This is a genomic window from Streptomyces sp. NPDC043876, from assembly GCF_056435825.1.
Genome location: NZ_JBWKDV010000005.1, coordinates 360,738 through 542,282, shown reverse-complemented (window position 1 = coordinate 542,282; position 181,545 = coordinate 360,738). Strand labels below are relative to the sequence as shown.

The following is a 181,545-nucleotide window of genomic DNA, read 5'->3' as shown; positions in this document are numbered from 1 at the left end:
CCCATGCAGGCAGGAGTGTTATCCGGTATTAGACCCCGTTTCCAGGGCTTGTCCCAGAGTGAAGGGCAGATTGCCCACGTGTTACTCACCCGTTCGCCACTAATCCACCCCGAAGGGCTTCATCGTTCGACTTGCATGTGTTAAGCACGCCGCCAGCGTTCGTCCTGAGCCAGGATCAAACTCTCCGTGAATGTTTACCCGTAATCGGGTGCCCACTCGCGTTGAGCGGGACAGTCATGCCGGAATATGGCCGACCATCCACTGCGTCCTCGCTGTTGTGGTTGCCTGCAAGCACCCGAAGGCCTCACAGGTCTTTTTCAAAGGAACCTCATCCACCGAAATGGACGGGGTATCAACTTCTGGCGTTGATTTTTGGCACGCTGTTGAGTTCTCAAGGAACGGACGCTTCCTTCGTACTCACCCTCGCGGGTTTTCCTCCGGGCTTCGTTCTTCGTTTCCGACTCTATCAGACTCTCTCGTGTCCGATTCCCGGTCGAAACGGGATCCTGCTTTTCGCTTTCCAGGTTTTCGCTTTCGCGTTTTCCTTTTCGGCGAGTCCGACTCTATCAGCGCTTTTCCCGCTTCCCGACCACTCTCTCCGTCCGCCTACAGGCAAACGCAAAGAACACGGGTTGAAGATCAGCGATCCAGAGGAGGTGTCCCGTCCATCAGCGGTTCGTGAGGTGTTCACACGACGCGTCCTGGCGGGAGTCACGACAGTACAGCTCCGCCGATGCCCGCGCAAATCGATTCAGGCGTATGGTCTAGTCCACTAGGCCGTCGCGGCGAGCACGCAGGGCTTCCGTCAGGAGGTGTACTTCGTGACGAACCGGGATGTGTCATGACTTACCCTTCTCAAAGTATGCCGTCCGGACACGTTCTGACGGCGACACGAAGCAGCCCCACCCCCTGGGAGGCCCCCATGACCAGCGTGACGTCCCCACTTGCCGGGCGCGCCATCGGACTCGCGGCAGTGCCCGATCCGGTGTTCTCCGGCGCCATGGTGGGACCGGGCACCGCCATTGATCCCGTGCGCGAGCCCTCGGAGGCGGTGTCCCCCGTCGACGGTGTGGTCGTCTCTCTGCACCCGCACGCCTACGTCGTCGTCGACGCCGATGGGCACGGCGTGCTCACGCACCTCGGGATCGACACCGTCCAGCTCAACGGCGAGGGCTTCGAGCTGCTCGTGAACAAGGGCGACACGGTGACCCGCGGCCAGACCGTCATCCGCTGGAACCCCGCCGCGGTCGAGCAGGCCGGCAAGTCGCCCGTCTGCCCCGTGGTGGCCCTGGAAGCGACGCCCGACTCCCTCACCGATGTCGTCGAGGCCGGAGACGTGAAAACCGGAGACGTGCTCTTCGGCTGGCAGTGACGCATCCGCCCGCACGGGCGAATCGGACATCCAACGCGGCGGGTGGGCCCGCCGCTCAATCGGAGACGGGTGAAATGGAGACAACGCTGCGAGGCGTCGGCGTGAGCCACGGTGTGGCGATCGGCGAGGTTCGGCACATGGGGACGGCGGTTCTCGAACCGCCGGCCAAGCAGATCGCCGCGGAGGAGGCGGAGCGCGAACAGGGGCGCGCCCGTCAGGCCGTGGACGCCGTGGCGGCCGACCTGATCGCGCGCGGCCAGCTGGCCGGTGGCGAGGCCCAGCACGTGCTCGAAGCCCAGGCCATGATCGCTCAGGACCCTGAGCTGATGGCCGACGTCGACCGCCGGATCGCTGTCGGGAGCACCGCCGAGCGCGGTGTGTACGACGCGTTCGCCTCCTACCGCGAGCTGCTCGCCGGCGCCGGGGAGTACATGGCCGGCCGGGTGGCCGACCTGGACGACGTGCGGAACCGCATCGTGGCCCGCCTGCTGGGCGTGCCCATGCCGGGCGTGCCGGACAGCGACGAGCCGTACGTGCTGATCGCGCGGGACCTGGCTCCCGCGGACACCGCGCTGCTCGACCCGACGCTCGTCCTCGGTTTCGTCACCGAGGAAGGCGGCCCGACCAGCCACAGCGCGATCCTCGCGCGGGCGCTGGGCGTGCCGGCCATCGTCGCGCTGCCGGGTGCCGGTGAGATCCCCGAGGGCACCGTGATCGCCGTCGACGGCAGCACCGGTGACCTGTTCGTGGACCCGACTCCGCAGAAGCGCGCGGAGCTGGAGGCCGCGGCCGCCGAGCGCCGGGCCGCGCTGTCCGCGTCGTCCGGTCCGGGCGCCACGTCGGACGGTCACAAGGTGCCGCTGCTGGCCAACGTCGGCGGTCCGGCGGACGTGCCGGCGGCCGTCGAGGCGGGGGCGGAGGGTGTGGGCCTGTTCCGCACCGAGTTCCTGTTCCTGGACGACAGCAAGAAGGCGCCGACCGAGGAGAAGCAGGTCGCGGCCTACCGCGCCGTGCTGGAGGCCTTCCCCGAGGGCCGGGTCGTCGTGCGCGTCCTGGACGCGGGCGCCGACAAGCCGCTCGACTTCCTGACCCCGGCCGACGAGCCGAACCCGGCTCTGGGCGTGCGCGGCCTGCGGGCGCTGCTGGACCACCCGGAGGTGCTGCGTACGCAGCTCACCGCGCTGGCCAAGGCGGCCGAGGGCCTGCCGGTCTACCTGGAGGTCATGGCCCCGATGGTGGCCGACCGCGCCGACGCCAAGGCGTTCGCGGACGCCTGCCGCGAGGCCGGGCTGCGGGCGAAGTTCGGCGCGATGGTGGAGATCCCCTCCGCCGCGCTGCGGGCGCGCTCGATCCTCCAGGAGGTCGAGTTCCTGTCGCTGGGCACGAACGACCTGGCGCAGTACGCCTTCGCGGCCGACCGCCAGGTCGGTGCGGTCTCCCGCCTCCAGGACCCGTGGCAGCCCGCGCTGCTCGACCTGATCGCCATGTCGGCCGAGGCCGCCAGGGCGGAGGGCAAGAGCTGCGGCGTCTGCGGTGAGGCCGCTTCGGACCCGCTGCTGGCCTGTGTCCTGACGGGTCTGGGTGTCACCTCGCTCTCGATGGGCGCCGCGTCGATCCCCTACGTGCGGGCGACGCTCGCGAAGTACACGCTCGCCCAGTGCGAGCGCGCCGCCGCCGCCGCGCGTGCGGCGGACAGCGCCGAGGAGGCCCGCGTGGCCGCCCAGGCGGTGCTTTCCGGCGAGTAGCCGGTGCCCCGCGAGGGGTGATGTGGTCGGGACGAGGGGCCTTCGCCGGTGGCGGGGGCCCCTCGGCCGCTCCGGTGCCTCCTCCGGTTCAGTGGGGCGGTCCCGCCTCGTCCACCTCGTACCCGGGGCAGTACTCGACGCCCGGTTCCGGCGGGACGGGCTCTCCGGTGTCGGCGTCGGTGCAGTACGCGTTGAACACGGCGGCTGCGGAGAGGGTGACCAGGCGGCCGCGGTCCAGGCGCCAGCCGTGGACCCGGTCGCGGAGGTCCCCGGTGGTGGTGCGCAGGACCAGGCCGCCGGGGCCGCCGAGGGCGAGGCCGGTGGCGAGGACAGTCACGAAGTCGAAGCGCTCGCGTCCTTCCGCCCCGGGCGGGGCGGCGGGGTCGCCGGTGGTGTCGGCGTGCAGTACGGCGACGAGCTGTTCGTCCTGGGTGGGGACGCTGCACACCAGGTGGTGGTGGCCGGGTCCGGCCCGCTCCAGCAGCCGCCGCAGGATCAGGGCCGCCCGGTCGAAGGAGGCCTGGCCGATGTCCTCCCCGCAGTCGGCGCAGCTGCCGATCCCGGAGAGCAGGACGGTGGCGTACTCCCAGGTGGCCTGGCGGACGGCCTCGTCCACGAGGCGCGGGAGGAGGGCGCTCAGTGGTTCCTCCCCGTAGGGCAGGGAGGCGGCGGTGCCGGCGAGGTCCGCGGTGAAGCGGGTGCGGGCGGCGGAGGTGTCGGGGTCGGTGCCCCGCTCGGCGCAGTGGTCGGCGTACTCCTCGGGGTCGAAGAGCACGACGGTGGTGTGGATGCCGCGCAGGGCGAGGGACCTCAGAAGCGCGTCGGCCTGGTTGAGGTAGTCCTCGTGGTCGGTGAAGGTGAAGCTCCGGTAGCCGCGCATGGCCGCGAAGTCCCCGGGGTCGGCGATGACGCCGAGCGTGCCGGGGATTTCGCGGCGCAGGCCGCGGCGGGCCCGGGAGGCGCCCCCGCCGCCCCCGCCGCCGCGTCCGCCGCCGCCCCTCCTGCCGTTTGCGCCTCCGCCCGCGGCGCCGCGCGGGCGGCCTCGGGTGCTGGTCGTGTCCGTGTTCCTGCTGTCTGCCATGGCTCCCCCTGAGTCGCACCGGTCGATGCTCACTCAGCGTAACCACGGCCACTGACAGTCACCCCTGGCGTCGGGTGCGGGCCAGCTCCTCGTAGAAGTCGAGGAGGTCGAGGTTGTCGACCGAGCCGGGGTTCACGGCCTTGGCCAGCGGCGCGCCCTGGAGCAGGCGCTTGACCGGCACCTCGATGCGCTTGCCCGTGAGGGTGTGCGGGACGCCGGGGACCTCGATGATCTCGTCGGGGACGTGGCGGGGGGAGAGTTCCTCGCGGATCGTCGTCTTGATCCGGGCCCGCAGGTCGTCGTCGAGACGGGCGCCGGGGGCGAGGTGGACGAAGAGCGGCATCCAGTAGCCGCCGTCCGGTTCCTCCAGCCCGATGACCAGGGATTCCTTGATCTCCGGCAGGCGCTCCACGGCCTCGTAGATGTCGGCGGAGCCCATCCGCACGCCCTGGCGGTTGAGCGTGGAGTCGGAGCGGCCGTGGATGACGACCGAGCCGTGGTCGGTGATCGTGATCCAGTCACCGTGCCGCCAGACGCCCGGGAACATGTCGAAGTAGCTGTCGCGGTAGCGGCTGCCGTCGGGGTCGTTCCAGAACCGGATCGGCATGGACGGCATGGGGTTGGTGACGATCAGCTCGCCCACCTCCCCGGTCACGGGCTTGCCCGCCGGGTCCCAGGCCTGGAGGTCGGTGCCCAGGCAGGCGGCCTGGAGTTCGCCGATGTGGACGGGCAGGGTGGGGACGGCGCCGGCGAAGCAGCTGCACACGTCGGTGCCGCCGCTGACCGAGGCGATCCACAGGTCCTCGGCGACTTCGTCGTGCAGCCAGCGGAAGCCGTCGGGCGGCAGCGGGGAGCCCGTGGTGGCGACGCACTTCACCGCGGAGAGGTCGAAGTCGCGCGCGGGGTGGACCTCGGCCTTGCGGCAGGCCATCACGTAGGCGGCCGAGGTGCCGTAGAGGGTGGCCTTCGTGCGTTCGGCGATCCGCCACTGGGCGCCGGTGTCCGGGTAGCCGGGGCTGCCGTCGTAGAGGACCACGGTGGTGCCGGTGAGCAGGCCGGAGACGAGGAAGTTCCACATCATCCAGCCGGTGGAGGTGTACCAGAAGAACCGGTCCTGCGGGCCCAGGTCGCAGTGCAGGCCGAGCTGCTTGAGGTGTTCGAGCAGGATGCCGCCCTGCGACTGGACGATCGCCTTGGGCAGGCCCGTGGTGCCGGAGGAGTACAGGACCCACAGCGGGTGATCGAAGGGGACCGGCTCGAAGACCGGTTCGCTCTCGCCCGCGGTCAGGGCGGACCAGTCCAGGGTGCCCTCGGGCGCGGGGGTGCCGATCAGCGGGATGTGGACGACGGCCCGCAGCGAGGGGAGGTCGGCCCGCAGTTCGGCGACGGTGTCGCGGCGGTCGTGCTCCTTGCCGCCGTAGCGGTAGCCGTCGACGGTGAACAGGACGACGGGTTCGACCTGCTGGAAGCGGTCGAGGACGCTGCGGGCGCCGAAGTCGGGGGCGCAGGAGGTCCAGACGCCGCCGACGGCGGCCGTGGCGAGCAGGGCCACGACGGCTTCGGGGATGTTCGGGAGGTAGCCGCTGACGCGGTCGCCGGGGCGCACGCCGAGGGCGCGCAGCTGCGCGGCGAGCGCGCCGACCTGGCGGCGCAGCTCGGCCCAGGTGACGGGGACCGGCTCGTGGGTCTCGTCGACGTGGAGCAGGGCGGCTTCGCCGGCGCGCGCCGGGTCCTCGCCGGCGCGCAGGGCGTGCTCGGCGTAGTTCAGCGTGGCGCCGGTGAACCAGCGTGCGCCGGGCATGGTGCGGTCGGCGAGGACAGCGGTGTAGGGAGTGGTGAAGCGGACGTCGAACCACTCGGCGACGGCCTGCCAGAAGGTGTCCAGCGCGTCCACGGACCAGCTGTGCAGGGCCGGGTACCCGCCGGTGGCGGGGGCGCCGTGGTGTTCGGCGGCCCAGGCCTGGAAGGCCGTGATCCGGGCCGCCGCGATCCGGTCGGGGCCCGGGGCCCACAGGGGTTCCGGCGGAGTGGCTGAGGTCATGGGTCGGCTCCCGGTCGGTCTGCGGCTCGCGCTTCGTGTGCGTGCGCCCGTGCTCGTGCGTGGGTGGCGCGGGTGGGTGCGCCCGTGTGCGTACGGTGCCATCGCGCGGGGGTGGGTGCGCGGCGGCTCACAGGGACGATGCCATGTGATCGACATCCGCACCAGAGTGGTCGGCGGTGGCCGGGTGTGATCCGTTCCCGGGTGAACGGCTGGTGAACGGGGCCCGCCGGGGCCGGGGCCGGTGGCAAAGTGCGCGCCATGAACGGTCGTGATCTGGTGCGTGCGGTCATGGACATCGGTACGGCGGGCGGGCGGCGCGCTTGGCGCTCGGCGTTGCGCCACCGGCGGGCGGACGCGCTGGGGCTCCCGCGCCGGGGTGCGGAGCGGGCGCGCGTGCCGGGGCTGCTGACGGGTGCGGAGCCCGGCCCGGGCGGCGGGGTGCTGCGGTTCGCGCGCTCCGAGCTGGTGGTGCGGGTGACGGTGGGCGGCGCGGTGTTCTGGGGGTGGGACGGGGCCCGGCCGACGCCGTCGTACGCGGTGGTGGGCTCGGGGCCGGAGCCGGATCCGCGAGCGGTGCTGGAGCCGGACACCGGGGGCGGCTGGCGGGTGGTGTCGGAGCGGGTGACGGTGGCCGTGTCCCGGCACGGGCAGGTGGAGGTGCGCACGCCCGGCGGGGCGGTGCTGCGGCGGGAGCGGCCGCCGCGGTGGTGGGAGCCGGTGGCGCCGTCGGGGGGCGGGGAGGCGGACGGGGCCGGGGCGATGGACGGGGACCGGGCGGGCGCGCGGTGGCTGCTGCGGTCCGAGGTGCCGGCCGACGCGCGCTTCTTCGGGCTGGGCGGGCGGGCGTGCGGGCCCCGGCTGCGGGACGGGGTCTACCGGCTGTGGAACACCGATCCGCGGGGCGTTTTCGGGCCGGGCGACGATCCGCTGTACATCACGATGCCGGTGCAGTTCGTCGTCGCCGATGCGGGGACGCACCTGGCCTTCTACGACGACACCTGGGACGGCCGGGTGTCGCTGCGCGAGGGCCAGGAGGGCGCCGGATCGGGCGCGGACCGGCCGGGGGTGAGCGAACTGCGCATGGACGGCGGCCCGTTGCGGTGCTGGGTGCTGGTCGGGACGCCGGCCCGGGTGCTGCAGGGCTGGTCGGGGCTGACGGGCGCGGCCGCGGTGCCGCCGGAGTGGGCGCTGGGCCACCAGCACGCGCGGTGGGGGTTCGGGAGCGCGGCGGAGGTGCGGCGGGTGGTGGAGGGGTACGTGTCGCGGGGGATCGCGCTGGCGGCCGTACACCTGGACATCGACCACTACGACGGGCACCGGGTGTTCACGGTGGATTCGGAGCGGTTCCCCGATCTGCCGGGTCTGGCAAGGGAGTTGGCGGAGCTGCCCGGGGGCGGGACGCGGCTGGTGTCGATCGTGGACCCGGCGGTGAAGGCGGCGCCGGGCGAGGCCCTGCACGCGGCCGGGGGTGCGGTCGGGGGCGCGGGCGCGTTCGTACGGGACGCGCGCGGGCGGGAGGTGCGGGGCGAGGTGTGGCCGGGTGGCTGCGCGTATCCAGACTTCACCGATCCGGCGGTGCGCCGGTGGTGGGGCGACCTGTACGAGGAGCGGCTCGCCAACGGCTTCGCGGGTGTCTGGCACGACATGAACGAGCCGGTGTCCTTCACCCCGTTCGGGGACATGACGCTGCCGAGGTCCGCGCGGCACGCGATGGACGGGGCGGGCGGGGACCACCGGGCGGCGCACAACGTGTACGCGCTCGGGATGGCGCGGGCCGGGTACGAGGGGCTGGTACGGCTGCGTCCGACGGAACGGCCGTTCCTCTTCTCCCGGTCGGGCTGGGCGGGGATGCAGCGGTACGGCGGCACGTGGTCCGGTGACGTGGAGACGAGCTGGCCGGGGTTGCGGGCCTCGCTGGCGCTGGTCCTGGGGCTCGGACTGTGCGGGGTGCCGTATTCCGGGCCGGACGTGGGGGGATTCGGCGGTTCGCCCTCGCCGGAGCTGTACCTGCGGTGGCTGCAACTGGGCGCCTACCTGCCGCTGTTCCGCACGCACGCGGCGATCTGGGCGGGGCGGCGGGAGCCGTGGGAGTTCGGGGCCGAGGTGGAGGAGCACGCGAAGGCGGTGCTGGCCGAACGGGAGCGGCTGCGGCCGTACTTCGTGACCCTGGCGCATCTGGCGGGGCGGACCGGGGCGCCGTACGTGCGGCCGCTGTGGTGGGGGGCGCCGGAGGAGCGGGGGCTGCGGGACTGCGAGGACGCGTTCCTGCTGGGGGACGCGCTGCTGGTGGCGCCGGTGCTGGAGTGCGGGGCGGACCGGCGGGCGGTGCGGGTGCCGCGGGGGCGCTGGTACGACACGGTGACGGGGGTGGCGTACGAGGGGCCGGGGCGGGTCCTGCTGGAGGCGCCGCTCGGGCGGATCCCGGTGCTGGCGCGGGCGGGGGCGGTGATTCCGGTACGGTCCGCCTCCGCCGAGGGGGTGGAGCTGGAGGTGTGGGCGCCGGAGCGGGGGCGGACGGGGGGCGGGGTGGTGGTGCGGGACGCGGGGGCGGGCTTCGGGGCGGGGGTGGTCGAGCGGTACACCTCGCGGTGGGCCGGGGATGGCGTCGTGCTGGAGCGGGACGGCGGTGGCTGTGTCACGGGGGTGACGGTGCGGGGCCTCTAGGGAGGGGGGCGGCCGGGGTGAGGGGCGGGTGCGGCTTCCGGATCGGGGCTCCGCCCCGGACCCCGCGCCTCAAACGCCGGCGGGGCTGGATTTGTCGGGGCTGGGCTGGATCAGCTCGCGCCGATATGGCCTTGGTCCGGTGCGGGGCTGACATTGTCGGGGCCGGGGCCGGTGTAGCGGCCCGCGAACCAGGCGGTGGTGGCTTGGGTGTGGAGGGGGAAGGCCAGGGGGGTGGGGGTGTGGAGGATGTGCCAGCCCGTGGTTTCGTCGGTGGGGGTGGGCGGGGGGAGGGTGGCGGCGGGGCGGGTGGGGAGGAGGCCGAAGATCAGCAGGTGGCCCGCCGGGGAGCTGAGGGCGTCGGCGAGGGTGACGTCGGCCGCCGGGGCGTGGATGCCGGTCTCCTCGCGCAGTTCGCGGACCACCGCTTCGCGCCAGTCCTCGCCGTGGTCGATGAAGCCGCCGGGGAGGGCGACGCCGCCCAGCGCCGGTTCGATCGTGCGCGTGATGACCACGAGGCCGGTGCCCCGGTCGTCCTCGACGGGGAGCAGGGCCACCGCCACCGGCGTGGGGTTGCGGTAGGCCGTGCTGCCGCAGGCGGCGCACCGGCGGGGCCAGTCGGTGGTGGCGAACGGAGTTCCGCAGGCGGAACAGTGCGAGTTCATCAGCGGCGCCGGCATCCCGCGATGGTAGACGAAGGGGCATGAGAACGCTGGCTGTTGTCCTCGCGGTCGCCTCCCTCGCGGCCGCGGTGCCCGGAATGCCGCCGCCCGGCACGGCTCCGGAAGGATTCGTCCTCCTCGGGGCGGTGGCTCCGACGGTCCGCCAGGAGATGCGGTACGCGGGAGCGGACAACTTCACCGGGAGCCCGGTCGACGGTTACGAGGAGCCCGTGTGCCTGCTCGCCCGGCCCGCGGCCGAGGCGCTGGCCCGGGCGCAGCGCGCGGTGGCGGTCCGCGGCTTCGCGCTGACGGTGTACGACTGCTACCGGCCGCAGCGGGCGGTGGACCGCTTCGTGCGGTGGGCCGCGGACGCGGGCGACCAGCGGACCAAGGCGGCGTACTACCCGCGGGTGGCGAAGGACCGGCTGGTGCCCGAGGGCTACATCGCGGCGCGTTCGGGGCACAGCCGCGGCAGTACGGTCGACGTGGGGCTGGTGCGGCTGCCGCGGGGGCGTCCGGTGGACTTCGGGACGCCCTTCGACTTCTTCGATCCGCTGTCGCACACGGACAGCGCGGCGGTCACCGGCGCCGCGCGGGAGAACCGGCGGTTCCTGCGACGGGTGCTCGGGGAGGGGGGGTTCGTGAACCTGCCCGAGGAGTGGTGGCACTTCACCTACCGCCCTGAGGCCTTCCCGGACACCCACTTCGACTTCCCCGTCGCTGTCGGGTCGGTGCGGCCCTGAGTACCGTCGCCCCATGACCTTCGGTTCGTACGAGGAATTCTGGCCCTACTACGTCGCCATGCACTCCCGGGCCGCGACCCGGTGGGTGCACCTGGTCGGCACGCTCACCGGTCTCGCCCTGGCCGCCTATGGGCTGGGGCGGGGCCGCCCGCGGTACCTGGCCGCGCTGCCCCTGATCGGGTACGGGGCGGCCTGGCCCGCGCACTTCCTGATCGAGAAGAACAATCCGGCGACCTTCGGGCATCCGGCGTGGTCGCTGCGCGGGGACGTGCAGATGATCCGGATGATGCTGGCCGGGCGCGACGCGGAGCTGGCGGAGACGGCCGCGAAGTGGCTGGCCGACAACAGGTGACCGCCGACCCGTGACCGCGGCGGGCCTCTCGTGACACACTCCTGACGTTCCGTCAGATTCAGGGGTCGCTGTCAGGAGGGGTCTTGGAACGGACACGCACGCCCGTCGTGAGCGGGTGGTTCACCGATACCGGTACGGACACCGGGACCGGAGCGGGCGCGGAGGCGGACTTCCGGCTGCTCGGGACCCGGTGCTCCGCCTGCGCCGCCGTGTACTTCCCGCGGGAGGACGCCTTCTGCCGCAATCCCGGCTGCGCGGGCGGTGGCGAGCTGGCCGAGGTGCCGCTCTCGCGGTACGGCCGGATCTGGTCCTACACCGACGGGCGCTACCGGCCGCCCGCCCCCTACGTGTCGGACCCCGACCGGCCCTGGACTCCGTACACGCTGGTCGCGGTGGAGCTGGAGGCCGAGCGGATGGTGGTCCTCGGGCAGACCGTGCCCGGGGTGGGCGTGGCCGACCTGGCCGTCGGGATGGTGGTCGAGGTGGTGCCGGGGGTGCTGAACGAGGACGCGCGGACCGGGACGACGTGGACGACCTGGCACTTCCGGCCCGTGGCGGACGACGGGGTGCGGGCATGAGCGGCGGTGACGTGGCGGTCCTCGGGGCCGGGATGCATCCGTGGGGCAAGTGGGGGCGCAGCTTCGTCGAGTACGGGCGGACCGCGGCGCGGGCCGCGCTCGCCGACGCGGGGCTCGACTGGACCGACGTCGGCTCGATCGTCGGCGCCGACACCGTGCGGTCGGGGTACCCGGGGTACGTGGCCGGGGCGACCTTCGCACGGGCGCTCGGCTGGCAGGGCGCGCGGGTCACCAGCGTGTACGCGGCCTGCGCGTCCGGCGCCCAGGCGATCGGCGCGGCCCGGGCGCAGATCCTGGCCGGGCTGGCCGACGTGGTGCTCGTGGTGGGGGCGGACGCGGCGCCCAAGGGGTTCTTCGCCCCGGCGGGCGGGGACCGGCCGGACGATCCGGACTGGCTGCGGTTCCGGGTGCTGGGGGCGACGAACCCGGCGTACTTCGCGCTGTACGCACGGCGGCGCATGGCCCTGTACGGGGACACGGGCGAGGATTTCGCGCTGGTCAAGGTGAAGAACGCGGCGGCCGGGGTGCTCAATCCGAACGCCCGCTACCGCAAGGCCGTCAGCGTGGAGGAGGTCGCCGCCTCGGCGGTGGTCGCCGATCCACTGCGGCTGCTGGACATCTGCGCGACCTCGGACGGGGGCGCGGCCCTGGTGCTGACCAGCATGGACTTCGCGCGGGCGCGCGGGGTGGGCGATCCGGTGCGGATCCGGGCGGTGTCGACGGTGACGCCGACGTATCCGCGGACGGTGCTCGACCTGCCGGACATCGCCACCGACTCCGCGGTGGGCACCTCGATGGACGCTTCCGCGGGGCCGGGCACGGGGTCGTTCCGGTCCTCGATCGCGCGGGCGGCGTACGAGGAGGCGGGCCTCGGGCCGGACGACCTCTCGCTCGCCGAGGTCTACGACCTGTCCACCGCGCTGGAACTGGAGTGGTACGAGGACATCGGCCTGTGCGGCGAGGGCGAGGGCGCGAAGCTCGTCCGGGAGGGGGCGACCGCGCTGGGCGGCCGGGTGCCGGTCAATCCGAGCGGCGGACTGGCGTCCTTCGGGGAGGCGGTGCCGGCCCAGGCGATCGCCCAGGTCTGCGAGCTGACCTGGCAGCTGCGCGGCGCCGCGGGGGGCCGGCAAGTACCCGGGGCGCGGGCGGGGATCACCGCCAACCAGGGGCTGTTCGGGCACGGTTCGGCGGTCGTGGCCGTCCGGTGAGCGGGGCGCGCGGAGCCCGCCCGGCCGTGAACAGGGGCTGTTGCGCGAACGCTTGACGGCCCCCGGCGGCGGGTTCACACTGCCTGCACGGTCGCGCGCCCCGAGCGGGCCCGCCCCCGCGCAACCCCCCGTGTGAGCCGCGGTCCGTACCCCAGTCGGCGGGGGTACGGGCCGCCTCCACGCGGGGCCCGGGCGGCCGCGGCGGGCCACTGGCCGCCGCCGGTATCCCCGCCCGGACCCGGTTCAGGCCCGGGTCGGGCTGCGGCGGGCGCGGGCCAGCGACATGGCGTGCTCCACCACCCCCACCAGGACGTCCTTGACCGATTCCCGGTCGCGCGCGTCGCAGATCAGCACGGGCACCTCGGGGTCGAGGTCCAGTGCCTCCCGTACGGTCACCACCGGATGGCGGTCGGCCCCGTCGAAGCAGTTGACCGCCACCACGAACGGCAGTTCGCGCCGCTCGAAGTAGTCGACGGCGGCGAAGCAGTCCGCGAGGCGGCGGGTGTCGGCGAGGACCACCGCGCCCAGGGCGCCCGTGGCCAGTTCGTCCCACAGGAACCAGAAGCGGTCCTGGCCGGGCGTGCCGAACAGGTAGAGGACCAGGTCGTCCCGGAGGGTGATCCGGCCGAAGTCCATCGCGACGGTCGTGGTGCTCTTGCCCTCCACTCCCCCGAGATCGTCCACGGTGCGGCCCGGCTCGGAGAGCCGTTCCTCGGTGCGCAGCGGGCGGATCTCGCTCACCGCGCTGACCAGGGTGGTCTTGCCCACCCCGAAGCCGCCCGCGACCAGGATCTTCAGGGTCAGCGGTTCGACCGGCGACACCGCGTGCATGGCGCCGGTGCGGCTAGAGCGCCCGAAGGCCATCTATCACCTCACGCAGAATGGACTCGTCCGGCAGTTCCGCGGGCGGGACCGGGCGGGTCACGTGGACCAGGTGGTCGTCGACGAGGTCGCCGATCAGGACGCGGACGACGCCGACCGCGAGGTCGACGTCGGCCGCGAGTTCGGCCACCGACTGGGGCCGTTCCTTGCAGAGCCCGAGGATGTGGGCGTGTTCGGGGGACAGGGTCATGTCCCAGACCGGATCGTCGGCCGCCGCTTCGGCGACGACGAGGGCGATCAGGTCGAGACGGTGCTGGCCCGCGTGGCTGGTGCGGCCGCGGGTCATCGCGTACGGACGGACCACGGGGCCGGCGTCGGCGTCGAACCAGGCCGCCTGGTGGGCGGGGTGGCCGGGGTGGGCGGAAGCGTCGCCGGACGCGGGGGCGTGGTGGTCGGGTTCGTGGCCTGGGTCCCTCATGCCGTCCGGCTCACCCTCCGGCTGGCAGCCCGGTGCGCGGTGCGGTCGCCAGGTGGACGCCCACGCGCTTGACCATCAGGGTCATCTCGTAGGCGACCTGCCCCACGTCGGAGTCGGCGTCGGAGAGCACCGCGAGGCAGCTGCCGTCCCCCGCCGCCATCACGAACAGGAAGGCCTCGTCCAGTTCCACCATGGTCTGGCGGACCTGGCCGGACTCGAAGTGCCGTCCGACGCCCTTGGCGAGGCTGTGGAAGCCGGAGGCTACGGCGGCCAGGTGCTCGCTGTCCTCGCGGGTCAGGTCCTTGGATGTGCCGGTGGGCAGGCCGTCGCCGGAGAGGACGACCGCCTTGCGGATGCTGGCCACGCGGTCGACCAGTTCGTCCAGCAGCCAGTTCAGCTGCCCGGGGCCCCGGCCCCGGGAGTCGTTGCCTGCGGTCTGCGGTGCGGTCATCGACCGTCCCCCTCGTTCTCGTGCTCGGGACCGGTCCCGGCTGCGCTGTCGGCACCGGTCCCGGACTGGTCGTGCTGGTCGCGGGCTGCGGTCCAGCCGCGCTGGAGTGCGGACATCCGGCTGCGTACGGTCTCGGCGTCGCGGTCGGCGACCGGGCCGGCGGTGGCGTCGGCGGGCGCGGCGGCCGGGGCGTTCTTCAGCTGGGGCGCGAGGCTGGCCTGGCGGACCCGGCGGGGCAGCCCGCCGGGGCCGCTCGGAGCGGGCCCGCCGTGCTCCGCCCCGGGAGCGCTCTCGTGCACGGCGGCGGGCGCGGGCTCCGCCGCGGGCACGGGCCCGGCGGGGTCCTGCGCGGCGGCGCGGGGGGTGTCCACCCGGCGGCCGTGCTCGGCGATCAGGGTCGGGGCGCGGTGGCGGCGCGGGAGCGGTACGGCGCCGGAGGCGGGGCGGCCGGCGGTCTCCGGGCGGGCGCTCTCCAGCCGGACCGGGCCGGTCGGGGTCTGCTGCTCCCGGCCGGACCCACGGGCCGGGGCGCGGTCGCGGGCGGGGTCGGCGGGGCGGTCGCGGTCGGCGGCCCGCAGGCCCAGGAGGGTGCTGCGCGGGGTGCCGTTCGGCGGGGTCTCGTCGTCCAGGGTGGCCATGGGGGGGACGGCGGCGCCGGGGGCGGCCGTCTCGGGCACCGCGCCGTCGGCGCCCGGGTGGGCGCCGTTGGCGTGCGGGCCGCCGTCGCCCGTACCGGGAGCGACCGGGCGCCCGGCGGCGCCGATCAGCCCGTCCAGGGGGGCGGGCGGGTCGAGGCCGAGGAGGCCGAGGGGGGCCTCCAGCTCGACCGGGCCGTCCAGCAGGGCGGCGGACACCGGGCGCCGGGACGGCGTACCGTTTCCGCTCCCGTTCCCGCGCCCGGGGCCGCGGGCGGTGCCGGCGCTGTGCACGGCGCCGTTCGCGGGGCCGATCCCGGCCACGGCGCCGGCGCCGATCCCCTGGGCGCGGACCGGGCCGCGGCCCACCGCGGTCCGGTCCGCGCCCGCCAGGCGCACACCGGTGCCGTTGGTCTCGGGGGCCTCCGTGAGCACCTCCAGGGGGAGGAAGACGACCGCGGTGGTGCCGCCGTACGGGCTGGGCTGGAGCGATACCTTGACGCTGTGGCGGCGGGCGAGGCGGCTGACGACGAACAGGCCGAGGCGGTCGGTGTCGGACAGCTCGAACTCGGTCGTCTCGGCGAGCCGGAGGTTGGCGTCGAGCAGCGCGTCCGGGTGCATGCCGAGGCCGCGGTCGTGGATCTCCAGGGTGAAACCGTTGGCCACGCGCTCGCCGTGCACCTGGACCGCGGTGTGCGGGGGCGAGAACACCGTGGCGTTCTCCAGGAGTTCGGCGATGAGGTGGGTGACGTCGGCGACGGCGGGGCCGGTGATGCCGAGCCGCGGCAGCCGGCGCACCTCGATCCGCTCGTAGTCCTCGACCTCGGCGACGGCCGCCCGTACGACGTCCATCAGCTGGACCGGCTTGCGCCACTGGCGCGAGGGCGCGGCGCCGGAGAGGATCACCAGGCCCTCGGCGTGGCGGCGCATGCGGGTGGTCATGTGGTCGAGGCGGAAGAGGTCGGCCAGTTCCTCGGAGTCCTCGGTGCGTCGCTCCATGGTGTCGAGCAGCGTGAGCTGGCGGTGCAGCAGGACCTGGTTGCGACGGGCGAGGTTGACGAACACCTCGGAGACCCCGCGGCGCAGTTCGGCCTGTTTGACGGCCGCCTCGACGGCGGCGCGCTGGAGCGAGTTGAGGGCCATGCCGACCTGGCCGACCTCGTCCTTCTCGTACTCCAGGCGGGGCGCCTCGGTGTCCACGTCGACGTGTTCGCCCGCGGCGAGGCGGCGCATGACGCCGGGCAGCCGGACGCCGGAGACCTCGTGGGCCTCCTTGCGCAGCCGCGAGAGGTCGCGGATCAGGTCGCGGCCGATGCGCACGGACAGGACGAGGGAGACGAGCAGGGCCAGGAACCCGAGGACGCCGGCGACGGCCGCCTGGACCAGGACGTCCATGGCCAGGGGCTCGACGCGCTTCTGGTAGCGGTCGCCGGCGGCGGTTCCCATGGTGGCGAGGTCGTCGAGGACCCGTCCCACGGCCTCGTCCCACTTCTCCCCCGCCATGCGCGGGTTCTTGATCGGACCGGCCACCACGATCCGCTCTTCGGCGTCGCGCAGGGGTTTGCTGGCGGGACCGCTCCAGTACTGCTCGAACAGCTCGCGGTCGCCGGCCGGGAGGATCGCGAGGTTGATGTCGTAGAGCAGCCTCCGGTTGGCCATGAGGTCGCTCATCGTGCGGGTGTCCTTGGCACTGATGTTGTGCGCGGCCAGCGCGGAGGCGACGACGGCGTCCTCGCGGGAGAGCGCCTCGCGGGCCCGGGTGATGCCGACCAGGGCCCGGCCTTCCTTGTCCATCTCGACGTTCTCCAGGGCGTGGAGGTTGACGAGGAAGTCGTAGCAGGGGTCGACCAGGCGGCTGTAGAGCTCCAGCGCCTGGGACGGGTCGAGGGTGGTCTGGTCGACGGAGCGGCGCAGGGCGCCGATGCCGTGGAAGGCGTCGAGGATGGAGCGCAGCCGCTGGGCGGCGTTCGGGGTGAGTTCCTCGACGACGTCCGGGTCGGTGGCGTTGCGGGTGAGGTCGTCGACGATCGCGTCGGTGGCGGCGCGGCGCTGGGTGAGTTCGGCGGTGGCGACGGCCGAGCGCGGGTCACCGAGGACCACGAGGCTCTGGCGGCGCTCCTTCTGGACGACGCGGACGACGTCCTCGATGGGGTAGCCGACCTTGTCGATCACGTAGGCCACGTCGAGGAGTTCGACGGCCTGCCGGCCGGTGATGACCGTGGCGAAACCCCAGAGGGCGGTGAGGGAGACGAGCGGCACGAGGAGCAACGCCACGATCTTCCGGCGGATGGATTTCCCGCGAAAGCGCATGGCCTCCCCAGCCTCCCCCAGCTCAACCCCGCTGCCGGGGGTCGGTGTTCCGTCAATTAAACGGCGTGAGCCTACTACTGCCGGGGGCGGCCCTCGAAGGCGTGTCCGGACATTTTCGGCCGGACCACCGGTCGAAGATCACGCGTTGCCCGGTACTTCCCGGCATGTGCGGCCCCATATGCGGCACATGCGACCTGGTGGGGCGTCAGTTCCCGTCACCACAGGGATGGCTGGAATTATGTGTGCGGGGGCGGATGCGGGGTGGCCGGGGACGGACCACGGGGACCGGGCCGCGGGTGAAATGGCGCAGATCCGGGAATCTCCGCCCCTCTTCGAGCGTCTATCAGTTCGAGGCGGCATGGCGAGCCGTCTGGTGGGGAGTAGCGAAGCATGGGCAGCGGTGTGTACGACGACGGAAACGGGCGAGGGAACGGGCGGCGGATCGGGACGGCCCCCCGGGGCCGTCCCCTGTGGGTGGAGGAACCGGCACGGCGGCGCAGGATGCCCGATCCGGTGCGCACGGCCGCCGTGCGGGCGGTGCTGATCGTCGCCGTGACGCTGACGCAGGCCACGGTGGCCTTCCTGCTGGCCGTGGCCGGGTCGTGGCTGGTCCTCCCGATGGCGCTCGGCGCGATAGCCGGGACGGTGGTGGCCACCTGGGGGGTGCTGGACGTCCTGATCACCCGGCAGACGTGGAACCAGCGGTACGGCGTGGTGTCGGTGCCGAGCAGCACGGCGCGCGAGCTGCGCCGGGACCGGCGGCGGGCCCGGCGCGCCGCCCGGTCCGGGCACATACCGGTCGCCACGGGCGGGATGCGCTGACGGGCCGGGCCGTGGGCGGACGCCCACGGCCCCCGCCCTCAGTTGCGGCGGTACATCCGGGTCGCCGTGATCTCGCCGTGGATCGGCTCGCCTTCGGGCCGCTGCTGCGGCAGGCCCGGGCGCAGGTGCTCCTCGACGCTGATGTACTTCAGCCCGGCCCGCAGGTCTGCGTCGTTGCGCAGCCGGATGACCAGCGGGAACTCCGCGAGGGCCGTGGTGTCGAACAGGCCCGTCGTGTACAGCAGCTGGACCCCGAGGGCGTCCGACACGGCGCGCTGGAGTTCCAGCAGGTACGTGGCGTTCGCTCGCCCGATGGGGTTGTCGAGGAACAGCGTGCCCGCGTGGCGCTGCCTGTCCCGGCCGCGGTCGTTGCTGCGCAGGGCGGCCATCGTGCAGTAGAGGGCGATGGCGGCGGTGAGCAGCTGGCCGCCGGAGAACACGTCGCCCATCTGGCCGACCGGTACGCGTTCGGCGCGCAGCACGGCGTCGGGCTTGAGGATCTCCACCGCGATGCCCTTGGGCTCCAGCGCGGCCTGGACCCCGCGCAGCAGCAGGGACATGCCGTCGCGGCGGCCCTCGCCGAAGGAGGCCGCGCTGTTCTTCTTGACGGCCGCGCGGGTGGCCTCGTCGATGACCTCGCCGAGCCGCTCCGCGAGGGTGGCCTGGTCGGGTTCCTCGAAGCGGATGCGCAGGAACTCCTGCCCCGACCACTCCCCCAGTCCCTCGGGGAGCTGGGAGAGGCGCTGGGCCGAGCGGAGCGTGGCCAGGGCGGATTCGACCAGTCCGCGCAGCCGGTCCACGATGCTGTCGCGGTTGCGCTCCAGCTGCTCCAGTTCGTCGGTCAGGACGCGCAGCCGCGGGGCGAAGGCGGTGGCCCAGGAGGCCGCGTGCTCGGGCAGCGAGGCGGCCGGGAGTTCGCGGATCTGCTGGCGGGCGGGGGTGCGTACGGCCTCGTAGCGGGTGGAGTTGGCGTGCCGGACCAGGATGTCGCTCGCCTCGCGGACCGCGGCTTCGGCGGCCGAGAGGTCGCCCGCGAAGCCCCGCAGGGAGCGGCGGGCCTCGGTGGCGCTCTGGCGGGCCTCCTCCAGGCTCCCCGGGAACGCGCCGGAGCCCTGCTCGTCGGCCTCCTCGTGCGGGCTCTGGTCGCGCATCAGGTCCCGCAGCAGGGCGGCGGTCTCCTCGAAGCCGCCCGCGCCGTCCTCGGCCGCGCGCTGGGAGCGCAGCAGGTCGGCGTGGGCGGCCCGGGCGCGCTCGACGTCGGAGCTGTGGGCGGCGAGCCGGGCGGTGGCGGTGCGCAGCAGGGCCTGGGCGCCTTCGGCGTCGACCGGGACGAGTTCCTCGGGGAGTTCGGCGTGCGCGGTCCCCTCGGCGGGCGCGTGCCGTTCGGCTTCGCCGCGCAGCCGGCCGAGCTGCTCGCTGGCCGTGGAGGCGCGGGTCTCCAGCATCTGGACGAGGGATTCCGCGCGGGCGGCGGCCGCCTGGCGGGAGGGGCCGTCGGAGCCGTCGGTGCCTTCGAGGAGCTGGGCGGCGCGGGTGCGGACCTTGTTGCTGAGCCGGTCGACGTCGGCGAGGGCGGCGCTCTCGTCGCTTTCGGCGCGGGCCTGTTCGGCGCGCAGGTCGGCGCCGACGCCGACCTTCTCGTACAGCTGGGAGGCGGCCCGGTAGGCCTCGCGCAGGTCGGGCAGCGGCCTGCGGGCCGCGTCCTCGTCGACGGGCGGGTGTTCGGGCGCGCCGGCGATCTCGGCGCGTTCGGCGCGCAGCGCGCGGGCGGTGCGGCGGGCGTCGTCGGCGGCGCGCTGCGCGGCGCGGCGGTCCTCGTCGGCGGACCGGGCGCGGTCGAGGCAGGCCTCGGCGCGGGCCTCGGACTCGGCGGCCTCGTCGGCGAGTTCGCGCAGCCGGAGCTGCCAGCCGGCCCGCTCGCGCAGCCGGTGGGCGAGCCCGGCGAGGGCGTCGGCGGCGCGGCGGGCGCGCTGGGCGGCGTCCTGGCGCTCCTCGCGGATCCGGGCGGCGTCGGTGGCGCTCTCGTCGGCTTCGGCGCGGGCGGTGCGGGCCTCGGCCAGTTCGGCTTCGGCTTCCTCGGCGAACGTACGGGCGGCCGCGGCCTGCGCGGCCAGTTCGGCGAGGCGTCCGGGAGGGCAGCCGGTGCGCCAGGAGGCGAGCCGGGCGGCGAGGGCGCGGTCCGCGCCGAGGCGGGCCGCGAGGTCGCGGATCTCGGTGTCGCGGGCGGTGGCGCGGGCGCGCAGCGCCTGGCGTTCCTCGTCGGCGGCGTGTTCGTCGTGCATGGCCGGGTTCGGCGGTACGAGGAACACGCCGGTGTCGGCGTCGGGTCCGGCGGGCGGTACGGGCGCCAGCAGCGCGGCGGCGGTGCCGACGGCGACGGCGGAGCGGGGCAGCAGCGCGGCGGCGGTGAGCACCTCGCGGGCCCGGCTGTGGGTGTCGGGGTCGGTGATGACCACGCCGTCGACGAGTTCGGGGCGGGCGGCGAGGACGGCGGCGTGGTCGGCCGGGTCGACGGCCTGGGCGAGGTAGCGCCAGCCGGGGAGGGCCGGGATGCCGTGTTCGCCGAGGTACTCGACGGTGGCCAGGACGTCGGGGCCGGGCGGCAGCAGGCCGCCGTCACCGAGGGCGCCGAGGATGCGGGCGTCGTCGGCGGCGGCGGTGCGCAGGTCGAAGAGCTGGCGTTCTGCGGTGGCGACGTTCGTGTCGAGGAGGTCGCGCAGCTCGTCCGCGCCCCGGTCGAGGTCTTCGGGGGTGAGGCCGGGGGCCGGGTCGGTGGTGTCCGCACCGGGAGCGGCCGGGAGGCCCAGCAGGTCGGCGAGGCGGGGGGCGGCGGCCAGCGAGGCGGCGGCGCGGTGCTCGGCTGCGTGGGCGGCCTCGGCCGCGTCGGCGGCGTCGGCCGCGCGGGCGGCGGTGAGTTCGGCGCGGGACTGGGCGGCGGCTGCCTCGCGGGCGGCGTCGGCGGTGGCGCGGGCGGCTTCGCGGGCCTCGTCCCAGGCGGCCACGGCGCTCTTCTCGGCGTCGCTCGCGGCCAGCGCGGCGCGGGCCGGGTCGGCGTCGGGCGCGGAGTCGTCGAGCCAGCCCGCGCGGACGGCTTCGGCGGTCTCCTGCTCGACCTCGGCGAGCCGGGCGCGCAGGTGTTCGGCCTCGCTGCGGGCGCGCTGGGCGGCGGTGGCGGCGGCGGTCGCGTCGCGGTGGGCGCTCTCGCCGAGCTCCTGGAGCGCGGCGGAGCGCTCCTCGCCCTCGTTGGCGACCTCCTCGCCCGCTTCGGCGGCGGTGTGCAGGGCCCGTACGAGCGCGGCGGCGGCGGTGGCGCGGGCGGCCAGCGCCGGCGCCGCGTCCCGCTCGGCTTCGAGGATGGCGGCGGCGACGCGCGCGGAGCGGTCGGCGGCGGCGCGGTGGCGCAGGACGGACTCGGCGGCCTGCCAGGCGGCGTGCAGGGTGCGGGCCTCGAGGAGTTCGCGGCGCTGGGCGGTGGCCGCCTTGTCGGCGACGGCGAGGGCCAGCGAGGCGTGCCGGTAGGCGAGTTCGGCGGCGATGGCGGCGCTGCGGTCGCGGGCGGATTCGGCGGCGGTGACCTGGTGGGCGGCGTCGGTGACCCGCTGGGCGAGGTCTGCGGCGCGGCCGCGCTCCTCGGTGGCGCGGGCGGACAGCCGCCGGGCGAGGGTGCGCGTACGGCGTTCCGCGCCGGCGTGGACGTCGCGGGCGCGGGCGCGGGCCGCGGTGGCGTCCACGATCCGGCCGAGGAGGTCGACCGAGCCGGCGGTGAAGTCCCGTTCGGCCATCAGCTCGGCGCGCCGGCCGAGTTTGTTGCCGAAGCCGTGGACCAGGTCGGCGAGGCCGTCGGTGTCGCGGGTGTCGGTGACGGCGCGCAGCAGCAGGTCGGTGAAGTCGGAGTCCTTCTTGACCGCGAAGAGCCCGGCCGCCTCGCCCTCGTCCGCGTTCATCTCGCGCTGGTAGCGGAAGAGTTCGGGGTCGAGGCCGAGGTCGGTGAGGTGTTCGTTCCAGCGGTCGTGGATCTCCTCCCAGGAGACCTCCAGGTGCGGGTAGGCCTTGCCCGCCTCGGTGAGCGCGTCGCGGAAGCCCTTCATGGTGCGGCGGCGGCCCTGCGCGCCGGAGACGCCCTCGACGACGGGGCGCACGGCGGTCGACTCGGCGACCGGGAGGTTGTCCAGGCTCAGTCCGGGGCCGGGGCGGAAGGAGTACCAGGCCTCGGCGAACTTGCGCGGGTCGTTGGAGACCTGCCGGCCGCGCCATTCGCTGACCTTGCCGACGACGACGCACTCGCCGGTGCGGGTGTGCTGCCACTCCAGGGCGACGTGTCCGCAGTCGTCGGCGAGGAGGAACTTGCGCAGGACGCCGGAGCTGGCCCCGCCGAGGGTGTTGCGGTGTCCGGGCAGCATCACCGAGAAGATCAGCTTGAGCAGGACGGACTTGCCGCCGCCGTTCTCCAGGAACAGCACTCCGGCGGGCGCGGGGCGCCGCGGCGGGCCCGCCGGCTCGTCCTGGAAGAACTCCGCCTGGGTGGGCGCCGGGTGGGGCACCGGCTCGCCGACTCCGCGCAGGTCCAGCACGGTGTCGGCGTAGCGCGCACCGGCGGGTCCGATGGAGTAGAGGCGGATCCGGGACAGCTCGTACATGGCGGACTCTCGTGGGGGCTGGGTGCGGAGGGCGGGTGGTGGCGGGGTCGGCGCGTCGGGCGCCCCGGCGGGGGGGCGGGCGGGCCCGGCGGGGCTCAGGTGTGGAAGGGCAGGCCCGCGTCGGCGGCCAGTTCCAGGTCGTCACCCTCGGGGGGCGGCAGCAGGGTGGCGGAGCCGTCGCTGACGGCGACCACGCCCAGGTCGAGCAGTTCGGCCATCGCGGCGCTGCCGGCCATGTCGCGGACCTGGAGCTGGTAGCGGGGGGTGGTCCGGTAGGTGCCTCCGGCGTCGTCGCCGGTGCGCTGGAGGAAGCCGGACTCGGTGAGGAAGGCGGCGGCCTTGCCGACGATGCCGGTGGTGGAACCGGCGAGGCGGCGGGCGTCCTTGGTGGCGCCGGTGGCGCTGCGCCGGGCGTAGACCCGCCAGGCGGCCTCCAGGCCGGGGGCGTCGGTGGCGGGGTCGGTGTTCTCGCCCTGCTCCTCGGCGCGCTCCTCCAGGCGGCGGCAGGTCTGGCGGACGAAGGCGTCCACGCCGTTGACCGTGACCCGGCCGATGTAGCCGTCGTCGGCGAGGTCCTCGGGCCGGGGGAAGGCGAGGGCGGCGACGGCGAGGTGGGCGAGGCCGTGCAGGAACCGGTCGGCGGAGTCGGCGGTGGTGCGGCGGGCGTAGTCGCCCATGCGGACGGCGAAGACGGAGTCCTCGCCCGCGGCGACGGCCATCCCGGCGCGGGTGGAGACCTCCAGGACGACCAGGCCGAGGCCGGTGGCGACGGCGTCGGCGAGCCGCCCGAAGGCGGGGTCCTCGCGGTAGCGGCGCAGGAGTTCGGCGTATTCGGCGTCGCGGGCGGGCAGCAGCTTGGGCTGGAGCCCGAAGGCGACGAGCCGTGCCGCGTCGGCGGCGTCGGCCGGGGTGACGGGTGCGCCGGCCAGGGCGTGGGCCGGGGCCCCCGCCGCGTCGGGCTCGCTCCACGCGGGGTGCTCGGCGTGGTGGTCGCTCACGGGTACGTCTCCTCGGGGGCGGTGCGGATGCGCTCGGCGCGGGCTGTCGGGGTGGCGGTGCCGGGGCACCCGGCGCCGTGTGCGGTACGGGCGCCCGCGCCCGGCGGGGGCGGTGGCGGGGCGGCCGCGCCGGCCGGGGGCGGGGGGACCCGGTGCGGAGGCCGGGTCATGCGGCTTCCGCGCGGGCCGCGGTCATGGCGGCCGCGTCGAGGAGGGCCGTACCGACGATGAGGTCGGCGCCGCCGAACTCCGGGTCGTCCAGTTCCGTGCCGTCGTCCACCGCGAAGAGGAGCCGCTCCTCGCCCTGCCGGTACGCCGTGCCGACCGCCGGGCTCGCCGCGTGCACGGCGAGCAGCGCGACCAGGTACGGCAGGTCCGGATCGCGGCGCCGGGCCTCGGCCAGCAGGCCGGACAGTCGGCGCGGGGCATCGTGCGGGAGGTCCAGCAGCCGCATGGCGACGGCGAGCTGCTCCTCGCTGAACCGGCTGTCGTCGGGGGTGGCGATCAGGTCCGGCTCGGGCATCTCCACGCCGAGGTGCTCGCGCTCGACCGGCGGGGTCAGCAGGATCTCGACGAGGTCGGCGACCCGTACCGAGACGGGGGTGCGCAGTCCGGTCCCGGCGGCGAAGAACGCGTCGGTGACCCGGCACGCCTCGGACACCGGCAGCGGCAGAACGGGGGCGACGAGCTGCCCGTACAAGTCGATGCCGGTGCGGGGCGCGGGCGCGGCGAAGGCCTGGCGGTCCTGTTCCGCGCGGAAGAGCGGTCCGGCGTCGAGCAGCCGGGACTGGAGCTGGGTGTGGCGGCGGATGCAGTCCTTGACGATGTCGACCAGTTCGGCGGCGCGCCGCTTGTTCTCCGGCTCCTCGGCCTCGTCGCGGGCCTTGCGGATGTTGGTGAGGATCGCGTTCTCGTGCCGGTAGCGGTCGGCGACGTGCTCCAGCGCCTCCGCGATCATGTCCGGGACGGCCTGGAGCCAGTCCACGGCGCGCACGTTGCGCCGGGTCGCGTCGAGGGTCCGGCGCAGCGTCTCGGCGTACTGCACGGTGCGGTAGCGGGCCTGCTCCGCCGCGAGTTGGGCGTCGGCGAGCCGTCCCCGGCTGATCAGCACCTCCAGCTTCACCTCGGCGGCGATCTGGGCGCTGGTGACGTCGGTGTCGAGGGCGCCGACGAGGACGTTGACGGCCTCGTCGGTGGTGCGCAGGTACACCGCTCCGCCGTAGCCGGGGACTTCCTCGATGAGCTTGAAGTCGTAGTCGCGGCGGACGTAGACGCCGTCGGGGCCGAAGGTGCCGTAGATCGCGCGGAAGCCGCGGTCGACGCTGCCGACGTTGATCAGGTTCTCCAGGACCCAGCGGGCCACCCGCTCGTGCTCGGCGGCGGGGCGGGCGGGTGCCTGGGCGGCGACGCGGGGCAGCAGTCTGGCCACTATCTGCTCGTGGTCCGCGCCCGTGTCGAAGTCCATGTTCAGCGTGACCAGGTCGATCGCGGAGAGCGCGATCTCGGCCATGGCGTAGCCGCCGTACTCGCCGGCGAGGTTGGCCTTGCGCACGTCGAGGTCGTGCAGCGGCGCGGTGCAGGCGAGCGCGCGCAGGCGTCTGGCCAGGCCCTCGTCGGCGGCCGGGCCCGACGCCGGGGACGGATGGGTCTTCGCCGGGGCTGGGAAAGTCACGACGGAAAGACTAGGCGCTGACACGGACAACATCCCAAACGGCATGGTTCGGCCGGATCGTCCGCCGGACCCGTGGGCGCCGCTGTTCTACGCTCGCCGCATGGCATCCATGATCACATCCGCGCACACCTCCTCCGGGCCCGCGCCGGACGCGTCCGGACCCGTCATCGACCTCAACGCCGATCTGGGCGAGGGGTTCGGCCGCTGGACCCTCACCGACGACGAGGCGTTGCTGACGGTGGTGACGAGCGCCAACGTCGCCTGCGGTTTCCACGCCGGGGACCCGTCCATCATGCGGCGGGTCTGCGAGCTGGCCGCCGAGCGCGGGGTGCGGATCGGGGCACAGGTGTCCTACCGCGATCTGGCGGGCTTCGGGCGGCGGGCCATGGAGGTGCCACCGCGGGAGCTGGCGGCCGAGGTGGCCTACCAGATCGGGGCGCTGGAGGTGTTCGCGCGGGCCGCGGGGTCGCGGGTGTCGTACGTGAAACCGCACGGCGCCCTCTACAACCGGACCGTGCACGACGCGGCGCAGGCGGCCGCGGTGGTCGAGGGCGTCCGGCTCGCGGCGGGGCCCGGGGCGGACCTGCCGGTGCTCGGCCTGCCCGGGTCGCTGCTGCTGGCGGCCGCCGCGGAGGCGGGGCTGTCCGCCGTGCCGGAGGCCTTCGCGGACCGGGCGTACGCGCCCGGCGGGACGCTGGTGCCGCGCGAACGCCCGAACGCGGTGCTGGGGACCCCCGGAGCGGTGGTGGCCCAGGCCCTCGCGCTGGCCGCCGGGGGCGCGGTGACGGCCGTCGACGGCTCCCGGGTGCCGGTGGCGGCCCGGTCGCTGTGCCTGCACGGCGACACCCCCGGCGCGGCGGACCTGGCGCTGCGGGTGCGGGAGGCCCTGAGCGGGGCCGGGATCCGGGTGGAGGCCTTCGCGTGAGCGGTGGCGGGGGTGCGGGGGGCGGGGGCGGGTCCGGGTCCGCAAGCGGGTCCGGGTCCCACGGGCGGCCCGGGGTCTCCGGGGAGGGGGTTCGGGTGCTGCGTGCGGGGGACGCGGCGTTGCTGTGCGAGGTGGATTCGGCGGCGGAGGTAGCCGCGCTGCACGCGGAGCTGCTGCGCCGCCGCGCCGCGGGCGAGCTGGGCGGCGTACGGGAGATCGTGCCCGCCGCGCGGACCGTGCTGCTCGACGGGGTGCGGGAGCCCGGCGCGCTCGCCGCCCGGATCCGCGGCCTGCGGGTGCCGCCGCTCGCGCGCGCCGAGGGGCCCCTGGTGCGGGTGCCGGTGCGCTACGACGGGCCGGACCTGGCCGAGGTGGCCGCGCTGTGGGGCGTCCCGGCCGCGCGGGTGGCCGAGATCGTGGGCGGGACGGAGTTCCGGGTGGCCTTCTGCGGTTTCGCGCCCGGTTTCGGCTACCTGACCGGGCTTCCGGAACGCTTCCATCCGCCCCGCCGCGCCAGCCCCCGTACGGCCGTCCCGGCGGGCTCGCTCGCGCTGGCGGGCGAGTACGCGGGCGTGTACCCGCGCTCCTCCCCCGGCGGCTGGCAGCTGATCGGGTCCACCGACGCGGTGCTGTGGGACCCGGCGCGCGAGCCGGCCGCGCTGTTCGCGCCGGGCGTGCGGGTCCGGTTCGTGGCGGTGGGCGCGTGACCCGGCCGGACGGCGGCCTCACGGAGGGCGACGGCGCGGAGGGCGACGGTGCGCCCCCCGTGCCCGGCCTCGAAGTGGTGCGGGCCGGGGCGCTGACCACCCTCCAGGACCTGGGGCGCCCCGGGTACGCGCACCTCGGTGTTCCGCACTCCGGCGCACTCGACACCCCCGCGCACGCCCTCGCCAACCGCCTCCTGGGCAACCCGGCCGGCGCCGCGACCCTGGAGACCACGCTCGACGGGGTCGCGCTGCGCGCGCTCGCCCCGGTGACGGTGGCGGTCACGGGAGCGCCCTGTGCGGTACGGGCGGCAGGGCGCCCGGCGGCCTGGGGCGCGCCGGTGCGGCTCGCGGCCGGGGAGGTGCTGGAGGTCGGGGCCGCGGTGTGCGGGGTGCGGAGCTACGTCGCCGTGCGGGGCGGCTTCGCGGTTCCCGCGGTCCTGGGCAGCCGCTCCACCGACCTGCTGTCGGGGCTCGGGCCGGCGGTCCTGGGCCGGGGCACGGTGCTGCCGGTGGGGGCGCCCGGGGGGCCGGTCCGCGGGGCGGACGGTTCGCGGCTGCCCGCGCCGCCGGTGGAGCTGGTGCTGCCGGTGCTCCTGGGGCCACGGCACGACTGGTTCACCGGTGCGTCGGTGGCCGCGCTGGGGCGGACGCGCTACCGGGTCTCCTCGGCGGGCAACCGGATCGGGCTGCGCACCGAGGGCGGGCCGCCGCTGGTGCGGGCGCGGGGCGGTGAGCTGCCGAGCGAGGGCATGGTGCGGGGGGCGGTGCAGGTGCCGCCGGACGGGCTGCCGGTGGTGTTCCTGGCCGACCATCCGGTCACGGGGGGCTATCCGGTGCTGGGGGTGGTGCCGGGGGCGGCGCTGTACGGGGCGGCGCAGGCTCGGCCGGGGGTGTCGGTGCGGTTTGTTCCACGGGGGTGAGGGGGGCGGCGCGGTGGCCCCGGCGCCCGGCGCCGCCCCGGCCGTGCCGCCGCCTGCATCGCCTGGCCGTGGGTGCACTCGTACCCCGGCGCGCGGGGCCCGGTCATCTCCTGCGCCGGCGGCTCCGCGCCGCCGTGCCCTCAAACGCCGGGCGGGCTGGATGTGCGGCGTGCGGCGCCGCCCTCGACTCCGTACCAGCGCCTGACGGCCGCTGGGCCTCCGGCGGGCCCTCAAACGCCGGGCGGGCTGAATTCCCGCCGGTGGGGCACGCAGCACGCACAGCGACCCGGCATGGCCGGGACCCTCGCGCCCCGCCGCTCGCGCCTTCGGCGAGGCTTCGCACGCCCGGCAGGCTGCATTCCCTCCGGTGGGGTCACGCAGCACACACAGCGACCCGGCACGGCTGGGACCCTCGCGCTCCGCCGCACGCGCCTCCGGCAGGCCCTCAAACGCCCGGCGGGCTGGAAATCCCGCACTTGCCGGGCCGGGCCGGGGGCGGGCCGGGGGCGGGGGCGGGGGCGGGGGCGGTTACACCGCGGACTCCGGGGTGATGCGGTTGCGGACGGCGGACTGGACGTCTTCCTCTTCCGCCGGGTCCGCCGCCAGGCGGCGCAGGCGGGGGGCGACGCGGGCGTCGGCCGTTTCGGCGTGGTGGGCGGCCACCTCGCGGGTGGTCTCCTCGCAGTCCCAGAGGCACTCGACCGCGAAGCCCGCCGCGAAGGAGGGGTCGGTGCTGGCCAGGGCGCGGGCGGCGCGCCCGCGCAGGTGGGAAGAGGCCGTCTCGCGGTAGATGTGCCGCAGTACGGGCGCGGCGCAGCCGATCGCGAGCCGTCCCGCGCCGTCGACCAGGGGGTAGAGCCGGACGGTGTCGGGCCCGGCCGCGCGGACCGTCGTACGCAGCGCCCCGAGCACCAGCCCCGCGTCCTCGGCTCCGCCACGGGCCGCGAGGAGGGCCGCCGCGGCCGCGCCCAGGGCGTCGGGGCGGTGGACCCAGCCGCGGGCCCGGTCGACGGCGGCGGGGCCGCACATGCGCTCGTAGGCGGCCACGGCGGGTTCGTCCCCCGCGGCTTCGATCAGGTCGAGGACGGCCGGGTTGTCCGGCTCGGCCAGGACCAGGTGGTGCAGCGCGGTGGCCCGGGCGGCCTCGCCGGACGCGCCCGCGGCGGCGGCCAGGATCGCCGGCCGGTCCTCGGGGGTCGCCACGGCGGCCAGGCAGCGGGCCGCGGGCACGTGCAGCGGCGTACCGCGGCGCAGCCCGTCCTCGGCCCAGTCGAAGACGGCCTGGACGCCCCAGCCGGGGCGGGGCCCGGACGGGGTGAGCTGGCGCTGCCAGCGGTCGAAGGAGCCCTGCTGGCGGGCGGCGCGCAGCCGCTCGCCGAACTCGGCCCCCTCCTCCCACAGGCGCCACGGGCGCGGTTCGTACGCGTCGCGGACGGCGGCGGCCAGCCGCGCCCCGCCCTCGGCGGTGTCGGGGAAGCGGGCCAGGACCGGCCGGGCCAGGGCGCGCAGCCCCGCGTCGTCGTCGCGCAGCGCGAGTTCGTCCAGGGCCCAGGCCCAGTTCGATCCGCTCGCGGCGTAGCGGCGCAGCAGCATCAGCGCGTCGTCGCGGCCGTACGAGGCCAGGTGGCCGAGGACGGACAGGGCGAGGCCGGTGCGGCTGTCGCCGTCGTCGAGGAGGTCTTCGGCGCCGAAGAGGTGCGCCTCGATCTCGCCGAGGGGACCGCTGAGGTCCAGGTACAGGCGGGCGTAGTACAGGGAGCGGTTCTCGACCTGCCAGTCCTGGCGCGGATCGCGCAGTACGCACTGGTTGAGGGCCGCGAGGGCCTCCGCCCGGGGTGCGGCGAGCGCGTGCAGCGTGCCGTCACCGCGGCCGCGCTGGAGGAGACCGAGCAGGGTCCCGCTCGGCGCTATGACTGGTTCGAACATGGCAAGGGCCTCAAATCAAGCTGGGGACGCGACCGGGAATCGGGATTCACAGGGCCGCGTAACAGCATGTGAGGACGTTCGCCGTCTTGTTCCGCTCGATGTAGACCATTGCCTTCTCACTCTCTCGGTGCGCCCGGTCCGGCGGCCGGACCGGGCGGGGACCTGTCTTGTCCTGCCCGTTCCTGCCCGTCCGCCGGTGCGCGAATCGAATCCGTCGCCATGATGACCCAGCCGGTTTGTGCACCGCGACCACATTTAAGGCCGCCGTGACCAACCCGGGATCCACGCCCCCGCAGAAACGGACTACTTGGCTCCGAAGAGTTCGAGCAAGTCGGCCTTCCCGAACATGCGCGCGGTGTCGACGGCCGACGGCGTGCCCGCGTTCGGGTCGGCTCCCCCGGCGAGCAGGGCGCGGATGACCGGCTCCTCGCCCTTGAAGACGGCGCCGGCGAGCGGGGTCTGGCCGCGGTCGTTGGCGCGGTCGCCCTCGGCGCCGCGGGCCAGCAGGGCCGTGACGGCCTCCGCGTGGCCGTGGTAGGCGGCGAGCATGACCAGGGTGTCGCCCCGGTCGTTCGTGAGGTTCGCCGGGACGCCCGCGTCGAGGTACGCGGTGAGCGTCTCGGTGTCGCCCTGGCGGGCGAGGTCGAAGATCTTGGTGGCCAGCTCGATGACGTCCTCGTCGGGAACCTCGGGGACGTCCGGGTGGCCGTTCTCGGCGTGCTCGCTCATCGGGTCGTACCGCCTCTCGTTCGCTGCCTGGCGTGAAGTTTCCCCAGGCCGGGCGGGCAGGGGAACGCACGGCACTACGTCCGTACGGGTGAATCGACAGAGTACTGCCCGCGCCCGGACATGACGGGGCAGGACCGAGGCAAAGATCACCCCCGGGGCGGGAGCGGTACCGGAGCGGGGCCGGAGGGGGAAGTGCCGCGCCGCCGGGGCGGGACCGGGACGGCGGCGACTGGGCCGGATCGGTGAAAAATTACAGGAATCACCCATCTGCACCTTTTATCGCATTGATACTTGCTGTGAGCCTGGCACAACTGATGGTGACTGTCCCCTGCCCCACCACCCCTGCCCCCACCAGGAGAGTCTGGAGAGCAACTCATGGTCCTGTCCATCTCAGGTGTCGTCCTGCTCGGCATCATCTGCTTCCTCTTCTTCAAGAAGGACGGGATGAAGCTGTCGCACGCGTTCGTCTGCTCGCTGTTCGGCTTCTTCCTCGCCGGATCGGCCATCGCTCCGAGCATCACGGCCAGTACGGCCAGCCTCGCGAGCCTCCTCGGCGGCATCAAGCTCTGACCGCCCCCACCCCGCCCGTACGGCAGCAGCACGACAGATCCAGGAGACGCCCGTGGCCCGGCGCCCACTTCCCCGCATCCTCATCAGCGGCAACGCCTCGCTGAGCCGGGGCCGCGACCTCGCTCGCACGGCCGCCGACAACGCCACGGACGTCCTCCATCCGCTGCTGACCATCGGCCGGGGCATCGGTGTCCTGGCCGCGGCGGGACGGCGCCGGTGGGCCTCCACCCCCAAGGACAAGCGTGGTCCCGCGCTGTTCCTGGGGGCGGCCTGCCTGCTCGTGGTCGCGCTCGTGCCGTACGGGCCGCTGCTCGCCCTGATCACCCTCATGGCGGCGGCGGCCTGGCACGGGCGGGACCGCACCCCCGTGCGGACCGGACCCGGCGAGGCGGAGACCGAGCGCCTCGCCGCCCTCTACGAGGCCCTCGTCCCGTACTTCTCCATCCCGGAGGACCCCGCTCCGCTCTTCGCCCACGGCGGCGAGTGGGACAAGGCCTTCAGCGACTACTCCTTCGACGACGCGGGCCGCCTCACCCGGCTGCGGATCCGCTACCCGGCCTACTTCACCGACGGTGAGGCCGCCTCGCGCGCCCGGATCGAGTCCCTGCTGCACGCCAAGTCCGGGCGCGGGCGGGAGTACCTGTTCGACTGGGACGAGGAGGGCAACCAGCTCGACCTGAGCGTGCTGGCGGCGCTGGCCACCGGCATCGCCGCCCAGCCCTTCGTGACCATGCCCGGCGAGACGGTCCTCGGCTTCACGGACGCGGCCTCCGTGCAGCGCACCCTGCCGGTGGCCGACGGCGAGGAGACGCGGGACGCGCCGCCGGTGATCTGGCGGACCGGTCCCCGCTCCACCGAACCCCACCTGCTCGCCGTCGGCCAGCCCGGCAGCGGCACCTCCACCCTGCTGCGCTCCATCGCCCTGCAGGCCCTGCGGCACGACGGCGACGTCCTGGTCGTGGAGGGCGGCGGCAGCGGCGAGTACGCCTGCCTCTGCGGGCGCGCGGGCGTGCTCGCCGTGGAGAGCGGGCCCGCCGGGGCGCTCGCGATCCTGGAGTGGGCCGCCCGGGAGACCGAGCGGCGGCTGATCGCCGGGCACCGGGCCCGCGAGGCGGGACAGCCCGCGCCCGAGGACGTCCGGCGTCCGCTGTGGATCCTGCTCGACCGGCCCAGCGTGCTCGGCCACCTCGCGGCGGCCGAGGGGCGCGCCGATCCTCTGGCGCTGCTCCAGGTCCCGCTGCGGCACGGGCGGGCCGTGCACGTCACGGTGGTGGTGGCCGAACAGTTCGACCACCTGGAGCTGCTCGGCGACGCCGTGTGGCAGCACACCCGGGCCCGGGTGGCGCTCGGGCCCGCCGGGATCCAGCAGATCGCCGAGGTGCTGGGGGTCCCCCCGCACACCACCCCTCCCGCGCAGGTCCCGCCCGGGCGCGGTTACGCCCGCCTCGGCTCGGGGCCGGTCCACCGGCTCCAGGTGCCGGCGACCCCGGACCCCTACGACGACGCGGCGCACCCGGCGCACTGCCGGGCCGTGCGCGAGCTGCTGCCCGAGCGGGCGCACGCCACCCTGTCGAAGCCGCCGCGCCCGGACCGGGCACCGGCCCAGGGCTCCTCGATCGACGCCTCGGAGATCCCGGAGGTCGCGGCGGACGCGCCGTGAGGAAGCCCCGGCGCCCTGCCGGGCCGGCCGCCGCGCGGACCCGGCCACCGTGAAGGGGCGGGTGAAGGGGCGGGCGGCCGTAGGAAGGGCCCGCCCGCCGCGGCCGCCGCGGTGCTACGCGACGAACGTGCGCGGGGGTTCCGCCCCGCCGCCCCCCGCGCCCGTGCCGACCAGGCGGGCGGCGGCCGCGAGCCGGGACGCTGCTTCGTCGGCCAGCGGGCCGCCGACGGTGAACGGCAGCCGTACGTACCCCTCGAAGGCCCCGTCGACCCCGAACCGCGGGCCGGAGGGCACCCGGACGCCGACCCGCTCCCCCACCTCGGCCAGCCGGGACCCGGACAGCCCGCCCGCGCGGGCCCACAGCGTCAGCCCGCCGCCCGGCACCACGAACTCCCAGTCCGGCAGCTCCCGGCGCACGGCCGCGACCAGCGCGTCCCGGTTCTCCCGGGCCTGGGTGCGGCGGATCTCCACCGCCTCCTCCCAGCCCCCCGTGCGCATCAGCCAGTTCACCGCGAGCTGCTCCAGCACGGGGGTGCCGAGGTCGGCGTACGCACGGGCGGCGACCAGGCTGCGGATCACGTCCGGGGCGGCCCGGACCCAGCCGATCCGCATGCCCGCCCAGAACGCCTTGCTCGCGGAGCCCACCGTGACGACGGTGCTGCCGGCGGGGTCGAAGGAGCAGACCGGGCGCGGCATCTCCAGGTCCGCGTCCAGCCGCAGCTCGGCCATGGTCTCGTCCACGACCAGGACCGTCCCGGCCGAACGGGCCGCCTCGACCATCTGGCGGCGCTGCTCCTCGGAGGCCAGCGCGCCGGTGGGGTTGTGGAAGTCGGCGACGACGTACGCCAGGCGGGGCGCGGCGTCGCGGAGCACCTGGCGCCAGGTCGCCATGTCCCAGCCGCCGGGCCCGCCCGCCATCGCGACGGGCACCAGGCGGACCCCGGCGGCGCGCATGAGCTGGAGGATGTTGGCGTAGGAGGGCGATTCCACCGCGATCCGCTCGCCGCGGCCCGCGAAGAGGCTGCAGATGGCATCGATCGCGCCCATCGCCCCGGTGGTGACCATGATCTGCTCGGGCATGGTCGGGATGCCGCGTTCGGTGTAGCGGTCGGCGAGCATCCGGCGCAGCGCGGGCAGCCCCGCCGGGTAGTCCCCGTGGGTGTGCGCGTAAGGCGGCAGCTCCTCCAGGGCCCCCTGGACGGCCTTGGTCAGCCAGGGTTCGGGCGCCGGGAGGGCCGCGCAGCCGAGGTCGATCATCGAACCGAGCGCCTCGGGCGGCAGCGGTTCCAGGCCGCGGGCGGGCAGCGGGTTCCCGGCCGGTACGGAGGTCCAGCTGCCGGCGCCGCGCCGGGACTCAAGGAACCCCTCGCCGCGCAGGGCCTCGTAGGCGGCGGCGACCGTGGTGCGGCTCAGCGAGAGGGAGACGGCCAGCTCGCGCTCGGCGGGCAGCCGGGCCGCGACCGGCACGCGGCCCTCCAGGACGAGCAGCCGGATCCCGTCGGCCAGGGAGCGGTAGGCGGGGGGCTTGCGCGCGCCCGCCGCCGCGGGCTGCGGCTGCTGGGAGGTGATCAGCCGGGCGAGCTGTGCGGCGCCCACCGCGGAGGTCCACTGGGCCATGCTGTCCGGTCCACTTCCGAAGGATTGGCCCCGGAGCGGCGCTGCCGCGGCCGGGATTGGCTTGGTCCTGCGGGCTCAGGGTGCCATGGCGAGGGCCACGGCGGCCAGCACGGCGGCCGCGGGACCCGCCGGGCCCACCACCCCGGCCCGCCCGAGGCGGACGCGCCCCGGCCGGGGCATACTGCGGCCGTGACCCACGTACGCCTTCGGCACCCCTATCTGGACCACCCGGCTCCGCTTCCCTTCGCGCACCGCGGCGGGGCCGCGGACGGGCTGGAGAACACCGCGGCCGCCTTCCGCCGCGCGGCCGCGGCGGGGTACCGGTACTTCGAGACCGATGTCCACGCGACCGCCGACGGGCGGCTCGTCGCCTTCCACGACGCGACCCTGGACCGGGTGACCGACGCCCGCGGCCGGATCGGCGCGCTGCCGTGGAGCGCGGTGCGCGCGGCCCGGGTGGCCGGGAGCGAGCCGCTGCCGCTGTTCGAGGAGCTGCTGGAGGAGTTCCCGCGGGCCCGCTGGAACATCGACGTCAAGGCCGAGGCCGCGCTCCTGCCCCTGGTCGACCTGATCTCCCGCACGGGGGCGTGGCACCGGGTGTGCGTCGGTTCGTTCTCGGAGGGACGCGTGGCCCGGGCGCAGCGGCTGGCGGGGCCCCGGCTGGCCACCTCGTACGGGGTGCGGGGCGTGGTGGGGCTGCGGCTGCGCTCGTACGCGATCCCGGCGGCGCTGCGCGTGGGCGCGGTGGCGGCGCAGGTTCCGGAGGTCCAGTCGGGCATCCGCGTGGTCGACCGGCGCTTCGTGGAGACCGCGCACGCGCGGGGGCTCCAGGTGCACGTGTGGACCGTGAACGAACCGGAACGCATGGAGTCTCTTCTGGACCTGGGTGTCGATGGCATCATGACCGACCGGATCGACATCTTGCGCACGGTGCTGGAGCGCCGCGGGGCCTGGGCCTGACGGGCCCGCACGCCGCCGCGGGGCACGCGGCCGGCCGTGCGGTACGGGGACCAGCGAGGGGGCACTGATGAGTGCGCGGACCACAGCGGAAACGGAACCCGGCGCGGGGGACGGCGACGGCGGCAGCGGTAGAGGCGACGGGGCCGGCGCCGGGAAGGCCGCGGCGGCAACGGCGACGGCCGCCGCGCGCAAGCGGGAGCAGCACGGCTGGTACTTCTACGACTTCGCCTGCTCGGTGTACTCGACGAGCGTGCTCACCGTGTTCCTCGGGCCGTACCTGACGGCGGTGGCGAAGGCCGCCGCGGACGCCGAAGGCTACGTGCACCCGCTGGGGATCCCCGTGCGGGCCGGTTCGTTCTTCGCGTACGCCGTGTCGGCCTCGGTGATCGTGGCGGTCCTGATCATGCCGCTGGCCGGCGCGGTCGCGGACCGCGGCGGCCGCAAGAAGCCGCTGCTCGCGGCGGCGGCGTACACGGGTGCGGCGGCGACCGCCGGGATGTTCTTCCTGGGCGGTGACCGCTATCTGCTGGGCGGGCTGCTGCTGATCGTCGCGAACGCCTCGCTGGCGGTCTCGATGGTGCTCTACAACGCCTACCTGCCGCAGATCGCCGCCCCGGACGAGCGGGACACGGTCTCCTCGCGGGGCTGGGCCTTCGGCTACACCTCGGGCGCCTTCGTCCTCGTCCTGAACCTGGTCCTGTTCCAGGGTCACGATTCCTTCGGCCTCTCCGAGAGCATGGCGGTGCGCGTCTGCCTGGCGTCGGCCGGTCTGTGGTGGGGCGCCTTCGCGATCATCCCGCTGCGCCGGCTGCGGGACCGGACGGTGGTGCGCGAGCCCGGCGCGGGTGCGCCGGTCAGCGGCTGGCGGCAGCTGATCGCGACGCTCAAGGACATGCGGCGCTATCCGCTGACGCTCTCGTTCCTGCTCGCGTACCTCGTCTACAACGACGGCGTGCAGACGGTGATCTCGCAGGCCTCCATCTACGGCTCGGAGGAGCTGGAGCTGGAGCAGTCCACGCTGATCGTGGCGGTGCTGCTGGTCCAGGTGCTCGCGGTGGTCGGCGCACTGGGGATGGGCCGTCTGGCGCGTTCGTACGGCGCCAAGCGGACGATCCTCGGTTCGCTGGCCGCGTGGGGGCTCACCCTGGCCGCCGGGTACTTCCTGCCGGCCCGGACGCCGGTGTGGTTCTTCGCACTCGCGTCCATGATCGGCCTGGTGCTGGGCGGCAGCCAGGCGCTCTCGCGCTCGCTGTTCTCCCACCTCGTACCGGCGGGCAAGGAGGCCGAGTACTTCTCCGCGTACGAGATGAGCGACCGCGGCCTGAGCTGGGTGGGACCCCTGGTCTTCGGCCTGACGTACCAGCTCACGGGCAGTTACCGCGATGCGATCATCTCGCTGGTGGTCTTCTTCGCACTGGGATTCGTGCTGCTCGCCCGGGTGCCGGTGCGGCGCGCGGTGGAGGCGGCGGGGAATCCTGTTCCCGAGAGGATCTGAGTGGGCCGTGCGGCCGAGCTGGCGAACGAGTTCCGAACAAATTTAGACGTTGAAGCGAAGGGCCGGTAGTGTACGCCTTTGGCCTGCCAGGCGGACCGTTACTGCGTACTCGATAAAAAGAGACGCTGGGTGACATCTGCTGCCAGATGTGACAAAACGGGCACTGGTGGGTACAACAAGGGGCGGTACGACGGGCGACGCACGACCCGGAGCGGGAATCAATACCGCCGACCGGACGTTGACCTGATGACGACGACAGCGACACCTGTCCTGTGGGCGACAAGCCCGGGAGGCACGATTCATGAGTGAGCGAGCTCTCCGCGGTACGCGCCTCGTGGTTACCAGCTACGAGACGGACCGCGGCATCGATCTGGCCCCGCGCCAGGCGGTGGAGTACGCATGCCAGAACGGACATCGCTTTGAGATGCCGTTCTCGGTTGAGGCCGAAATTCCGCCGGAGTGGGAGTGCAAGGCGTGCGGCGCCATGGCACTTCTGGTGGACGGCGACGGGCCCGAGGAGAAGAAGGGCAAGCCTGCGCGAACGCACTGGGACATGCTCATGGAGCGACGCACCCGCGAGGAGCTGGAGGAAGTGCTGGCCGAGAGGCTGGCGGTCCTGCGTTCCGGCGCCATGAACATTGCCGTGCATCCGCGGGACAGCCGCAAGTCCGCCTGACACCCGGACACGCACAAGACGAGGGCCCCCGCCACATTTCCGTGTGGCGGGGGCCCTCGTCTTTCGCCGTCCGGCCCGGCCGCGGCGCGCGCGGGGGCCGGACGGTGTACGTCGCTCAGGGGGCCAGCGGCGGACGGTACCCGGCGTCCGGGCCGGCGCCGGGGCGTCGCACCGCGTCCTCGCGGATGACCTCGCCCTGGACCACCATGCCGTCGCCCTGGTGGATCCGGGCCTGCTGGAAGGCGTCGCCGAAGGACCCTGCCGGAGCCGCGGCCATCCGGCGCTCCAGGGACCCGGTCGCGCGGCGGCCGATCCAGGCGCGGACGGGCGCCAGCAGCAGGAGCAGCCCGGCCACGTCGGAGAGCAGGCCCGGCAGGATCAGCAGCAGTCCGCCGAGCATGACCAGGCCGTTGCCCGAACCGGGCTGCCGGGGGGCCGGCCGCACCCCGGCCTGGGCCTGCTGGAAGGTCTGCGCGAGGGTCTCGAAGGCGCGCCGTCCGGCCCGCTTCACGACCACCGAGCCGAGCACCAGGCCGCCCGCGAGCGCCAGGGCCACGGCGAGGCCGCCGCCCGCGCCCGCGAGCAGGCCGAGCAGCCAGATCTCCAGGATGAGCCAGGCGGCCACCGCCAGGGGAACGAAGGTACGGGCGGGCGAGCGCCGCCGGGGAGCAGTCGAGGTGGGAGCGCCGGTCGTCATAACCACCAGTGTGCCTGGGGTCCCGTAAAAGCGGCCTCAACCGGAGGTACCGGACATCCCCTAGGGGAGGTCAGGGCCGGGCCGCCGGGTCAGGACGCGTGGATCAGGACCGACGGAACGCCTTCGCCCCCAGCTTCGCGGCGCGGGCCGCGACGCCCCACTGGGTCACCCGCCACAGCGCCTCCACCACGATGTCCCGGCTCATCTTGCTGTCGCCGAACTCGCGCTCCACGAAGGTGATGGGCACCTCCACCACCCGGAAGCCCGCGCCGACCGCCCGCCGGGCCAGGTCCACCTGGAAGCAGTACCCGGCCGAGGCGACCCGCTCCAGGCCCAGCCCCTCCAGCGTCTCCCGACGGAACGCCCGGTAGCCGCCGGTGACGTCGCGGATCGGCACGTCCAGCAGCAGCCGGGAGTACGTCGAGCCGCCGCGGGAGAGCAGCAGGCGGTGCCGCGGCCAGTTGACCACCCGGCCGCCGGGCACCCAGCGCGAGCCGAGGACCAGGTCGGCGCCGGTGAGGGCGGTGAGCAGCCGGGGCAGTTCCTCGGGCTGGTGGGAGCCGTCGGCGTCCATCTCGACGAGGACGCCGTAGCCGCGCTCCAGGCCCCAGGCGAAGCCCGCCAGGTAGGCGGCGCCGAGGCCTTCCTTGCCCTTGCGGTGCAGGACGTGCACCTGGTCGTCGGCGGCGGCGAGCCGATCGGCGAGCTTTCCGGTGCCGTCGGGGCTGTTGTCGTCCGCCACCAGGACGTGCGCCGCGGGAACCGCCGCGCGGACGCGGGCGACGATCGGGCCGATGTTCTCCGCCTCGTCGTAGGTCGGAATGATCACCAGCACCGTGCCGAGCGGGCCGTGGCGCCGCTCACCGCCGTCACTCACAGAGTCCCCATTTCGCTACGTCCCCGTCCCGGGCGCCGCACCGATTTTAGAGCAGCGGCGGGGGTGCGGCGGAGAATCGGGGCCCGGGATCCTTCGGGCCGGCCGGGCTCCCGCTGGATGCGGGCCGCCGTGACCGTTGTCTACTGGACCCCGGGGCCCCGATCAGGCCACCCGCCCCCAAGCTCCTTCGGAGCAGGGGGGACCCCCGTCCGGCGAAACCTTCCCTCGCCCCCGAGGCGCGGGCGCGCTGAGCAGACGGATCCGTCCGGCACGGTCGTCCTGTGGTGGACCGGGCCGAACCTATCCGGGTCCGGGCGCCACTGCCGAACCGAGGCCGGACGGATCACCCCTGTGGCCGTACGAATACCTCCCGGCCGCCGACGACGGTGGCCAGGCACACCGGCAGCTCGGCGCCGGGGTCCAGCCGGGGCAGCCCGGGCGTGCCGGAGCGGGGATCGGTGGACCAGCGCGCGACCCGGTCGTCGGGGGCCTGCACCACCAGCTCGTCCGTCCGCCACAGGGCGTAGTCGGCCGGAGCGCCCGGTACGAGCACCCCCGCGTCGTCGCGGCCCAGCGCCCGCCAGCCCCCCCGGGTGTGGGCGGTGAAGGCGGCCCGTACGGAGATCCGGTGCTCCGGGGTCCGGTGGAAGGCGGCCGCCCGGACGGTGCCCCACGGGTCGAGCGGGGTGACCGGGGCGTCGGAGCCGAAGGCGAGCGGGACGCCCGCCTTGAGCATCGCGGCGAAGGGGTTCAGGGTGCGGGCGCGCTCGGCGCCCAGCCGGTCGGCGTACATCCCCTCCTCGCCGCCCCAGGCGGCGTCGAAGGCGGGCTGCACGGAGGCGGTGAGTCCGAGTTCGGCGAAGGCGGCGATGGTGGCCGGGGTCATCATCTCGGCGTGCTCGACCCGGTGGCGGGCGGCGCGCACGCGGGCGAGGCCGACCTTCCCGGCCGCCGCGCGGACGCCGTCGACGACGGCCGTGAGCGCGGCGTCCCCGATGGCGTGGAAGCCGGCCTGGAGCCCGGCCTCGGTGCAGGCGGCCACGTGGGCGGCCACCTCGGCGGCGTCGAGGTAGCCGGTGCCGGTGTGGGCGGCGTCGGCGTACGGGGTGTGCAGGCAGGCGGTGTGCGAGCCGAGGGCGCCGTCGACGAAGAGGTCGCCGGCGGCGCCGACCGCGCCGAGGTCGCGGGCCAGTTCGAGGTCCCGGTCGGCCCAGTAGCCGAAGACCCGGGGGCCGGGCCGTTCGCGCGCGAGGTTCAGCAGGTCGTGGAAGTCCTCGGCCGAGGAGATGTCGGGGCCGCCGCATTCGTGGACGGATCCGATGCCGAGGGAGGCGGCGCGGTCGAGCGCGGCCCGCTGGGCCTCGGCGCGCTGGGCGGGCGTGACGGCGGCGAGCGCGGCGGCGCGCACGGCGTGGTGGTCCTCGCGGGTCAGCGGCTCGTCCCCGGTGTGCCGCACGGCGGGCACCAGCTCCAGCAGGGCGGTGGTCACCACGGCCGAGTGCACGTCGACCCGGCTGAGGTAGAGCGGGCGGCCGCCGGTCGCCTCGTCCAGCTCGGCCCGGCGCGGGGCGCGCCGCTCGGGCCAGCGGGCCGCGTCCCAGCCGTGCCCGAGGAGCACCCGGTCGGCCGGCCGCCGCAGGGCGTACGCCCGTACGAGCGCCAGCGCGTCCGGCAGCGAGCGCGCGCCGGTGAGGTCGAGGCCGGTGAGCGCGAGGCCGGTGGCGGTGGTGTGCACGTGGGCGTCGGTGAAGGCGGGGGTGACGAGCGCGCCGTCCAGGTCGACGACCTCGTCGACGCCCTGCGCGAAGGCGTCGGCGGCGCCTTCGGAGCCCACCCAGGCGACGTGCCCGCGTTCGACGACCATCGCGGTGGCGAAGGGGTCGGCGGGACTGTGCACCTCGCCCCTGCGGAGCAGGACGGTGGGCAGTTCGGCGGGCGGCGTGGAGGCGGAAGCGGCGGCGGCGCGGTCGGTCATGGGACCAGTCTCGCGGGTCCGCGGGGCGCCGCCGGACGCAGGGTGCGGGCGGGCCCGCCGGGAGGGGTCCCGGCGGGGCGGTTCACACGCGGGGCGGCCTGGCTTCGTAGGGGGTGGACAGGACGACCGTGGTGCGGGTCGAGACGTGCGCCAGGGCGCGGACGCGGCCCAGCAGGTCCTCCAGCTCCAGCGGGCTGGCCACCCGGACCTTGAGGATGTAGTTCTCGTCGCCGGCCACGCTGTGGCAGGCCTCGATCTCGGGGACCCCGGCGAGCCGGTCCGCGATGTCGTCGGGTGCGCTCGGGTCGAACGGCTTCGCCGAGATGAAGGCGGTCAGGGGCAGCCCGACGGCCTCGGGGTCGACCACGGCCGCGTAGCCGCGGATGACCCCGCGCTGCTCCAGACGGCGTACTCGCTGGTGGACCGCGGACGTGGACAGTCCCGTGGCCTTGCCCAGGTCGGTGTAGCTCATCCGCCCGTCCCGCACGAGCAGATCCACGATCTGACGGTCCAGCTCCTCCATTGCGCTCATAGCCGCCCAACCTATTGCCCCGGGGTGCTCCAGGCCCAGTGGTGTCCACGGACAAGTGGCACCTGCGGCAGGCATGTGACCAAGGCCACAGGGGTATGCAGGCGTACGCGGGGCGGTTGTGGTTACTCGTGCCGCGCGACGGGAAGTGCTTGCTGTGGCCGTGGCCGAACGTCTCGCCCGGCCCACCCAAGGGGGAGTACATCCATGCAGAACACCAAGCGCGCGGGCCGCACCGCACCGGCGTCGCACGAACGCGCCGACGGCGGGTACGGCGACTTCGACCCCGACGGCTACGGCGACGACCCCGACTTCGAGGGGGGCGCGGAGGCCTTCGACGTCCACCACGCCGTCTGCCCCGACTGCGGGCAGTCGATCGCGCTGGTCGCGGACGAGGAGTTCCTGCCCGAGCACGGGCTCTGCCTGAGCCCGTGGAACCCGTTCGGCCTCACCGTGTGCGCCGGTACGGGACGGCCCGCCGCCGAGGCGCAGGCGGCCGCCGTGGCCCTCGCGGCGGACCGGGAGCTCGACCCGATCGTGCTCCTGACGCTCCCCCAGGGGCTGGACTGGCGGACGCAGCCCTTCTCGCACGTCGGCGGTCCGGGCTCGCGTCCGGTCCAGCACGTCCAGGCGGCCTGAGCGGCCCGTCCGCCGGGTTCCGGTCAGACCCGGTCCCAGTAGGTCCCCCGCACCATGGCGGCGATGCTGGCATGGTGCAGGATCAGCCCGTCCGGGTCGGCCGGAACCTCGACCTCGCCGAAGTGCGCCTGGCGGTACGCGATCCGCAGCATCACGATCCCGTGCCGCAGGGCCGCGTAGAGGGTGTGGAAGTCCATGGCGCGCGGGGTGTGCCCGGTCAGTTCCGCGTAGCGGCGCTCCAGGTCGTCCCGGCGCAGGAAGTCCGGCAGGCCGCTCTGGCCGAAGCCGACGGTGAGGTCCTGGAAGAACCGGTGGAGGTAGACCGTCCATCCGAGGTCCACCTCGCGCGGGGCGTACGCCGCCATCTCCCAGTCCAGCACCGCGGCCGGCCGGAAACCGTCGTAGATGACGTTGCCGATGCGGGCGTCGCCCCAGTTGAGGACGGCGGGGCCTTCGTCGGCGGGCCAGAGCTCCTCCAGCCGCTCGAAGGCGCGTTCCAGCAGCGGTGAGCGGGCGAGCCCCGAGACCACCCACTCGTAGTAGGCGCGCTGGGCGTCGACGTGCCGCCGCAGCGGGCTCCCGGATCCCTCCGGGAGCAGGAACTCGGCCTCCTTGGCGGGGAACTGGTCGTGCAGGCGGGCGATCAGGGAGATGCTCTCCTCCTGGAGCGCGGCGCGCTCGGCGTCGCTCGCCGCGTGCAGCCAGTTGCCCTCGTAGGTGTAGGGCATCACGTCGGGCGGCACCCGGCCCTCGGCCCGGGCCATCACGAAGAAGGGCGCGCCCAGCGGCCCGGGGTCCGGTTCCAGCCACTGCACGCGCGGGACGGGCAGGTCGGTGTGCTCGGTGACCAGGCTCATCACCCGGTGCTGGCGGGGCATGTCGTAGGCCGGGAAGACGGTGTAGGCCGCCGGGTCGGCGGCCAGGCGCAGCGCGCAGGCCCGCAGCGGGGTGTCGGGGTGGTCGATGTCGAAGAGCAGGGTCTCGCTGGACATGCCGTTGGAGCCGGGGACGCGGACGTCGACGACCCGCGCCCCGGGGAGCCGGTCGCCGAGCCAGGCCGCGAGGCGGCGGCCCAGTTCCTCGGGTTCCCGGGTGGAGGTGCGGGGACGTGGTGCCGTGGCCATGGCCACCTCTCTCTGTGGGTTCCGGGGCGTCTGGGGGCGCGGCGTTCCTACGGGGCGACGGATCCGTGGTCCGTGAACCCGCTCGGGTCGTGGCGGCCGAAACTGCCGTGCTCGAAGATGCCGAAGCCGGTCCGCCCCTCCAGGGTGAAGCGGGCGGAGTGGTCGGTGACCCCGTAGGCGGCCATGGGGTGGGCGGCGGGGTCGGAGAGGTCGTAGACCCGGCGGTCGGTCCAGCCGCGGCCCTGCCAGGTGCCGTGCTGCCAGTCGGCGGCGGGCGGGTAGCCGGCGCCGACGGCGAGCGGGGAGGAGTTCAGGACCTCGACGCCCAGTTCGAGGGGTTTGCGGGCCGGATCGGTGAGGTGGACGACGGCGCTCTCGGGGTGCCTGCTCCCGGGCCGGTAGCGGATGTCGGCCTGGGGCCAGCCCAGTTGTACGTCGCCCCGCCCCGCGGCGTCGGGGAAGACCTGGACCGCTTCGTTCAGGGTGCGGTGGCCGTCGGCGTCCTCCTGGACGATGACCATGAGGAAGCGGTCCTCGAAGCGGACGGGGACCCAGAGCCAGTGGAAACCCTCGGGGCGGTGCTCCTCGGCCGCGCGGCCGCCGTCCTCGCCGGGGATCGGGCGCACGCCCCAGCTGCGGTCCCGGGTGCCGGTCCATTCGCCTTCGGCGAGGCGCAGTTCCTCGCCCTTGGCCCGGATGGTGCCGCTCACCCCGCCCGCCTGCACGAAGCGGCGGCCCTCCAGCATGAGGCGGTCGCCGCGTCGCTGGACGTGGTGCGGCTCCCAGACCGCGGGGAAGGCCGCGGTCCAGGTGATGTCGTACGAGAGGCCGTCCGGGTCGTCGGGATCGGCGTCGCAGTGCAGGCCGAGCGTGCGCAGCGGGACGTCCACGGTGATCCGCAGCGGGCCGACGGACAGGTTCATCCGGTCGTCGGTGAGGGCGTCGGAGGCACGGACGGCGAGGAGTTCGTCGCCGAGGCGCAGGGTGGCGTAGGCGTCGATGACCCCGGCGTTGGGGTAGACGCCGAGGCCGAGGATGAGCACGGCGCGGCCCGCGTGGTCGAAGACGTGGAAGATGCACCGGTCGTAGGCGTTGCGGTCGCCGGTGGCGACGTACTTCATCGACAACGGGGCCTGGTGGATGGGGTATTCGTCAAGGGCGATGGGTCGGTCCGCGGGCATGGCAAACCTCCTGGGCACGGGTCGGCTCGGCGGATATGACGGTACGTCAGAAACCGCGCCGAGGGCCAGGGTCGTGTCATTCGCTGACAGAAGGCCGCGCGCCCGGTCACCGGACCGCCCGGACCGGGGGACGGCCCGGGCCCGGACCAGGGGACGGCTCGGGCCCGGGACCAGGGGACGGCTCGAACGGATACCCGCACGGCGGGGCCGGTTACCCCACCCGCGCGTGCCGCGTTGGCCGTGCATGACCACGCTTGAGGCTTCCACGGGACGGCGGCGGCGACCGGCGCCCGCCGGTCCCGAAGAATCGGTTCATCGCCCGGCGGACCCACCCATCTACCGCGCGCTGCTGGCCCGTTGGGCGGACGACGGCCGCACCCTGCCGGGCCGCCGCGACCCGGAGTGGTCCCGGCTCGCCACCTCCCCGGTCTGGCCGGGCGGACCGCTGTACGGCGGCTGAGCGGGCACACCTACTGCGCGCCGAGGGCCATCCACTTCCCGGGGTCCGCCAGCGGCTCGAAGCCGACCTTGGCGTAGACCCCGTGGGCGTCGGCGGTGGCCAGCATGATGCGGCGCACCCCGTACGGGGCGAGGTGGTCGCGGACGGCTTCGGCCAGGGCGGTGCCCAGGCCCCTGCCGCGGGCCGCCGGGTCGACGTAGACGTCGCAGAGCCACGCGAAGGTGGCCCGGTCGGTCACCACCCGCGCGTACGCCAGCTGACGGCCGCCGACGCGGTCGTAGGCGCCGAAGTTGAGGGAGTTCGCGATCGCCAGGTCCTGCTTCTCGCGCGAGCGGCCGAGCGCCCAGTACGCGTCCTGCGAGAGCCAGCGGTGGATCAGCCCGGGGTCCAGGCGCGCCGGGTCCGTGGAGATCTCCCAGTCCCGCGGCGGGCGGTCCCCGGGGACGGGGTCCGCGTCCCAGTCGGTGCGGTAGTACGCGAGCCGCGCGTCCTCGCCGGTCAGCCGCATGCCCGCGGCGATCATCACGCGGCGCGAGGCGGTGTTGTCGAGGTCCGCGTCGCCCACCACGGCCGCGGCGCCCCGGGAGCGGGCCAGGGCCAGCACCGCGCGCAGCGCCTCGGCGGCGTACCCGCGACCCCGGGCCGAGGGCACGAGGCCGTAGCCCACGGTCACCTCGGCGACCGCGTCGGGCGCTCCGTGGAACCCCACCCCGCCCACCGCGGACCCGTCGTCCCGCAGCCGTATCTCGTAGGGCCCGAAGGGCCGGGGGTCGCCGGTGTCCGCGCAGGTCCGCAGGAACCGGCGCAGCACGCCCCGGTCGCCCTCCCCCGGGTATCCCGGCGCCCACACCGCCGCGGCGTCCCGCTCCCCGGCGAGCGTCCGCTCCGCCTCGGCGGGCGTGATCGGGTGGAGCACGAGTCGCTCCGTCACCAGGTCACCGGTCGCGGGGTCATGTGTCACAAGGTCGTCCATGGCCGATGGCTATCAGAGCGCCACCACCGGCCGCACCCGCATTTTCCGTCCAGCGGGCGCGGTCCGGCCGGGACCTTCCTGGAACGGGTCCCGGCTCAGCGCGTCTCGGGTCCCGCGAGGTGGCGGGCGATGACCATCCGCTGGATCTGGTTGGTGCCCTCGACGATCTGCAGCACCTTGGCCTCGCGCATCAGGCGCTCGACGGGGAAGTCGGCGGTGTAGCCGTAGCCGCCGAGGACCTGGACCGCGTCGGTGGTCACCGCCATGGCCGCGTCGGTGCAGAAGAGCTTCGCCATGGCCGCCTGCCGGGAGAACGGCTTGCCCGCGTCCCGCAGCCGCGCCGCCGCCAGGTACAGGGCGCGGCCCGCCTCGATCTTGGTGGCCATGTCGGCCAGCATGAAGCGCAGCCCCTGGAAGTCGGCGATGGGGTGCCCGAACTGCTTGCGGTCCAGGGCGTACGCGAGGGCCTCGTCCAGCGCCGCCTGGGCCACCCCGATCGCGCAGGCGGCGATGCCGAGGCGGCCCGCGTCCAGGGCGGCCAGCGCGATGGTGAAGCCCTGGCCCTCCTCGCCGATGCGGCGGGTGTCGGGCACCCGTACGCCGTCGAAGTGCAGCTGGGCGGTGGGCGAGCCCTTCATGCCCATCTTCTTCTCGGGCACGGCCGCGGTCAGGCCCGGCGCGTCGCCGGGTACGAGGAAGGCGGTGATCCCCTTGGGGCCCGGGGCGCCGGTGCGCGCGAGGACCGTGTAGAAGTCGGCGACCCCGCCGTGGGTGATCCACGCCTTGGTGCCGGTCAGTATCCAGTCGTCGCCCTCGCGGACGGCCTTCGTCGTCAGGGAGGCGGCGTCGGAGCCGGCGGCAGGCTCGGAGAGGCAGTAGGCGCCGAGCAGCCCGCCGCCGAGCATCGCGGGCAGGTGTTCGCCCTGCTGCTCCTTGGTGCCGTACCCGGCCAGGCCGTGGCAGGCCAGCGAGTGCACGCTGACGCCGAGGCCGACGGTCAGCCGGGCCGCGGCCAGCTCTTCCAGTACCTGGAGGTAGACCTCGTACGGCTGCTCGCCGCCGCCGAACTCACCCGCGTACGGGAGGCCGAGCAGCCCGGCTTCGGAGAGGAGGGTGAACACCTCGCGGGGGAAGCGGCCGGAGTCCTCCTCCTCGGCGGCCCGGGGACGGATCTCCCGCTGCGCGATCTCGCGCACGAGCGCGAGCAGGTCGCGGGACTCCTCGGTGGGCAGCTGACGGTCCACCGGCTGCGGGGCGCGGTCGATCATGGCGGCGCTCTCCTCCCTGGTCGGGCACGGCGGCGGCGCGCGAAAAGGGTGGTGCGCGCCGCCGGGTCTCGGTGCTCTTACAGCCGATGGTGCCCTCCCGGATCACAGAAGGGCCTGACCAGTGGCTGCGGCGGGTCGAGTATGCCCGATCAGGGGCGTCCCGTCACGGGCACGAGGGATCCTTGCGCAGGTCGGACCCGGTCCCGGCGGTTTCCGCCTCCGGCGGCGGAGCCGGGCACTGCGGGACGAACTCCTCGATCACGGTCAGGGTCGCGCGCAGCTGCCGCACCAGCAGGGCGCCGAGCTCCGCGCGCCCGGGGCGGTCCGGTTCGCCTTCGGTGCCGATCCAGTCGAGGGTGGTGCCCTCGACCCCGGAGAGCCAGCCGACGAGGGCGAGCCGGGCCAGCGGGGGCAGGTCCCGGTGGCCGTACGCGCCCTCGGCGATGGTGGCGACCAGCTCCGCGCGGACCGCGTCGCGCAGGGCGAGGACCTCGGCGTCGGAGCCGACGCCGCCGGTGACGATGGTGCGGTAGGCGGCGCGGTGCTGCTCGGCGTAGTGGAGGTAGCCGTCGATGGTGCGGCGGACCCGCTCGGCGGCGGGCAGCTCGGTGTCGCCGCCGGCCCGCGCGACGAGTCCGTTCACGGAGTCCTCGACGATGGCGAGGTAGTAGCCGCGCTTGCTCGTGAAGTAGTAGTAGATCAGCCCCTTGGCGACCCCGGCCTGCTTGGCGATGTCGTCCATCGACAGCGCGTCGTACGAGGTGTCGGCGAACAACTTCCGCCCGGTCGCTATGAGTTCGGCCCGCCGGACCTGCGATCGCTCGGTCTTGCCGCGCTGTTGACTATTATTCAAATTCGGCCCTAGCCTCGAACTGCCACAGGATGCCCGCAGTATCGCAGACCTGCCCGGCCCCGCTCCTTCGCACTTCCCCTGCGCACCGGACGACGTACGGGAGGCCCCACCGCCATGAGCAAAGCCGCCAAGAACACCACCTCCACGAGCAGCGCCTCGACGAGCGCCGCAGAGCGACACCCGGCCGAGGGCCGCGTCCACTGGAAGAGGACGGCCGCCGCCGCGCTGCCCGCGTTCGTCGCGGTCGGCGTGCTGGCGACGGTGATGGCCCAGGGCGCGCTCGCCGCCTCCTTCGCCGTCTCCGGCACCGCCTTCCAGGTCTCCTCCTCCAACCTCAGCAGCAAGGGCCTGGCCTCCTACGTCCAGACGGACCGCTCCGTCGACGGCGCGGGACACCCGGTCGCCCTGCTCGGCATCGGGGAGGCGACGCTCGCCGACATCTGCCAGTCCGCCGTGGTCGACACCCCGGTCGGCAAGGTCGTCTTCAAACTGACCGCGGGCGGACCCGCCGGGAACGTCACCGCCACCCACCTGGTGATCGACGGCGAGGACCTGACCGGCGACGCCCGGTTCGGCACCGCCGAGATCGGCCGCGACGCCTCGACCCTGGACCGGGTGGACGGGGTCAGGGGCGGAGCCGGGAAGTTCGGCCTCCAGGCCGGGGACATCGAGGTCAAGGGGGTCCGCTCGCACGCCTGGTCGGCGACCGGCGGCGACTTCCGGCTCAAGGGGCTCAAGCTGGACGTGGCCCTGGACGGCAAGCAGTGCTTCTAGGGCTCCGTTCCGGAGCCTCCCCCGGGCGGCCCTCCTGGTCCGCGCGCCGGGCCCGGCTGCGGGTCTGGCGCCGGACCCGGCCGTTCTGGGGCGGACTGCTGCTGGTGCTGGGCGGGACCGAGCTGCTGCTGGTCCCGCTCTCCCCGCTGACGATCCTGGTCAGCCTGGGCCTCGGCGGGATCGCGGCCATCGGGATCGGGGGCGCGCTGATCGCCGCGGGCCTGTTCCTCTGGTTCCTGCCGCAGGCCCGTCTGTACGTCAGCGTGCACGCGCTGCTGCTGTCGGTGCTGTCCTTCGTCGCGACCAACCTGGGCGGGTTCCTGCTCGGCATGCTGCTCGGCATCACGGGCAGCGCACTGGCCTTCGGCTGGACCCCGCTGGACGGTCCCGAGCACCAGGAGGAGAGCCCCTACCGGCGGCCGGGCCCGGACGGCGGCGGCGCGCGCACCCTGGCCGCCGCGCTGCCGGTCGTCCTGCTGGCCGCGCTGGCGACCGGGACGCCCGCGGCCCGGGCCGCGGCGAGCGGCGCGGTGCCGACGGCGCCGCGCACTCCCCCGACGGTCACCACCTCGCTCTTCGCCCCCCAGGGGTTCACCCTCGCCGGGGTCACCCGGGTGCCCACGGCCGGCGGGCCCCTGAAGGTGCTGGTGCTGCGGATGCGGGCCGCCAAGCTCTTCGACTACCGGCTGCGGACCCGGGACGGCGGGGAGGAGTACGGGCTCGCCGCCAGGACGCTGGACCTGAGCGGCGACGTGACCTTGTACCTCACCAGGTTCAGCGGCTGCATCGAGGGGCTGCTGTGCGTCACCTTCACGCCCGAGGGGCTGCCGGCGCCGCCGGTCATCCCGCCCTTCGTCTTCATGACCGACGTCAGCGCCGAACAGGCCCTGGTCACCGCGGACCTGATCGTCACCGACGGGCTCCGGCTGGAGGCCGGGTGACCGGGGCGTGGTGTAAAAGTGCCGCGGCGGGCCCGGGAGGGTGCCGGAGCAGCGGTCAGAGCCAGCCGATCTGGGTGACGAGCATCGCGATGGCGACGACCAGGGTCCAGCCGAGCACGTGCTCCAGCCAGGCCGAGTCGCCCTTCGGGCCCCCGGTGCGGACGAGGTCGCGGACCCGGACGGTCAGTGCGGCGGTATGTGCGGTCATGCGTCCAATGTGACAGCGTTTACCGCCTTCGCGGTAGAGACGAGCGTCACGGGTGGCGGACGTCACGCACGGCCGGGCCCCGGCCGCCCGTGCGGCCGGGACCCGGGTCTGCGGGCGGCGGACCGGGTCAGCCGGTGCGCAGGGCGCGTCCGGCGCGCTCCCGTCCGGCGGCGCGTTCCCGTCCGGCCATGCCGGCCATGGCGAGCGCCAGCAGCAGGGCGACGGCGCCCGCGATGCAGTTGCTGACCACGGTGCGGGTGGTGTCGACCTCGCCGACGACCACCCAGGGGGCGACGATCGTCCAGGCCGCGATGCCGACGGCCGTCCAGGCCATCGCGTGCGTGCGCTCGTAGGCGGAACCGAGGCCGCCCATGCACAGGCAGTAGGCCAGGCCCGCGATCAGGTTCGTGATCGCCAAGGACGACAGGACGTTGAAGCCCACGATCCAGGGCGAGGCCGCGATGTACAGACCGGTGATGAGGGCGAGGGCTTCGACGGCCTGCGCGCGGGGGGTGGCGGTGACCCGCTCGAAGCGGGTGCGCATCTCGGCGAGGTCGGGGTGCATTTCGATGTTCGGGTGGGTGGTCATGGCGGGCCGCCTCCTACGGGAGCCTTTATGTACCCTTTAGCCCGGTTTCTTCCCGCTGGTGCGGAGCGGAAACCGCCCCGGCGGCCTTTCCTCAGAGCACGCCGACCGCGCGCAGGGCGCGCGCCTGCGCGACGCTCGGGCGGCACGGCGCGTAGAGGTAGCAGACACCGCCGCTCGCGGAGACGACCTTGCCGGAGGCGTGGTAGCGCTTGGTGCGCAGCCATACGTTCTCCCATTCGCGGCGCCGGTAGACGCGGCGCACGGACGGGTCGTCCGGCGAGTTGGGGTCGTTGGCGACGACGTCCCCGGCGGGCGTGAAGCCGGTCACCGTCATGAGGTGGCCCGCCGTGCCGTAGCCCGCGCCGGTCAGTTCCCCTTCGCGGAAGGACTGGGAGGTGATCACGGGGATGCCCGCCGCGATCAGGGTCTCGACGTCGGTGAGCGAGCCCAGCCGGGTCACCACGGCCGCCAGGTCGCGGTAGGTGGCGGCGTAGGCGGCGTTGAAGGGCCAGTTGCCGCAGCCCTTGTAGGCCGCGTCGTAGGTGCCGCGGGCCGCGTGGCAGACCTGCGGGTCGGCGTACTCCTTCCTGACCCAGGCCAGGTCGGCGGCGCCGGGCCCGCGCCCCCAGTACTCGACGACCATCTGCGAGGAGGTGGGGCTGCACCACGCCTCGCCGCCGTTGTCGTACTCGGGGTACTGACCGACGTGGATCTCCTGCGAGTAGCGCGGGACGGCGAGCTCGCGGGCCGTCCCGGGCACGGAGGCGGGCACGGTGAACCGGTCGGGGACGTCCGAGGCCATCGCGCCGGCCAGCCAGACCTCCGGGCCGAGCGGGGCGCCGGGGCGGCGGTGGAGGGTCAGCCGCAGCCGCCACTCCCGGATCCGCAGGCCGCCGGCGCTCGCGGAGCCGTCGAGGGCCAGGGTGTCGGTCCAGACGGTGGAGGTGCCGTCGCTCTGCCCGTCCACCGAGGTGCGCCGGATGTCGCCGTCGCCGGAGGCCCAGCGGCCCATCACGTACCAGGGGCCGGTGACCCCGTTGGTGTAGGTGGCGCGCAGCTCGGCCTGGAGCCAGGTCCCGGCGGGCGTACGGGCGTTCCAGGACGCGATGACCTCGGTGGCGGGCACGGCCGGGCGGTGCCCGGGCGAGGTCCAGGTCGCGTACTCCCAGGTGCTCTTCTTCCCGGTGTGCGGGTCGGCGTACTCCGTGCGCCCGGCCGGGGTGGCCATCCGCAGCCCGGGGCGCGCGCCGGGCACCGCGGTGGTCCCTTCGTGGGTCCCCGCCTGCCAGTGGCCGTACGCGTACCAGAACCGGTTGTCCACCGCCCGGCCCGGGGCCGGGGCTCCCCCGGCCCCCTTGGGGGCGGGCGCGGCCGCGGACGGGGTGGCGGGGACGGTGGCGGCCGTGGCGGCGGCGAGGGCCGCCGCGAGGACGGCCCGGCGCGGGGTGGGCGTGGTCATGGGCGGGAACCCCCAGTGGTGCGGTCGGGCGACGTACCGGGCGGGCGGAGCAGGGCGGGCAGGACGGGGTGGTGCACCGCGGCCCGGGCGCGCGGAGCGTGCGGGCCGCGGTGCGTCCCCGCCACCCTCCCAGCTCGCGGGCGGCCGGGGCCATGCGGCGGGCCGTGTCGTGCGCCGCCGTAGGCTGGCCGGGTGGAACCATCCGTCCCGTCCGGCCCGCCCGCCTCGCACGCGTCCCCCGCCGGGGCCGCGCCGCTCGACGCGCTCGCCCGGGAACTCGTCAGCGCGGCGCCGTCGCTGGGCCCCGTACGGGTGATCGGCATCGACGGCCACGCGGGCTCCGGCAAGAGCACCTTCGCCGCGCGGCTGGCCGGGGCCCTGGGCGGCGCCCCCGTCCTGCACCTCGACGACGTCGCCACCCACGAGGAGCTGTTCGACTGGACGGAGCGGCTGCGCACCCAGGTGCTCGACCCCCTGGCGGCCGGGCGGGCGGCGCGCTGGGCGCCGTACGACTGGGTGGCGCGCCGCTTCGGGCCCATCCGGGTGCTGGAACCGGCTCCCGTGCTGCTCGTCGAGGGCGTCGGCGCGGGCCGCCGGGCGCTGCGCCCGTGCCTGGCGCGCCTGGTGTGGATGGAAATGCCCCGGGAGCAGTCCTGGGGGCGCGGGCGGAACCGGGACGGGCGCGAACTGTCGCTCTTCTGGGACGGATGGGAGCGCGCGGAGCGCGCGCACTTCGCGGACGACCCTTCGCGCCCCTTCGCGGACACGCTGGTGCGGCAGAGCGGTACGGGATACGAGTGGTCTTCCGGGGCGGATGCGACCGCCCCGCGAGCCCGCTCCGTCACCCCGAGTGACGAATTTCCCCGGTCCTGACCCGAGCCCCGTCCGGCGGCCGCCACCCCTGCCCGGGCGCCGTCCGGGGGCCGCTTGACCGCGGCCCGCGGCGGCCTTACGTTCTGAATGTGCGGTTTTTCAGGGCCGCCCCTGACGCGGAGCCCCCGGTTGTTCCCCCGTGACCGGGGGCTCCGCTCTGCCCCCGGAACCTCCCCGGCGGCCCTCCAGAACACCTGCCCTCGCACGCCTCTTCACTCTCCGTGAACGCGTGTGCCCCGGGTGTACCTCCGACGGGTGTCCGCCGCACCCTACGTATGGCGGGGGACCGCAGGTACGATGCCACCCTGATTTCATCGGCGCAGGCGACAACTCGCGTGTACAACACGGGTGTTGCCGCGCACCACGGGGGCAGGCTTGTGGGGGACGTGATGGACTTCGGCATGCCGGGCAGCGCCTACGAGCCGGCCGAACTCGCCTGGCTGCGCGGAGTGGACGCCTGCACCATGGGCGCCTATCCGCAGGCCGAGGAGGAGTTCCGGGCGGCCGTACTGCTCGACCCCTCGATGGCCGACGCCTGGCTCGGGCTGCACGCACTGCGGGTGGACACCACCAACGCGCTGCTGCGCATGCACGCCCACCGGGACCGCTTCGGGGAACAGCGCGCGCGGCACCGGCGCACGCTCAACTCCTGGTACTGGCTGGGCTGGTGGGTCCAGCCGGTACTGGAGAGCAAACGCGATCTGCTGCTGGCGCACGCCTCGCACTGGCTGGACGGCCGGCACGTGCCCGAGCTGGACCGGGCGCTGGCGGCGCTGCCGCCGGTCGACACCGACCCGCAGGTGCGCTTCCTGCACGCCTGCCGCGCCTATCTGGTCAAGGACTGGGAGCAGTTGGTGCGGCACACCGAGCCGCTCGTGGACGATCCGCTGCTCGGCATCGAGGCGGGGCTGTTCGGCGGGATGGCGCGGGTCCGCCTCGAAATGTACGGGCAGGCGGAGCCGATGCTGTCGGCGGCGCTGATGCGCTGCCGCAGCGAGCAGCCGCAGCGCAAGGAGCTGCGGTACTGGCTGGCGCGGGCGCACGAGGGCACCGGGCGCAGCGCGGCCGCGCTGCCGCTCTACCGGGCGGTGCACCGGGTCGACCCGGCGTTCATGGACACCGCGGCCCGGCTGACCGCGATCTCCGAGAACGACGGCCTGGACGGGCTGGGCGGCGGCGAGGAGTACGGGATCGCCGCGGCCGACGGGGACTTCGCCGCCGTGGCGCTGGGCGGCGGGCTCGGGACGGACATCGCGGCGGACGGGCAGGCCGAGGCCGACCCGCTGCTCTGCGGCGAGCCGCCGGAGACCCGCTTAGCCCCCGGCGCGGGTGCGGGCGCGGGGAACGCGCCGGTGGGCCCGGGACCCGACGCCGCCGGGCGCCCCGACGGCGTACGGCACCGGACCGGCCTACCGCCGCAGGCCGGGCCGCCGGGCCTGCCCGCCGGACCGGCCGATCCGGCGCTGCTCGCCGAGGCGCTTGCCGAGCTGGAGCGGATGGTGGGCCTGGAGCCGGTCAAGCGGCAGGTCAAGGCACTCTCGGCGCAGTTGCACATGGCGCGGTTACGGGCCGGCCAGGGGCTTCCGGTCCAGCCGCCGAAACGGCACTTCGTCTTCTCGGGTCCCTCCGGGACGGGCAAGACGACCGTGGCCCGGATCCTGGGCCGGGTGTTCTACGCCCTCGGGCTGCTCGGCGGCGACCACCTGGTGGAAGCCCAGCGGGCGGACCTGGTGGGCGAGTTCCTCGGCCAGACGGCCGTGAAGGCCAACGAGCTGATCGACTCGGCGATCGGCGGGGTCCTCTTCGTGGACGAGGCGTACAGCCTGTCCAACTCGGGCTACAGCAAGGGCGACGCGTACGGGGACGAGGCGCTCCAGGTGCTCCTCAAGCGGGCCGAGGACAACCGGGACCACCTGGTGGTGATCCTGGCCGGCTATCCGGCCGGCATGGACCGGCTGCTCGCGACGAACCCGGGACTGTCCTCGCGGTTCACCACCCGGGTGGACTTCCCGAGCTACCGGCCGCCGGAACTGACCGCGATCGGCGGGGTCCTGGCGGACGCGAACGGGGACCACTGGGACGAGGAGGCCCTGGAGGAGCTGCGCAGCATCAGCGGGCACGTGGTGGAGCAGGGCTGGATCGACGAGCTGGGCAACGGCCGGTTCCTGCGCACCCTCTACGAGAAGAGCTGTGCCTACCGCGACCTGCGCCTCGCCGGGTACGCGCTGACGCCCTCCCGCGAGGACCTCTCCACGCTGCGGCTGGCGGACCTGATGCAGGCGTACGGCGAGGTGCTCTCGGGCCGCGGCCCGCAGGACCGGGGCCGCCCGGACCCGCCGCCCTCCCTGTAGGAGGAGCGGCGGGCCGGGGGCCTTCACCCGTCAGGGGGTCAGCGCCCGTTCGGGGCGCCGGGCCGGCGGGGTGGTCGTGCGGTGCGCGGGGTCGCGCACCTCGCCGACCAGTTTCTCCAGTACGTCCTCCAGCGCGACCAGACCGAGCACGCGCCCGGCGGGGTCCGCGACCTGCGCCAGATGGGTGGCGTCGCGCCGCATGACGCTCAGCGCGTCGTCCAGCGGGAGCGTGGAGGACAGCGTGGTCATCCGCCGCCAGACCCGCTGGGGCACGGCCCCTTCCCGGGGTTCCAGGTCCAGGACGTCCTTCACGTGGACGTAGCCCATGAAGGTGCCGCTGTCGGAGCGGACCGGGAAGCGCGAGTAGCCGGTGCGCACGGTCAGCTGTTCGATCTGGCGCGGGGTCACCGAGGGGGTGACCGTCACCAGCCGGTCGCGGGCGAGGAGCACATCGGTGACCGGGCGGCTGCCCAGTTCCAGGGCGTCCTCCAGACGCTCCTGCTCGCCCGGGGCGAGGAGTCCGGCCTGCCGGGAGTCCTCGACGAGCCGGCCGAGCTGGGCGCGGGTGTAGACGGCCTCGACCTCGTCCTTGGGCTCCACCTTGAACAGGCGCAGCACCAGGGTCGCGCAGGCGCCGAGCGCCGTGGTGACCGGCCCGCAAACGCGGGCGAAGGCCACCAGGCCGGGGCTGAACCACAGGGCGGTCTTCTCGGGGGCGGCCATGGCGAGGTTCTTGGGGACCATCTCGCCGATGACCAGGTGCAGGAAGACCACCGCGGCCAGCGCGAAGGCGTACCCGAGGGGGTGGACCAGGCCGTGCGGGACCCGCGCGGCCTCGAAGAGCGGCTCCAGGAGCCGGGCCACGGTGGGTTCGGCGACCGCTCCCAGGGTGAGGGAGCAGACGGTGATGCCGAACTGGGCCGCGGCCATCATCCGGGGCAGGTTCTCCAGGCCGTGCAGCACCTGGCGGGCCCGCTTGGAGGAGGCCGCGAGGGGCTCGATCTGGCTGCGGCGGACGGAGACGAGCGCGAACTCGGCGCCGACGAAGAAGCCGTTGGCCAGGACGAGGAGCAGGGCGAAGAGCAGTTGGAGCGCGTTCATCGCATGACCGCCATTTCACGCCGCCCGTCGGCGCCGCCGCCGTCGCTGCCGTCGCTGCCGTCGCTGCCGGAGCCTGCGGCATCGGTACGGGCGCTGCCGGGCGACCCGGGCTCGGCGTCCGACCCGGGGGCGCTGTCGGCCGTACGGACCAGGCGGACCCGTTCGGCGCGGTAGCGGCCGACCTGGCGGACGGAGAGCTTCCAGCCGGGCAGTTCGGCCAGGTCCCCGGGGGCGGGGATCCGGCCGAGCAGGTCGGCGACCAGGCCGGCGACGGTCTCGTAGGGCCCCTCGGGCACGTCGAGGCCTATCCGGCGCAGGGCGTGCACCCGGCAGCTGCCGTCGGCCTCCCACGAGGGGCGGCCGTCCTCGGCGGGCACGGCGGCCAGCTCGGGGCCGTCGTCCTCGGCGAGGTCGTGCTCGTCGCGGACCTCGCCGACGAGTTCCTCCACGATGTCCTCCAGGGTCACGACTCCGGCGGTGCCGCCGTACTCGTCGACCACGACGGCCATCGGCTGCTCGCTGCGCAGCCGTTCCAGCAGCGGCTGCACCGGCAGGGAGCCGGGCACCAGCAGCGGGGCGACGCAGATCCGGCCCACGGTGGTGCGGGCGCGCTCGGACTCGGGCACGGCGAGGGCGTCCTTGAGGTGGACCACGCCGGTGACCTCGTCGATCCGCTCGCGGTAGACCGGAAAGCGGGACAGGCCGGTGGCCCGGGTCAGGTTGAGCACGTCGGCCGCCGTGGCGGTGTGCTGGAGGGCGCTGACCTTCACCCGGGGGGTCATGACGTGCTGGGCGGTCAGTTCGCCGAGGGAGAGGGTCCGGACGAAGAGGTCGGCGGTGTCCTGTTCCAGGGCGCCGGCCTGGGCCGAATGGCGGACCAGGGAGACCAGTTCGCCCGGGGTGCGGGCGGAGGCCATCTCGTCGGCCGGTTCCACTCCCAGCGCCCGCACGAGCCGGTTGGCGACGGCGTTGAGGCCGGCGATGACCGGCCGGAAGGCGCGGGAGAAGACGTCCTGGGGGCCGGCCACGATCCGGGCCACCTGGAGCGGCCGGGAGACCGCCCAGTTCTTCGGGACCAGCTCTCCGACGACCATCTGGACCGCGGAGGCGATCAGCATGCCGGCGAGGACGGCGATCCCGGTGACCGCCCCGCGGGGCAGTCCGGTCGCGCTGAGCGGCCCGGTGAGCAGCCCGGCGAGGGCGGGCTCGGCGAGCATGCCGACCACGAGGGAGGTCAGGGTGATGCCGAGCTGGGTTCCGGAAAGCTGGAACGACAGCTCCCGCAGGGCCTTGACGACCGTACGGGCGCGTTTGTCGCCGTCGGCGGCGGCGCGTTCGGCCTCGGGTCTCTCCACCGTGACGAGGCCGAATTCGGCAGCCACGAAGAAACCGTTGGCGAGGATCAGGGCGAAGGCCGCCACGAGCAGGAGTAGCGGGGTGGTCATGCCGCCGCCTCCGGGGGGAGGGCGGCGCGGGTACTACCGGACGATCCGTCCATTGCTGGAGGGAGTCACTCCTCAAGTCGCAGGTACCCACGGGCCGCGTTGTCCCGGGGCCGGTGGGAGGGCGCGTGCGTGCGCCCCGCCACCAGGGTAGTCAAAGAGATCCAGGCCGCAATGGGACTCAGCGTCCGAGTGGTCCGCTGCCGTGGTTCTCGGCCAGCGCGCGCAGCGCGCGGGCGTCGCTGATCGCCTGCTCCTTGGCCACTCCGGGCTGGATCCCGAGGGCGGGCAGGCTGGTGCCGTCGTTGAGGTCGAGGAACACCCAGGGGTCGCCCGGACGGAGGTTGACGCGCAGGATCTGCGCCCATTCCAGCCGCCGGGTGGTGGTGAGGTTCACGACGGTGACGCCGGTCTCGTCCGCGACCACCTTGGGGCGGCTGAGCAGGACGAGGACGGAGGCGAAGAGGGCCGCGGTGATGACGAAGCTGAGCCGCTCGCCGCCGCCGAGGTTCTCCAGGAGCAGCCCGATCGCCGAGATCGTGGCGAACATGACGAGCCCGACGCCCAGCAGGATCACCCGGGTGCGGGTCGGCCGGAAGGTGACCGGCAGGGCGGGCGGTGCGGGCTGGGCGGCGGACTCGCTCATGGGGTGCTCGGTTCTACGAAAGGACGTGGGGCGCAGGGAGGGGCCGGCGGACGACCGGGCGGATCAGAGCCGGCACGCGTGGATCGAGGTGGTGAGGATCGCGCGCGCGCCCAGCTCGTACAGGTCGTCCATGATCCGCTGGGCCTCCTTGGCCGGGACCATGGCCCGGACGGCGACCCAGCCCTCGTTGTGCAGCGGGGAGACCGTCGGCGACTCCAGGCCCGGGGTGAGGGCCACCGCGCGCTCCAGGTGCTCGGCGCGGCAGTCGTAGTCCATCATCACGTAGCTGCGGGCCACCAGGACGCCCTGGAGCCGGCGCAGGAACTGCTGGGCGCGCGGGTCGTCGGGGTCGCTGGCGCTGCCGCGGACGACCACGGCCTCGGAGGTCAGGATCGGCTCGCCGATGACCTCCAGGCCCGCGTTGCGCAGGCTGGTGCCGGTCTCGACGACGTCCGCGATGATCTGGGCGACGCCGAGCTGGATGGCGGTCTCGACCGCGCCGTCGAGGTGCACGACGGAGGCGTCGATGCCGTGGTCGGCGAGGTGCTTGGCGACGATTCCCTCGTACGAGGTCGCGATCGTCATCCCGGTGAAGTCCTCGGGGCCCTTCGCCGTGCCGGGGATGGTGGCGTAGCGGAAGGTGGACCGGCCGAAGTTCAGCGGCAGGATCTCCTCGGCGCTGGCGCCGGAGTCGAGCAGCAGGTCGCGGCCGGTGATGCCGATGTCGAGCCTGCCGGAGGACACGTAGATCGCGATGTCCTTGGGGCGGAGGTAGAAGAACTCCACCTCGTTCTCGGGGTCGACGACCACGAGCTCCTTGGACTCCTTGCGCATCCGGTAGCCGGCCTCATGGAGCATCGCCGACGCCGGTCCGGAGAGGGAACCCTTGTTGGGGACGGCGATGCGCAGCATGGGTCTTCCTTGGGTGCGTAGGTGCGAAAGGTTGGGTGCGTGCGGCGCCCCGGGCCCGCCCGGCGGCTCGTCGGCTCAGAGGTGGGCGTAGACGTCGTCGAGGGAGATCCCGCGCGCCACCATCATCACCTGGACGTGGTAGAGCAGCTGGGAGATCTCCTCGGCGGCGGCTTCCTTGCCCTCGTACTCGGCGGCCATCCAGACTTCGGCGGCCTCCTCGACGACCTTCTTGCCGATGGCATGGACTCCCTTGCCGACCAGCTCGGCCGTGCGGGAGGTGCTCGGGTCGCCGTTGGCGGCCTTGAGCTGGAGCTCGGTGAAGAGCTCTTCGAAGGTCTTGGGGGGTTTGTTCGCCATGATGGTCCTCAGAATAAAGGGTCCGCCCCTGCCGGTTAGCGCCAGGGTTCGCTGACGGTGCGCAGGGTCATGGCGGTGGAGACGGCGGCGGTGACCGCTTCGTGCCCCTTGTCCTCGTTCGACCCTTCGAGTCCGGCGCGGTCCAGCGCCTGCTCGTCCGTGTCGCAGGTCAGTACGCCGAAGCCGACGGGGACTCCGGTGTCGAGCGATACCTGCACCAGGCCCTGGGTGACGCCCTGGCACACGTACTCGAAGTGGGGGGTGCCGCCGCGGATGACCACTCCGAGGGCGACGATGGCATCGTAGCCGCGCCCGGCGAGGACCTTCGCCACCACCGGCAGTTCGAAGCTGCCCGGGACGCGCAGCAGGGTGGGCTCGTCGATGCCCAGCTCGTGCAGGGCGCGCAGGGCGCCGTCGACGAGGCCGTCCATGACCTTCTCGTGCCACTGGGCCGCGATCACGGCCACCCGGAGGTCTCCGCAGTTCTTGACACTCAGTTCGGGTGCGCCCTTGCCGCTCACGGCTCTCCTCGGTTTCTCGGTTCTTCGGTCGGTCGGTGGGTGGGTCAGGTGGTACGGGTGTCGCCGGCGCCGGGTGGCGCCGGCTACTGGTTGCCGCAGGCCGAGACGGACACGGCGCCTTCGAGCCAGGGCAGGTCGTGCCCCATCCGGTCCCGCTTGGTGCGCAGGTACCGCAGGTTGTGCTCGCCCGTCTCGGTCGGCATGGCCTCCCGGCTGACGACCTCGATGCCGTGGCGGACCAGGGCCTCGGTCTTGTGGGGGTTGTTCGTCATCAGGCGGGTGCTGCGGACCCCGAGGTCGGCGAGGATCTGGGCGCCCGCGCCGTAGTCGCGGGCGTCCGCGGGCAGGCCCAGCTCCAGGTTGGCGTCCAGGGTGTCGCGGCCGCGCTCCTGGAGTTCGTAGGCGCGCAGCTTGGCCAGCAGGCCGATGCCGCGGCCCTCGTGACCGCGCAGGTAGACGACGATCCCGCGGCCCTCGGCCTTGATGCGCTCCATGGAGGCGTGCAGCTGGGGGCCGCAGTCGCAGCGCTGGGAGGCGAAGATGTCGCCGGTCAGGCATTCGGAGTGCATCCGGGCCAGGACGTCGCGGCCGTCCCCGATGTCGCCGTGGACCAGGGCGATGTGCTCGACCCCGTCGACCGTGGAGCGGTAGCCGTACGCCGTGAAGTGCCCGAAGGAGGTCGGCAGGCTGACCTCGGCCTCGCGGCGCACGGTCGGCTCGGCGGAGCGGCGGTAGGCGATCAGGTCCTCGATGGAGATGATCGTCAGGCCGTGCTTGCGGGCGAAGGGAATCAGCTCCGGCAGCCGGAGCATGACCCCGTCCTCACCGGCGATCTCGACGATGGCGCCCGCCGGGCGCAGGCCCGCGAGGCGGGCGAGGTCGACGGCGGCCTCGGTGTGGCCGTTGCGGACCAGGACGCCGCCGGGCTTGGCGCGCAGCGGGAAGACGTGCCCGGGGCGGACGAAGTCCCCCGCGGTGCTCGCGCCGTCGGCCAGCAGCCGCAGGGTGGTGGCGCGGTCGGCGGCGGAGATGCCGGTGGTGACGCCGTGGGCGCCGCTCGCGTCGACAGAGACGGTGAAGGCGGTCTGCATCGACTCGGTGTTGTGCGTGACCATCTGCGGCAGTTCCAGGCGGTCCAGTTCCGGACCCTCCATGGGGGCGCAGATCAGGCCGCGGCACTCGCTCATCATGAACGCGATGATCTCGGGGGTGGCCATTTCGGCCGCGATGACGAGGTCGCCCTCGTTCTCCCGGTTCTCGTCGTCCACGACGACGACGGGCCGGCCCGCCGCGATGTCGCGGACGGCCTGCTCGACGGGGTCGAGCAGGAAGGGCCCGGGGTCGGTGCCGCTCTCGTCGGGCACGGGCTTGAGGATCATGCCGTTGCTCCTTCCATGGCCGGGGCGTCGGTGGTGCGGGAGCGCTGGTACCAGTCGTGGGCGCCCCACAGGACGAGGGCGAAGTACACGACGTAGACCAGGCCCGAGAAGACCAGACCGCTCTGGAACGCGAGCGGAACGCCGACGAGGTCGACGAGCAGCCAGGCGAACCAGAACTCGACCAGACCGCGCGCCTGGGCGACCATCGCGACGATCGTGCCGACGAAGATGTAGGCGTCCGCCCACGGGCTCCAGGACAGCGAGGGCACCAGGGTGAAGAGGCCGCCGACGGCGAGGGTGCCCAGCGCCGCTCCGGCCAGGAGCAGGCCGCGCTCGGTCCAGGTGGCGGTGCGCACGGCGATGGAGCCGTCCTGGGCCTGCCGCTTGCCGCGCTGCCAGGCGTACCAGCCCCAGCCGGCCACCGCGATGACCAGGAGCTGCTTGCCGACGCCGCCCGCGAGGTGGGCGCTGGCGTAGGCGCCGACCAGGATCAGGCCGGAGAGGAGCTGGGCGGGCCAGGTCCATATGGAGCGGCGCCAGCCGAGGGCGAGGGCGGCCAGGCCCATCAGGTTGCCGATCATGTCGGACCAGATGACCTTCTGTCCGAAGACCGCGAAGGCCTCGGTGTTGAGCCAGGAGAGCGCGCTCACCGGTCCGTCTCCTTCGTGGTCTGCCCGGCGGGGGTCAGCGGGTCGACTCCGGCGGCCAGGAGGCGCTCGACGTACTTCGCGAGGACGTCGACCTCCAGGTTGACCGGGTCGCCGGGCTGCTTGATGCCGAGCGTGGTCAGGTTCAGCGTGGTGGGGATGAGGCTGATGGTGAAGTGGTCGGCGGCGGCGTCGACCACGGTGAGGCTGACGCCGTCGACCGTGATGGAGCCCTTCTCGACGACGTAGCGGGCCAGTCGGGGCGGCAGCGAAACCTTGACGAGCTCCCAGTGCTCGGAGGGGGTCCGGGACACGATCCGGCCGGTGCCGTCGACGTGGCCCTGGACCAGGTGTCCGCCGAGGCGGCCGCCGAGGGCCATCGGGCGTTCGAGGTTGACCCGGGAGCCCTGGGCGAGGGCGCCCAGGCTGGAGCGGTTCAGGGTCTCCTGCATGACGTCGGCGGTGAACTCGCCGTCCCCGGTCTCCACGACCGTCAGACAGACGCCGTTGACGGCGATCGAGTCGCCGTGCTTGGCACCTTCGGTGACGACGGGGCCGCGCAGCCGGAAGCGGGAGGCTTCCGCCAGCTGCTCGACGGCGGTGACCTCGCCCAGTTCTTCGACGATTCCGGTGAACACTCAGTGCTCCTTGGGGGCGGTGGGGGCGGAGGGGACGGCGGCCGCCGCGGGGACGGCGGTGACGCGCAGGTCGGGACCGAGGCGGAGCACCTCGGTGATCTCCAGGCGCAGGGCCCGGGTGAGGGTGGTGATCCCGGCGTCGGCGAGGGCGTTGGGGCCCGCGCCGAGGAGGACGGGGGCCAGGTAGCCGACGATCTTGTCGACGGCTCCCGCGGCCACGAAGGCGCCGGCCAGGGTGGGGCCGCCCTCGACGAGGACGGAGCGCACCCCGCGGGCGGACAGTTCGGCGAGGAGCGCGTCCACGGAGAGCCCGGAGCCCTCGCGGGGCAGCCGGACCACGTCGACGCCCGCCAGGTGGCCGGTGTCGGCGTCCTCGGCGACGGCCACCAGGGTGGGGGCCGCGTCGTCGAGGACGCGCGCGGCGGGCCGGATGCCGGCGCGGGTGTCGAGGACCACGCGCAGGGGCTGGCGGGCGCCCTCGACGCCGCGGACCGCGAGGTGCGGGTCGTCGGCGCGCAGGGTGCCCGAACCGACGACGACCGCGTCGGCCTCGGCGCGCAGCCGGTGGACGTCGGCGCGGGACGCGGAGCCGCTGATCCAGCGGCTGGTGCCGTCGGCGGCGGCGACCCGGCCGTCCAGGGTGGCGGCGTACTTCCACAGGACGAAGGGGCGGCCCAGGCGGATGGAGGTCAGCCAGGCTTCGTTGCCCGCCTCCGCCTCGGCCCGCAGCAGTCCGCCCGTGACCTCGACCCCGGCGCCGCGCAGGGTGGCGGCGCCGCCGCTGGCCTGCGGGTTCGGGTCGGGGACGGCGTAGCGGACGCGGGTGATCCCGGCGTCGATGAGGGCCCGGGCGCAGGGGCCCGTACGGCCGGTGTGGTTGCAGGGTTCGAGGGTGACGTAGGCAGTGGCGCCGCGGGCGGCGTCGCCGGCGGCGCGCAGGGCGCGGACCTCGGCGTGCGGGCCGCCGGCCCGCTCGTGCCAGCCCTCGCCGACGATCCGGCCCGCGGCGTCGGCGATGACGCAGCCGACGGCCGGGTTGGGGCTGGTGAAACCGAGACCGCGCGCGGCCAGCTCGATGGCCCGCCGCATGGCGTGCGTGTCGTTCGCGTCGGCGTGGTGCGCCACCGGGTCCTCCTGCCTCATCGGGCACGGACTCCGGGGCCTGTCGGGATACGACAGATGAAGCGGGTAGCACACGCGGGGACGCCGGAGCCGGGTTCCGGTCCGTCCGAGACGTATCCCCTGGGGGTTACGCCGACGAACCGCCGACGGCGGCGTACCGGTGACTGGCCCGCCGCGCACTGCCTCCCATCCGGACTTTAACCGTCGGTCCAGGAATTTCACCTGGTCAACCGGCCGCTGGATGCGGACGGGTCGCGGACTGTAACCGCCGGTTCGGAATTGCACCGACCCCGGAGTGCGCTGCTACTGGTACTAGGGCCAGTGTGCCACGGGTGATCCGAAGCCATGCGCGCACGCGCTTGTGGCCTGGCTCACACGTTCGGCCGCGTCGGGGGCGCGCGATTCCGAGGGTTCGGCTTTGGTCCAGACCTATTGACGGGGTGGTCTAGTCCTCTTAACGTTCCCTTCATCTTCCCCGGGAGACAGCCCGCCGATGTGCGCACGTCACGGGCCGACCAGCGCCACTTTCCCGCACGTCGTGTCCGTTCACCTCCCCTCCCCAGGAGGCACAATGCTGTCCCCCACGCGCACCAGGACCACACTGCTCGCGTCCGGTGCCGCCCTCGCAGGACTCCTCGTCGGCGGCCTCTCCGCGGGCGTCTCCCACGCCGCCGACAACGAGAGCTGTCGGCCCGACGGGCTGTACAGGACCGCGGGCGTCGACGTCCCCTACTGCTCGGTCTACGACGGGGCGGGCCGCGAGAAGATGGGCCCCGACCACCAGCGACGGGTCATCGGCTACTTCACGGGCTGGCGCACCGGCAAGGACGGCGCCCCCGCCTACCTGGCCAACAACATCCCGTGGGACAAGGTCACCCACCTCAACTACGCCTTCGGCCACGTCGGTTCCGACAACAAGCTCTCGGTCGGCGCCGACGGGGCGAACAACGCGGCCACCGGGATGACCTGGCCGGGCGTCGCGGGCGCGGAGATGGACCCCTCGCTCCCCTACAAGGGCCACTTCAACCAGCTCACCAAGTTCAAGAAGCAGTACCCGAACGTCAAGACGCTGATCTCGGTCGGCGGCTGGGCCGAGACCGGCGGCTACTTCGGCGACGACGGCAACCGGGTGAACTCCGGCGGCTTCTACTCCATGGCCACCAACGCGGACGGCTCGGTCAACCAGGCGGGCATCGACACCTTCGCGAACTCCTCCGTCGACTTCATCCGCAAGTACGGGTTCAACGGCGTCGACATCGACTACGAGTACCCGACCACCATGAAGGACGCGGGCAATCCGCTGGACTGGCAGCTCTCCAACGCCCGCCGCGCGGGCCTGGTCAAGGGCTACGCCGCGCTGATGAAGTCGCTGCGCGAGAAGCTCGACCGCGCGGGCGCCGCCGACGGCAGGCACTACCTGCTCTCCGTCGCCGCCCCCTCCTCCGGCTACCTGCTGCGCGGCATGGAGACGTTCCAGATGCAGAAGTACCTGGACTACGTCAACATCATGTCCTACGACCTGCACGGCGCCTGGAACGAGTACGTCGGCCCCAACGCCTCGCTCTTCGACGACGGCAAGGACGCCGAACTGGCCTCCGCGGGCGTGTACTCGACCTCCCAGTACGGCGGCATCGGGTACCTGAACTCCGACTGGGCCTACCACTACTTCCGCGGCTCGATGCCGGCCGGCCGGATCAACATGGGCCTGCCGTACTACACCCGCGGGTTCAAGAACGTACAGGGCGGCACGGACGGCCTGTGGGGCAAGGCCCCGGCCACCAACTGCCCGGCGGGCGCGGGCCTGACCAAGTGCGGTGACGGCGCGGTCGGCATCGACAACCTCTGGCACGACCTGGACGCCAACGGCGCCGAGGCCCCGGCCGGTTCCAACCCGATGTGGCACGCCAAGAACCTGGAGAAGGGGGTCGTCGGCGACTACGTCACCAAGTACGGCTTCCCTGCGACCACCACCCTGACCGGCACCTACGTCCGCAAGTACGACGCGACGCTGGTCGCGCCCTGGCTGTGGAACGACCAGAAGAAGGTGTTCCTCTCCACGGAGGACGAGCAGTCGGTGAAGGCCAAGGCCGACTACGTGGTCAGCAAGGGCATCGGCGGCACGATGGTCTGGGAGCTGGCGGGCGACTACGGCTACAACGCCGCCAAAGGCCAGTACGAGGTGGGCAGCACGCTCACCACGGCGATGTACGACGCCTTCAAGGCGGCCGCCCCGTACGGCGCCAAGCGCGCCACGACCGCCGTGCCGGCCGAGGCGATCAAGGTGGACGCCGAGTTCGGCCAGTTCCCGCTGGGCGACTCCAACTACCCGATCAGCCCGAAGCTGAAGATCACCAACAACACCACCGCCACCCTGCCCGGCGGCACGGAGTTCCAGTTCGACTACTCCTCCTCGGCACCGGGCAACGCCAAGGACCAGTCCGGCTGGGGCACCACGATCATCCGCAGCGACCACACGGGCAGCAACGTCGGCGGCCTCAAGGGCGACTACAACCGGGTCTCGCTGAAGCTGCCGGCCTGGCAGACGCTGGCCCCGGGGGCCTCGGTGGAGCTGGACTTCGTCTACTACCTGCCGACCTCCACCCCGTCGAACTGGACGGTGACCTTCGGCGGCCGGACGTACGGCATCGCCGGTGACCTGGCGCGCGGCACGACGGTGGTCGAGCCCGGCGGCGCGACGACCCCGCCGACGACCCCGCCCACGACTCCCCCGACGACTCCGCCCACGACCCCGCCCACCACGCCGCCGACCACCCCGCCGGGCGGCACCTGCACCAGCCCGGCGTACGTGGCGGGCGACACCTACACCGGCGGCACCGTCGTCTCGCACAAGGGCCACAACTGGAAGGCGCAGTGGTGGACGAAGAACGAGGAGCCCGGCACCACCGGCGACTGGGGCGTCTGGAAGGACCAGGGCGCCTGCTGACCCGCCGTAGGTGAAGGACCCGAGGACCCGGTGGCCCGGCGGCCACCGGGTCCTCGTACGTCTGCCCGCGCACGCCTCGTACGCTGGCGCCGTGAGCACGCGCAGCGCCGCCCCCGTGGCGGAATTCGAGGAGCACCGGCCGCGGATGTTCGCCGTCGCCTACCGCATGCTGGGCTCCGCCGACGAGGCCGAGGACATCGTCCAGGAGGCCTACCTGCGGTGGAGCGCCGCCGACCGGAGCGACGTCGAGCACCCGGGGGCCTGGCTCGCCACGGTGGTCACGCGGCTGTGCCTCAACCAGCTCGCCTCGGCGCGCGTGCGGCGCGAGGAGTACGTCGGCCCCTGGCTCCCCGAACCGGTGCTGACCGGGGACGGGACCCTCGGCCCGCTCGGTTCCGCGGAGCAGCGGGACGGCGTCTCGATGGCCCTGCTGGTGCTGCTGGAGCGGCTCACCCCGCCGGAGCGGGCGGTGTACGTCCTGCGCGAGGCCTTCGGCCACGGCCACCGGGAGATCGCCGGACTGCTCGGCGTCACGGAGGCCAACTGCCGCCAGCTGTACCGGCGGGCGGCGCAGCGGGTGCGGGCCCCGCGAGCGCGCTTCCAGCCCGACCCGCAGCAGTGGCGCGGCCTCGTGGAGACCTTCATGGCGGCGGCGCGGGACGGGGACCTGGCCCGGCTGGAGGGACTGCTGGCCGAGGAGGCCGTGTACGTCGCCGACGGCGGCGGCGTGGTCAACGCGGCGCGGCGGCCGGTCCTGGGCCGGGCCAAGGTGGCCCGCTTCCTGGTGGGGGCGCTGGAGAAGTACGTGGCGGACGTCCCGGTGTCCGTCGCGGAGGTCAACGGGGCGCCCGCGCTGCTGTTCGGTGAGATCGCGGTCCTCGTGATCGAGTTCGAGGACGGCCTGGTCAGCGGCCTGCGGGCGGTGCTCAACCCGGAGAAGCTCACCTTCTTGCGGCGGCAGTTGTCACATTCCGCGGGGCTGTCCGGTCCCAGCTGACGAGGGGCGCGCAGCGCGCCCTTCCAGTAGCGGCGAAAGGCGGACGGCATGAGCACCATCCTCGTCACCGGAGGCACCGGGAACCTCGGCTCATTGGTCGGCGCGCGACTGCGGGCCGCGGGCCACGAGGTGCGCGTCCTGAGCCGGCGCTCCCCCGAGTTCCCCGTCGACCTGCGGGACGGCGCCGGACTGGACGCGGCGGCAGCGGGCGCGGAGGTGATCGTGCACTGCGCGAGCAGCCCGCGCGGGGGCGACGACGTGGCCGCCGGGCACCTGATCGGGGCGGCCCGGCGGGCCGGGACCGGCCACCTCGTCTACATCTCGATCGTCGGGGTGGACGTGGTCCCCTTCGGCTACTACACCGTGAAGCGGAAGGTCGAGCGGATGCTGGAGGAGTCGGGGCTCGGGGTGACGATCCTGCGCACGACCCAGTTCCACGACCTGGTGGCCCAGGCGGTCGGCGCGGCGGCGAAGCTGCCGGTGGTGCCGCTGCCGAAGGGGATCCGGGTGCAGCCGATCGCGGTGGAGGAGGTCGCGGACCGGCTCGCGGAGCTGGCCGCGGCGCCTCCCGCGGGCCGGGTCGCGGACATGGGCGGCCCCGAGGTGCACACCCTGCCGGACCTGGCCCGGGCGTACCTGGCCGCGCACGGCAGCCGCCGCCGGATCGTCACCTTCCCGCTGGCGGGCCGGGCGTACGCCGCCTTCCGGCGCGGCGGCAACCTGGCACCGGGGCAGGCCGTGGGCCGCGGCACCTTCGCCGAGTTCCTGGCGAGGACCGCGGAGAAGTAGCGTCGGCTACGGCGTCCCGAACAGGGCGTCCTGGGCGGACTCGCGGGCGGCCAGGCGGGCACCCTTCAGCACCGCCGGATCGCCGAGGGTGGTGGCGCGGACCTCGGTCGCCACCGGGGACAGGAGGGCCAGCCGGGCCGCGACCCGGGCGGCCAGGGCGGGTCCGCCCGCCCGGCCCAGCTCGCCCCCGAGGACCACGCAGCCGGGGTCCAGCACCGCCGTCACCGCGGCCACCCCCAGGGCGAGCCGCTCGGCGAAGGCGTCGAGGAACGCCTCCCCGGCGGCCCCCGCGGCCGCCTCCTCGACCGGACCGGTGAACCCGTGGTCGGCCGCCAGCGCGGCCACCGCCGCGCGCCCGACCAGCCCGTGGAAGCCACCGCCGCAGTCCACGGCGGAGGGCAGCCCCACCGTGCCGGGCACCGGCAGGAAGCCGATCTCGCCCGCGCCCCCGGAGGCGCCGCGGCGCAGCCGGCCGTCCAGCACCACGGCCGCGCCGACCCCCGCGCCCAGCCACAGCAGGACGAAGGAGTCCACGTCACGGGCCGCGCCCAGGCGCTGCTCGGCCAGCGCGGCGAGGTTGGTCTCGTTCTCGACGAGGACCACGGCGGCCAGCCGGCGCTGGAGCGCGGCCACCAGATCCCGGTGCCAGGAGGGCAGTCCGCGCAGGTCGCGGAGTTCGCCGCTGGCCGGGGCGACCAGTCCGGGCGCGCCGACCACGACGGTGTGCAGCGCCGCTCCGCCCGCCTCCCGGGCGAGTTCCTCCAGCCGGGTCACCGCCTCCTCGACCGCGTCGGCGGGCAGCGGCGCCTCGGCGAGCGGGCGGCCGAGCAGGTCGGTGATCACCGCGGTCACCCCGTCCGTACGGACGTCCAGCGCGGCGAGGTGGGCGAGGTGGGCGACGATCCCGTAGAGCCGGGCGTTGGGCCCCCGCCGCTGTTCGCCGGATTCGCCGACGACCTCGATCAGTCCGGCACCGGTGAGGCGTTCGACGAGGTCGGCTACCGAGGGGCGGGAGAGCCCGGTGAGCTTCTTGAGCTGGGTGGCGGTGAGCGGCCCTTCCTCCTGGAGGAGCCGGAGCGCCAGCCGGTCGTTCATCGCCCTGGCCGTGCTCGGCGAGGCGGGCGAGGGAGCGGCGGATGCGGGTGCGGAAGTCACGTGGTCATCCTAGGAGGGATGGGGGACTTATTTATCAGGCAGGGTCCCTGATAGTTTGATGCCATGACCGGGGAAACGGACCTCACGCCGCGCCGACTGCGCCGCGCACGCATCGCCATCGCCGCCGTCTTCTGCGCCCACGGCGCGGTCACGGGCAGCTTCGCGACCCGGATCCCCTGGATCCAGGACCACGCCCAGCTGAGCGCCGGCGCCCTCGGCGTGGCGCTCGCCTTCCCCGCGGTCGGCGCGGCCCTCGCGATGCCGCTGGCCGGACGGATCAACCACCGCTTCGGCGCACGCAACGCGCTGCGCGGCCTGATCGTGATGTGGACCCTCTCCCTCATCCTGCCGAGCCTCGCCCCGAACCTCCTCACCCTCTGCCTCCTGCTCCTGGTCTACGGGGCGAGCGCGGGCATGTCGGACGTGGCGATGAACGCCCTCGGCGTCGAGACCGAGAACCGGCTCGGCCGCTCGATCATGTCCTCGCTGCACGGCATGTGGAGCGTGGGCGCCCTGATCGGCTCCGCCGCCGGTACGGTCGCCGCGCACGCCGGAGCCGACGCCCGGGTGCACCACCTGATCGCCGCGCTCGCCCTGACCGTCGTCGCGCTGGCCGCCGTACGCGGGGTGCTCGACCTGCGCGGCGGCCGGGACGAGGAGCCCCCCGCACACTTCGCGCTGCCGCCGAGGTCGGCGCTCGTCATCGGCGCGGTCGGCTTCTGCGCGGTCTTCGCCGAGGGCGCGAGCATGGACTGGTCGGCGGTCTACTTCCGGGACGTGCTGGACACCGACGCCGGGCTCGCCGCGGCCTCCACCACGATGTTCGCCCTGACCATGGCGGCGGCCCGGCTCGCGGGCGACAAGGTGGTGGACCGCTTCGGCCCCGTGCGCACCGTCCGGGCGAGCGGGCTGCTGGCCACGGCGGGCGGCCTCCTGGTGGTCTTCGTCCGGCAGCCCGCGGGCGCGCTCGCGGGCTTCGGCCTGATCGGCCTCGGCATAGCGGTGGTGGTCCCGCTCGCCTTCGCGGCCGCCGCGCGCAGCGGTCCCGCGCCGGCCCAGGCCATCGCGGGGGTGGCGACGATCACCTACACCTCGGGGCTGGTCGCACCCTCCGCGATCGGCGCGGTCGCCGACGCGACCTCGCTGGTCGTCTCGTTCGGCCTGGTCACGCTGCTGGCCCTGGCGCTGGTGGCGGGGGCGACCGTCCTGCGCGCCAAGCCGGGCGGCGGCCCCGGCCCGGAGCGGCCCGGTCTCGCGACGGACCGTACGACCGGCAATAAGGACGAAACGGCTGCTATCCGGCCGTAACATGACCGTGGCCGCCCTGCGCAGGACGGCCACGGTCCGCGGTCCGGCGCCTCCGGCCCGGTCCACGTCCCGGTCCCCGGCCCCGCCCGCTCGCCGCGGTCGGCGCGGTCGGCATACTCGGCACGCTCGGCCCCCCAGCCGGCACCCACCGGTCGGCGCCTTCGGCCGCCGCCTCGCGAACGGAGTTTCACCATGGGCCTCGGCGTGCGCTGGACCCTGCACGGCGACGGGCGGACCCCGGCCCCCGGCGCGGTCGTCCGTCCGGACGAGCGGCTGTCGTGGCCGCGCACCGCGGGGCTCGGCGCCCAGCACGTCGTCGCCATGTTCGGCGCGAGCTTCGTCGCGCCGGTCCTCATGGGCCTGGATCCGAACCTCGCGATCATGATGTCCGGCGTCGCGACGGTGATCTTCCTGCTCGCCACCCGCGGCCGGATCCCGTCCTACCTCGGCTGCTCCCTCTCCTTCGTCGGCGTCGCCGCCGCGATCCGGGCGGGCGGCGGGACCAGCGCGACCGTCACCGGCGCGGTCTTCGTCGTCGGCGCGGCCCTCGCCCTCTGCGGTCTCGCCGTGCGGTACTTCGGCGCGCGGATCATCCACGCCGCGATGCCCCCGGTGGTCACGGGCGCCGTCGTGATGCTCATCGGCTTCAACCTGGCCCCGGTCACGGCCTCGACGTACTGGCCCCAGGACCAGTGGACGGCGCTGCTGGTGATGGCGTTCACCGGGCTCGCGGTGGTCTGCCTGCGCGGGTTCTGGTCGCGGATCGCGATCTTCCTCGGGCTGCTCTTCGGGTACGGCGTCTCCGCCCTCTTCGACCTCCTCTTCGGCAGGATCCACTCGCCTGCGGGCGGCGCCGAGGCCGTGGACCACTGGCGCCTGGACCTCTCCGGGGTGGCCCGGGCCGACTGGATCGGGCTGCCGTCCTTCCACGCCCCGCAGTTCGAGTGGTCGGCGATCCTGATCGCCCTGCCCGTGGTCATCGCGCTGATCGCCGAGAACGCCGGGCACATCAAGGCCGTCGGCGAGATGACCGGCGAGCCGCTCGACGACCGGCTCGGCACCGCGATCGCCGCCGACGGCGCCGCCTCGATGCTCTCCACCGCGCTCGGCGGTCCGCCGAACACCACCTACTCCGAGAACATCGGCGTCATGGCCGCCACCCGCGTCTACTCCACCGCCGCGTACTGGGCGGCCGCCGCCTTCGCACTGCTGTTCGGCCTGTGCCCCAAGTTCGGCGCGGTCGTCGCGGCGATCCCGGGCGGGGTGCTCGGCGGGATCACCGTGATCCTGTACGGCATGATCGGCCTGCTGGGCGCCCAGATCTGGATCAACGGCGGGGTGGACCTGCGCAATCCGCTGAACCTCGTGCCGGCCGCCGCGGGCATCATCATCGGCGTCGGCGGGGTCAGCCTGAAGATCACCGACACCTTCGAGCTGGGCGGCATCGCGCTCGGCACCATCGTGGTCATCACCGGCTACCACGTACTGCGCGCCTTCGCCCCGGCGCACATGAAGGAGCAGGAGCCGCTGCTCGACGCGGGCACCTCGGCCTACGACGACACCCGCGGCCCGGCGGGAACCGCGGACGCCCCGGACACGCCCGGCTCCCCGGCCGCGCCGGGCACCTCCGGCCGGCCGTCCTGACCCTACCGGCGCGGGCAGGTTCGCCCGAACCGGCGAAGTACCGGGCCAACCCTCCCGGGAACCGCCGCCACCTGCGAACCTGCCTCCCATGGAAGCGGTGCTCGCGCGGATGCGCGCCCTGGACGAGCGACTGCCCGAGCACGACGGCGTCGCCGTCTTCAACCGGGTGTACCTGACGGTGACCGAGACCCTGCACCGCCGCATCGAGCACGGGGGCTTCCCCGGGCCCCGCCGGGCGGCGGTGCTGAGCGTCCGGTTCGCCGAGCGGTACCTCATGGCCGTCGAGGCGGCCGCCGAGGGGGACCGTACGCCCGCGTGCTGGCGGCCCCTCTTCCAGTACCGGCGCCACCCCGGCGTACGGCCGCTCCAGCACGCCCTCGCCGGGATCAACGCGCACATCGGGCACGACCTGGCCCTCGCCGTGGTCACCACCTGCCGCACCCTGGGCTGCGAACCGGCCGCGCTGGAAGCCGACTTCGACCGCGTCGGCGACACCCTGGTCTCCCTGGAGGAACGCATCCGGGAGGACCTGATGCCCGGCCCGGACCTGCTCCAGATCGCCGACCCGCTGACCCACCTGGTCGGTTCCTGGAGCCTGCAGCGCGCCCGGGACGGCGCCTGGGCCTCGGCCCGCCTCCTGTGGACCCTGCGCCGCTCCCCCGACCTGGCCGAGGAGTTCGAGGAGTCCCTGGACGCGGGCGTCGGCCTGGTGGGCCGCTGCCTCCTGACCCCGGTCCGCCAGAAGTCCGCCGCCGGCTGGCCGGCCGGCTTCTAGGGCGGCCGCGGGTTCTCCGCCCACAGCGCGACCAAGGCGGCACTGGAGCAGCTGTCCGAGGGCCTGGCCGATGAGGTGACGCCGTACGGGCCGAGTTCACCGCATGGGAGAAGGTCTCCCGGGGGCACGGGCTTCGCTACGGAATGACGGCCGGGCACGGCGGCCGCACGGGGTACTAGCCTCCCGGCATGACCAGCTTCGCCACGCACCGGCTGCGGGTGCACGACCGCGACCTGCCCCCGTACCGCCGGCTGAGCGCGCTGCGCACCTGCCTCACCGAGTTCGCCCCGTACGGGCTGCGGGCCACCTACCACCACCTGTGCCGCAGCGCCCGCGTACCGGCGGACCTGGAACGGGATCCCGAGGCGGTGGTGCGGGCCGTGGAGGAGCTGCACGCGGCGCGCGAGCTCTGGTCGGCGGAGTTCGCGCGCTGGCGGGAGCGGCGGCTGGCACAGAAGCGGGCCGGGGTGCGGGTCCCCGAACCGGCGGAGCCGCCGCGGCGGCTGTGGTGCCCCGACGTCACGTTCCATCCGCACGCGCCGCTGCCCGAGGTGCTGGCCCGGGTGCTGCGCGCGCCCGCCGGTGCGGGGTGCCCGGTCTGCGGGGAGGGCCCGGGGACCGTGCCGTGGCACGACGGGTGGAGCGTGCACCGGCTGTGCGCCGGGTGCGGGGTGAGCCTGGAGCAGCGGGAGGCCGCGCCGCGGCCGGCCCTGGTCCGGGCGCGCGAGGAGCAGTGGAAGGCGGTGTGGCGGCGGGCCTTGTGAGCCGGGCGCCGGGCGCAGCGGCGCCCGGGAGAGGGCGGGCGCCATGGAAACGGGCCGCCGCCGCGCTCGTGGCGCGGGGGCGGCCCGTTGTCGGGGGCGCGGCCGGGACGGTCGGTCCGGCGGCGCGACCGGGAGGGTCAATCCTCGGGCAGCTCGACCGGGGCGAGGTCGTCGTAGAGGTCGCCGGGGCCCGGGTTGGTGGCGTCGGTCTCGCCGCCGAGGTGGTGCATGACGCCCCACACCGCGTTCAGCGCGGTCTGCACGGCGCCCTCGGCCCAGCCCGCCGTCCAGGAGATGTCGTCGCCCGCGAGGAAGATGCCGCGCTTGTCCTCGGGGAGGCGGTCCTGCATGAAGTGGGTGAACAGGCGCCGCTGGTAGCGGTAGTGCCCGGGCAGGTTCGCCTTGAACGCGCCCATGAAGTAGGGCTCGTTCTCCCACGAGACGGTGACGGGGTTGCCGATGATGTGGCGCCGGATGTCGACCTTGGGGTAGATCTCGCCGAGGGACTTCAGCATGACCTCCATCCGCTCGTTCGCGGACAGCGGCAGCCACTTGAGGCTGTCGTCGCACCACGTGTACGAGAGGCAGATGGTGGCCGGCTTGTCCGGGCCGTTGTCCAGCAGGTAGGTGCCGCGGGTCATCCGGTCGGTCAGCGTCATCGACATGGCGTCGCGGCCGGTCTCCTCGTCCTTGTCCAGCCAGAACGGCCGGTCGACGGGGATGAACAGCTTGGAGGACTCCATGTAGTGGGTCCGCTCCATCGCCGTCCAGTGGTCGATCGGGAAGAGCGTGTCATCGCACTCGATCTTGGACAGCAGCATCCACGACTGGGCCGTGAAGATCGCGGCGCGGTACGTCCGGATGTCCCCGGAGGCGTCGGTGACGGTGATCCGGTTGCCCGCCGTACGGTGCAGCCGGGTCACGGCCGGGCGCGGGGTGCCGTCGTGCAGGGTGGACAGCGAGGTGCCCTGGGCCCAGTGGACGATCTTCTCGGGAGCGCGGTCCCACATCCGCAGCGGCAGCTGCTGCGAGCCGCCGACGATGCCGCGGTGGTGGTCGTCCGCCTCGGTGTAGACGACGCGCAGGATCTCCAGGATGGAGTTCGGGAAGTCGGTGTCCCAGCCGCCCGTGCCGAAGCCGACCTGGCCGAAGATCTCGCGCTTGCGGAAGGACTGGAAGGCCTCTGACTTGCAGAGGTAGCCGTAGAAGGTCTCGTCGTCGAGCTTCTCGACGAGCTTCGCCCAGATCTCGCGGATGCGCGGGACGTCCCGCTCGCGCATCGCGGTGTTCATGTCGGAGAAGTCGGCGCCCTCCTCCAGGCAGTCGTTCCACGCGGCGGCGACGTCGCGGTAGATCTGCGGGAGGTCGGCGATGGTCTCGGCGTAGTGCGACTCGCCCTTGAGGTCCACGACCGTGGAGGGGGTGGCCGGGGAGAGCGGGTTCGGGAACGGCTCGGTGACCAGGCCCACCAGGTCGATGTAGTGCTGGAGCGCGGTGGAGGACGGCGGGAAGCGCATGGCGCCCATCTCCGCGGTCAGCCCCTCCGTGCCGGTGCCCTCGAAGCCGACGGTGCGCAGCCGGCCGCCGATCTGGTCGGCCTCGTAGACGACGGGCTTGAGGCCCATCTTCATCAGCTCGTAGGCGGCGATGATGCCGGAGAGCCCGCCGCCGATGACGGCGACCTCGGTGCCGTGCTCGGTCGCCGGTATCTGGCCCAGCCCCGCCGGGTGGGCGAGGAAGTCGTCGTAGGCGTAGGGGAAGTCCGGGCCGAACATGGTGATCGGCGGCTGTCCGTCGCTGTGCGGGACGGCGGTGGTGGGCACCGTGGACGTCATGGGGTACGTCTCCTTGCGGCAGAGCGGGGGGGGAGGGGTCAGATCAGGGAGGCGTAGAGCCCGGGGCGGCGGTCGCGCAGGTACGGGTTGCCGGCGCGCGAGGCCTGGAGCAGGTCGGGGTCGACCTCGCCGAACACCAGCTCCTCGCCGCGCCCGGCGCGGGTGCGGGTGGCGCCGTCGGGGGAGGCCAGGGAGCTGAGACCGACGAACTCGAACTCGCCCTCGGGGCCCGTGCGGTTGACGTACGCGATGTACATCTGGTTCTCGAAGGCCCGGACCGGCACCAGCTGCTCGGCGACGAACTGGAACGGGTGCATCTGCGCGGTCGGCACGAGCAGGAGGTCGGTGCCGGCCAGCGCGTGGGCGCGGACGTTCTCGGGGAACTCGACGTCGTAGCAGATCATGAGGCCGATGCGCAGGCCGTTCAGTTCCGCCTGGACGACGGGGGTGTCGCCGGGGGTGAAGGCGTCCTGCTCGAAGCAGCCGAAGAGGTGCGTCTTGCGGTAGTTCGCGAGCCGGGCGCCGTCGGGGCCGACGAGCTGGGCGGAGTTGTACACGGCCGCGCCGTCCCGCTCGGGGTAGGCGTAGAGCACGGCCACGCCGTGGCGGCGGGCGATCTCGCCGACGGCGCCGGCGGACGGGCCGTCGGCGGCTTCGGCGAGAGCGGCGATGTCCTGGACGTCGAGGGCGTACCCGGTCAGGAACATCTCCGAGGTCACGAGGAGCCCGGCCCCGCTCTGCGCGGCGCGCGCGGCGGCCTCGTCGAGCGCCTTCAGGTTCCCGGCGACATCGCCGAGCCGTCCGGAACTCTGGAGGAGAGCGGTACGCAGCGGGGGCATGGACGACCTCTGGGGCAGGAGGGGCGGGGTCCTATAGACGGTACGGGTGGGTGCCGACCATCGACAAGGCCCGTCCGTTGCGTCCGGACGACCGATCCGTTGCGCATTTTCGGGCCGCCGCGGCGATTCGTTGCGTCATCCCTCGCGTTTGCGCAGCTTCGGCTGACGCGCAGGGGCGCCCGTCTCCGGCAGCCCGGCCGGGAGGGCGTCCGGCGGTCCTACGCGGGCGCGCCCGAGGTGAAGCGCCGCAGCAACGGGGAGAGGACCAGGACGGACTTCGTCCGTTCCACGAACGGCTCCCCCGCGATGCGCTCCAGCACCCGCTCGAAGTGCCGCATGTCCGAGGCGAAGATCTGGACCAGGGCGTCCGCGTCGCCCGTCACGGTCGACGCGGACACCACCTCGGGATACCGCTCCAGGCCGCGCCGGATGTCGTCCGGCGAGGTGTTGTGGCGGCAGTAGATCTCGATGAAGCCCTCGGTCTCCCAGCCCATCGCGGCCGGGTCGACGCGGACCGTGAAGCCGGTGATGGCTCCCTCGGCCCGCAGCCGGTCCACCCGGCGCTTGACCGCGGGGGCGGAGAGGCCGACCTCGGATCCGATGTCCGCGTAGGAGCGGCGGGCGTCTTCGGCGAGGGCGTGCACGATGCGTTCGTCGAGATCGTTCAGTCGCACTGCGGGTGGATCACTTCTCTGCCGTGGCCAGTCGGGAGCGGCGGATGCCGTACAGGAAGTAGAACACGAGGCCCACGGCCATCCAGCCACCGAAAACGATCCAGGTGGCGGTGTCGAGGCTGAACATCATGTAGCCGCAGGCGAGGACGCCGAGGATCGGGGTGACCGGGAAGAGCGCCACCTTGAAGGTGCGCGGCATGTCCGGACGCGTCCTGCGCAGGATGATCACAGCGACGTTGACCAGGCCGAAGGCGAAGAGGGTGCCGATGCTGGTGGCGTCGGCCAGCTTGCCGAGCGGGATGAAGGCCGCGAGGGCTCCGCAGAAGAGGGAGACGATCACCACGTTGGCGCGGGGGGCGCCGGTCTTCGGGTTGACCTTGGCGAAGACCTTGGGGACCAGGCCGTCGCGGGACATGGCGAAGAGGATGCGGGTCTGGCCGTAGAGCACGGCGAAGACGACGGAGGCGATGGCGACGACGGCGCCGGCGGCCAGGACGACGCCCCAGAAGGCGTGGCCCGAGACATCGGTCATGATCTTGGCGAGCGCGGCCTCGGTGCCCTCGAAGTCCTGCCAGGGCATGGCGCCGACGGCGACGAAGGCGACGAGCACGTAGAGCACGGTGACGATCAGCAGCGAGAGCATGATCGCGCGGGGCAGGTCGCGCTTGGGGTTCTGGGCCTCTTCACCGGCGGTGGAGGCGGCGTCGAAGCCGATGTAGGAGAAGAAGAGCGTGGAGGCGGCGGCGCTGATGCCGGTGACGCCGAGCGGGGCGAGCGGCGCGTAGTTGCCGGCCTTGATGCCCATGAAGCCGATGCCGATGAAGAGCAGCAGGGTGACGATCTTCACGCCGACCATGATCGAGTTGACCCGGGCGCTCTCCTTGGCGCCGCGCATCAGGAAGACCATGGCGAGCAGGACGACGACCAGCGCCGGCAGGTTGATGAAGCCGCCTTCCCCGAGGGGCGCGGAGACTCCGTCGGGGATGGTGATCCCCACCGTGCCGTCGAGCAGTTCGTTGAGGTACTGGCCCCAGCCGACGGCGACCGCCGCGACGGACACGCCGTACTCCAGGACCAGGCACCAGCCGCAGATCCAGGCGACGAGCTCGCCCATGGTGGCGTAGGAGTACGAATACGAGGACCCGGAGACGGGGACCGATCCGGCCAGCTCCGCGTAGGAGAGCGCCGAGAACAGCGCGGTCAGGCCCGCGAGGACGAAGGAGATCGTCACGGCCGGGCCGGCCTTGGGGGTCGCGGTGCCGAGGACGACGAAGATGCCGGTGCCGAGGGTGGCGCCGATGCTGAGCATGGTCAGCTGCCACATGGTGAGCGAACGGCGCAGCGTGCCGCCCTCGCCCTGGCCGCCTTCGGCGACGAGCCGCTCGACGGGCTTGCGGCGGAGCAGGGGGTGGACGGGCCGCGAGGGCTCGGGGGTGAGCGGCGGCGCCTGGCCGTGGTCGAGCACGAGGGGACTCCTTTGACACTGCGGGACCGGAGAGACAACGGCGTCGACCGCGACGGTCCTGAGCAGGGACAGGCGGAGCCTGGGCATGGGGACCGCCGAGCAGGCAGTCGCGCCACTCCACGTACAGCGAGTGAGCCTACGAGCTGGGATAAGCCGCCCGTAATGCATCATCCTTGCACATTGCCATACGATCGTTGCGCGGATCCGGCCGCAGTGGTCCTTTGTTGCACGCCGATGATCGATCAGTGCGCGGGGGTCTGTCGACCCCCTTTCTTGACATGCCGTCAGATTCGTCGCAGCGTGCCGCCATGGACCTGGTCGCGCTCTACGAGAGGGACGTGCCGAGGCAGTGGCCCGGAGCCCACCGGCACGGTCGGCGCGTTGCCGAGCAGCGCGCCCACCGGGAGGCCGCCGAGCAGATCGGGCCGGGCTCCGACGTGCTCCTCGGTCACCTCGCCGGGCCTGGAGGTCCCCCCGGGCGGGGCCCGAGGGAGGATCCGGTTCGGCTTCGGGGTGACCCGCACCCCCTTCGGCTTCGCGCCGCCGCAGCGCATCGCCGAGAGGGCCGCCACCGTGGACGTCCTGCCCGGCCGCCGGGTCGGGTGGGGCACCGGGCGCTCCACCCCCGTGGTCGTCCCGGAGCCGGCCCGCTACCGCGTCGCCGCCCGCCTGGGGCGCCGCACGAGCCCGGGGCCACCGGGGCCGCCGTCACCCGCGCCGCTGGACCGCTCCCCCGTCCCCGGCTGCGCCACCCCGAACCGCCAGGACGGCCGCCGCTTCGTCCTGCTCGGCGCGGACAACGGCATCGGCCGCCAGCGCGCCCACGCCCTCGCCACGGCCGGAGCCCGGGTGCTCGGCGTCGCCCCGGACGCGGCACGGGCAGCCGCCGTGGCCCCCGGGACGGGCGGGACGGCGTGCACCGCCGACGCGAGCGACCGGGGGGCCGTACGGACCCACTTCGCGCGGGCTCCGGAGCTGCCGGGAGGGCCCGTCGGGGGTGTCGTCGACGGGGTCGGGACGGCCCGGTACGCGAGCCGGGCCGAGCTGACCGACGCCGAGGGCGCGACCGAGGCGGGGCTGATCCCGCTGGTCCGCCCGGCCGGCGTCGAACCGGGACCGCGCGGGGTCCGGGTCGACGCGGTCGCGCCCGCAGTGGTGTGGACGCCGCGCGTCGCCGCCCCGCTCGGGGAGGACGCCCCGCTCTGCCGGGTCGCCGGGTCCCGGGACATCGCCTCCGCCCTCCTTCCCGGCCTCGCCGTCAGCGGCGTACCTCACGGGGCAGACGTCGAGCGTGGACGGCGGGGTAGGCGTGAAGTTCCCGTACCCGACGATCGGAGACGCCCGGTGACACCCGACGAGCACTGGCTGGACCCCGGCCCCTTCCTGCGCGGAGTGGCCTGGCTGGAGCACGGGCGGCCGGTGCGCGCCGACCCCGCGGACACCGCGCGGCTGCCCTGGGACACCGGCGAACGGGCCGCGCTGCCGATCGGGGTGCGCCTGGAGTTCACGGCCGGGCCCGGGGCGCACGCCGTGGAGGTCCGCTACCGGGCCGCCGTCCCCGGGCCGGCCGACGCGCTGCGCGACCTCGCGCACCACTTCGCCCTGTGGGACCGGTCCGGGCGCCTCGCCGAGGTCGTCACCGAACCGGCCGCCGAGGCCGTCGTACGCATCGGGCTGCCGGCCGGCGGCAGCCCCTTCACCCTGCACCCGCCCGAGGCCCAGGCCCCGGAGGTGCTCGGCCTGCGCGGGGTCGGCGGCCCGCTCGCCCCGGCGCCCGCCGCGCCGCGCTGGGTGGTGCACGGGGACTCGATCACCGAAGGCTGGTGGTCCACCCGGCCCGCGCACGGCTGGCCCGCGGTGACGGGCCGGGCGCTCGGCTGGGACGCCGTCAACCTCGGCTATGCGGGAGGCGCCTGCGGCGAACTCGCCACCGCCGAGCAGCTGTCCGCGCTCCCCGCCGACGCCCTCACCCTGGCCTTCGGCACCAACTGCTGGTCGCGCGCACCCTTTTCCGCGCCCCTGCTGTACGAAACCACCCGCGCTTTCCTCGACATCGTGCGCCAGGGGCACCCGCGGACCCCCCTCCTGCTCCTCTCCCCCGTCCTGCGGCCCGACGCGGAACGCACCCCGAACCGGCTCGGCGCCACCCTGGGCGCCCTGCGCGACGCCATGGAACGCGCGGTGCGCGAGCGGATCGCGGCGGGGGACGGACGGCTCGTCCTGCTGCCGGGGCGCGACCTGCTGGCTCCGGCGCACCTCGCCGACGGGCTGCACCCCAACGACGAGGGGCACCGGGTGCTGGGACTCGCGGTGGCGGAGGCCCTGCGCCGGGGCGGACTCGCCGACGCCGTCATGGGAGCCACCGCAGGCGCGGACACGTCCGCCGAGCCCGGAGCCCGCGCCGAACCCGGAGCCATCGCCACCCGCGGCGATGCGGCCGACCCGGCCGACCCGGCCGACCCCGCCGACCCGGCCGGGCTGCCGGTCTGAGGCGCACCCGTTCCGCGCCGGGAGCACCCTCTCTACACTGCCCCCCATGCTCCGTGTACTGGCCGTCGACGACGAGAAGCCGCTCCTGGAGGAGCTGCTCTACCTGCTGCGCTCCGACCCCCGCGTCAGCACGGCGACGGGGGCCTCGGACGCCACCGAGGCGCTGCGCCGCATCACCCTGGCCGTCGAATCGGGCCCGGACGGGGCCGGCGGCCTCGACGTGGTGTTCCTCGACATCCACATGGCGGGGCTGACCGGGCTGGACATCGCCCGCCTCCTCGCCGGGTTCAGCTCGCCGCCGCTGGTCGTCTTCGTCACCGCCCACGAGGGCTTCGCCGTCCAGGCGTTCGACCTCAAGGCCGTGGACTACGTCCTCAAGCCGGTGCGGCCGGAGCGGCTGGCCGAGGCGGTGCGCCGGGCCTGCGCGCTGCGCGGCCGCGACCGTGCCCCGGCCGCCGCTCCCCCCGCCCCGGCATACGCCCCGGCGGGCGTCACGGACCGCGCCGCCGAGCAGATCGCGGTCGAACTGGGCGGGGTCACCCGCTTCGTGGCCGTCGCGGACATCGCGTACGTCGAGGCGCAGGGGGACTACGCCCGCCTGCACACCGGCGAGGGCAGCCATCTGGTGCGGATCCCGCTGTCCACGCTGGAGGAGCGCTGGGCGGCGCGGGGGTTCGTCCGGATACACCGGCGTCACCTGGTGGCGCTGGACCGGATCGACGAACTGCGCCTGGACGCGGGCACCACCAGCGTCCGGGTCGGCGCCGCGGAACTCCAGGTGAGCCGCCGTCACGCCCGTGAGCTGCGCGACCTCCTGACGCGCAGGGCCACGGGCTGACCCCGCACGGTCGGCGGCCGGCCGCGGGGGTGGCGACCGCCCGGCGCCGCGCGGGCGCCGTTCGTCGCGCGGCACGGCGCGTACGGCGATCCGCCGGGGCCGTCGGCCGCAGGAGGCGCCGGTGCGCGCCCCCGCCGGGCTGCCCGCCCCTATCGTGGATCTTCCGGGCGGGAGGAGCGAGATGTCCGAGATCGAGGCGCTGCTCGACGCGCTGAGCGGCCTGCCCCGCACCCGGCCCGCCGACCCGGCCGAGGCCGAGGCCTTGCTGGCCCGGCTCCGCAGCGCGGCCGCGCGCTGGGCCGACGTGCTGTACGAGGCGGACGAGGGCTGCCGCCCGCACCTGCCGCCGCGCGCCGAGGCCGCGCTGACCCTGGCCTTCCGGCGGGCCGAGGAGTCGTACGTGGAGCTGGAGATCGCCCGCCGCGACTGCGCCGAGCACCAGGGCCGCGCACGCCCGCACGCGAGCGACCGCATCCGCTGACCGGGCGGCCCCCGTGCCGACGGCGCCCCAACCGGACGCCGTACACGCGCGTTTCACCGGGCCGCGCCCCCGCGCCGGACTCCGTCCACCGCCGGATCACGCCTGTCGCCGGGCGCGGCGCCATGCCTAGAATCCACTCTCCGCCCCCTTCCCTCTTCCGCCCGAGGCCGCCCGGTGAACCAGACGTATGCGCTGAGCGCGGTGGCCGTCGTCGTCCTGGCCACGGTGCTGCTCGGCGGGCTGGGCCTGCGGATATCGCGCACCACCTCCGACTTCTACGTCGCCTCGCGCACCGTCGGCCCCCGGCTCAACGCGGCGGCCATCAGCGGCGAGTACCTCTCCGCCGCCTCCTTCCTCGGGATCGCCGGACTGGTGCTGCTCCAGGGGCCGGAGATGCTGTGGTATCCGGTCGGCTACACGGCCGGGTACCTGGTGCTGCTGGTCCTGGTGGCCGCGCCGCTGCGCCGCTCGGGGGCGTACACCCTGCCCGACTTCGCCGAGGCGCGACTGGAGTCGAGGGCGGTGCGCCGGATCGCGGTGGTCTTCGTCCTCGGCGTCGGCTGGCTGTACCTGCTGCCGCAGCTCCAGGGCGCGGGGCTGACCCTGCAGATCCTCACCGGCGCCCCGCACTGGGTCGGCGGGCTGGTCGTCGCCCTGGTGGTCACGGTCGCCGTGGGCGCGGGCGGGATGCGCAGCATCACCTTCGTGCAGGCGTTCCAGTACTGGCTCAAGCTCACCGCGCTGCTCGTCCCGGCCTTCTTCCTGGTCGCCGCCTGGGCCGGGGACGGCGCCCCGCGCGCCACCTTCGACGCCCCGGCGGTGCTGCGGGAGCACACCTCGGTGACCCTCGCGCAGGACGTGCGGATGTCCCTGGACGCGCCGCTCGCCCCGCGCGTCACCGGCCGGGTCGACGGGCGGACGTACGCCGGTGACACGGTGCCGCTGGAGGCCGGGGAGCACACCGTGGGCGCCCGGACCCGGCTGGAGCTGGCGGCGGGCAGCCGGCTGCCGGAGGCCCGCGCGGGCGCCGGCCCGGACGCCCCGTCCTGGTCCCGGCCGCTCGCCGGGGACCGCAACGAGTACCGGCTCTACGCGACGTACGGGCTCATCCTCGCCACCTTCCTCGGCACCATGGGCCTCCCGCACGTCGCGGTGCGCTTCTACACCAGCCCCGACGGGCGGGCCGCACGCCGCACCACCCTGGTCGTCCTCGGGCTGGTCGGCGCGTTCTACCTGCTGCCGCCGGTCTACGGCGCGCTCGGCCGGATCTACGCTCCCGAGCTCGCCCTCACCGGGGACACCGACGCGGCGGTGCTGGTGCTGCCCGCCCGGCTGGTGGGCGGGGTGGCGGGGGAACTGCTCGGCGCGCTGCTCGCCGCGGGCGCCTTCGCCGCGTTCCTGTCCACCGCCTCCGGGCTGACGATGGCCGTGGCCGGGGTCCTGCACCAGGACGTCCTGCCCTCCCGGGGGCTCTCCAGGGCCGTCGCCCGGGGGCCCGGTGCCCGGGCTCCCCGCGGGGTGGGCGCCTTCCGGCTCTCGGTCCTGGTGGCGATGGCGGTGCCGCTGGCGGGCGGGGTGCTGGCCTCGCACGTCCCGGTGGCGGACGCGGTGGGGCTCGCCTTCGCCGTGTCGGCCTCCTCCTTCTGTCCGCTGCTCGTGCTCGGCATCTGGTGGCCCCGGCTGACCCCGCCCGGCGCGGTGGCCGGGCTGGTGACGGGGGGCGGCGCCGCTCTGGGCGCGGTGCTGGCGACCCGGGCCGGGCTGGCTCCGGCGGGCTGGGCGACCACCCTGCTGGCCTGGCCCGCGGCCTGGTCGGTGCCGCTCGGCTTCCTGACGATGGTGCTGGTGTCGCTGGCCACCCCGGGGCGGGTGCCGAAGGGCACGGCGGCCACCCTGGCCCGGCTGCACCTGCCCGAGCAGCTGGTGCACCGCCGCTCCGTGGGCCACGGGGACGCCCGGTGACGGGGGCCGCGCTGCTCGCGCTCCCCGCCGCGGCCGCCGTGCTCCTGACACTGGGCTACGCGCTCGGGCGGCTGCACGCCCACCGGGCGGGACGCAGCGCGCCCGGCCTCGGCACCCCGGTGGAACGGGCCACCTTCCACACCCTGCACACCGCCTCGCTGGCCGCGCCCCCGCTGCGCGCCGGGCTCACCGAGGACACCGCCCGCAAGGCCGCCCGGCGGCTGCGTTCCCTGCTCGGGACCGAGGCGCTGTGCCTGACCGACCGGGAGAAGGTACTGGCCTGGGACGGGCCGGGGGCCGGGCACCACGAGCGGCGGGCGATGGAACGGGCGGCCGAGCTGCTGGACTCGGGGCGCAGCCGCAGCGGACGCACCGGCTGCCGCGAGCCGGGCTGCGCGCTGAGGTGGGAGGTCGTCGCCCCGCTCACCGGGGAGGACGGGGTACTGGGGGCGCTGGTGGCCTACGGGGCGCAGGAGTCGGCGGTGCTGGCGCGGGCCGCGACGGAGGTGGCGCGCTGGGTCTCCGTACAGCTGGAGCTCTCGGAACTGGACCGGTCGCGGACCCGGCTGATGGAGGCGGAGATCAAGGCGCTGCGGGCGCAGATCTCGCCGCACTTCATCTTCAACTCGCTGGCCGCGATCGCCTCCTTCGTCCGGACCGATCCGGAGCGAGCACGGGAACTGCTGCTGGAGTTCGCGGACTTCACCCGCTACTCCTTCCGGCGGGGCGGCGACTTCACCACCCTGGCGGACGAGTTGCGCTCCATAGAGCAGTACCTGGCGCTGGCCGGGGCCCGGTTCGGGGACCGGCTGAAGGTGACCCTGCGGATCGCCCCCGAAGTCCTGCCCGTGGCCCTGCCGTTCCTGTGCCTGCAACCGCTGGTGGAGAACGCGGTCAAGCACGGCCTGGAGGACACGGCCCGGGAATGCCGGATCACCCTCACGGCCCGGGACGCGGGCCCCGAGGCGGTCCTGACGATCGAGGACAACGGGGTGGGGATGGAACCGGCGCTGCTGCGCCGGATCCTGGCCGGCGAACAGCCGGGCTGCGGGACGGGCATCGGCCTGCCGAACGTGGACCAGCGGATGCGGCAGGTCTTCGGCGACGACTACGGCATGGTCTTCGAGACCGCGGTCGGCGAAGGCATGAAGATCACCGTCCGCATCCCCAAATACCGCCCAGGCGTCCACACCACACCCCCCACCCCCCGCCTCCCCTGAACCCCTTCCAACCCAATCCAGCCCCGCCAACTCCAGCCCCGCCGGCGTTTGAGGCGCCCCCGGAGGGCCCCCACGCCAGCGCACGCCCGCCCCATCCACCTCAGCCATTCCAGCCCCGCCGGCGTTTGAGGCGCCCCCGGAGGGCCCACGGCGGACAGCCGACCAGAAACACCCTGTGAAACCACCGCGCCCCCGGCCATCCGAAAGCGGACGGCCAGGGGCGCGGAAGGGAAACGGGGGGGGAACACGCCGCCCCCGCAGGGACTAGCTCCAGCTGGCGTGCAGCGGCTTGCCCTCGGCATAACCGGCAGCGGACTGCACCCCCACGACGGCCTTCTCCTCGAACTCGGCCAGCGACCCCGCACCGGCATAGGTGCAGGACGACCGAACGCCCGCGATGATCGAGTCGATGAGGTCCTCGACGCCCGGCCGGGCCGGGTCGAGGAACATCCGGGAGGTGGAGATGCCCTCCTCGAACAGCGCCTTGCGGGCGCGGTCGTAGGCCGACTCCTCGGAGGTCCGGTTCCGCACGGCGCGCGCGGAGGCCATCCCGAAGGACTCCTTGTACAGACGGCCGTCGGCCGCCTGCTGGAGGTCGCCCGGGGACTCGTACGTACCGGCGAACCAGGAGCCGATCATCACGTTGGACGCACCGGCGGCCAGCGCCATGGCGACGTCGCGCGGGTGACGGACACCGCCGTCGGCCCAGACGTGCTTGCCGTGCTTCTTGGCCTCGGCCGCGCACTCCATCACCGCGGAGAACTGCGGGCGGCCCACGCCGGTCATCATGCGGGTGGTGCACATGGCGCCGGGGCCCACACCGACCTTGATGATGTCCGCGCCGGCCTCGATGAGGTCCTTGACGCCCTCGGCGGCCACGATGTTGCCCGCGACGATCGGGACCTGCGGGTCGAGCGCGCGCACGGTCTTGATCGCGTGGATCATCGACTCCTGGTGGCCGTGGGCCGTGTCGATGACGATGGTGTCCACGCCCGCGTCCAGCAGCTGCTTGGCCTTGACGGCGAAGTCGCCGTTGATGCCGACGGCGGCCGCGATGCGCAGCTTCCCCTCGGCGTCGGTGGCGGGGGTGTAGAGCGTCGCACGGAGCGCGCCCTTGCGGGTCAGGATGCCGGCGAGGCGGCCGTCCTTGTCCACGGCGGGAGCCAGCTTGCGGTGGCCCGCGTCGAGCTGGTTGAAGGCCTCGCGGGGGTCGATGTCGGCGTCGATGAGCAGCAGCTCCTTCGACATGACCTCGGAGAGCTGGGTGAAGCGGTCCACGCCGGACAGGTCGTGCTCGGTGACCACGCCGATCGGGCGGTGGTCGGCGTCGACGACGACACCGGCGCCGTGCGCCCGCTTGGGCAGCAGGGACAGCGCGTCGGCGACGGTCTGCGTGGGGGCCAGCGTGATCGGGGTGTCGAGCACGTGGTGGCGCGTCTTCACCCACGAGATGACGTCGGTGACGATCTCGATCGGGATGTCCTGCGGGATGACGACGAGGCCGCCGCGGCGGGCGACGGTCTCGGCCATCCGGCGGCCGGCGATCGCGGTCATGTTGGCCACGACGAGGGGAATGGTGGTGCCGGTCCCGTCGGGCGAGGAGAGGTCGACGGCCTGGCGGGAGCCCACCGAAGAACGGCTGGGCACCATGAACACATCGTCGTACGTGAGGTCGTACGGCGGCTTCAGGTCATTGAGGAAACGCACGTGCTGAACATCCCAGTCGATCGGAGGGGCCGCCTGCCCTGGCGGGGCAGCCGAGGAAACGCACGTACTTCATTCTCCCACGTCCTGGCACGGGAGCGGGCCGGGCCGATCGTCCAGGACGGGGTGGGCCGAGTGGTTCGTTCCTACGGGACTTTAGTCCTGGCCCGGGGGGACGGAAAGGTGCGCCGAGCCGGGCCGGTTACGGCTGAGAGCGAAATCGGAACCCTTGCGCTCGGGACCTCTCCCGATGCAACGTTGATTACATGATTACAGCCGAACAGCGTGAGCAACTCCGCGGCTGGTTCGCGGAGCGCCTTCCCATCGACGTCTACGAAGAGCTGGTGGAGGTGGTGGTCGACCGCGAGGAGATCACCGTCGTCGGCCGCATCCCCGCCACCGAATCGGTACGGGGCTTCCGCGAGCGCACCCGCGAGCAGCGCATCGAGGTGGCGCGGGAGGCCGAGGAGCTGTACCAGCGCAAGGTGGCCTGGGGGGTGGAGGCGGAGGGCGAGCGGACCCTCTTCACCCACCTCGCCGTGCCCGTGATGACCCGGCTGCGCCAGTCGGAGCGCGGCGTGCTCGACACGCTGGTCGCGGGGGGTGTGGCCCGCAGCCGTGCGGACGCGCTCGCCTGGTGCGTCCGGCTCGTCGACAAGAACGCGGACGCCTGGCTCGCCGACCTGCGGGGCTCCCTGGAAAAGGTCCAGCAGGTCCGCGCCCAGGGCCCCGACCAGCCGACGGCCGAGAAGCCCGGCGCGGCAGACTCCGGCGCATCGGGCGACTCCGCCGGCTCCTGACCGGCCCGGCCCGGGTGAAAAGGGAGCGCGCGGGACTCTCCCGCTCAGCTCCGGTGCGGCGGCGGCCCCGGCTTCGGCCGGGGCCTGTCGCCCGGATCCGCCAGCAGGACGTTCAGCGCGCCCCCGGTGGAGTGCCGCCAGAAGTCCACGGCCTGCTCCAGGACGTCCTGGAAGGTTTCCCAGTCCCCCGGCCGGGCCGCCGCGTAACCGCGCCACGACGTGACGGCCAGCAGCCGTTCCGGCGCCCCGGGCAGCCAGGACAGGTCGATCAGGCAGTCCGCCAGGGCGTCCCAGTTCCCGCCGAAGTGCTCCGGCAGCCGCAGCGCCTCCCCGCAGCGCCTCATCAGCTCCGCCTTGCTGCGTACACCGTCCAGGTCGAGCCGTACGACCGTCCAGCCGGCCTCCTCGGCGGCGGCCACGGCGGGGGCGAGGGCGCGGGGGTCCAGGGTCATCGGAGAACCGCCTTGAAGGTCTCGTAGTGGTCGTCCGTGTAGAAGAACTCGCTGCCCTGACCGGTGATGATCCGCCGCGCGCCGCGGTCCCGGGAGCCCGGGGTCTTCACGGTGAACTCGTGGTAGTAACCGCGCTGCTGCCGCGGCAGCACCTTCTCGAAGTTCCCGAAGACGGTGCCGTCCTGCCGGTACGGGTAGGGGCCGCCCTTGTCGATGAGGACCAGCGTGTCCCGGGCCTCCCGGGGCAGGTCCGCGGCCCGGAGGGTCTTCATCCCCTTCGCCCAGCCGGGGGCCGCGCTCGCGCGGGGGGAGGGCGAACCGTTCGGGGCGGTGGCCGCCGGGGTACCGGGCGCGGCACTCGGGGGCGCCGGGTCCTTCGTGCCCCCGCAGCCCGCCGCACCCACCAGGGCCACGCAAAGGAACAGGGCCCCCAGCAGACGCAGCAACGGGCGGGGCACGCTCCGGAAGATCATGCGCCCGATGGTGTCAAATATCCGATTCGCCCGCCAGCGCGGACGGCAGGTGGCCGAAGCCCGACCCGGCCCCGGCACGCGCCCGCGCACCGGCCACCGGGGTCCCGGTCTACGGAACCAGGTCGTCCGGGTCGGCCCGCTCCAGCGCCGGCCGCAGCCCCGGCTGGGACTCGGTCAGCAGGAAGTCCGCGACCGCCGTGTCCGTCACCAGGCTGGTGACCAGGCCGGAGCGCAGCACCGCACCGATCGCCGACGCCTTGCGCAGGCCGCCCGCGATCGCCACGACCTCGGGGATCCGCCGCAGCCGGTCCGCCTCGACGGTGATGCAGCGCTCGCCGAGGTCCCGGCCGACCCGGCGGCCCTCGGAGTCGAAGAGGTGCGCGGACATCTCGGCGGCGACGCCGAGCGAGGCGTAGTGGGCGCGCTCCTCGTCCGTCAGCATGTCGTGAACGGTCGAGATGCCCGGTTCCCACGACCCGATGGACACCGCCGCGACGGTCACCTTGTCGAAGTACTCGAAGGCGCGCGCGATCCCGGTCTGGCCGCGCAGCGCGGCCGCGGTGGCCGGATCGGGCAGCAGCATCGGCGCGTAGATGGGGTGCGCGTCCCCGCCGGAGACCTGGGCCGCGCGGCGCACGGCCTCCACGGACCCGCGCTCGGCCGTGCCGGCGTCGTACACCCCGGTCAGCTGGACCACGGTGCAGGGGGGCAGCCGGTGCAGGGAGGCGGCCATGTGGATGGTGGAGCGGCCCCACGCGAGGCCCAGCACGTCGCCCTCGTTGACCAGCTCGCCGAGCAGGTCGGCGGCGACCGCGCCGAGGTTCTCCGGGTCGGGGGCGTCCTCGGTCGCGTCCGCCGGGGACTCCACGACCACCGCGTGCCGCAGGCCGTACCGGGCGCGCAGCGCGTCGGAACGCTCGGCGTCCAGCTCGGCCGGCACGCGGATCTCGATGCGCACGAGGTCGCGCTCCAGAGCGGTTTCCAGGACCCGGGCCACCTTGAAGCGGCTCACGCCGAACTCCTCGGCGATCTGGATCTTGGACTTGCCCTCCAAGTAGAAACGACGGGCCATCGCCGCCGCCTGCACCAGCTCCGCGGGTCCCATCCGCAGGGCAGACCGTCCCGCCGACATTGCAGACACCGCGTTCTCCTCACTGCTGTTCACATTCTCGACTCGCCGTTCATCCTGTCAGATCCGAGGGCCGTTGATCAGCCTGGAGGACCAGCGTTCACCGAGCTGTTCACCAAGCCTTGGCTCAGTGGTCGCACGCCCAGGGCGCGGCGGAGATCGCCAGGTCGGCCTGCTCCCGCAGGGTGCGGACCGCGGCGGCCGGGTCGACCGCTCCGTAGACCGCGCTGCCCGCCACGAACACGTCGGCGCCCGCCTCCGCGCAGCGTTCGATGGTCGACGCGGACACCCCGCCGTCCACCTGCAGCCACAGCTCCAGGCCGTGCTTGGCGATCAGCTCCCGGGTGCGGCGGATCTTGGGCAGCATGATGTCCAGGAACGGCTGTCCGCCGAAGCCCGGCTCGACCGTCATGATCAGCAGCATGTCGAGTTCGGGCAGCAGGTCCTCGTACGGCTCGATCGGCGTCGCGGGCTTGAGCGCCATGGACGCGCGTGCGCCCTTGGCGCGGATCTCCCGGGCCAGACGTACGGGCGCGGCCGCCGCCTCGGCGTGGAAAGTGACCGATCCGGCACCCGCCTCCACGTACTGCGGGGCCCAGCGGTCCGGGTCCTCGATCATGAGGTGGAGGTCCAGCGGGATGTCCGTCGCACGGCTGAGGGACTCCACGACCGGGACGCCGAGGGTGAGGTTCGGGACGAAGTGGTTGTCCATGACGTCGACGTGCAGCCAGTCGGCGCCCTCGACGGCGCGCGCCTCTTCGGCGAGACGCGAAAAGTCCGCGGACAGGATGCTGGGATTGATCTGAACGGCCATGCCCCAAGCGTGCCATGCCCGGGGCGGGTTCTTGACCGTGCCCTGGGGGGCTGGGGGCCCGGCTGCGCCGGGTCGCGGCTTCGCCGCTCACGGGTAGGTTTCGCGCTTCGGGGTCGGTGATGCTCCGGGGGCTGCCCGTCAGTTCCACTGACTTCCCGTGCCGGGGCGTCCTGTCAAGAGCGCTCCTTCGTCGCGTCGCTGCGCGATGGCCTGCGGCCACTCTTGACATGCCACCCCGTCCCGGAAAGCCAAGAACTGTCGGGCCGCCCCCGGGGGGAGGCATGGGGGAGGCTGCCCCTTGCCTGGGGCCCGGCGCCCGGCCACAGGCCGAATGGGCCCGATGCGGCGCCCTCCGGGCGAAAGGCGCGCACTCAATCGCTACGCGCTTCGCCGAGACAGGCATCTGCGGCCTGTTCGGGGCTGGTGAGGGGCGCGGCGGGGCTCACAGCTCGGCCAGACGGGAGTCCAGTCGGGTCAGACTGCCGTCGAACGCTCCCAGACCTCAACCACTCACACGTCGGACGTGAGGAAGGGGAGGATCGACGGGACGAGGGTGGGGGAATTCAGGATGTCGTAGTGGGAGGCGCCGGCCAGGACGGCCAGGCGGGACGCAGGACGGTAGGAGTTGTCCCAGCCCGCGTCCTTCAGGCCGCCGCCGAGGAGGCCGAAGAACTCGGCGACGTGTGCGGGACGGATCGAGTCGGCGTCGCCGTACACGAGGAGGACCGGCATGGTGAGGGCGGCCACCTCATCGCGCCAGTCGAAGTCCGTCTTCAGGGCTTCGGCCGTCTTGCCGACCAGGACGGGCCAGTCTTCGGGACGCGGAGCGACTTCGGCGTAGTGGTTGTAGGGCGGGGAGCCCTTCATCATCTCGGCGGCGGCCGCACTCATCTGATCCATTCCCACGAGTACGTCGGGGAACCAGCCGTCCCTCTTGAACGGGACCGAGACCAGCACCAGCCGCCGGACGGCGTCCGGGTGCTGGATCGCGGTCCGCAGGGCGACCTTGGCTCCGAGCGAGTACCCCAGGACGTCCGCGCGCTCCAGACCGAGATGCTTGATCAGTGCGGCGACGTCGTCCGCCAGCAGTTCCGGCCGCAGCGCCCGGTCCGCGTCGGGTGTACGACCGTGCCCCTGAAGGTCGACGAGAACGACCTTGCGGCCGTCCGTCAGGGCGGGCAGCAGCGGGGCGAACGTGTCCCCCGACCCGAACCCGCCGTGCAACAGGACCAACGCTTCCCCCGCGCCCGATCCGTGCTCCTCGAAGTACAGCGACTGTCCGTTGACCTCTGCGTAGCTCATTCCTGCACCCTTCACCATTCCCACGGTCACGTCTCCCTCTATAGACCGGAGGAAGTCGTGAAACTCATCGCCCCACGACGGTCTGATCGTCATTCATTCCCCCATGGGCCGTATCCGCCCCCTCGCCGCCTGCGGTGACCAGCCACGGCCGGCCCGCAGGCCGCTGAGCCGACCGCGACCGCGTAGCGATCTGAAGGCGTGTGTCTTCCGCCCAAAGGGCGGCGTACCGGACCCACTCGGCCTGCGGCCGGGCGCCGGGCGGCAACCGCATCGGCACCCTCCCCCATGCCTCCCCCCGGGGGCGGCCCGACAGTTCTTGGCTTTCCGGGACGGGGTGGCATGTCAAGGGTGGCCGCAGGCCATCGCGCAGCGACGCGACCGCAGGGAGCGCTCTTGACGGGACGCCCCGGCACGGGAAGACAGTGGAACTGACGGGCAGCCCCCGGAGCATCACCGACCCCGGAAGCACGAAACCCGCCCGCACGCGCCGCGCAGCCGCGGCCTCACCCCACCCGCTCCCCCCACTCGATCCCGTACTCGTACTGCCAGGCCGACTTCTGCGACGGATCCGCCATCTTCATCACCAGCGGCAGCATCAGGTCGCGCAGGACGCGGCCCACCGGGCCCGCGCTCTTGTTGCTGTTCGTGCGGGCGCCGAGTTGGATGATGCGCTCGACGCGGGGGCGGCGGAGCCGCTCGTACGCCGTGAAGGCCTCGTCGTACGGCAGGTCCCGCAGGCAGCGGGCCAGTTCGACGGCGCTCTCGAAGGCGATCGACGCGCCCTGTCCCGAGCTGGAGGAGGCGGCGTGCGCCGCGTCGCCGATCAGGGTCATTCGGCCGCGGGTCCAGGTCGGGACGCTCGGCATGTTCTCCATCGGGCCGGTGATCAGCAGCTGGTCCGCGGCGGTGGCACCGATCATCTCCAGAGCTGGAATGCGGTCGTCGGCGAAGGCGGCCCGCAGCGTGCGCGTCCACTCCTCCGCGCCGATCGCCCGGGCCTCGGCAACCGTCATCGGGAGGCGGTGCGGCAGGTTCGCGAACCACACCGCCGAGGAGTCGTCGAAGACCTGGTAGCCGAAGAAGGCGCGCTTGCCGAAGCACAGGTACATGACGCCCTGGGTGGAGGGCAGGGCGCAGTCGTCGAGCCGCGCGCCGAAGCACACCAGCCCGGCGTGGTTCGGCCGGGGCGCGGCCGGGTCGATCAGGGAGCGGACCGTGGAGCGGATGCCGTCGGCGCCGATCAGGACGTCGGCTTCGGCCCGCGTGCCGTCCGCGAAGTGCGCGGTGACGCCGGAGGCGGCGTCCGTCACCCCGGTGAGCCGCTTGCCGTGGTGGACGGGGACCGAGCGGCGCGCGGCCTCGTCGTAGAGCGCGCGGTAGAGGTCGGCGCGCCACACGAACTGCTGGCAGGGGAAGCGGGACGGCGGGGCGAACCGGGCGAGGTGCTTGCCCGTCCAGCTCCGCAGGCCCATGGCCGTGACCGGTGTGCCGATGGCGCGCACGAGGTCGCCCGCGCCGATCGCGTCGAGGGCGTTCTGGCCGTTCGGGGCGATGGTCATGCCGCCGCCGGCGCCGTCGGCCGTGGAGTCGTAGGCCTCGTACACGGCGGCCTCGATGCCCGCCTGGCGCAGGGCCATCGCGGCGACGGGCCCCGCGAGGCCGCCGCCGATGACGAGCGCGGTACGGACCGGGGCGGCGCGGGCGGATGGGTCGCCTTCGTTGAGGGACATGGCAGTGGTTCCTCTCCTCGGGCCGACGGCGGATCCGACTGATCCGGCGGACCCGGCAGCTCCGGCGAGCCCGCGTCGACACCTCGATAGTTTCACCGCAACTAGTCTCACGTCAACTAGTTCGCCCGAGGCTAGAATCGCTCCCATGACGTCATCCGCTCCCCGCAGCTCCCCCCTCGCCCTGACCGTCCTGGCCCTGCTGCACTACAAGCCGCTGCACCCGTACGGCATCCAGCGGCTGGTCAAGGACTGGGGCAAGGAGCAGGTCGTCAACGTCAAGCAGCGCGCGAGCCTCTACCGCACGATCGAGCGGCTCAACGGCGACGGACTGATCGCGGTGCGCGAGACCGGGCGCGATCAGCAGTACCCCGAGCGGACCGTCTACGAGGTCACGGACGCGGGGCGCGAGACCGCCCGTGCCTGGCTGGAGGAGATGCTCGCCGTGCCCAAGCAGGAGTTCCCGGAGTTTCCGGCCGCCCTGTCGAACCTGCTCCTGCTCGCCCCGGACGAGATGGCGGACGTCCTCGACCGGCGCGCGGCCGCGCTCGCGGAGACGCTCGGCGGGCTGGAGTCGGCCCTGGTCTCGGAAGCGGACGGCGGGCTGCCGCGCATCACCCGTCTGGAGACCGAATACCTGCGCGCCGTCACGGCCGCCGAGCTGGAGTGGGTCCGCGCGGTGGTCGAAGACCTGCGCACCGGCGACCTGTCCTGGTCGGCGGAACAGCTCGACGCCCTCGCGGCGGGGCCGGGGCAGTGAGAAGCCCGCCCCCGGAATCCCGGGAGCGGGCTGCACATCTCCTCACGTGGTCACCCCCTGGGCCGACCACGCGTCACCTCACGCCGTGCGCCTCAGCAGCGCCAGGTACATCGCGTCCGTACCGTGCAGGTGCGGCCACAGCTGGACGTCCGGGCCGTCTCCGAGGGCCGGGACGCCCTCCATGTAGGGCCTGGCGTCGATCAGTTCGGCGGCGATCGGCTCGTGCCCGGCGCCGCGGCCCTTGAGGACGTCCTCGACCACGACCCGCGTCTCCGCCAGGTGCGGCGAGCACGTCGCGTACCCGACCACGCCGCCCACCCGCACCGCGGACAGCGCCTCGCGCAGCAGCCCGCGCTGGAGCGGGGCGAACCCCTCCAGGTCTTCGGGGCGGCGCCGCCAGCGCGCCTCCGGGCGGCGGCGCAGGGCGCCGAGGCCGGTGCACGGCACGTCCATCAGGACCCGGTCGAAGGACCCCGGCAGCCACGGCGGCCGGGTGCCGTCCGCGGTGATCACCTGGTAGGGGCCGGGGTTGCCCGCCAGCGCCTTCTCCACCAGGCGCGCACGGTGCGGCTGCTTCTCCGAGGCCAGCAGGAAGGCACCGCGCTCCGCGGCGAGCGCGGCGAGCAGCGCCGCCTTGCCGCCCGGACCGGCGCAGCCGTCCAGCCAGCGGCCGTCGCGGCCCTCGACCGGTACGTTCGCCAGCGCCATGGCCACCAGCTGGCTGCCCTCGTCCTGGACGCCCGCACGGCCCTCCCGGACCGCTTCCAGCGCACCCGGCTCGCCGCCCTCGGCCATCCGGACGGCGTACGGCGACCAGCGGCCCGGCAGCGCCGAGTCCTCACCGACCGCCTCCAGCAGCTCCTGCGGCGTGGACCGGCCGGGCCGGGCGACGAGGGTGACCTCGGGGCGCTCGTTGTCGGCTTCGAGGAGGTCCTCGATGCCCGCCCGGCCGCCGCCGAGCGAGTCCCACAGCGCGGAGACGACCCAGCGCGGGTGCGAGTGGACGACGGCGAGGTGGTCCTCGGCGTCCACGTCGTAGGGCGGGGCGACCTGTTCGAGCCAGGCGTCCAGGTCCTTCGCGGCGATCTTGCGCAGCACGGCGTTCACGAACTTGGCGCGGCCGTCACCCAGCACCACCCGGGCCAGCTCCACGCTCGCCGAGACGGCGGCGTGGGAGGGGATCCGGGTGCCGAGCAGCTGGTGGGCGCCGAGCGCGAGGACGTCCAGCACCGGCGGGTCGACCTCGCGCAGCGGCCGGTCGATGCACGCGCCGATGATGGCGTCGTACGTGCCCTGGCGGCGCAGGGTCCCGTAGACCAGCTCGGTCGCGAGCGCCGCGTCCCGCGCGTCGAAGCTCTCGTCCTTGCGGGCCTTGCGCAGCAGCGGGGGCAGCACCAGGTTCGCGTACGCGGCCCGCTCGTCGACCGCCCGCAGCGCCTCGAAGGCGAGGATCCGGACGGGGTCCTTCTTGGGCCGGCGGTACGGGTTGGCCTGCTTGCCGCCCGCGGCGGCGGGACGGCGGGGCTGTTCGCTCACGTGAAAGGTGCTCCGGAAGTACGAGACGAGAAGGAGGTGAGGTCGAGAGGGCGGTGCGGTCGAGAGGGGCGCCGCCGAAAGGGCGGTGCGGTCGAGCGGTGTCCGGTTCAGCCTACGTCGGCCCCGCCCAGCCGCTCGCCGGGAGCGATCCGCACCCCGCGCGCCCAGTCCGCGGCCTTCATGGGCTTCTTGCCCTGCGGCTGCACCCAGAGCAGCTCCACGGCGTGCGAGCCGGTCCCGACGTACACGTTGTTCTTGGCGGGGGCCAGCTCGCCGGGCGTCAGGTCCGTGCGGTCGGTCACCAGGGCCATCGAGACGATCTTGAGCCGCTCGCCGCGGAAGACGGTCCACGCGCCCGGCGCGGGCGTGCAGCCGCGCACGACCCGGTCGGCGCGCAGCGCCGGGGCCGTCCAGTCCACCCGGGCGTCCTCGACCGAGATCTTGGGCGCCAGCGAGATGCCCTCGGGCCGCTGCTCGACGGCGCGCAGGGTGCCGTCCTCGATGCCGTCCATGGTGGCGGACAGCAGGCCCGCCCCCGCGAAGGCCAGGCGGGTCAGCAGGTCGCCGCTGGTGTCGGTGGGGCGGATCTCCTCGGTGAGGATGCCGTAGACCGGGCCGGAGTCCAGCCCCTCCTCGATGAGGAAGGTGGACGCGCCGGTGACCTCGTCCCCGGCCATGATCGAGTGCTGCACCGGTGCGGCTCCGCGCCAGGCGGGCAGCAGCGAGAAGTGCAGGTTGACCCAGCCGAGGCGCGGAATCTCCAGGGCGCTCTTGGGGAGCAGCGCGCCGTAGGCGACGACCGGACAGCAGTCCGGGCCGATCTCCCGCAGCCGGGCCTGGAACTCCTCGTCGCGCGGCCGGACCGGCTTGAGGACCTCGATCCCGGCTTCCTCGGCGCGCTCGGCCACGGGGCTCGCGACCAGCCGCCGGCCGCGGCCCGCGGGCGCGTCGGGGCGGGTGACGACGGCGGCGACCTCATGGCGCCCGGAGGCGAGCAGGGCGTCCAGGGCGGGTACGGCGACCTCGGGGGTGCCTGCGAAGACGAGCTTCACCGGTGTCTACCTCGCTATCTCGGCTGTCAGCAGCGCACCAGTCTATGGGGCGAGGAGCAGGCGCCCCACCGGTGGCCGCCCCCGCGGCCGCCCGCCGCCGGGGCGCCTCCCCCACCACCCACACGGGGGGGGCGTACGCGCAGGCGGTGCGCCTCTCGCATATGCCGACACGCCCCCACAGCGTGACCAACGCGCCACGTGACGCGTTGGTCAAGAGAGATTGACCCGAAGCGGGCCGCGTGTGAACGGTGTGTGCGGCCCGATCCGCTCCTCAGCACCGGTACGAGAGGCTTCTTCATGGCCGACCACGCCACCCACGACGCCCAAGCGAGGGCCAGCCTGCACCTCCTGGTGCGGGACATCGAGCGGGTCCGCCGGCAGGTGGACGCACTGCGTACGCTCACCGCCCAGCTGGGCAACGTGTACCGCCCGCGCCGCTCCGGCCCTTCCACGGGGTTCGTCGTCTACGGGCGCGCGCCCGCCCCCACCGTCCGCCTGGCGCAGGAACTGCGGGACAGCGTCGAGACGCTGGTCACCGCCGCGGTGGACTTCGACCGCTCCCTGGGCTTCTCGTGGGACGCGGTCGGCTCCGCCCTCGGGGTCACCAAGCAGGCCGTGCACCGGCGGTACGGGGCCCGGCGCGCGCAGGCCGCCGAGGCGGCGGAGCCGCTGGCCGAGGGATCGACCACGCGGACCCTCGGGGCTCCCCCGATGTCGCCGATGCCGACGATCCCGGCCGCGCGGTCGGTGCCGCCGCAGCCGCAGCGCGAGGAGTCCACCGCCGGAGTCGCGTCCCTGCGCCCGCCGGCCTTCCCCGGCCCGCGCAACGGCTGACGCACAACGGCAGCAACACGGCGGAAGCCGCACGACGGCAGCCGCGTACCGGGCTCCGCTCGACGCCCGGCGGCCGCTGCCCGGCGCCACGCTCGCCCCGTTACGGTCGCCCCCGTCGGCGACGCCCCCTCCCGGGCCTCCGGGCGGCCCGCACCCGGGGCCGCCCCCGGCCCGGTCCGCGTCCACCGGCCGGGCCCCCGTTCACACCGGCCTCAGCCGATGTCCGGCGGGTCGATCCGCACCCGGATCGTGTCCGCCACCGCGACCCCGCGGGCCATCCGGGCGGCCTGGGCTGTCTTGAGGGCCGCCGCCAGCGCGGCCCCGCTGCCCGGGGGCACCCGGACCAGGGCCCGTTCCCCCGGGGACGGCTCGCCCCGGCGGCCGGGCAACGGCACCGGGCCCAGGATCTCCGCGTCGGCGGGCAGCCCCGCCCCGGCCAGGAACGCGTCCAGCGCCTCCCGCCGCCCCGCCACCGCGGCCATCCGGGAGACCGGGGGGAAGCCCAGCTGCGCCCGCTCGGCCAGTTCCCGTACGGCGTGCCCGACGGGGTCCCAGCGCACCAGGGCCTGCACCGGCCGCAGCGTCGGTTCGGCGACCACGACCACCTGGCCGTCCCCCCGCACCAGCGAGGCGGCGGCGATCCAGCGCCGCAGCGCCTCCTCCCCCGCCCGCAGGTCGGGCCGCGACAGCATCGCCCAGCCGTCGAGCAGCAGCCCCGCCGCGTACCCGGCGCCCTCGGCCACGGGCTCCGCGCCCGGCGTGCACACGACCAGCGCGGGCCGGTCGGGCACCGAGTCCAGCACGTGGTCCCGCCCGGAGGTCCGCACCGGGACCGCCGGGAACGCCCGCCCCAGCTCCTCCGCGGTCCGCCGCGCGCCGACCACCTGCGCCCGCAGCCGCACCGACCCGCACTCCTCGCACTGCCAGGCGGGCTCCCCGCGCCCGCACCAGCCGCACCGCAGCTCCCGCTCGTCGGGCGCCTCCAGCGGCCCCGCGCAGTGGCGGCAGCGGGCCGGGGTCCGGCACCGCTCGCACGCGAGCCGCGGCACGTACCCGCGCCGGGGCACCTGGACGAGCACCGGACCGCTCTTGAGGCCCTCGCGCACGGTCTCCCAGGCCAGGCTCGGCAGCCGTGCGGCCCGCGCGGCCTCGTCCCGGGCCAGCAGTTCGTCGCCCACGGTCCGGATCCGGGGCGCGCACTCCCGTACCCGCTCCCGGTCGGCCGCCAGCGGCCGGGCCCAGCCGGACTCCACCAGCTGGGCGGCCTCCACGGTGCAGCTGGTGCTGCCGACGAGGAAGGCGCAGCCGTCGGTGACCGCGCGCAGCTCCAGCACCTCCCGCACGTGCGGGAAGGGGGCGTGGTCGTCGCTGTGACTGGAGTCGCCGTCGTCCCAGACGGCCACCAGGCCGAGGTCCCGCACCGGCGCGAACATCGCGGCCCGGGTGCCGATCACTGCCTTGACCGAGCCGCGGTGGACTGCGAGCCACTGTCGGTAGCGCTTCTCGGGGCCGGATTCGGCGGTCAGCAGGGCGTGCCGTCCTTCGCCCAGCAGCGCGGTCAGGGCCGCGTCGACCCGGGAGGCGGTGCGCCCGTCGGGCAGGACGACCAGGGCGCCGCGGCCGGAGGCGAGGGTCGCGGCCACGGCCCGGGCCAGTTCGTCGGCCCAGCCGGGCCCGGGCAGCGCGGTCCACACCGCGCGCGGGTCTCCGCCGCCCGCCAGGGCCCGCAGGAAGGCCGGTCCGGCCGGGTAGCGCTCCCAGCCGCCGGGCTCGGGCGCGGGGGGCGCGGGCAGGGGGTCCGGCGAGGGCTTCGACTCGGCGCAGGCGTTGCGGGGCGGGAGGGCGAGCTGGAGGACGTCGGCCAGGCTGCCCGCGTACCGGTCGGCGACGGCCCGCGCGAGGGCGAGCATGCGCGGGCCGAGGACGGCTTCGGGCGAGACGACCTGGGCGAGGGCCGCCAGCGGGCCGTTGTAGTCGGTGTCGGCGCGCCGCTCGACGACGAACCCGTCGATGAGGCCGCCGCCCTCGCGGCGGCCCCCGTGCACCTGGTGCGAACCCGCGCCGAAGCGGACCCGGACCCGGACCCCGGGCTGCGCGGCCTCCGACAGTTCCTCGGGGACGGCGTAGTCCCAGAGCTGGTCGAGGTGGAGCACACCCTTGTTGACGAGGATCCGCGCGACGGGCAGCTCCCGGGCCAGCGAGGCGCCGCGCCAGGTGCGGGGCTTGGCCTTGGGCGCCTTGGCCTTCGCCTCGGCGACCATCTCCCGCATCAGCGCGAGCTGTTCCGGCGCGCCGCCGGTCTCGGGTTCGTTCTGGCTGCTCACACCGGAATTCTCACCCATGGCACCGACAGCCGGGGAACGGCGCCGGCGGCGGGTCCGCCGTGGCGGCGGAACGCCGAACGGCCCCGGACCGTGGGGTCCGGGGCCGTTCGGGGCGGTCGTGCCTACAGACCGGCGGCGGCGCGCAGGGCGTCGACGCGGTCGGTGCGCTCCCAGGTGAAGTCCGGCAGCTCACGGCCGAAGTGGCCGTAGGCGGCGGTCTGGGCGTAGATCGGGCGCAGCAGGTCGAGGTCGCGGATGATCGCGGCCGGACGCAGGTCGAAGACCTGGGCGATCGCGTCCTCGATCTTCTGCACCTCGACCTTGGCGGTGCCGAAGGTCTCGACGAAGAGGCCGACGGGCTCGGCCTTGCCGATCGCGTACGCGACCTGGACCTCGCAGCGCGAGGCCAGACCGGCGGCGACGACGTTCTTGGCGACCCAGCGCATCGCGTAGGCGGCGCTGCGGTCGACCTTGGACGGGTCCTTGCCGGAGAAGGCGCCGCCACCGTGGCGGGCCATGCCGCCGTAGGTGTCGATGATGATCTTGCGGCCGGTGAGGCCGGCGTCGCCCATCGGGCCGCCGATCTCGAAGCGCCCGGTCGGGTTGACCAGCAGCCGGTAGCCCTCGGTGTCCAGCTTGATGCCGTCTTCGACGAGCTGCTTGAGGACGTGCTCGACGACGAACTCGCGGATGTCGGGAGCGAGCAGCGAGTCGAGGTCGATGTCCGAGGCGTGCTGCGAGGACACGACGACGGTGTCGAGGCGGACGGCCTTGTCGCCGTCGTACTCGATGGTGACCTGGGTCTTGCCGTCGGGGCGCAGGTACGGGATCGTCCCGTTCTTGCGGACCTCGGACAGGCGGCGCGAGAGCTTGTGCGCGATGTGGATCGGCAGCGGCATCAGCTCGGGCGTCTCGTCGCAGGCGTAACCGAACATCAGGCCCTGGTCGCCGGCGCCCTGCTTGTCCAGCTCGTCCTCGTCGCCCTCGACCCGGCTCTCGTACGCCGTGTCGACACCCTGCGCGATGTCCGGGGACTGCGCGCCGATGGACACCGAGACGCCGCAGGAGGCGCCGTCGAAGCCCTTCTTCGAGGAGTCGTAGCCGATCTCGAGGATCTTGTCGCGGACGAGCTGGGCGATCGGCGCGTAGGCCTTCGTCGTCACCTCACCCGCGATGTGCACGAGACCGGTGGTGATCAGGGTCTCCACCGCGACGCGCGAGGTGGGGTCCTCCCTGAGCAGGGCGTCGAGGATGGTGTCGCTGATCTGGTCAGCGATCTTGTCGGGGTGGCCCTCGGTGACGGACTCCGAGGTGAAGAGGCGGCGGGACACATCGCTCCCTGGGGTTGCAGCGGCTGCTGGCTGATCAATTGGCGGAACACTACCGGGAGCTGCGCCTGGCCGTGTTCCGGGTGCAGTTTATCGGTCGCCACCGTTGGCCGGACCACCCGTCTCGCCTTGTGGGAGCCGTGTGACCTGCGGCACTACATCTTGGCCCATCGGGCACCAGGAGAAAAGGTCCGTTCCTCAGGCGCGTCGGAGGGCGGCCTGCGGGGCGAGCCGGGGCACCACCTGGTCCCAGATGACATCGGCGAGGGCTTCCTTGGGGCCGTGGGGTACGGGGGTCTCCTCTCCGTTGGAGGCGAGGATCACCGCCTCGTTCTCCTCGGATCCGAAGGTCTTGGCCTCGCCCACCTCGTTCACGACGAGGAGGTCGCAGCCCTTGCGGAGCAGCTTCGCGCGCCCGTTGGCGAGGACGTCGTCGGTCTCCGCGGCGAAGCCGACCACGATCTGGCCGGGCACGGCACGTTCGGCCGAAACCTCCGCGAGTACGTCAGGATTGCGGACCAGGGCCACCGGCGCGGGCTCCTGCCCGTCCTGCTTCTTGATCTTTCCCTCGGCGTAGGCGGCGGGCCGGAAGTCGGCCACCGCGGCGGCCATCACCACGGCGTCGGCGTCGGCGGCCGCCTTGAGGACGGCCTCGCGCAGCTGGAGGGCCGTCCCCACACGTACGACGTCCACCCCGGCGGGGTCGGCGAGCGCGGCGTTCGCCGCGACGAGGGTGACCCGGGCGCCGCGCGCCACGGCCGTACGGGCCAGCGCGTAGCCCTGCTTGCCGGAGGAGCGGTTGCCGAGGAAGCGGACCGGGTCCAGCGGTTCGCGCGTACCGCCCGCGCTGATCACCACGTGCCGTCCGGCGAGGTCGGGCCCGTCACCGGCGTCCCCGAGGCCGCGGCGCAGCACGTGGCGGCACACCTCGAAGATCTCCTCCGGGTCGGGCAGTCGGCCCTTGCCGGTGTCCTTGCCGGTGAGCCGGCCGACGGCGGGCTCGATGACGACGGCGCCCCGGCGGCGCAGGGTGGCCACGTTCTCCTGGGTGGCGGGGTGCTCCCACATCTCGGTGTGCATGGCGGGCGCGAAGACCACCGGGCACCGGGCGGTGAGCAGGGTGTTCGTGAGCAGGTCGTCGGCGAGCCCGTGGGCCGCCTTGGCCAGCATGTCGGCCGTGGCGGGGGCGACCACGACGAGGTCGGCGCCCTGGCCGATGCGGACGTGCGGTACTTCGTGGACGCTCTCCCAGACCCGGGTGGACGCCGGGTTCCCGGAGAGGGCGGCCCAGGTGGCCTCGCCGACGAAGTTCAGCGAGGCCTCGGTGGGCACCACGCGGACGTCGTGCCCGGACTCGGTCAGCCTGCGCAGCAGCTCGCAAGCCTTGTAGGCGGCGATCCCGCCACTGACCCCGAGTACGACCTTCGGCTTGTCCACTACTGCTCCCTTGTCCGAACACGACACATGACACACCACAGGCCCGGCAGTCGGTCTACCGGGCCTGGAGTGACAAAATCGGGTGACGCGTACTGCTTAAGTGGCCGGGGCCTCGATGGCCTCGGAGGTCAGCAGACCCGCGTTGATCTCGCGCAGCGCGATCGAAAGGGGCTTCTCGTGGACGTGGGTGTCCACGAGGGGGCCGACGTACTCCAGCAGGCCCTCACCGAGCTGCGAGTAGTACGCGTTGATCTGACGGGCACGCTTGGCCGCGTAGATCACGAGGCTGTACTTCGAGTCGGTGGCCTCGAGCAGCTCGTCGATCGGCGGGTTGATGATGCCCTCGGGCGCAGACATGGAAGAGGACACGCTCTACCTTCCGAAGATGGGTAATGATCGAACAACGATCAAACAACTGCCACCAAGGCTAGCAGCTCGCGGGCCACGTCCTCGACGGAGGTATTGACAAGGGTGACGTCGAACTCCGCTTCGGCCGCGAGTTCGATCTTCGCGGCGGCCAGTCGGCGCTCGATGACCTCGGCCGACTCGGTCCCCCGGCCGGTGAGCCGGCGGACCAGCTCCTCCCAGCTGGGCGGGGCCAGGAAGACGAGCCGGGCCTCGGCCATCGACTCGCGGACGAGCCGGGCGCCCTGCAGGTCGATCTCCAGCAGGACCGGCTCGCCCTTGTCCAGGCGTTCCAGCACCGCGCCGCGCGGTGTGCCGTAGCGGTTGCCCGCGAACTCGGCCCACTCCAGCAGCTCGCCATTGGCGATCAGCTTGTCGAACTCGTCGTCGGTGACGAAGAAGTAGTGGACTCCGTGACGCTCACCGGGCCGCGGCTTGCGGGTGGTGGCCGACACCGAGAGCCATACCTCGGGGTGAACCTTGCGCATATGCGCGACGACCGTGCTCTTGCCGACCCCTGAGGGGCCGGAGAGCACGGTCAGCCGCGGACGTACCTCTGCTGCCATAGAGCGATTATCCAGTCTCCCAGGACTGCCTGAGAACACCGGGAGAACTTCGGGTGACGCGTCAGGCGCCGCTGCCGCCGAACTCGCGCTCCAGGGAAGCGATCTGGTTGGAACCGAGACCTCGGACACGCCGGGACTCGGAAATGCCGAGGCGCTCCATGAGCTGCTTGGCGCGGACCTTGCCCACGCCTGGCAGGGACTCCAGGAGAGCGGACACCTTCATCTTGCCGATGACATCGTTCTCCTGTCCCTGCTTGATGACCTCGTGCAGGGAGGCACCGGAGTGCTTGAGTCGATTCTTCACCTCGGCCCGCTCCCGGCGAGCCGCGGCGGCCTTTTCGAGCGCGGCTGCGCGCTGTTCAGGGGTAAGGGGCGGAAGAGCCACGCCTACGTCACCTCGGATGTCGAACTGTCGGATACGGACCGGTGGGGAACACAAGGCACCTCACCAGGCGAGCCCCACGAACGACGGTCCCGCAGGTCCGCCGTTCGCTCACTCTGGTCGGAGACTAGCGGCCAAGGCCGCTCCAGTCAGCGAGAACGGACGAAAAGTCCTGGTCAGCCTCCACCGAACCGTACATCACAGACAAAACACCCCGCTTTTGTCCGGCGAAGGCCGTACGAATTAGCCACGTCCGCTGGCGACCGCCCTCCGCGCCAGGCCCGGTCGGCGTTCGAAGCGCGGCCATTCCCGCCCCGCCGGCGTTCGAAGCGCGGCCATTCCCACCCCGCCGGCGTTCGAGGCGCGGCCATTCCCACCCCGCCGGCGTTCGAGGCCCGGCCACCACTTCAGCCCCGCCGACGTTCCGACCGCGGCCATTCCAGCCTCGCCGGCGTTTGAGGCGCCGCCGGAGGCACCTCGGCGGACACCGCCCGTCCCGCTGAGGCCGGAGCCCGCCCCCGGCCGCCGCGTGCCCTCCGGGGGCGCCTCAAACGCCGGCGAGGCTGGATATGCCCCACGAGGTCGGGGCGAGCGTCCAGAGGCGTCCCCGGCACGGGCCACCCACTCCAGCCCCGCCGGCATTCCGACCGCGGTCACCACCCCAGCCCCGCCGGCGTTTGAGGCGCCGCCGGAGGCACCTCGGCGGACACCGCCCGTCCCGCTGAGGCCGGAGCCCGCCCGCGGCCGGCGCGTGCCCTCCGGGGGCGCCTCAAACGCCGACGGGGCTGAGAGTGGAGCCGGGATCAGGCCGTGGCGACGGCCTGGCGGACCTCGTCCGCGAACTGGCGGGCCGACGCGCGGAGCGCACCGGCGTCGGGCCCGTGCCGCAGCACCCCGCGGGACACGTTCGGCACGACGTTGCGCACGGCCGCCCCGAAGACCCCCGGCAGATCGGCGGCGGTGGCACCCTGCGCCCCGATGCCCGGCGCCAGCAGCGGCCCGTTGATGTCCAGGTCGAAGGAGGACAGGTCCCCCAGGGTCGCCCCCACCACCGCACCGAAGGACCCCATCGGCTCCGCGCCCGCGTTCTCCGCGGCCAGGTGCGCCAGCATCGTCGCCCCGATGGTCCGGCCGTCCTCCCGCACCGCCCGCTGCACCTCGGCGCCCTCCGGGTTTGAGGTCAGGGCCAGCACGAAGAGCCCCGCCCCCGACGCCCGCGCCAGCTCCACGGCGGGCGCGAGCGAGCCGTAGCCGAGGTACGGGGAGACGGTCAGCGCGTCGGAGAAGAGCGGCGAGGCCGGGTCCAGGAAGGTCTGCGCGTACGCGGCCATCGTGGAGCCGATGTCCCCGCGCTTGGCGTCCATGACCACGAGCGTGCCCGCGGCCCGGGCGTCCGCGACGGTCCGCTCGAGCACCGCGATGCCCTTCGAGCCGAAGCGCTCGAAGAAGGCGGCCTGCGGCTTGAAGACGGCCACCTGGTCCGCCAGGGCCTCCACGACGGTCCGGGAGAACCTCTCCAGCCCCGCGATGCCGTCGTCGAGGCCCCAGGACGCCAGCAGGGCCGCGTGCGGGTCGATCCCGACGCACAGCGGGCCGCGGTCGTCCATGGCCGCGCGCAGGCGCGTGCCGAAGGGGGTCAGGGGGGCAGAGGTCACAGCGCGGCCTTCCGGGTCTCGGCGCCCACCGCTTCGGCGAGGGTCGCGTACGGGCTGTTGGCCAGGCGCGCGGCCAGGCCCTTGTGGATGGCGCGGGCGTAGAACGGGCCCTCGTAGATGAAGGCGCTGTAGCCCTGCACCAGGGTCGCGCCCGCCAGGATGCGCTGCCAGGCGTCCTCGGCGTTCTCGACGCCCCCGACGCCCACCAGGACGATCCGGTCGCCCACGCGGGCGTACAGGCGGCGCAGGACCTCCAGGGAGCGCGCCTTGACGGGCGCGCCGGAGAGGCCGCCGGTCTCCTTGACCAGTTCGGGCGCCGAGGTGAGGCCGAGGCCTTCGCGGGCGATCGTGGTGTTGGTGGCGATGATGCCGTCCAGGCCCAGCTCCAGGGCGAGGTCGGCGACCGCGTCCACGTCCTCGTCGGCGAGGTCGGGGGCGATCTTGACGAGCAGCGGCACCCGGCGGCCGGTCACCGCGCGGTCCGCGGCCTCCCGTACGGCGGTCAGCAGCGGCCGCAGCGACTCCGTGGCCTGGAGGTTGCGCAGGCCGGGGGTGTTCGGCGAGGACACGTTCACGACGAGGTAGTCCGCGTGCGGGGCGAGCCGTTCGGTGGAGGCGACGTAGTCCGCGACGGCTTCGTCCTCGGGCACGACCTTCGTCTTGCCGATGTTGACGCCGACGACCGTCCTGAAGACGGGGCGGCGGGTCGCGAGGCGCTCGGCGACGGCCGCGGAGCCCTCGTTGTTGAAGCCCATGCGGTTGATCAGCGCGCGGTCCGGGACCAGCCGGAACAGGCGCTTCCTGGGGTTGCCGGGCTGCGGCTCGGCGGTGACGGTGCCGATCTCGACGTGGTCGAAGCCGAGCATCGACATGCCGTCGATGGCGACCGCGTTCTTGTCGAAGCCCGCGGCGAGGCCGAAGGGTCCGTGCATCCGCAGGCCGAGGGCCTCGGTCCGCAGCTCCTTGAAGCGCGGGGCCAGGGCGGCCGCCAGGAAGGTGCGCAGCACCGGGACGCGGGCGGCGAGCCGGATCCAGCGGAAGGCCGCGTAATGGGCCTTCTCGGGGTCCATCCGCTTGAAGACCAGGTCGAAGAAGAGTTTGTACATGGGCTGAGGATCCTTCTGCGCTCATGAAGAGGGGGACACCCGGCGCGCCGCGGCGCGTCCGGTGTCCCCCTCTCCCGTACGGCTACGGGCGTTGTCTGCTAGTCGCGGGCCGCGATCAGGTGCTGTGCGTGCTCCTGGAGCGAACGGACGCCCACGTCGCCGCGGTTGAGCGCGTCGATGCCCTGGACGGCGGCGGCGAGCGCCTGGACCGTGGTCAGGCAGGGGACGCTGCGCGCCACGGCCGCCGTGCGGATCTCGTAGCCGTCGAGGCGGCCGCCGGTGCCGTACGGGGTGTTGACGATGAGGTCGACGTCGCCGTCGTGGATGAGCTGGACGATGGTCTTCTCGCCGTCCGGGCCCTCGCCCTCGCTGAGCTTGCGCACCACGGTGGCGTTGATGCCGTTGCGGCGCAGTACCTCGGCGGTGCCGGAGGTCGCGAGCAGCTCGAAGCCGTGGGCGACGAGTTCGCGCGCCGGGAAGATCATGGAGCGCTTGTCGCGGTTGGCGACGGAGATGAACGCGCGGCCCTTGGTGGGCAGCGGGCCGTAGGCGCCGGCCTGCGACTTGGCGTAGGCCGTGCCGAAGACCGAGTCGATGCCCATGACCTCGCCGGTGGAGCGCATCTCCGGGCCGAGGACGGTGTCCACGCCGCGGCCGTGGATGTCGCGGAAGCGGCTCCACGGCATCACGGCCTCCTTGACGGAGATCGGCGCGTCGAGCGGCAGGGTGCCGCCGTCGCCGTTCTTCGGCAGCAGGCCCTCGGCGCGCAGTTCGGCGATGGTGGTGCCGAGCGAGATGCGCGCGGCGGCCTTGGCGAGCGGGACCGCGGTCGCCTTCGAGGTGAAGGGGACGGTGCGCGAGGCGCGCGGGTTGGCCTCCAGGACGTAGAGGATGTCACCCGCCATCGCGAACTGGATGTTGATCAGGCCGCGGACGCCGACGCCCTTGGCGATGGCCTCGGTGGAGGCGCGCAGGCGCTTGATGTCGTGGCCGCCGAGGGTGATCGGGGGCAGCGCGCAGGCGGAGTCGCCGGAGTGGATGCCGGCTTCCTCGATGTGCTCCATGACGCCGCCGAGGTAGAGCTCGGTGCCGTCGTAGAGGGCGTCGACGTCGATCTCGATGGCGTCGTCGAGGAAGCGGTCGACCAGGACCGGCCGGGTGGGGCTGATCTCGGTGGACTCGGCGATGTACGAGGACAGGCGGTCCTCGTCGTAGACGATCTCCATGCCGCGGCCGCCGAGCACGTACGAGGGCCGTACGAGGACGGGGTAGCCGATCTCGTCGGCGATGGCCTTGGCGCCCTTGAAGGTGGTGGCGGTGCCGTGCTTCGGGGCGGGCAGGCCGGCGTCGGCGAGGACCTGGCCGAAGGCGCCGCGGTCCTCGGCGGCGTGGATGGCCTCCGGCGGGGTGCCGACGACGGGGACGCCGTTGTCCTTGAGCGCCTGGGCGAGACCGAGGGGGGTCTGGCCGCCGAGCTGGACGATGACGCCGGCGATGGGGCCCGCGAGGGACTCGGCGTGCACGATCTCCAGCACGTCTTCGAGCGTCAGCGGCTCGAAGTACAGGCGGTCGGAGGTGTCGTAGTCGGTCGAGACGGTCTCGGGGTTGCAGTTGACCATCACGGTCTCGTAGCCCGCGTCGCTGAGCGCGAAGGAGGCGTGGACGCAGGAGTAGTCGAACTCGATGCCCTGGCCGATGCGGTTCGGGCCGGAGCCCAGGATGATCACCGCGGGCTTCTCGCGGGGGGCGACCTCGGACTCCTCGTCGTAGGACGAGTAGAAGTACGGGGTCTTCGCGGCGAACTCGGCGGCGCAGGTGTCGACGGTCTTGTAGACCGGGCGCACGCCGAGCGCGTGGCGGACCTCGCGGACGACGTCCTCGCGCAGGCCGCGGATCTCGGCGATCTGGACGTCGGAGAAGCCGTGGCGCTTGGCTTCGGCGAGCAGCTGGGGGTGGAGCTTCTCGGCGGCGGCCAGGTCGTCGGCGATCTCCTTGATGAGGAACATCTGGTCGACGAACCAGGGGTCGATCTTCGTGGAGTCGAAGACCTCTTCCTGGGTGGCGCCGGCCCGGATGGCCTGCATGACGGTGTTGATGCGGCCGTCGGTCGGGCGGGCCGCGGTGCGCAGCAGCTCGTCCTTGTCGCCGGGCTCGCCGACGAAGGTGAACTGCGAGCCCTTCTTCTCCAGGGAGCGCAGGGCCTTCTGCAGCGCCTCGGTGAAGTTGCGTCCGATGGCCATGGCCTCGCCCACCGACTTCATGGTGGTGGTGAGGGTGGAGTCCGCGTTCGGGAACTTCTCGAAGGCGAAGCGCGGGGCCTTGACGACGACGTAGTCGAGGGACGGCTCGAAGGAGGCCGGCGTCTTCTCGGTGATGTCGTTGGGGACCTCGTCGAGCGTGTAGCCGATGGCCAGTTTGGCGGCGATCTTGGCGATCGGGAAGCCGGTGGCCTTCGACGCGAGCGCGGACGAGCGGGACACGCGCGGGTTCATCTCGATGACGATGACCCGGCCGTCGGCGGGGTCGATCGCGAACTGGATGTTGCAGCCGCCGGTGTCGACGCCGACCTCGCGGATGATCGCGATGCCGATGTCGCGCAGCCGCTGGTACTCGCGGTCGGTCAGCGTCATCGCCGGGGCGACGGTGATCGAGTCGCCGGTGTGGACGCCCATGGGGTCGAAGTTCTCGATGGAGCAGACGACGACGACGTTGTCCTTGGTGTCGCGCATCAGCTCCAGCTCGTACTCCTTCCAGCCGAGGATGGACTCCTCCAGGAGCACCTCGGTGGTCGGGGAGAGCGTGAGGCCTTGGCCGGCGATGCGGCGCAGCTCGTCCTCGTTGTGGGCGAAGCCGGAGCCGGCGCCGCCCATGGTGAAGGAGGGGCGGACGACGACGGGGTAGCCGCCGAGGGTCTCGACGCCCTGGATGACGTCGTCCATCGAGTGGCAGATGACCGAGCGGGCGGATTCGCCGTAGCCGATCTTCTCCTTGACGGCTTCGACGACGCCCTTGAAGAGGTCGCGGTCCTCGCCCTTGTTGATGGCTTCGACGTTGGCGCCGATGAGCTCGACGCCGTACTTCTCCAGGACGCCCTGCTCGTGCATGGAGATCGCGGTGTTGAGCGCGGTCTGGCCGCCGAGGGTCGGCAGGAGCGCGTCGGGGCGCTCCTTCGCGATGATCTTCTCGACGAACTCGGGGGTGATCGGCTCGACGTAGGTGGCGTCGGCGATCTCCGGGTCGGTCATGATCGTCGCCGGGTTGGAGTTCACCAGGATGACGCGCAGGCCCTCGGCCTTGAGGATGCGGCAGGCCTGGGTGCCGGAGTAGTCGAACTCGGCGGCCTGGCCGATGACGATCGGGCCGGAGCCGATGACCAGGACGGACTGGATATCGGTGCGCTTAGGCACGCTCGGCCTCCATCAGATTCACGAAACGGTCGAAGAGGTACGCGGCGTCGTGCGGGCCGGCGGCCGCCTCGGGGTGGTACTGGACGCTGAAGGCCGGCTGGTCGAGCAGCCGGAGGCCCTCGACGACCTGGTCGTTCAGGCAGACGTGGGAGACCTCGGCGCGGCCGTAGGCCGTGTCGGAGACCTTGTCGAGGGGCGCGTCGACGGCGAAGCCGTGGTTGTGCGCGGTGACCTCGACCTTGCCGGTCGTGCGGTCCTGCACCGGCTGGTTGATGCCGCGGTGGCCGTACTTCAGCTTGTAGGTGCCGAAGCCGAGGGCGCGGCCCAGGATCTGGTTGCCGAAGCAGATGCCGAAGAGCGGCGTCTTGCGGGCGAGGACGCCCTGCATCACGGAGACGGGGCCGTCGGCGGTGGCCGGGTCGCCGGGGCCGTTGGAGAAGAAGACGCCGTCGGGGTTGACGGCGTAGACGTCCTCGACGGTGGCGGTGGCGGGCAGCACGTGCACCTCGATGCCGCGCTCGGCCATCCGGTGCGGGGTCATGCCCTTGATGCCGAGGTCCACGGCGGCGACGGTGAACTTCTTCTCGCCGATCGCGGGGACGACGTACGCCTCCTTGGTGGCGACCTCGGCGGCGAGGTCGGCGCCCTTCATCTGGGGGGCGTCCTGGACCTTCGCCAGCAGTACGGCGTCGTCCATCACCGCCTCGCCGGAGAAGATGCCGACGCGCATGGCGCCGCGCTCGCGCAGGTGGCGGGTCAGGGCGCGGGTGTCGACGCCGCAGATGCCGACGACGCCCTGGCGGACCAGCTCCTCGTCCAGCGAGCGCTGCGAGCGCCAGTTGGAGGGGACGCGGGCGGGGTCGCGGACGACGTATCCGGCGACCCAGATGCGGCCGGACTCGGGGTCCTCGTCGTTGACGCCGGTGTTGCCCACGTGCGGGGCGGTCATCACGACGACCTGGCGGTGGTAGGACGGGTCGGTCAGCGTCTCCTGGTAGCCGGTCATGCCGGTGGAGAACACGGCTTCGCCGAAGGTCTCCCCCACGGCCCCGTAGGCGCGCCCGCGGAAGATGCGGCCGTCCTCCAGGACGAGTACGGCGGGAGCTTTGGCTGCTCCCCTGGTGGAGGTCGTCATCGTTCGGCGCCTTCCGTCGTGTGCGAGTGGTTCATGGAGTTGATGGCTTCGACCCAGGCGGCGTGTTCGGCCGCCCGGTCGGAGCGGAATCCGGAGTCGATCAGCTTGTCGCCGTGCGCCCAGGTGACGACGAGCAGCCCGCCCTCGGTCAGTACCTTGCCCGCGATCCCCTTGTCGAGGCGGGCGCCGCGCAGCTGCGCGGTCGGCACGAAGAAGTCGGTGGCACCCGGACGGACCACGTCGAGGCCGGTGTCGGTGAGCGTCAGCTCGACGCGGCTGCGGATGCCGAGGCCGTGGGCGACGATCCGGTCGAGCCACTGGCCGGCGGTCGTCGAGCCGTGGTAGCGCCCGGTCAGGGCGAGCCGGTGCTCGGGGAGCCCGCTCGGGGCGGTGGGCAGCGCGGGCAGGTCGTTCTGCAGCGCGCCGCGCCACTTCCAGCCCTGCCGCATCAGCCAGTACACGAAGGCGATGAAGACGAGCAGGCCGAGCACCCACGCGATGCGCGCGTCCCAGTCCGTCACCTCCGCCGACTGTCGTCCGGCGGCCTCGGCGGCCAGTTGGATCACTGCAGGTGTCACGCCAGTTTCCCGTCCACGACCGTTGCCCGGCCCCGCAGGAAGGTGTGAGTGACGCGTCCCGGAAGCTCGCGGCCCTCGTAGGGCGTGTTGCGGCTGCGGGAGGCGAAGTGTGCGGGGTCCACGACACCACGGTACGAGGTATCGACCAAGGTCAGGTTCGCGGGTTCACCTGCCGAGACGGGGCGGCCGTGGTTCTCCAGGCCGCCGATGCGCGCGGGGCGCAGCGACATGCGGTCGGCGACGCCCGCCCAGTCGAGCAGGCCGGTCTCGACCATCGTCTGCTGGACGACGGAGAGCGCGGTCTCCAGGCCGACCATGCCCATGGCGGCGGCGGCCCACTCGCAGTCCTTGTCCTCGTGGGGGTGCGGGGCGTGGTCGGTGGCGACGATGTCGATCGTGCCGTCGGCGAGCGCCTCGCGCAGGGCCAGCACGTCGCGCTCGGTGCGCAGCGGCGGGTTGACCTTGTAGACGGGGTCGTAGGAGCGCACGAGCTCGTCGGTGAGGAGGAGGTGGTGCGGGGTGACCTCGGCGGTCACGTCGATGCCGCGGGACTTGGCCCAGCGCACGATCTCGACGGAGCCGGCCGTGGAGAGGTGGCAGATGTGCACGCGGGAACCGACGTGCTCGGCGAGGAGGACGTCGCGGGCGATGATCGACTCCTCGGCGACGGCGGGCCAGCCGCCGAGGCCGAGCTCGGCGGAGACGACGCCCTCGTTCATCTGGGCGCCCTCGGTGAGGCGGGGTTCCTGGGCGTGCTGGGCGACGACGCCGCCGAAGGCCTTCACGTACTCCAGCGCGCGCCGCATGATCACGGCGTCGTCGACGCACTTGCCGTCGTCGGAGAAGACGGTGACGCGGGCGGCGGACTCGTGCATGGCGCCCAGCTCGGAGAGCTTCTTGCCCTCCAGGCCGACGGTGACGGCGCCGATGGGCTGCACGTCGCAGTAGCCGGACTCCTTGCCCAGGCGCCAGACCTGCTCGACGACGCCGGCGGTGTCGGCGACCGGGAAGGTGTTCGCCATGGCGAAGACGGCGGTGTAGCCGCCGCCGGCGGCGGCGCGGGTGCCGGTGAGGACGGTCTCGGAGTCCTCGCGGCCCGGCTCGCGCAGGTGGGTGTGCAGGTCGACCAGGCCGGGGAGCAGGACCTGTCCGGCGGCTTCGATGACGGTCGCGTCACCGGCGTCGATGCCGCTGCCGACGGCGGCGATGGTCTCGCCGTCGATCAGGACGTCCTGCGCCTCGCCGCCGAGCACCTTCGCGCCACGAATAAGGATCTTGCTCATCTTTACTTGCTCTCCGATTCGACGGGGCGGGCGTGGCTGACGGCGGACTCGTTGCCGCCCAGCAGGAGGTACAGGACCGCCATGCGGATGGACACGCCGTTGGCGACCTGCTCGACGACGGTGCAGCGGTCGGAGTCGGCGACCTCGGCGGTGATCTCCATGCCCCGGACCATGGGGCCGGGGTGCATCACGATGCCGTGCGCGGGCAGCTTGGCCATGCGCTCGCCGTCGAGGCCGTAGCGCCGGGAGTACTCGCGCTCGGTGGGGAAGAAGGCGGCGTTCATCCGCTCTCGCTGCACACGCAGCATCATGACCGCGTCCGACGCCGGCAGCACCTCGTCGAGGTCGTACGAGACCTCGCAGGGCCAGCTCTCGATGCCGATCGGGACCAGGGTGGGCGGGGCCACCAGGGTGACGTGCGCGCCGAGGGTGTGCAGCAGGTCGACGTTGGAGCGGGCGACCCGGCTGTGCAGGACGTCGCCGACGAGGGTGATGCGCTTGCCGGTGAGGTCCTGGCCGAGCGCGTCGGGGCCGACGAGGCGGCGGCGCATGGTGAAGGCGTCCAGCAGGGCCTGGGTCGGGTGCTGGTGGGTGCCGTCACCGGCGTTGATGACCGGGACGTCGATCCAGCCGGAGGTGGCCAGCCGGTACGGGGCTCCGGAGGCGCTGTGGCGGATGACCACGGCGTCGATGCCCATGGCGTCCAGGGTCTGGGCGGTGTCCTTGAGGGATTCGCCCTTGGAGACGCTGGACCCCTTGGCGACGAAGTTGATCACATCGGCGGAGAGGCGCTTCTCGGCGGCCTCGAAGGAGATCCGGGTGCGGGTCGAGTCCTCGAAGAAGAGGTTGCAGATGGTCAGGCCGCGCAGGGTGGGCAGCTTCTTTATCGGCCGGTCGGCGACCCGGGCCATCTCCTCGGCGGTGTCGAGGATGAGGACGGCGTCGTCGCGCGAGAGATCTGCGGCCGAGATGAGGTGGCGCTTCATCTGGGTGCTCCGTGGGTCCGGGGGTCTGGGAGGTCGGGCGGGCTGCCGGGGTGCGGGCAGGCGTCGGTGGAGCGGCGTGCGGGCGCACGCCGGCGCGGACCCCCACGGAGGGGGCCCTCACGCGTGTGGGCTACTGCCCGCCTGCCGGGGCGGTCCGCTGGCCGAGCAGTACGGCGTCGCGGCCGTCCTCCTCCTGGAGCTGGACCATGACGGTCTCGCGCAGCGAGGTGGGGAGGTTCTTGCCGACGTAGTCGGCGCGGATCGGCAGTTCGCGGTGGCCGCGGTCGACGAGGACCGCGAGCTGGACGGCGCGGGGACGGCCGATGTCGCCGAGGGCGTCGAGGGCGGCGCGGATGGTGCGGCCGGAGAAGAGCACGTCGTCGACGAGGACCACGAGCCGGCCGTCGACCCCGTCGCCGGGGATCTCGGTGCGGCCGATCGCCCGGGCGGGCTTCATCCGCAGGTCGTCGCGGTACATGGTGATGTCGAGGGAGCCGACCGGGACCTTGGTGCCGGTGATCTCTTCGAGCTTGGCCGCGAGGCGGCGGGCGAGGAAGACCCCGCGGGTGGGGATGCCGAGGAGCACCACGTCGTCGGCGCCCTTGGCGCGTTCGACGATCTCGTGGGCGATGCGGGTCAGGACCCGGGCGATGTCCTGCGCCTCCAGTACGGGGCGGGCACCGTCGCCGGTCTGCCGGTCGGGCTGAGCGTCCATGAAGAGGACCTCCTTCTCCGCCTCACGGGACGGACCTTAAAGGACGTCGGGCCGACTGCCTGGGGCAGCCGGGTGGTACGTCGTCCACGGTACCAGGGCCCTCGCGGGCGGCCGGACCGGGGTCGCCGGGGTCCCCTCGGAGGGGGCCGACGGCACCATTCGGCTTGACGCATCCAAGTAACGCTGCGTAACCTCACAGTGAGTTACCAGCCGCGCGGCGCAGCCGCACGTTGTCCCCACCATCACAGCGTCACAGCGTCCGGGAGCGTTATGTCCAGCGAATACGCCAAGCAGCTCGGGGCCAAGCTCCGTGCCATCCGCACCCAGCAGGGCCTTTCCCTCCACGGTGTCGAGGAGAAGTCCCAGGGTCGGTGGAAGGCCGTGGTGGTCGGGTCGTACGAGCGCGGGGACCGCGCCGTGACCGTCCAGCGCCTCGCCGAGCTGGCGGACTTCTACGGGGTGCCGGTGCAGGAGCTCCTGCCGGGCACCACGCCGGGCGGAGCGGCCGAGCCGCCGCCGAAGCTGCGCCTGGACCTGGAGCGCCTGGCCCACGTCCCCGCCGAGAAGGCCGGCCCGCTCCAGCGCTACGCGGCGACGATCCAGAGCCAGCGCGGCGACTACAACGGCAAGGTGCTCTCGATCCGCCAGGACGACCTGCGCACCCTCGCGGTGATCTACGACCAGTCCCCCTCGGTGCTGACCGAGCAGCTCATCAGCTGGGGCGTGCTGGACGCGGACGCCCGTCGTGCCGTGACCCACGAGGAGATCTGAGCCCCGCTCGGATCCCGCGATACACACCGGGCCCAGGCCCAGCAGAAACGTTTACCGGTGGGGCCGGGAAGCCATGCGCTTCCCGGCCCCACCGGTTTTTTGCTCCCCGCGCCGGAAGCGGACACGCGCAGGGCCCGCAGCGCGCGATGCGCTGCGGGCCCTGCGCGTACCTGTGAACCGGTGTCCGGAACGGGCGGCGACTAGTCGCGCTCGTCCCGCCGGAGCTTCGGCTTGAGGTCCTTGAAACGGGCCAGCAGCCCGTTCACGAACGAGGGGGACTCGTCCGTGGAGAACTCCTTGGCGAGCTGGACGGCCTCGTCGATCGCCACGGCGTCCGGGGTCTCGTCGACCCAGATCAGCTCGTAGGCACCCAGCCGCACGATGTTCCGGTCCGCGACCGGCATGCGGTCGATGTCCCAGTCCACGGCGTAGGTGATGATCAGGTCGTCGATGCGGTCCACCTTGTCGGCGTACCCCTCGACGAGGTTCATCGTGTACTCGCTGACCGCCGGCTGACGGCCCTCGGTGTCGTTCCGTGAGTGACGGACCCAGTCGGCGAGGACCTCGCGCACGGGCACGTCGCGCTGATCGGCCTCGAAGAGGATCTGGAAAGCACGCTTGCGGGCGTTGCTCCGGGCTCCCACGGTTAGCTGTTCACCCGGCCGAGGTAGTCGCTGGTACGGGTGTCGACCTTGACCTTCTCGCCGGTGGTGACGAAGAGCGGGACCTGGATCTCGTGACCGGTCTCCAGCTTGGCGGGCTTGGTGCCGCCGGTGGAGCGGTCGCCCTGGACGCCCGGGTCCGTGTGCTCGATCACGAGCTCGACGGCGGCCGGCAGCTCGACGTAGAGCACCTCGCCCTCGTGCTGCGCGACGGAGGCGGTGAAGCCCTCGATCAGGAAGTTGGCGGCCGAGCCGACGGCCTTGCGGTCGACCATGAGCTGGTCGAAGGTGCTCATGTCCATGAAGACGAAGTAGTCGCCGTCCATGTACGAGAACTGCATGTCACGGCGGTCAATGGTGGCCGTCTCGACCTTGGTGCCGGCGTTGAACGTCTTGTCGACGACCTTGCCGGACATCACGCTCTTGAGCTTGGTGCGCACGAAGGCCGGGCCCTTGCCGGGCTTGACGTGCTGGAACTCGACGACGGACCAGAGCTGGCCCCCGTCGAGCTTGAGCACCATGCCGTTCTTGAGGTCGTTCGTGGAAGCCACGGTTGCGAAATCTCCTGGACTGGTGGACCACGGGTGGCGCGCACAGCAAAGCTAGAGCGCGAGCAGCTCCTTGGTCGTGATGGTGAGTAGCTCGGGTCCGCCGTCCGCCTCGGGGCGCACGACGAGCGTGTCATCGATCCGGACGCCGCCCCGGCCAGGGAGGTGAACCCCCGGTTCGACGGTGACCGGCACGCAAGCGTCCAGTTTACCCATTGCTGTAGGTGCAAGCTGCGGGTCCTCGTCGATTTCGAGACCGACGCCGTGTCCGGTCGACGGCGCGAGGGCCTCGCCGTGGCCCGCGGAGTCCAGGACGGAGCGCGCCGCGTGGTCCACGTCGCGGTACGCGGCCCCGGGCACCAGGGCTTCGCGGCCCGCCCGCTGAGCGGCGAAGACGAGTTCGTACAGCTCGATCTGCCAGTCCGCGGGGGTGGTGCCGATGACGAAGGTACGGCCGATCTCACACCGGTAGCCCCGGTAGTTCGCGCCCAGGCAGACCGAGAGGAAATCCCCCTCCTCCACCCGGCGGTCGGAGGGCCGGTGCCGGGAGCGGCCGGAGTGCGGGCCGGTGCCGACGGAGGTGGCGAACGCCGGGCCGTCGGCGCCGTGGTCCACGAGGCGGCGTTCCAGCTCCAGGGCGAGGTGGCGTTCGGTCCGGCCGACGAGGATGGACTCCAGGAGTTCGCCGAGGGCCTGGTCGGCGATCTCGGCGGCGATCCGCAGGCAGGCGATCTCCTCCTCGTCCTTGATCAGCCGCTGCTGTTCGACGGCGGGCCCGAGGTCGGCGAGCCGCAGCCCGGGAGCGACCGAGAGCAGGGCGCGGTGCCGGGCGACGGTGAGGTGGTGTTCCTCGACGGCCAGCACCTCCGCGCGCACGTCCCGGCCGGTGGCGAGGTCGGCCGCCGCGACGGCCGGATCACCGCCCGGCCCGGCCGGGACGGACAGCCGCAGCTGGTCGTCGAGCCGGCCCTCGTCCGCTTCGCCGGTGGGCGGGGCGGCGCAGAAGAGGACGTCCTCGGCTGGCCCGACCAGCAGGACCGCGCCCTCGGGGAAGGCGCCGGTCAGGTAGCGGACGTTGGCCGGACGCGTGATCAGCGCGGCGGAGTTGCCCGCTGCGGCACAGCGGTCGCGAAGCAGGGCCCGACGGGCCGCGTACACGTCTGACATGTCTTCGAGCGTACGAGCGCCCCGCGCATCCGGCCCGGCGAGCGCGTCCGGTCGGGGAGCGGGCCGCGTACGGGCCCTGCGGGCCGGGGGATCACCGGCCCGCAGGGGGCCGCCGTCACCAGCCGCCGGGGGCGGCGATGGCGCGGGCCAGGACCTCGTCGAGGGCGCGGGCGGTGCCCTCCACGTCCAGCTGCGAGTTGTCGATGATGGGCAGGCCGGAGCCGTACCAGCCGGCCATCCGGCCGTGGATCCGGGCGACTTCCTCGTCGGAGAGGCGGCGGTTGCCGGAGCGGGCCGCGTTGCGCTCCAGGACGATCTCCAGGCCGGGCAGCAGGACCACCGGCAGCAGGCCGGGTCCCACGTGCCGCTTCCAGCCGCCCAGCCCCACCACGGGCCGGTCGGGGAAGACGGCGTCGTCGAGGATGCAGGAGATCCCGTTGGCCAGGAAGTTGCGGGCGGCGAAGCCGCAGGTGCGGCGGGCGAGCCGGTACTGGGCCTCGGAGTGGTCGTTCCAGCCCGCCTGCGGGTCGGCGAAGCCGGAGCAGACCCACTCGCGGACGTCGTCCAGGCTGATGTGGGCCGTCGGCACCTGCCGGGAGCCGGCCCAGTGCCGGGCCACGGTGGTCTTGCCCGCGCCGGCGGGGCCGATGAGGAGCACGGCCAGGGTGGCGACGCCGGTCCCGGGGGCGGGCGGGGCCACCGCCGGGAGCGGGATGTGCCCGGTGGCCTCGGGGACGGGTGCCACCGTCCCCGTGGGCCGCGCGCCCGTACCGGGCACGTAGGCGGGCTGCAGGGGCGTCCCGGCGGGCGGCTGCGCGGGCGCGGGAGCCGGGACGGCCGTCGGGGGGCCGGCGGGGTGCGGCGGGCCCGCGGGCTGCGGGTGCGGCGGGCCGGCCGGAGCCGACGGCGGGTGCGGCGGGCCCGGGTGGTGCCCCGGTTCCGCGTGGTGCGGCGGGCCCGCGTGGTGCGGCGGGCCCGCGTGGTGCGGCGGGCCCGCGTGGTGCCGCGGCGGGTCCGCCGGGCGCGGCGGGCCGGTGGGCGGCGGCGCCGCCCAGCCGGGCACGGGGGTTATCGGCGGCTGCGCGGGGGCGGCCGGATGCTGTCCCGGCTCGCCCCATCCCCCCACTCCGTGCTGCATCCGCTGCCACTCCGTCTCGTTCAGGCGAGGACTGATGCGAGAACGTTATCTCAGGCGGCGGGCAGTTCTTCCGCCAGCGCGTGCAGGGCGAGCCGGTAGGAGCCGAGCCCGAAGCCCGCCACGGTCCCGGTCGCCACCGAGGCGATGACCGACGTGTGCCGGAATTCCTCGCGGGCGTAGGGGTTCGAGATGTGCACCTCGATCAGCGGGGCGGTGCGCTGCGCCGCCGCGTCCCGCATGGCGTACGAGTAGTGCGTGAAGGCGCCGGGGTTGATGACCACCGGCACCTTCCCGTCGGCGGCCTCGTGCAGCCAGCGCACCAGCTGGCCCTCGTCGTTGGTCTCGCGGACCTCGACGTCGAAGCCGAGCTCCCGGCCGAGGCTCTGGCAGCTCTCGACCAGCCCCGCGTAGGAGGTGGCCCCGTACACGTCGGGCTCGCGCGAGCCCAGCCGGCCGAGGTTCGGGCCGTTCAGCACGAGCACCTTGCGGCTCACGCGGACACCTCGCCGTAGGCCGCGACCAGCACCGACGGGTCCGGGCCCTCCAGGACGGTCGGCTTGGCCAGCCCGTCCAGGACGATGAAGCGCAGCAGGTCGCCGCGGGACTTCTTGTCGACCTTCATGGTCTCCAGCAGCTTGGGCCACTGGTCGCCGCGGTAGGTCAGCGGCAGGCCCACCGAGGCGAGCACGCTCTTGTGCCGCTCGGCGGTCGCGTCGTCGAGCCGTCCGGCGAGGCGGCCCAGTTCGGCGGCGAAGACCATGCCGATCGACACGGCGGCGCCGTGGCGCCACTTGTAGCGCTCGTTCTTCTCGATCGCGTGGGCGAGGGTGTGTCCGTAGTTGAGGATCTCCCGCAGGCCCGACTCCTTGAGGTCGCTGGAGACCACGTCGGCCTTGACCCGGATGGAGCGCACGATCAGCTCGGCCGTGTGCGGTCCCTCGGGGGTCCGGGCCGCCTGAGGGTCGCCCTCGATCAGGTCGAGGATCACCGGGTCGGCGATGAACCCGGCCTTGATGATCTCGGCGAGGCCGCTGACGTAGTCGTTGACCGGCAGCGAGTCGAGGGCCGCCAGGTCGCACAGCACCCCGGCGGGCGGGTGGAAGGCGCCGACGAGGTTCTTGCCCTCGGCGGTGTTGATGCCCGTCTTGCCGCCCACGGCCGCGTCGACCATCGCGAGGACGGTGGTCGGCACGGCGATCCAGCGCACCCCGCGCAGCCAGGAGGCCGCGACGAAGCCCGCGAGGTCGGTGGTGGCGCCGCCGCCGACGCCGACGATCACGTCGGTGCGGGTGAAGCCGGACTGGCCGAGCGCCTTCCAGCAGTACGCCGCGACCTCGACGGTCTTGGCCTCTTCGGCGTTCGGCACCTGGATGGCGACCGCTTCGTATCCCTGGGCCGCGAGGTCGTCGCGCAGCGCCTCACCCGTGGAGGCCAGCGCCTCGGGGTGGATCACCGCGACGCGCTGCGCCTTGGTGCCGATCAGGGTGCCCAGCTCGCCGAGCAGTTGCCGGCCGACCAGCACGTCGTACGCGTCGTGTCCAGCGCTTGCGCCGACCTGGATGCGGGTCACCTGGTCTGTCATACGTCCTTCAACTCCAGAGCGTCGAGGACCGCCTGGGCGACCTCTTCGGGGGTGCGGTCGTCGGTGGCCACCACGACGCGCGCGACTTCGGTGTACAGGTGGCGGCGGGCGTCCATCAGCTCGCGCCACTGGCGCCGCGGATTGACCGCGAGCAGGGGCCGGGCGGCGCCGAGGCCGACCCGGCGGACCGCCTCGTCGGTGTCCATCGACAGGTAGGCGACGGGCAGCCCGGCGAGCAGGGCCCGGGTGCCGTCGTCGAGGACGGCGCCGCCGCCGAGGGCGAGGACTCCGGTGTGCCCGGCGACGGCCTCGGCGACGGCCGCCCGTTCCAGGTCGCGGAAGTACGGTTCGCCCTCGTCGACGAAGAGGTCCGCGATGGGCCGGCCCTCGGCGGCGACGATGTCCGCGTCCGTGTCCCGGTAGGGCACGCCGAGCCGCTCGGCGAGCAGCTGCCCCACCGTGGACTTGCCGGACCCCATCGGTCCGACGAGGACGACCAGGGGGCCGCCGGTCACCGGATCTGCAGGTTGTCGAGGTACGAGCGGACGTTGCGCCGGGTCTCGTTGACCGAGTCGCCGCCGAACTTCTCCACGACGGCGTCGGCCAGCACGAGGGCGACCATCGCCTCGGCGACGATGCCCGCCGCGGGGACGGCGCACACGTCGGAGCGCTGGTGGTGGGCGACGGTCGCCTCGCCGGTCGCCACGTCGACGGTGGCGAGCGCGCGGGGCACGGTCGCGATCGGCTTCATGGCGGCCCGTACGCGCAGCAGCTCGCCGGTGGTGAGGCCGCCCTCGGTGCCGCCGGAGCGGCCGGAGGTGCGCTTGATGCCCTCGGGGGTGGAGACGATCTCGTCGTGCGCCTTGGACCCGGGGACGCGGGCCAGCTCGAAGCCGTCGCCGACCTCGACGCCCTTGATCGCCTGGATGCCCATGAGCGCGGCGGCGAGCCGCGCGTCCAGGCGCCGGTCCCAGTGGACGTGCGAACCGAGGCCGACCGGGACGCCGTAGGCGAGCACCTCGACGACGCCGCCGAGGGTGTCGCCGTCCTTGTGGGCCTGGTCGATCTCCGCGACCATCGCCTTCGACGCGTCGGCGTCGAGGCAGCGCACCGGGTCGGCGTCGAGCTTGTCGACGTCCGCGGGGGTCGGGTAGACGCCGTACGGGGCCTTGGCGGAGGCCAGCTCCACCACGTGGGAGACGATCTCGATGCCCGCGGTCTCCTTGATGAAGGACCGGGCGATGGCGCCGAGGGCGACGCGGGCGGCCGTCTCGCGGGCGCTGGCGCGCTCCAGGATCGGGCGGGCCTCGTCGAAGCCGTACTTCTGCATGCCGGCGAGGTCGGCGTGGCCGGGGCGCGGGCGGGTCAGCGGGGCGTTGCGCCCGGAGCCCTCCAGCTCGGCCGGGTCGACGGGATCGGCCGACATGACCTTCTCCCACTTCGGCCATTCGGAGTTGCCCACCATGACGGCGACCGGGGAGCCGAGGGACAGCCCGTGGCGGACACCGCCGAGGAAGGTCACCACGTCCTGCTCGAACTTCATCCGGGCACCGCGGCCGTATCCGAGCCGGCGGCGCGCCAGGTGGTCGGCCACCAGTTCGGTGGTGACCGGAACGCCGGCGGGAAGCCCCTCCAGCGTCGCTACCAGCGCCGGTCCGTGCGACTCCCCGGCGGTCAGCCAACGCAACCTGCTCAACGATGCTCCTCATGCTCGCGCCTGGCACAGCTACGGCGCGACCGGGTGCGCCGCCCGGGCCCGCCGACCCCGATCCTCCCATGTCCGGGCCGATGTCCCGGCCTCCGGTCCAGCTATCGGACGCCACTGTGGCAGGTCGGGAGGGGCTCGGGCGGGTACGGGCCGGTCGGCCGGGTGGATCTACCGGGCGGCCAGGGCGCGTTCCCCGGCGGCCCGCATCGCGGCGAGCGGGCCGGGAGAGCGGCCGGTCATCAGCTCGACCTGGAGGACGGCCTGGTGGACGAGCAGGTCGAGCCCGCCGACCAGCGCGCCGCCGCGGCCGCTCCACGCCGCGGCCAGCGCCGTCGGCCAGGGGTCGTAGAGCACGTCGAACAGGGTGCCGGGCCGCTCCGGGACGGCCGCGGCGAGCGCGTCGGTGGCACCGGCCGGGGTGGTCGCGATCACCAGCGGCGCGTGCAGCGCTCCGGCGGCGGCCGCCCAGTCGGCGGTGCGGACGGGCACGCCGAGCCGCTCGCCCCAGCGGCGCATCTCGTCCGCCCGGTCGGCGGAGCGGACGTACGCCGTCACCTCGCCGGAGCAGACCCGGGCGAGGGCGGCCAGCGCGGAGGAGGCGGTGGCGCCCGCGCCCAGGATCGCGGCCGACGGGACCTTCTCGACCCCGCGCTCGCGCAGCGCGGAGACGATGCCGGGGATGTCGGTGTTCTCGCCGACCCGGCGGCCGTCCTCGGTGAAGACGACCGTGTTGACCGCTTCCACGGAGGCGGCGGTCGCGCTGACCTCGTCGAGCAGCGGCATGACGGCCCGCTTGAGCGGCATGGTCAGCGACAGGCCCGCCCAGTCGGGGCCGAGCCCGGCGAGGAAGGCCGGGAGCGCGGCCTCGTCGATCTCGAACCGGTCGTAGGACCGGTCGACGAGGCCCAGCTCCCGGTAGGCGGCGCGGTGCAGCACCGGTGAGAGGGAGTGCTCGATGGGCGAACCCAGCACCGCGGCCCTTATCCGTGACATGTTCTCGCTACCCACCGCTCTGCTGCTGCTTCTTCTCTGCCTGGCGCGTGTTGAACTCCTCGACGAGCTTGTTGTGCTCGGCGAGGGTCTTGGTGAAGGTGGTCTTGTTCCCGTCGACCGAGACGAAGAACATCCAGCCGTCCTTGTCGGGGTTCAGGACCGCGTTGAGCGCGTCGGCGCCGGGGTTGCTGATGGCCCCGGGCGGCAGGCCCCGGTTCTTGTAGGTGTTGTACGGGTCGTCGATGGACCGCGTCTCCTCGCGGGAGACGTTGATGTTGCTCGTGCCCTTGATGTAGTTGATCGTCGAGTCGAATTCGAGCTTCTGGTTGGTGACGGTGTTCGAGGGCTTGAGGCGGTTGTAGATGACGGCCGCCATCTTGCGGTAGTCCTCGTGCTTGTTGCCCTCCGCCTGGACCAGGCTCGCGACGGTGACGACTTCCAGCGGGTTCTTGAGGCCGAGGTCCTTGGCCTTGCCCTCGATGCCGAGCGCCGCGTACTTGTCGGTGGCGTTCTTGACCATCTTCTTGAGCAGGTCCTGCGGGGTGATCCCGGTGGTGACGTCGTAGCGCGCCGGATAGAGGAATCCTTCCAGCGGGTCCTTGAGCCCCTTGCCGTCCTCGGCCCAGGCGGGCAGGCCGAGCGTCTTGACCTCCCGCTTGGCCAGCTCCTGGGTGGTGCCCTCCTGGAGCTTGAGCTTCTTGTCGATCGTCTCGTAGACCTTCACGTTGCGCAGGCCCTCGGCGACGATGATGACGTTGAGCTTCGAGGGGTCGGACATGATGTCGACGACGGACTTCGCCGACATCTGCTTGCGCAGCGGGTAGAGGCCGGGCTGGATCCCGCTGCCCTTGGGGTTCTGCTGCGCCGCGTTGACGAAGGCCTGGGCGCTGGCGACCACGCCGGCCTTCTCCAGGATGGCGCCCATCTGGCCGAGCGTCGCGCCCTTGGGGATCTCCACGTCGACCGCGGTGGTGCCCTCGCCCGAGTAGTCCTCGGCCATGCCGAGCTTCGCCTTGATGTAGGAGAAGCCGTAGTAGCCGACGCCGCCGACCGCGCCGACGATGACCAGGGCGGCGATCAGGCACGCCGAGCCCGCGCGTCTCGATCCCTTGTTCTTGTCGTCCTTGCCCTTGCCGCGGCCGCGGCGGCCCGTGGGGGGCTCGTCCTCGCCCCCGCCGCCGGCCGCGAGGAAGGACCCGTCCTCCTCGTCCTGCGGCTCGGCGCTCTCGTCCTGCCACTCGGTGGAGGGCTCGGGGACGAGGTGGCGGCGGCCGGGGGGCTGCGGCGGCGGGTAGGCGCGGTCGGTGCCGTAGTCGTCCGGGGCCTCCCCCGGGTACGGCACCGGCTGCTGGGCGTACGGGTCCACGCCGTAGGGCACGGCCTGCTGGCCCTGGCCGGTGTCCCAGACCTCCTGGACCGGCGGGCCGCCGTCGTACACCGGCTGCTGCTGTTGCGGCTGCTGCGCATACTGCTGCTGGGGGTGCTGCTGCTGCTGTTGCGGGTGCTCGGGCGCGTAGCCCTGGTACTCCGCGGGGTACTGCTGCTGGGGGTGCTGCGGGTGCGCGGCGTACTGCTGCTGCGGCTGCTGGTACTGCGGCTGCGGCGGCTGCCCGTGGTACTGCGGCTCCTGCGGATACTGCTGCCGGCCGACGTCGTGGGGCAGCTGACCCTGCTGGGTCTGGTGCGCCCACGCCGGGTCCCCGTAGAGAGGGTCCTCTGGGTGCCACGGTTCAGGGCCAGAGCCCCGTCCATACTCGGTCATCGGTCCCCTAGAGCCGCGAGACGGAGGCAGCGGCTGCTTGGTGGGCCGCGGCACCCGGTTCCGCCTCAGAAGTGGTGGGCGACGGCTGTTCGAATGCCGTCACATCGCGCGGAACGTTACCGTATCGCGATCAGACAACCACTTCGACGCACTCACCGGGCGGATTACCTGATACCCGTTCGGTCTCCAGCGCGTTCTGGAGGATGACCACGGCGGCCGCCTGGTCGATGACCGACCGGCCCTTCTTGGCGTTGCGCCCCGAGGCCCGTAGGCCCTGGGCCGCGGTGACCGTCGTCATCCGCTCGTCCACCAGGCGCACCCCCACGGGCTTGATGCCCTTGGCCAGCTCCATGGCGAAGGCACGGCACTTGGCCGCGGCCGGCCCCTCCCGCCCGCTGAGCGAGCGGGGGAGGCCGACCACGACTTCGAGGGGCTCGTACTCCGCCACGAGCTGCCGCAGCCGCTTGTGCGCGGCCGGGACGTCGCGTCCCGGCACGGTTTCGACCGGTGTGGCCAGCACCCCGTCGGGGTCGCAGGAGGCGACCCCGATCCGGGCGTCACCGACATCGATCGCGAGGCGTCGGCCACGGCGCAGCGTCATCGTCAGGCCGTCTCGCCGACGAGGCGCTCGACCGCGGCGATGGCCTCGCCGATGGCGTCCGGGTTCTGCCCGCCGCCCTGGGCGACGTCCGGCTTGCCGCCGCCACCGCCGCCGAGGGTCTTGGCGGCCGCGCGCACCAGGTCGCCGGCCTTGAGGCCGCGCTCGCGGGCGGCCTCGTTGGTGGCGATGACGGTGAGCGGGCGGCCGCTCGCGACCGTGAAGAGGGCCACGACGACCGGACGGTCCCCGGGGACGCGGCCGCGGACGTCGAGGACCAGCTTGCGCAGGTCGTCGGCGCCGGTGCCGTCCGGCACCTGGCCGGTGACCACGGCGACGCCGCGAACGTCCTGGGCGCCGGCGACCAGACCGGCGGCGGCCTGGAGCACCTTCTCCGCGCGGAACTTCTCGATCTCCTTCTCGGCGTCCTTCAGCTTGCCGAGCATGGAGGCGATCTTCTCCGGCAGCTCCTCGGGACGGCCCTTGACCAGCTCCTGGAGCTGGGCGACGACCGTGTGCTCCTTGGCGAGGAAGTTGTACGCGTCCACGCCGACCAGGGCCTCGACGCGGCGCACGCCGGAACCGATGGAGGACTCGCCGAGCAGCTTGACCAGGCCGAGCTGAGCGGTGTTGCCGACGTGGGTGCCGCCGCACAGCTCCTTGGAGAAGTCGCCGATGGTGACGACGCGCACGCGCTCGCCGTACTTCTCGCCGAACTCGGCGATGGCGCCCTGCTTCTTCGCCTCGTCGATGCTCATGACCTCGGCGGTGACGTCCAGCTCGCGCGCCAGCACGTCGTTGATCTTCTGCTCGACGTCGGTGAGCACCGTGCCGGGGACGGCGTTCGGCGAGCCGAAGTCGAAGCGGAAGCGGCCGGGCGAGTTTTCGGAACCGGCCTGGGCGGCCGTCGGGCCGAGGGCGTCGCGCAGGGCCTGGTGGGTCAGGTGGGTGGCCGAGTGCGCGCGGGCGATGGCCCGGCGGCGCTTGACGTCGATGACGGCGTACGCCGAGGCGCCCACCGTGACCTCGCCGACCTGGACGACACCCTTGTGCACGTGCACGCCCGGGACCGGCTTCTGCACGTCGCGGATCTGGACGACCGCGCCCGAGTGCAGCTTGATCCGGCCCTGGTCGGCGAGCTGACCGCCGCCCTCGGCGTAGAAGGGGCTGCGGTCCAGGACGATCTCGACCTCGTCGCCCTCGGAGGCGGCGGGCGAGGAGACCCCGTCGACGAGGAGGCCCACGATGGTGGACTCGCCCTCGGTGGAGCCGTAGCCGGTGAACTCGGTCTCGCCGGAGTGGTCGGCCACCTCGCGGTAGGCGGACAGGTCGGCGTGACCGGTCTTCTTGGCGCGGGCGTCGGCCTTGGCCTTGTCCCGCTGCTCCTGCATCAGGCGCCGGAAGCCCGGCTCGTCCACGGAGAGGCCCTGCTCGGAGGCCATCTCCAGGGTGAGGTCGATCGGGAAGCCCCAGGTGTCGTGGAGCAGGAACGCCTTGTCCCCGGCCAGGACCGAGCCGCCCGCGGCCTTGGTCTCGCTGATGGCGGTGTCGAGGATGTTCGTGCCGCCCTTGAGGGCCTTGAGGAAGGCGGCCTCTTCGGCGAGGGCGACGGTCTCGATCCGCTTGCGGTCGGTGACCAGCTCCGGGTACTGCAGGCCCATGGTGTCGATGACGACGCCGATGAGGTCCAGGACGACCGGGCCGGTGGCGCCCATGAGGCGCATGTTGCGGATGGCGCGGCGCATGATGCGGCGCAGCACGTAGCCGCGGCCCTCGTTGCCGGGGGTCACCCCGTCGCCGATGAGCATGGCGGAGGTGCGGATGTGGTCGGCGACCACGCGCATCGAGACGTCGCTGTCCTGGGCGGCGCCGTAGCGCACGCCCGTCAGCTCGGTGGCCTTGTCCATGACCACGCGCAGGGTGTCGGTCTCGTACATGTTCTGCACGCCCTGCAGGATCATGGCGAGGCGTTCGAGACCGAGGCCGGTGTCGATGTTCTTCGACGGCAGGTCGCCGAGGATCGGGAAGTCTTCCTTGTTCTCGCCCGCGCCGCGCTCGAACTGCATGAAGACCAGGTTCCAGATCTCCACGTACCGCTCGTCGTTGACGGCCGGGCCGCCCTCGACGCCGAACTCGGGGCCGCGGTCGTAGTTGATCTCGGAGCAGGGGCCGCAGGGTCCGGGCACGCCCATGGACCAGAAGTTGTCCTTCTTGCCCAGGCGCTGGATGCGCTCGGCGGGCACGCCGATCTTCTCGCGCCAGATCTGCTCGGCCTCGTCGTCGTCGAGGTAGACCGTGATCCAGAGCTTCTCGGGCTCCAGGCCGTAGCCGCCGTCCGCCACGGAGCTGGTGAGCAGCTCCCAGGCGTAGGTGATGGCGCCTTCCTTGAAGTAGTCGCCGAAGGAGAAGTTGCCGCACATCTGGAAGAACGTGCCGTGGCGGGTGGTCTTGCCGACCTCTTCGATGTCCGGCGTGCGCACGCACTTCTGGACGCTGGTCAGCCGCTGGGCGGGCGGCTTGACCTCACCCAGGAAGTACGGCTTGAACGGGACCATGCCCGCGTTGACCAGCAGCAGAGTCGGGTCGTCCGCGATGAGCGACGCCGAAGGGACAACGGCGTGACCGCGCTCCTCGAAGAAGCTCAGCCAGCGGCGGCGGATTTCAGCCGACTCCATCAGTGGTCCTCATTCCGGTTGTACGAAAACTTCGGGGGGTCGTTCTTGTGCGGGCCCGCGTCGGTCCCGAGGGCCCGCAGCCGCCGCGGCCCGGGGAGGGCGGTGACGTTGTCGGGCCGGTCGGGATCCTGGTGCAGGCCCAGTGCGTCGTTCAGCTCGTCCTCGCGCTGCGTCATTCCCGCTTTGACGTCGAGGGCGAAGTCCTTGAGCCGGTGGCCCGCTTCCAGCGCCTTGTCGGCGGCCTGCGCGGCGAGGCTCTCCGGGGTCAGCTGCTTGAGCTTACGGTTCACCTTGGTGGTGGCCCACACGCCGGCGGCTGCGCCTGCGGTGAACCAGAAGGTACGGCGGAACATCGCGGTCTCAGTCCTTCTGCTTCCGGCGCCGGGCCGCCGGCACGGTGCGCCCGACGATCACGGTACGCCTGGGTGTCCGCGCGGGCGCGCCGTTCGGGGCCGCTGCCGCCGCCTCCTTGCGCCCGAGCGCCTTGCGCACTCCGTAGCCGAAGGCCGCGACCTTGACCAGCGGGCCGCCGAAGGCGGAGGCCACGGTACTGGAGAGCGCGGAGGCGTTGGAGGTGACTTCCTGGACGTCGCTGGCGATGGCGTCGACCCGGTCGAGCTGGGTGCGCGCGGAGCGTACGGTCGTGGAGGCGTCCGCCAGCAGCGGGACCGCCTGTTCGGTCACCTCGGCCACCAGTCTGGTGGTCGCCTTCAGCGTCTGGGCCAGTCGCGCCAGCGCGAGCGCGAGGAACGAGACCAGGATCGCCCAGAAGACGGCCACGAGGATCCCGGCCACCTCTCCACCGGACACTTTGCACCGCTCTCTGCGTGTTGAAAACTCGTCCCCCGACCCTATCGCGCCGGAGATCCGCACCCCTACCGGAATTCGTGACCCGGAGCAGGCGCCTTGTACGCATCGCATCCGGACGAGTACCCTCCGTGTCCCATGCGACGACCCGACGACTCTCCTCCCGGCACGGCGCCGTACGGCAATCTTCCCTCGGAGCTGAACGGCTTCGTCGGCCGGGGCCCCGAACTGGGCGAGCTGGCGCGGCTGCTGGGCACCGCGCGCCTGGTGACGGTGACCGGAGTGGGCGGGGTGGGCAAGTCCCGGCTGGTCCTCGCCGCCGCCCGGGAGGCGCGGGCGCAGGCGCAGGAACGCTACTGCGACGGCGTCTGGCTGGCCGAGCTGTCGGCCGTGCGCGACCCCGCGCTGCTGGAGCTGACGCTCGCCGAGGCCCTCGGGCTCACCGACCACACGACCCGGCCGCCCCGGACCGTCCTGGCCGAGCACCTGGCTCCCCGGCGGCTGCTGCTGGTCCTGGACGGCTTCGAGCAGCTGGTCGACGAGTGCGCCGAGCTGGTGCACGAGCTGCTGCGCCGCTCCCCCGGCCTGTGCGTGCTGGCCGCCGGCCGCCGGCCGCTCGCGCTGGCCGGGGAGCGGTCCTTCCCGCTGGCCCCGCTCGGCACGGAAGACGCGGTGGCGCTGCTGGCCGACCGGGCGACCGCGGCCGACCCGTCCTTCGCGGTCACCGACGAGAACCGGGCCGCGGTCGCCGAGCTGTGCGACCGGCTGGACGGGATCCCGCTGGCGCTGGAGCTGGCGGCGGGGCGGCTGCGCACGCTGTCCCCGGCGCAGGTGCTGGTCCGGCTGGAGGACCGGTTCGCGCTGCTGACCGGCGGCGGGCGCGGGGGGCTCCCCCGGCACCGGGCGCTGCGGACGGCGATCGGCTGGAGCCACGAGCTGTGCACGGCCGCGGAGCGGCTGCTGTGGGCGCGGCTGTCCGTCTTCGCGGGCCGGTTCGACCTGGAGGCCGCCGAGTACGTGTGCGCGGGCCCGGACCTGCCCGTGGAGAGCGTGCTGGACCTGGTCGGCGAGCTGCTCGCGCAGTCGCTGCTGGTGCGCGAGCGGACCCCGGCGGGGACCCGCTACCGGATGCTGGAGACCGTACGGATGTACGGGGCCTGCTGGCTGGAGTCGCTGGGGGACGCGGTGCGGCTGCGGCGGCGCCACCGCGACTGGTACATGGGCCTGGCGACCTGGTGCGAGCTGGATTGGTTCAGTCCGCGCCAGCACGAGGTGGCGGCGCTGGTGGAGGCCGAGCTGGCGAACCTGCGGCTCGCCCTGGAGTGCTGCCTGGAGGATCCCGACGAGCTGCACCTGGGCCAGTACCTGGCGGGGACCCTGTGGTTCTACTGGGCGGGCTGCGGGCGGCTCACCGAGGGCAGGCTCTGGCTGGACCGCTCGCTGGAGCAGGCCGGGCGCCAGGGCGCCGAGCACGAACCGGCGCGGCTGAAGGCCCTGTGGGTGCTGGGGTACGTCGCCGCGCTCCAAGGGGACGCGGTGGCCTCGATGAGCGCGCTGCACGAGTGCCGGGACGCGGCCCTCGCCGCCGGGAACCCGGTGGCCACGGCCTACGCGGTGCACCGGATGGGCTGCCTGGCGCTGCTCCGCGACGACATGGTGCGGGCCGGGGAGCTGCTGGGGGCGGCGCTGGAGCGCTACCGGGAGGCCGGGGAGCTGAACAGCAACGTCCTGATGTGCCAGGTGGAGCTGGCGATGGCGCTGGCGTTCCAGGGGGACCTGGCGGGCGCGCTGGCCCTGTGCGAGGACGCCCGGGAGATCTGCGAGGACCGCGGGGAGCGCTGGGCGAAGGCGTACGCGCTGTACGTCCTGGCCTACGCCGCCCTGGACGCGGGCGGCGCGGCCGAGGCACGGCGGCTGCTGGCCGAGTGCGTGAAGATCAACCACGCGTTCCACGACCTGCTGGGCCTGGTCCTGGCGCTCGAACTGCTGGCGCTGGTGACCGTCGCCGAGGGGGAACCGGCGGAGGCCGCGGTGCTCCAGGGCGCGGCGGAGCCGTTGTGGGGCGCGGTGGGGCCGCGGCTGTTCGGCTCGGCCTACTTCAACGCGCCGCGGGTGATGTGCCAGGAGCAGGCGAGCGAGCTGCTGGGCGCGGAGCGGTACGCGGCGGGGGCCCGGCACGGCAGCGGGCTGGAGCTGGACGCCGTGGTGGAGCGGGCGCTGCGGGGGCCGGAGCCGCGGACCGCGCGGGGCGCGGAGGCCGGCGTGCCGCGGCCGCGCGGAACGGCGGAAAGCCCGCCCCCTCCCCCGAAGGGGAGCGGACGGGCTTCCGTCGAGACGAACAGCCTGTGAGGACCGCGCTCGCTGAGGGAAATCAGCGGGCGTAGTACTCGACGACGAGCTGCTCGTCGCAGATGACCGGGATTTCCTTGCGGTTCGGGTCACGGTCGAGGCGGAAGGCCAGGGCCTTCAGGTTGATCTGCAGGTAGCGGGGGGCCTCACCCTCGCCGGCGTAGCCACCCTCACGAGCAACCTGGAAGGGGTGCTTGTCGCGGCTGCGCTCGCGGACCGTGATGACGTCGTCCGGGCGGACACGGAACGACGGCTTGTCGACCTTGCCACCGTTGACCTCGATGTGGCCGTGAACGACCATCTGGCGCGCCTGGTAGATGGTGCGGGCGATGCCCGAACGCAGGACCAGGGCGTCGAGGCGACGCTCGAGCTCGACGACAAGCGCCTCGCCCGTCTTGCCTTCGGCCTTCTTCGCGCGGTCGTACGCGCGGGCCATCTGGCGCTCGGAGATGTCGTACTGGGCGCGCAGACGCTGCTTCTCGAGCAGACGCACCTTGTAGTCCGAGTTCTGCTTGCGGCCACGGCCGTGCTCGCCCGGCGGGTAGGGGCGGGCCTCGAAGTACTTGACGGCCTTCGGGGTCAGCGCAATGCCGAGGGCACGCGACTTCTTGACCTTGGGTCGCTTCTGGTTCACGTGGAACCTACCTCCATGTAAGTTAGGTGAGGCTTACCTTAGCGAGGAGGACGTAATGTCTCGACCACATGGGATCCCCCTGCCCAGTGCGCGACGAAGTTCAGATTCCAACGAAACGGAATCTGCTTTCGACGACGATAAGCAAGGTCAGCCGCGTCCCAGGGAAGGCGTTCGGCAGCTCACCGGAGCCGAACGCGTACGAACCCTCGTAGAGTCCAACGCCTCAGTATCCCTCACTCTGCCGGGTGCTCGTGACTGCCGGGCGACCGAAGAGTTCGGGACGGGGGTGCCGACCGCTCGGACCGTCACCCCGGACGGGGACGTGATTCTCCTTGTGTCAGGGGAATCCGCGGCTGCCAGAGCGGCCGCTCACGCCCAGGACGACGACCTCACCGCCGTGATCGAGATCACGGACGTGGCGCCGGTGTCCGTTCCCCATCGTATCCGAGGCCGCGCCCGGCTGGCGGGCTGGCTCACTCCGGTGCGCGGGGACGACCGCGCGGCCTGCGCCGCACTGCTCGCCGCGCGCCATCCGGTGGGCGAACTGCTCGGCATGGGCGAGGCCCTCGATCCCGAACCCGCGCCCGGCCGCTACGGGCGGCCCGCCTGGATGCTGCTGCGGCTGGAGGTCGGCGAGATCACCGTCGACGACCTCTGGGGCGCCGGGTACGTGGACCCCGACGAGCTGGCGGGCGCCGCGCCGGACCCGATGGTGGCCCACGAGACCGAGCTGCTCCAGCACCTGTACGCCCGGCACGCGGACCGGGTCCGGGAACTGTGCGGCCTGCTCGGCCCGCGCGGCGGCGCCGGACTGGACGCGGTCCCCCTCGCCCTGGACCGCCTCGGCCTGCGGGTGCGCTTCACCGGCGGTACGGGCGGCCCGTTCGACGCCCGCTTCGACTTCCCCGCGCCGGTCCGCGACATCGGCGGTCTGCGCCGGGCGATGCACTCGCTCTTCGCCGCCGCCGGTCACTGACCCCGGCGCTGTCAGCCGCTCCCGCGCAGCCGCTCCCGTACCTTCTCCACCACGTCCGCGTACCGCGCCTCCGCCCCGTAGCGCGTCGGCTCGTAGTACCGCTTGCCGTGGATCTCGTCCGGCGCGTACTGCTGCGCCGCGATGCCGCCCGGTACGTCGTGCGGGTAGACGTACCCCACCGCATGCCCGAGCTTCGCCGCCCCCTTGTAGTGCCCGTCCCGCAGGTGCGTCGGGACCGGCCCGGTCAGCCCCGCGCGGACGTCGGCCAGCGCGGCCCCGATCGCGGTGGTCGCCGTGTTCGACTTGGGCGCCAGCGCCAGCGCGATCGTCGCGTGGCTCAGGGTCAGCGCGGCCTCCGGGAAACCGATCATCGCCACGGCCTGGGCCGCGGCGACGGCGGTCGGCAGGGCCGTGGGGTCGGCGAGGCCGATGTCCTCGCTCGCCGAGATCATCAGGCGGCGCGCGATGAACCGCGGGTCCTCCCCCGCCTCGATCATCCGGGCCAGGTAGTGCAGCGCCGCGTCCACGTCGGAGCCGCGGATCGACTTGATGAGGGCGCTGGCCACGTCGTAGTGCTGGTCGCCGTCCCGGTCGTACTTCACCGCGGCCCGGTCGACGGCCTCTTCCACCGTCTGGAGGGTGATCTCGGCCTCGCCCTTGGCGATGGCCGAGCCGGCCCCCGCCTCCAGCGCGGTCAGCGCGCGCCGCGCGTCACCGCCCGCGATCCGCAGCAGGTGCGCCTCGGCGTCGGCCGGCAGGGTGACCGCCCCGCCCAGGCCGCGCTCCTCGGTGAGCGCCCGCCGCAGCAGGGCGGTGAGGTCCTCGTCGGTGAGCGGTTCGAGCGTGAGCAGCAGGGAGCGCGAGAGCAGCGGGGAGATGATCGAGAAGTACGGGTTCTCGGTGGTCGCCGCGATGAGCGTGACCCAGCGGTTCTCCACGGCGGGGAGCAGGGAGTCCTGCTGGGCCTTACTGAACCGGTGGATCTCGTCGAGGAAGAGGACGGTCTCCTTGCCGTACCCCCCGGCGGCGCGGCGGGCGCCCTCGATGACGGCGCGGACCTCCTTGACCCCGGCGGTGATCGCGGACAGCTCCACGAACCGCTTCTGGGTGGCCTGGCTGACGACGTACGCCAGGGTGGTCTTCCCGGTGCCGGGGGGTCCCCACAGGATCACCGAGGAGGCGCCGGCCGGTCCGCCCGCGCCGTCACCCACCAGGCGCCGCAGCGGCGAGCCCGGCTTGAGCAGATGCTGCTGGCCGACGACCTCGTCCAGGGTGCGCGGGCGCATCCGCACGGCGAGCGGAGAACTCGACGGGTCTTTCTCCTGGCGGTCCTCGGCGGCTGCGGTGAAGAGGTCTGGTTCCACACCGGAAGCCTATGCCAGCCCACCGACAGCGCCGCGGGTGCGGGCTACGAGGTCCAGAAATCCCACCAGCGCGTCAGGATCAGCATGCCGATGATCCCGACGTGCAGGACGGGCAGCACCCAGGCGAACTCGCCGAAGAAGCCGCGCAGCCAACGCGGCGCGGGGAGCAGGCCCTCGCGGACGGTGTGCGCGGTGACGTACCAGAAGAGGAAGATCGTGGCGACCCAGGCGAGGCAGCACCACAGGCACAGCGAGTTGATGCGGTACAGCGACTGGTACATCAGCCAGGTGCAGAAGCCGACGCCGAAGAGGGCGCCCGCGTTGAGTGCCAGCCAGTACCAGGGGCGCAAGCGCGCGCCGGCCAGCAGGCTCATGCCGACGCAGACGACGATCCCGTAGGTGACCAGGCCGAGCATCGGGTTCGGGAAGCCGAAGGCGGACGCCTGGTCGCTGGTCATGATGTTGCCGCAGGAGACGATCGGGTTCAGGCTGCAGCCCGGCTTGAAGTTCGGGTCCTCCAGCAGCTTGAACTTGTCGATGGTGATCACCCAGGCGGCGAGCAGGCCCGCGGCTCCCGTGATCACCAGCAGCCAGGCCAGCGCCCGGCTCGCGCCGACGGTCCGCGGAACGTCACTACCGGTGGTGGTCGTCATACGGCCGCTCTCCCACATCTGCGCCAGCAAGGTCGACAAGCAGGGGCCATTGTGCCGCACGGGGCCCGTGGGCCACCGTTCGGTGCGGATAAGGACACCGCCCCGAAGGCCCGGTGGCCGCCGGGGCGGCCACCGGGCAACGAGGTCAGGCGAGCTTCGTACGCACCGCTTCCACCACGTCCGCGAGGGCGACCGGGCTCTGCTCCCCGGACTCCATGTCCTTGAGCTGGACGACGCCCTCGGCGAGGTCCCGGTCCCCGGCGACGACGGTGAACCGCGCCCCGGACCGGTTGGCGTCCTTCATGGCGCCCTTGAGGCCCTTGCCCCCGTAGGAGAAGTCCGCCGCGATGCCGGCCCGGCGCAGCTCGGTCACGGTGGCGAAGAGGGCGCGGCGCGCGTCCTCGCCCAGTGCGACCGCGAAGACCGCGGTGGCCGCCGGGATGTCGAGCGCGATGCCCTCCGCCTCCAGCGCCAGCACCGTGCGGTCGACGCCCAGCGCCCAGCCGACGGACGGCAGCGCGGGCCCGCCGATCATCTCGGACAGGCCGTCGTAGCGGCCGCCGCCGCCCACCGCGGACTGGGAGCCCAGACCGTCGTGGACGAACTCGAAGGTGGTGCGCGTGTAGTAGTCGAGGCCGCGCACGAGCTTCTCGTCGTCCTCGAAGACCACTCCGGCCGCCGTCACCAGCGCCCGCACCTCCTCGTGGTACGCCTTGCACGCGTCGCACAGGTAGTCGCGCAGCACGGGAGCGCCGACGAGCTGCTTCTGGACGTCGGCCCGCTTGTCGTCGAGGACGCGCAGCGGGTTGATCTCGGCCCGGCGAACGGTCTCGGCGTCCAGGTCCAGCCCGCGCAGGAAGGACTGGAGCGCCTCCCGGTACACCGGGCGGCACTCCTTGTCGCCCAGCGAGTTGAGCAGGATGCGGAAGTCGCGCAGCCCCAGCGAGCGGTAGGCCTGATCGGCGAGGATGATCAGCTCGGCGTCCAGCGCCGGGTCCTCGGCGCCGATCGCCTCGGCGCCGACCTGCGAGAAGTGGCGGTAGCGCCCGGCCTGGGCCCGCTCGTAGCGGTAGTACGAGCCGGAGTACCAGAGCTTGACGGGGAGCAGACCGGCCTTGTGCAGGTTGCCCTGGAGCGCCGCGCGCAGGACGGAGGCGGTCCCCTCGGGGCGCAGCGCGAGCTGGTCGCCGCCCTTCGTGGTGAGGGTGTACATCTCCTTGCTCACGATGTCGGTGGACTCGCCGACGCCGCGCGAGAACAGGTCGACGTTCTCGAAGCCGGGGGTCTCGACGTACCCGTAGCCCGAGTTCTTCAGCGGCGCGGAGATCGCCTCGCGGACCGCCAGGAAGGTCGCGGAGCGCGGGGGCAGCAGGTCGTACGTGCCCTTGGGGGCCTGGAAAGTACTCACGAAACTCGTCACATTCCTCGTCGTGGAGCGGGGCCCGCTCCGTGGCCGACGGCGACTTCCCTCAGGTAGGGGTTGGTCGCGCGTTCGCGGCCGATGCTGGTCTGGGGACCGTGGCCGGACAGCACCACGGTCGAGTCGTCGAGCGGCAGGCACACGCGGGCCAGCGATTCGAGCATCTCGGCGTGGGAGCCGCCGGGCAGGTCGGTGCGTCCGACGGAGCCGGCGAAGAGCAGGTCGCCCGAGAAGAAGACCGACGGACGCCCTTGTTCTTGCAGCGTGGCCGCCGCTTCGGGGACCTGGAAGGTCACCGACCCCTTCGTATGCCCCGGCGCGTGCGCGACGGTGAACTCCAGACCGGCCAGGTTCAGCACGGCGCCGTCGGTCAGCTCGCGGACGTCGTCCGGTTCGCCCACCGTCAGCTCGCCCATGAGCGGCATCCCGATCGAGCGGCCGAGGGCCTTCTCCGGGTCGCTCATCATGTAGCGGTCCCGCGGGTGGATCCAGGCGGGCACGTCGTGCGCACCGCACACGGGGACCACCGAGGCCACGTGGTCGATGTGGCCGTGGGTGAGGACGACGGCGACGGGCTTGAGCCGATGCTTCTTCAGCGTCTCCTCGACACCCTGGGCGGCCTGGTGGCCCGGGTCGATGATGACGCACTCCTCACCCGCGGCGGGGGCGACCAGATAGCAATTGGTCCCCCAGGCCCCGGCGGGGAACCCGGCAATCAGCACGTTCGTCCTCAATCGTCAGGGGCGGTTGATGCAGATCAGAGCCTACCGGCGACGCTCATCGCACAGCGAACCCATATACGGTACGGCCTCAGCGGTTCCTGCAGCGCTACGGCCGCACACCCCACAAGCACCACAAGCCCCACAGCCCCCCGTCCGACGGCAACAAGGAGACAGACCCGGTGGTCACGAGCGATCAGCGGCGGCGCCAGCTCGCCAGGGAGAAGTACGAACGTCAGCAGGAGCGCAGGGCCAAGGCCCGGCAGAAGGCGCGGCGGCGGACGGCGGTGGCCGGTGCGGCCGCAGCCGTGGTGATCGCGACGCTGGTCGGCCTGACGGTGGGTGGCGTCTTCGACTCGAAGAAGGACACCAAGGACGCGGCGGCGGAGCCGTCGGCCTCGCCGACGCCGACGCCGAAGACCTCGCCGTCTCCGGCCATGGCCATCGACGCCAAGGCGAAGTACGCCTTCTCCCTCAAGACCAACGAGGGCGAGATCAAGATCGACATGGACGCGGCGAAGACCCCGCAGACCGTGAACTCGTTCAAGTCGCTCGCCGACAAGGGCTTCTTCGACGGCACCAAGTGCCACCGCCTGACCACCGAGGGCATCTTCGTGCTCCAGTGCGGCGACCCGGAGGGCACCGGCAAGGGCGGCCCCGGCTACACCATCGCGGACGAGAACCTCGACGCCCTCGGCAAGGCCGACCAGAACGGCCAGGTCGTCTATCCGGCGGGCACGGTCGCGATGGCCAACACCGGCCAGCCCGGCTCCGGCGGCAGCCAGTTCTTCCTGGTCTACAAGGACAGCCCGCTGGCCCCCACCTACACGCCCTTCGGGAAGATGGACGCCGCGGGCCTCAAGATCGTGGAGAACGTGGCCAAGGAGGGCGTCGCCGACGGCGACAAGGCTCCCGCCCCGAAGAAGCCGGTGACGATCGAGAAGGCCGCGGTCACCAAGAACCAGTCGTAACGAGGCCGTTCCCAGCGGTGGCGGACCCCGTCGACCGGCAGATTCCGTGGTGCTGGATGCGGACAGCCGGGGCGACGTTCGCCTATGTTGGCGTTGTGCGGGGCGGGCGCTGCCCGCCCTTGGAAACTGTGGACGATGCCAGGGGGGAACACCCCCGCAGGCATCATGTGGAGGAGGCGCTGTGAGCAGCGACCCGTGGGGCCGCGTCGACGAGACGGGCACCGTGTACGTGCGTACGGCCGAGGGCGAACAGGTCGTCGGCTCCTGGCAGGCGGGCACCCCTGAGGAGGCCCTGGCCTACTTCGAGCGCAAGTACGAGGGCCTGGTGGTCGAGATCGGCCTGCTCGAGCGGCGGGTGCGGACCACCGATCTGTCCTCCAAGGACGCGACGACGGCGATCGACCACCTGCGCACGCAGATCGACGAGCACCACGCGGTGGGCGACCTCGCCGCGCTGCGGGTGCGTCTGGACAAGCTGGTCGCGACCGTGGACGCGCGTCGCGAGGAGCGCAAGGCCCAGAAGGCGAAGCAGACCGACGAGGCCCGCGTCGCCAAGGAGAAGCTGGTCACGGAGGCCGAGGAACTGGCGCAGAGCGACCAGTGGCGCAGTGCCGGCGAGCGGCTGCGGGCGCTCGTGGACACCTGGAAGGCGCTGCCGCGCCTCGACCGCAAGTCGGACGACGAGCTGTGGCACCGCTTCTCGCACGCCCGCTCCGCCTTCTCCAAGCGGCGCAAGGCGCACTTCGCGTCCCTGGACGCGCAGCGCGAGGACGCGCGCAAGGCCAAGGAGAAGCTGGTCGCGGAGGCCGAGTCGCTGTCGAAGTCGACGGACTGGGGTCCGACGGCGGCGCGCTACCGCGAGCTGATGGCGGACTGGAAGGCCGTCGGCCGGGCGCAGCGCGAGTCCGAGGACGACCTGTGGAACCGTTTCCGCGGGGCGCAGGACGTCTTCTTCGCGGCGCGCAGCGAGGTCTTCGCGGAGCGCGACGCCGAGCAGGACGAGAACCTCAAGCTCAAGGAGGAGCTGGCCGACGAGGCCGAGAAGCTCCTGCCGATCACGGACCTGAAGGCGGCGCGGGCCGCGTTCCGTTCCCTGAACGAGCGCTGGGAGGCCATCGGCCACGTACCGCGGGACGCCCGGCCCAAGGTCGAGGGCCGGATGCACACGGTCGAGAAGGCCCTGCAGGAGTCCGAGGAGACCGAGTGGCGCCGGACGAACCCGGAGGCGCGTGCGCGCGCCGCGGGTCTGACCGGGCAGCTGCAGGCGGCCGTGGACAAGCTGCGCGGCCAGATCGACGCGGCGCGTGCGGCGGGCAACAACGCGAAGGCCGACAAGCTGGCGCGCGAGCTGGAAGGCCGTCAGGCCCTCCTGGACCAGGCCCTCAAGGGCCTCCAGGAGTTCGGCGGCTGAGGCCGGGGTGACCCCGTCACCCCAGAGAGGGCCCCGGCGGGCATGACGCCTGCCGGGGCCCTCTCGCGTGCCGGGGTCCTCTCGCGTGCCGGGTCAGGGCCTGCGGGCCGAGGTCACGCGGTAGACGTCGTAGACGCCCTCCACGCCGCGTACGGCCTTCAGGACGTGGCCCAGGTGCTTCGGGTCGCCCATCTCGAAGGTGAAGCGCGAGGTGGCGACGCGGTCGCGGGAGGTCTGGACGGCGGCCGACAGGATGTTCACGTGCTGGTCCGAGAGGACCCGCGTGACGTCCGACAGCAGCCGGGACCGGTCCAGCGCCTCGACCTGGATGGCGACCAGGAAGACGGAGGACTGGGTGGGGGCCCATTCGACCGCGAGGATCCGCTCGGGCTGCTGCGAGAGCGAGTCGACGTTGACGCAGTCGGCCCGGTGGACCGATACGCCGCTGCCGCGCGTGACGAAGCCGATGATCGGGTCGCCGGGCACCGGCGTGCAGCACCGGGCCAGTTTCACCCAGACGTCGTCGACGCCCTTGACGACCACGCCCGGGTCGGCGTTCTTGCGGCGCGTGCCCCGGCTGCGCGAGGGCGGGACGCTCTCCTCCAGGTCCTCGTTCGCCGCGTCCTCGCCGCCGAGGGCCTGGACCAGCTTCTGCACGACGCCCTGCGCGGCCACGTGGCCCTCGCCGATCGCCGCATAGAGGGAGGAGATGTCGGGGTAGCGCATCTCGTGGGCGAGGGTGACCAGGGAGTCGCCGGTGAGGATGCGCTGGATCGGCAGGTTCTGCTTGCGCATGGCCCGCGCGATGGCGTCCTTGCCCTGCTCGATGGCCTCGTCCCGGCGCTCCTTGGAGAACCAGGCGCGGATCTTGTTGCGGGCGCGCGGGGACTTGACGAAGCCGAGCCAGTCGCGCGAGGGTCCCGCGCCCTCGGCCTTGGAGGTGAAGACCTCCACGAGGTCGCCGTTGTCGAGGGTGGATTCGAGCGGGACGAGCCGCCCGTTGACCCGGGCCCCTATGGTCCGGTGGCCGACCTCGGTGTGGACGGCGTACGCGAAGTCCACCGAGGTGGCGCCCGCGGGCAGGGCGATGACGTCGCCCTTGGGCGTGAAGACGAAGACCTCGTTGCGGGAGAGGTCGAAGCGCAGCGAGTCGAGGAACTCGCCCGGGTCCTCGGTCTCCTTCTGCCAGTCGAGGAGCTGGCGCAGCCAGGCCATGTCGTTGACCGTGTCGTGGCCGGCGCTGCCCTTGGCCGCCTGCGGGACGTCGGTACGGACCTTCGAGGTGCCGGCGACGGTCTGCTGCTTGTACTTCCAGTGCGCGGCGATGCCGTACTCGGCGCGGCGGTGCATGTCGAAGGTGCGGATCTGCAGCTCGACGGGCTTGCCGCTGGGGCCGATGACCGTCGTGTGCAGCGACTGGTACATGTTGAACTTCGGCATCGCGATGTAGTCCTTGAACCGGCCGGGGACCGGGTTCCAGCGCGCGTGCACGGTGCCGAGGGCGGCGTAGCAGTCGCGGACGGTGTCCACGAGGACCCGGATGCCGACCAGGTCGTAGATCTCCGCGAAGTCGCGCCCGCGCACGATCATCTTCTGGTAGACGCTGTAGTAGTGCTTGGGGCGGCCGGTGACGGTGGCCTTGATCCGGGCGGCGCGCAGGTCGCTCTGCACCTCGTCGGTGACGATGGTGAGGTACTCGTCCCGCTTGGGCGCGCGCTCGGCGACGAGGCGGACGATCTCGTCGTACATCTTGGGGTAGAGGATCGCGAAGGAGAGGTCCTCCAGTTCCCACTTGATGGTGTTCATGCCCAGGCGGTGGGCCAGCGGAGCGTAGATCTCCAGCGTCTCGCGGGCCTTCTTCTCCTGCTTCTCCCGCTTGAGGTAGCGCATGGTGCGCATGTTGTGCAGGCGGTCGGCGAGCTTGATGACCAGGACGCGGGGGTCCTTGGCCATGGCCACGACCATCTTGCGGACGGTCTCCGCCTGGGCCGCCTCGCCGAACTTGACCCGGTCGAGCTTGGTGACGCCGTCCACGAGGAGGGCGACGGCGTCGCCGAAGTCGCGTCTGAGCTGCTCCAGGCCGTACTCGGTGTCCTCGACGGTGTCGTGGAGCAGGCCGGCCATCAGGGTGGCCGGGTCCATGCCCAGCTCGGCGAGGATCGTCGTCACCGCGAGGGGGTGGGTGATGTACGGGTCGCCGCTCTTGCGCTTCTGGCCGCGGTGCCAGCGTTCGGCGACCTGGTAGGCCTGCTCGATCTGGCGCAGCGTCGCCGTCTCGATCTTCGGGTCGTTGCCGCGGACTATGCGCAGCAGGGGTTCCAGGACCGGGTTGTACGGGTTGGACTTCTGCACGCCCAGCCGGGCGAGGCGGGCGCGCACGCGGTTGGAGGACCCGCCGCCGGTCTTCGCGGGGGCGGGTCGGGGCGAGGCCGCTGCCGGGGCCGGCGCGGGGGCCGGGGGCGGGGTCTGCGGGGGCGCGGCGGCCGCGGGCTGCTCGGGCTCGCCCTGCGGGTCGGGCTGCGCGGCGGAGAGTGGCTGGACCTCGTCTGGCAAGAGCGCTCCTCATGCGGATCCGGGGCCCGGTCAGGTCCGGATAACCCATGGTAGCGAGGCCCGCGCCCCCTCGTCCGCCCCGCCCACCCCGGACCCGGCGGTTCGCGCCCCGGGGCGACCCCGCGCCCCGCCCGCCTCCAACCCCGGCGAGGCCGACCTGGCCCGGCACCCCGACCCCGAGCCGAGGCACCCCCTCGCTCCCCCTGCCTCCGGCAGCGCCTCAAACGCCGGCGAGGCTGGGGGTGCGGCGACCGAGCCCCGCCGATAGGTGCTGCGGGGCCAGCCGGACCCCCACCCCGCCAGAGTCCGCTCCGCAGCCGGCTGCAGGCCGCACGTCGCTCCCCTTGCCTCCGGCGGCGCCTCAAACGCCGGCGAGGCTGGAGTGGGGAGCAGAGCCGGGCCCCCGCCCCGCCGGGGGGCGCGCCCGCAGCGACTGCGGACGGCCCTTCCCGGCCGTGCACGGCCACCGCCCAGCCGCAGCACACTCAGCCCCGCCGGCGTTTGAGGCGCCGCCGGAGGCAGCGTGGGGGGCCACACGGCCGCGCCGGCCCCCGCAACGCCGAAGCGGCGGACCCCCCGGGAGGGGTCCGCCGCTTCGGCGTGGGGCGGTCGGGCGGCCAGGGGCCGGTCAGACCACGATCAGGGCGTCCAGCGGCGCCCCGCCAAGGGCCGGCTCCAGCCGGGCGCGGCCCGGGAGGAACGACAGTTCCATCAGGACCGCGACCCCGGCCACCTCGGCCCCGGCCCGCCGGATCAGTTCCAGCGAGGCCTCGGCCGTACCACCGGTGGCCAGGACGTCGTCAATGACCATGACCCGGTCCCCCGGCGCCAGGTCCTCCGCGTGGACCTCGATCTCCGCGGTGCCGTACTCCAGCTCGTACGCCTGGGACAGCGTCGCCCCCGGCAGCTTGCCCGCCTTGCGGACCGGCACGAAGCCGAGGCCCGCCCGGACGGCGGCCGGGGCCGCCAGGATGAACCCGCGCGCCTCCAGCCCGACGATCTTCGTCGCGCCGCGCTCCGCGCACAGAGCGGCCAGCGCCTCCGTCAGCGCGGAGAACGCCTTCGGGTCGGCCAGCAGCGGGGTGATGTCCTTGAACATCACGCCCGGCTTCGGGTAGTCCGCCACGTCCTTGATCCGGCTGAGCAGCAGCTCGTGCACCCCCGGCGGCAGCGGCACGGGCCGCACGGCGGCGGCGCTCATCGGCGCCGCCCCGAAGCCCGGCCGCCGCGGCCCTGGGCCACGACCTCGGTGCCGTCGCCCGGCTCCTCGGTGAAGTCGTCCGCCGACTCCCCCTTGGCCTCGGCGGACGCCCGCTTGGCGAGCACCCGCTTCTTGAGCGCCTTCATGGCCGGCTCGCGCTCCTTCAGGTCGACGACCAGCGGGGTCGCGATGAAGATCGAGGAGTACGCACCGGCGGCGAGGCCGACGAACAGCGACAGCGAGATGTCGTTGAGCATGCCCGCGCCCAGGAAGCCGCCGCCGATGAAGAGCAGCGCGCCGACCGGGAGCAGGGCCACGACGGTGGTGTTGATCGAGCGGACCAGGGTGCCGTTGATGCTGCGGTTGGCCACCTCGCTGAAGGTCCAGCGGGTCTGCTTGGTGATGTCCTTCGACCCCTCCTTGAGACCGTCGAAGACGACGACGGTGTCGTAGAGGGAGTAACCGAGGATGGTCAGCAGACCGATCACGGTGCCCGGGGTGACCTCGAAGCCGACGAGCGAGTAGATGCCGACGGTGATCGTGAGGTCGTGGATCAGCGCGACGAGCGCGGCGATGGCCATCCGCCATTCGAAGGCGATGGCGAGGTAGATCACCACGAGGACCATGAAGACGCCGAGGCCGGTCCAGGCCTTGTTGGCGATCTCCTCGCCCCAGCTCGCGCCGACCTGGTCGGAGTTGATGTCCGCGGCGTTCACCGAGAGGTCGGTAGCGAGCTGCTTCTTCACCTCCGTGGAGGCGGACGGGTCCAGGTCCGAGATCTGGATGCGCAGACCGCCGGTGCCCAGTTTCTGCACGAGCGCCTGGTGGCCGGACGCCTTCGTCGCGGATTCGGTCGCCTTGGCGAGCGAGACGGAGGTCTTCGGGGTGGTGAAGACGGCACCGCCGCGGAACTCGATGCCCATGTTGAGGCCTTGTACGGCCAGGGCCACGATCGCCGTGATGGTGATCAGGATGGAAATGCCGTACCAGAGGAAACGCTTGCCGACGAAGTCGTATCCGACCTCACCGCGGTACAGCTTGGCGCCGAGATCTCCCAGCTTCGACATCTCTCACGCCTCCTTTGCGTCGACGGGGGCGGAGACTGCGGCGGCGCCCGTACCGGAACCGGTGGCGGAGCCGGTACGACGGGACCGGCGCAGCGGGGGCTTGGCGCCGAGCCGCTTCGGGTCCAGGCCGGACCACGGGTGGCCGCTGGAGAAGAACGCCGTGCGGGCCAGCAGGGTCATGACCGGCTTGGTGAAGAGGAACACCACGACCACGTCGAGCAGGGTGGTGAGCCCCAGGGTGAAGGCGAAGCCCTGGACCTTGCCGACGGTGACGATGAACAGCACCGCGGCGGCGAGGAACGACACGAAGTCGGACACCAGGATGGTGCGCCGGGCGCGCGGCCAGGCGCGCTCGACGGCCGGACGCAGGGTGCGGCCCTCGCGGATCTCGTCGCGGATGCGTTCGAAGTAGACGATGAACGAGTCCGCGGTGATGCCGATGGCCACGATCGCGCCGCAGACGGCGGGCAGGTTCAGCGCGAAGCCGATGGCGTGCCCGAGCAGCGACATGATCGTGTAGGTGAGGATGCCGGACACGATGAGGCTGATGATCGCGATGAACGCCAGACCCCGGTAGTAGGCCAGCAGGTAGATCACGACGAGCGCGAGGCCGATGGCACCGGCGATGAGGCCGGCCTTCAGCTGCTCGCTGCCCAGCGCGGCGGTGACGGTGGTGACGTTGTCCTCCTGGAAGGACAGCGGCAGGGCGCCGTACGAGAGCATGTTGCCCAGGTCCTGCGCGCTCTGCTGGGTGAAGCCACCGGAGATCTCGGCGCTGCCGCCGGTCAGGGCCTGGCTGACGTACGGGTCGGAGACGACCTCGTTGTCCAGCACGATCGCGAACTGGTTCTGCGGGGACTGCTTCGTCGCCAGCTCACCGGTGATCTTCGCGAACTTGTCGGAGCCCTTGTCGGTGAACGCCATGGTGACGATCCACTGGCCGCGCTGGGTGTCGATGACACCCTTCGCGTCCTTGACGTCCTTGCCGTCGACGCCGGCCGGGCCGAGGACCCACTTGCCCCAGGTGTCGCCGCGCTTGCCGCAGGCGAGCGTCGGGTCGGTGGGCTTGACGCCCACGCCGACGGCCGCGCGCTGCTTCTCGTCCGTGCAGTCCAGGGCGATGAACTTCGCCTGGAGGTCGGCGACCGCCGCGTCCGCGCCCGTGGGGGCGGGGGTCGGCGCCTTGGTGTCGTCTGCCTTCTTCGACTCGCTCGCCGAGGGCGTGGGAGTGGGGCTGCCGGTGGCCATCAGGGCCTCGGGTACGGCGCGGCCCTGGGAAGTGGCGCTGGACGACGGGGTGGGCGACGGGCTCTTGCCGCCATCGGTCTTCGGGGCACCCGAGGTGCTCGCCGAGGGCGACGGGCTGCCGGAGGCGCCCGTGGACGGAGTGGGCTCGGGCGCGATCGGCTTGCCTTCGGCGAAGGCGAGCACGGGGCGGAAGTACAGCTGCGCCGTCGTGCCGACCTGGTCGCGCGCCTGCTTCTCGTTCGTCCCCTTGGGGATGTTCACGATGATGTGGTCGCGGCCCTGGGTCTGGACCTCGGCCTCCGAAACGCCGAGACCGTTGACGCGGCGCTCGATGATGCCGACCGCCGTGTTCATGTTGGTCTCGTTGATCGCGTCCGGCTTGCCGGGTTCGCTCTTGGCCTTGAGCGTGATGCTCGTACCGCCCGCGAGGTCGATGCCAAGCCGGGGAGTCGTCTGACCGGTCAGGAACATCCCCGCGGTGAGCGCCACCATCGCGATCAGGATGATGGCCAGGGCACGCCCCGGCCTCCCCTGAGCCCCCGTGGGCCGCCGGCCCTTCTTCGGTGCTGCCACCTTGTCGTATCTCCCTGTCCAACCGCCCCGCGCCGGGTCAGCGCGCAGACGGCCACGAATGTGTGTGGGGACCCCTGCCCCCCGCAGAATCGGGTCACTGAAGGGGACCGCCGCGGCCTCCGATCAGGCGCCGTGCGATCCCCCGCCGAGCGCTACTTGGCGCCGGCCTCGCCGTCGGTCTTGCCGTCCGTCGTGTCGTCGGCGGCCGTCTCGTCCTTCTTGCCCAGGTCGAGCTTGGGGGCTTCCGCCTGGTCGGCGTCGGCGGGCTCGTCCTTGAGCAGCGAAGAGGCGTCGTCCGGAACGACCGGCGCGTCGATGGTCAGATCATCGGCGGTGCCGTGGACGATGCGGTTGTACTCCTCGTCCTCCAGGACGGCGCCGATGGCGTTCTTCGCGTAAACCGCGTGGACGCCCGGGGCCACCTCCAGGGTGACGGTGTCGTCGCCGATCTCCTTCACGGTGGCGTACATGCCGCCGATGGTGCGCACGCCGGAGCCGGGACCCAGCTGGTCGCGCATGGACGCCGCCGCCTGCTGCTTCTTCTTGGCGGAACGCGTCATCAGGAACATCGCCCCGATGAGCACGACGAACGGGAGGAAGGTCAAGAGGCTACTGTTCACGGGACGAGGATCCTTCGCACGACCGCACGTGAAGCGGCCTTTTCTACGGGGGGTGGGCATGCCGGCCGTTACGGCCAGCATCGGCGGAGTCTAGGCGAGTCCACACCGATGGAACAACGCCCAGCATGGCACCGCAGTTCCTGACCCGGCGAACCTCCGCGCCGTCACCCCCCGAACAGGCCACCCTGCCCCGGCGATCCGCTCCCGGGCCGGGGCGGCGGTACGAGTCCCAGGTGAGCCCATGCGGCGGGCGTCGCCACCCGTCCCCTGGGCGTCCGCGCGAGCAGTCCCTCGCGCACCAGGAAGGGCTCGGCCACCTCCTCCACGGTCTCCCGCTCCTCCCCCACCGCGACCGCGAGGGTGGACAGGCCGACCGGGCCGCCGCCGAACAGCTTGAGCAGGGCCTCCAGCACCGCCCGGTCCAGCCGGTCCAGCCCGCGCTCGTCCACCTCGTACACCTTCAGGGCGGTGGCGGACACCTCGCGGTTGATCACCCCGTCCGCGCGGACCTGGGCGTAGTCGCGGACCCGGCGCAGCAGCCGGTTCGCGATGCGCGGGGTGCCCCGGGAGCGGCCCGCGATCTCGGCGGCGCCCGCGGTGTCGATCTCCACGTCGAGCAGGCGCGCGGAGCGGTGGATGACCCGTTCGAGCTCCTCCGGCGAGTAGAACTCCATGTGCCCGGTGAAGCCGAAGCGGTCGCGCAGCGGCGGCGGCAGCAGCCCGGCCCGGGTGGTCGCCCCGACGAGGGTGAAGGGCGGCAGCTCCAGCGGGATCGCGGTGGCGCCCGGTCCCTTGCCGACGATCACGTCGACGCGGAAGTCCTCCATGGCCATGTAGAGCATTTCCTCGGCCGGCCGCGACATCCGGTGGATCTCGTCGAGGAAGAGGACCTCGCCCTCCTGGAGGGAGGAGAGGATCGCGGCGAGGTCGCCCGCGTGCTGGATGGCGGGGCCGGAGGTGATCCGGATCGGTGCGCCCATCTCGGCGGCGATGATCATCGACAGCGTGGTCTTGCCGAGGCCGGGCGCGCCGGAGAGCAGCACGTGGTCGGCGGTGGCACCGCGCTGGAGGGCCGCCTTGAGGACGAGGTCGAGCTGCTGGCGCACCTTCTCCTGGCCGACGAACTCCCCGAGGTCCTTGGGGCGCAGGGCCGCCTCGACCGCGCTGTCCTCGCCGTCGGCGGCGGCCGCGACGAGCCGGTCCGGCTCGTCGTACGCGGCGCCCTCCGCGTCGTCGGGGTACGCGTCGTAGGCGGCGTCCTGGCCGGGGTCGCTCTCGTCGTACCGGTTCACGGTGTCAGTCTGCCTTCTCGGTCTGTCCGTACGGGTCGCGCGGTGCTTACGGGCGTCAGCGGGCGCGGTTCAGGGTCTGCAGGGCGGCGCGCAGCAGCTGCGGCACGGGCGCCGGACCGCCGGCGGCCAGGGCCGCCTCGGCCTGCGGGGTCACCGCGGAGACGGCCTCCTCCGCCTCGCGGGAGGCGTAGCCGAGACCGATCAGAGCGGCCTGGAGCTGCTCGGTCCAGGGCGCGGGGCCGGTGGCCGCGGCGGCCCGCTGCGCCCCGACCAGGGCGCCCGTGCCCAGCGGCTGGCCCAGCTTGTCCTTCAGTTCCAGGAGCAGCTTCTGGGCGCCCTTCTTGCCGATGCCGGGCACCGCGGTCAGGGACTTCTCGTCGCCGGTGGCGACCGCGAGGCGCAGTGCGTCGGGGGTGTGCACGCCGAGCATGGCCTGGGCGAGGCGCGGTCCGACCCCGCTCGCGCCCTGGAGCAGCTCGAAGACCTGCCGCTCGTCGTCGTCGGCGAAGCCGTAGAGCGTCAGCGAGTCCTCCCGGACGACCAGCGAGGTCGCGAGCTTGGCCTCCTGGCCCAGGCGCAGCCCGGCGATGGTGTTCGGCGTGCACTGCACGGCCATGCCCACGCCGCCGACCTCGATGACGGCCGTGGTGGAGGCGAGCGCGGCAACGGCGCCGCTGACGAAGGCGATCATCGGGTACGGCCTTTCAGGGCTTTCAGGGCGCTCGGGGCGCTCGCGGGGCGCGGGGCCTTCGCGGCGTGGGCGGCGGCGTGCTGGGCCACGGCCTGCTGGAGCCGGTTCTGGGCGGGGGCGCGCCAGATGTGGCAGATGGCGAGGGCGAGGGCGTCGGCCGCGTCGGCGGGCTTGGGGGGCGCGTCGAGCCGTAGCAGCCGGGTCACCATGGCTCCGACCTGGGCCTTGTCGGCGCGGCCGCTGCCGGTGACGGCGGCCTTGACCTCGCTGGGGGTGTGCAGGGCCACGGGCAGGCCGCGCCGGGCGGCGCAGAGCATGGCGACGGCGCTGGCCTGGGCGGTGCCCATGACGGTGCTGACGTTGTGCTGGCTGAAGACCCGTTCGACGGCGACCACGTCGGGCCGGTGTTCGTCCAGCCAGGCTTCGAGTCCGGCCTCGATGGCGACCAGCCGGAGCCCGATGTCCGCGTCCACCGGGGTCCGTACGACGCCGACGCCGCGCATGGTCAGGGGCCGGCCCGCGACCCCCTCGACGACGCCGACCCCGCACCGGGTCAGCCCCGGGTCAACGCCGAGTACGCGCACCGCGCCCCTCCCCCTTCGCGGCCGGGCCGCCGCCGCTCTCGCGGAGGTGGTGCCTCGCCGTCGTGGCTGCTCATTGATGGTTGCGGTCGCCAGACTAATCGCTGCCTCTGACAACGCAGCGGGCCGACGGGGTGTGTTCCCCGTCGGCCCGCTGCTCCACGCCGTGAGCGGTCTGCGCCTGTCAGGCGTCGACCTTCTCCATGACCTCGTCGCTGACGTCGAAGTTGGCGAAGACGTTCTGCACGTCGTCGCTGTCCTCCAGCGCGTCGATCAGCTTGAAGATCTTGCGCGCGCCCTCTTCGTCCAGCTCGACCTGCATGGTCGGCAGGAAGTTGGAGTCGGCCGAGTCGTAGTCGATGCCGGCGCTCTGGAGGGCGGTACGGACCGCGACCAGGTCGGTGGCCTCGCTGATGATCTCGAACTGCTCGCCGAGGTCGTTGACCTCTTCGGCGCCCGCGTCGAGGACCGCGTCGAGGACGTCGTCCTCGCTGAGCTCGCCCTTGGGCAGCAGGACGACGCCCTTGCGGTTGAAGAGGTACGAGACCGAACCCGGGTCGGCCATGGAGCCGCCGTTGCGGGTCATGGCGACGCGCACGTCCGAAGCGGCACGGTTGCGGTTGTCGGTGAGGCACTCGATGAGCACCGCGACACCGTTGGGGCCGTAGCCTTCGTACATGATCGTTTCATAGTCGGCGCCGCCCGCTTCGAGACCGGCACCGCGCTTGAGCGCGGAGTCGATGTTCTTGTTCGGGACGGAGCTCTTCTTGGCCTTCTGCACGGCGTCGAAGAGCGTCGGGTTGCCGTCGAGGTCGGCACCGCCGGTCCGCGCCGCGACCTCGATGTTCTTGATCAGCTTCGCGAAGAGCTTGCCGCGCTTGGCATCGATCACGGCCTTCTTGTGCTTCGTCGTAGCCCATTTAGAGTGGCCGGACATCTGCCTGTCTCCTTCGCGTAACCAACGGTGTTCGCCACAGATCCTACCGGGAGACCGGGACTCCTCCCGGGACCGGTTCAGGACCCCGCGCGCACCATGTCCACGAAGTAGGCGTGCACGCGGTGGTCTCCGGTCAGTTCCGGGTGGAAGGACGTGGCCAGCACGTTGCCCTGCCGCACGGCGACGGTGTGGCCGTCGTACTCCGCCAGCACCTCGGCGGCGGCGCCGACCGACTCGACCCAGGGCGCGCGGATGAAGACGCCCTCGACCGGACCGCCCGCTATGCCGGCGAAGTCGATGGCCGCCTCGAAGGACTCGTTCTGCCGGCCGAAGGCGTTGCGGCGGACGATCATGTCGATCCCGCCCAGCGTCTCCTGGTCCTCACGGCCGCCGAGCAGCTTGTCGGCGAGCATGATCATGCCGGCGCAGGTGCCGTAGACGGGCATCCCGGACCGTACGCGCTCGCGCAGCGGCTCCAGCATGCCGAAGAGCACGGCGAGCTTCGACATGGTCGTCGACTCGCCGCCGGGGATGACCAGGGCGTCGACCTCGGCGAGTTCCTCGGGGCGCCGGACCGGCCTGGCCACGGCATCTGCCGAGGCCAGGGCGATCAGGTGCTCCCGTACGTCGCCCTGGAGTGCGAGGACGCCGATGACCGGGGAGTTGTTCATGGGTGGAGTGCCTTACCAGCCGCGGTTGGCGTAGCGCTCGGACTCGGGGAGGGTGTCGCAGTTGATGCCGACCATGGCCTCGCCCAGGTTGCGGGACGCGTCCGCGATGATCTTCGGGTCGTCGTAGAAGGTGGTGGCCTTCACGATGGCGGCGGCGCGCTTGGCCGGGTCGCCCGACTTGAAGATGCCGGAGCCGACGAAGACGCCCTCGGCGCCGAGCTGGCGCATGAGCGCGGCGTCGGCCGGGGTGGCGACGCCACCGGCGGAGAAGAGCACCACGGGGAGCTTGCCGAGTTCGGCGACCTCCTTGACCAGCTCGTACGGGGCGCGCAGGTCCTTGGCGGCGGCGTACAGCTCGTTGTTGTCGAAGCCGCGCAGGCGGGCGATCTCGTTCTTGATCTGGCGCAGGTGGCGGACGGCCTCGACGACGTTGCCGGTGCCGGCCTCGCCCTTCGAGCGGATCATGGCCGCGCCCTCGGCGATGCGGCGCAGGGCCTCGCCGAGGTTGGTGGCGCCGCAGACGAACGGGGTCGTGAAGGCGAACTTGTCGCTGTGGTTGACCTCGTCGGCCGGGGTCAGGACCTCGGACTCGTCGATGTAGTCGACGCCGAGGGACTGGAGCACCTGGGCCTCGACGAAGTGGCCGATGCGGGACTTCGCCATGACCGGGATGGAGACGGCCTCGATGATCTCTTCGATCATGTTCGGGTCGGACATGCGGGCGACCCCGCCGTCCTTGCGGATGTCGGCCGGGACCCGCTCCAGGGCCATGACGGCCACGGCGCCCGCGTCCTCGGCGATCTTCGCCTGCTCGGCGTTGACCACGTCCATGATCACGCCGCCCTTGAGCTGCTCGGCCATGCCCCGCTTGACGCGCGCGGTGCCGGTCTCGGGGTTCTGCGGGGTGTGGGAAAGCGTGCTCACGGCGGTGACCTCACTCGGAGAAAGACGGGTACTGCACTGAGGAAACCCTGCCGACCAGTCCACTGCAAGGGCCAATGGACAGCCGGTGGCCTGGAGTGCCCGCCCGGCGCCGTGGCCGCGCGGACGGGTTCAGGGCCGGGCCGCGAGGAAGGCGGGGGGCTCGTCGTCCATCTCGAAGGCGAGCGGGAAGGGTGCGTGACCGGCCAGCCGGAACCAGCGGACCTTGCGGTGGCGGCGCAGGGCGCGGGCCGCGCGGACGGCGTCGTTGTGGAAGCGCCGGGCCATCGGAACCCGGCGTACGGCCGCTGCCAGCTCCTCCGCGGCGACCTCGCCGCCGGGGGCCTGCTTGAGTTCCTCGACCGGGTCGGCGTCGGCGAAGACCGCGCGCAGGGCCTGCGACAGTTCACTTTCGGCCACCTCGCGGTGGTCCTCCTCCGCCTGGCGGGCGCCGTGCGCGGCCTCGTACAGCACGAGGGAGGACGCGGGGTCCAGTACGCCGGAGGTGGCCACCTCCAGGACCACCGAGGCGCGGCGCACGAGCTGCGCGTCGAGCGCGGCCTTGGCGGCGTCCATCCGCGAGTGCAGCCGGTCGAGCCGGCCGGCGGTCCAGCTGAGGTAGACCCCGATGACGCCGAGCGCCAGGGCGATCCATACGAGGGTTTCGATCACGGGCGGCGACTTTACCCTCCGGGGCCCCCGGCCCCGCACCGCCCGCCGCGGCGGCGGGGGCGCCGCCGGAGCGGGCGGCGGAGGCCTGGAGCCGGGGCGCGGGGCGGGGGTCAGGCCGGCGCGGGCCGTATCCCGGAGCAGGCCGGAACGGCGGGGCCCGCGCAGGGCCCGCGCCCCGGCGCGGCGGCAGCCGTGTCCCGGAACGCCGCGCGGGCCGAGCTATGGGGGAGGAAGACGGGATGCCGGACCGCGGCCGGACTCCGGGGAGGCGGGCCCCTGGGACGCTGCCGGGACCGGAGAGCCGAACGCGGCACGCGCGGGACCGGCCCGCCCCGCTCGAGCCCGGATGCGGCGCAAGCCGGATCTCCGACGGGCACGGCACACGTCCGCCCCCGCCGCCGGACGCCGGCTCCCCGTCAGAGGGGGCCGGGGGCCGCCCCGGGCGACTGGGCCGTGGCCATAGCGGCTGGACGAGTCATTCCGAAGTGATCGTGATCAGCTTGTCGGTGGCCAGGGAGCCATTCGATGGCCTGCTGATGGGTGCTGCCTGCCCCGGGCCGCTCACGGCAGCTGCCGAATCCCTCCCCGGGGTCTCAACTCAGCTGGTCGCGCACGAGATCAAGGAATGCCTGTCGGCTCGGACGGATGTGCGCCCAGACCTGCTCATCCTGAGGCTCTCCCGGATCTTCGGGGCCCTTCCTGATCACCTCCTGCACTGCCCACGCGAGGCTATGTGCCGCTTCGCTGACCTCAGACGTGCACAGCACGTGGATCGTCTTCTGCATCACCCACACCCTGTCAAGGACCTGCCTCGCCCGGGCCTGCCACTGCTCGTCAGCCAGGTTGTGGTGATGCCGATCCACCGCGACTCGTTCAGCTTCCTGCACCGCAGACAGAAATTCGATGAGGTGGGTGAGACGCTCGCTGCGGCGCGCTTCGGCGAGTTCACGAACACTGCGGCGCGCCTCGCCGCGTTCCAAGGCGCGTCCTGCCGAGCGCTGGGCCAGCATCGACATCAAGCCGCCGAGCAGGACGCCGATGAGCGGCGCAAGCGTTGTCCACACAACGTCCGATTGTGACACCAATGGCATGAGCATGGCGCAGGATTCGGCCCTCTCGGGCCGGACCGGGAGGTCCGGCACGGGCGGCCATGGCGGTGGCGTCGGGCCTCCCTAAGCCTGTGGCCTGCTCAAGCGTGAAGCCGAGTGATGGCCCCCTGCCGACGGCCCAGTCAGGAGAACGACGACGGGGTGGCGCCTCGGGTCAGGCCCAGGCGGGCGCGCAGGCCGACGCGTTCGTCGGTGGCCACCGAGGCCGCCCCGTCCGCGACCGTCTCGTACACCGACAGGATGTCCGCCCCGACCGTCGACCAGTCGAAGCGCCGGACGTGGGCGGAGCCCCGGGCGCTCAGCCCGGCCCGCCGCTCCGGATCCCGCAGCAGTGCGATCGCGCCCGCGGCGAGCGCGTCGGCGTCCTCGTTCGCGAAAAGCTCCCCCGCCGACCCCTTGTCCAGGACCTGGGCGAAGGCGTCCAGGTCGGACGCGAGCACCGCGGCCCCGGCCGAGAGCGCCTCGACCAGGATGATGCCGAAGCTCTCGCCGCCGGTGTTGGGGGCGACGTACACGTCGACGCTCCGCAGCAGCCGCGCCTTGTCCTCGTCGGAGACCATGCCGAGGAACTCCACCCGCGCCCGCAGGGCCGGCGGCAGCGAGGCCACCGCCTCCTCCTCGTCGCCGCGGCCCGCGACCAGCAGGCGGACGTCCGGGCAGGCCTCCACGATCTTCGGGAAGGCGGCCATCAGCACCGGCATGCCCTTGCGCGGTTCGTCGATGCGGCCGATGAAGCCGAGGGTGGCGCCCTGCCACTCGGGCTTCGGCTCGGCGGCGGCGAAGAAGTCGACGTCGACGCCGTTGGGGATGACGACGGCGTCCCCGCCGAGGTGTTCCACCAGCGTGCGCCGGGCGTACTCGCTGACCGCGATGCGCGCGCTGATCTTCTCCAGCGCGGGCTGCAGGATCGGGTACGCGGCGATCATGGCCCGCGACCGCGGGTTGGAGGTGTGGAAGGTGGCCACGATCGGGCCCTGGGCCGCCCAGCACGCGAGCAGGCCGAGCGACGGCGAGGTCGGCTCGTGGATGTGGATCACGTCGAAGGTGCCGTCGTGCAGCCAGCGGCGCACCCGCGCGGCCGAGAGGAACCCGAAGTTCAGCCGGGCCACCGAGCCGTTGTAGGGCACCGGCACCGCGCGGCCCGCCGAGACGACGTAGGGCGGCAGCGGGGTGTCCTCCTCCGCCGGGGCGAGCACCGACACTTGGTGGCCGCGGCCGATCAGGTGCTCCGCCAGGTCGCGGATGTGGAACTGGACGCCGCCCGGGACGTCCCAGGAGTACGGGCACACGATGCCGATCTTCATCCGGTGCCCTCCCCGCGGTCCGCGGAACGCACCGGCTGCCCCGGCGGCTCAGCCGAAGCCGAAGCAGGAGCGGCCGCCGTCCGCGGTTCCAGGTCGTCCAGCCACAGCCGCTGGAGCATGTGCCAGTCCTGTGGGTGCTCCGCGATTCCGGCGGCGAAGGCGTCGGCCACCGCCTGCGTCATCGCGGCCGTCTTCTCGTCCCGGGTCCCGCTCTCGGGCACCGGCACCGGCGGGTGGAAGCGGCCCCGCATCTGCGGCGCGTCCTCGTACCAGAGCGTCGCCGGCACCAGCAGGGCCCCGGTCTGCTGGGCGAGCAGGGCCGGTCCGGCGGGCATCCGCGCCGTGGCGCCGAAGAAGTCCACCTCGACGCCGGAGGCGGACAGGTCGCGGTCGGCGACCAGGCAGACCAGTCCGCCGGAGCGCAGCCTGCGGGCGAGGATGCCGAAGGCGGCGCCACCGCTGTGCGGCAGCACCTCCATGCCGAGGCTCTCGCGGTAGGCCACGAACCGGTCGTACAGGCTCTCCGGCTTGAGCCGCTCCGCGACGGTGGTGAAGGGGATGCCGTGGTGGGCGGTGACCCAGGCCCCGGCGAGGTCCCAGTTGGCCAGGTGCGGCAGGGCGACGATCACCCCGCGGCCGGCGGCCATGCCGTCGAGCAGGACCTGCTCGTCGCTCATCCGGACCTCCGCGCCGAAGCGGGCCTTGTCCATCGCGGGCAGCCGGAAGGACTCCATCCAGTAGCGCATGTACGAGCGCATGCCCGCCCGGGACAGCTCCCGCAGCCGCTCCGGTGGGGCCCCGGGCACGACGCGGGCCAGGTTCGCCTCCAGCCGGCGCACGCTCTTGCCGTGCCGCTTCCAGGCCCGGTCCGCGATCGTGCGGCCGAGTGCCGCCGCCGCCGGTTCGGGCAGCTTCTTCACTCCGGCCCAGCCGAGCCCGAAGGCCGCGTCGGTCAGCTTGTCCGTCAGCGCGCCCATCAGAGTGCGCCGCCGTCGGCGGCGGCCGCGGCCGCGTCGGCCTCCGCCGCCTCGCGGCGCACGGTCACCACCCGCTGGATCAGCGTCACCAGCGAGCCGACGGCCACCACCCAGAGCGCGACCGGCAGCAGCACCCCGATCCAGGAGGGCACGCCGAAGGTCTCCAGGCCCGACAGGCCGGCCGCGACCAGCGTGATCACCAGGCGCTCGGCGCGCTCGACGAGCCCGTTGACGGCCACCGGCAGGCCGATCGCCTCGCCCCGGGCCTTGGTGTACGAGACGACCTGGCCGCTCGCCAGGCAGAAGATGGCGACGGCGCAGAGCATGGTGTCGTGGCCCGATCCGGCGTACCAGAGCGCCAGCCCGCCGAAGATCGCGGCGTCCGCCACCCGGTCCAGCGTCGAGTCCAGGAACGCGCCCCACCGGCTGGAGACTCCGGCCTGCCGCGCCATGTTCCCGTCGACCAGGTCGGAGAACACGAAGAGGGTGATCGTGATCGTGCCCCAGAAGAACTCTCCCCGTGGGAAGAAGACCAGCGCTCCGGCCATCACTCCGGCCGTGCCGATCAGGGTGACCGCGTCCGGGCTCACCCCCCGACGGAGCAGAAACGCGGCGAACGGTGTGAGGACACGCGTAAAGAATGCACGCGCGTACTTGTTCAGCATGGCCTTCCCAGGGGGTCGCTGGGCCGCACGGCCACCACGGCCACCGGCTGGCCCATCGTAGCCAGCGCCCGGGGCCCGCACCGCCGCGCACCCACCGAGGGGCCCGTGCAATACCCGGATCGCGCCACCGGAGCCGGTGGCCGAACGTCGCCGGCCGTGGCCGGACACGACGTATGGACGCGGTGTGACGCCGGTGCAAAGCTCGAAGGACCCCACCTCGCCGTTCTACCGGGAGGCACGAGAACCATGGGTGACAAGACGCAGCAGTCCGGGGCCGCCGGCAGGGCACTGACGGCCGACCGCCCCTCGTCGATACGCAACGTGGTGCTGGTCGGCCACAGTGGAGCGGGCAAGACGACGCTGGCCGAAGCCCTCGCCCTGACCGCCGGGGCGGTCGGCCGGGCGGGCCGGGTCGAGGACGGCGCGACCGTCTCCGACTACGACGAGATCGAGCACCGCCGCCAGCGCTCGGTCCAGCTCTCGCTCGTCCCCGTCGCCTGGGACGGCATCAAGATCAACATCTTGGACACCCCCGGATACGCCGACTTCGTCGGAGAACTCAGGGCCGGTCTGCGCGCGGCGGACGCGGCCCTCTTCGTCGTCTCGGCCGGGGAGTCCGCCGGGGACGGCGCCGACGGCGCGGGGCTGTCCGGCGCGACCCGGATGGTCTGGGACGAGTGCGCGGCCGTCGGGATGCCCCGGGCCATCGTCGTCACCCACCTGGAGGCCGCCCGCGCCGACTACGACCGGATGGCCGCCGCATGCGGCGAGACCTTCGGCGCCGACGATCCCGACGCCGTCGTCCCCCTGTACCTGCCACTGCACGGGCCCGCCGGACCCGACGGCCACGCCCCCGTCGCCGGACTGCTGGGGCTGCTCTCCCGGCGCGTGTACGACTACACCTCCGGCGAGCGCGTGGAGCGCGACCCCGATCCGGCCGAGCTGGACCTGATCACCGGCGCCCGGGCCCGCCTGATCGAGGGGATCATCGCCGAGAGCGAGGACGAGACCCTCATGGACCGCTACCTCGGCGGCGAGGAGACCGACGTCAAGACCCTCGTCGACGACCTGGAGCGCGCCGTCGCCCGCGGCACCTTCCATCCCGTCCTGATGGCCGCGCCCGCCGCCGACGGCGCCCGCCAGGGCCTCGGTACGGTCGAACTCCTCGAACTGATCACCGGCGGCTTCCCCACCCCCCTCGAACGCCCCGCCCCCGCCGTCACCGACCCGGGCGGCGCCCCGCTGCCCGCCCTCACCTGCGACCCGGACGGCCCGCTCCTCGCCGAGGTGGTCAAGACCTCCTCCGACCCCTACGTCGGCCGGGTCTCCCTCGTCCGGGTCTTCTCCGGCACCCTGCGCCCCGAGGACACGCTGCACGTCTGCGGCCACTTCCCCGGCCGCGACGGGGCCGCCCCCCGCGATCTGCACGAGGCCGACGAGCGCGTCGGCACGCTCACCGCCCCCTTCGGCAAGCAGCAGCGCACCTTGCCCCACTGCATCGCGGGCGACCTGGCCTGCGTGGCCAAACTCACGCACGCCGAGACCGGCGACACCCTCTCCGCGAAGGCGCGCCCCCTCCTGATGGAGCCCTGGGCGATGCCCGACCCGCTGCTCCCGCTCGCCATCGAGGCGCACGGCAAGGCGGATGAGGACAAGCTCTCCCAGGGGCTCGCCCGGCTCGTCGCCGAGGACCCCACCATGCGCCTGGAGCAGAACCCGGACACCCACCAGCTGGTCCTGTGGTGCCTGGGCGAGGCGCATCAGGAGGTCGCCCTCGAACGGCTGCGCAGCCGCTACGGCGTCCGGGTCGACGCCGTGCCGCACCGGGTGGCCCTGCGCGAGACCTTCGGCGCCAAGGCCACCGGCCGCGGCCGGCACGTCAAACAGTCCGGCGGGCACGGCCAGTTCGCGATCTGCGAGATCGAGGTCGAGCCGCTCCCGGTGGGCAGCGGCATCGAGTTCGTGGACAAGGTCGTCGGCGGGTCGGTCCCGCGCCAGTTCATCCCGTCCGTCGAGAAGGGCGTACGGGCCCAGGCCGCCCGCGGGGTGGCCGCCGGGTACCCGCTGGTCGACGTACGGATCACGCTGCGCGACGGCAAGGCGCACTCCGTGGACTCCTCGGACGCGGCCTTCCAGACCGCGGGCGCCCTCGCCCTGCGCGAGGCGGCCGCGGACGCCCCCGTCCACCTCCTCGAACCCGTCGCCGAACTGACCGTCTCGGTCCCCGACGCCTACGTCGGCCCGGTCATGAACGACCTCGCCGGACGCCGCGGCCGGGTCGTCGGCACCGAACCGGCGGGCCCGGGGCGCTCGTTGGTCCGCGCGGAGATCCCGGAGATCGAGATCGGCCGCTACGCCGTGGAGCTGCGCTCGGTCTCCCACGGCACCGGCGGCTTCAGCCGTACGTACGCCCGCCACGAGCCGATGCCGCCTCAGCTCGCGGACAAGATGCGCGAACAGGGGGAGAAGGGAAGCTGATTCACATAACGCCCGGGATGCCGCCCATCCAACCCGCTTGCGGTGGGCGGTATTTCCCTGTCCCATGACCATCGGGGGACGACCCTCGCTAGGCTCTTTCAGGCTCGGTGGGGCGGGGCAGAACACCAGGTAAGCGGGACACCGGACGGCAGCGCGCCGGTGGCGGGACTCCGGGCACGGCACGAGGGCACAGCGATGGGGGCAGCGGTGGCGGACGACGGTTTCGACTTCAGGCCGGGGGCGCAGGTACCCCTCCAGGGCGGTGGCGGCCAGACCGCGGCGACCAACGCGCTGGCGTCCGCCGCCTACCGCGACGGAAAACCCGACGAGATACTCAAAGCGAACAACGAGCACTACGAGTCCACGGTGAAGAAGGGCAAGCTGTCCCTCTTCGAGCCCAACTTCGGCGAGGCGTTCTGCCGGGCCGTCGAGACCCGCATGCTCGGAGCGGGCCGCAAACCGCTGATCCAGTCCTTCGGGGCCGACCCGCAGACGGTGGTCGAGCACTGCCTGGCCGCCTCGCGCCTGCGCAAGGAGCGCGACGGCAAGCTCCGTCTGATCATGCTGGTCTGCGGACTGCCCTTCCTGCCCGGACTGCTGCTGTGGCTGGGCCTGTTCCAGCTGCGCAAGTCCCTCGGTGGCGACGGCAAGCGGTCCTGGGTGGGCACCGCGCTCCTCGTCTTCGTCGCGCTCGTCCTGGCCGTGCTGATGTTCCGGCTGCCCTTCAGCGGATTCTGGGGCCTCTACCTGCGCGCGATGATCATCGCGCCCGCCGCGGGCTGGCTGCTGGCCTCCCGCATCGCCGAAGCGTCCGCCAAGGACATGCGCGCCCGCTGGGACGGCCTGCTGGGCGGGGCCGCCGTCGGCGCCAAGATCCCGGAGGCGGTTCCCGGCAACCCCGACGAGAAGTCCCGCGAGGACCTGCGCCACCAGCTCGCGAAGCTCACCGCCGAGGGCCGCAGCAACTCCGTCTTCTACGCCGGCCCCAAGGGCATCCTCGGCATGGGCACCCGGTGGGGCAGCTGGCAGCTGGCCGAGGACCTCGCCCCGAAAACCGAGGGCGCCGAGATCCACCCCTTCCGCAGCTGGGACGTGATCCGGGCGATCCACGACCAGCTGCGCATGCTGGAGCGGGGCCCCCTGCACACCGGCGGCTTCCCCGCGCCCTCCCTCACCCACTGGATCGTCACCCCCGTCGGGGAGGGCGCCACGGAGGTGGCCCGCCCCTCCGGCGACACCGTCGATGCCTTCCTCATCAAGCAGCACGAGATCACCCGGATCTGCAACGAGCAGCAGTTCGGCGCGGGCAACCGGCACTACCTCGGCGTCCAGTGGCCGCTGTGGGACGGGCAGTTGGTGATCACGATGATGGTCACCGTCACCGTGCTCTACAAGACCCTGCGCGTGGACGTCACCGCCCATTCGCTCGGCCCGGTGCACGGCCTGTTCACCACCAAGTCGGCCCCCAAGACCACCGAGGTGGCCAAGACCGTCCGGTTCTGGGAGACCGTGGAGCGCACGCACGCGCTGGTGGACGCCTCGGAGGTGGTGCGCCTCGCCGTCCGCGCCTCCTTCGGCTGGTACCCGCCGCTGCTCGACTACCTGGGCGGCAAGCTGGTCCTGCCCGAGCCGTTCGGCGTCCGGCACGTGTGGGCGGGTTCGATGTGGCGCCACCGCTTCATGGCGGACGACGCGATGCGCACGGCCACGCCGGTGCTGCGCGCGGTGCACGCGGCCGCCATGCGCGTACTGGACGAGAACGGCGTGGACACGGAGCGCTTCGCCAACCGCTCGATGATCGTCAGCGGGATGGTCCAGGACCCCGCACCGCGCAAGGCCGACGTCTACGACGCCTGACACCCGCGCAGGCGGCCGCCCCGCGCCGCCCCGATCCGGCACCCCGGGTCGGGGCGGCGCGGCATGCGCTGAGGGCAGACAGCGGAAAAACGAAAAGGCAAGGAGGTGAAACCACTCCTTGCCACTCCTAACTTATAGCGCACCGGGGGGCTTGCGGCAAGGCCCCCGTGCTGGGGCAGAATCGCGGGCCGAGGCCAGATCCTGCTGAATTGGGAGATTCACCACGTGCATCCGCATATGCCCCTGACCACCCGTGCGTTCGACCTGCCCGGCCACCTCGCCCCCAAGGCCGACCCCGAGTTGACCGGCGGCGACGAACGGCACTTCGCCGCCCTCTCGGCGAGCCTGGAACAGACCATCGCCGAGCTGTCCGGCCTGCTCTCGGCCGCGCGCAAGGCCCCCGGCGGCATCGGCCGGGCGGCGATGGACCGGGACGCGGAGATCCACCGCCTCACCTCCCGCCTGCGCACCCTGCGCCGCTTCGGTCTCGACCTGTGCCTGGGCCGCATCGTCCCGGCGGACCGCTCCGAACCCGTCTACATCGGCCGCCTCGGCCTGACCGACGCCGAGGGCCGCCGGCTGCTGCTCGACTGGCGCTCCCCCGCGGCCGAGCCGTTCTTCGCCGCCACCCACGGCAACCCAATGGGACTGGCGAGCCGCCGCCGCTACCGCTGGACCCGCGGCCGGATCAGCGACTACTGGGACGAGGTGTTCACCGCCGAGGGCCTCGAAGGGCACGCCGCGCTCGACGACCAGTCGGCGTTCATCGCCGGTCTGGGCGGCCACCGTTCGGAGCGGATGCGCGACGTGCTCGCCACCCTCCAGGCGGACCAGGACGAGATCATCCGGGCGGGCTCCCGCGGTGCCCTCGTCGTCGACGGCGGTCCCGGCACCGGCAAGACCGTCGTCGCCCTGCACCGCTCCGCCTACCTCCTCTACTCCGACCCCCGCCTCGGGCACCGCCGCGGCGGCGTCCTCTTCGTCGGTCCGCACCAGCCCTACCTGGCGTACGTCGCCGACGTCCTGCCCAGCCTCGGCGAGGAGGGCGTGCGGACCTGCACCCTGCGCGACCTCATCCCCGAGGGAGCGGCGGCGACGGCCGAGAGCGACCCGGAGGTGGCCCGCCTGAAGGCGTCGGCCGACCTGGTGAAGGCGGTCGAACCGGCCGTCCGCCTCTACGAGGAGCCGCCCACCGAGGGAATGACCGTCTCGACCCACTGGTCCGACCTGTGGCTCGGCCCCGAGGACTGGGCGGCCGCCTTCGACGCGGTCGAGCCCGGTACCCCGCACAACGAGGCGCGCGAACAGATCCTGGAGGAGCTGCTCACGATCCTGGCGGACAAGGACGACAGCGGGGCCGCGCCCCACCTCCTGCGGCGCTCGCTCCTCCAGGACCGGGACCTCATCGGGACCCTGGAGCGGGCGTGGCCGATGCTCGACCCGGCCGAGCTGGTCGCCGACCTCTGGTCGGTGCCGGCGTACCTGCGCCGCTGCGCGCCCTGGCTCGCCCCGGAGGACGTACGCCGGCTGCGGCGCGCGGACGCCCGGGCCTGGACGGTGTCCGACCTGCCGTTCCTGGACGCGGCGCGCCAGCGGCTCGGCGACCCCGAGGCGTCCCGGCGCAGGCGCCGCAACGAAGCCGCCGTCGCCGCGGAACGCGCGCGCCGGGCCGAGGCCATCGACAGCCTGCTGCAGAACACCGTGATCGACGAGAGCGAGGGCGCGCTCGGGATGCTGCACGGGCGGGACCTCCAGGACACGCTGATCGACGAGAGCGCCCTGGCCACCACCGAACCCGACCTGCTCGCCGGGCCGTTCGCGCACGTCGTCGTGGACGAGGCGCAGGAACTGACCGACGCCGAGTGGCAGATGCTGCTGCTGCGCTGCCCGTCCCGGAGCTTCACCATCGTCGGGGACCGCGCCCAGGCCAGGCACGGCTTCACCGAGTCGTGGCGGGAGCGGCTGGAGCGCGCCGGGCTGGGCCGGATCAGCGTGGCGTCCCTGAGCGTCAACTACCGGACGCCCGAGGAGGTCATGGCGGAAGCGGAACCGGCCATCCGGGCCGCACTGCCGGACGCCAACGTGCCGACCTCGATCCGCAGCAGCGGCCTTCCCGTCGTGCACGGATCCGTCGCGGACCTGGACGCGGTGCTCGACGGCTGGCTGGCCGAGTACGCCGAGGGCACCGCCTGCGTGATCAGCGCCGACGGCGCCGCTACGGCCGACCGCGGCACGTCACGGATCCGGTCCCTGACGCCGGAGCTGTCGAAGGGGCTCGAATTCGACCTGGTCGTCCTGATCGACCCCGAGACCTTCGGCGCGGGCATCGAGGGAGCCGTCGACCGCTACGTCGCGATGACCCGCGCGACCCGTCAGCTGGTCATCCTGACGAGCTGACGCGGGGACGCGGCGCGGGCTGACCCAGCTGGTAGTCGAACCAGAGGCGGTGGGTGCCGTCCGGGTCGACGGCCAGCCCGCCGGCGCCGGTGATCCCGGTCAGCTCGCCGGTTCCGCTGGAGGGCACGATGGTGAAGAACTCCGCGGTGCGGTCACTGCCGGTCGTGGTGGCCGAGTGCACGAAGTTGAAGGAGCCCTCGCGCCCGTGCAGGGACCCTTCGAAGGATTCCATGGCGACGTACGTACCGGTGCCGGTCGCCTGGTCGAAGGCGGCGGTGAACAGGGTCGACGAGCGCCCCGAGGCCTCTCCCTCGACCCGCTTCTCCATGGTGGCCACACCGACCGGCAGCCCGGTGGCCACGCTTGGCGCGGGCTCCAGCCCGGTCGGGACGAACGAGGTGACGGTGAAGGTCGCGGTGGCTCTCATGCTCCGACCGTAGCGCCGCCCACTGACAACGGCCCCCGGAGCGTCTCAGTCGACGGGCCAGGAGTCGGCGAGCATCTGCCGGGTGTCGGCGAGGAGTTGCGGCAGCACCTTGGTGTGTCCGACCACCGGCATGAAGTTCGTGTCGCCGCCCCAGCGGGGCACGATGTGCTGGTGCAGGTGCGCGGCGATGCCGGCTCCGGCCGCGGCGCCCTGGTTCATCCCGATGTTGAAGCCGTGCGCTCCGGAGGCCTTGCGCAGCGCGGCCATGGCCCGCTTGGTGAGGTCCGCCAGCTCCGCGGTCTCGGGGCCGTCCAGCTCGGTGTAGTCGGCGACGTGCCGGTAGGGGACGACCATGAGGTGCCCGCCGTTGTACGGGTAGAGGTTGAGCACGGCGTAGACGTGCCGGCCGCGGGCGACGATCAGACCGTCCTGGTCGGACATCTCCGGAATCCCGCAGAAGGGACAGCCGTCACCGGCCTCCGGGCCGGTCGGCTTGTTCTCCCCCTGGATGTACGCCATCCGGTGGGGCGTCCACAGCCGCTGGAACGCGTCCTGCGTGCCCACACCGATCTGCTGCTCCGGCTCACTCGTCATGGGATGCAGCATATGACCTTGCCCGCGGGAACGAGGAAGGCCCCCGGGAAGCGATCACTTCCCGGGGGCCCCGTCCGTACCCGTCAGGTCCGGCCCCGTACCCGTCGGGCGCGGGCTCAGACCTGGACGCGGTCCTCGACGACCTTGACCAGCTTCGCCAGGGCGTCGGCCTTGGGCACGCCGTTCTCCTGGGAACCGTCGCGGTAGCGGAAGGAGACCGTACCGGCCGCCATGTCCTCGTCGCCCACGATGATCATGAACGGAACCTTGAGCTTCTGCTGGTTCCTGATCTTCTTCTGCATCCGGTCGGAGGAGGCGTCCACCTCGACCCGCAGGCCCTTCCTCTTCGCCTCGGCGGCGAACTCCTGGAGGTACTCGATGTGCGCGTCGCCGATCGGGATGCCGACCGCCTGCACCGGGGCCAGCCACGGCGGCATGACGCCCGCGTAGTGCTCCAGCAGCACCGCGAAGAAGCGCTCGATGGAACCGAACAGGGCGCGGTGGATCATGACCGGCCGCTGCTTGGTGCCGTCGGGGCCGGTGTACTCCAGGTTGAAGCGCTCCGGCAGGTTGAAGTCGAGCTGCACGGTCGACATCTGCCAGGTCCGGCCGATGGCGTCACGGCACTGGACCGAGATCTTCGGGCCGTAGAACGCGGCGCCGCCCGGGTCCGGGACCAGGGGCAGGCCCTGCTTCTCGGCGACCTGCCGCAGCGTCTCGGTGGCCTCTTCCCAGACCTCGTCCGAGCCGACGAACTTCTCCGGGTCCTTGGTGGAGAGCTCCAGGTAGAAGTCGGTCAGACCGTAGTCGCGGAGCAGGTTCAGCACGAAGGTGAGCGTGCGGTCGAGCTCCTCCGCCATCTGCTCCTTGGTGCAGTAGATGTGCGCGTCGTCCTGGGTGAAACCGCGCGAGCGGGTCAGGCCGTGCACGACGCCCGACTTCTCGTACCGGTACACGGTGCCGAACTCGAAGAGGCGCAGCGGCAGTTCGCGGTAGGACCGGCCGCGCGCATCGAAGATCAGGTTGTGCATCGGACAGTTCATGGGCTTGAGGTAGTAGTCGGTACCACCGTCGAGCTGCATGGGGGGGTACATGCCGTCCGCGTACCAGTCCAGGTGGCCGCTCTTCTCGAAGAGGGCGCCCTTGGTGGCGTGCGGGGTGTAGACGAACTCGTAGCCCTCTTCCTCGTGCCGCTTGCGCGAGTAGTCCTCCATCACCCGGCGGATGGTGCCGCCGCGCGGGTGGAAGACGGCGAGGCCGGAGCCGATCTCGTCCTGGACGGAGAAGAGGTCCAGCTCGACGCCGAGCTTGCGGTGGTCGCGCTTCTCGGCCTCGGCGAGGAAGTCGAGGTGGGCCTTCAGCTCGTCCTTCGACGGCCACGCGGTGCCGTAGATGCGCTGGAGCATCGGGTTCTTCTCGCTGCCGCGCCAGTAGGCGGCGGCGTTGCGCATGAGCTTGAACGCCGGGATGTTGCGGGTGGTCGGCAGGTGCGGGCCGCGGCACAGGTCCGACCAGCACAGGTCGCCGGTCTTGGCGTCGAGGTTGTCGTAGATGGTCAGCTCGCCGCCGCCCACCTCGACGTCCGCGCCGTCGTCCGAGGTCGCGGCCGAGCCCTTGAGCCCGATCAGCTCCAGCTTGTACGGCTCGTGCGCCAGCTCCTCGCGGGCCGCCTCGTCGGTGACGACGCGGCGGGAGAAGCGCTGACCGCGCTTCTGGATCTCCTGCATCTTCTTCTCGACGGCCTTGAGGTCCTCGGGGGTGAAGGGCCTCTCGACGTCGAAGTCGTAGTAGAAGCCGTCCCGGACCGGCGGGCCGATGCCCAGCTTGGCCTCGGGGAAGAGTTCCTGCACGGCCTGCGCCATGACGTGCGCGGTCGAGTGGCGCAGGATGTTCAGGCCGTCCTCGGAGGAGATCTCCACCGGTTCGACGGTCTCGCCGTCCCGGACCTCGTACGACAGGTCCTTCAGTTCACCCGCGACGCGGGCCGCGACGACGGTGCGCTCACCGGGGAAGAGGTCGGCCGCCGTAGTGCCCGTGGCCACCACGCGCTCGTCCCGCTCGGAATCGCGTTGGATGATCACACGGACGTCTGACACCGGTCTCTCCTGACTCAGGGGGTGCGCGAGCGAACACTGCGCGTCTGAATCGTACCGAGCCGGACCGCTCAGCCGCTAAACGGTTAACGGGCCCCTCCCCCAGCCGCCCCTTCCCCGGCCCCGCGGCCGACGTACGGTGGGCGGATGACCGACACCCCGCCCGCCGCTGCCCCGCACATCCGCCCGCTGGACCTCGCCGACGACGCGACCGCCGCGGCGGTGCACCGGATCGGCCTGGCCGCCTACACCGTGGAAGCCGAGCTGATCGGCTTCGACGGCATCCCGGCGCTGCGCGAGAGCCTGGCCGACCTGCGGGCCCGGCCGCTGAACTGGCTCGGCGCGGTGTCCGCGGCAGGCGATCCCGCCGGGTTCCTCGCCTGGGAGGAGCCGGAACGGGAGGACGAGCAGGTGGTCTCCATCGACCGGCTGTGCGTGGACCCCGCCTGGTTCCGCCGCGGGGTCGGCTCGCTGCTGCTGCGGCACCTGCTGAACGACCTGCTGCCCCACCGCGTCGTGCGGGTCACCACCGGCGCCGCGAACGCCCCCGCCATGGCCCTCTACCCGCGCATGGGCTTCGTCCGGGGCGCGGACTTCTGGCCGGTCCCGGGCCTGGTGATGGCGTCCTTCACGCGCCGCCCGCGTCCGTAGGGACCGTCCTCAGCCCTCCGCCCCCGCGTCCGGGTCCGCGTCCTGCGGATCCCCTTCCGGGTCGACGAAGGGCAGGCCGTCCGCGGCCGGGAAGTCCGCGTACAGGGACTTCATCAGCCGGTCGCGCTCGACCTCGTCCAGCCGGACCGGGGTCACCTCCGCCGCGTCCGTCAGCCGCCGGAAGCCGCCGCGCCGCTGGAGCCGGCCGCTGAGCCGGACCGGCAGCCCCGCCAGGTGGGCGTGGCCCGCCACCCGGTACGCCTCCTCGTCGAGCGCGGTCCGGACGTACGGGACCTCCGCGCCCGACAGCACCCGCAGCCGGACCGTGCCCCCGCCCCCCGGCCCCGAACGCCGCATCCCGACCACCGCCCCCGCGATCCGCACCGGCACGGCGGGCTCCTCCCGGGTGTACCGGGCGGCCGCCTCGCGCAGCACCGGCAGGTCCCCCGGCGAGAACTCCACCGGTTCCGGGCGGGCCGCGCAGCCCGCCGGGACCCCGGCGGCCGGGGCCCAGGCCAGCGCGACGCGGGCGCCCTCCGAACCGCGGACCAGGGCGATCAGCGCCTCCGCCAGCTCCCGGCTGACCCCGGCCCCGACAGCGGCGTCGAAGGCCTCCATGCCACCGGTGGCCCGCCGGTAGTCCACGGCCTCGCGGGCCGCGTGCAGCGCGTGGTGCAGCCGGGTCACCGGCCCCCGTCCGCCGTCGACCGGTACGTACGCGGTAAGCCGGCGGCCGCCCGGGGCGGGGCCCACCAGCACCCCGTCCAGGGCCCGTTCGGCCTGGCCGCGGTGCCGGGCGCCGTGGTAGCCGGCCCGGGCCCGGTCGGCCAGCGCCCCGGCCAGCAGGAGCTGCCGGGCCGCCGTGCGCAACTGTTCCTGGGCCGACCAGGACGCCTCGCCCCGGGGCCCGTAGACCCCGTCGGCGCCGGGGATCTCCCGGGTCCAGCGGACCTCGTCGCTGGGCACGCTCAGCCCGTACAGCACCTCGCGCGCCGAGGGCAGCCCGCTGCGCGCCAGCGCGGTGAGCGCCTCCTCGACCAGGTCGGCGCAGTCGGGGAAGGCCCGGTCCTCGGGCACGAGCAGGCTGGTCCCGGCGGCGGGCCCGGGCGGCGTCCAGCGCCCGTACCGCCCGGTGGCGCCGCCGCGGCGCAGCCAGCCGTGCCGCCGCAGGAGTGCGGCGAGCACCGCGGGGTCCACCTGCGCGGGGTCCGGGGTCTGCGTCCCGTCGCTCTCCCCGCACGGGGGCGACGGCGCCGGTTCCAGGTTCGGCCAGTTCATCAGGGCGTCCCTCCCGACCCGACCCGGGTCATGATCTCGCACAGCGCCCGGTCGTCGAAGATCCGCGCGGTCGGTATCCGTACGGTGGTCCGGCGCCGGCCGGTCACGGGGTGGCCGGCCAGGTTGGTCCAGTAGCAGCAGTGCCGCAGGTCGAGCCGGTCGTGCCCGGCGCTCAGCCACTGCGTGCGCTCGCGCGGCACGAGCATCACGACGAGGATCTTGGGCACCGCGGCCGGTGTCCGGGCGAGCTTGACGAGGTGTTCGTTGTCCAGGGTGAAGGCGAAGGTCGGTCCGGGCGGGCGGGGCGGGGTCTGGTAGGTGGCCTTCAACTGCACCTTGACGGTGACCTCGTCGTCGATGACGTGGTCGGGCGAGCCGTGGCTGACGTGCCAGTCGATGCCGTTGTCCGGAAAGGGCTGGGAGAGGGAGCAACCGGCCGCGGCGGCGACGGCGTGCAGGTAGCCCACCTGGAGGGTCTCCATGCAGGCGGTGGTGGCGAGTGTGCCGCGCAGCGGTCCGGTCACGGTTGCCGGGTCGGTCCGCCCGTGCAGCGCCCCACCCGGTTCGGGATGCGCGAGCGCCATGGCTCCCCATGCCTTTCGGGCTCTGCGTGAGGCGTTGTGCTCGTGGAGGCGGGGGAACCGCGCCGCGACGGCGGTGCCATGGCGGTGACGTCCGCTCATCCGTGCGGCCCCCCAAGGAAGTTGTCTCCGCAGCCGGCACCCCGCAAACGGCGTACACGGCAAACGGCACGGGTATCACCGATGCGGGCAGGGGCCGCGCGCCACGGGCGTCGGCGCCCATCTGCCCATCGGGGACGAGGAGTTCGCCATGACGCGCTGGTACGAGGGCCCGCTGGCCGCATTTGACACCGAGACCACCGGAGTGGACGTCGAGCAGGACCGGATCGTGTCCGCCGCGCTCGTCGTGCAGGAGTGTGCGGGCGGCCGGGCCCGTTCCACCCGGTGGCTGGTCAACCCGGGGGTTCCGGTACCCCCCGGCGCCACGGAAGTGCACGGACTGACCGACGACCACCTCCAGCGCAACGGGCGTTGGCCGGCGCCGGTCGTGGACGAGATAGCCCAGGCCCTCGCGGAGCAGCAGTCCGCGGGCCGGCCGGTGGTGGTGATGAACGCGCCGTTCGACCTGACGCTGCTGGACCGGGAGTTGCGGCGGCACCGGGCGTCGTCGCTGAACCGCTACCTGGACAACCGGCCGCTGACCGTGCTGGATCCGCGGGTGCTGGACAAGCATCTGGACCGCTACCGCAAGGGCCGCCGGACGCTGACGGACCTGTGTGCGCACTACGGGATAGAGCTGGAGGCGGCGCACGACGCGGCGGCCGACGCGATGGCCTCGCTGGAGGTCGTCCGGGCGGTGGGGCGCCGGTTCTCCGGGCGGCTGGAGCGCTTGTCCCCGGCGGAGCTGCACACCCTGCAGGCGGTGTGGCACGCGGCGCAGGCGCGCGGGCTCCAGGCCTGGTTCGCCCGCAACGGAACTCCGGAGCCGGTCGATCCGCACTGGCCGCTGCGCCCGGACCTGCCCGCCGCCGCGTGAGCCCGCGGGCCGCCCGCAGCCGCTGCGCGCCGCCGCGCAAGGCCCCTGACATGCGGAAGGCCGGTCCGTCTCGCGACGGACCGGCCTGTCCCGGTGGGCGATACTGGGATCGAACCAGTGACCCCTTCGGTGTGAACGAAGTGCTCTCCCGCTGAGCTAATCGCCCGGGAACGGATTGAACAATACAGGCCCCGGGGCCGTCCGTTCAAACCGCCTCCGCGCGGCCCGCCAGATGGGCCGCCAGCCCGCGCCGTCCGCCCCGCATCATCAGCGCGTGGTTGAGCCGGAAGACGGGCCGCCCGGGCAGCGCGAGCCGCCGCATCAGCGGCCGCCGCACTTCGACCTCCTGCTCGTACAGGATCCGCGTGCCGCGCCCGCGCGGCCGTACGGTCCACCGCGCCCACCCTTCGAGATCACCCGACAGGGCGGCCTCCAGAACGCCGCCGGCCGGGTCGCGCAGCAGCTCGGTGGCGGTGATCTCCATCTCGTAGGGCAGGAAGGAGCGGACGCGGCTGGTCCCGGCGTGCGGGCCGAGCGGCCGCACCGCGCGGACCTGGGGCCACCAGTGGGGGTAGTCCTCGGTGCGTTCGAGCACGGCGTAGACCCGCGCGGGCGGGGCCGCGAGGTCCCAGACGCTGCGGAAGCGGTAGTGGCTCCAGTCCATGGGGCCAGTGTGAACTGCCGGAGCGCGCCCGGGTACTCACTCGGGGAATGAGCACACGTCTGAGTACGCGCACCCATGTTCCGGGGGCGTGAGCGGCGCCACACTGCGCAGCATGGAGAATCCGCTGACGCCCGCCTCGGAGCTGGCGCTCATCGACCGGGAGCTGACCCACCTCGACGCGAGGCGGCTGCACCTGCTCGCCCGCCGGGAGTGGCTGGTCCGGCTGCTGAACGCGCCGCCCCCGCCGCCCGTGGCCGGACCGCCCGCGCCGGGCCGGGGGTCCGGGCCGTCCTGGACTCCCCCGCCGGGCCGGCCGTCCGCGTACCCCACCGGTCCCGCCGGTCCCGGGCGCGAGACCTCGGCGCCGGGGGCGCAGAACGTGCTGCTGGTCCTGGGTGCGGTGCTGCTCGCGGTGGCCGCCCTCGCCTTCACGCTGGTCAGCTGGGGGTCCCTCGGGATCGGCGGGCGCGCCGTGGTGCTGGCCCTGCTGACCGGGACGGCGCTCGCGGTGCCGGCGCCGCTGCTGCGCCGGGGGCTGTCCTCGACCGCCGAATCGGTGGCGGCGGTGGGGCTGTTGCTGACGGTGCTGGACGTGTACGCGCTGCACGAGGTGGCCCTCGGCGAGGTCCCGGCCGCCGCCTACCTGGCGGGCGCCTCGGCCGCGCTGGCCGCGCTGTGGGCCGGGTACGGAACGGCCCTGCGCATGCTGCGGCTGCCGCTCCCGTTCGCGCTGGCGGCAGCCCAGTGGACGCTGCCCTGCCTCGCGCTCGCCCTGCACGCCGGCCCGACGGCGGGCGGCTGGACCCTGCTGGCACTGGCCGCGCTGAACGCGGCGCTCGGCCTGTGGCGGGGCCCGGCGGGGGCGGCGCGGCCGCGGGTATGGCCAGCCGTGCGGATCCTGGCCGGGGTGTTCGGGGCCCTGGCGGGCCTGGGCGCCGTCGGCGTCGCGCTGGCCCTGGCGGCCGACGCCGCCACGCTGCCCGGCACGCTGTCCGCCGCCGGGCTGCTGGTCGCGGCGGGGGCCGCCTTCGTGGCAGTGGCCTGCCGGATCCGGCAGGACCAACTCGCGCCGCTGCTCGCCGGAACCGGCGGCCTGGTGTGGGTGCTGGCCGCGCAGACGCTGGTGGTGCCCCGGGACTCCGCGTGGGGCCCGGTGTTCTTCGTGCTGGTGTCCCTGCCCCTGCTGGCGGCGCCGCGGGTGACGGCGCTGCCGGAGCGGGTGCGGTACGGGCTCGCGGGCGCCGCGGTGGCGGTCGTCGGGGTCGGCGGCCTGGTGGCGACCCTGCCGGCGCTGCGCGTCCTGGTGGCGCCCGCGCCGGTGCTGGACGCGGTGTGGGCCGCGGGGAGCCCCCGGGCGGAGCTCGACTGGAGCGGACCGCAGAGCGTGAGCGTGGCGCTGGTGGCGGCTGCGGTGGCCCTGTGGCTGGACCGGGTGTCCGGGCGCCGGGCGGCGCGCGCCGCGGCGGTGGTGCCCGCCTGGGCCGCGCTGTTCGCGGCGCCGGTGGCCTTCGCGCTGCCGGTGCCGGCGGTGCTCGCCGCCCAGCTGGTGGTGACGGCGGCCGCGCTGGCGGCGGCCCTGGGACTGCTTCCGGCGGCGTCCGCCTCCGGGGTCCGGATCGTGACGGGCGCGTGCGGGGCCGCGGGGGCCTTGAGCCTGTCCGTGGCCGCACTGGACGGACGTACGACGACCTTCGCGCTCTGGACGGCGCTGGGCGTCCTGTGCGGTGCCGGGGCGGCGTACGGCCGCGGACCGCTCGCCCCGCGCGCGGCGGCCGCGGTCGTGGCCACCGGGTACGCCACGGGGCTGCTCCTGGCCCTGGGAGCCGCGCTGGAGCTGCCCGTGCGCCAGTGGCCGCTGCTGGTGCTGCTGGTCCCGGCCGCGGCGGCGGCGTGCGGACCGCGGGCGGGTGCGCTGCGAGTGCCGGTGGAGGCGGCCGGAGCCGCCGCCGGGGGCCTGGCGATCGCCTTGGCCCTGGTCCGGGCCGTGGAGACGGGGCACGCGCCCGTGCTCGCGCTGGTGCTGGGCCTGGCGGGCGCGGTGTGCGCGGGGGCGGCCGTACGGGAGGACCGGCGCGCGGTGGGCTGGGCGGCCGGGGCGCTGTTCCTGGCCGCCACCTGGGTCCGGCTCGCGGCGTCCGGGGTGAGCGTGCCGGAGGCGTACACGCTGCCGGTGACGGTGCCCGCGCTGGTGGTGGGATGGCTGCGGCGGCGCCGGGATCCGGCGGCACCGTCCTGGACGGCGTACGGCCCGGGGCTCGCGGCGACGCTGCTGCCCAGCGTGATCGCGGTCTGGGCCGACCCGCACTGGACCCGCCCGCTGCTGCTCGGGCTGGGCTCCCTCGCGGTGACCCTGGCCGGGGCACGGGGGCGGCTGCAGGCCCCGCTGGTGCTCGGCGGGGTCGCGCTGGGACTGGTGGCCCTGCACGAGCTGGCGCCGTACGTCCTGCAGGTGGTCGGCGCGCTGCCGCGCTGGCTGCCGCCGGCCCTGGCCGGGGCGCTGCTGCTGGCGGTGGGGGCGACGTACGAGAAGCGGTTGCGGGACGCGCGGCGGCTGCGGGCGGCCCTCGGCAGGCTGAGCTGAGGGGCGCGGGGCGGTGGAACGCCAGAGGCCCGGAGACGGTGAAGTCTCCGGGCCTCTGGTCCGGGTGGGCGATACTGGGTTCGAACCAGTGACCCCTTCGGTGTGAACGAAGTGCTCTCCCACTGAGCTAATCGCCCGGACGCACCGCCAACATTACCGCATGTCAGCGGTGCTTCCGACCACCGGCGGGCGTCACCGCTCCCCGCCGCGCCGCCGCTACTTCTTGACGTTCCAGGGCAGGACCAGCCCGTACTTCCACAGGTAGAAGCCGATCAGCCCGGCCGCGATGACGAGGCCGACGCTGGTCAGGATGATGTTGCGGCGGCGGACCTTCGGGTCGAGGGCCTTCTGGGCCGCCTCGGACACCTTCCGCTTGGTCCAGCGCAGCACGACCTGCGCCCACGCGAACTCGGTGGCCCAGATGAACAGGCCCGCGAAGATCGCGACCCACCCCGGGCCGGGCAGGACCAGCATGGCGACGCCCGCGACGATGACCGCCAGGCCGACGACGAAGACGCCGACCTGCCAGCTCAGGTGCAGGCCGCGGCGGGCCTGGATGAAGGCCGGCGCCTTCGAGACGTGGCGCTCCTCGTCCGGAGCCGCCGCCTCCGCGTCCGAAGGGGTGGATTCGGCGGATTCCGGCGATGCGCTGCTCGCGGTCTCATGGGACTCGCGGTTACTCCCCGTATTCATGGGACCGAATCTACCGGAGCGCGGGGTCCGCGTGATGCCCGCCCGACGGACGGCTGAATCATCGATTCGCTCCGCCGTCCGGGGGACCCAGAGGTCCACAAAACGGTCAGAGGGGTTTACAACGGCACCGTAGGTGGCATGTCGATTTCGCCGACGTGCGAATCCCCGAGCGCACACTGAGCGAAAGGCCCTGGCGCTTATGAACACCACGGTCAGCTGCGAGCTGCACCTGCGCCTCGTTGTGTCGAGCGAGTCCTCACTGCCTGTACCCGCGGGCCTGCGGTATGACACGGCCGATCCCTACGCCGTGCACGCCACCTTCCACACCGGCGCCGAGGAGACGGTCGAATGGGTATTCGCCCGCGACCTCCTCGCGGAGGGCCTTCACCGGCCCACCGGTACCGGCGACGTCCGCGTCTGGCCGTCCCGCAGCCACGGTCAGGGCGTCGTATGCATCGCCCTGAGCTCACCGGAGGGAGAAGCACTGCTCGAAGCACCCGCACGAGCACTCGAGTCGTTCCTCAAGCGGACGGACGCCGCGGTCCCACCCGGGACCGAACACCGGCACTTCGACCTCGACAAGGAGCTCTCCCACATCCTGGCCGAAAGCTGAGCCAGGCCTACCACCGCTCGACACCGTCCGACTCGGGGCGACGGTGCGGGCCGGACAACCACATACGTACGTGCCGGCGCTGTTCCCGCGGAAGCCACCCGCGGGGACGGCGCCGGTGCGCGTGGGGCCTCTCGGCTAAAGTCGGCGACCAGCGGCGGCCTCGTTCCGCGCCGCCGCAAGCCAGGCCACCAGGGAGCACCCGTGCAGATCCCCCACGACACCCGGCGCGCGCTGGACGTCGTCGTCGCCGTGGTGAACACCGCGGCCGAGGCCGGCCAGCCGGACGGGCTGGCGGACGTCGGCGCGCTGCGCGCCTTCGTGCACGAGTTCGCCATCAGCGACGTCGGCGAGCTGAGCGTCCGCGACCTCTCCGGCGTGCGTGCGGTCCGCGCCAAGTTCGCGCAGATCTTCGCGGCACCGAACTCCCGTGCGGCCTCCGTACTGATCAACGAGCTGGTGGCGACGGCGGGCACCACGCCCCAGCTGACCGACCACGACGGCTACGACTGGCACGTGCACTACTTCGCCCCCGGCGCCTCGGTCGGCGACCACCTCGCGGCCGACGGCGGCATGGCGCTCGCCTTCATCGTGGTCTCCGGCGAACAGGAGCGGCTGCGCCGCTGCGAGGCCCCCGACTGCCGGCGCGCCTTCGTCGACCTCTCGCGCAACCGGTCGCGGCGCTACTGCGACAGCCGGACCTGCGGGAACCGACTGCACGTGGCGGCGTACCGGGCGCGTCGCAAGGAGGCGGGCGCGGAGCACGCCGAAGCCGCCGGGCATGCCGAGGCAGCCCGGCCGGTCCGGGGGTCAGAGCAGGAAGAGGTCGTGTACGGCGGCGAGCAGCAACAGGGTGCCGATCACCGCTAGGAAGATCATCAGGGGCGGCTGGGAGAGCGCGAAGAGGCAGCCGCGCGCCTCTTCGGGCGGTACGCGCGGTACGGCCGCCGCGGCGGGCACGGCAGCCCGGGCGGGGCCGGGAGCGGGGGCGGGAACCGGAACGGGCGGGGGCGCCGGATCGGGCGCGGGCGCGGCAGCGGGGACGAGGGCCGGGACCGGAACCGGCGGCTCACCCGTCGAGGTGTCGGGCATGTCGGGGCGATGATGACGCAGTGCGCCCCGGTTCGCCCCTCAACACGCCAATGATGACGCGGTAGTTCGTCAGATCCCGTGCTTCTTCGGCGTTCCGGTCAGATTCCGTGCTTCTTCAGGATCGCTTCGATGTCGGAGAAGTCGTCCGCGGGCGCGGCGGGCGCGCGCTTGGGTGCCGCCTGCGGACCCGCACCGGCGCCGAGCGAGGGCGCCGAGGCCGTCGGCGCGACCGCGGCCCGCCCCTCGGAGCGGCCCGCGCGAGCGCCGCGGCGGGAGCGGCCCTCCTCCGCCACCTCGGCCGGCCGCTCGCCCCGCGCACCCAGCCGCCGGCGCTCGACGGCACGGGTCAGCGCAAAGAGCAGCCAGGCGAGGCCCAGCAGGCCGAAGCCGGCCCAGACCGTCGGGCGGAAGGCGATCCCGGACGCCCACTCCACCAGGCCGGTCAGCACCAGGGCCACCGGGACCAGCGCGTACGCCGTGATCCGCGCCGCCGCCAGGAAGCGCTTGCGGTAGGCGGTGAGCGCGGCGATGCCCAGGCCCGCCGCGGACACCGCGGAGCAGATGGTCTCGGCAAGCATGGGTTCCTCCAGCGCTGGGGGTCCGTCCCCTCCATCGTGCACCGGGAACCGCCGCGGGGGCCATGCGCCGGAGCGGGATCCGGGCGATCTCGGGGACATCTCCGGGTCGCCCCTCCTCCCCAGGTGCCGGTACCGGCCGGGCCCACGGTCCCCGCCGGCTCCCGGGCGCGCGGGCCCGGGGCTCCGCAGGTCGCGTTCGGGGCCGGAGACGGAGGCTGGGAGACTGTCCGCATGACCGATTCCCAGCCCGCCGGCTCCCCCTCCCCCGTGACCCTCGAGGTCTGGTGCGAACTCCAGTGTCCCGACTGCCACAGCGCCCTCGACGACGTGCGCGCCCTGCGGGCCCGGTACGGCGACCGGCTGGACATCGTGCTGCGCCACTTCCCGCTGGAGAAGCACAAGCACGCCTTCGCCGCCGCGCAGGCCGCCGAGGAGGCCGTGGCCCAGGGCCGGGGCTGGCCGTACGCCGAGGCGGTACTGGCCCGCACCGCGGAGCTGTCCGCCCGGGGCGAGGCGCTGCTCCTCGACGTCGCCCGTGAACTGTCGCTGGACGTCGAGGAGTTCGAGGTCGCGCTGATCGACGGCCGGCACATCCTGATCGTCGACGCCGACCAGGCCGAGGGCAAGGCGATCGGCGTGACCGGCACGCCGACGTACGTCATCGGCGGCCAGAGGCTGGACGGCGGCAAGAGCCAGGAGGGGCTGCGCGAGCGGATCGAGGAGATCGCCGACCGGCTCCTGGCCGACCCCGCCTGAGCCCCCCTCTGCCGCACGCGCGGTCGGCTACCTGAGGTCCTTGGCGACGTTGACCGCGGTGTAGCGGTAGCCGAGGGATTCGTACAGCTGCTCCGCCGGGGTGTTGCCCGCGAAGACGTGCAGGCCGAGGGTGGCGAGCCCGGCCGCGCGGACGGCGTCTTCGGCGAGCAGCATGAGGGAGCGGCCGTGGCCGTGGCCGCGCTGTTCCTCGTCCACCTCGACGTCGAAGACGTAGGCCCGCCCGTCGACGCGGCCCACCCAGATGTGCCCGACGCGCACCCCGGCCGCTTCCAGGACGAGGAGGTCCACGCCGGGGGTGGCGGGTCCCTGGGGCAGCTGGCCGGCGTGGTCGGCGACCGACTTGGCGCGGGCCGCTTCCGGTGTCAGGCCCCGGGCTTCCCAGTTCCCGGCGTACCGGTCGGTGGCGGCGGTCAGCCAGGGGCCGTACTCCGCGGCCGTGAGCGGACGGCCGGTGGTCCCGGCGGGCAGCGGGGGCGGCGCGGACACCAGGTCCTTGACCATGCTGCGGCCGGTCCGCAGGTACCCGAGCGCCTCGGCCAGCCGCAGGCCGCCGTCGGAGTCCGCGGGGACGGAGGCGGTCACCCGGTGGCACCCCCAGGAGCGCAGCACCTCCTCCGCGGCGAGGGCGGCCACCGTGGCCCGGCCGCGGCGGCGGTCGGGTTCGTCCACGGCCAGCTCGTTGATCTTCCCTATGACGAAGGAACCCAGGGGTTCGGCCGCGGTCAGCAGCAGGGTGCCGACCCGTCTGCTGTTGACCCGGATCTCGTACGGGCGCGAGCGCGCCCCCGCCGGACTGTGCTGGAGCGGCGCGGACGGCCGCAGGGTGGTGGTCATCGGAGCCTTTCTACCCGCCGTACGCGCCCCAGTCAGCCCGGTTTCCGCCCCGGATCGGGCGCGGGGTCGGCGCTCACGGGTCGAGGTCGGCCCCGGAGCGCTCCTCGAAGATCCGTACGGCCTCGGCCGTGACCGGTCCGGGCACCGCGGTCAGCGGGCGCCCGTCGATCGCGTGCACGGCCTGGACGTCGCGCAGCGAGGAGGTCACGAAGACCTCCTCGGCCCGCTCCAGCACGTCGAAGGGGAGGTCGCTCTCCTCGGCGCCCGTCCACTCGACGACCAGGTCGCGGGTGATGCCCGCGAGGCAGCCGGAGGCGAGCGGCGGGGTGTGCAGCCGCCCGTCGAGGACGACGAAGACGTTGGAGCCCGTGCCTTCGCAGAGCCGGCCGAGGGTGTTGGCGAAGAGGGCTTCGGAGGCGCCGGCCCGGTGCGCGGCGGCCAGCGCGACGACGTTCTCCGCGTACGAGGTGGTCTTCAGCCCGGCGACGGCGCTGCGCTCGTTGCGCACCCAGGGGACGGTGATCACCGCGGTGGTGTCGGGGCGCCGGGTGGCCGGGGCCAGCGCGACGATCAGGGTGGGTCCGGCGTCCCCGCGGTCGGAGCCGAGCGGGGAGAGGCCACCGGTGTAGGTGATCCGCAGCCGCCCGAAGGGGACCGCGCCGGAGCCCGCGTCCAGTACGGCGGCGCACGCGCGCCGGACCTCGTCGAGGTCGGGGTCCGGCAGCCCGAGGCCCCGGGCGGAGCGGGTCAGCCGGTCGAGGTGCCGCGTGAGGGCGAACGTACGGCCGCCCTCGGCCTTCAGCGTCTCGAAGACGCCGTCGCCGACCGTCAGTCCGTGGTCGAACACGGACACCGTGGCGCTGTCGGCGTCGCGCAGCGACCCGTCGAGCCAGATCGGCGTCGCGGCCGGGGCGGGTGCGGGCGGCGTCGCGTGCGGCGTGCTCACTGAACGGTTCCTCCGATGTGCTGGTGGGTGCCCGACGCTACCGCGAGCAGCCGGGCCGCCTTCAGTTCGGTCTCGGCCCACTCGCGGTGGGGGTCGGAGCCCCAGGTGATCCCGGCGCCGGTGCCGAAGCACAGGCGGGGGCCGCCGGCGGCCTCGCGGTCGATCCAGAAGGTGCGGATGCCGACGGCCAGCTCGGCGGTGCCCCGGTCGGCGTCGACCCAGCCGATGCCGCCGCAGTAGGGGCCGCGCGGGGCGGTCTCCAGGGCCTCGATGATCCGCAGGGCGGAGGACTTGGGGGCGCCGGTGACGGACCCGGGCGGGAAGGTCGCGGCGAGCAGTTCGGGCCAGCCCGCGCCCTCGGCGAGGTCCCCGCTGACGGTGGAGACGAGGTGCACCAGGCCCGGGTGCTCCTCGACGGCGCACAGTTCGGGGACGGTGACGGAGCCGGTGGCGCAGACCCGTCCGAGGTCGTTGCGCACCAGGTCCACGATCATCACGTTCTCCGCGTGGTCCTTCTCCAGCAGGTCGGCGGCGGTGCGGCCGGTGCCCTTGATGGGGCCGGACACGATCCGGCGGCCGGTGCGGCGCAGGTACAGCTCGGGGGAGGCGGTGGCGATCTCGACGCCGTGGGCGGGGAGGCGAATCGTTCCGGCATAGGGCGCCGGGTTGCCGCGGGCCAGCAGCGCGGTCAGCGCGTCCACGTCGGCCTCCGGGGCGGGTGCGCCGTCGCCCGGGCCGCGGCCCGCCAGCGGCGCGGACATCACGCGGCACAGGTTGGCCTGGTAGACCTCGCCCGCGGCGATGTGCTCGCGGATGCGCCGTACGCCGGCGACGTACGCGGCCCGGTCGAGGGACGAGGTCCAGTCGCCGGCGGCGGGGCCCCGCCACGCACCGGGAACGGGCGCGGGGACGGGGTCGGGGCGTATGTCACCGAAGCGCGCGCAGGTCAGCCGCCCCTCGAAATCCGCGGACACCGCCCAGAAGCCGGTGGAGTCCAGGGCCGAGGGATCGCTGGTGACGTCGCGGAGGTCGGATGCGAGGAGGCCGCCGAAGCGGGCCATGGGAGCCAGGTCGTGCACGGCTGCGAGTCTATGGCCGGTGACGGGTCGGCGCCGGTGGGGTGACCTGTGGTGATCGGACGGCAGCACGCTGCGGAAACGCGTTTTTGAGCTGGCTCGGGAATCCGCTAGAGTTCAACACGTCGCCAGGGAGCGCCGGGGGGAACCCCCGCCGCGAGCACGGTGACCTGCGGACGTAGCTCAGTTGGTAGAGCACCACCTTGCCAAGGTGGATGTCGCGAGTTCGAGTCTCGTCGTCCGCTCGAAGTGGGGGATCTTCCCGAGAACCCTTGCTCAGCTCCATGGTGGAGTGGCCGAGAGGCGAGGCAAC

162 protein-coding genes, 4 tRNA genes, 1 rRNA gene, 2 pseudogenes and 1 riboswitch (1 of these 170 cut by a window edge) are annotated in these 181,545 nt (G+C 73.4%); of the genes and pseudogenes, 53 read left to right on the top strand and 116 right to left on the bottom strand.

The features are described 5' to 3' along the window. Nucleotides 1-191: ribosomal RNA gene (locus tag AC0693_RS19710) — 16S ribosomal RNA — on the bottom strand; the annotation flags it as partial. 731 nt (nt 192-922) lie between these two features. On the opposite strand from AC0693_RS19710, the gene AC0693_RS19705 reads away from it, so the two are divergent. Both AC0693_RS19705 and ptsP read left to right on the top strand, forming a co-directional pair. Next, nucleotides 923-1,372, top strand: a complete 450-nt coding sequence (locus AC0693_RS19705; RefSeq protein ID WP_356410994.1) for a PTS sugar transporter subunit IIA — start codon at nt 923-925, stop codon at nt 1,370-1,372. 74 nt (nt 1,373-1,446) lie between these two features. Then, nucleotides 1,447-3,117, top strand: a complete 1,671-nt coding sequence (ptsP, locus tag AC0693_RS19700) for a phosphoenolpyruvate--protein phosphotransferase (protein ID WP_356410991.1) — start codon at nt 1,447-1,449, stop codon at nt 3,115-3,117. An 88-nt stretch (nt 3,118-3,205) separates the two neighbouring features. Here ptsP and AC0693_RS19695 read toward each other — a convergent pair whose 3' ends face one another. Both AC0693_RS19695 and AC0693_RS19690 read right to left on the bottom strand, forming a co-directional pair. Further along, on the bottom strand, nt 3,206-4,198 hold the full coding sequence (locus tag AC0693_RS19695) for a hypothetical protein (protein WP_478802403.1): 993 nt from the start codon (nt 4,196-4,198) through the stop codon (nt 3,206-3,208). Nucleotides 4,199-4,256: 58 nt separating this feature from the next. Then, complete coding sequence (locus tag AC0693_RS19690) at nt 4,257-6,239, bottom strand: acetoacetate--CoA ligase (protein ID WP_478802402.1); 1,983 nt, start codon at nt 6,237-6,239, stop codon at nt 4,257-4,259. 258 nt (nt 6,240-6,497) lie between these two features. Here AC0693_RS19690 and AC0693_RS19685 point away from each other — a divergent pair, with 258 nt between their 5' ends. Next, nucleotides 6,498-8,903 (top strand): glycoside hydrolase family 31 protein, encoded by a 2,406-nt coding sequence (locus AC0693_RS19685; RefSeq protein WP_478802401.1) that lies wholly within the window; start codon nt 6,498-6,500, stop codon nt 8,901-8,903. Between the two features lie 110 nt (nt 8,904-9,013). Here the strand turns inward: AC0693_RS19685 and AC0693_RS19680 are convergent, their stop codons facing one another. Beyond that, nucleotides 9,014-9,580, bottom strand: coding sequence for an NUDIX domain-containing protein (locus AC0693_RS19680; protein WP_478802400.1), 567 nt, complete (start codon nt 9,578-9,580; stop codon nt 9,014-9,016). Between the two features lie 23 nt (nt 9,581-9,603). Between AC0693_RS19680 and AC0693_RS19675 the strand changes: the two genes are divergently transcribed. From AC0693_RS19675 to AC0693_RS19660, 4 genes are all read left to right on the top strand, one after another. Further along, nucleotides 9,604-10,305 (top strand): M15 family metallopeptidase, encoded by a 702-nt coding sequence (locus tag AC0693_RS19675; RefSeq protein WP_478802399.1) that lies wholly within the window; start codon nt 9,604-9,606, stop codon nt 10,303-10,305. Nucleotides 10,306-10,318: 13 nt separating this feature from the next. Then, complete coding sequence (locus AC0693_RS19670; protein WP_478802398.1) at nt 10,319-10,657, top strand: Mpo1-like protein; 339 nt, start codon at nt 10,319-10,321, stop codon at nt 10,655-10,657. An 83-nt stretch (nt 10,658-10,740) separates the two neighbouring features. Beyond that, nucleotides 10,741-11,235: a Zn-ribbon domain-containing OB-fold protein gene (locus AC0693_RS19665; RefSeq protein WP_478802397.1), complete on the top strand. Its 495-nt coding sequence runs from the start codon at nt 10,741-10,743 to the stop codon at nt 11,233-11,235. After that, the gene (locus AC0693_RS19660) at nt 11,232-12,443 is read left to right on the top strand and encodes a lipid-transfer protein (protein WP_478802396.1); all 1,212 of its coding nucleotides are present in this window, start codon (nt 11,232-11,234) and stop codon (nt 12,441-12,443) included. Before AC0693_RS19665 ends, AC0693_RS19660 begins: the two co-directional genes overlap by 4 nt. Before the next feature lie 243 nt (nt 12,444-12,686). Here AC0693_RS19660 and AC0693_RS19655 read toward each other — a convergent pair whose 3' ends face one another. Genes AC0693_RS19655 through AC0693_RS19640 form a run of 4 tightly spaced genes read right to left on the bottom strand, consistent with a single transcriptional unit; the run spans nt 12,687 to nt 17,103 of the window. Then, nucleotides 12,687-13,307, bottom strand: a complete 621-nt coding sequence (locus AC0693_RS19655; protein WP_356410965.1) for a GTP-binding protein — start codon at nt 13,305-13,307, stop codon at nt 12,687-12,689. Further along, nucleotides 13,288-13,743, bottom strand: coding sequence for a DUF742 domain-containing protein (locus AC0693_RS19650; protein ID WP_356410962.1), 456 nt, complete (start codon nt 13,741-13,743; stop codon nt 13,288-13,290). The genes AC0693_RS19655 and AC0693_RS19650 overlap by 20 nt, the downstream gene beginning before the upstream one ends. Before the next feature lie 10 nt (nt 13,744-13,753). After that, a complete protein-coding gene (locus tag AC0693_RS19645; protein ID WP_356410959.1) occupies nt 13,754-14,194 on the bottom strand; it encodes a roadblock/LC7 domain-containing protein in 441 nt (146 codons plus the stop codon). Continuing rightward, the gene (locus AC0693_RS19640; protein WP_478802395.1) at nt 14,191-17,103 is read right to left on the bottom strand and encodes a sensor histidine kinase; all 2,913 of its coding nucleotides are present in this window, start codon (nt 17,101-17,103) and stop codon (nt 14,191-14,193) included. The genes AC0693_RS19645 and AC0693_RS19640 overlap by 4 nt, the downstream gene beginning before the upstream one ends. Nucleotides 17,104-17,529: 426 nt before the next feature. Between AC0693_RS19640 and AC0693_RS19635 the strand changes: the two genes are divergently transcribed. Then, on the top strand, nt 17,530-17,961 hold the full coding sequence (locus tag AC0693_RS19635; RefSeq protein WP_478802394.1) for a hypothetical protein: 432 nt from the start codon (nt 17,530-17,532) through the stop codon (nt 17,959-17,961). Between the two features lie 38 nt (nt 17,962-17,999). Here AC0693_RS19635 and AC0693_RS19630 read toward each other — a convergent pair whose 3' ends face one another. From AC0693_RS19630 to AC0693_RS19615, 4 genes are all read right to left on the bottom strand, one after another. After that, entirely contained in the window at nt 18,000-22,598 is a 4,599-nt protein-coding gene (locus AC0693_RS19630; protein ID WP_478802393.1) for a hypothetical protein, read from the bottom strand. A 95-nt stretch (nt 22,599-22,693) separates the two neighbouring features. Further along, entirely contained in the window at nt 22,694-23,596 is a 903-nt protein-coding gene (locus AC0693_RS19625) for a hypothetical protein (RefSeq protein ID WP_356410950.1), read from the bottom strand. Further along, nucleotides 23,593-23,766, bottom strand: coding sequence for a hypothetical protein (locus AC0693_RS19620; RefSeq protein ID WP_478802392.1), 174 nt, complete (start codon nt 23,764-23,766; stop codon nt 23,593-23,595). Before AC0693_RS19620 ends, AC0693_RS19625 begins: the two co-directional genes overlap by 4 nt. Next, complete coding sequence (locus AC0693_RS19615; RefSeq protein ID WP_468468904.1) at nt 23,763-25,313, bottom strand: hypothetical protein; 1,551 nt, start codon at nt 25,311-25,313, stop codon at nt 23,763-23,765. Before AC0693_RS19615 ends, AC0693_RS19620 begins: the two co-directional genes overlap by 4 nt. Nucleotides 25,314-25,377: 64 nt before the next feature. Here AC0693_RS19615 and AC0693_RS19610 point away from each other — a divergent pair, with 64 nt between their 5' ends. The 3 genes from AC0693_RS19610 (at nt 25,378) to AC0693_RS19600 (ending at nt 27,820) form a co-directional block, all read left to right on the top strand. After that, nucleotides 25,378-26,193, top strand: a complete 816-nt coding sequence (locus AC0693_RS19610; RefSeq protein ID WP_478740833.1) for a LamB/YcsF family protein — start codon at nt 25,378-25,380, stop codon at nt 26,191-26,193. A gap of 95 nt (nt 26,194-26,288) precedes the next feature. After that, nucleotides 26,289-26,900, top strand: a complete 612-nt coding sequence (locus AC0693_RS19605; RefSeq protein WP_469332040.1) for a 5-oxoprolinase subunit B family protein — start codon at nt 26,289-26,291, stop codon at nt 26,898-26,900. A gap of 59 nt (nt 26,901-26,959) precedes the next feature. After that, nucleotides 26,960-27,820, top strand: a complete 861-nt coding sequence (locus AC0693_RS19600; RefSeq protein WP_478802414.1) for a 5-oxoprolinase subunit C family protein — start codon at nt 26,960-26,962, stop codon at nt 27,818-27,820. 528 nt (nt 27,821-28,348) lie between these two features. Here the strand turns inward: AC0693_RS19600 and AC0693_RS19595 are convergent. Next, nucleotides 28,349-29,746, bottom strand: a complete 1,398-nt coding sequence (locus AC0693_RS19595; protein ID WP_478802391.1) for a HEAT repeat domain-containing protein — start codon at nt 29,744-29,746, stop codon at nt 28,349-28,351. 303 nt (nt 29,747-30,049) lie between these two features. Further along, the gene (locus AC0693_RS19590) at nt 30,050-30,475 is read right to left on the bottom strand and encodes an ankyrin repeat domain-containing protein (RefSeq protein WP_356410939.1); all 426 of its coding nucleotides are present in this window, start codon (nt 30,473-30,475) and stop codon (nt 30,050-30,052) included. Nucleotides 30,476-30,850: 375 nt separating this feature from the next. Between AC0693_RS19590 and AC0693_RS19585 the strand changes: the two genes are divergently transcribed. Both AC0693_RS19585 and AC0693_RS19580 read left to right on the top strand, forming a co-directional pair. Further along, entirely contained in the window at nt 30,851-31,045 is a 195-nt protein-coding gene (locus AC0693_RS19585) for a hypothetical protein (RefSeq protein WP_030706611.1), read from the top strand. Nucleotides 31,046-31,097: 52 nt separating this feature from the next. Next, nucleotides 31,098-32,705: a hypothetical protein gene (locus AC0693_RS19580; RefSeq protein WP_469319389.1), complete on the top strand. Its 1,608-nt coding sequence runs from the start codon at nt 31,098-31,100 to the stop codon at nt 32,703-32,705. Between the two features lie 114 nt (nt 32,706-32,819). Here the strand turns inward: AC0693_RS19580 and AC0693_RS19575 are convergent, their stop codons facing one another. Next, nucleotides 32,820-34,322, bottom strand: coding sequence for an SCO1417 family PLP biosynthesis transcription factor (locus tag AC0693_RS19575; protein WP_469319390.1), 1,503 nt, complete (start codon nt 34,320-34,322; stop codon nt 32,820-32,822). A gap of 189 nt (nt 34,323-34,511) precedes the next feature. On the opposite strand from AC0693_RS19575, the gene AC0693_RS19570 reads away from it, so the two are divergent. The 3 genes from AC0693_RS19570 (at nt 34,512) to AC0693_RS19560 (ending at nt 37,453) form a co-directional block, all read left to right on the top strand. Beyond that, nucleotides 34,512-35,282: a glycerophosphodiester phosphodiesterase family protein gene (locus AC0693_RS19570; RefSeq protein ID WP_356410930.1), complete on the top strand. Its 771-nt coding sequence runs from the start codon at nt 34,512-34,514 to the stop codon at nt 35,280-35,282. Between the two features lie 67 nt (nt 35,283-35,349). Then, nucleotides 35,350-36,777, top strand: coding sequence for an MFS transporter (locus AC0693_RS19565; RefSeq protein ID WP_478802390.1), 1,428 nt, complete (start codon nt 35,350-35,352; stop codon nt 36,775-36,777). A 301-nt stretch (nt 36,778-37,078) separates the two neighbouring features. Then, nucleotides 37,079-37,453, top strand: coding sequence for an RNA polymerase-binding protein RbpA (locus AC0693_RS19560; RefSeq protein ID WP_007262928.1), 375 nt, complete (start codon nt 37,079-37,081; stop codon nt 37,451-37,453). Nucleotides 37,454-37,568: 115 nt separating this feature from the next. Here the strand turns inward: AC0693_RS19560 and fxsA are convergent, their stop codons facing one another. From fxsA to AC0693_RS19540, 4 genes are all read right to left on the bottom strand, one after another. Further along, on the bottom strand, nt 37,569-38,150 hold the full coding sequence (fxsA, locus tag AC0693_RS19555; RefSeq protein ID WP_478802389.1) for an FxsA family membrane protein: 582 nt from the start codon (nt 38,148-38,150) through the stop codon (nt 37,569-37,571). Between the two features lie 103 nt (nt 38,151-38,253). After that, nucleotides 38,254-39,027, bottom strand: a complete 774-nt coding sequence (locus AC0693_RS19550) for a polyprenol monophosphomannose synthase (RefSeq protein WP_478802388.1) — start codon at nt 39,025-39,027, stop codon at nt 38,254-38,256. A gap of 343 nt (nt 39,028-39,370) precedes the next feature. After that, nucleotides 39,371-41,002 (bottom strand): amidohydrolase, encoded by a 1,632-nt coding sequence (locus AC0693_RS19545; protein WP_478740805.1) that lies wholly within the window; start codon nt 41,000-41,002, stop codon nt 39,371-39,373. Between the two features lie 82 nt (nt 41,003-41,084). After that, nucleotides 41,085-41,525 carry an Lrp/AsnC family transcriptional regulator gene (locus AC0693_RS19540; RefSeq protein ID WP_356411007.1) on the bottom strand — a complete coding sequence of 147 codons (441 nt, stop codon included), beginning with the start codon at nt 41,523-41,525 and terminating at the stop codon, nt 41,085-41,087. Between the two features lie 213 nt (nt 41,526-41,738). Here AC0693_RS19540 and AC0693_RS19535 point away from each other — a divergent pair, with 213 nt between their 5' ends. Beyond that, a complete protein-coding gene (locus AC0693_RS19535; RefSeq protein WP_356410917.1) occupies nt 41,739-42,170 on the top strand; it encodes a hypothetical protein in 432 nt (143 codons plus the stop codon). Nucleotides 42,171-42,193: 23 nt separating this feature from the next. Here the strand turns inward: AC0693_RS19535 and AC0693_RS19530 are convergent, their stop codons facing one another. Together AC0693_RS19530 and AC0693_RS19525 are read right to left on the bottom strand one after the other, a co-directional pair. Then, nucleotides 42,194-43,294, bottom strand: a complete 1,101-nt coding sequence (locus tag AC0693_RS19530; RefSeq protein WP_478802387.1) for a phosphotransferase family protein — start codon at nt 43,292-43,294, stop codon at nt 42,194-42,196. A 47-nt stretch (nt 43,295-43,341) separates the two neighbouring features. Next, nucleotides 43,342-44,475, bottom strand: a complete 1,134-nt coding sequence (locus tag AC0693_RS19525; RefSeq protein WP_478802386.1) for an Rv3169 family protein — start codon at nt 44,473-44,475, stop codon at nt 43,342-43,344. A gap of 244 nt (nt 44,476-44,719) precedes the next feature. Between AC0693_RS19525 and AC0693_RS19520 the strand changes: the two genes are divergently transcribed. Next, a complete protein-coding gene (locus AC0693_RS19520; protein ID WP_356410908.1) occupies nt 44,720-44,935 on the top strand; it encodes a hypothetical protein in 216 nt (71 codons plus the stop codon). A 10-nt stretch (nt 44,936-44,945) separates the two neighbouring features. On the opposite strand, the gene AC0693_RS19515 is transcribed toward AC0693_RS19520, so the two are convergent. From AC0693_RS19515 to AC0693_RS19500, 4 genes and pseudogenes are all read right to left on the bottom strand, one after another. After that, entirely contained in the window at nt 44,946-45,443 is a 498-nt protein-coding gene (locus AC0693_RS19515) for a GNAT family N-acetyltransferase (protein ID WP_478802413.1), read from the bottom strand. A gap of 6 nt (nt 45,444-45,449) precedes the next feature. Beyond that, nucleotides 45,450-45,908, bottom strand: a pseudogene (locus AC0693_RS19510) (GNAT family N-acetyltransferase); the annotation flags it as partial. 95 nt (nt 45,909-46,003) lie between these two features. Further along, on the bottom strand, nt 46,004-47,176 hold the full coding sequence (locus AC0693_RS19505) for an acyl-CoA dehydrogenase family protein (RefSeq protein WP_469332054.1): 1,173 nt from the start codon (nt 47,174-47,176) through the stop codon (nt 46,004-46,006). A gap of 163 nt (nt 47,177-47,339) precedes the next feature. Further along, nucleotides 47,340-48,029 (bottom strand): TetR/AcrR family transcriptional regulator, encoded by a 690-nt coding sequence (locus tag AC0693_RS19500; RefSeq protein WP_478802385.1) that lies wholly within the window; start codon nt 48,027-48,029, stop codon nt 47,340-47,342. Between the two features lie 114 nt (nt 48,030-48,143). Here AC0693_RS19500 and AC0693_RS19495 point away from each other — a divergent pair, with 114 nt between their 5' ends. Both AC0693_RS19495 and AC0693_RS19490 read left to right on the top strand, forming a co-directional pair. After that, nucleotides 48,144-48,803 (top strand): DUF6230 family protein, encoded by a 660-nt coding sequence (locus tag AC0693_RS19495; RefSeq protein WP_469319398.1) that lies wholly within the window; start codon nt 48,144-48,146, stop codon nt 48,801-48,803. Beyond that, the gene (locus AC0693_RS19490; RefSeq protein WP_478802384.1) at nt 48,794-49,744 is read left to right on the top strand and encodes a DUF6114 domain-containing protein; all 951 of its coding nucleotides are present in this window, start codon (nt 48,794-48,796) and stop codon (nt 49,742-49,744) included. Before AC0693_RS19495 ends, AC0693_RS19490 begins: the two co-directional genes overlap by 10 nt. 55 nt (nt 49,745-49,799) lie before the next feature. Here AC0693_RS19490 and AC0693_RS19485 read toward each other — a convergent pair whose 3' ends face one another. The 3 genes from AC0693_RS19485 to AC0693_RS19475 all read right to left on the bottom strand — a co-directional run bounded on the left by AC0693_RS19485 (nt 49,800) and on the right by AC0693_RS19475 (nt 52,000). Next, the gene (locus AC0693_RS19485; protein WP_356410893.1) at nt 49,800-49,952 is read right to left on the bottom strand and encodes an SCO1431 family membrane protein; all 153 of its coding nucleotides are present in this window, start codon (nt 49,950-49,952) and stop codon (nt 49,800-49,802) included. Between the two features lie 127 nt (nt 49,953-50,079). Further along, complete coding sequence (locus AC0693_RS19480; RefSeq protein WP_356410890.1) at nt 50,080-50,541, bottom strand: SPW repeat protein; 462 nt, start codon at nt 50,539-50,541, stop codon at nt 50,080-50,082. 91 nt (nt 50,542-50,632) lie between these two features. Continuing rightward, entirely contained in the window at nt 50,633-52,000 is a 1,368-nt protein-coding gene (locus tag AC0693_RS19475; protein WP_478802383.1) for a peptidase C39 family protein, read from the bottom strand. A 297-nt stretch (nt 52,001-52,297) separates the two neighbouring features. Between AC0693_RS19475 and AC0693_RS19470 the strand changes: the two genes are divergently transcribed. Both AC0693_RS19470 and AC0693_RS19465 read left to right on the top strand, forming a co-directional pair. Further along, nucleotides 52,298-52,873, top strand: coding sequence for a uridine kinase family protein (locus AC0693_RS19470; RefSeq protein WP_478802412.1), 576 nt, complete (start codon nt 52,298-52,300; stop codon nt 52,871-52,873). Between the two features lie 389 nt (nt 52,874-53,262). Beyond that, complete coding sequence (locus tag AC0693_RS19465) at nt 53,263-55,224, top strand: AAA family ATPase (RefSeq protein ID WP_478802411.1); 1,962 nt, start codon at nt 53,263-53,265, stop codon at nt 55,222-55,224. A gap of 30 nt (nt 55,225-55,254) precedes the next feature. On the opposite strand, the gene AC0693_RS19460 is transcribed toward AC0693_RS19465, so the two are convergent. The 10 genes from AC0693_RS19460 to ribD all read right to left on the bottom strand — a co-directional run bounded on the left by AC0693_RS19460 (nt 55,255) and on the right by ribD (nt 64,010). Further along, a complete protein-coding gene (locus tag AC0693_RS19460) occupies nt 55,255-56,325 on the bottom strand; it encodes a hemolysin family protein (RefSeq protein WP_356410881.1) in 1,071 nt (356 codons plus the stop codon). Continuing rightward, on the bottom strand, nt 56,322-57,770 hold the full coding sequence (locus tag AC0693_RS19455; RefSeq protein ID WP_478802382.1) for a hemolysin family protein: 1,449 nt from the start codon (nt 57,768-57,770) through the stop codon (nt 56,322-56,324). The genes AC0693_RS19460 and AC0693_RS19455 overlap by 4 nt, the downstream gene beginning before the upstream one ends. 178 nt (nt 57,771-57,948) lie before the next feature. Further along, a complete protein-coding gene (locus AC0693_RS19450) occupies nt 57,949-58,413 on the bottom strand; it encodes a PH domain-containing protein (protein ID WP_468468869.1) in 465 nt (154 codons plus the stop codon). 63 nt (nt 58,414-58,476) lie between these two features. Beyond that, on the bottom strand, nt 58,477-59,325 hold the full coding sequence (gene hisG, locus AC0693_RS19445) for an ATP phosphoribosyltransferase (protein ID WP_356410873.1): 849 nt from the start codon (nt 59,323-59,325) through the stop codon (nt 58,477-58,479). 75 nt (nt 59,326-59,400) lie between these two features. Next, nucleotides 59,401-59,682 carry a phosphoribosyl-ATP diphosphatase gene (locus AC0693_RS19440; RefSeq protein WP_356410871.1) on the bottom strand — a complete coding sequence of 94 codons (282 nt, stop codon included), beginning with the start codon at nt 59,680-59,682 and terminating at the stop codon, nt 59,401-59,403. Nucleotides 59,683-59,717: 35 nt separating this feature from the next. Beyond that, nucleotides 59,718-60,203, bottom strand: coding sequence for a 6,7-dimethyl-8-ribityllumazine synthase (ribH, locus tag AC0693_RS19435; RefSeq protein ID WP_356410868.1), 486 nt, complete (start codon nt 60,201-60,203; stop codon nt 59,718-59,720). Nucleotides 60,204-60,286: 83 nt separating this feature from the next. After that, nucleotides 60,287-61,582 (bottom strand): bifunctional 3,4-dihydroxy-2-butanone-4-phosphate synthase/GTP cyclohydrolase II, encoded by a 1,296-nt coding sequence (locus AC0693_RS19430; protein ID WP_478802381.1) that lies wholly within the window; start codon nt 61,580-61,582, stop codon nt 60,287-60,289. Then, nucleotides 61,579-62,232 (bottom strand): nicotinamide mononucleotide transporter family protein, encoded by a 654-nt coding sequence (locus AC0693_RS19425; RefSeq protein ID WP_469319402.1) that lies wholly within the window; start codon nt 62,230-62,232, stop codon nt 61,579-61,581. The genes AC0693_RS19430 and AC0693_RS19425 overlap by 4 nt, the downstream gene beginning before the upstream one ends. After that, nucleotides 62,229-62,867, bottom strand: a complete 639-nt coding sequence (locus tag AC0693_RS19420) for a riboflavin synthase (RefSeq protein ID WP_356410859.1) — start codon at nt 62,865-62,867, stop codon at nt 62,229-62,231. Before AC0693_RS19420 ends, AC0693_RS19425 begins: the two co-directional genes overlap by 4 nt. Beyond that, a complete protein-coding gene (gene ribD, locus AC0693_RS19415) occupies nt 62,868-64,010 on the bottom strand; it encodes a bifunctional diaminohydroxyphosphoribosylaminopyrimidine deaminase/5-amino-6-(5-phosphoribosylamino)uracil reductase RibD (protein ID WP_478802380.1) in 1,143 nt (380 codons plus the stop codon). Between the two features lie 151 nt (nt 64,011-64,161). After that, a riboswitch (FMN riboswitch) is annotated at nt 64,162-64,292 on the bottom strand. A 268-nt stretch (nt 64,293-64,560) separates the two neighbouring features. Between ribD and AC0693_RS19410 the strand changes: the two genes are divergently transcribed. From AC0693_RS19410 to AC0693_RS19400, 3 genes are all read left to right on the top strand, one after another. After that, on the top strand, nt 64,561-66,933 hold the full coding sequence (locus AC0693_RS19410; protein WP_478802379.1) for a chitinase C-terminal domain-containing protein: 2,373 nt from the start codon (nt 64,561-64,563) through the stop codon (nt 66,931-66,933). A gap of 91 nt (nt 66,934-67,024) precedes the next feature. Continuing rightward, nucleotides 67,025-67,930 carry an RNA polymerase sigma-70 factor gene (locus AC0693_RS19405; protein WP_478802378.1) on the top strand — a complete coding sequence of 302 codons (906 nt, stop codon included), beginning with the start codon at nt 67,025-67,027 and terminating at the stop codon, nt 67,928-67,930. A gap of 48 nt (nt 67,931-67,978) precedes the next feature. After that, nucleotides 67,979-68,719, top strand: a complete 741-nt coding sequence (locus AC0693_RS19400) for an SDR family oxidoreductase (protein ID WP_468468861.1) — start codon at nt 67,979-67,981, stop codon at nt 68,717-68,719. A 6-nt stretch (nt 68,720-68,725) separates the two neighbouring features. On the opposite strand, the gene AC0693_RS19395 is transcribed toward AC0693_RS19400, so the two are convergent. Beyond that, nucleotides 68,726-69,814 carry an ROK family transcriptional regulator gene (locus AC0693_RS19395; RefSeq protein WP_478802410.1) on the bottom strand — a complete coding sequence of 363 codons (1,089 nt, stop codon included), beginning with the start codon at nt 69,812-69,814 and terminating at the stop codon, nt 68,726-68,728. Nucleotides 69,815-69,937: 123 nt separating this feature from the next. Here AC0693_RS19395 and AC0693_RS19390 point away from each other — a divergent pair, with 123 nt between their 5' ends. The 4 genes from AC0693_RS19390 to AC0693_RS19375 all read left to right on the top strand — a co-directional run bounded on the left by AC0693_RS19390 (nt 69,938) and on the right by AC0693_RS19375 (nt 74,365). After that, nucleotides 69,938-71,182, top strand: coding sequence for an MFS transporter (locus AC0693_RS19390; RefSeq protein WP_469319407.1), 1,245 nt, complete (start codon nt 69,938-69,940; stop codon nt 71,180-71,182). A 192-nt stretch (nt 71,183-71,374) separates the two neighbouring features. Continuing rightward, nucleotides 71,375-72,826, top strand: a complete 1,452-nt coding sequence (locus tag AC0693_RS19385) for a uracil-xanthine permease family protein (RefSeq protein ID WP_356410842.1) — start codon at nt 71,375-71,377, stop codon at nt 72,824-72,826. A gap of 88 nt (nt 72,827-72,914) precedes the next feature. Then, nucleotides 72,915-73,601 carry a DUF5995 family protein gene (locus AC0693_RS19380; RefSeq protein ID WP_468468856.1) on the top strand — a complete coding sequence of 229 codons (687 nt, stop codon included), beginning with the start codon at nt 72,915-72,917 and terminating at the stop codon, nt 73,599-73,601. A gap of 188 nt (nt 73,602-73,789) precedes the next feature. Further along, on the top strand, nt 73,790-74,365 hold the full coding sequence (locus AC0693_RS19375; protein ID WP_469319410.1) for a hypothetical protein: 576 nt from the start codon (nt 73,790-73,792) through the stop codon (nt 74,363-74,365). Between the two features lie 137 nt (nt 74,366-74,502). On the opposite strand, the gene AC0693_RS19370 is transcribed toward AC0693_RS19375, so the two are convergent. The 5 genes from AC0693_RS19370 to AC0693_RS19350 form a co-directional block, all read right to left on the bottom strand. Next, nucleotides 74,503-76,200: a flavin monoamine oxidase family protein gene (locus AC0693_RS19370; protein WP_356410833.1), complete on the bottom strand. Its 1,698-nt coding sequence runs from the start codon at nt 76,198-76,200 to the stop codon at nt 74,503-74,505. Between the two features lie 38 nt (nt 76,201-76,238). Beyond that, on the bottom strand, nt 76,239-77,039 hold the full coding sequence (locus AC0693_RS19365; protein WP_356410830.1) for a carbon-nitrogen hydrolase family protein: 801 nt from the start codon (nt 77,037-77,039) through the stop codon (nt 76,239-76,241). Between the two features lie 218 nt (nt 77,040-77,257). Next, nucleotides 77,258-77,713 (bottom strand): Lrp/AsnC family transcriptional regulator, encoded by a 456-nt coding sequence (locus tag AC0693_RS19360; protein ID WP_030027017.1) that lies wholly within the window; start codon nt 77,711-77,713, stop codon nt 77,258-77,260. A gap of 10 nt (nt 77,714-77,723) precedes the next feature. After that, nucleotides 77,724-79,178 carry an amino acid transporter gene (locus AC0693_RS19355; protein WP_356410827.1) on the bottom strand — a complete coding sequence of 485 codons (1,455 nt, stop codon included), beginning with the start codon at nt 79,176-79,178 and terminating at the stop codon, nt 77,724-77,726. 284 nt (nt 79,179-79,462) lie between these two features. Next, nucleotides 79,463-79,630 carry a hypothetical protein gene (locus AC0693_RS19350; protein ID WP_478802377.1) on the bottom strand — a complete coding sequence of 56 codons (168 nt, stop codon included), beginning with the start codon at nt 79,628-79,630 and terminating at the stop codon, nt 79,463-79,465. Between the two features lie 61 nt (nt 79,631-79,691). On the opposite strand from AC0693_RS19350, the gene AC0693_RS19345 reads away from it, so the two are divergent. The 5 genes from AC0693_RS19345 (at nt 79,692) to AC0693_RS19325 (ending at nt 86,169) form a co-directional block, all read left to right on the top strand. Beyond that, nucleotides 79,692-81,668: an SDR family NAD(P)-dependent oxidoreductase gene (locus AC0693_RS19345; RefSeq protein ID WP_478802376.1), complete on the top strand. Its 1,977-nt coding sequence runs from the start codon at nt 79,692-79,694 to the stop codon at nt 81,666-81,668. Nucleotides 81,669-81,714: 46 nt separating this feature from the next. Continuing rightward, nucleotides 81,715-82,506: a LytR/AlgR family response regulator transcription factor gene (locus AC0693_RS19340; RefSeq protein WP_478802375.1), complete on the top strand. Its 792-nt coding sequence runs from the start codon at nt 81,715-81,717 to the stop codon at nt 82,504-82,506. A gap of 181 nt (nt 82,507-82,687) precedes the next feature. After that, nucleotides 82,688-82,987, top strand: coding sequence for a hypothetical protein (locus tag AC0693_RS19335; RefSeq protein WP_356410815.1), 300 nt, complete (start codon nt 82,688-82,690; stop codon nt 82,985-82,987). Between the two features lie 174 nt (nt 82,988-83,161). Beyond that, complete coding sequence (locus AC0693_RS19330; RefSeq protein ID WP_478802374.1) at nt 83,162-84,949, top strand: sodium/solute symporter; 1,788 nt, start codon at nt 83,162-83,164, stop codon at nt 84,947-84,949. Next, nucleotides 84,946-86,169 carry a histidine kinase gene (locus AC0693_RS19325; protein ID WP_478802373.1) on the top strand — a complete coding sequence of 408 codons (1,224 nt, stop codon included), beginning with the start codon at nt 84,946-84,948 and terminating at the stop codon, nt 86,167-86,169. Before AC0693_RS19330 ends, AC0693_RS19325 begins: the two co-directional genes overlap by 4 nt. Before the next feature lie 264 nt (nt 86,170-86,433). Here the strand turns inward: AC0693_RS19325 and AC0693_RS19320 are convergent, their stop codons facing one another. Then, a complete protein-coding gene (locus AC0693_RS19320) occupies nt 86,434-87,897 on the bottom strand; it encodes a GuaB1 family IMP dehydrogenase-related protein (protein WP_356410996.1) in 1,464 nt (487 codons plus the stop codon). A gap of 242 nt (nt 87,898-88,139) precedes the next feature. Here AC0693_RS19320 and AC0693_RS19315 point away from each other — a divergent pair, with 242 nt between their 5' ends. Continuing rightward, nucleotides 88,140-88,673, top strand: coding sequence for a hypothetical protein (locus AC0693_RS19315; RefSeq protein ID WP_356410807.1), 534 nt, complete (start codon nt 88,140-88,142; stop codon nt 88,671-88,673). Nucleotides 88,674-88,717: 44 nt separating this feature from the next. Here the strand turns inward: AC0693_RS19315 and AC0693_RS19310 are convergent, their stop codons facing one another. The 6 genes from AC0693_RS19310 to AC0693_RS19285 all read right to left on the bottom strand — a co-directional run bounded on the left by AC0693_RS19310 (nt 88,718) and on the right by AC0693_RS19285 (nt 94,573). After that, entirely contained in the window at nt 88,718-89,125 is a 408-nt protein-coding gene (locus tag AC0693_RS19310) for a barstar family protein (protein ID WP_356410805.1), read from the bottom strand. Next, nucleotides 89,122-89,598 (bottom strand): guanyl-specific ribonuclease, encoded by a 477-nt coding sequence (locus tag AC0693_RS19305; RefSeq protein WP_478802372.1) that lies wholly within the window; start codon nt 89,596-89,598, stop codon nt 89,122-89,124. The genes AC0693_RS19310 and AC0693_RS19305 overlap by 4 nt, the downstream gene beginning before the upstream one ends. Before the next feature lie 109 nt (nt 89,599-89,707). After that, nucleotides 89,708-90,730 carry a sugar-binding transcriptional regulator gene (locus AC0693_RS19300; RefSeq protein WP_468468934.1) on the bottom strand — a complete coding sequence of 341 codons (1,023 nt, stop codon included), beginning with the start codon at nt 90,728-90,730 and terminating at the stop codon, nt 89,708-89,710. A 124-nt stretch (nt 90,731-90,854) separates the two neighbouring features. Next, nucleotides 90,855-91,541 carry a ribulose-phosphate 3-epimerase gene (gene rpe, locus AC0693_RS19295; RefSeq protein WP_469319419.1) on the bottom strand — a complete coding sequence of 229 codons (687 nt, stop codon included), beginning with the start codon at nt 91,539-91,541 and terminating at the stop codon, nt 90,855-90,857. 510 nt (nt 91,542-92,051) lie between these two features. Next, the gene (locus AC0693_RS19290; protein WP_478802371.1) at nt 92,052-92,843 is read right to left on the bottom strand and encodes an alpha/beta fold hydrolase; all 792 of its coding nucleotides are present in this window, start codon (nt 92,841-92,843) and stop codon (nt 92,052-92,054) included. 503 nt (nt 92,844-93,346) lie between these two features. Next, nucleotides 93,347-94,573 carry an FAD-dependent oxidoreductase gene (locus AC0693_RS19285; protein ID WP_478802370.1) on the bottom strand — a complete coding sequence of 409 codons (1,227 nt, stop codon included), beginning with the start codon at nt 94,571-94,573 and terminating at the stop codon, nt 93,347-93,349. A 145-nt stretch (nt 94,574-94,718) separates the two neighbouring features. On the opposite strand from AC0693_RS19285, the gene AC0693_RS19280 reads away from it, so the two are divergent. Then, the gene (locus tag AC0693_RS19280) at nt 94,719-95,330 is read left to right on the top strand and encodes a PadR family transcriptional regulator (RefSeq protein ID WP_356410787.1); all 612 of its coding nucleotides are present in this window, start codon (nt 94,719-94,721) and stop codon (nt 95,328-95,330) included. Nucleotides 95,331-95,408: 78 nt separating this feature from the next. Here AC0693_RS19280 and AC0693_RS19275 read toward each other — a convergent pair whose 3' ends face one another. Continuing rightward, complete coding sequence (locus AC0693_RS19275) at nt 95,409-96,866, bottom strand: RsmB/NOP family class I SAM-dependent RNA methyltransferase (protein ID WP_356410784.1); 1,458 nt, start codon at nt 96,864-96,866, stop codon at nt 95,409-95,411. Between the two features lie 107 nt (nt 96,867-96,973). Next, entirely contained in the window at nt 96,974-97,918 is a 945-nt protein-coding gene (gene fmt, locus AC0693_RS19270) for a methionyl-tRNA formyltransferase (RefSeq protein WP_478802369.1), read from the bottom strand. A gap of 297 nt (nt 97,919-98,215) precedes the next feature. Here fmt and AC0693_RS19265 point away from each other — a divergent pair, with 297 nt between their 5' ends. Continuing rightward, a complete protein-coding gene (locus AC0693_RS19265) occupies nt 98,216-98,752 on the top strand; it encodes a hypothetical protein (protein ID WP_478802368.1) in 537 nt (178 codons plus the stop codon). Nucleotides 98,753-98,964: 212 nt separating this feature from the next. On the opposite strand, the gene AC0693_RS19260 is transcribed toward AC0693_RS19265, so the two are convergent. From AC0693_RS19260 to pyrR, 14 genes are all read right to left on the bottom strand, one after another. Beyond that, the gene (locus AC0693_RS19260; protein ID WP_478802367.1) at nt 98,965-101,094 is read right to left on the bottom strand and encodes a primosomal protein N'; all 2,130 of its coding nucleotides are present in this window, start codon (nt 101,092-101,094) and stop codon (nt 98,965-98,967) included. A 104-nt stretch (nt 101,095-101,198) separates the two neighbouring features. Continuing rightward, nucleotides 101,199-102,407 carry a methionine adenosyltransferase gene (metK, locus tag AC0693_RS19255; protein WP_356410772.1) on the bottom strand — a complete coding sequence of 403 codons (1,209 nt, stop codon included), beginning with the start codon at nt 102,405-102,407 and terminating at the stop codon, nt 101,199-101,201. Between the two features lie 195 nt (nt 102,408-102,602). Further along, nucleotides 102,603-103,841, bottom strand: a complete 1,239-nt coding sequence (coaBC, locus tag AC0693_RS19250) for a bifunctional phosphopantothenoylcysteine decarboxylase/phosphopantothenate--cysteine ligase CoaBC (RefSeq protein ID WP_478802366.1) — start codon at nt 103,839-103,841, stop codon at nt 102,603-102,605. Nucleotides 103,842-103,937: 96 nt separating this feature from the next. Next, nucleotides 103,938-104,210: a DNA-directed RNA polymerase subunit omega gene (rpoZ, locus tag AC0693_RS19245; protein ID WP_283451425.1), complete on the bottom strand. Its 273-nt coding sequence runs from the start codon at nt 104,208-104,210 to the stop codon at nt 103,938-103,940. 38 nt (nt 104,211-104,248) lie between these two features. Next, on the bottom strand, nt 104,249-104,812 hold the full coding sequence (gene gmk / locus AC0693_RS19240) for a guanylate kinase (RefSeq protein ID WP_356410767.1): 564 nt from the start codon (nt 104,810-104,812) through the stop codon (nt 104,249-104,251). Between the two features lie 61 nt (nt 104,813-104,873). Continuing rightward, nucleotides 104,874-105,197 (bottom strand): integration host factor, encoded by a 324-nt coding sequence (locus AC0693_RS19235; RefSeq protein ID WP_330329439.1) that lies wholly within the window; start codon nt 105,195-105,197, stop codon nt 104,874-104,876. A gap of 800 nt (nt 105,198-105,997) precedes the next feature. Beyond that, nucleotides 105,998-106,801 (bottom strand): orotidine-5'-phosphate decarboxylase, encoded by an 804-nt coding sequence (gene pyrF, locus AC0693_RS19230; protein ID WP_478802409.1) that lies wholly within the window; start codon nt 106,799-106,801, stop codon nt 105,998-106,000. A gap of 44 nt (nt 106,802-106,845) precedes the next feature. Then, nucleotides 106,846-107,955: a quinone-dependent dihydroorotate dehydrogenase gene (locus AC0693_RS19225; RefSeq protein WP_469320098.1), complete on the bottom strand. Its 1,110-nt coding sequence runs from the start codon at nt 107,953-107,955 to the stop codon at nt 106,846-106,848. Nucleotides 107,956-108,053: 98 nt separating this feature from the next. Further along, nucleotides 108,054-111,362: a carbamoyl-phosphate synthase large subunit gene (carB, locus tag AC0693_RS19220; RefSeq protein WP_478802365.1), complete on the bottom strand. Its 3,309-nt coding sequence runs from the start codon at nt 111,360-111,362 to the stop codon at nt 108,054-108,056. Next, nucleotides 111,355-112,497 carry a glutamine-hydrolyzing carbamoyl-phosphate synthase small subunit gene (carA, locus tag AC0693_RS19215; RefSeq protein ID WP_469320097.1) on the bottom strand — a complete coding sequence of 381 codons (1,143 nt, stop codon included), beginning with the start codon at nt 112,495-112,497 and terminating at the stop codon, nt 111,355-111,357. Before carA ends, carB begins: the two co-directional genes overlap by 8 nt. Then, nucleotides 112,494-113,075: a PH-like domain-containing protein gene (locus tag AC0693_RS19210; RefSeq protein WP_469320096.1), complete on the bottom strand. Its 582-nt coding sequence runs from the start codon at nt 113,073-113,075 to the stop codon at nt 112,494-112,496. Before AC0693_RS19210 ends, carA begins: the two co-directional genes overlap by 4 nt. Then, the gene (locus tag AC0693_RS19205) at nt 113,072-114,358 is read right to left on the bottom strand and encodes a dihydroorotase (protein ID WP_478802364.1); all 1,287 of its coding nucleotides are present in this window, start codon (nt 114,356-114,358) and stop codon (nt 113,072-113,074) included. The genes AC0693_RS19210 and AC0693_RS19205 overlap by 4 nt, the downstream gene beginning before the upstream one ends. A 2-nt stretch (nt 114,359-114,360) precedes the next feature. Further along, on the bottom strand, nt 114,361-115,344 hold the full coding sequence (locus AC0693_RS19200) for an aspartate carbamoyltransferase catalytic subunit (protein ID WP_356412140.1): 984 nt from the start codon (nt 115,342-115,344) through the stop codon (nt 114,361-114,363). Between the two features lie 130 nt (nt 115,345-115,474). After that, nucleotides 115,475-116,059, bottom strand: coding sequence for a bifunctional pyr operon transcriptional regulator/uracil phosphoribosyltransferase PyrR (gene pyrR / locus AC0693_RS19195; RefSeq protein ID WP_469320094.1), 585 nt, complete (start codon nt 116,057-116,059; stop codon nt 115,475-115,477). Nucleotides 116,060-116,329: 270 nt separating this feature from the next. On the opposite strand from pyrR, the gene bldD reads away from it, so the two are divergent. Next, on the top strand, nt 116,330-116,830 hold the full coding sequence (gene bldD, locus AC0693_RS19190; RefSeq protein WP_283451446.1) for a transcriptional regulator BldD: 501 nt from the start codon (nt 116,330-116,332) through the stop codon (nt 116,828-116,830). A gap of 200 nt (nt 116,831-117,030) precedes the next feature. Here the strand turns inward: bldD and nusB are convergent, their stop codons facing one another. The 14 genes from nusB to AC0693_RS19120 form a co-directional block, all read right to left on the bottom strand. Next, nucleotides 117,031-117,474: a transcription antitermination factor NusB gene (gene nusB / locus AC0693_RS19185; protein WP_469320093.1), complete on the bottom strand. Its 444-nt coding sequence runs from the start codon at nt 117,472-117,474 to the stop codon at nt 117,031-117,033. A 2-nt stretch (nt 117,475-117,476) separates the two neighbouring features. Then, nucleotides 117,477-118,043, bottom strand: a complete 567-nt coding sequence (gene efp / locus AC0693_RS19180; RefSeq protein ID WP_351042088.1) for an elongation factor P — start codon at nt 118,041-118,043, stop codon at nt 117,477-117,479. Nucleotides 118,044-118,094: 51 nt separating this feature from the next. Continuing rightward, nucleotides 118,095-119,207, bottom strand: coding sequence for an aminopeptidase P family protein (locus AC0693_RS19175; RefSeq protein ID WP_469320092.1), 1,113 nt, complete (start codon nt 119,205-119,207; stop codon nt 118,095-118,097). 115 nt (nt 119,208-119,322) lie between these two features. After that, complete coding sequence (locus tag AC0693_RS19170; protein ID WP_478802363.1) at nt 119,323-120,345, bottom strand: AAA family ATPase; 1,023 nt, start codon at nt 120,343-120,345, stop codon at nt 119,323-119,325. A gap of 50 nt (nt 120,346-120,395) precedes the next feature. Next, complete coding sequence (gene aroQ / locus AC0693_RS19165; protein WP_356412130.1) at nt 120,396-120,839, bottom strand: type II 3-dehydroquinate dehydratase; 444 nt, start codon at nt 120,837-120,839, stop codon at nt 120,396-120,398. After that, entirely contained in the window at nt 120,836-121,927 is a 1,092-nt protein-coding gene (gene aroB / locus AC0693_RS19160) for a 3-dehydroquinate synthase (protein WP_356412129.1), read from the bottom strand. The genes aroQ and aroB overlap by 4 nt, the downstream gene beginning before the upstream one ends. Further along, nucleotides 121,924-122,442: a shikimate kinase gene (locus AC0693_RS19155; RefSeq protein ID WP_356412127.1), complete on the bottom strand. Its 519-nt coding sequence runs from the start codon at nt 122,440-122,442 to the stop codon at nt 121,924-121,926. Before AC0693_RS19155 ends, aroB begins: the two co-directional genes overlap by 4 nt. Then, nucleotides 122,439-123,623 carry a chorismate synthase gene (aroC, locus tag AC0693_RS19150; RefSeq protein WP_356412125.1) on the bottom strand — a complete coding sequence of 395 codons (1,185 nt, stop codon included), beginning with the start codon at nt 123,621-123,623 and terminating at the stop codon, nt 122,439-122,441. Before aroC ends, AC0693_RS19155 begins: the two co-directional genes overlap by 4 nt. A gap of 180 nt (nt 123,624-123,803) precedes the next feature. Further along, nucleotides 123,804-124,628 carry a shikimate dehydrogenase gene (locus AC0693_RS19145; protein WP_478802362.1) on the bottom strand — a complete coding sequence of 275 codons (825 nt, stop codon included), beginning with the start codon at nt 124,626-124,628 and terminating at the stop codon, nt 123,804-123,806. 7 nt (nt 124,629-124,635) lie between these two features. After that, nucleotides 124,636-126,390, bottom strand: a complete 1,755-nt coding sequence (gene mltG / locus AC0693_RS19140; RefSeq protein ID WP_469332246.1) for an endolytic transglycosylase MltG — start codon at nt 126,388-126,390, stop codon at nt 124,636-124,638. Between the two features lie 130 nt (nt 126,391-126,520). Beyond that, on the bottom strand, nt 126,521-126,991 hold the full coding sequence (ruvX, locus tag AC0693_RS19135) for a Holliday junction resolvase RuvX (RefSeq protein ID WP_469332248.1): 471 nt from the start codon (nt 126,989-126,991) through the stop codon (nt 126,521-126,523). A gap of 2 nt (nt 126,992-126,993) precedes the next feature. Continuing rightward, complete coding sequence (gene alaS, locus AC0693_RS19130) at nt 126,994-129,663, bottom strand: alanine--tRNA ligase (RefSeq protein WP_468468798.1); 2,670 nt, start codon at nt 129,661-129,663, stop codon at nt 126,994-126,996. Then, complete coding sequence (locus tag AC0693_RS19125) at nt 129,663-130,016, bottom strand: DUF6167 family protein (protein WP_356412117.1); 354 nt, start codon at nt 130,014-130,016, stop codon at nt 129,663-129,665. The genes alaS and AC0693_RS19125 overlap by 1 nt, the downstream gene beginning before the upstream one ends. 7 nt (nt 130,017-130,023) lie before the next feature. Next, the gene (locus AC0693_RS19120; protein WP_356412115.1) at nt 130,024-130,473 is read right to left on the bottom strand and encodes a DUF948 domain-containing protein; all 450 of its coding nucleotides are present in this window, start codon (nt 130,471-130,473) and stop codon (nt 130,024-130,026) included. A gap of 135 nt (nt 130,474-130,608) precedes the next feature. On the opposite strand from AC0693_RS19120, the gene AC0693_RS19115 reads away from it, so the two are divergent. Beyond that, entirely contained in the window at nt 130,609-132,819 is a 2,211-nt protein-coding gene (locus AC0693_RS19115; RefSeq protein ID WP_478802361.1) for an ATP-binding protein, read from the top strand. A gap of 22 nt (nt 132,820-132,841) precedes the next feature. Here the strand turns inward: AC0693_RS19115 and rpsD are convergent, their stop codons facing one another. Beyond that, on the bottom strand, nt 132,842-133,453 hold the full coding sequence (gene rpsD, locus AC0693_RS19110) for a 30S ribosomal protein S4 (protein ID WP_283451479.1): 612 nt from the start codon (nt 133,451-133,453) through the stop codon (nt 132,842-132,844). 55 nt (nt 133,454-133,508) lie between these two features. Between rpsD and AC0693_RS19105 the strand changes: the two genes are divergently transcribed. Then, nucleotides 133,509-134,429 (top strand): DUF2470 domain-containing protein, encoded by a 921-nt coding sequence (locus AC0693_RS19105; RefSeq protein ID WP_478802360.1) that lies wholly within the window; start codon nt 133,509-133,511, stop codon nt 134,427-134,429. 11 nt (nt 134,430-134,440) lie between these two features. On the opposite strand, the gene AC0693_RS19100 is transcribed toward AC0693_RS19105, so the two are convergent. The 4 genes from AC0693_RS19100 to AC0693_RS19085 all read right to left on the bottom strand — a co-directional run bounded on the left by AC0693_RS19100 (nt 134,441) and on the right by AC0693_RS19085 (nt 138,588). Further along, nucleotides 134,441-135,793, bottom strand: a complete 1,353-nt coding sequence (locus AC0693_RS19100; RefSeq protein WP_356412110.1) for a replication-associated recombination protein A — start codon at nt 135,791-135,793, stop codon at nt 134,441-134,443. Between the two features lie 44 nt (nt 135,794-135,837). Beyond that, entirely contained in the window at nt 135,838-136,446 is a 609-nt protein-coding gene (locus AC0693_RS19095) for a vitamin K epoxide reductase family protein (protein WP_469320084.1), read from the bottom strand. Between the two features lie 145 nt (nt 136,447-136,591). Beyond that, nucleotides 136,592-137,854, bottom strand: a complete 1,263-nt coding sequence (gene hisS / locus AC0693_RS19090) for a histidine--tRNA ligase (protein ID WP_478802359.1) — start codon at nt 137,852-137,854, stop codon at nt 136,592-136,594. Nucleotides 137,855-137,862: 8 nt separating this feature from the next. Beyond that, complete coding sequence (locus tag AC0693_RS19085) at nt 137,863-138,588, bottom strand: MBL fold metallo-hydrolase (RefSeq protein WP_478802358.1); 726 nt, start codon at nt 138,586-138,588, stop codon at nt 137,863-137,865. 179 nt (nt 138,589-138,767) lie between these two features. On the opposite strand from AC0693_RS19085, the gene AC0693_RS19080 reads away from it, so the two are divergent. Both AC0693_RS19080 and AC0693_RS19075 read left to right on the top strand, forming a co-directional pair. Continuing rightward, entirely contained in the window at nt 138,768-139,556 is a 789-nt protein-coding gene (locus tag AC0693_RS19080; protein WP_469320081.1) for a peptidylprolyl isomerase, read from the top strand. Nucleotides 139,557-139,737: 181 nt separating this feature from the next. Next, entirely contained in the window at nt 139,738-140,967 is a 1,230-nt protein-coding gene (locus AC0693_RS19075; protein ID WP_356412101.1) for a DUF349 domain-containing protein, read from the top strand. A gap of 93 nt (nt 140,968-141,060) precedes the next feature. Here the strand turns inward: AC0693_RS19075 and AC0693_RS19070 are convergent, their stop codons facing one another. The 16 genes from AC0693_RS19070 to pgsA form a co-directional block, all read right to left on the bottom strand. Further along, nucleotides 141,061-143,520 (bottom strand): RelA/SpoT family protein, encoded by a 2,460-nt coding sequence (locus AC0693_RS19070; protein WP_478802357.1) that lies wholly within the window; start codon nt 143,518-143,520, stop codon nt 141,061-141,063. Nucleotides 143,521-144,148: 628 nt separating this feature from the next. Next, a complete protein-coding gene (locus tag AC0693_RS19065; RefSeq protein ID WP_356412097.1) occupies nt 144,149-144,721 on the bottom strand; it encodes an adenine phosphoribosyltransferase in 573 nt (190 codons plus the stop codon). Then, nucleotides 144,718-145,788 (bottom strand): protein translocase subunit SecF, encoded by a 1,071-nt coding sequence (secF, locus tag AC0693_RS19060; RefSeq protein WP_356412095.1) that lies wholly within the window; start codon nt 145,786-145,788, stop codon nt 144,718-144,720. Before secF ends, AC0693_RS19065 begins: the two co-directional genes overlap by 4 nt. Nucleotides 145,789-145,791: 3 nt before the next feature. Then, complete coding sequence (gene secD / locus AC0693_RS19055; RefSeq protein ID WP_356412093.1) at nt 145,792-147,609, bottom strand: protein translocase subunit SecD; 1,818 nt, start codon at nt 147,607-147,609, stop codon at nt 145,792-145,794. 152 nt (nt 147,610-147,761) lie between these two features. Beyond that, nucleotides 147,762-148,229: a preprotein translocase subunit YajC gene (gene yajC / locus AC0693_RS19050; protein WP_469332260.1), complete on the bottom strand. Its 468-nt coding sequence runs from the start codon at nt 148,227-148,229 to the stop codon at nt 147,762-147,764. 164 nt (nt 148,230-148,393) lie between these two features. Further along, nucleotides 148,394-149,521 carry a Holliday junction branch migration DNA helicase RuvB gene (gene ruvB, locus AC0693_RS19045; RefSeq protein ID WP_356412089.1) on the bottom strand — a complete coding sequence of 376 codons (1,128 nt, stop codon included), beginning with the start codon at nt 149,519-149,521 and terminating at the stop codon, nt 148,394-148,396. A gap of 55 nt (nt 149,522-149,576) precedes the next feature. After that, a complete protein-coding gene (gene ruvA / locus AC0693_RS19040) occupies nt 149,577-150,212 on the bottom strand; it encodes a Holliday junction branch migration protein RuvA (protein ID WP_478802356.1) in 636 nt (211 codons plus the stop codon). Further along, nucleotides 150,209-150,796, bottom strand: coding sequence for a crossover junction endodeoxyribonuclease RuvC (gene ruvC / locus AC0693_RS19035; protein WP_469332262.1), 588 nt, complete (start codon nt 150,794-150,796; stop codon nt 150,209-150,211). Before ruvC ends, ruvA begins: the two co-directional genes overlap by 4 nt. Before the next feature lie 181 nt (nt 150,797-150,977). Further along, nucleotides 150,978-151,730, bottom strand: a complete 753-nt coding sequence (locus tag AC0693_RS19030; RefSeq protein WP_351042173.1) for a YebC/PmpR family DNA-binding transcriptional regulator — start codon at nt 151,728-151,730, stop codon at nt 150,978-150,980. 77 nt (nt 151,731-151,807) lie between these two features. Continuing rightward, complete coding sequence (gene pdxT, locus AC0693_RS19025; RefSeq protein WP_478802355.1) at nt 151,808-152,401, bottom strand: pyridoxal 5'-phosphate synthase glutaminase subunit PdxT; 594 nt, start codon at nt 152,399-152,401, stop codon at nt 151,808-151,810. 12 nt (nt 152,402-152,413) lie between these two features. Next, on the bottom strand, nt 152,414-153,325 hold the full coding sequence (gene pdxS / locus AC0693_RS19020) for a pyridoxal 5'-phosphate synthase lyase subunit PdxS (protein WP_330329480.1): 912 nt from the start codon (nt 153,323-153,325) through the stop codon (nt 152,414-152,416). Between the two features lie 129 nt (nt 153,326-153,454). Continuing rightward, nucleotides 153,455-153,994 carry a LemA family protein gene (locus AC0693_RS19015; RefSeq protein ID WP_469320350.1) on the bottom strand — a complete coding sequence of 180 codons (540 nt, stop codon included), beginning with the start codon at nt 153,992-153,994 and terminating at the stop codon, nt 153,455-153,457. Nucleotides 153,995-154,587: 593 nt separating this feature from the next. After that, a complete protein-coding gene (locus tag AC0693_RS19010; RefSeq protein ID WP_478802354.1) occupies nt 154,588-155,058 on the bottom strand; it encodes a hypothetical protein in 471 nt (156 codons plus the stop codon). Nucleotides 155,059-155,225: 167 nt separating this feature from the next. Continuing rightward, nucleotides 155,226-156,407, bottom strand: coding sequence for a glycosyltransferase family 4 protein (locus AC0693_RS19005; protein ID WP_356412079.1), 1,182 nt, complete (start codon nt 156,405-156,407; stop codon nt 155,226-155,228). Next, nucleotides 156,404-157,384, bottom strand: a complete 981-nt coding sequence (locus tag AC0693_RS19000; protein WP_478802353.1) for a phosphatidylinositol mannoside acyltransferase — start codon at nt 157,382-157,384, stop codon at nt 156,404-156,406. Before AC0693_RS19000 ends, AC0693_RS19005 begins: the two co-directional genes overlap by 4 nt. After that, entirely contained in the window at nt 157,384-158,049 is a 666-nt protein-coding gene (gene pgsA / locus AC0693_RS18995) for a phosphatidylinositol phosphate synthase (protein WP_469332266.1), read from the bottom strand. Before pgsA ends, AC0693_RS19000 begins: the two co-directional genes overlap by 1 nt. A gap of 246 nt (nt 158,050-158,295) precedes the next feature. Between pgsA and AC0693_RS18990 the strand changes: the two genes are divergently transcribed. From AC0693_RS18990 to helR, 3 genes are all read left to right on the top strand, one after another. Then, nucleotides 158,296-160,527 carry an elongation factor G-like protein EF-G2 gene (locus tag AC0693_RS18990; protein ID WP_478802352.1) on the top strand — a complete coding sequence of 744 codons (2,232 nt, stop codon included), beginning with the start codon at nt 158,296-158,298 and terminating at the stop codon, nt 160,525-160,527. 195 nt (nt 160,528-160,722) lie between these two features. Beyond that, nucleotides 160,723-162,384: a hypothetical protein gene (locus AC0693_RS18985; protein WP_478802351.1), complete on the top strand. Its 1,662-nt coding sequence runs from the start codon at nt 160,723-160,725 to the stop codon at nt 162,382-162,384. Between the two features lie 237 nt (nt 162,385-162,621). Next, entirely contained in the window at nt 162,622-164,781 is a 2,160-nt protein-coding gene (gene helR / locus AC0693_RS18980) for an RNA polymerase recycling motor ATPase HelR (protein ID WP_478802350.1), read from the top strand. Here helR and AC0693_RS18975 read toward each other — a convergent pair. The 3 genes from AC0693_RS18975 to thrS all read right to left on the bottom strand — a co-directional run bounded on the left by AC0693_RS18975 (nt 164,765) and on the right by thrS (nt 167,898). Then, nucleotides 164,765-165,208: a DUF3224 domain-containing protein gene (locus AC0693_RS18975; protein ID WP_356412068.1), complete on the bottom strand. Its 444-nt coding sequence runs from the start codon at nt 165,206-165,208 to the stop codon at nt 164,765-164,767. The two genes, helR and AC0693_RS18975, sit on opposite strands and share 17 nt — an antisense overlap. Before the next feature lie 45 nt (nt 165,209-165,253). Continuing rightward, on the bottom strand, nt 165,254-165,814 hold the full coding sequence (locus tag AC0693_RS18970; protein ID WP_356412066.1) for an HIT family protein: 561 nt from the start codon (nt 165,812-165,814) through the stop codon (nt 165,254-165,256). Between the two features lie 104 nt (nt 165,815-165,918). After that, nucleotides 165,919-167,898, bottom strand: a complete 1,980-nt coding sequence (thrS, locus tag AC0693_RS18965) for a threonine--tRNA ligase (protein WP_478802349.1) — start codon at nt 167,896-167,898, stop codon at nt 165,919-165,921. 144 nt (nt 167,899-168,042) lie between these two features. On the opposite strand from thrS, the gene AC0693_RS18960 reads away from it, so the two are divergent. After that, nucleotides 168,043-168,546 carry a GNAT family N-acetyltransferase gene (locus AC0693_RS18960; RefSeq protein ID WP_478802348.1) on the top strand — a complete coding sequence of 168 codons (504 nt, stop codon included), beginning with the start codon at nt 168,043-168,045 and terminating at the stop codon, nt 168,544-168,546. A gap of 9 nt (nt 168,547-168,555) precedes the next feature. Here AC0693_RS18960 and AC0693_RS18955 read toward each other — a convergent pair whose 3' ends face one another. Together AC0693_RS18955 and AC0693_RS18950 are read right to left on the bottom strand one after the other, a co-directional pair. Continuing rightward, nucleotides 168,556-169,824: a hypothetical protein gene (locus AC0693_RS18955; RefSeq protein WP_356412060.1), complete on the bottom strand. Its 1,269-nt coding sequence runs from the start codon at nt 169,822-169,824 to the stop codon at nt 168,556-168,558. After that, a complete protein-coding gene (locus AC0693_RS18950; protein WP_356412059.1) occupies nt 169,824-170,408 on the bottom strand; it encodes a DUF4365 domain-containing protein in 585 nt (194 codons plus the stop codon). Before AC0693_RS18950 ends, AC0693_RS18955 begins: the two co-directional genes overlap by 1 nt. 247 nt (nt 170,409-170,655) lie before the next feature. Here AC0693_RS18950 and AC0693_RS18945 point away from each other — a divergent pair, with 247 nt between their 5' ends. Then, a complete protein-coding gene (locus AC0693_RS18945; protein ID WP_356412057.1) occupies nt 170,656-171,381 on the top strand; it encodes a 3'-5' exonuclease in 726 nt (241 codons plus the stop codon). A gap of 94 nt (nt 171,382-171,475) precedes the next feature. Here AC0693_RS18945 and AC0693_RS18940 read toward each other — a convergent pair. Both AC0693_RS18940 and AC0693_RS18935 read right to left on the bottom strand, forming a co-directional pair. Continuing rightward, a tRNA-Val gene (locus AC0693_RS18940) sits at nt 171,476-171,547 on the bottom strand. Nucleotides 171,548-171,586: 39 nt separating this feature from the next. Next, nucleotides 171,587-172,045, bottom strand: a complete 459-nt coding sequence (locus AC0693_RS18935; protein WP_478802347.1) for an SRPBCC family protein — start codon at nt 172,043-172,045, stop codon at nt 171,587-171,589. A 112-nt stretch (nt 172,046-172,157) separates the two neighbouring features. Here AC0693_RS18935 and AC0693_RS18930 point away from each other — a divergent pair, with 112 nt between their 5' ends. After that, nucleotides 172,158-174,626 (top strand): SCO7613 C-terminal domain-containing membrane protein, encoded by a 2,469-nt coding sequence (locus tag AC0693_RS18930; protein WP_478802346.1) that lies wholly within the window; start codon nt 172,158-172,160, stop codon nt 174,624-174,626. 65 nt (nt 174,627-174,691) lie between these two features. On the opposite strand, the gene AC0693_RS18925 is transcribed toward AC0693_RS18930, so the two are convergent. Both AC0693_RS18925 and AC0693_RS18920 read right to left on the bottom strand, forming a co-directional pair. Continuing rightward, nucleotides 174,692-174,763: transfer RNA gene (locus tag AC0693_RS18925), tRNA-Val, on the bottom strand. 79 nt (nt 174,764-174,842) lie between these two features. After that, the gene (locus tag AC0693_RS18920) at nt 174,843-175,319 is read right to left on the bottom strand and encodes a TIGR02611 family protein (protein ID WP_478802345.1); all 477 of its coding nucleotides are present in this window, start codon (nt 175,317-175,319) and stop codon (nt 174,843-174,845) included. A gap of 199 nt (nt 175,320-175,518) precedes the next feature. Here AC0693_RS18920 and AC0693_RS18915 point away from each other — a divergent pair, with 199 nt between their 5' ends. Continuing rightward, nucleotides 175,519-175,932, top strand: a complete 414-nt coding sequence (locus AC0693_RS18915; RefSeq protein WP_030011909.1) for an SsgA family sporulation/cell division regulator — start codon at nt 175,519-175,521, stop codon at nt 175,930-175,932. A gap of 201 nt (nt 175,933-176,133) precedes the next feature. Continuing rightward, nucleotides 176,134-176,688, top strand: a pseudogene (locus AC0693_RS18910) (CGNR zinc finger domain-containing protein); the annotation flags it as partial. Nucleotides 176,689-176,739: 51 nt separating this feature from the next. On the opposite strand, the gene AC0693_RS18905 reads toward AC0693_RS18910, so the two are convergent. Next, nucleotides 176,740-177,021, bottom strand: coding sequence for a hypothetical protein (locus tag AC0693_RS18905; protein WP_468468753.1), 282 nt, complete (start codon nt 177,019-177,021; stop codon nt 176,740-176,742). Between the two features lie 98 nt (nt 177,022-177,119). Next, nucleotides 177,120-177,599 (bottom strand): hypothetical protein, encoded by a 480-nt coding sequence (locus AC0693_RS18900; RefSeq protein WP_356412049.1) that lies wholly within the window; start codon nt 177,597-177,599, stop codon nt 177,120-177,122. Nucleotides 177,600-177,830: 231 nt separating this feature from the next. On the opposite strand from AC0693_RS18900, the gene AC0693_RS18895 reads away from it, so the two are divergent. After that, a complete protein-coding gene (locus AC0693_RS18895) occupies nt 177,831-178,355 on the top strand; it encodes a DsbA family protein (protein WP_469332284.1) in 525 nt (174 codons plus the stop codon). Between the two features lie 27 nt (nt 178,356-178,382). Here the strand turns inward: AC0693_RS18895 and AC0693_RS18890 are convergent, their stop codons facing one another. From AC0693_RS18890 to AC0693_RS18880, 3 genes are all read right to left on the bottom strand, one after another. Next, on the bottom strand, nt 178,383-179,210 hold the full coding sequence (locus tag AC0693_RS18890) for a GNAT family N-acetyltransferase (RefSeq protein WP_478802344.1): 828 nt from the start codon (nt 179,208-179,210) through the stop codon (nt 178,383-178,385). 73 nt (nt 179,211-179,283) lie between these two features. Then, on the bottom strand, nt 179,284-180,105 hold the full coding sequence (locus AC0693_RS18885) for an aminotransferase class IV (RefSeq protein ID WP_469320352.1): 822 nt from the start codon (nt 180,103-180,105) through the stop codon (nt 179,284-179,286). 47 nt (nt 180,106-180,152) lie between these two features. After that, complete coding sequence (locus AC0693_RS18880; RefSeq protein ID WP_478802343.1) at nt 180,153-181,235, bottom strand: chorismate-binding protein; 1,083 nt, start codon at nt 181,233-181,235, stop codon at nt 180,153-180,155. Between the two features lie 169 nt (nt 181,236-181,404). On the opposite strand from AC0693_RS18880, the gene AC0693_RS18875 reads away from it, so the two are divergent. Together AC0693_RS18875 and AC0693_RS18870 are read left to right on the top strand one after the other, a co-directional pair. Further along, nucleotides 181,405-181,477 (top strand) — tRNA-Gly (locus AC0693_RS18875). A gap of 41 nt (nt 181,478-181,518) precedes the next feature. Then, nucleotides 181,519-181,545: transfer RNA gene (locus AC0693_RS18870), tRNA-Cys, on the top strand; it runs 47 nt beyond the window's last position.

Bases quoted from the DNA above. Each gene is read 5' to 3' on its own strand.
- AC0693_RS19585 (WP_030706611.1), top strand. From the start codon at position 30,851: ATGGTCCTGTCCATCTCAGGTGTCGTCCTGCTCGGCATCATCTGCTTC.
- AC0693_RS19000 (WP_478802353.1), bottom strand. From the start codon at position 157,384: ATGGGCGCGCTGACGGACAAGCTGACCGACGCGGCCTTCGGGCTCGGC.
- ptsP (WP_356410991.1), top strand. From the start codon at position 1,447: ATGGAGACAACGCTGCGAGGCGTCGGCGTGAGCCACGGTGTGGCGATC.
- carA (WP_469320097.1), bottom strand. From the start codon at position 112,497: ATGACGACCTCCACCAGGGGAGCAGCCAAAGCTCCCGCCGTACTCGTC.
- ruvX (WP_469332248.1), bottom strand. From the start codon at position 126,991: ATGACGCTGCGCCGTGGCCGACGCCTCGCGATCGATGTCGGTGACGCC.
- AC0693_RS18970 (WP_356412066.1), bottom strand. From the start codon at position 165,814: ATGCTGCATCCCATGACGAGTGAGCCGGAGCAGCAGATCGGTGTGGGC.
- AC0693_RS19335 (WP_356410815.1), top strand. From the start codon at position 82,688: ATGTCCGAGATCGAGGCGCTGCTCGACGCGCTGAGCGGCCTGCCCCGC.
- AC0693_RS19280 (WP_356410787.1), top strand. From the start codon at position 94,719: ATGACGTCATCCGCTCCCCGCAGCTCCCCCCTCGCCCTGACCGTCCTG.
- pgsA (WP_469332266.1), bottom strand. From the start codon at position 158,049: ATGCTGAACAAGTACGCGCGTGCATTCTTTACGCGTGTCCTCACACCG.
- AC0693_RS19460 (WP_356410881.1), bottom strand. From the start codon at position 56,325: ATGAACGCGCTCCAACTGCTCTTCGCCCTGCTCCTCGTCCTGGCCAAC.
- AC0693_RS19310 (WP_356410805.1), bottom strand. From the start codon at position 89,125: ATGACCCTGGACCCCCGCGCCCTCGCCCCCGCCGTGGCCGCCGCCGAG.
- AC0693_RS19540 (WP_356411007.1), bottom strand. From the start codon at position 41,525: ATGGAGGAGCTGGACCGTCAGATCGTGGATCTGCTCGTGCGGGACGGG.
- AC0693_RS19455 (WP_478802382.1), bottom strand. From the start codon at position 57,770: ATGACCACCCCGCTACTCCTGCTCGTGGCGGCCTTCGCCCTGATCCTC.
- ruvA (WP_478802356.1), bottom strand. From the start codon at position 150,212: ATGATCGCCTTCGTCAGCGGCGCCGTTGCCGCGCTCGCCTCCACCACG.
- AC0693_RS19650 (WP_356410962.1), bottom strand. From the start codon at position 13,743: ATGAGGGACCCAGGCCACGAACCCGACCACCACGCCCCCGCGTCCGGC.
- AC0693_RS18975 (WP_356412068.1), bottom strand. From the start codon at position 165,208: ATGAGAGCCACCGCGACCTTCACCGTCACCTCGTTCGTCCCGACCGGG.
- gmk (WP_356410767.1), bottom strand. From the start codon at position 104,812: ATGGCAGCAGAGGTACGTCCGCGGCTGACCGTGCTCTCCGGCCCCTCA.
- AC0693_RS19440 (WP_356410871.1), bottom strand. From the start codon at position 59,682: ATGGCGAACAAACCCCCCAAGACCTTCGAAGAGCTCTTCACCGAGCTC.
- AC0693_RS19200 (WP_356412140.1), bottom strand. From the start codon at position 115,344: ATGAAGCGCCACCTCATCTCGGCCGCAGATCTCTCGCGCGACGACGCC.
- AC0693_RS19485 (WP_356410893.1), bottom strand. From the start codon at position 49,952: ATGACCGCACATACCGCCGCACTGACCGTCCGGGTCCGCGACCTCGTC.
- alaS (WP_468468798.1), bottom strand. From the start codon at position 129,663: ATGGAGTCGGCTGAAATCCGCCGCCGCTGGCTGAGCTTCTTCGAGGAG.
- AC0693_RS18930 (WP_478802346.1), top strand. From the start codon at position 172,158: ATGGAGAATCCGCTGACGCCCGCCTCGGAGCTGGCGCTCATCGACCGG.
- AC0693_RS19370 (WP_356410833.1), bottom strand. From the start codon at position 76,200: ATGACGTCCACGGTGCCCACCACCGCCGTCCCGCACAGCGACGGACAG.
- AC0693_RS19595 (WP_478802391.1), bottom strand. From the start codon at position 29,746: ATGTTCGAACCAGTCATAGCGCCGAGCGGGACCCTGCTCGGTCTCCTC.
- AC0693_RS19565 (WP_478802390.1), top strand. From the start codon at position 35,350: ATGAGTGCGCGGACCACAGCGGAAACGGAACCCGGCGCGGGGGACGGC.
- AC0693_RS19615 (WP_468468904.1), bottom strand. From the start codon at position 25,313: ATGCCGTTTGGGATGTTGTCCGTGTCAGCGCCTAGTCTTTCCGTCGTG.
- AC0693_RS19610 (WP_478740833.1), top strand. From the start codon at position 25,378: ATGATCACATCCGCGCACACCTCCTCCGGGCCCGCGCCGGACGCGTCC.
- AC0693_RS19530 (WP_478802387.1), bottom strand. From the start codon at position 43,294: ATGGCCACGGCACCACGTCCCCGCACCTCCACCCGGGAACCCGAGGAA.
- AC0693_RS19390 (WP_469319407.1), top strand. From the start codon at position 69,938: ATGACCGGGGAAACGGACCTCACGCCGCGCCGACTGCGCCGCGCACGC.
- AC0693_RS19170 (WP_478802363.1), bottom strand. From the start codon at position 120,345: ATGCAGCACGGAGTGGGGGGATGGGGCGAGCCGGGACAGCATCCGGCC.
- AC0693_RS19005 (WP_356412079.1), bottom strand. From the start codon at position 156,407: ATGAAGATCGGCATCGTGTGCCCGTACTCCTGGGACGTCCCGGGCGGC.
- AC0693_RS19685 (WP_478802401.1), top strand. From the start codon at position 6,498: ATGAACGGTCGTGATCTGGTGCGTGCGGTCATGGACATCGGTACGGCG.
- AC0693_RS19385 (WP_356410842.1), top strand. From the start codon at position 71,375: ATGGGCCTCGGCGTGCGCTGGACCCTGCACGGCGACGGGCGGACCCCG.
- AC0693_RS19115 (WP_478802361.1), top strand. From the start codon at position 130,609: ATGCGACGACCCGACGACTCTCCTCCCGGCACGGCGCCGTACGGCAAT.
- AC0693_RS19290 (WP_478802371.1), bottom strand. From the start codon at position 92,843: ATGAGCTACGCAGAGGTCAACGGACAGTCGCTGTACTTCGAGGAGCAC.
- AC0693_RS19365 (WP_356410830.1), bottom strand. From the start codon at position 77,039: ATGCCCCCGCTGCGTACCGCTCTCCTCCAGAGTTCCGGACGGCTCGGC.
- AC0693_RS19535 (WP_356410917.1), top strand. From the start codon at position 41,739: ATGCAGAACACCAAGCGCGCGGGCCGCACCGCACCGGCGTCGCACGAA.
- AC0693_RS19380 (WP_468468856.1), top strand. From the start codon at position 72,915: ATGGAAGCGGTGCTCGCGCGGATGCGCGCCCTGGACGAGCGACTGCCC.
- AC0693_RS19695 (WP_478802403.1), bottom strand. From the start codon at position 4,198: ATGGCAGACAGCAGGAACACGGACACGACCAGCACCCGAGGCCGCCCG.
- AC0693_RS18900 (WP_356412049.1), bottom strand. From the start codon at position 177,599: ATGCTTGCCGAGACCATCTGCTCCGCGGTGTCCGCGGCGGGCCTGGGC.
- AC0693_RS18945 (WP_356412057.1), top strand. From the start codon at position 170,656: ATGACGCGCTGGTACGAGGGCCCGCTGGCCGCATTTGACACCGAGACC.
- AC0693_RS19560 (WP_007262928.1), top strand. From the start codon at position 37,079: ATGAGTGAGCGAGCTCTCCGCGGTACGCGCCTCGTGGTTACCAGCTAC.
- AC0693_RS18890 (WP_478802344.1), bottom strand. From the start codon at position 179,210: ATGACCACCACCCTGCGGCCGTCCGCGCCGCTCCAGCACAGTCCGGCG.
- AC0693_RS19450 (WP_468468869.1), bottom strand. From the start codon at position 58,413: ATGAGCGAGTCCGCCGCCCAGCCCGCACCGCCCGCCCTGCCGGTCACC.
- AC0693_RS19175 (WP_469320092.1), bottom strand. From the start codon at position 119,207: ATGTCAGACGTGTACGCGGCCCGTCGGGCCCTGCTTCGCGACCGCTGT.
- AC0693_RS19260 (WP_478802367.1), bottom strand. From the start codon at position 101,094: ATGGGTGAGAATTCCGGTGTGAGCAGCCAGAACGAACCCGAGACCGGC.
- AC0693_RS19515 (WP_478802413.1), bottom strand. From the start codon at position 45,443: ATGCGGCTGACCGGCGAGGACGCGCGGCTCGCGTACTACCGCACCGAC.
- pyrR (WP_469320094.1), bottom strand. From the start codon at position 116,059: ATGGACGCTCAGCCCGACCGGCAGACCGGCGACGGTGCCCGCCCCGTA.
- AC0693_RS19480 (WP_356410890.1), bottom strand. From the start codon at position 50,541: ATGACCACCCACCCGAACATCGAAATGCACCCCGACCTCGCCGAGATG.
- AC0693_RS19095 (WP_469320084.1), bottom strand. From the start codon at position 136,446: ATGACGACCACCACCGGTAGTGACGTTCCGCGGACCGTCGGCGCGAGC.
- ribD (WP_478802380.1), bottom strand. From the start codon at position 64,010: ATGAGGCAGGAGGACCCGGTGGCGCACCACGCCGACGCGAACGACACG.
- helR (WP_478802350.1), top strand. From the start codon at position 162,622: ATGCCCCTGACCACCCGTGCGTTCGACCTGCCCGGCCACCTCGCCCCC.
- AC0693_RS18955 (WP_356412060.1), bottom strand. From the start codon at position 169,824: ATGAACTGGCCGAACCTGGAACCGGCGCCGTCGCCCCCGTGCGGGGAG.
- AC0693_RS18960 (WP_478802348.1), top strand. From the start codon at position 168,043: ATGACCGACACCCCGCCCGCCGCTGCCCCGCACATCCGCCCGCTGGAC.
- bldD (WP_283451446.1), top strand. From the start codon at position 116,330: ATGTCCAGCGAATACGCCAAGCAGCTCGGGGCCAAGCTCCGTGCCATC.
- AC0693_RS19065 (WP_356412097.1), bottom strand. From the start codon at position 144,721: ATGAGCGCCGCCGCCGTGCGGCCCGTGCCGCTGCCGCCGGGGGTGCAC.
- AC0693_RS19125 (WP_356412117.1), bottom strand. From the start codon at position 130,016: ATGTTCCGCCGTACCTTCTGGTTCACCGCAGGCGCAGCCGCCGGCGTG.
- AC0693_RS19680 (WP_478802400.1), bottom strand. From the start codon at position 9,580: ATGCCGGCGCCGCTGATGAACTCGCACTGTTCCGCCTGCGGAACTCCG.
- AC0693_RS19030 (WP_351042173.1), bottom strand. From the start codon at position 151,730: ATGTCCGGCCACTCTAAATGGGCTACGACGAAGCACAAGAAGGCCGTG.
- AC0693_RS18985 (WP_478802351.1), top strand. From the start codon at position 160,723: ATGGGGGCAGCGGTGGCGGACGACGGTTTCGACTTCAGGCCGGGGGCG.
- AC0693_RS19690 (WP_478802402.1), bottom strand. From the start codon at position 6,239: ATGACCTCAGCCACTCCGCCGGAACCCCTGTGGGCCCCGGGCCCCGAC.
- AC0693_RS19635 (WP_478802394.1), top strand. From the start codon at position 17,530: ATGGGCAGCGGTGTGTACGACGACGGAAACGGGCGAGGGAACGGGCGG.
- AC0693_RS19545 (WP_478740805.1), bottom strand. From the start codon at position 41,002: ATGACCGACCGCGCCGCCGCCGCTTCCGCCTCCACGCCGCCCGCCGAA.
- AC0693_RS19410 (WP_478802379.1), top strand. From the start codon at position 64,561: ATGCTGTCCCCCACGCGCACCAGGACCACACTGCTCGCGTCCGGTGCC.
- AC0693_RS19395 (WP_478802410.1), bottom strand. From the start codon at position 69,814: ATGAACGACCGGCTGGCGCTCCGGCTCCTCCAGGAGGAAGGGCCGCTC.
- AC0693_RS19495 (WP_469319398.1), top strand. From the start codon at position 48,144: ATGAGCAAAGCCGCCAAGAACACCACCTCCACGAGCAGCGCCTCGACG.
- AC0693_RS19655 (WP_356410965.1), bottom strand. From the start codon at position 13,307: ATGGCCTTCGGGCGCTCTAGCCGCACCGGCGCCATGCACGCGGTGTCG.
- secF (WP_356412095.1), bottom strand. From the start codon at position 145,788: ATGTCGAAGCTGGGAGATCTCGGCGCCAAGCTGTACCGCGGTGAGGTC.
- AC0693_RS19475 (WP_478802383.1), bottom strand. From the start codon at position 52,000: ATGACCACGCCCACCCCGCGCCGGGCCGTCCTCGCGGCGGCCCTCGCC.
- AC0693_RS19205 (WP_478802364.1), bottom strand. From the start codon at position 114,358: ATGAGCAAGATCCTTATTCGTGGCGCGAAGGTGCTCGGCGGCGAGGCG.
- AC0693_RS19315 (WP_356410807.1), top strand. From the start codon at position 88,140: ATGATTACAGCCGAACAGCGTGAGCAACTCCGCGGCTGGTTCGCGGAG.
- mltG (WP_469332246.1), bottom strand. From the start codon at position 126,390: ATGACCGAGTATGGACGGGGCTCTGGCCCTGAACCGTGGCACCCAGAG.
- AC0693_RS19430 (WP_478802381.1), bottom strand. From the start codon at position 61,582: ATGATCCTCAAGCCCGTGCCCGACGAGAGCGGCACCGACCCCGGGCCC.
- AC0693_RS19675 (WP_478802399.1), top strand. From the start codon at position 9,604: ATGAGAACGCTGGCTGTTGTCCTCGCGGTCGCCTCCCTCGCGGCCGCG.
- AC0693_RS19590 (WP_356410939.1), bottom strand. From the start codon at position 30,475: ATGAGCGAGCACGCCGAGAACGGCCACCCGGACGTCCCCGAGGTTCCC.
- AC0693_RS19575 (WP_469319390.1), bottom strand. From the start codon at position 34,322: ATGGCCCAGTGGACCTCCGCGGTGGGCGCCGCACAGCTCGCCCGGCTG.
- AC0693_RS19465 (WP_478802411.1), top strand. From the start codon at position 53,263: ATGGACTTCGGCATGCCGGGCAGCGCCTACGAGCCGGCCGAACTCGCC.
- AC0693_RS19265 (WP_478802368.1), top strand. From the start codon at position 98,216: ATGGCCGACCACGCCACCCACGACGCCCAAGCGAGGGCCAGCCTGCAC.
- pyrF (WP_478802409.1), bottom strand. From the start codon at position 106,801: ATGGACGACCGCGGCCCGCTGTGCGTCGGGATCGACCCGCACGCGGCC.
- AC0693_RS19630 (WP_478802393.1), bottom strand. From the start codon at position 22,598: ATGTACGAGCTGTCCCGGATCCGCCTCTACTCCATCGGACCCGCCGGT.
- AC0693_RS19285 (WP_478802370.1), bottom strand. From the start codon at position 94,573: ATGTCCCTCAACGAAGGCGACCCATCCGCCCGCGCCGCCCCGGTCCGT.
- AC0693_RS19400 (WP_468468861.1), top strand. From the start codon at position 67,979: ATGAGCACCATCCTCGTCACCGGAGGCACCGGGAACCTCGGCTCATTG.
- AC0693_RS19670 (WP_478802398.1), top strand. From the start codon at position 10,319: ATGACCTTCGGTTCGTACGAGGAATTCTGGCCCTACTACGTCGCCATG.
- aroB (WP_356412129.1), bottom strand. From the start codon at position 121,927: ATGACAGACCAGGTGACCCGCATCCAGGTCGGCGCAAGCGCTGGACAC.
- AC0693_RS19105 (WP_478802360.1), top strand. From the start codon at position 133,509: ATGTCTCGACCACATGGGATCCCCCTGCCCAGTGCGCGACGAAGTTCA.
- fxsA (WP_478802389.1), bottom strand. From the start codon at position 38,150: ATGACGACCGGCGCTCCCACCTCGACTGCTCCCCGGCGGCGCTCGCCC.
- AC0693_RS19305 (WP_478802372.1), bottom strand. From the start codon at position 89,598: ATGATCTTCCGGAGCGTGCCCCGCCCGTTGCTGCGTCTGCTGGGGGCC.
- hisG (WP_356410873.1), bottom strand. From the start codon at position 59,325: ATGCTGCGCATCGCCGTCCCCAACAAGGGTTCCCTCTCCGGACCGGCG.
- AC0693_RS19340 (WP_478802375.1), top strand. From the start codon at position 81,715: ATGCTCCGTGTACTGGCCGTCGACGACGAGAAGCCGCTCCTGGAGGAG.
- AC0693_RS19520 (WP_356410908.1), top strand. From the start codon at position 44,720: ATGACCACGCTTGAGGCTTCCACGGGACGGCGGCGGCGACCGGCGCCC.
- AC0693_RS18935 (WP_478802347.1), bottom strand. From the start codon at position 172,045: ATGGACTGGAGCCACTACCGCTTCCGCAGCGTCTGGGACCTCGCGGCC.
- AC0693_RS19505 (WP_469332054.1), bottom strand. From the start codon at position 47,176: ATGATCGACCGCGCCCCGCAGCCGGTGGACCGTCAGCTGCCCACCGAG.
- AC0693_RS19705 (WP_356410994.1), top strand. From the start codon at position 923: ATGACCAGCGTGACGTCCCCACTTGCCGGGCGCGCCATCGGACTCGCG.
- AC0693_RS18990 (WP_478802352.1), top strand. From the start codon at position 158,296: ATGGGTGACAAGACGCAGCAGTCCGGGGCCGCCGGCAGGGCACTGACG.
- AC0693_RS19375 (WP_469319410.1), top strand. From the start codon at position 73,790: ATGACCAGCTTCGCCACGCACCGGCTGCGGGTGCACGACCGCGACCTG.
- AC0693_RS18920 (WP_478802345.1), bottom strand. From the start codon at position 175,319: ATGAATACGGGGAGTAACCGCGAGTCCCATGAGACCGCGAGCAGCGCA.
- AC0693_RS18915 (WP_030011909.1), top strand. From the start codon at position 175,519: ATGAACACCACGGTCAGCTGCGAGCTGCACCTGCGCCTCGTTGTGTCG.
- AC0693_RS19660 (WP_478802396.1), top strand. From the start codon at position 11,232: ATGAGCGGCGGTGACGTGGCGGTCCTCGGGGCCGGGATGCATCCGTGG.
- AC0693_RS19620 (WP_478802392.1), bottom strand. From the start codon at position 23,766: ATGACCCGGCCTCCGCACCGGGTCCCCCCGCCCCCGGCCGGCGCGGCC.
- AC0693_RS19645 (WP_356410959.1), bottom strand. From the start codon at position 14,194: ATGACCGCACCGCAGACCGCAGGCAACGACTCCCGGGGCCGGGGCCCC.
- pdxT (WP_478802355.1), bottom strand. From the start codon at position 152,401: ATGAACAACTCCCCGGTCATCGGCGTCCTCGCACTCCAGGGCGACGTA.
- AC0693_RS18905 (WP_468468753.1), bottom strand. From the start codon at position 177,021: ATGCCCGACACCTCGACGGGTGAGCCGCCGGTTCCGGTCCCGGCCCTC.
- AC0693_RS19225 (WP_469320098.1), bottom strand. From the start codon at position 107,955: ATGTACAAACTCTTCTTCGACCTGGTCTTCAAGCGGATGGACCCCGAG.
- AC0693_RS18895 (WP_469332284.1), top strand. From the start codon at position 177,831: ATGACCGATTCCCAGCCCGCCGGCTCCCCCTCCCCCGTGACCCTCGAG.
- rpe (WP_469319419.1), bottom strand. From the start codon at position 91,541: ATGGCCGTTCAGATCAATCCCAGCATCCTGTCCGCGGACTTTTCGCGT.
- AC0693_RS19300 (WP_468468934.1), bottom strand. From the start codon at position 90,730: ATGTCGGCGGGACGGTCTGCCCTGCGGATGGGACCCGCGGAGCTGGTG.
- AC0693_RS19525 (WP_478802386.1), bottom strand. From the start codon at position 44,475: ATGCCCGCGGACCGACCCATCGCCCTTGACGAATACCCCATCCACCAG.
- AC0693_RS18950 (WP_356412059.1), bottom strand. From the start codon at position 170,408: ATGGCGCTCGCGCATCCCGAACCGGGTGGGGCGCTGCACGGGCGGACC.
- AC0693_RS19145 (WP_478802362.1), bottom strand. From the start codon at position 124,628: ATGTCACGGATAAGGGCCGCGGTGCTGGGTTCGCCCATCGAGCACTCC.